Origin of the sequence: Aeromonas sp. ASNIH5, assembly GCF_002902865.1 — a bacterium.
Taxonomy (GTDB): Bacteria; Pseudomonadota; Gammaproteobacteria; order Enterobacterales; family Aeromonadaceae; genus Aeromonas; species Aeromonas caviae.
The window spans coordinates 1,718,439-1,945,822 of record NZ_CP026122.1 but is presented as its reverse complement, the minus strand read 5'-3'; the positions used below and the strand labels follow the sequence as shown (position 1 = coordinate 1,945,822).

The following is a 227,384-nucleotide window of genomic DNA, read 5'->3' as shown; positions in this document are numbered from 1 at the left end:
CGCCAGTTCAGCGCCGAGGTACGCCTTGGCCTCTCCCTTTGGCCCGACATGCCGCGGCTCTTGTTCTGCGAGCGGCTGGGGGGCGATACCCAGCTCGCCCTGTTGCAGCAGGGGGTGTTGCTGGTGCCCCACCCTTGCGGCGAGCGTGAGCCGGTGGAGCAGTGGCTGCGCCTCGCCCGCAGTCAGCTCGCCATGGTGCAGGCCCTGATGCAGACCGAGAGCGAGCTGCGCCAGAAGCTGGAGGATAGGCGGCTCATCGAGCAGGCCAAGGGACGCCTGATGCGCCATCAGGGGCTGGACGAGGACGAGGCCTATCGCCTGATGCGCAGCACCGCCATGAGCCGTCACCTGAGCCTGGGGGAGCTGGCGCGGCAACTGCTGCAGGCTTTGCCCGCCTGAGCGCCCCCGTGGCCAACCGTTTTGGTGCAACTGCGCCTAATTGAGGCAAATTTGAGGGAGGATCAGGGCACCACAGACCGCAAAGGGCCGCCTGATGCACCCTGGACGAGCTGGCACGGAAAGTGAATAACAAAAACACGATAGCAATGAAGTAACGATGCGCAGTGAGGGGCCGGTCAGGTCACTCACCCGCAACAGGGCAAAGAAGCCCCGCCGATCCCGGATCGGCGGGGCTTTTTTTTGGTCGCGACGCACCTTGGGTCGCAGTGCTGCAACGAGGTGGCACTGCGATTCCAGGCAGCCTGGCGCCATGGCCCTGACCCGGAACCGAGGGAGGAGATGCAATGAACGGACGACAAGGATGTGCGGGGCTGCTGCTGGCGGCGTTGTCGCTGCCGGTGCTGGCACTGGGAGCCCCGGAGCAGGAGGAGCTCAGGCTCGGCTTCATCAAGCTGACCGACATGGCGCCGCTGGCGGTGGCCTACGAGCGGGGCTATTTCGAGGATGAGGGACTCTACGTCACCCTCGAAGCCCAGGCGAACTGGAAGATATTGCTGGACAGGGTGATAGACGGCGAGCTGGACGGTGCCCAGATGCTGGCGGGCCAGCCCCTGGCGGCCCACATCGGCATCGGCACCCAGGCCGAGCTGGTGACGGCGTTTGCCATGGATCTCAACGGCAACGCCATCACGGTGGCCAACAGCGTCTGGGCCGCCATGGCGCCCCAGTTGCCCAGGCCGCAGGCGGGCCAGGTGCCGCCCCCGGTGAGCGCCGCCGCCCTCAAGCCCGTGGTGGCGGAGTATCGCCAGGGGGGCAAGCCCTTCAACATGGGGATGGTCTTCCCCGTCTCCCCCCACAACTACGAGCTGAGGTACTGGCTGGCGGCAGGCGGCCTGCACCCCGGTTTCTATGCACCCCGGCTCGGCGACAACTCGGGCCAGCGCCAGGCGGACGTGCTGCTGTCGGTGACGCCGCCCCCCCAGATGCCCGCCACCCTGGAGGCGGGGACCATCGCCGGCTACAGCGTGGGGGAGCCCTGGAACCAGCAGGCGGTCGCCAGGGGTATAGGGGTGCCCGTCATCACGGATAACGAGATCTGGCGCAACAACCCGGAGAAGGTGTTCGGCGTCACCCGGCAGTGGGCCGAGCGTCACCCCAACACCCATGTGCGGCTGGTGAAGGCGCTGCTGCGGGCGGCCTGGTGGCTGGATGCAGACGACAACGGCAACCGGCGCGCGGCGGCCAAGCTGCTGGCCAAACCCGAGTACGTGGGGGCGGACGAGCAGGTGATCGCGAACTCCATGACGGGCACCTTCGAGTACGCCAGGGGAGACAAGCGTCAGGTGCCGGATTTCAACGTCTTCTTCCGTCACCACGCCACCTATCCCTACTACTCCGACGCCATCTGGTACCTGACCCAGATGCGGCGCTGGGGCCAGATCCCCGAAGCCAGACCGGACGCCTGGTTCGAGCAGGTGGCCAAGGCCGTCTATCAACCGGACGTCTATCGCCAGGCCGCCGAGGCCCTCATCGCCGAGGGCAAGCTCAAGGCCAGTGACTTCCCGGACTTTGCCAGCGAGCAGGGCTATCGCGGCCCCCAGGATGGCTTCATCGACGGCCTCATCTACGACGGCCGCCACCCCAACGCCTACCTGCAACAGTTCGCCATCGGCCTCAAGGGCGATGAGCGGGTGCAATGAGCAAGGAGATCCCGATGAAACGACACACATGGCCCCTCATCCATTTAAAAGCCATCAACTGGAAAATCACGGTGCAGCCCCTGCTCGGCGTGCTGATCTTCCTCGGCCTCTGGCAGTGGGGGGCGAGCCAGGTGCAGACCAGTCTGGGCACCCTGCCCGGGCCGCTCGCCACCGCCAGCCAGCTCTGGTCCCTCGGGCAGGAGCATCTGCAGGAGCGGGAGAAGGCGGCGGCCTTCCTCGAACGCCAGCAGGTGCGCAACGCCGAGCGACTGGCGGCGGATCCGGCGGCCGAGGTGAAGCTGCGTCCCTACACAGGACGTCCCACCTTCTTCGATCAGATAGCCACCAGCCTGCTCACCGTGCTGTGCGGCTTCGCGCTGGCGACCCTGATCGCCATTCCGTGCGGGGTGCTGCTCGGCATGAATCAGGGGCTCTATCGCGCCGCCAACCCGGTGATCCAGCTGCTCAAGCCGGTGTCGCCGCTGGCCTGGCTACCCCTCATCACGCTAGTGGTGAGCGCTCTGTATGCAAACCCCACCCCCTGGCTTGCCAAGTCCTTCCTCACCTCGGCCCTGACGGTGACCCTCTGCTCCCTCTGGCCGACCCTGATCAACACGGCGGTGGGGGTGGCGGGGCTGGATGGGGATCTGCACAACGTCAGCCGGGTGCTGCGCCTCTCTTTTGTGACCCATGTGCGGCGCATCGTGCTGCCCGGGGCCCTGCCCATGATCTTCACCGGGCTGCGGCTCTCCCTGGGGGTGGCCTGGATGGTGCTGATCGCGGCGGAGATGCTGGCCCAGAACCCGGGGCTCGGCAAGTTCGTGTGGGACGAGTTCCAGAGCGGCGGCTCTGCGTCTCTGGCCCGCATCATGGTGGCGGTGATCACCATAGGCCTCATCGGCTGCGCCCTGGACAGGGGCATGCTGGCCCTGCAGCAGTGGTTGTCCTGGGACAAGCGCCAGGTGCTGCGTTAATCACATTTCTATTCAGGCAGGAGAAGAGCCAATGAAGAGTTATCTGGAGATAAGCGACGTCGGCATCTCGTTCGAGACGGAGCAGGGCAGCTTCGAGGCCTTGAGCCGGGTCAACCTGCGCATCGAGAAGGGGGAGTTCGTCTCCCTCATCGGTCACTCGGGCTGCGGCAAGAGCACCGTCCTCAACCTGGTGGCCGGGCTGCTGGAGCCGACCCTGGGGGGCATCATTCTCGATGGTCGCGAGGTGGCAGGCCCGGGGCCCGAGCGGGCCATGGTGTTCCAGAATCACGCCCTGCTGCCCTGGCTCAGCGTCCAGCAGAACGTGGCGCTGGCGGTGGCCCAGGTGGAGTCTGACAAGCGGGCGGTGGCGGAGCGGGTGGACTACTACCTCTCCCTGGTGCAGATGGATCACGCCAGCCAGAAGATGCCCCACGAGCTGTCGGGGGGGATGAAGCAGCGGGTCGGCATCGCCCGGGCCCTGTCACTCTCCCCCAAGGTGTTGCTGATGGACGAGCCGTTCGGCGCCCTCGATGCCTTGACCCGGGCCCATTTGCAGGACGCGCTGATGGCGATCCAGGCGGAGCTTGGCAACACCGTCATCATGATCACCCACGACGTGGACGAGGCGGTGCTGCTCTCCGATCGCATCGTCATGATGACCAATGGCCCCAGCGCCACGGTCGGAGAGATCCTGACCGTCGACCTGCCAAGGCCCAGAGACAGGGTCGCCCTGGCGGACGATCCCCACTACCACAAGCTGCGCCAGCAGGTGCTGCGCTTCCTCTACGAGAAGCAGCGCAAGGTGACCCCCCTCAAGGCAGCCGGGCAGGTGCGCAGCAAGCTGCGCGCCTGAGCCCGCCGGATTCAAGGAAGAGAGACATGACTGACAAAGAACAACAGTGGTTGACAGGGGGCAGCATGGGCCTGCTCGGTCGCCAGAACAGTGGTTCCGCCGACACGGCCGACAAGCAACGGCTGCTGGTGGTGGGCAACGGCATGGTGGGTCACCACTTCGTCGAGCAGCTGGTGGCGGCGGGCGGCCTCGAGCGGTTCGACGTGACGGTGTTTGGCGCCGAGCCTGACGCCGCCTACGACAGGGTGCACCTCTCCGAGGTATTCGGCGGCAAGGCGCCCCAGGCCCTGCGCATGGCGGATCCTGCCTGGTATGAGGAGAGCGGCATTGCGCTGCGGCTGGGGGCCGAGGTGGAGGTGCTCGACCGGGCCACCCGCACCCTGACGCTGGCCAACGGCGAGCAGTTCCCTTACGACCGTCTGGTGCTGGCGACCGGCTCCGTGCCCTTCGTGCCCCCCATCCCCGGCCATCAGCGAGAGGGCTGCTTCGTCTATCGCACCCTGGGAGATCTTGCCGCCATCCGCGATGCCTGCGCCCAGGCCCGCAGCGGCGTGGTCATCGGTGGCGGCCTGCTGGGGCTGGAGGCGGCCAACGCCCTGCGCCTGCTCGGACTCAAGACCCAGGTGGTGGAGTTCGCCCCAAGGCTGATGCCGGTACAGCTCGACGAGAGCGGCGGCGCCGTGCTGCGCGACAAGATCCAGGCCCTCGGGGTCGAGGTGCTGGTGGAGAAAGCCACCGAGTGCATCGAGCAGGGGGAGCAGGCCCGTCATCGCCTGCGTTTCAAGGACGGCACTCACATTGAGACTGACGTGCTGCTGTTCTCGGCGGGGATCCGCCCCGCCGATACTCTGGCCCGGCAATCCGGGCTGGAGGTCGGGGAGCGCGGCGGCATCTGCATCGACGACGGCTGCCACAGTTCGGATTCCGCCATCCTCGCCATCGGCGAGTGCGCGCTCTGGCAGGGCCGCATCTTCGGCCTGGTGGCCCCCGGCTACCAGATGGCCCGGGCCGCCGTGGCCAGCCTGTGCGGCGGCGAGAGCCGCTTCACGGGGGCCGACATGTCCACCAAGCTCAAGCTGATGGGGGTGGACGTGGGCTCCATCGGCGATGCCCACGCCAGCACCGCCGGCGCCCAGGAGCTGCTGCTGCTGGACAGGGTCAACGGCATCTACAAGAAGCTGGTGACCGACGGCGAGGGCAATCGCCTGCTCGGCGCCATCCTGGTGGGGGACGGGGCCGATTACGAGCGGCTGCTGCAGTACTACCAGAACGGGGTGGCGCTGCCCCAGCCGCCGCTCTCCCTGCTGGTGGGGGAGGCAGGGACCGCTCCGGCACCCCTGGTGCTGCCGGACAGCGCCATCCTCTGCTCCTGCCACAACGTGAGCAAAGGGGACGTGGTGGCCGCCGTTCGGGCGGGCAATCACGAGCTCTCGGCGGTGAAGAGCTGCACCAAGGCCGGCACCGGCTGCGGCGGTTGCAGCAACCTGCTCAAGCAGGTGGTGGATCAGACCCTGGCGGACCTTGGCGTCGAGGCGGACAAGGGGTTGTGCGAGCACTTCGCCTACGGCCGTCAGGAGCTCTATCACCTGGCACGGGTGGGCGAGCTGAAGAGCTTCGAGGCGCTGCGGGACAAGCATGGCCAGGGGCTGGGGTGCGACATCTGCAAGCCGACGGTGGCCTCCATCCTGGCGTCCCTCTGGAACGAGCACGTGCTGGAGAAGCCGCACCGTGGCCTGCAGGATACCAACGACGCCTTCCTTGCGAACCTGCAAAAGGACGGCACCTATTCGGTGGTGCCGCGCATCCCGGGGGGGGAGATCACCCCGGAGGGGCTCATCACCATAGGGGAGGTGGCGCGCAAGTACGGCCTCTACACCAAGATCACCGGCGGCCAGCGCATCGATCTCTTCGGCGCCCGGGTCGACCAGCTGCCCGCCATCTGGGGCGAGCTGGTGGCGGCGGGCTTCGAGACCGGTCAGGCCTACGGCAAGTCGGTGCGCACCGTGAAGTCCTGCGTGGGCTCCACCTGGTGTCGTTACGGGGTGCAGGACTCCATGACCCTGACCCAGACCCTGGAGCACCGCTACAAGGGGCTGCGGGCGCCACACAAGCTGAAGTTTGCGGTCTCCGGCTGCACCCGGGAGTGCGCCGAGGCCCAGAGCAAGGACATCGGCGTCATCGCCACCGAGCGGGGCTGGAACCTCTATGTGTGTGGCAACGGCGGCATGCGGCCGCGCCACGCCGACCTGTTCGCCACGGATCTCGACGAGCAGACCCTGATCCGTTACATCGACCGGCTGCTGATGTTCTATGTGCGCACCGGGGACAGGCTGCAACGCACCTCGGTCTGGATGGAGAACATGGAAGGGGGGCTCGACTATCTCAGGTCGGTGATCATCGAGGACAGGCTCGGCATCGGTGCCGAGCTGGAGGCCATGATGGAGGGGATAGTCGGCACCTGGCAGTGCGAGTGGAAGAGCACATTGGCGGATCCGGACAAGCTCAAGCTGTTCGAGGCCTTCGTCAACCGGCCCGAGGACGAGACGCCGCCGCGCCGTGAGGAGCGGGGGCAATGGGTGCCGGATATCGCTGTCAAGGAGGTGGTATGAGCGGGGGCAACGGGTTGCACGCCCGCCATCAGTATCAAGGAGGTGGTATGAAGGATGACAAGGACGGTACACAGCTCTGCGGGCAGTGGCACCGGGTGTGCGAGCTGGCGGCGCTGCCGGAGCAGGCCGGGCGCAGCGCCTGGCTGGAGGGGCGGGTGCTGGCGCTGTTTCGCCTCGGGGAGCATGTCTATGCCCTGGACGGGGTGGACCCCCTGGCCGGCGTCGCCGTGCTGGGGCGTGGCCTGGTGGGGGATGCCGGTGGGGAGCCCGTGGTGGCCTCGCCGCTGTACAAGCAGCGCTACGCCCTGATGGACGGTCGCTGTCTGGACGATCCTGCCCTGAGCGTCGCCTGCTGGCCGGTGCGGCTGGAGGGGAGCGAGGTCTGGGTACAGCTGGGGTGAGTGGCCCATCTGAAAACCATGTTGTGATCGCCGGGCACTGCCCGGTGATTTTTTGTGCGCGACCCGACATTTCTTGTACGAGAGGATGGCGGGAAAACGTTTTTCGGAAATAATAGACAAACGTTTGCAACTGGATGTTTGTCTATGACGGAACGTGAGCAAGAGATCCTCGCCCTGCTGCGCCAGGATCCCATGATTGCCCAGCAGGAGCTGGCGGACAGGCTCGGCATCAGCCGTTCCGCGCTGGCGAGCCACATCTCCAGCCTGATGCGCCAGGGCTATGTGCAGGGGCGCGGCTATGTGCTGCGCGAAGGCCCCTACGCCGTGGTGATAGGCGGCGCCAACATGGATATCTGTGGCTGCAGCCACGACAACCTGCGCATCGGCGACTCCAACCCGGGCCGAGTACGCACCTCCGCCGGCGGGGTAGGGCGCAACATCGCCGAGAACCTGGCGCGCCTTGGCACCGACACCCGGCTACTGACCGCGGTGGGCAACGATCAGTACGGCCATCATCTTCTGGAGGTGAGCCAGCGCGCCGGGGTCGATGTGCGCCAGGTGCTGGTACTGGAGGGTCAGTCGACCTCCTGCTATCTCAGCCTGCACGATGGCAGCGGCGAGATGAGCTGCGCCGTCAACGACATGGGGATCATCGAGCAGCTCACCCCGGCCCGGCTCACCCCCCTGAGCGGTTTTCTCGGTGCGGCCCGGCTCTGGGTGCTCGACACCAACCTCGCCACCCACACCCTGGACTGGCTGTTCGAGCGCCAGGGGGAGCACATCATCTTCGTGGACACCGTGTCGGTGGCCAAGGTGGAGAAGATCCGCCCCTGGCTGCACCGCATCCACACCCTCAAACCCAATCGCACCGAGGCGGAGCAGCTGTGCGGCTTCACCATCGGCGGGCCCGACACCTGGCCCATGGCAGCGGCCTGGTTCCACCGCGCCGGGGTGCAGCGGCTCTTCCTGAGCCTCGGCGATCAGGGGATCTTCTATAGCGACGGGGCCTGCCAGGGCCATCTGCCCGTGCTCGGCAGCCCGGTCGTCAACGTGACCGGCGGCGGCGATGCCTTCATGGCAGGGCTGGCCCACGCCTGGTTGCAGGAGCAGGGCATCATGGAGACAACCCGGTTCGCCCTCGGTTGCGCCGCCCTCACCGTCAATTGTTCCGATACCGTCTTTTCTGGCCTATCCAAGGCCGCCGTTGAACGCATGCTGGAGGAGTACCCATGTTGAACGCTTACCTCGATATCCAACCTGAAGTTGCCGCCGCGCTGGCTGCCGGCAAGCCGGTGGTGGCCCTGGAGTCCACCATCATCTCCCACGGCATGCCCTATCCGCAGAACGTGGAGACGGCGCGCCAGGTCGAGCAGGTGGTGCGCGACAACGGCGCCGTGCCGGCCACCATCGCCATCATCGATGGCCGCCTCAAGGTGGGTCTGGATGCGGGGGCCCTGGAGGCGCTGGGCCGGGCCGGTCATGCCGCCACCAAGTGCAGCCGCCGCGACATCCCCTTCGTGCTGGCCAACAAGGGGCTGGGGGCGACCACGGTGGCCTCCACCATGATAGTGGCCGCCATGGCCGGGATCCGGGTGTTCGCCACCGGCGGCATCGGCGGCGTGCATCGCGGCGCCCAGGAGACCTTCGACATCTCCGCTGACCTGCAGGAATTTGCCCAGACCCCGGTGGCCGTGGTCTGCGCCGGCGCCAAGTCGATCCTCGACATCGGTCTGACCCTGGAGTACCTGGAGACTCAGGGGGTGCCGGTGATCGGCTACCAGACCGAGGAGCTGCCCGCCTTCTACACCCGGGAGAGCGGCTTCAAGGTGGATTACCGCCTGGAGAGCCCGGCGGCCATCGCCGAGGCGCTGCGTCTGAAGTGGGAGCTGGGGCTGGCCGGGGGCGCCGTGGTGGCCAACCCGATCCCGACCCAGTTTGCCATGCCCAAGGCCGACATCGACGCCGCCATTGCCCAGGCACTGCGTGAGGCGGACGAGCAGGGAGTGAAGGGCAAGGAGTCCACTCCCTTCCTGCTGGCCCGGGTGTGCGAGCTGACCGGTGGCAACTCCCTGGCAGCCAACATTCAGCTGGTGCTGAACAACGCCGCGCTGGGGGCGCGCATCGCTGCCAGCCTGTGATCGGTCGTCCGGGTGTGCGAGCTGACCGGTGGCAACTCCCTGACAGTTAATAGCCAGCGGGTGCTGAACAGCACTGCCCTGGGGGCAAAGATTGCCGCCAGCCTGTAAACACCTTTGCGAAAGATGCAAAAGAGGGCCAACAGGCCCTCTTTTTAGGTTCATCGCGGCTTTCCGGGGAAGGCCGCCTTGATTTTCAGAAAAAAGTATTCTGAGTCCCTAAATCCATATGCCATACGCTTTATCACTTTGATCTTGTTGTTCACCCCTTCCAGCACACTCGTGTGCATCGGGTAGTTTGCACTCGCCAGGATCCCCCGCATATATTTCGATAAATTTCGACCAAATCGTTGCAGCGGCGCTAGCCCGCTTTCCTTCACCTGCCGCATCCAGCTCCGCCATCGTCGCCATCCTTCCCACACGCTCGGCGCATACCAGATGCCCTTCAACCCCTCTTTCAGCACGTACACCATCGCCAGCGGTTGATTCGCCGCCAACAGCTCCTGCAACTTCACATCCTGTTTTTCACTCAACTTCGCCCGATTACGTAGCAGCAACCAACGCGCACTTTTGACCACTTTTCGCGCCGGTTTATCGCTTTTCAGTGCATTCGCCTGCTCCACTCGCACCCGGTCCACCACCTCTCGGCCATAGCGAGCCACCACGTGGAACAGGTCGTAGACCACCTCCGCCTGCGGGCAGTGTTGCTTCACCTCCAGGTCGAACGCCGTGTTCATGTCCATCGCCACCGCTTCAATCTGCTGGCATCGCTCGCCGAGCTGCTCGAAGAAGGGACGGATAGCGGCCCGGCTGTTGCCGTGCCCCACCCACAGGACGCGGGTTCGCTCGGCATCCATGATCACGGTGGCATAGCGGTGTCCCTTGTGCAGGGCAAACTCATCCATCACCAGCCGCCGCACCTCCCCAAGTTCGATGGTGCCCACACTGGTCTGCAAACGGCGCTTGTCGATCTCCTTGATGGTGTGCCAACCGACCCCGGTGAGCTGGCTGACATGGCGGATGGGGAGGTACTGAACGAGCGCTTCAATCCAGCACTGCATGCGCCGGGTGAGGCGGGAGCCAGAGGGGAGCCAGTCGATATGTTCACTGACGCGACCACAGCGCAGACAGTCGACGCGGCGAACAGGCAGTTGTAACCAGACTTGTCGGTCAAATAGGTCTCGCTCACGCACCCGGCGGATACGTTGGTCGTGGATCAATGGCGTGGGTTGCAGGCATCGGCGACAACGGGGCAACAGGTCGGCGCGAGGCTCAAGGGTAAACAGGGTGTGATGGTTGGCAGAAAGCGCTTGGGCGATGACGGTATAACCTGGCCAGAAGGAGGCAATATCAATATGATGCACGGCGACAGCAGGGTGATGGTGGTGGTGTGTTTGGAGACAGCCAGTTTACCAGCACCCTGTCTGTCAACTTCCACTTCCCCAAGATCCCGCGAAGAACCTCTTTTTATTGCGCGAATCGGTGAGATAACCCCCTTATTCCAGCACCAGTCGCCCGTTGAGAGGTTGGACGGGGCGGTTGTTGGGGTGGTGCATCACCGCCTTGAAGGCATCGATCTGGGCCTGGCTGGCCTGGACCGGCTCCTTCATCACCAGCCAGCGCACTCCTTCCGAGCAGGGTGGGGTGGTCAGGGACCCGCTGAAGCGGTAGTAGTCGTGCTGGGCGGGCAGCAGTTGCTCTGCCGAGATGGGTTCCTTGAAGGCATGGATCTCCCCCGCCTTGGCTGGCAGCACCTGCCAGGCCTGGCTCAGTGCCCCATTGGCCTGGCCCGGCTCGAACATCACGGCGACCACCGCCAGCTCCCCCTTGTCATTGGCATGGACCAGGTGACCCTCCAGGGGGTAGGACCTGCCTTCGATGAGGTTTTCGCTGGGGGCGTGGAAGTGGAACTGCTTGAGCTCGAAGTGCATGCCGTCGAGCTCAAGGGTGCTGCCGGGGGCATAGTTGACCTGCACCGTGTGGCCGTTGTGGACCAGCGTCTTGCCACCCGCCTGATAGTGGAACTGCAGGGGGGCCAGATCGGCCTTCACCAGACCTGAGAGGTTGACCGGCGACTGGTTGCTGCCGGCACACTGGCCATATTCCGGGGTCAGGCTGGCCCATTTCGCCGGGCCGGCCTCGCCGCTGTATTCCCAGTGTGTGGTGGCGGCAAAGGCGGCAGGGCAGAGCAGCAGGGCGCCAGCCAGCAGGGACTTTTTCATCATGCATCCTTATCCTGATTGAAAAGCACGGCCATTCCTGGCCTTCCGGCAGGAAGGCCAGGAATGGCATCGTTGGAAACGCAGGGTACGCGGTGCCAGACCGGATTAATTGTTATGAAAGGTCTGTCGTCATCGTTATTTGAAGCGTGGCATGAGGCGGCGTCATGATGTATTCCGGCAACGGGGCATGCTTATTCATGAAGGAGAAATCCTGCGGGCATTTTCGCAATGAACGGCCCCCTTTCATGGCGCCCCAAATAGATGACGGGCTGATTCTAGAGGGCTTTTCATGGCTTCGTTTGATCTCGAGCAAACAAGCGCGGACTAATTATCGGGCTTGAGGATCCCTTATTTCGTTGGGTTTTTTCGATATTCCCTGACCCGGCCAGGGGCGTGCGTGGCGGGAGCCGGGCGCTGCGCTGACAGAGTGCCTCGGTGTTGACCCCTTATCTCTCTGATAGTGCTGGAGAAATTCCCCCCTCAGCACAGTGACGGCGGGATGACAATCCCCCGGTTGGCGGCGCCTTGTTTGCGGTTTTGCCGTCCTCTTCACATTTCCGGATTGCTCGCTATTTGTGCGATTGCCTTACTCATCCGACCTGGTGTCAAATCACTCCGCCTAACATAAGGAGTGGCATAATAATGAATAATATCAATAAATTAGTTCTGGCTATCGGATTCACTCTCACCACTTTCCCGAGCCTGGCGGCGGGATTCCAGTGCGGGGAGCACGTCACCCTGGGGGTACCCGGTCAATCCAGTCAGCTGTTGTGCCGGGAGGGCTATGCCGCCGGGTACAACTACGACACCAAGGTCTCTGACTGGGTCTCTTACCGGATGACGGCGACCAGCGCCCAGGGTCAGGTGCCGCGCAAGGATGCCTTCGCCGAGGACAAGGAGGTGCCGGTGCAGTTTCGCGCCACCCTGTCGGACTACAAGGGCTCGGGCTATGACCGCGGCCACCAGGCGCCGGCGGCGGACATGCGCTCCACCGCCAACACCATGAAGCAGAGCTTCCTGCTGACCAACATGACCCCGCAACTGCCGGCGCTCAACCAGGGGGCCTGGCGCATCCTGGAGGAGAAGACCCGGCAGTGGGCCATCACCTACAAGAGCGTGCAGGTGATCACCGGCCCCATCTTCACCCACTCCGATGGCGCCATCGGCAACGGCGTGACCGTGCCCCACGCCTACTACCGGGTGGTGATGGATCTGGCGGGCAAGCGGGCCATCGCCTTCATTCTGCCGCAAGAGAACGTCTCGGCCAGTCGGCTGGCGGACTATGTGGTGACGGTGGATGAGGTGGAGGAGCAGACCGGGCTCGACTTCTTCACCGAGCTGCCGGATGAGCAGGAAGAGGCCATGGAGTCGCGGCTGTCGGCCATGTGGGGCGGTTAGCGCGTCCGGCAGGGGTAACGGGCCTCCTGCCATTGTCATGGCCCCTGGTACAGGGCCAGTACAGCTTGGGTCTGGCATCGGGTCCTTATCATGACTCCTTTTTTCAGGAGGCATCATGTCAGCGCTGTTTTCCCTTCACTCCTCGTCCACTCTTGCCCGCGCGTTGCGCATCTGCGTACCCATGGCGTTGCTGGGGGCTGCTGTTCCCCCCGCCATGGCCGACGAGGATATCCGCTTGGGGCAGACCATTCTGCTCGGGGTCGGCGATCATCCCGCCATCATTCCCATGCTCGCCTGCCGGCCGACCAAATCCATCATGGTCAAGGCAGGGCGGGAGTTGACCCTGGAGCGGGTCAAGGTGTTCTACGGCAACGATCGCAGCAAGACCCTCTATTTCGACAAGGTGTTGAGAGAGGATCAGGAGTCGGGGTGGCAATCCCTCGGCAGCCGACTCTGCATCAAGCGCATCGAGGTGTACGGCAATTCGGAAGGGAGCAGGGCGGGGGTCAAGGTGTACGGGCGCAAATGAGCAAAGGGCGGGGGAAATCCCCGCCCAGTGCTTATTTCTTCGGGCGGAACGGTTTGATGATGGCCTCGTCGCACTCGAGATAGGGCCCTTCCATCAGGTCGATGCAGTAGGGGATGGCGGGGAAGACCGCATCCAGGCACTCGCGGATCGATTTGGGCTTGCCCGGCAGGTTGACGATGAGCGAGCTGCCGCGCAGGCCGGCGGTCTGGCGCGACAGGATGGCGGTCGGCACGAACTTGAGGGACTCGGCCCGCATCAGCTCGCCAAAGCCCGGCATCATGCGATCGCACACCGCCTCGGTGGCCTCCGGGGTCACATCCCGCCTGGCCGGCCCGGTGCCCCCCGTGGTAACGACAAGGCAGCACTGCTCCTCGTCGACCAGCCGAACCAGGGTCGCCTCAATCTGATCCTGCTCGTCGGGGATCACCTGATAGACGGGCTCCCATTCCGAGGTCAGGTAGGCGTTCAGGGTGTCGATGATGGCCTTGCCGGAGAGATCTTCGTAGATGCCTGCACTGGCGCGATCGCTGACGGTGACGATACCGATTCTTGCCTTGCTCATGGTCTGCCCTTGGTTGCCGCAATAAAGTGGTAAATAAAATAACATAATCAGTGAGATATGTTAAACCGCCGGATGGGACAAGGGGAGGGCGTCGAGCTTGGGGGAGAGTCGAATGAAAAACAATTTTGAGGAAAGTCCCTTAATAAGGCATAAGGCCGAGAAAAATGGCGCTGAAATTTTATAAAAAAACTGACGCAGGCCGGATTCGGTTAATTTCATGAATCATAAGGAATAAATGATTTTTTCCGCCAACGATGCGCAATCCGTGCCAAAAACCGGACTCCTGTGGCTCGGCGGTGAATGGCCCAAAATCGCCACCATCCTATATAACCTTCCCTAGGGACAGTGAAATAGTGATGTGCCCGGCGTCGTTCCATTCCATGGGCGAGGTCCGGCCAGGAGGGTATATGGAGCTGCCTGATTTCGATACCCTGAAGTACTGGGCGCTGGCCGAGCCGGAGCGACTCGACGCGCTGCTGCACCAGCAGATAGAGACCTTGATCGCCCAGGTGGGGCCAGAGCGGCAACGTCGGTTGCGAGGTCTGCAATTTCGCATCGACTGCCAGCGCCGCCTGGCAAGAAACAACCTCGACAGCTGCATCCGGATAGCCAACATGATGCATGACTCCGTCTACGCCATGCGCCAGCACATTCTGGATCTGCAGAACGAATCTTGTCAGGAAATGGCAGAGCCCCCGCTGCCGGATAATGTGATAGCGTTTTCCAGTTATCTGAAACGGAAATAATTCACGGCCCTGTTCAAGATATAAAAAAACAGGGTATTTATTAATTTGTTTCACCCCTTCTCAAACAAGTTGTTAAGCAAGTTGGGTAAATTGTTTTTTATTTGCTGCAAATGTTCCCCGGGCGGCTGAATAATAGTGACCAGTGCCCGCAGTCCGATAGAGATGGATGAAGGTGTATTTATTTTGGGGTAATATCCAGACACATTTCATCTTGCTATGACTCAAAGGGATCATGAGAAGCATCACACCAGGAAGGGTGCTGTCGCGAGAGCAGCAGACGGAGATCACCCGGATCATCGTCAAGGCGGGCCAGATGCTGGCCCAGTTTGGGGCGGAGAGCCGCATCATCGAGCAGACCACGGTCCGGCTCGGCATGGCGCTCGGGCTGGAGAGCGTCGAGATGGCCATCTCTTCCAGCGCCATCGTCCTCACCAGTCTCTACCAGGGCAGTTGCGTCACCACCACCCGCCGGGTACGGGAGCACGGCATCAACATGCAGGTGGTGTGCGAGATCCAGCGCATCTGCATCATGACGGAAAAGTCGCTTATCGGCGCGCGCGAGGTACGTCAGCGCCTCGAGGCCATCACGCCGTTCCACTATCACCCCTGGCTGGTGGTGCCCATGGTGGGGCTCTCCTGCGGTGCCTTCAGCCTGCTGTTTGGCGGTGACTGGCCCATCTTCCTGGTGACCTGCTGCTCGGCCTCGGTCGCCATGCGGGTGCGCCAGCTCATTGCCCGCCATCACCACAGCCCCCTCATCAACTTTGCCGCCACCGGGTTTATCGCCACCCTGCTCGCTTCCAGCGCCACCTTCTTCGGCTGGGGCGAACAACCCTATCTCGCCATGGCCGCCAGCGTGTTGCTGCTGGTGCCGGGGTTCCCGCTCATCAATGCGGTCTCCGACATGGTGAAGGGTTACTTCAACATGGGGCTGGCCCGCTGGGGCACGGCGACACTGCTGACCATCAGCGCAGCCATAGGGATCATTCTCGCCATGTCGGTGACCGGTATCTGGGGGTGGAAGGTATGATGGAACTGCTCTGGCTGCTGGCCAAGGATGCCTTCTGGTCGGCCATTCCGGCGGTGGGCTTTGCCATGCTGTTCAACGTGCCGCCACGGATGTTGAAATACTGCGCCATGGGGGGCGCGTTGGCCCACAGCCTGCGTACCCTGCTCATCCACTACGGCATGCCCATCGAGTGGGCCACCCTGGCAGCGGCGACCACGGTCGGCTTTGTCTGTGTCTACTGGTCGCGCCGCCTGCTGGCACCACGCCCGGTGTTCAGCGTCGCCTCCATCATCCCCATGATCCCGGGCAGCTACGCGTTCAAGACCATGATCGCCATCGTCGAGCTCAATATCTCCGGGGTGACCATGGAGCTGCTTCAGAGCGCGGTGGAGAACGGCCTCAAGGCGCTCTTTATCGTGGGGGCCCTGAGTTTCGGTTTGGCGATCCCCTCTCTGGTCGTGTACCGTAACCGCCCCATTATCTGACGACGGTGCGAGAGGTTGACCCCATGATGATTTCCATGATTGCCGCCATGGCCCACGATCGGGTGATAGGGCTGGACAACCAGATGCCTTGGCACCTGCCGGCGGATCTGGCCCACTTCAAGCGGGTCACTCTGGGCAAGCCGGTGCTGATGGGGCGCAAGACCTTTGAATCCATCGGACGACCGCTGCCCGGGCGCCGCAATCTGGTGATCAGCCGCAACCCCGACTACCGGGCCGACGGCGTGGAGGTTATCGACTCGGTGGAGGCCGCACTGGCCCTGCTGGCGGATAGTGACGTCGCGGAGCTGATGGTGATCGGGGGCGGTCATCTCTACGGCCAGCTGCTGCCACGGGCCGACAGGCTCTATCTGACCCGCATCGATCTGGCGGTGGAAGGGGATACCCGCTTCCCGGCCTTCGATGAGAACGACTGGTCGTGCATCGAGCGCGAGTCCCATCAGCCTGACGAGAAGAACCCCCATCCCTACTGTTTCGAGACCTGGCAGCGGCGCTGAGCCCTCTGATGCCATGAAGAGCCCCTTGCGACAGCCGGGGGCTTTTTTGTGCCCTGTTACTGCAAAGAGAAGGGGGCTGAACCGGCATGGTTGAAGGTGCCTGAAGCAATATCCGGAATGCGTGACATTAAAATGATTAGTTATGTAATGAATAAGCCATTCATCGCCCCGATGGGCGCCGTCGTCCCCGCCCTCTCTTTTCGCCTGCTGCTAACGCCCTTTAATCATTAATAAAATGTGCTGCAAGTGCATCGCTACTGTGGCGACCCTGTCTGTTATAGGCGTTTTTATCGTGATTTAATGGATTTTTATGAATAAAAATAACCAATAAAAATCAATTACTTAAATTTAACCTTTCCAGGGTGGCTTCAATTGGTTCTTTTATTTGGGTGTATAATTGCTTAGTGTTAAAAGTAATTGGCTCACGTTCGACGGTTTGCCAGGCAAGGCGTCGGCCAAGAAAAAAGGACAATATGACAGTCAAACTCGAGGTCAAATCCCTCTACAAAATCTTCGGCGATCAGCCGGATAAAGCGTTCAAATTGCTGGCGAAAGGGCATGATCGCGCCAGTATCCTGAAAAAGACCGGACAGACCCTGGGGGTCCAGGATGTCAATCTGTCCATCAACGAAGGGGAGATCTTCGTGGTGATGGGCCTCTCCGGTTCGGGCAAGTCCACCCTGGTGCGTCTCTTCAACCGGCTGATCGAGCCGACCCGCGGCCAGGTGCTGATCGATGGCGAGGACATCGCCGCCATCTCGGAGCGCGAGCTGCGCCGGGTGCGCCGCAAGAAGATCAGCATGGTATTCCAGTCTTTCGCCCTGATGCCGCACCTGAGTGTGCTGGAAAATACCGCCTTCGGGCTGGAGCTGGCCGGTGTACCGCTGGCGGAGCGCCAGCAGAGCGCCCGTCAGGCGCTCCATCAGGTGGGGCTGGGGCAGTGGATAGAGGCTTATCCGGATGCCCTCTCCGGCGGCATGAAGCAGCGGGTCGGGCTGGCCCGGGCCCTTGCCAATGACCCCGACATTCTGCTGATGGACGAAGCTTTCTCCGCGCTGGATCCCCTGATCCGCACCGAGATGCAGGACGAGCTGCTCAAGCTGCAGGCCAGTCAGCAGCGCACCATCGTCTTCATCTCCCACGATCTGGACGAGGCGATGCGCATCGGCGATCGCATCGCCATCATGCAGGATGGCCAGCTGGTGCAGGTGGGCACCCCGGACGAGATCCTCAACCAGCCCGCCAACGACTATGTGCGCGCCTTCTTTCGCGGGGTGGATCTGGCCCATGTGTTCAGCGCCCGCGACGTGGCCAGCCGCAAGCAGGTGCCCCTCATCAAGAAGCACACCACCGACGGGCCGGGCAACGCCCTGCGCCAGCTCAAGGAGCTTGAGCGGGAGTTCGGGTACGTGGTGGATCGCAGCCGCCGCTTCCTCGGGGTCGTCTCGGTGGAGTCGCTCGGTCAGGCGGTAAGGGCCAAAGGCAGCCTGGAGCAGGCGTTGCTGGCGGACATTCAGCCCATTCTGGCGGACACCGCCCTCAATGAACTGATAAGCCAGGTGGCGGCCGCTCCCTGTCAGGTGCCCGTGGTCGAGGAGGATGGCACTTACCTCGGCCTCATCTCCAAGGCCAATCTGCTCAACACCCTGGACAGGAGTACCCCGGCATGAAGCTGATGAATCCCCATTTCTTGCTGAGCGGGCTGCTGGCCCTGGTGCTGCTGGCGAGCCCTTCCCTGCGGGCCGATGAGGTGGCGGCAGACCCCTGGAGCGCGCCTGCGTCCACCGAGGTGTCCGATCCCTGGGGCAGTACCGACACCCAGGCCACCGACTGGCAGAACCAGATCGAAGCCGCCGACACCACAACCGCCATCGACTGGCTGGATCCTTTCCAGCAGGCGCTGGTGCCGCTGGATACCTGGGTGGAAGGGGGCATCGGCTGGCTGGTGGAGAACCTGCGGCCGCTGTTCCAGCTGATCCGCGCACCGGTGGAGCTGACCCTGAACGCCATGACCCATCTGCTGCAGACGGTGCCCTCCACCCTGATGATGGGGCTCCTGGCCCTGCTTGCCTGGCAACTGGTGAACGGCCGCATGGCGCTCGGCACGCTCGCGTCTCTTGTGGGGATCGGGCTCATCGGGGCCTGGTCCGATGCCATGGTGACCCTGTCCCTGGTGCTGACCTCGCTGTTCTTCTGTGTGCTGCTGGGGTTGCCCACCGGCATCCTGCTGGCCCGCAGCGAGCGGCTCTCCACCTGGACCCGGCCGCTGCTGGATGCCATGCAGACCACCCCGGCGTTCGTCTACCTCATCCCCATCGTGATGCTGTTTGGCATCGGCAACGTGCCCGGGGTGGTGGTGACCGTCATCTTCGCCCTGCCGCCCATGATCCGGCTCACCATGCTGGGCATTCGCCAGGTGCCCACGGATCTGGTGGAGGCGGCCCACTCGTTCGGTGCCAGCCCCTCCCAGTTGCTGTTCAAGGTACAGCTGCCGCTCGCCATGCCCACCATCATGGCCGGGGTCAACCAGACCCTGATGCTGGCGCTCTCCATGGTGGTGATCGCCTCCATGATCGCGGTGGGGGGCCTCGGCCAGATGGTGCTGCGCGGCATCGGCCGGCTCGACATGGGGCTCGCCTCCATCGGCGGCCTCGGCATTGTACTGCTGGCCATCGTGCTCGACCGCCTCACCCAGGCGATGGGGCAACCGGATCGCACCCGTACCGGCCGCTGGTATCAGCACGGCCCCGCCGCCCTGCTGCTGCGCCTGGCCGGTCGTGACAAGAAAATCGATTACAAAGGAGTAAATGCATGAGACCGATCACCAAAGGATTGACCCTGGGCACATTGCTGCTGAGTACCCAACTGCTGAGCCCGCTCGCCATGGCCAGCGCCGAGTTGCCGGGGGAGGGGGTTCGCGTTCAGCCCCTGCAGAGCTCCTTGCCGGAAGAGGCCTTCCAGAGCCTGCTGGTGAGCAAGCTGATGGCGCGTCTGGGTTACGATGTCCAGCCCGCCCAGGAGGTGGACTACAACGTGGCTTATGCCTCGGTGGCCCAGGGAGACGGCACCTTCCTCGCGTTCAACTGGGTGCCGCTGCAGGACAACAAGTACGAGCAGGCGGGGGGCGACAAGGTGTTCTTCCGTGAGGGCACCTATGTGGCCGGTGCCGCCCAGGGGTACCTCATCGACAAGAAGACCGCGACCCAATACGGCATCACCAACCTGGGCCAGCTCAAGGATCCCGAGGTGGCGGCGCTGTTTGACGGGGATGGCGACGGCAAGGCCGACCTCATTGGTTGCAACCCCGGCTGGGGCTGCGAGGGGGCGATCAACCATCACCTCGACGCCTTTGGTCTGACCCCCACGGTGGCCCACAAGCAGGGCAACTACGCGGCGCTGATCGCCGATACCCTGGCTCGCTACCAGGCCGGCAAGCCGGTGCTCTATTACACCTGGACCCCCTACTGGCTCAGCAGCGAACTGGTGCCGGGCAAGGATGTGGTGTGGCTGGAAGTCCCCGCCGATGCCCCGGATGCGGCCAAGACCCGTTTGCCGAACGGCAAGAACTACGGCTTTGCGGTGAACACCATGCACATTGTTGCCAACAAGCGGTTTGCCGAAGCCAATCCGGCCGCCGCCAAGCTCTTCTCCATCGTCAAGCTGCCGCTGAATGACATCAACGTGCAGAACGGCCTGATGAACAAGGGGCAGAACAAGCCGGCGGACGTGGAACGTCATGCCGATGCCTGGCTCAAGGGCCACGAGGCGCTGGTGAACGACTGGCTGAATCAGGCGCGCGCCGCCGCCATGTAATGAGGGGTGGAACGTCGCCCTTTTGCGCAAAGAAAAACGCCCGGCAGTTGCCGGGCGTTTTTTTGTGGGCGGGGCGCAGCACATGGCCGGACCGGGGGATCAGATGCCGGAGCCGTCGCTCTCGCCACCTTCCTCATGCAGGCCACACTCGCGCTTGAGGCCGAAGAAGCGGGTCTGCTCCTCGCTCATGCCGGGCTCCCACTTGGCGGTGGTGTGCACGTCGCCGACCGAGAGGTAACCCTGCTCCCACAAGGGGTGGTAGGGGAGGTCGAACTCCTTGAAGTAGTAGAAGACGTCCTTGTTGCTCCAGTCGATCACCGGCAGGAACTTGAAGCGACCGCGCTGGATGGCCAGCACCGGCAGCTTGCCCCGGCTGCCGGACTGCTCACGGCGCAGGCCCGAGAACCAGGTGCGGGCACCCAGCTCGTTCAGGGCGCGGTCCATGGGCTCCACCTTGTTGAGCTGGTTGTAACGGGTGATCCCCTCCACCCCCTGCTCCCACAGGAGGCCGAAGCGGGCCTCCTGCCAGGCCGGGCTGAGTTCGGCCCGGTAGATCTTGAGGTTGAGCGCGAGACGCTCGGTCAGCTCGTCGATGAAACGGTAGGTCTCGGGGAAGAGATAACCGGTGTCGGTCAGCACCACGGGCACGTCGGCCCGCTCGCGGCTCACCAGGTGCAGCATGAGCGCCGCCTGGATACCGAAACTCGACGACAGCACATGCTCCCCCGGCAGGTTGGTCAGGGCCCAGCGCACCCGCTCGGGGGCGCTCATGGCGTCCAGCTCCCGGTTGAGGGGGGCCAGCACCTCGACCTGCTCCTCCCGGCCCAGGGCCAGGAGGGCGTCGAGGTCGAGCCGGCCGTCGGCGGTGCGCGCCAGCCGGGCTGTATCAGTCTGTTCAGGCTGCATAGAAGTCCCTCGCGGAGTCGATAACCGGGGCGATGATGCCGGCGCGAATGACAAAATCGCCGAAGCACTCGTCCGGGTTGCGTTCGCTCGCCCAGCGGCCGATCAGGGCGTCCAGTTCGGCCAGGATCTGCGGCTCGGTGATGTTCTCCAGGTGCAGGCGCGGGATGCGGGTCCCCTCGAGGTTGCCCCCCAGGTGCAGGTTGTAGCGACCCGGCGCCTTGCCCACCAGACCCACTTCCGCCAGCATGGCGCGGCCGCAGCCGTTGGGGCAGCCGGTGACCCGGAAGATGATGGCGTCATCCGCCAGGCCGTGCTTGGCCAGCAGCCCCTCGATGTCGGTGACGAAGGCAGGCAGCATGCGCTCGGCCTCGGCCATTGCTAGGGGGCAGGTGGGCAGGGCCACACAGGCCATGGACTGCTTGCGCTGCTCGCTCACGCCGTCATCCAGCAGACCGTACTGGCGCGCCAGCGCCTCGATGCGGGCCTTCTCGCCGGCAGGCACGCCCGCGATGATGAGGTTCTGGTTGGCGGTGAGGCGGAAGTCCCCCTGATGCACCTTGGCGATCTCCAGCATGCCGGTCTTGAGGGGCTTGCCCGGGAAGTCAAGCAGGCGGCCGTTCTCGATAAACAGGGTCAGGTGGTGCTTGCCGTCGATCCCCTCCACCCAGCCGAAGCGATCGCCACGACTGGTGAATTCATAGGGGTGAACCGGCCCGAACTGGATGCCGGCGCGGTTCTCCACCTCGGCCTTGAAGGCCTCGACCCCCACCCGTTCAAGGGTGTACTTGGTCTTGGCGTTCTTGCGGTTGACCCGGTTGCCCCAGTCGCGCTGGGTGCTGACCACGGCGGCCGCCACCTCCAGCACGTGGGAGAGCGGAATGAAGCCAAAGTCGCTCGCCTTGCGCGGGTAGGTGGTGGTGTCGCCGTGGGTCATGGCCAGACCGCCCCCCACCAGCACGTTGAAGCCTACCAGCTTGCCGCCATCTGCGATGGCCACGAAGTTGAGATCGTTGGCGTGGATGTCCACATCGTTGTGGGGCGGGATCACCACGGTTGTCTTGAATTTGCGCGGCAGGTAGTTGGAGCCCAGGATCGGCTCCTCGTCACCCCCCAGCTTCTCGCCATCCAGCCAGATCTCCACGTAGGCGCGGGTCTTGGGCAGCAGGTGCTCGGAGATCTTCTTGGCCCACTCGTAGGCCTCCTGGTGCAACTCGGACTCCACCGGGTTGCTGGTGCAGAGCACGTTGCGGTTCACGTCCCCCGCGGTGGCGATGGAGTCGATACCGGTGCTGTTGAGGGTCTGGTGCATCAGCTTGATGTCGCGCTTCAGTACCCCGTGGAACTGGAAGGTCTGGCGGGTGGTCAGGCGGATGCTGCCGTACATGCTGTGTTCTTCGGCGAACTTGTCGATCACCTGCCACTGGGCCGGGGTGATGATGCCGCCGGGCAGGCGGGCGCGCAGCATGACGTTGTGCAGGGGCTCCAGCTTCTGGGCGGCGCGCTCCGGGCGGATGTCGCGGTCATCCTGCTGATACATGCCGTGGAAGCGGATCAGCTGGAAGTTGTCGCCGTTGAAGCCGCCGGTGAGCGGGTCCTGCAGATCTTCGGCGATGGTGCCGCGCAGGAAGTTGCTCTCGCGCTTGAGGCGTTCGTTGTCAGCCAGCGGCCCTTCGACCGGTCCCGGAATAAGTTGTTTGCTCATCAATAGACATCCCTTTGATAACGTTTGGCACGACGCAATTCGCTCAGATACTCTTCTGCTTCCTCACGGCTCTTGTGGCCGTGTTCCGCAATCACTTCCAGCAGGGCTTCCTGCACATCCTTCGCCATGTGGTTGGCGTCGCCACACACATAGAAGTGAGCGCCTGCTTCCAGCCACTGGTAGAGCTCAAGCCCTGCCTCGCGCAGACGGTCCTGCACATAAATCTTGTTGGCCTGATCCCGGCTGAAGGCCAGGGAGATCTTGGACAGCAGGCCCGATTTCACATAACGCTGCCACTCCACCTGATAGAGGAAGTCCTGGGTGAAGTGGGGGTTGCCGAAGAAGAGCCAGTTCTTGCCCTCTGCCCCCTGTGCTTCCCGCTCCTGCAGGAAGGCGCGGAACGGGGCAATGCCGGTGCCCGGCCCCACCATGATGACGGGGGTGTCGGGATTGGCGGGCAGTCGGAAGTTGTCGTTGTGCTCCACGAACACCCGGACCTCGGCATCTTCCGGCAGACGGTCCGCCAGATAGGAGGAGGCGCCGCCGCTTCGCACTGTGCCATCTTCTTGGCGGTAGCGCACCACGCCGACGGTCAGGTGCACCTCTTCTTCCACCTCGCTCTGGGCGGAGGCGATGGAGTAGAGGCGGGGAGTGAGGGGGCGCAGCAGTGCGATCAGTTGATCGGCACTCAAGGAAGCCGGGAAGCGTTTCAGTACGTCCACCACTTGAGCAGAGGCGACCAGGGCGTTGACCTGGGCCTTGTCACCGGCCAGATCTTTGAGCGCCGCGTTGTCCGTGATCTCGGCGAGGCCCGTGATCAGGCCCCCGTGCAGTCGGGTCAGCTCGTAGTGACGGGTCAGCGCCTCGCGCAGGCTGCCATGGGGGGTGGCCTCGTCACCGGTGAGACCGGTCAGGGCCAGCACTTCCCCCACGAGATCGGCGTCGTTGTCGAACCAGATGCCGAGCGCATCCCCCGGTTGATAGGTGATGCCGGACTCTTCCAGGTTGATCTCGATGTGACGGATGTCCTTGGTGGAGTCGCGGCCGGTGATCTTCTGGTTCACCGAGAGTCTGGCGGGGAAGGGGTTCTCCTTGTTGTACTGGTTGTGGCCGACGGCGGCCTGCACCGAGCCCGCCACGCTGGCAGTCGCGGCGCCGGCAGAGAGGGTGGCGGCGACCGCCGCAACGGCCTGCTCGCCCCAGGCCTTGGCGGCATCCTGATAATCCACATCGAGGCTAGCTAGCTCATGGATGCGCTCGGCCCCTGCCTTGGCGAGAAAGGCATCGAAATCCTTGCCGGTCTGGCAGAAGAACTCATAGGAGCTGTCACCCAGCCCCAGCACGGCAAACTTGAGCCCTTCCAGCTTGCCGACCTTGCCCTTCTTGAGCTGCTCGAACAGATCGACGGCGCTCTCGGGGGGCTCCCCCTCCCCGTAAGTGCTCACTACCACCAGCAGGTGGCTCTCTTTCTTGAGCTGCTTGGGTTTGTAGTCTGCCATGGAGGTGAGGGTCACCGGCAGGCCGCGGGCCTCGGCCTGGGCCTTGATGGCGCTGGCCACGCCCTTGGCATTCCCGGTCTGGGAGCCGTAGAGAATGGTCAGGCTGCCGCCGGGTGCCGCGACTTCTGCGCCTGCGCTCGCCACGGGCTGGACGCCCGCCTGAGAGAGGCCGTAGAGATAACCGCTGACCCAGGCCAGTTGCTGGGTATTGAGGGTGGTGAGAACTTGGTTGAGCTGGCGCTGCTGTTCGTCAGAGAGCGGGCTCAGGGTGGGGGCTGTCAATGGCATCACACATGTCTTCCATGGTCTGATTTTTGGTCAGGGTAAGGGGTGAAATGAATAACAACAAAGAATAAAAATATCTTCTTTATGCGATTTATGAATTTATAAAGCCAAAATCCATCTCAGCCCCGGGGCGCCCGTGATATAAAAATGGCCTTGCCGAGCCCCCTGTCCCGGGGATCTCTCATGCCTCAAGGAGCAACCATGTCCCGTCTCTATCATGTCAACGCCTTCAGCCATCACCCCTTCGGAGGCAACCCCGCCGTGGTGGTGCTGGGGGAAGCGCGGCCCGACGCCGAGCTGCAGGCCATGGCAGCGGAGTTCAACCTCTCTGAGAGCGCCTTTCTGACCCAACTGGGAGAGGGGCATTACGGGTTGCGCTGGTTCACCCCGCAAGTGGAGGTGGACTTGTGCGGCCATGGTACCCTGGCGGCGGCCCATGTGCTGTGGCAGACGGGGGAGGTGTCAGGGGAGCTCCCCATCCGCTTCGTGACCCGCAGCGGTGAGTTGGTGGCCCGGCGGGAAGGGGGAGTGGATCTGGCTCGATTTTCCGCGCATTGCCCTGGCGCCCCTCGAGCTGGACCCTGCCTATGGGACGGCTCTTGGCTGCCAGCCGCTGCGCACACTGGCGGCCGGGGCCAAGTTCCTGCTTGAACTCGGTAGCGAGGAGGCGGTCCGCGCGCTCACCCCCGATTTTCACGCCCTGCGGGCGCTGCCGGGCCGGGGGATCATGGTGACGGCGCTATCGAGCCGGGGAGAGGACGACTTCGTCTCCCGCTATTTCGCCCCCTGGGTCGGGGTGGACGAGGATCCGGTGACCGGCTCCAACCACTGCGCCCTGGTGCCCTTCTGGGCCGAGCGGTTCGGCAAACGGCAATTGCGGGCACGCCAGGTCTCGGCCCGAGGCGGGGATCTCAGGCTGGAATTGCAGGAGGAGCGGGTGCTGATGGCGGGCCGGGCTCTGACCCTGTGGCAGGGGGAGTGGCTGCTGCCCCCTGTCGCACCAGCGGACCGATGACCGTTCGTCACTGTGTGACTTCTGCATAAAAAAACGCCCCGCAATTGCGGGGCGTTTTGATTGCCATGGACGGCAGCGTTTTGCTGCGGCCCTGTTTCTGAGGCTCTTACTTTTGTGGACGCAAGGCCGGGAACAGGATGACGTCGCGGATGGTGTGGCTGTTGGTGAACAGCATCACCAGACGGTCGATACCGATACCCTGACCGGCGGTCGGCGGCAGACCGTGTTCGAGCGCGGTGACGAAGTCGGCGTCGTAGAACATGGCTTCGTCGTCCCCTGCGGCTTTCTGGTCAACCTGGGCCTGGAAGCGCTCGGCCTGATCTTCCGCATCGTTCAGCTCGGAGAAGCCGTTGGCCAGCTCGCGGCCGCCGATGAAGAACTCGAAGCGGTCGGTGACGTCCGGGTTCTGGTCGTTGCGACGGGCCAGCGGGGAGACGGCGGCCGGGTACTCGGTGATGAAGGTCGGTTGCAGCAGCATGTGTTCCACGGTCTCTTCGAAGATCGCGGTGATCACGTGGCCCAGCTCCCAGCTCTTCATCAGCTCGATCTTCAGACCCTTGGCGACGGCGGTGGCCTTCTCCAGGGTGGCCAGATCGTCACGGGTCACACCTGGGTTGTACTTCAGGATGGAGTCGACCATGGAGAGGCGCTGGAACGGCTGACCGAAATCGATGGTCAGGCCCTCTTCGCCCTCTTTGGCGTAACGGATCCTGGTGTCGCCCAGGATGTCCTGTGCCAGGGTGCGCAGCATCTCTTCGGTGAGATCCATCAGATCGATGTAATCGGCGTAGGCCATATAGAACTCGAGCATGGTGAACTCGGGGTTATGGCGAACGGAGATGCCTTCGTTGCGGAAGTTGCGGTTGATCTCGTAGACACGTTCGAAACCACCGACCACCAGACGCTTCAGGTAGAGTTCCGGAGCGATACGCAGGTACATGTCGATGTCCAGCGCATTGTGGTGGGTGATGAAGGGACGTGCGGAGGCGCCACCCGGGATGACTTGCATCATGGGGGTTTCCACTTCCATGAAGCGCTTGTCGTTCAGGAACTTGCGAATGCCGGCCACCACCTTGGTGCGGGTCACGAAGGTCTTGCGGGACTCTTCGTTGGCGATCAGGTCCAGGTAACGCTGGCGGCAGCGGGCTTCCTGGTCGGTCAGACCCTTGTGCTTCTCGGGCAGCGGGCGCAGGGCCTTGGTCAGCAGGCGGATGGTGGAGACGTGTACGGAGAGCTCACCGGCGTTGGTGCGGAACAGGGTGCCCTCGACACCGACGATGTCACCCAGATCCCACTTCTTGAACTGCTCGTTGTAGAAGCCTTCCGGCAGATCGTCACGGGTCACGTAGATCTGGATCTTGCCAGCCATGTCCTGCAGGGTCGCGAAAGATGCCTTGCCCATGATCCGGCGGGTCATGATGCGACCGGCAATCTTCACCTGTTTACCCAGGGCGACCAGCTCGTCATTGCTCTTGTCGCCGAATTCGGCATGCAGATCGCCGGAGAGGCTGTCACGACGGAAGTCGTTGGGGAAGGGGTTGCCCTGGGCGCGCAAGGCGGCCAGCTTGGAGCGACGCTCAAGCATCTCGTTGTTCAGTTCGAGAGTCTGGTCGACTTCCGGGGTGGTGGTTTGTTCAGACATGGTGATTCCTGCTGCTCTGTTTACAGGCCTGATTTCAGGCTGGCTTCGATAAACTTGTCCAAGTCGCCGTCGAGTACCGATTGGGTATTGCGGGTTTCGACGCCGGTGCGCAGATCCTTGATACGGGAATCATCCAGTACGTAGGAGCGGATCTGGCTGCCCCAGCCGATGTCGGACTTGGTCTCTTCGAGGGCTTGCTTCTCAGCGTTCTGCTTTTGAATTTCCAGCTCGTAGAGCTTGGCCTTCAACTGCTTCATACACTGATCTTTGTTCTTGTGCTGGGAACGGTCGTTCTGGCACTGCACCACCACGCCGGTCGGCACGTGGGTGATACGCACCGCGGACTCGGTCCGGTTGACGTGCTGACCACCGGCACCGGAGGCGCGGTAGACGTCGATGCGAAGATCAGCCGGGTTGATCTCGATCTCGATGTCATCATCGATCTCGGGGTAGACGAACACGGAGCAGAACGAGGTGTGGCGACGGCCGCCGGAATCGAACGGCGACTTGCGTACCAGGCGGTGCACGCCGGTCTCGGTGCGCAGCCAGCCGAAGGCATACTCGCCGGTGAACTTGATGGTGGCGGACTTGATGCCGGCCACGTCGCCTTCGGAGCATTCGATGAGCTCGGGCTTGTAGCCGTGGGCATCACCCCAGCGCAGGTACATGCGCAGCACCATGTTGGCCCAGTCCTGGGCCTCGGTGCCACCGGAACCGGACTGGATGTCGATGTAGCAGTCGGAACCGTCGTGCTGACCGGAGAACATGCGACGGAACTCGAGATCCACCAGCTTGGCCTCCAGCTCGTCCGCTTCGACCACGGCTTCGTTGAAGGTCTCTTCGTCTTCGCCTTCGACGGCCAGGCTGACCAGCATCTCGACGTCATCGACGCCCTGGGTCAGGGTATCGATGGTGCTGACGACGTTCTCCAGGGAGACGCGCTCCTTGCCCAGCGCCTGTGCGCGCTCGGGTTCGTTCCAGACATCCGGCTGTTCCAGCTCGGCATTGACCTCTTCCAGACGCTCTTTCTTGGCGTCATAGTCAAAGGTACCCCCTAAGCAGCTCGGTCCTCTCAGACAGCTCCTTAAGCTTGTTTAATACAGGATTGACTTCAAACATCGTGAAAACTCTCGGGGTCGATGTGATTTAAAAACGGGATATTCTAGCCAATTGCAGAAGGAATAAACAGGGTTGGCTGGCCCCGCTCTTTTTCCTGCTCCAATTTTCCGCAGCATTTTTAAAATTTCCGCGTAAAATATCGTCACTCACGCCATTCTCCGCTTCAGTTTTACGCGGATTGGCCGCTAACAACACACAGTGCCACGCACTCCCGATTGATCCTGTTCCCGACCCCCACAAGAAGAAAACACGATGAAAAACCTATCACTCAAGCAGAAGATACTGTTGTCTGTGGTCATCGCCTTGTCACTGGTGATCCTGCTGCTCTCCTGGCAGAGCTACACCAGCCAGAAGTCCATGCTGCTGCAAGGCAGTCAGGAACAGGTGCAGCGCCTTGGCAGCCAGCAGGCCGCCAGCGTCAGCGACTGGCTTGCCGCCCGTCGTGACGTCATCCAGGCCCTTGGCAACAAGGCCGGTGCCGAGCCCCTCAACGCCCTGCAACAGGCCCAGGTGTCCGGCCGTTTCCAGCTCACCTATTTTGGTGAGGGCAGCGGCAAGATGAACGACTCCGACCCCTCCATCAACCGTGACGGTTACGATCCCCGCTCCCGTGGCTGGTATCAGGAAGCCATGGCCAAGGGCGGCATGATCGTCACCAAACCCTACCTCGACGTGGCCTACAACATCCTGGTGGTGACCCTGGCCCAGCCTGCCCAAGGCGGCGTGGTGGGGGGGGATCTCTCCATCGCCTCCCTGGTGGATGACATCACCAAGATGAAGCTGCCAGCGGACGGCTTCGCCATCCTGATGCACAAGGATGGCACCGTCATCGCCTACAAGGATGCGGCCAAGGCGATGAAGCCGGCCAGCGAGATCGACAACGATCTGACCAATGCCCTGATCGAGCAGAGCAAGGCGAGCAACAGCCTGGTGCCTGCTTTCTTCGACAACGAGGGGCGTGACAAGCTGCTGTGGGCGACGGACATTCCGGACACCGACTGGGAGCTGGTGCTGGTACTGGACAAGAGCACCCTGGAGGCGCCGCTCTCCTCCCTGCTGATGACCCAGCTCGGCCTGGCCCTGCTGGTGCTGGTGGGCAGCATCCTCGCCATCTCCTGGCTGGTCAGCCTGCTGCTCGGTCCCCTCACCAAGGTGTCCCAGGCCCTGGCCCGCATCGCCGACGGTAACGGCGATCTGACCCAGCGCATCAAGATCGACGCCAATGACGAAGTGGGCCAGCTCGCCGGCAGCTTCAACCGCTTCGTGGGCAGCCAGCATCAGCTCATCGCCAACATCCGTCAGCTTGCCAACGAGCTGAACGCCGATGCCGAACGCAGTCTGGTGACCAACCAGGCCGCGGTGGAAGAGCTGCAACGCCAGCAACAGGAGGTGACCATGGTCGCCACCGCCGTCACCGAGATGGCGAGTGCCACCATGGAGATCGCGGGCAACGCCGAGAACACCGCTGCCGCCGCCCAGCAATCCGCCCAGAGCAGTGAACAGGGCAAGATCCTGGTGAACCAGACTCGCCAGTCCATCAACAACCTGGCCGAGGAAGTGGGGCAGGCGACCGGCGTCATCGGTGAGCTGAGCCGTCACGCCCAGGCCATCTCCGGCATCCTCTCCACCATCCAGGGCATCGCCGAGCAGACCAACCTGCTGGCGCTGAACGCGGCCATTGAAGCGGCCCGTGCCGGTGAACAGGGTCGCGGTTTCGCCGTGGTGGCGGACGAGGTGCGGGTGCTGTCGCGCCGTACCCAGGATTCCACCCAGGAGATCCAGTCCACCATCGAAACCCTGCAACAGACCACGGCCCGCGCGGTGAGCCTGATGCAGACCAGCCAGGGGTTGGCGGACAACAGCGTGAAGGATGCCGACGCTGCCGCTGCGGCTCTGGAGGAGATCACCCAGGCTGTCAGCCTCATCTCCGACATGGCGGGCCAGATCGCCACCGCCGCCGAGGAGCAGACCCAGGTGACCGGTGAAATCACCCAGAACACCACCGCCATCAAGGATGTGAGCGACGAGATCACCGCTTCCGCCATGCGCGACCTGGATCAGGCGCACAACCTCAAGGGGCGTGCCACCAACCTGAACCAGCAGGTGTCGACCTTTATTTTGTAAGGAAGGTCAGGCCGCAGTCCTACCGTGGCGTCAGTAAAAAGCCCCGCACCTTGGTGCGGGGCTTTTTGTTGCCTGCCGTCGGCCCCTTGGTGGGGGTCGGGGCAGCGTCCAGGGGCCAGCAAACAAAGAGCCCACCGCAAGGTGGGCTCTGTCATACGGGGCCTGCGCCCGGGATCACAAGAAGGGCAGGGCCAGGAACAGCTTGATCACCACAGCGTTGATAATGTCGATGAAGAAGGCTCCGACCATGGGCACCACCAGGAAAGCCAGGTGGGAGGGGCCGAAGCGCTGGGTAATGGCCTGCATGTTGGCAATGGCCGTGGGGGTGGCGCCGAGGCCGAAGCCGCAGTGACCCGCCGCCAGCACGGCTGCATCATAGTTGCGCCCCATGACCCGGAAGGTGACGAAGATGGCGTAGAGCGCCATGGCCACCGTCTGAACGGCCAGCAGGATGAAGATGGGCAGGGCCAGGCTTGCCAGCTCCCACAACCTGAGGCTCATCAGCGCCATGGCGAGGAAGAGCGACAGACTGACGTTGCCGAGCAGGGAGACCTCGCGGTCGCTCACTTCGTGCCAGTTGAGCAGGGTGAGCAGGTTGCGCAGCAGCACGCCGACAAAGAGCACGCAGACGAAGATCGGCAACTCGAAGACGCCGCCCTTGAGATAGAGGGCCAGCATTTCGCCCCCTTTCAGGCTGATGGCGATGAGTGCCAGGGTCTCGATCAGGCTGAAGGTGGTGAGCGGGCGCTCCATGTCCGGCATTTCGAAGCCCTGGGGGGCGCCGTCACGGTTGTGCTCCTCACCGGGCACCTGCACCTTCTTCACCAGATAACGGGCCACCGGGCCGCCGATGAGGCCCCCCAGCACCAGGCCGAAGGTGGCACAGGCTATCGCCAGCTCGGCGGCGGATTGCACGCCGTACTTCTCGGTGAAGATGGAGCCCCAGGCCGCCCCGGTGCCGTGGCCGCCGGAGAGGGTGATGGAGCCGGCCAGCAGCCCCATGTGGGGATCCAGCCCCAGCAGGGTGGCCAGACCCACCCCCAGGCTGTTCTGCACCAGCAGCAGGCCGGTGACCACCAGCAGGAAGGTGGCCACCGCCTTGCCGCCGCGCTTGAGGCTGCCCAGATCGGCGGAGAGGCCGATGGAGGCAAAGAAGGTCAGCATCAGGGCCGTCTGCAGGCTGGTATCAAATTGCAGTTCGATCTGCAGGGTGGAGCGCAGCACCAGCAGTACCAGGGCAACCACCAGGCCACCGGCCACGGGTTTGGGGATGTTGAAAGTGCGCAGGGGTCCTATCTTGTTGACCAGCAGGCGGCCAAGCAGCAGCACCAGGGTCGCGGCGACCAGGGTGGCGTAGGCATCAAGTTGTAGCATTCAGTGCTCCCATGTTGATCGGCTGTGTCTTTGGCGAGAAAGACTCACGGATCCAGCCGGGATGAAACAGAGTGGCGAACGCGCCAGTGACAGAGGGGCCGCAGCCCCGTCCCTCTGCAAAAGAGGGGGTCGACACGAGCCCGTGTTCGTCGGGCGTCCAGATGAGATTTGTGAAAAATCCGCCGGATACTAGCAAAAAACACCAAGTACATCCACATATGTCACATTAATGATTAAAACATGGTGTTAACATGGCATTTAAAACTGCCTCGCCGAGTGTGCTCCGGATCGCAACAATGCTGCTGCGGCTGTCATTTGCAGCGGCACTCTTTATAATTCGCCCGGTTCCGCCCCCACGGGAGGACACAGACCCTCAAGAGGTCTGCTGATGACCGATATTGAGCCCGCCCGCACCATCTGAAGGACGGGGGCTGTATCGGTTGAGCCCTGTTTGATTTGCCGGTTTCCAGTCCAGAGAGAGGAGAGGGTGTGAAGAAGTCCATCTACATTGCCTACACAGGCGGCACCATAGGGATGCAGCGTTCCGACCACGGTTATGTACCGATGGCGGGCTTCATGGAGGACTGTCTGGCACGGATGCCCGAGTTCCATCGACCGGAAATGCCCGATTACCATATCCACGAATATGCCCCCCTCATCGACTCTTCCGACATGACGCCGGCAGACTGGCAGCGCATCGCCGAGGACATCAAGGGCAACTACGACAAGTACGACGGTTTCGTCATTCTGCACGGCACCGACACCATGTCGTTCACCGCGTCTGCGCTCTCCTTCATGCTCGAAGATCTGCACAAGCCGGTCATCATCACCGGCTCCCAGATCCCCCTGGCCGAGCTGCGCTCGGACGGTCAGCAGAACCTGCTCAACGCCCTCTACATCGCGGCCAACTACCCGATCCACGAGGTGACGCTCTTCTTCAACAATCAGCTCTATCGCGGCAACCGCAGCAAGAAGGTGCATGCCGACGGCTTCCACGCCTTCGACTCGCCCAACTACCCGCCCCTGCTCAATGCCGGTATCGCCATCTCCCTGGAGGCAGGTGAGCTGGGCGTGCCGTGCGATCGCCCCCTGGTGCTGCACGACATCACCCCCCAGCCCATCGGGGTGGTGACCCTCTACCCGGGGATATCGGCTGAGGTGATAGCGAACATCCTGCAACAGCCGGTGCGTGCGCTGATCCTGCTCTCCTTCGGGGTGGGCAATGCGCCCCAGAACCCGGCCATGCTGGCGCTGCTCTCAGAGGCATCTGCCCGGGGCGTCATCATCGTCAACCTGAGCCAGTGCCTGCACGGCAAGGTCAACATGGGGGGCTATGCCACCGGCAACGCCCTCTCCCGTGCGGGAGTCATCTCGGGCTTTGACATGACAGCCGAGGCAGCGCTCACCAAGCTGCACTTCCTGCTGAGCCAGGATCTGCCGGCGCCGCGCATCCGTGAGCTGATGCAGCAGTCCCTGCGCGGGGAGTTGACCCCCTGACTTTCCCTCTCACCCTAACCCTCTCCCAGCGGTAGAGGGGATAGATCGAGGTGGCGAGGTTTGCCATGAAGATCGCCGGCAGGTGGCCCGCTGACTGCTCGCAGGTGCGTGCCAGCTCCCTTCTCCCCTGGTGGGAGAAGGGCCGGGGATGAGGGGATGAGTCATCCTGCATAGAGAGGAAAAAAGAGGGGAGCCATTATGGCTCCCCTCTTTCGTTTCGTTACCGCGATAGGTGACGTGCGGCCTGCCTCAGTGGCTAAGGTCGACCCGCACTATCTCTTCCTCATCGCGATACTGACGCTTGAGCTCGCTCTTGCTTTTCATCACGATCTCGCCGTCACGGCCGATGTTCATGTGCTCGGGGTTCTCAAGGTGCATCGCCTGCCAGGCCATCACGGCCTGCAGGGAGGTGGCCTTCTGCTCCTCGGTGAGGGGCTTGCCATCCGGCCATTTGCCGAGCTCGACCGCAGTCTTGAGCCGCTCGTACACCTCTTTGGGCATCTGCGCTATCGCTTGTTGAAACGTCACTTGTTGAGACGACATCCGGCCTCTCCTTGAAAATTGAGCCATGAACGCGGGGTCAGGCGGGCAGATCCTGTCGGACTATACCGGCAGATCCTGGCGGACTACGCCAGCCATCTGCTCCATCACCCGGACTACCTGACAACTGTACCCGAACTCGTTGTCATACCACACGTAGAGCACGCAGTGATCCCCCTCGGCGATGGTGGCCTGGGAGTCGACGATGCCCGCAAAACGGGAGCCCACCATGTCGGAGGAGACCAGCTCGGTGCTGGCACTGAAGTCGATCTGGCGATGCAGGGCCGAGCTCAGTGCCATCTGCTGCAGATAGGCATTGAGGCTCTCCCGATCGGTGGTTTGTTCCAGCGAGAGGTTGATGATGGCCAGGGACACGTTGGGTGTGGGCACCCGGATGGCGTTGCCGGTCAACTTGCCCTTGAGCTCCGGCAGCGCCTTGGCCACCGCCTTGGCGGCGCCGGTGCTGGTCATCACCATGTTGAGGGCTGCGCTGCGACCGCGGCGCTCGCCCTTGTGATAGTTGTCGATGAGGTTCTGATCGTTGGTGTAGGAGTGGACCGTTTCCACGTGGCCGTGGCGGATGCCGTACTTGTCCTGCATCACCTTGAGCACCGGGGTGATGGCGTTGGTGGTGCAAGAGGCGGCGGAGACTATCTTGTCATCCGGGCCTATCACCTCGTGGTTGACCCCGAACACCACGTTCTTCATCTCCCCCTTGCCGGGGGCGGTCAGCAGCACCCGGGCGGCGCCGCGGGCCTTGAGGTGCTCGGACAGCCCCACTTCGTCACGCCAGACGCCGGTGTTGTCAACGATCAGCGCATTGTCGATGCCGTAGGCGGTGTAGTCGATGTCGGCCGGGCTGTTGGCGTAGATCACCTGGATGAAGGTGCCGTTGGCGATGATGGCGCTGCGTTCTGCATCCACCTCGATGGAGCCGTTGAAGGGGCCGTGCACCGAATCGCGGCGCAGCAGGCTGGCACGCTTCTCCAGATCCCCGTCGCGACCGCCGCGCACCACGATGGCGCGCAGGCGCAGGGAGTTGGCGGCGCCGGTGCGCTCGATGAGCAGACGGGCCAGCAGGCGGCCGATGCGACCGAAGCCGTAGAGCACCACGTCGGTAGGGGCGGGCACGGCACTGCGGTTCAGGGCCGGTGCCAGCTTGGCGCGCAGATAGTCCTCGATGCCGGCTTCATCCTGGTGATCCTGCCAGTAGCCCACGGCCAGTTTGCCGAGATCGACTTCGGCGGCGGTCGGGTTCAGGGCCAGGATGGCTTGCAGCAGGGGAAAGCTCTGTTGGATAGGGAGGGGGGCTCCCTGGTGGCGGCGAACGACCCGGTGGGCCTTGAGGATATCGATGGTGGAGGCGTTTTGCAGGGGGCGTCCGTAGAGGGTGATCTCTATCCCTTGCTGTCGGTAGAGGCGACCTATCAAGGGTTGCATGGCTTCGGCGAGCTCCTGGCTCTCCTGCCACGCCTGCAAGTAGTGCTCGTGGGTCATTAACCAGATCCTTTTATTTCACGTTGTTGAAGCAAGTTGCCTGGGCAAATTGAAATTCGTCGAAGGCAGATCAGTGTAGGGCTGATGGTTTCGTTATATTATTCTGCAATCGCGGCCTTATACGGCGCGCGCATTGTAATGGATATGTAGCCTGTTTGCTAGTTGGCGGTGGCCGGTGCGGGTTGCGATTGTTATCAACCAGATGTGAACCATGACCCTATTCTCACAGCGTCCGTTACTGCTTTCCCTCGCTTGTTGCCTGACGTTGACGGCCTGCGACGACGACAGGATCCACAACATTTGCTCCCAATATCCCGCCCTGTGCGCGGACCTGGTGGACGATGGCTGGTGTCGCTATGAGCGCAGCGACGTCATTCGCGGTCGTTACTATCTCCAGGAAGAGGGGACGGACAGGCGCAAGTACGATCTGATGCGCGGCCTGGAGCGTTATCTGCAATGCGCCGAGCACTCCACCAACATCGAGTACAAGCGGGCCAGGGAGCAGAAGAGCCCCAGAGTGGAAGGGATGCTGGCCGCCGGCCGTCAACTGGAGCAACTGGATGCACAGACCCGGGGCTCCCGGGATCCCTACCTGCTGCTCTGGCACTGGACCAACAACACCAGCCCCGAGGCCCGCGCCAGCTTCCTCGCGCAGGAGGGGACGCCGAGCCTCGAGGAGCCCGAGCTGCAACTGGCGCTCGGCGGCATTTATGCCAAGAGCGAGCCCGAGAAGGCCATCAGGCTGATGCACCATGCGCTCTCCCTCTATCGGGAGGGGGACAAGGTCAACAGCCGGATCCTCACCGCCCTCAGCACCCTCTACATGGGGCAGAAGCGATTTGATCAGGCCTATCTGTGGGGCAAGGTGAGCGAGTCATTCCAGGAGAGCCCCGAGGTCTCCGCCACCCGGCTCGGCATTTACCATGCCATCGGCAAGGAGGAGCAGGAGACGCTGGACGACCAGGCGGCCACCATCGTCGATGCACTCAGGCAGGGGAGCTACCGCACACCATGAATTCGACCCTGACAGAGGTCCGGGAGTGGGCCCATCCCTTCGATATCCGTCTCGTGCACGGCCAGATCCGCGGCGAGGACAGGGTGCTTGAACGGGCCACGGTGAGGGCCGTGGTGATGCGTGGTGATCGACTGTTGCTGGTGCACTCCCGCGTCAACGGGGATCTCATGTTCCCCGGTGGCGGCATCGAGCACGGGGAGGCGCACGATGCGGCCCTGGCCCGGGAGCTGCGGGAAGAGTGTGGCGCCGAGCTGGTGGCCGTGGGCCCTCTGCTGGGAGAGACCCGGGAGTATCGTGCCGCGCGCGAGCCGGATTACGATGCCTACTGCATCCGATCGTCCTATTACCTCTGCCGGGTCGGGGAGGACTGGAGTGCACCGCGCCCCCAGCCCTACGAGATCCGCCTCGGCTTCACGCCGGGCTGGTTCCCCTTGGCCGAGGCCCTGCAGACCAACAAGACCCAGCTGGCGGGTCCCTGTCCCCAGTGGACGGCGCGAGAGACCCGGGTGCTGGCAGAGTTGCACCGCTGGCAAGCGTCCGGCTTGCTGACCTGACAAGGCCGCTTGCCCCATAAAAAAACCGCCTGTCGGCGGTTTTTTTATGGCTGTCCCCGGCGTCAGGGGAGACAGACCGGGCAGAAGGCGTAGGTGCCCTGGGGATCGTTGAAGCGGGTCAGCGGGTCCAGACCGCGGTTCATCTCCAGCAGCGCCTTGCCAAGCCCGGCGGGCAGCCAGCTTTGCAGGTGCGGGGCCAGCGCCTGGGCGCTGCTGTCAAACAGCTCGCGCAGGAACTTGTCCCTGGCCGACTCTTCCGGTGCGATGGGGGTGACCTGCCAACTTTTGAGGTTGGCGAGATCGGCGGCCGCCTTGAGGGCGTCATCCAGATTGCCGAACTCGTCCACCAGCCCCAGTGCCTTGGCATCCTGCCCGGTCCAGACCCGGCCTTCGGCGGCTTTTTCCGCCTCTTCCGGGCTAAGGCCCCGGCCCTTGCCCACCAGGCCGACAAAGCGCTGATAGGTGTCTTCCACGCTCAGTTGAATGGCTTCACCCACGTGATCCGGCAGGGCACGGGTCAGCCCGACCCCCACGAAGTCGGTGGTGCCGACGCCGTCGGTGTGTACCCCGTACTGGGAGAGCGCCTTGTCGATGGTGGCGAACATGCCGAACACCCCGATGGAGCCGGTGAGGGTGGTGGGGGAGGCGAAGATCTTGTCCGCATCGGCGGAGATCCAGTAGCCACCGGAGGCGGCGTAGCTGCCCATGGAGATGACCACCGGCTTGCCCGCCTGTTTCAGGGCCAGCAATTCGGCGCGGATCTGCTCGGCGGCGAAGGCGCTGCCGCCCGGGCTGTCCACTCGCAGCACAACGGCTTTCACCTGATCGTCACGGCGGGCCTCGGCCAGCAGATCGGCAAGGCTGTCGCCGCCGATGGTGCCGGCAGGCTGGACGCCATCCATGATGGCGCCGCTGGCAGTGATGAGGCCTACCTCATCCTTGCCGCTCTGGGGGTACTGTTCCGGGATGGCGGCCAGATACTCTTTCAGGCCCACGCCCTTCCAGCCGTGATCATCGGCCTCGCCCACTTCCTTGATCACCGCCTGGGTCATTTCGTCGCGGGTGGCGAGCTGATCCACCAGACCGTTGTCGAGGGCGTAACTGGCCGCATTGCCGCCGGCCTTGCGCAGCAGTTCGAGGAAGTGATCCTTGTTCGGTGCGACGGCATCCGGCTCGATCTCCCGCTGCTCCGCCACGTCGGCCACATAGGATTGCCATAGCTGATCCAGCCAGCGCTGGTTCGCCTCCTTGCTCTCGGGGGACATCTCGTCCCGGGTGTAGGGCTCGACGAAGGACTTGTAGGTGCCGACCTTGAAGACGTGCGGGGTGATATTGAGCTTCTCCAGCGCCGACTTGAAATAGGTCTGGTAGACACCCAGCCCCTCGATCAGCACGGCACCACTCTGGTTGAGCAGCACGTGGTCGGCGTGGGCGGCGAGCAGATAGGCCCCCTGGCTGTAGTAGTCCGCCATGGCGATGACCGGCTTGCCGCTCTCCTTGAAGGCGTCGATGGCGGCCGTCACCTCCTGCAGTTTGGAGAGGCTGGCCCCTTGCAGACCCTGGGGTTTGATCACCAGCGCCTTGATGCGATCGTCATTCCCCGCGCTCTTGATGGCCCACAGCAGATCGGAGAGGACGATTTCGCTTGGCTGCTCGTCCCCCTTGTCCATTTGCCTGAGCAGTTGCACCGTGGGATCGGTCTGGGTGCGCTGTTCTACCAGCACACCGGAGAGATTGAGGGTGAGCGCCCCCTCGATGGGAGTGCTTGGGGTCTCGCTCTGGCTGACGCTGAAGACAATGACCAGCACGACGAGAAGAAACAGCAGGTTGACCAGCATCAAGCGGGTAAAGTTGAGCAGGCGCCAGAGGCTGCGAAAGAGCCATCCCAGACCTTTGAAAATAGACATAGCTGCGTTGTCGCCCTGTTAATGGGTTGAGAGCAGCCATTATTAACCAGTTGCGCAGCCAATTGCCATTTCCCCTTGAGTCGACTGCCTCCCCGCCACTTCGGAACACGGCTGTTCGCTGAAAAAATGTCCAAACATTTGTTTGAAAAAGAGTTTTCGATTCTTTACTCTAGTTCCAGTTTGATAACAAAAAATTAACTGAAAGGCCCGATGAGCCGGCCCCACCTCCACCCACCGCTTCTTTTTACTGCCCGTCACCCGAGGCAGCCAGGAAGGCTGGAGCATGACCCCGTGCACATCGACCTCGACAAGGAGTGCATCATGAGCCGTTATCCCACGCTGCTGACCCCCCTCGATCTGGGTTTTACCCAGTTGCGCAACCGCGTACTGATGGGGTCCATGCACACCGGCCTCGAGGAGGAAAAGGGGGGCTTTGACAAGCTGGCCGCCTTCTATGGTGAGCGGGCCCGTGGCGGGGTCGGTCTCATCGTGACCGGCGGTATCGCCCCCAATTTGCGGGGGCGGCTGGTGCCCCACGGCTCCCAGCTGAGCTTTCCCTGGCAGGTAGCCAAACACCGCAAGGTGACCGAGGCAGTGCACCGGGAAGGGGGCAAGATAGCGCTGCAGATCCTTCATGCGGGCCGCTACGCCTACCATCCGTTCAGCCTGGCGCCGAGCGCCCTCAAGGCTCCCATCTCCCCGTTCAAGCCGCGGGCCATGAGCGAGCGGCAGATCCGCGGCACCATTCGCGACTTCGCCGCCACTGCGGCGTTGGCCAAGGCGGCCGGTTATGACGGGGTCGAGGTGATGGGCTCTGAAGGCTATCTCATCAACCAGTTCATTTGCGAACGCACCAACAAGCGCACCGATGGCTGGGGCGGCAGCAGCGAAAACCGCATGCGCTTCCCGGTGGAGATTGTCCGCGCCATCCGTGAGCGGGTGGGCACGGATTTCATCATCATCTTCCGCCTCTCCATGCTGGATCTGGTGGAGCAGGGCTCCTCCCTTGAGGAAGTGATCGCACTTGGCCGGGCACTGGAGCAGGTGGGGGTGACCCTCATCAACACCGGTATCGGCTGGCACGAGGCGCGCATTCCCACCATCGCCACCAGCGTGCCGCGCGGTGCCTTCAGCTGGGTGACCGCCGAGCTGAAAAAGCACCTCAAGGTGCCCCTCATCACCACCAACCGCATCAACACCCCCGAGGTGGCGGAGCGCATCCTGGCGGGCGGCGAAGCGGACATGGTCTCCATGGCGCGCCCCTTCCTGGCAGACCCCGAATTCGTCATCAAGGCGGCTGAAGACAGGGCGGACGAGATCAACACCTGCATCGCCTGCAACCAGGCCTGCCTCGACCACGTGTTCAAGCAAAAGCGTGCCTCCTGCCTGGTCAATCCCCGCGCCTGCTTTGAGACCGAGTTGACGTTTGGCCGGGTGCCCCAGCCCAAGAAGCTGGCGGTGGTGGGCGCAGGTCCTGCCGGGCTGGCGTTTGCCTGCTACGCCGCCGAGCGGGGCCATCAGGTAAGCCTGTTCGATCAGGCGAGCGAAATCGGCGGCCAGTTCAACTTTGCCAAGCAGATCCCGGGCAAGGAGGAGTTTCACGAGACCCTGCGCTACTTCGCCAAACGGCTGGAGAAGTGCGGCGTCGAGCTCTATCTGGGCCAGCGCCAGAGTGCCGAGAGCCTCTTGGGCGGCGGTTTTGACGAGGTGATCCTCGCCACCGGCATCCGCCCGCGCACTCCCAACATCCCGGGTATCGAGCACCCCAAGGTGTTGAGCTACCTCGATGTATTGCGTGATCACAAGCCGGTGGGCGAGAAGGTGGCGGTCATCGGCGCCGGCGGTATCGGCTTCGATGTGGCCGAATACCTGGTGGAGAAGAGAGGCTCGCCGGATGCTGAAAGCCATCGCGATCACTGGCTCAAGGAGTGGGGTATCGACAAGCAACTGGGTGAGCGCGGCGGCCTGACTACCCCCGAAATCGATGCCCCCGAGCGCCAGATCTGGTTGCTCCAGCGCAAGGAGAGCAAGGTGGGCGACGGCCTTGGCAAGACCACCGGCTGGATCCATCGCACCGTGCTCAAGAATCGCAAGGTGCAGATGCTCTCCGGCGTCCAGTACCTGCGTATCGACGATGCCGGGCTTCACATCCAGGTGGGCGACCAACAGCAGTGCCTGCCGGTGGATCAGGTGATCATCTGTGCCGGACAGGAACCCCTCAAGGAGTTGCAGGCTGGTCTGCAGGCTGCTGGCAAGCCGGTGCACATCATCGGCGGGGCCGACGTGGCCGCCGAGCTGGATGCCAAACGCGCCATCCGGCAAGGGGCGGAGCTGGCTGCCGTCATCTAGCCTCCCGACCCTTTCGTATCCTGACAAACCCCTGAACCCCAGGGGTTTTCTTCATCCAGTGCTGTGCTAAGGTAGCGCCATCATCGCCTTTGACAAGGAACTGCCCCATGGATGCCCTCCATCTGTTACTCAATCGCCACTCCTGTGGTCGTCTGGCCGAGCCTGCCCCGAGTGGCGAAGTGCTCGACAATATCCTCAAGGCCGGGCTGCGGGCGCCGGATCACGGCACTCTGACCCCCTGGCAGTTCATCCTGTTTGAAGGGGAGGGGCGTGAGCGCCTGGGGACATTGCTGGCCGATGCCGCCCATGCCCGTGGCGAGGATGCGGACTGTGTCGAGAAGTGCCGCGCCGCGCCACTGCGTGCTCCCCTGGTGATCGCGGTGGCGACCCGTTATCAGGCGCACCCCAAGGTACCGAAACTGGAGCAGGAGCTCTCTGCCGGTTGCGCCCTGATGGCGATGCAGATGGCGGCCCAGGCCCAGGGCTTCAACGGCATCTGGCGTTCCGGCTGGTTCATCTTCGACGAGCAGATCCATGGTGCACTGGGGCTGGCACCGGAGGATCAACTGGTGGGCTTCCTCTACCTTGGCACCCCCATGCTGGAGGCCCGCAAGCTGCGCGAGTTGCCCATCCAGGACTTCGTGCGCAGCTTCTGAAGCACAGAATGCCAAAAGCCCTGATTATTCAGGGCTTTTTTGTTTTCTGACAAAGCCGTCAGGCTGTACTGATAAATGCGCACTTGCCAAGAGGGGAGAAGGGGGTTGGCCGGACATTTTTTGAATTGTGAGAGATTCTTCTCACTCCTGGTTTATTACGCTATGTAAAACGTTTGCGCCACGTTATTATCCCACTGCCAGTTTAGAAGGTGACCCCTTCTAATTTTCTGCGATGAGAGTCGCAATTCCGTAGCACCTTTTTAGAGCCCAACGTCTTGATGACATTGGGCTTCATTTTTTGTAGGGCTGGCACGTCAGCGTTCTTTCTCCTTTGCCTCTTCTCTACCTCACCCGGCCTCTTTGTGGCGATCTTTTGCACAGTCATTGGTGTGGCCTCGATTGGAATCAGGATCAGGGTCAAATATCCTGCATTTGCAGGTGAAATCCGGCCCGGGATCCGCCAGCATCGGAAGAGACAAGAGAGTCAGAGGCTTCCCTTTGACATCGACTGTCCGCACCTTTGCCATCCGGAGGCCATATGTGGTTCAACCGCAAGCTTGAAAAAGAGAATCAACAGCTCAGGGAGGCGATGCTTCTCAAAGAGCAGCAGCACCAGAGCGAGCTGGCCGAATTGCGTGCCACCATCGGTGAATACGAGCACATGCAGCGCACTAGCCGGGAACGTGGCGATCTCTTCAATCAGGTGATCTCCTGCCAGAACCAGGGAGGTGAGATGCTGCAGAGCGTGCGGGAAGCGCTGGCTGGCAGTGCCGAGCACCTGATGGCGGAAAAGGGAGCACTCTGCGAGCTGGATCAGCTCTTTGCCCAAACCCGGGGCGCCATCACCCGTCTCTCCGATCGCGCCCATGCCATCACGGATGAGGCGGCTCGCAGCCTCGCAGCCGTCCATCAGCTCGATGCCAGTACATCCGCCATCAACCAGTTCGTGACCGCCATCCAGGGCATTTCGGATCAGACCAACCTGCTGGCACTCAATGCGGCCATCGAGGCGGCCAGGGCCGGTGAAGCTGGTCGAGGATTCGCCGTGGTCGCCGATGAGGTGCGTCAGCTGGCGAGCAAGGCTCATGAAGCCAGCAGCCAGATCGAGGTGCTGGTCAGACAGATAGTGGCCCAGGCGCAGGAGATCAAGTCCATCATCGATGACAACCAGGCCAGTGCCGCCGAGGTGGCGACCTCCTCCTCCCAGATCGATGTGGTGGTGACCCAGGTGCTGGCACAATCAGGCCGGATGCAGCAGGTGATCCACAGTGCGGCCTCCACCTCCTTCCTCAATACCACCAAGCTGGATCACGCCGTCTGGAAGAACACCATCTATCGGCTCATCGATCAGCAGCATTTTCACGAGCCGGTGAGCGACCACGCTCAGTGCAGGCTGGGTAAATGGTATTTCGAGGGGCAGGGCGCAGAGCTCTTCGCCCACAAGCCGGGCTTTCGTGAACTGGACGGGCCCCACAAGCGGGTCCACGAGAGCGGCAAGGCCGCCCTGCACGCGCGCGAGCAGGGGGATATCAAAGGGATGGTCGAGCAGCTCAAGACCATGGAAAACGCCAGCATGCAGGTGGTGCACTGTATCGACCGCTTGCTGGAAAGCGCCTGAGCGAGCTTCGGGCCTTCCGCTCAACCTTTGACTGGCAGCAGCCGTGCCGGGTTGCCTGCCACCCTGGCACCGGCCGGTACATCTCTGGTCACGACCGAGCCCGCACCCACGACGGCTTCCCGCCCTATGGTGACGCCGGGCAGCAGAATGGCGCCGCCGCCTATCCAGACCCTGTCTTCGATGGTGACCGGCAGCGCCGTCTCAACCCCCTGAATGCGCTCATCGGCGTCCAGCGCATGGGCGGCGGTGTAGATCTGCACGTTCGGCCCTATCATCACCTCGGCACCGATGTGAATGGGGGCATTGTCCAGCAGGGTGGCCCCCATGTTGATGTAGCTACCCTTGCCAAGGTGGATGTGGCGGCCATAGGTGCAGTAGAAGGGTGGGCAGATGAAGGCACCCTGTGCCAGCTCGCCGACGATCTGCAGCAGCAGCGCCAGCTGTTCATCCTCCTCGTCGCTACGATTGAAGCGGCGGTAGCGGCGAGCCGTCTCCCGGCGCAACAGCTCCAGCTCTGGCGCTATGCAGTTGTAAGGCTGGCTGGCGATCATCTTCTCGTATTCGGTCATGGCTGGGCCTCGATGGGGTGGAGGAAGAGAGGATAAGCCATCGGAGAGCGGAGAAGCGTGAGGCTCTCCCCAGAGTGGGCAGAAGGAGAACGGCGTCCGGAAACGACAAGGGCACCCTGGGGTGCCCTTGTCGTTCAGCGACCTAAGTGTTGCCGCTGTGGCCTGTTGCTTGTCAGCCGAGTGTGCGGCCGATGGGTTGGCAACTGCCGTGGCTTGTTGTTTATCAGCCGAGTTTGCGGCCGATGGGTTGGCAGCCACCGTGGCTTGTTGCTTATCAGCCGAGTGTGCGGCCGATGGGTTGGCAACTGCCGTGGCTTGTTGCTTATCAGCCGAGTTTACGGCCGATGGGTTGGCAGCCACCGTGGTTTGTTGTTTATCAGCCGAGTGTGCGGCCGATGGGTTGGCAACTGCCGTGGCTTGTTGTTTATCAGCCGAGTTTGCGGCCGGAGAGGCGGCACCACTCTTCTTTCACCGCAGTCGGGTCCATCTCGAACCACTGGCCGTAGATGGTTTCCAGCTCCGGGGCCTGACTTTCCAGCACGCCGGAGAGAGCCATCAGGCTGCCCGCTTTGCCGTGGCCGGCGATAAGCGGCGCCAGCTCCCGCAGCGGGCCGGCCAGGATGTTGGCCACCACCACGTCCGCTTCGACGTCTTGCGGCTGATCCGCTGGCAGGTAGAGTTCAATCTGGTCGGCGACGCCGTTGCGCGCGGCGTTGTCGCGGCTGGCCTGAATCGCCTGCGGGTCGATGTCGATACCGATAACGCGGGCGGCACCCAGTTTCAGGGCGGCGATGCCGAGGATGCCGGAGCCGCAGCCAAAGTCCACCACGGTTTTACCGGCCAGGTCCAGCCCGTCCAGCCACTGCAGGCAGAGTGCCGTGGTGGGGTGGGTACCGGTACCGAAGGCCAGACCCGGATCCAACATGACGTTGACCGCATCGGGGTTCGGCACGTCGCGCCAGCTCGGGCAGATCCAGAGCCGCTCGCCGAACTGCATGGGGTGGAAGTGATCCATCCATTCGCGCACCCAGTCCTTGTCTTCCAGTTGCTCGACCTTGTAGCCCACGTCTTCACCGAAGATCTGCTGGAAGAAGGCGATGGTGGGAGCCGGATCGGTTTCGGCGTCGAACAGCCCCATCACTTCGGTCTCGCCCCAGAGCGGGGTTTCACCGGGCATGGGCTCATAGACGGGCACATCCTTGGCATCCATAAAGGTCACCGCCTGGGCCCCACGCCCCAGCAGCATGTTGCTCACCTTGTCTGCGGTCTTGGCAGTGGCGTTGATTCGAATTTGTATCCAGGGCATGGCGTCGGCTCTTCATAAATGTGAAACCGCGGGATTCTATCATCATGGGCCCGTGCTGTCGTGGTTTGACCATGGCCTCATGGGGAAGGGAGGTAACTCTGCCAAGTTGGCACGGTTAATGTATTCCTTCATGGGTGACGGGAAGCAACTTGTTCCCGCTGAATGCTTTGCTCTATGAAGTTCCGTCATCTTTTTTCAGCCACCTTCGGGTGGCTTTTTTTATGCCGGTGCGCTGAAAAGCGGTTAATTGGGAGGGAAAAGCAGAGATTGGCACGCTATCTGCAAAGTTACAGATGTCCTGCATAAGGATATGTGTGTGATTGTTACCCCAACGTTCAGGTTTTTAGGGCCATCCCGACGGGATGGCCTCTTTTTTATGGTTTTTTCGGGGGAGATGCCCCGTCAGGGACAAAGGTCACCTGCGGGGCTGTGCACTCTTGGGGCTTGTCACTGGTGATTTCACCCCATGATGGTGCATTTATTTACCTACAAGGGAATAGGCTGGACGGTAAGGCCCGCTTGGGCTGTGCCTCAGCGATGGAAGCCGCTCATGTCGATCACCAGCTTGCCCACCATGCGACCCGCTTCCAGCTCGGCATGAGCCCGGGCCAGGGTGAGGGGGGTCAGTTCGGGCACCACCTTGCTGAGGGTGGTCTTGAGCACCCCTTCATCGATCAGGGCCGCGACCCGGCCGAGCAGGTTGTGCTGCTCTATCATGTCCGGGGTCTGGAACAGGGAGCGGGTAAACATGAACTCCTGGCTGAAGGTGACGCTCTTGGGTTTGAGCAGACCCAGATCCCAGGGTTCACTGGACTCGGCGATGGTGCAGATGTGACCAAACGGACGGATGAGGCTGGCCATGGTGTTCCAGTGCTGCTCGGTGGCGTTGGTGCAGAAGATGGCATCCATCTCGCTGATGCCGAGAGCCTTGAGCTCCGCCTGCAGATGGTGATGGCTCACCACCTGGTGGGCCCCCATGTCCAGGCACCACTCCCGTGTTTCGGGGCGCGATGCGGTGGCGATCACCTCCATGCCGGTAAGCTGGCGGGCCAGCTGGATGGCGATGGAACCGACCCCGCCGGCGCCCCCGATGATCAGCAGTCGCCCGGTGCTTTCGCGGGTAAGGCTCATGCGCTCGAACAGGGTTTCCCAGGCGGTGATGGCGGTGAGCGGCAGGGCGGCGGCTTCCAGATCGGTCAGGGTGACTGGGGCGATGGCGGCAATGCGCTCGTCCACCAGTTGCAGGGCGCTGTTGCTGCCCGGGCGGCTGATGTCGCCGGCATACCAGACCCTGTCACCGGCCTTGAACAGGGTGACGTCGCTACCGACGGCGATCACCTCGCCCACGGCGTCCCAGCCCAGCACGCGGGGGCTGCTTTCGACCTTGTCCTTGGGGGCGCGTACCTTGGTGTCGACCGGATTGATGGAGGTGGCGTTGACCCGTACCAGCAGATCCCGCGGGCCCGGTGTCGGATCGGGCAGATCGCTCTCGATGAAGCAGTGGGGGTGGTTGCTTGGCAGATAGTGAGTCAGGGCGATGGCTTTCATGGCTTTTCCTTTCAAATAGCAGTGTTCGGGATTGCCACTCACTCTAGTCTGGATGATTATCAAGATTAAGATGGGTAATTGGTAAAGACTGTTTGAATATATGAACAATGTCGAACTGGAGTTGATGGGGCTGTTCGCCACCGTGGTGGAGCAGGGGAGCTTCACCGGGGCGGCCGAGGTGCTCGGCATGCCCAAGTCCTCGGTGAGCCAGAAGATCTCGCGCCTCGAATCCCGGCTCGGGGTGAGGTTGCTGCAACGCACCACCCGCAGGCTCAGCCTGACGCCCCAGGGGGAGGTCTATGTGGCCCATTGTCAGGAGCTGCTGGCACTGGCGCGCAGCGCCAATCTGGCGATGGCGCGGTTGCGCGCGGCTCCTGGAGGGCGGGTGCGGATCACTGCTCCCGAAGCCACGGGAACCTTGCTGCTTGGTCGGATACTGGCCGAATTTCGCGCCCTCTACCCCGAGGTGGTGCTGGAGCTGACCCTTTGCGATGAACAGCTGGATCTGGTGGGGGAAGGTTACGATCTGGCGCTGCGGGCGGCGCCGCTGAAAGATTCCAGCCTCATCTGCCGGCGCATCGGCCAGGTGGCGCGCCATCTGGTGGCATCTCCCGGTTACCTGGCGGCCAACGGGACGCCGCTCCAACTCTCGGAGCTGGCCGGACACGCCTGCCTGGTACATGGCTCCTTGCCGGTGTGGCCATTGCAGGAGGGGGGCTGGCGCCCTCGCGGGGCCTGCCAGAGCAACAGCCTGTTGGCGCTGCGGGAGCTGGCACTCCATGACGGGGGGATTGCCCTGCTGCCGGCCCATGTCTGCGGCGACGATCTGGCGGCGGGGCGACTGCTCAAGGTGCTGCCGGATCTCCTGGTTCCGGTGAACCCCTTCTATCTCATCTACCCGAGCCGGGAACACCTGGCCCCCGCCCTTCGCAGCCTGATGGACTTCGTGGCCGAACGTCTTCCCTTCGCCTGATCACTGGTGCTGGCCAAGGGGAGCCTGAGCCGGTTCGAGACCGAGCGGGACCGACTGGCGTTCCGCCAGCATGCGGATCTGCCCTTCGATGAGGCCGGCATGGGGGCCGAGCACCAGCACCAGCTGATGTTCGTTGAGCACGATCCAGGAGAGGCAACCCAGTCTGGCCAGGCAGGATTGATCCACCAGCGCCATGTCGCGAACCCGCAGGCTGAGGCGGGTCAGGCAGACGCTCATGGCCTGCAGGTTGTCCATGCCCCCCAGCATCTTGAGGTACTGGATAGCCAGCATCTGGGGATCGGTGGGGGCCACGGTCGCGAGCCGGGAGAGATCCTCGGCGATGGGCTTGCCCGGCAGACTGAGGGGAGCGTGTTCCAGCAGCCGGGAGAAGAGCAGGGCATAGACGACGAAGAAGAGGATGCCCAGGGGGATAAGCCAGAAGCTGTGCAGACCGGCGTGGTAGCTCAGCACCAGATCCAGCAATCCGGCAGAAAAGTAGCTGCCCACCTGGATGTCGAGCCCGCTGCAGATGGCCAGCGACAGCCCGGTCAGCAGGGCATGGGCCAGAAACAGCCAGGGTGCGGTGAAGGCAAACAGGAACTCGATGGGCTCCGTGATGCCCACCAGTGCCGAGGTGAGCGCCAGGGTGAGCAGCAGCCCCCCCTGGGGCAGCTGCTGCATCCGCTGGCGATGGATCCAGATGGCAAAACAGGCACCGGGCAGGCCGAACATGATGACCGGATAGAGCCCGGCCACATAGCCTTCATGCAGTGGCTGGGCGGTCGAGAGGGCTTGCAGGTTGCTCTCCCCGAGCCCGATGAGGCTGCCCAGCACCTGGTGCAGACCGAGGGGGATCAGCAGCCGGTTCAGCACGCCGTAGCAGAAGGCGCCAAATGGCGTGGTGAGCAGATCGGAGGCGAGCAGGGTGAGCCCCTGTTCCAGCAGCGGCCAGAGGATGGAGAGGGGGATCACCAGCAGCAGGCAGGCCAGCGCCGAGAGCAACATGCCCGGCAGATCTTCCTGCAGGGGGCGCAACCAGCCCGGCAGCCGCAGAGAGCGGGCCCGGGAGCAGACCATGGCGGTGACGAGCCCGGCCAGCAGGCCGCAGATCATGTCCGCATGCAGCCCGGGCACCAGGGTGCCCAGCGCCGAGCTCAGCAGCAGAAAGTTGACCGCACCGGCGAGCGCCTGGGCTCCTTGCCCCTGGCGACTCAACCCGAAGGTGATGGCCACCGCATAGATGAGCGGCATCTGGCTGAAGAGGGCGCGACCGGCGAGGGAGAGCACGGCGAGATCCAGCACGTCCGGTTGGCCGAGCCGGTGGAGCAGGGCGGCCAGGGGCAGGATGGAGACGGGCAGCAACAGGGCATAGCCGAGGCGCTGCAAGGACTGGGTCAGGATCTTTCTGGCGTTCTGGACTGGCATGGGGGCACGGTATTTGTGACGTGGCGCACATTTTACCCGTGAGCCCCCATTTGGGAATAGGCGAGCCTTCCTTTATTGATCCTTTTCTTAATTTTGATCAAACAATCGACGGACACGCTGATCCGGGGCAGGAGTGAGCAGGCTGACCAGGACAAAGGCCGCCAGGCCAAGGGCCAGGCTCGGGACGATGGCGTGCAGACCGGCCACCTTGATCCCCCACTGGCTCAAGGTGCCGTAACAGAGGATGCCGCAGACCATGCTGGCCAGGGCTCCCGGGCCGTTGGCCCTGGACCAGTAGAGGCCGAGCACCAGGGGCCAGAGGAAGACCGCCTGCAGGCCGCCGAAGGCGAGCAGGTTGAGCCAGATGATCATCTCGGGGGGCTGGAGCGCCGCCAGCAGCACCAGGGTACCCAGGATCAGGGTGCAGAGCAGGGAGAGGCGCGGCACCCGGACCTCCAGCTTCTCCTGCCTGGGGTTGAGGTAATTGAGGTAGAGATCTTTCACCAGGGTGGCGGAGGCCTGGATTAGCTGGGAGTCGATGGTGGACATGATGGCCGCCATGGGGGCGGCCAGGAAGACCCCGGCCAGCCAGGGGGGGAGCACCTCCATCATCAGGGAGGGCATGATCTTGTCCGGGCTGTCCATGCCGGGCAGGATGGCGCGGCCCAGTGCCCCGGCCAGGTGCATGCCGAACATCAGCAGGGCGCAGACGATGGTGCCGATGAGGATGCCCCGGTGCAGCGCCTTGCTGTCCCGGTAGCCAAAGCAGCGCAGCGCCGAGTGGGGCAAGCCCACCACCCCGATGCAGACCAGCACCCAGAAGCTCAGCATGAAGGGCTGGGTCAGCATGTCGCCGGCCCCCTGGGGGCTCACCAGCTTGGGATCTATCTCCTTGAGCTGGTGGACAAGATTCGGCAACCCGTCACCGGCGATGAGGATGCCCGCCAGCAGGGCGCCAGTGCCGATGAGCATGACGATGCCCTGCAGGGCATCCGTCATCACCACGGCGCGAAAGCCGCCTATCACCGTGTAGAGCAGCACGCAACTGGCAAACAGGAAGAGCCCCTGCTGATAGCTGAGGCCGGTCGCCGTTTCCAGCAGGCGGGCGCCGCCGATGAACTGCACCACCATGGTGGCGATGAAGGCGAGGATGATGGTGACCGAGCCCAGCACGACCACTGCCCTGCTCTGGTAGCGGGCCCACAGCATGTCGTTGATGGTCACCGCGTTGACCCGGCGGGCGATGATGGCGAACTTCTTGCCAAGCACCCCCAGGGTGAGCCAGACGGTGGGCAGCTGGATCATCGCCAGCAATACCCAGCCGAGGCCTACCTTGTAGGAGGCCCCCGGTCCGCCGATGAAGGACGATGCAGAGGTATAAGTGGCCACCAGGGTCATGGCGAGCACCAACCCCCCCATGCTGCGGTTGCCGATGAAGTACTCCTGCATGAAGTTGCCGCCGGTCCGGTGGCGGCTGGCCCAGAAACCGACCCCCAGTACCAGCACCAGGTAGATGCAGAGCGGCAGCATCAGCTCAAGATTCATGGGGTGGTACCTCGCTATCCAGGGGAATATCGACGAACAGGCGATCCACCATGAGGGCGCAGAGGCCGATGAACAGCAAGGGCATCAGGATGCAGCTGAGCAGGAACCAGAGAGGCAGGTCCCACAGCTCGAGATCCTCGGGGATGAAATAAGCCGAGCCATACCAGGCGACAAAGTAGAGCAGGGTCAGCAGCAGGCAGAAGGCTGCTTCCCGACGAGCGAGTGCGAAACGGTTCACTGTGGCCTCCGACGAGTGAGCGGGGCGCAAGAATAACAAAAAAGGGCCATGTCGCCATGGCCCTTTTTTACGTTGGCGATCCGGGTGGATCGCGCAATATCCCGATGAAAGGGGTCTTTGCAGACCCGACTTCTTGTGCAGGTAGTGGCTGTTCTGTGTTGCCAACGTGCTCAATGGGTCGGGCCTCAAGCCATTACAGACCCGACTTCTTGTGCAGGTAGTGGCTGTTCTGTGTTGCCACCGTGCTCAATAGGTCGGGCCTCAAGCCATTACAGACCCAACTTCTTGTGCAGGTAGTGGATGTTGGTGCCACCGTGCTGGAAGTTTTCGTCCTTCATGATCTCTTTTTGCAGGGCGATGTTGGTCTTGATCCCTTCCACCACCAGCTCGTCGAGGGAGTGGCGCATGCGGGCGATGGCCACGTCGCGGTTCTCCCCGTAGCAGATCAGCTTGCCGATCATGGAGTCGTAGTAGGGGGGGACCTTGTAACCCGCATAGATATGGGATTCCCAGCGCACACCCAGGCCGCCCGGCGCGTGGAAGCGCTGGATGAGACCGGGAGAGGGCAGGAAGGTGGCCGGATCTTCGGCATTGATCCGGCACTCGATGGCGTGGCCACGGATGCGGATGTCCTGCTGGGTGATCGACAGGGGCTGACCGGCGGCAATGCGCAGCTGCTCCTTGATGAGGTCGACGCCGGTGACCATCTCGGTGACCGGATGCTCCACCTGGATACGGGTGTTCATCTCGATGAAATAGAACTCGCCGTTCTCGTACAGGAACTCGAAGGTACCCGCACCGCGGTAGCCGATCTCGAGACAGGCGCGCACGCAGCGCTCACCGATGAACTTGCGCATCTCGTCGGTGATGCCGGGGGCCGGCGCCTCTTCCACGACCTTCTGGTGACGGCGCTGCATGGAGCAGTCCCGCTCACCCAGATAGAGGGCGGTACCCTGACCGTCAGCCAGCACCTGGATCTCGATGTGGCGCGGGTTCTCCAGGTACTTCTCCATGTAGACCATGTCGTTCTTGAAGAACTGGCCCGCTTCGGATTTGGTCAGCGCGATGGCGGAGGCCAGTTCGGCCTCGTTGCGCACCACGCGCATGCCGCGACCACCACCGCCACCGGCGGCCTTGATGATCACCGGATACCCGATCCGCTTGGCGATGGCGGCGTTGCGCTTGGCATCGTTGTCCACCGGGCCGTCGGAGCCGGGTACGCAGGGCACGCCCGCCTTCTTCATCGCCTCGATGGCGGAGACCTTGTCACCCATCAGGCGAATGGTCTCGGCGCGCGGACCGATGAAGATGAAGCCGGATTTCTCGACCACTTCGGCGAAGTCGGCATTCTCGGAGAGGAAGCCGTAGCCCGGGTGGATGGCGACGGCACCGGTCACCTCGGCGGCGGCGATGATGGCCGGCACATTGAGGTAGGACTCACCGCTGGCAGGTTTGCCGATGCAGATGGTTTCGTCCGCCAGGAGCACATGCTTGAGCTCCCGATCGGCAGTGGAGTGAACGGCCACTGTCTTGATCCCGAGCTCTTTGCAGGCGCGCAGGATCCGCAGGGCAATTTCACCGCGGTTGGCGATGACTACTTTGTCCAACATGGGTGGCATTTTCCCTTATTCGATGATGAACAGCGGCTCGTCAAACTCGACGGCCTGACCATTTTCAACCAGGATCGCTTTGATCACGCCGGCCTTGTCAGACTCGATTTGGTTCATCATTTTCATGGCTTCGACGATGCACAGGGTGTCGCCGACATTGACGTGCTGACCGACTTCCACGAACGGCTTGGCTTCCGGGCTGGAGGAGCGGTAGAAGGAGCCCACCATGGGGGAGCGCATCAGATGACCGCTCGGGGCGGCATCGGCAGCAGGCGCAGCGGCTGCTGCCGGAGCAGCGGCAACCGGTGCGGCAACCTGAGCTGCGGCCTGGGGCATGATCATCTGCGGGGCAACGCTAACCTGGCCGGAGAAATTACGGCTGATGCGAACGGACTCTTCCCCTTCGGAGATTTCCAGCTCGGCGATGCCGGACTCTTCAACCAGTTCAATCAGCTTCTTGATTTTGCGGATATCCATTAGCATTCTCTTTCTTCTTTATCTGATCAGTGATTATCAAGCCGCGCGCAACTGATGCACGGCCGCGGTTAAAGCGAATTGGTAACCATCGGCACCCAACCCGCAGATCACCCCCTTGGCGACATCAGACAGATAGGAGTGATGACGGAAGGGCTCCCTGGCATGAACGTTTGACAGGTGAACCTCGATAAAGGGGATGGCCACACCCAGCAGGGCATCGCGCAGGGCAACGCTGGTATGGGTGAAGGCGGCGGGATTGATGATGATGAAATCCACCTGGCCCATGGCCTGATGGATGCGGCCGATCAGCTCGTGCTCGGCATTGGATTGCAGATGTTCCAGGGTGACACCGAGTTCGCTGGCGCTGCGCGTCAGATCGGCGACGATCTCATCGAGCGTCTTGCTGCCGTAGATTCCCGGTTCCCGCTTGCCCAGCAGATTCAGATTGGGGCCGTTAAGCAGGAGGATTCGGTGATGTTGCGACATATTGAGTACATCCTCGATGATTATGCTGCTATCTATCAGCTATCTTTGGACTACCAAAAATCTAGCCAATTTTTGCACAAATCGGTGTGCCCTGACACACAGATTTCGCAATTATATTGATTTCGTGAAAATTAGCAGCATTTTACTGGTCTAATCTCTACATCTGGCTATTTATTGGTCTGGTTTGCCCGCAAGCCCGGCCTGCCACCGAACTCTGCCCTGTCCGGATCCCGAAGACAACAAAGCCGGCACGTGGCCGGCTCTGTTGACGTGGGGAAGAGACTCACGCCGCTTCCGACTTCTCGCGGATCAGCTTGTCCACGACCCCCGGATCCGCCAGGGTGGAGATATCCCCCAGGCTGTCGGTTTCGCCGGTGGCGATCTTGCGCAATATGCGCCGCATGATCTTGCCGGAACGGGTCTTGGGCAGCCCTTCGGCCCAGTGGATCACGTCCGGGGTCGCGATGGCGCCAATCTCCTTGCGCACCCACTCCTTCACTTCCTTGTGCAGCTCGCGGCTCGGCTCTTCCCCGGCGATCAGGGTGACATAGGCGTAGATGCCCTGTCCCTTGATCTCGTGGGGAACACCCACCACCGCCGCTTCGGCGATCTTCGGATGGGCCACCAGAGCGGACTCGATTTCGGCGGTGCCCATGCGGTGGCCGGAGACGTTGAGTACATCATCCACCCGGCCGGTGATCCAGTAGTAGCCGTCCTCGTCGCGACGGGCACCGTCGCCGGTGAAGTAGCGACCCGGGAAGGTGGAGAAGTAGGTCTGCTCGAAGCGCTCGTGATCGCCGAACACGGTACGCATCTGGCCGGGCCAGGAGTCGGTGATCACCAGGTTGCCCTCGGTGGCGCCCTCCAGCGGCTCACCCAGGTTGTCCACCAGAGCAGGCTGTACTCCGAAGAAGGGACGGGTGGCCGAGCCGGGCTTGAGGGCGGTGACGCCGGGCAGCGGAGTGATGAGGATGCCGCCGGTCTCGGTCTGCCACCAGGTGTCGACGATGGGGCAGCGCTCGTCGCCGATGGTGCGGTAGTACCACTCCCAGGCTTCCGGGTTGATGGGTTCACCCACCGACCCCATGATGCGCAGGCTGGTGCGGGAAGTGCCTTCGACAGCCTCCTTGCCCTTGGCCATCAGTGCACGAATGGCGGTGGGGGCGGTATAGAGGATGGTGACCTGGTGTTTGTCCACCACCTGACTCATGCGGTTGGTGGCCGGGTAGTTGGGCACCCCTTCGAACATGACGGTGGTGGCGCCGTTGGCCAGCGGCCCGTAGACCAGATAGGAGTGACCGGTGACCCAACCCACGTCGGCGGTACACCAGTAGATGTCCTCTTCGTGGTAGTCGAACACGTACTTGAAGGTGAGGGCGGCATAGACCAGATAGCCGCCCGTGGTGTGCAGCACACCCTTGGGTTTGCCGGTGGAGCCGGAGGTGTAGAGCACGAACAGGGGATCTTCGGCGCCCATGGCTTCGGGCGGACAATCCGGGCTGGCGGCGTTGACCGCATCATGCCACCAGATGTCTCTGTGTTCGTGCCAGGCCACGTTGCCACCGGTGCGCTTGAGGACGATCACCTTGCTGACCTTGGTATCCGGGTGGGTAAGGGCCTCATCCACGTTCTTCTTGAGGGGGATGGGGCGACCGCCTCGCAACCCCTCATCGGCGGTGATGACGACGGAGGCGCCGGAGTCGATGATGCGGCCCGAGAGCGCCTCCGGCGAGAAGCCGCCGAAGACGATGCTGTGCACGGCCCCGATGCGGGTACAGGCCAGCATGGCGATGGCCGCCTCCGGCACCATGGGCATATAAAGGCAGACCATGTGGCCACGCTTGACCCCCTGGGCTTTGAGCACGTTGGCAAACTTGCATACTTCGGCGTGCAGTTCGCGATAGGTGATCTTGCGATCTTCGGCCGGGTTGTCCCCTTCCCAGATGATGGCGACCTTGTCGCCGCGCTCGCTCAGATGGCGATCCAGGCAGTTGGCCGAGACGTTGAGCAGGCCATCCTCATACCACTTGATGGAGACGTGGCCCGGATCGTAGGAGGTGTTCTTGACGCGGGTGTAGGGGGTCATCCAGTCGAGGATCTTGCCCTGCTCCCCCCAGAAGGCGTCCGGATCCTGCACCGACGCCTGATACATGGCTTCATAACCTTCCTTGTCCAGCAGGGCGCCGTTGCCGATGTGGGCCTTGACCGGGTAGACCTTGCTCTCGCTCATCTCTCACTCCTGTGAATACATTTTCTTAATGATTGAGTAACAACTTATACCTTTGGTTCCCGAGGGCAATTAGACTTTTGGATAGCGACGAAGATAGCGGGCGGGAAGCCATGATGATGAAGCAGAAGGGAGCCATGGGCTCCCTTCTTTGCTTGCGTGGTGGCGCGGCCAAGGCTCAATGGCGGAGGGGGAGCAGGGGAGGCAGGCTGGGTTCTGGCAGGGGATGGCTGAACAGGTAGCCCTGTCCCTCTTCGCAACGCAGGGATTGCAGGAACTGGCGCTGGGGCTGGGTTTCTATCCCTTCCGCCGTGACGGCCATGCCGAGGGAGCTGGCCAGCTGGACTATGGTACGGCACAGCTCGCGGCTGTGCTTGTCGTCGGGCAATGCCTGGACGAAGGCCCTGTCTATCTTGATGCGATCGATGGGCAGGCTCCTGAGCAGGCTCAGGGAGGAGAAACCGGTGCCGAAGTCGTCGATGGCGATCTGTACCCCCAGCGCCTTGAGACGGGTGAAGAGCCGCAGACTGTGATCCACGCTCTGGATGATGCTCTCGGTCACCTCGATCTCCAGCCGCTCGGCAGGAAAACCGGTCTCGGCCAGAATGGCTGTCACCCGCTCCACGTAGTCGTGGGAGCGCATCTCCCTGACCGACACATTGACCGAGAGCCGGGGCACGGCGCGCCCTTCGGCCAGCCACTGCTGCCCTTGCCGGCAGGCGGTGCGCATCACCCATTCGCCCAGTGGTTCGATGAGACCGCACTCCTCTGCCACCGGAATGAAACGGTCCGGGGATATCATGCCAAGGCTGGGATGTTGCCAGCGGATCAGGGCCTCCAGGCCGCTGAGATGACCATCCGCCAGATCCGTCATGGGTTGGTAGAGCAGGCGAAACTCTTGCTGCTCAATGGCCTTGAGCAGTCCCTGCTCCAGCAGCATCCGCTCCCTGGTCTGTGCCGTCATGTCGGGGGAGTGGAACAGATAGCCGTTGCGGCCACGGCGCTTGGCTTCATGCATGGCGTTGTCCGCCGCGCTGATGAGGCTGTCCGGGGTCTGGCCATGCTCCGGATAGAGGGAGACGCCGATGCTGGCGGAGAGCCTCACCCGCTCCTGGTCGATGTCGGCGGGATCGTGCAGCCTGCGTTGCAACCCCTCGATGAGACCCAGCAGATCCTGGGTCTCCCTGATGGCGGGCAGCAACACCAGAAATTCGTCTGCCCCCAGCCGGATGGCGATGTCTCCGGGGCGCAGACAGTGGCGAATGCGGTCTGCCGACAGCTTGAGCAGCAGATCGCCGGCACTGTGCCCCAGGTTGTCGTTGATGAGCTTGAAGCCGTCGAGATCGATGAACAGCAGCGCCAGGACGTGGTGGTTCACCCTGGCCGTCTCTATCTCCAGGGTGAGGCGCTCTTGCAGCAGATGGCGATTGCCGAGATCGGTGAGGGGATCGTAATAGGAGAGGTGCTGCAAGCGGGCTTCGGCCTGATAGAGGCGCAGTGCATGGCGGTGGGCCATCTCCTGGAGGCCGGGGGACGCGGGTGCGTCGAGGCGGGGGCCTGTCTGTACGGACTCCCTCATCACGAGGAAGATGCCGCTGAAGGTGCCCTCCTCATCCAGCACGGAGCTGACGCTCACTTGCCAGCGTGCCGGGGAGGCCGCGCGGGAGAGACCGACCATTTCCACCTCAAATGCGCATCGGGGGGGACCTTGCCGCAGTTGCTGAAACAGCGGGAGCAGCTGGGGAGTCTGGGCAGGGACAATGTCGAACAGCGTCTTGCCCGGGTGCTCTGCCCGCGCGAGGCCGGTCAGTTCGGCAAAGCGTCCGTTGACGTCGCGGCACCTGAATTCGTGATCGAAGACTCCAATCCCGACGGGCGCCTGGGCGAACAGCTGTTGCAATTCGTAGGGAGAGAGCGGGCCTGACAAATGCCGTGTCGGAACCGATTCGGGCAGCACTTTTTCCATGGAGGCTCCTGAATTGATTGCTTTGTCATTTGGACGACTGTGTCAGTATGGCAGGAAGTGTCAGGAGAGAAAGAAAGTGTGAGAAGGGTGTGAAATCAACGAGATGTCAGCCTTTCTGGCGGCCAAACGCCTGGATCCCGCGAACAAATACCAGCCAGCCCACCAGATGAAACGGCAACGCCATGGCGTAGAGCACCAGCCAGTGGCTCTCGGTGCCGCTGCTGTTGATGAAATCTGTCCAGGCGGCGAGCAGGGCCAGCATGCCCGCTATCTGGAAGCGGCGACGCAGCACCACTTCCACCCCGAGATTGGCGAGGTAGAGGGTCAGCAGGATGCCGGCAAAGCCGGTGAGCTGGGCGGTGCCGTAGAGCGCGCGGTCTGGGTTGAACAGCAGCGTCACGAGGGGAGTGAGACCCTGATCCAGCGGGATCAGGGCCAGCAGCCAGCATGCGATAAGAAGCAGGGCTGTCTTCATGCCGGGCTCAGTCGGCGGACGGTGCCGGTTTGACCAGGGAGAGGTAGTTGGCGTCCATCTTGAGGAACACCCCCAGCAGGCGGGCACTGGCACCGTAGAAGCCAAACGTGTCGGCGGCCCGGCAGGCCTGCTCGAAGCGCTCGAACCACCCCAGCAGGTGGCCGTGCAGCAGGGACTCCTGCTCGCCAAGCCACGCCTCGCGCTGGTCGGCGGTGGTCGACTCGGCGGCGCGGATGATGAGGCTGCCCATCAGGTCCAGCTCGATGGCCAGATGATCGGCAGGCTCATTGTATTTGTCGCTGACATTGATGCCGAGGCGATCGAGGCGTGCCTGCATCTCGGTCATGGGGGCCTGCATCAGCTGCTTGTTTTCGCCCCGGTAGAGGGATTCGTAGGGCAGGGCACCCTGCCCGGGAGCGCTCAGGAACAGGCCGGCGAAGTCGGCGGCGAGGGCCGTCTGGCGCTCGGGGCGCACCAGCAATCGGGCGATGGCGTCGTTGAGCTCAGCCACGGCTTCGCGCATGGGATCGAGAGTAGAGAGGCTCTTCAAGAAGCTGCGTACGTCATAGGTGTCGTATTCAGCGATCTGTGCATCACTGAGTTCGGCAGCAAACAGGGTGGAAAACCACCAGTAAAGCTCGGCCCGGCGTTCGCTGGTCGCCATGAATTCCTGCATTTTTCCTCCGTGGATGACAATCGGGAGCCTTGATGGCCCCCGATTCTAACGACTTTAAAAATAAAGGAAACTCATGGGGTCTTTTGGCCGGATAGCGCCAGGAGAGGGGGGCGCTATTGCGGGATCACCGTGGGCGACGAGGAGACCGACCTACTCCTCGACGCGATAGAGCGCCTGCTTGCAACGGGGGCAGATGTGCTGGCGGCGATAATCCACCTGGTGCACCAGGCCGACCTCCCGCTGCTGATGGTGACCGCAATGGATGCAGAAAATGAGATCCCCGTCGGCGGCGCCGGGATGGGCCGCCAGGTACTGCTCCCGGGTGGGAAGTGTCTCCCAGTTGGCGGTGCAGGCACCCTTGCGGCTGGCGGTGTAGTAGACCCAGTAGAAGAGAGCGAAGACCGCGACAATCACGAACAGCATCAGATGATCCATCATGGCGTTTCCCCTTGTGTTCCGGGATGGCAGGGAGCGACACCCACTCGTGCAGATGTCCCATGGCCTAAAGATGTTATCTGTTAGTAAATGCTATATCCATGATCTGGCTCTGGTTTCTATCGCCTTGCCCGGGAAGCGGGGACGATGGCTGGAGCCGGATTGCGGGTGTGGGGAGGCCGGGGGGATGAGCGAAGCCAGGGGGCGGGATTCGAAATTTGCGACGTATTTTACATTTTATAAACAATTTTTTGGGTGGTTGGACTGTCTCTTTGATCCAGCTCACGTTACAATGCTCGGGCCCACTTCACCTATCGCGCAAACGATTTTCAGGAGATAAACGGATGTTGAAACGTGACATGACCATCGCCGGCTATGATCCAGAGCTGTGGCAGGCCATCACAGACGAGACCCGTCGTCAGGAAGAGCACATCGAGCTGATTGCGTCCGAGAACTACACCAGCCCCCGCGTCATGGAAGCCCAGGGCTCCCAGTTGACCAACAAGTACGCCGAAGGCTACCCGGCCAAGCGTTACTACGGCGGTTGCGAGTATGTGGATGTGGTTGAAACCCTGGCCATCGAGCGTGCCAAAGAGCTGTTCGGTGCCACCTACGCCAACGTGCAGCCGCACTCCGGCTCCCAGGCCAACAGCGCCGTCTACATGGCCCTGCTGCAACCGGGCGACACCGTGCTCGGCATGAATCTGGCCCACGGCGGCCACCTGACCCACGGCTCCCCCGTCAACTTCTCCGGCAAGCTGTACAACATCATCCCCTACGGCATCGACGAGTCCGGCAAGATCGACTACGACGAGATGGAGCGCCTGGCCGTTGAGCACAAGCCGAAGATGATGATCGGCGGCTTCTCCGCCTACTCCGGCATCGTCGACTGGGCCCGCATGCGCGAGATCGCCGACAAGATCGGTGCTTACCTGTTCGTGGACATGGCCCACGTGGCCGGTCTGATTGCCGCCGGCGTCTACCCGAACCCGGTGCCCCACGCTCACGTGGTCACCTCCACCACCCACAAGACCCTGGCCGGTCCGCGCGGTGGTCTGATCCTCTCCGCCGCCGACGACGAAGATCTGTACAAGAAGCTGAACTCCGCCGTCTTCCCGGGTGGTCAGGGCGGCCCGCTGATGCACGTCATCGCCGGCAAGGCTGTGGCTTTCAAGGAAGCGCTGGAGCCCGAGTTCAAGACCTACCAGGCCCAGGTCGTGAAGAACGCCAAGGCCATGGCGGCGACCTTTATCGAGCGCGGCTACAAGATCGTCTCCGGCGGTACCGACAACCATCTGATGCTGGTTGACCTGATCGGTCGCGAGCTGACCGGCAAAGATGCCGACGCAGCCCTCGGCAAAGCCAACATCACCGTCAACAAGAACTCGGTACCGAACGACCCGCGTTCCCCGTTCGTGACCTCCGGCGTGCGTATCGGCACCCCGGCCATCACCCGCCGCGGCTTCAAGGAAGCCGAGTCCATCCAGTTGGCCAACTGGATCTGCGACGTGCTGGACAGCCACGACAACGAAGAAGTGCTGGCGACCGTGCGCGAGAAGGTGCTGGATATCTGCCGCCGCTTCCCGGTCTACGCATAATCAGCCTGACCTTCAGGTTGAAGACCAATGCCACCCTCGGGTGGCATTGTTTTTTGCAGCGCCTGGCAAGATGAGACAGAGGTGACCATGTGCAATGACATGAAAGAGGACGTGCTGGAGGCGTCACTGCGGCAGACGGTTCGCGCCCAGTACCACTTTCGCGCCAGCGAACAGGGGCTGCTTGCCTGGGATGTGCGCCGCTTGATCCGGCTGAGCCGCAACCTGCCGGTGCAGGCGGTGGCACTCGGCGAGATTGCCGAGCTTGACCGCAACCACTGGTACGGCCATGGCGACGCCACGCCCACGGTGCGCAGCGTGGTGGCGCACTGCCAGCTCATGATGGCGGCGGATCTCGCCTATCCCATCCTGCTGGACAGCGCCGGTCGGGTGATGGATGGCATGCACCGGGTGGGCAAGGCGCTGATGCTGGGCCACAGCCATGTGGCTGCTCGCCGGTTCGCGGCGGATCCTGCCCCCGATTACCAGGATTGCGACCCCGAGGCGTTGCCCTATGACGACTGAGTCCTGCCCGAAGGCCTGGCAGGTTGTCCCTTGTTTTCATGGGCTTTTACCGGCTCTGGATGGCCGTGTTACACTGGCCGGCCTAGCGCCAGCCCCCGGGGCCTGCGCCCATTTTCATCCACGCCGGAGGTCAGATGCATTGCCCTTTCTGTAGTGCCGTTGATACCAAGGTGATCGATTCCCGTCTGGTGGCCGAGGGCCATCAGGTGCGCCGCCGTCGCGAATGCCTGCTCTGTCACGAGCGTTTTACCACCTTCGAAATGGCCGAACTGGTCATGCCCCGCGTCATCAAGTCCAACGGCTCCCGCGAGCCCTTCAACGAAGACAAATTGCGGGCCGGCATTCTGCGGGCGCTGGAGAAGCGGCCGGTGAGCATGGAGGCCATCGAGAAGGCGGTCAACCACATCAAGTCCCGCCTGCGGGCCACCGGCGAGCGCGAGGTGGCCTCCCAATTGGTGGGCAATCTGGTGATGGATGAGCTCAAGAGCCTGGACAAGGTGGCCTACATCCGCTTTGCCTCCGTCTACCGCAGCTTTGAAGACATTCGCGAATTCGGGGAAGAGATCGCCAAGCTGGAGAAGTAACGCCGGCCTGCCGCTCCCTACGTGAATAAGAGAGGGCCTGCCGTTGCGGCAGCGCCAGTTGTTACACCAGTGAGACATCCAGATAGCGCATCGTTGCACTGGTGAAAAAATATGAGGGCGTGCGGCCGCATCCTGCGATGTGTGTGCCCGTCGCCATGGCGTCAGATGCCATGGCCGATCTGCCCGAGAAGGCGTGCGGCAAGCGCGTACACCCTATTTTCTTGTCCCATCGGATGGCCGTGCCACCGGGGACAGGTTGCTGGACACAGGAGCCCGGATGTTTAGTCAAGACGATTACCAATGGATGAGCCGGGCCCTCGAACTGGCCCGGCGCGGCCGTTACACCACGGCTCCCAACCCCTGCGTCGGCGCCGTGCTGGTGAAGGCCGGCGTGGTGGTGGGGGAGGGCTGGCACAAGCGGGCCGGTGAGCCCCATGCCGAGGTCTATGCCCTGCACGCGGCAGGGGAAGAGGCCCGCGGTGCCACCGCCTATGTGACCCTGGAGCCCTGCTCCCATCATGGTCGCACGCCGCCCTGCGCCGAGGCGCTCATCAAGGCCGGGGTGACCCGGGTGGTGGCTGCCATGGTGGATCCCAACCCCCAGGTGGGCGGGCGTGGCCTGCGGATGCTCTCCGAGGCGGGGATCAAGACCGATTTCGGCCTGCTGGCCGCGGAAGCCGAGGCCCTCAACCCCGGTTTCTTCAAACGGATGCGCACCGCGTTTCCGCTGGTGACGGTCAAGCTGGGGGCGAGCCTGGATGGTCGCACCGCCATGGCGAGTGGCGAGAGCCAGTGGATCACCTCTGCGGAGGCGCGCCGGGACGTGCAGCGACTGCGGGCCCGTCACGATGCGGTCCTCTCCAGCGCCGAGACCGTGCTGGCAGATGGCGCCTCCCTCACCGTGCGCTGGGACGAGCTGCCTCCCTCGGTCAAGGCGGTCTATCCCAAAGAGACCCTGCGCCAGCCACTGCGGGTCATCGTGGATTCGCAAAACCGGCTCACCCCGGATCTGCCCCTGTTCCAGAGCGAGAGCCCGGTACTGCTGGCCCGCCACAAGGCATCCGGTGAGTGGCCCGCCTGGGTGCAGCAGCTGGAGGTGCCGCTGCTGGATGGCAAGCTGGATCTGGTCAGCCTCTTCATGCTGCTGGCCAAACAGAACGTCAACTCGGTACTGGTGGAGGCGGGGCCACGGCTGTGCGGCGCCCTGCTGGAGAAGGGGCTGGTGGACGAGCTTGTGCTCTATCAGGCGCCCAAACTGATGGGGGATGAGGGGCGCGGCCTGTTCCATCTGCCGGGGCTGACCCGGCTGTTCCAGGCCCCCAAACTCAACCTCAAGGATGTGCGCATGCTTGGCCAGGATATTCGCATCACTGCGAAAATAGCCTGATTTTTCAATGTTCACGGGGGCATCCGTCGCCCCCGTCATCAGCAAGGTGATCTGCATGTTTACCGGAATTATCGAAGCGGTGGGAACCCTGGCCGAGCTGCGTCGCCAGGGGGAGGACATGGCCCTCACCGTGCACGCGCCGACCCTGGACTTCAGTGACGTCAAGCTGGGCGACTCCATCGCCACCAACGGCGTCTGCCTCACCGTGGTGGCGCTCGGGGATCACAGCTACACCGCCGACGTCTCCCTGGAGACCCTCTCCCGCACCGGTTTTTCTGCCGCCAAGGTGGGGGATCCGGTCAACCTCGAGAAGGCGTTGATGCCCACTTCCCGCCTCGGCGGCCACCTGGTCTCCGGCCACGTGGACGGCATCGGCGAGGTGAAGAGCAAATCGTCCAGCGGCCGCGCCATCGAATACTGGATCAAGGCGCCGGGGGAGCTCTCCCGCTACATCGCCGAGAAGGGGTCGATTGCGGTGGATGGAATCAGCCTCACCGTCAATGCGGTTCAGGGGGATCTGTTCCGGCTGACCATCGTGCCCCACACCGCCCAGGAGACCACCATCGCCCGCTGGAAACCCGGCTACCGGGTCAACCTCGAGGTGGACCAGATAGCCCGCTATCTGGAGCGGCTGATGACGGGCAAGCGCGAGCAGAGCAGTGCCTCTACCCTGACCCTGGAAAAGCTGGCCCAGTCCGGATTCTTGTGAGCCGTTTTGACGGGAAAACGCGGTTCTGTGATCCCGCGCGGATTGAAACGGGGCCGCGTGCCCCCATCTAGAGCACAATACGCAGTATCAAGTCGAGCCGACTGGCTCAATCCCCAAGCATGTTGATGGAGTAGCCCATGGCGCTGAGCACGACCCAGGAAATCATTGCCGATATCAAGGCTGGCAAGATGGTGATCCTGATGGATGACGAAGACAGGGAGAACGAAGGGGACCTGATCATGGCCGCCTCCTGTGTCCGCCCGGAAGACATCAACTTCATGGCGCGCTACGGTCGTGGCCTCATCTGCCTGACCCTGACCCGGGATCGCTGCAAGCAGCTGGCGCTGCCGCTGATGGTCGATCGCAACAATGCCCAGTTCTCCACCGCCTTCACCGTCTCCATCGAGGCGGCGGAAGGGGTGACCACCGGCATCTCCGCCGCCGACCGCGCCGTCACCGTGCAGGCCGCGGTGGCGCCCCATGCCAAGGCCGCCGATCTGGTGCAGCCCGGCCACATCTTCCCGCTGATGGCGCAGGATGGCGGTGTGCTGACCCGCGCCGGCCACACCGAAGCGGGCTGCGATCTGGCCCGGTTGGCCGGCTTCGAGCCAGCCTCCGTCATCGTCGAGATCCTCAACGAAGACGGCACCATGGCCCGGCGCCCGGATCTCGAGATCTTCGCCGAGCAGCACGGCATCAAGCTCGGCACCATTGCCGACCTTATCGAATACCGCAACCAGCACGAGACCACGGTAGAGAAGGTGGCCGAGTGCAAGTTGCCCACCGAATACGGCGAGTTCGACCTCGTCACCTTCCGCGACACCATCGACAACCAGGTGCACTTCGCCTTGAAGAAAGGGGACGTGAAGGCCGACCAGCCGACCTTGGTACGGGTGCACCTGCACGACGTGCTGAGCGATCTGTTGCTCACCGACCGCCACAGCGCCCGCAGCTGGCCGCTGCCCAAATCCATGGCCCGCATCGCCGACGAGGGCGGGGTGCTGGTGATCCTGGGGGCGGAAGCCCATGGCGCCGAGCTGCTGGCCAGGGTCAAGGGTTTTGAAGCCGCCGACAAGGGGCTGGCACCGGAAGGGGCCAAGTGGCAGGGCACCTCGCGCCGGGTCGGGGTCGGTTCCCAGATCCTCAAGGCGCTGGGGGTCGGCAAGATGCGCCTGTTGAGCTCCCCCAAGAAGTACCATGCCCTCGGTGGCTTTGGTCTGGAAGTGGTGGAGTACGTCGGCGAGTAAGCGCTGCGTACGGTTGAATTCATCACCATGGCCGCCCGTTGCGGCCATGGTTTTTTGTCGCGGCTCTGTTGTGCTAGAATGCGTGCACTTTTGAGCCCGGCCCCTAATTGATTGCACAGAGACAGGATTTCCAATGAAGATTATCGAAGGAAATATCGCCGCTCCCGAGGCGCGTGTTGCTATTGTCGTTGCCCGTTTCAACAGCTTCATCAATGACAGCCTGGTGAACGGCGCGCTGGACGTGCTGAAGCGTCAAGGTCAGGTCCAGGAGAGCAATCTGACCCTGGTGCGCGTACCGGGGGCCGTCGAAATTCCCCTGGCGGCCAAGAAGCTGGCCAAGAGCGGTCAATACGACGCCATCGTCGCACTCGGCACCGTCATCCGCGGCGGTACCTACCACTTCGAACTGGTAGCGAGCGAGAACGGCAAGGGTCTGGCCCAGGTAATGATGGAATACGACATTCCCGTTGCCTTCGGCGTGCTGACCACCGAAAACATTGAACAAGCCATCGAACGCGCCGGTACCAAGGCGGGTAACAAGGGTGCAGAGGCTGCACTGAGCGCGCTCGAAATGATCAACGTCCTGAAACAACTGGACGTGTAACGAGGAGAAATGCATTGAAACCGTCCGAGCGCCGTAAGGCCCGCCATTGCGCCACCCAGGCCATCTACCAGTGGCAGATGACCCAGGCCAACGTGGGCGACATCGAAGAGCAGTTCAAGATCGATCAGGACACCAAGGGTGTGGACCTGAACTATTTCCGCGATCTGCTGTTCGGGGTAGCGGTCCACTGCAACGAGCTGGACAAGGTGTTCGCGCCTTTCCTCTCCCGTCCGCTGGAAGAAGTGGACATGGTGGACAAGGCGATCCTGCGTCTGGCGACCTACGAGCTGACCCGTCGTGAAGATGTGCCGCCGCGCGTGGTGATCAACGAAGCGATCGAGCTGGCCAAAGCCTTCGCCGCCGATGACAGCCACAAGTTTGTCAACGGCGTCCTGGACAAGGTGATCAAGACGCTGCCCAAGCGCTGATCCTGCTGTCCGTCAGCAATTAAGAGAGGAGCCAGCTTATTGCTGGCTTTTTACTGTATGGGTGAATTTGAGCTGATTGAGAAGTACTTCAAGGTCCCCCACGCCCGCAAGGACGTGGTGATGGGCCCTGGAGATGACTGTGCCCTGCTGACCCTGCCCCCCGACGCCCAGTTGGCGGTGAGCACGGACACCCTGGTGAGCGGCGTGCACTTCTTCCCCGACATGGATCCGGTGGATCTCGGCTACAAGGCGCTGGCGGTCAATCTCTCCGATCTGGCCGCCATGGGTGCCGAGCCGCGCTGGGTCTCCCTGGCCCTGACCCTGCCCGCCATCAACGAGCGCTGGGTCGCCGGTTTCGCCGAAGGGTTCCTCGAGCTCGCCGAGTACTACAACGTGGCGCTGGTGGGGGGGGACATGACCCGCGGGCCCCTCTCCATCACCGTCTCGGTGAAAGGATCGGTCCCGGCAGGTCGCGCCCTGCTGCGCAGCGGCGCCAAGGCCGGTGACGGGGTCTACGTGACCGGTACCCTGGGAGATGCCGCCCTGGCGCTCTCCCACCTGCTGGGCAAGCGCACCCTCAACGAGAACCAGCTGGCGGCCGTGCTGCCGCGCCTCGACCATCCCCATCCCCGCATCCTGGCCGGTCAGGCCCTGCGCGGGCTGGCCAGCAGCGCCCTGGATCTCTCCGACGGCCTGGCGTCTGATCTCGGCCACATCCTCAAGGCGTCCGGCGTGCGGGCCCAGATCGATCTCAATCTGCTGCCCCTCTCCCCCGTGTTGCAGGATGCAGTGCCGGCCATGGATGCCTGGCAGCTGGCCCTGGCCGGGGGCGACGACTACGAGCTCTGCTTCACCGTGCCCCAGGAGCATCACGGCGCCCTAGATACGGCGCTGGCCAATTGTGGCGTGAAGTTCACCCGCATCGGTCGCATCCTGGCCGGGGAGCCTGGTATCGACTACCTGCAGGACGAACAACCCGTCGAACTGCACCTCAAGGGCTGGGATCACTTCGCATGATGTCTTTCAAGATAAAGCCCGAGCTGACGCGGCTGAGCCTTAAAAACCCGCTCCACTTCCTTGCGGTTGGGTTTGGCTCCGGCCTCTCCCCCCAGGCGCCGGGCACCATGGGGACCCTGGCAGCCATCCCGCTCTATCTGTTGGTGAGCGGGCTGCCGACCTCCTGGTTCATCGCCCTGCTGGTGGTGGGTTTCGTGGCGGGCATCCGCATCTGCCAGAGCGCCACCGACGCCATCGGGATGCCGGATCACGGGGCTATCGTCTGGGACGAGGTCATCGGATTCGGGGTCACCATGATTGCGGCCCCGGCCGGCTGGGAGTGGGTGATGGCGGGTTTCGTGCTGTTTCGCCTATTCGACGTGCTCAAGCCCTGGCCCATCTCCTGGTTCGATCGCCGCATTCACGGCGGGCTTGGCATCATGCTGGACGATCTCATCGCCGGCCTGTTTGCCCTGGCCTGCATGCAACTGCTTGCCCACTGGTGAGGGGAGGCGGCTCCCGAACGCCCGTCTCGTTGTTTTTTCACTCATCTCCTCTTGCAAAGAGGTCGGATATACCGCACACGCAGGCCCTGAGGGGCCTGCGTTTTTTTGTATGCAATCCCTCCCGGCTTGCCGTGCCGGCGGGCCTGTGGCCCAGGTTGATCCTTCTGCATTGTCCCTATTTAGCTCTGCCTATTTTTCCTTACTCCGGATATGCTGCCGTCAAAAAATCATTTCACATAAATATTCACTACTCATTCGAAGCTGGTCAGCATAATGCTGATAGTGAATAAGATGGTTTGTTGCTATTTTGTTGAAACATAATTGGTTTATGGTCTCGCATTGCCAGCGTAATCTCTGGTAATGTGACTTTTATCGACATTTTAACCCCAGGGTGTCGGCATTCTCTGGGCAAAGTATTGCGAAATTGTATAACTGGATCATTTACACCCGCGGGCAAACCGACTAACTTACTCGCGGGTTATTCCAAAAAAATGCAAAAAACCCGCCCGGATCGCTGGTTTGGCTGCCTCATGGATTGAGCGTTAATTACACAACAACGGCTCTCGAGCAGTACCAAGGCACAACCAGCATCTGCGGCTGATTTACGGACGAATTATTTGGGACGGATGTCCCCCGCAGAGGTAACCATGTCCTTGCTTGAAGTCAAAAACTTGCGGATCGAGTACCCCTCCCGCTACGGGGTGCTTGCCGCGGTCAAGGATCTCTCTTTTTCTGTTGAAAAGGGCGAGATCGTCGGCGTCGTCGGTGAGTCCGGCGCTGGCAAATCCACCATCGGCAACGCCGTCATCGATCTGTTGAGCCCGCCCGGTCGCATCGCCCGTGGTGACATCTACCTCAACGGCGAGCTCATCTCCGGGAAGAGCCAGAACGAGATGCGGGCCATTCGCGGCTCGCGCATCGGTTTCATCTTCCAGGATCCCATGACCTCCCTCAATCCGCTGTTCACCGTGGAGCAGCAGCTGGTGGAGACCATCCTCGCCAACACCGACCTGTCCCGCGAGGCGGCCTTTGCCAAGGCCCTCGAGCTGATGGGGGCGGTGGGGATCCCGAACCCGGACGTGCGCATCAAGCAGTATCCTCACCAGTTCTCCGGTGGCATGCGCCAGCGGGTGGTGATCGCCATCGCCCTCTCCGGGGATCCCGAGCTCATCATCGCCGATGAGCCGACCACGGCGCTGGACGTCTCCATCCAGGATCAGATCCTCCAGCTCATCCGCAACCTGTGCAAAGAGCGCCAGGTAGGCTGCATGCTGGTGACCCATGACATGGGGGTGGTCTCCAACGTTACCGACAAGGTGGCGGTGATGTACCGCGGCGATCTGGTGGAGTTCGGCACCACGGAACAAGTGCTGGGCCGCCCCAATCACCCCTATACCCGCAGCCTCATCTCGGCGGTTCCCCGCTCGGATGTCAAGCTGGTACGCTTCCCCCTGGTCTCCTATATCGAGGATGCCGGTGCGGCGGATACCAGCATCGATCTCAAGACCCACTGGCTCGGCCAGAGTCAGGACGAGCGCACCTATGAAGGCGCGCTGTTGCGGGTGGAGAACGTGGATCTGAAGTTCGTCACCAAGGATTCCATCTTCCCGAGCCGCCGCCAGTACGTGCGCGCCTGCAACAACATCAGCTTCGAGATCTTCGAGGGTGAGACTTTCGGTCTGGTGGGGGAGTCGGGCTCCGGCAAGTCCACCATCGCCCGTGCCATCACCGGGCTCTATCCGCCCGACACCGGCAAGATTGTCTTCGAGGGGATCGATCTCACCGCCCTGAAAGGGGAGCACGAGCGTCGCCCCCTGCGCCGCCAGATGCAGATGGTGTTCCAGAATCCCTACTCTTCGATGAACCCGCGCATGAAGGTGCGTGACATCATCGCCGAGCCGATCCGCTTCCACCGCCTCGCCGAGAGCGAGCGGCAGATAGAGCAGATCGTCGGGGACCTGCTGGATCACGTGGGCCTGGGCCGCGGCGCCGGGGTCAAGTATCCCCACGAGTTCTCCGGTGGCCAGCGCCAGCGCATCTCCATTGCCCGCGCCCTGGCGACTCGCCCGCGCTTCCTCATCTGCGACGAGCCCACCTCGGCGCTGGATGTCTCGGTGCAGGCCCAGATCCTCAACCTGCTCAAAGACTTGCAACAGGAGCTTGGGCTCACCATGCTGTTCATCAGTCACGATCTGCCGGTCATCCGCCAGATGTGCGACCGCATCGGTGTGATGCAGCACGGTCATCTGGTGGAAGTGGCCGAGACCGAGAAACTGTTCACCAATGCCGAGCATGAGTACAGCCGCAAGCTGATCTCCCTCATGCCGGAATTCAAGGGAATGTCCCGCGAGGGGCTGGAAATCGCAAGCTAGGAAAGCACCGGTTCGCCGGTTTGTCTGTCAATAAAAAGCCAAAAGCATGGAGAAAGACATGAAGAAAGGATTATCCAAGATCGCCATGGCGCTGTTCGCCGCTGGTCTCGCGTTCAACGTTTCTGCTGCCGACATCAAGGTCGCCGTCGCGTCCGACGCCACCTCTCTGGACCCGCAGGAGCAGCTCTCCGGTCAGACCCTGGAGATGTCTCACCTGGTGTTCGACCCCCTGATGCGTTACACCCAGGATCTGCAGTTCGAGCCGCGTCTGGCCGAGAAGTATGAGCGCATCGACGACAAGACCGTCCGTTTCCACCTGCGCAAGGGTGTGAAGTTCCACTCCGGCAACGACTTCACCGCCGATGACGTGGTATGGACCGTCAACCGTCTGAAGGCCTCTCCGGACTTCAAGGCGATCTTCGACCCCATCGCCGAAGCCAAGAAGGTGGATGATTTCACCGTGGATCTCGTCACCGCCAAGCCGTTCCCGCTGGTGCTGCAGACCGTCACCTACATCTTCCCGATGGACTCCAAGTTCTATAGCGGCAAGACCGAGGCGGGCAAGGACAAGGCCGAGATCGTGAAGAACGGTGACTCCTTCGCCTCCACCAATGTCTCCGGTACCGGTCCGTTCAGCGTCAAGTTCCGCGAGCAGGGCGTGAAGCTGGAATACGTGCGCAACGCTAACTACTGGGACAAGGCCTCCAAGGGCAACGTCGAAAACCTGACCGTGGTACCGATCAAGGAAGACGCCACCCGTGTTGCAGCCCTGCTGGGCGGCGACGTGGACATGATCTACCCGGTTGCCCCGAACGATCTGGAGCGCGTGAAGAACGGCAAGGATTCCCAGCTGGTCACCCTGTCCGGTACCCGTGCCATCATCATCGAGCTGAACCAGAACACCAACCCGGCGCTGAAAGACAAGCGCGTGCGTCAGGCGATCAACTACGCCATCAACCAGGTGGGCATCGTCGACAAGATCAACAAGGGCTTCGGTACCCCGGCCGGCCAGCTGAGCCCGAAAGGCTACGCAGGATACAACGAGGCGCTCAAGCCCCAGTATGATCTGGCCAAGGCCAAGGAGCTGATGAAGGAAGCCGGTTACGAGAAGGGCTTCAAGATGAGCTTCATCTCCCCGGCTGCCCGCTACGTCAACGACGTCAAGATTGCCCAGGCCGTCTCCGCCATGCTGTCCAAGATCAACATCAAGGTGGATCTGAAGACCATGCCGGTGGCCCAGTACTGGCCGGAGTTTGACAAGTGCGCCGCTGACATGCAGCTGATCGGCTGGCACTCCGACACCGAAGACAGTGCGAACTTCTTCGAGTTCCTGACCTTCACCAAGGATGCCAAGACCGGCATGGGTCAGTACAACTGCGGCGGTTATGCCAACGCAGAAGCTGACAAGATGGTGATGGAAGCCAACACCGAGACCGATCCTGCCAAGCGTGCCGCCATCCTGCAGAAGGTGGAAGCCATGCTGATCGACGACGCTGCCTATGTGCCGCTGCACTGGGAAGACCTGGCCTACGGTGCCAAGAAGAACGTCGACATCAAGCCGGTGGTCAACGTGATGAACTTCCCTTATCTGGGTGACCTGGTGGTCAACAAGTAAGCGAAGCGTTTAAGGAAGGACCCGGCGGGGCACCCATGGTTGCCCCGCCATTAACAGAAGCCTGTGCCAAGACACAGGCCACGTAGAAGGACAAGCATGTTTACATTCCTGCTGAAACGGTTCTATCAGGCCGTGATAGTGATGTTCGTCATCAGCCTGGTCGCCTTCTCCATCCAGGACAACCTGGGGGATCCGCTGCGCGAGCTGGTGGGACAATCCGTCTCCGAGTCCGTGCGCCAGGAGCTGCGCGACAAGATGGGACTCAATGATCCCTTCCTCGTGAAATACAGCCGCTTCTTGAAGAACGCGGTACACGGGGATCTGGGCACTTCCTATTTCTTCAAGCGACCAGCCCTCGAGGTTATCCTCGACAAGCTGGTGGCTACCCTTGAGCTGGTGTTTGCCGCCGCGCTCATCATCGTCGTGGTCTCCATTCCGCTGGGGGTTTATTCGGCGATAAGACCGCGCAGCATCCTCACCAAGGTCATCATGGCGGTGAGCAGCATCGGCATCTCGATCCCGGTCTTCCTGACCGCCATCATGCTGATGTACCTCTTCTCCATCCAGCTGGGCTGGCTGCCGGCCTATGGCCGTGGCGAGACCTACAACCTGCTGGGCTGGGAGTCGGGCTTCTTCACCTGGGACGGTATCCTGCACCTGGTGCTGCCTGCGGTCTCCCTCTCCTCCATCATGCTGCCGCTGTTCATCCGGCTGGTACGCTCGGAGATGCTGGAGCAGCTCTCCTCCGAGTACGTCAAGTTTGCCCGTGCCAAGGGGTTGGACAACAACAAGGTCTACTACCAGCACGCCCTGAAGAACACCATGCTGCCGGTCATCACGGTGGGTGGTGTGCAGATCGGGACCATGGTTGCCTACACCATCCTGACCGAGAGCGTGTTCCAGTGGCCGGGGACCGGCTTCCTCTTCCTTGAGGCGATCCACCGGGTCGATACGCCGCTGATCACCGCCTACGTCATCTTCGTCGGCCTCATTTTCGTGGTGACCAATACCCTGGTCGACCTGCTCTACGGGTTGATCAACCCGACCGTCAACCTGACCGCCAAGGGGTAACAGATGACTAATGCTGTAACTGCAAGCCCGAGCCGTTGGGCACGCTTCAAAAATTCCGACATCGTCTACTACTTCCTGCGGGACAAGGTAGCCATGTTCAGCTTCGCGGTGTTTGTGGTCTTCGTGCTGGCGGCCCTGCTGGCACCCTGGATCGCACCGCACAACGTCTATGACCAGACCAGCTTCGATCTGATGGATGCGGAGCTGCCCCCCTCCTGGCTGGAAGGGGGCGAGGCCCGCTTCTGGCTCGGGACCGACAACCAGGGACGCGACATCTGGAGCACCATCCTCTATGGCGCCCGCATCTCGCTGACCATTGGTCTGTTCGCGGTGGGGCTGCAACTGGTGCTCGGTATCGTCATCGGTCTGATGGCCGGTTACTTTGGTGGTCGCATCGACAACCTGCTGATGCGCTTTGCCGACGTGCAGCTGTCGTTCTCCACCATGATGGTGGCCATCATCATCTCCGCCATCTTCCAGGCGACCTTTGGCTCCGAGTTCTACTCGAAGTTCGCCATCCTGATGCTGGTGGTGATCATCGGTATCGCCGAGTGGCCCCAGTATGCCCGGACGGTGCGCGCCTCCGTGCTGGCGGAGAAGAAGAAGGAGTATGTGGAAGCGGCTCAGGTGATGGGGTTCCGCGCCCCGCGCATCATGTTCCGCCACATTCTGCCGAACTGCCTGTCCCCCATCCTGGTCATCTCCACCGTGCAGGTGGCGAACGCCATCATGAGCGAGGCGGCCCTCTCCTTCCTGGGTCTGGGGATGCCGGTTGATCAACCGTCCCTGGGGTCGCTCATCAGCGTGGGCTTCAACTACATCTTCTCCGGATCCTGGTGGATCACCGCCTTCCCGGGCCTCTGCCTGGTGGTGCTGGTGCTGGTGATCAACCTGCTGGGTGACTGGCTGCGGGATGTGTTCAACCCGAAGATCTACAAGGGCTGATAAACCTATCCACGAACTGGCTGCGAGGCCGTGATCAAGGTTCATGTGCTGCTCGCTTATGTGGAATCAGGAGTGCTCATGTATGTCTCGGTTCCTGAGCGGCTTGTAACCTTGTTGACGGCCTTCTCGCGACAGTGTGTGAGCAGGTTTGGTCTGGCACAGTGAATAACAAAAAAAGGGCGCCATCAGGCGCCCTTTTTATTGCTTGCAATAACCCTTGTCAGGCCTGCAGCCAGCTCTCGATGCGGGTCTGAATGCCCACGCTGTCCAGCCCCAGCAGGGCGTAGATCTCATCCTGGGTGCCCTGCTCGATGAAACGGTCCGGCAGGCCGAGGTTGAGCACCGGTTTGCACTGCTTGCAGCCCATCAGCAACTCGTTCACCGCAGAGCCTGCACCGCCCATGATGGCGTTGTCCTCGAGGGTGACGAACTGATCGTGGGAGGCGGCCAGAGAGAGCACCAGCGCCTCGTCCATGGGTTTGACGAAGCGCATGTCCACCAGGGTGGCATCCAGCGCCTCGGCGGCTGCTCTGGCCTGTTGCAGCAGGGTGCCGAACGCCAGGATGGCGGTCCCCTTGCCCTCGCGAACGACACGTCCCTTGCCGAGGGGCAGGGCCTGCATCTCGCTCTCGGCCTGGATACCGGTGCCGCTGCCACGGGGGTAGCGCACCGCCGCTGGCCCGTTGCACAGATAGCCGGTGTAGAGCATCTGGCGGCACTCGTTCTCGTCGGACGGGGTCATCACCACCATGTTGGGCACGGTGCGCAGGAAGCTGATGTCGAACGCACCCTGATGGGTCGGGCCGTCGGCCCCCACCAGACCGGCCCGGTCGATGGCGAAGAGCACCGGCAGGTTCTGCAGCGCCACGTCGTGGATCAGCTGGTCATAGGCCCGCTGCAGGAAGCTCGAATAGATGGCGACCACGGGTTTCTGGTCGGCGATGGCGAGACCGGCGGCGAAGGTGACCGCATGTTGCTCGGCGATGGCCACATCGAAGTAGCGATCCGGATATTGCTGGCTGAATTTCACCAGACCGGAGCCTTCGCGCATGGCGGGAGTGATGCCGACCACGCGCTCATCCTTGGCGGCGATATCGCACAGCCACTGACCGAAGATGGCGGAGAAGGTGGGTTTGCCACCGGCGCTCTTGGGCAGGGCACAGTCATCCGGGTTGAATTTGGGGACGGCGTGATAGCCGATGGGATCTTTTTCCGCCGGCTCGTAGCCCTTGCCCTTCTTGGTCTTGACGTGCAGCAGCTGGGGACCCTTGAGGTTGCGCATGTTGCGCAGGGTTTCGACCAGGGCATGGATGTCGTGACCGTCGATGGGGCCGATGTAGTTGAAGCCGAACTCCTCGAACAAGGTACCCGGTACCACCATGCCCTTGAGGTGCTCCTCGGCCCGCTTGGCGAGCTCCTTGACCGGCGGCAGACCCGCCAGCACCTTCTTGCCCCCCTCGCGAATCGTGGTGTAGAGCTTGCCGGACATCAGCCTGGCGAGGTGATTGTTCAGGGCCCCCACGTTCTCGGAGATGGACATCTCGTTGTCGTTGAGCACCACCAGCATGTCCTTGTGGACGTCGCCGGCGTGATTCAGGGCCTCGAAGGCCATGCCGGCGGTGATGGCGCCATCACCGATGACCGCGACCACCTTGCGGCCAAGCCCTTCGCTCTCCGCCGCCACCGCCATCCCGAGCGCCGCCCCGATGGAGGTGCTGGAGTGGCCCACGCTGAGCACGTCGTACTCGCTCTCTTCCCGCCAGGGGAAGGGGTGCAGGCCATCTTTCTGGCGAATGGTGTGAATGCGCTCCCGTCGTCCGGTCAGGATCTTGTGGGGATAGGCCTGGTGACCCACGTCCCACACCAGCCGATCGAAGGGAGTGTTGTAGACATAGTGCAGGGCGACCGTCAGCTCGACGGTGCCAAGGCCGGAGGCGAAGTGGCCGCTGGAGCGGCTCACCGAGCGCAGCAGATACTCGCGCAGCTCGTTGCACACCACGGGCAGCCGCTCGAAGGGGAGGGATCGCAAATCGACCGGCGTGTCCGCGAGGGCCAGGTTGGGGAAATCGCTAATATCAACGCTCATATTGTTACTGTTATCCAGCGTTTAGTGGGTTCGCTCGATGATGTAATCGGCAAACGCTTCCAGAATGTCGGTATTGTAGGGCAAGGATTGCAGGGCTGTTAAGGCCTTGTCATGCAGTTCGCGAGCCAGCTCACGGGCATTGTCGAGTCCGAGCAGGGCCGGATAGGTACTCTTTTCCAGCGCCAGATCCGAGCCTTGCGGCTTGCCCAGGGTGGCGGTATCGCCCGTGATGTCGAGGATGTCGTCCTGCACCTGGAAGGCGAGTCCGATGGCGGCGGCATAGGTTTGCAGGGCGGTGAGGGTGGCGGGTTCCACGTCAGCCTTGCACAGGGCGCCGAGGGTCACGGCGCACTCGATGAGGGCCCCTGTCTTGTGGCGGTGCACCTGCTCCAGCTCGGCGAGGCTGATCCGGCGCCCTTCGGCGTCCAGATCCAGTGCCTGACCGCCACACATGCCTAGATAGCCGGACGCGCGGGCCAGGGCACTCAGCATCCGCACCCGGTTGGCCATCAATGTATCGGGCATGGGGTGGTCGGCCAGAATGGAAAACGCCAGGGTCTGCAGGGCATCGCCCGCCAGGATGGCTGTGCCTTCATCGAAGGCCTTGTGTACGGTGGGCTGACCACGACGCAGGTCGTCGTCATCCATGGCGGGCAGGTCGTCGTGCAGGAGGGAGTATGCGTGAATGCACTCCACGGCGGCGGCGGGGCCATCCAGCAGTTCGCTCTTGACGCCCAGCATCTCGCCGACGGCATAGACCAGGAAGGGGCGCACCCGTTTCCCACCGAGCAGCAGGCCGTATTTCATCGCGTCCCGCAGACGTGGCGCCATGGCGGGCAGGGCGTCAAGCTGTGCCGAGAGGCAATCGTCGATGCGGCGCCGATGCAGGCGGGAGAAATCGTCCAGGGTCACTCACTCCTCTCCTTGTTCTGCTCGAAAGGGGACCGCTTGCTCGCTGCCATCGGCCTGGGTCAGGAGGATCTGGATCTTCTGCTCGGCCTGTTCCAGCTTCTGCTGGCCGGCGCGCACCAGATGGATGCCCTGTTCGAATTGTTTGAGTGCCTCCTCGAGGGGGAGCGAGCCCTGTTCGAGTTGATGCACTATGGTTTCCAGCTCTTCCAGGGTGGCATCAAAACTCAGACGGTCGATTTTTTTACTGGCCATGTCCATCCTCGGGGATTGAAAAAAACGGCTCATCTTAACATCGACCGGCCACAGGGGGGAGGCAGAAAAACGCGGCGTCCTCAAACTATCCTGACCCTGGCCGATAAGAACGGGCATGCAACCACGCATTGCCGATCGGCGATTGCGGTGTACCGGGCTTGCTGCCGGGGGCGCAATAGCAGAAAATTCAACGCAATATAATTAGACGGCACGTTCGGCGACAGGAGTAGGGATGTGGATTTAGGGAGTCTGATAGGCTTAGTGCTGGGGTTCGGGGTCGTGGTGTACGGCATGTTGCTGGGCGGCCCCATGAGCATGTATGTGGACATGCCATCGGTCTACATCACCATACTGGGGTCCGTGTTCATCTGCATGATGAAGTTCAACCTCGGTCAGTTTCTGATGGCCTTCAAGGTCGCGGGCAAGGCCTTCATGTACAAGGGGGACAAGCTCGACGATCTCATCACCAAAGCGGTGGAACTGGCGGATGCGGCCCGCAAGGGGGGCTTTCTGGCTCTGGAGGCGGCGGAGATCCCCAATACCTTCATGAAGAAGGGCATCGACATGCTGGTGGACGGCCATGATGCCGACGTGGTGCGTGCGGTGATGGAGAAGGACATCGAACTGACGTCCGAGCGTCACGCCACGGCCATCAAGGTGTTCCGCTCCCTGGGGGATCTCGGCCCGGCCATGGGCATGATCGGTACCCTGGTAGGGTTGGTGGCCATGCTGGCCAACATGAGCGACCCCAAATCCATCGGTCCGGCCATGGCGGTGGCCTTGCTGACGACCCTGTATGGCGCCATCGAGGCCAACATGATTGCCATCCCCATCGCGGACAAGCTGGAACTGCGCAGCGGCGAGGAACAGTTGAGCCGCACCCTGATCCTCGACGCCATCATGGGGATCCAGGATGGACAGAACCCGAGGGTGATCCAGGCCATGTTGCAGAACTACCTGAATCAGTCCAAACGCAACAACGGGACCGAATAGGAGCACGCAGATGGCAAAGTGCAAGTGCCCGCCTCCCGGATTGCCCGGTTACATGGGAACCTTCGCGGATCTCATGTCTCTGCTGATGTGCTTCTTCGTGCTCTTGCTCTCCTTTGCCGAGATGGATGTGCAGAAGTTCAAGCAGATCGCCGGTTCCATGGAGAAGGCGTTCGGGGTGCAGAACATCCTGGAGGTCAAGGATATCCCCAAGGGAACCTCCGTCATCGCCCAGGAGTTTCGTCCTGGTCGCCCCGAGCCGACGCCTATTGACACCATCATGCAGCAGACCATCGACATGACCCAGACCGAGCTGGATTTCCAGCCTGGGGATGCGGACAAGGCGGGTGGACATGACAAGACCGAAGGCCAGCAGAGCGGTGGCGATACCGCCCAGGAGGCCCAGAAGGCGCAGGAACAGTCCAACACCCTGGCCAAGGCACTGGCGGAGCAGATGCAGGCCCAGATCCAGGATGGGGCCATCGAGATAGAGGCGCTGGGTCAGCAGATCATCATTCGCATTCGCGAGAAAGCGGCGTTCCCGGCGGGATCCGCCTTCCTGCAACCCCAGTTCTGGCCGGTGATCCGCAAGGTGGCTGCGCTGCTCAAGGATGTGCCGGGGGAGATCACCGTCTCCGGCCACACCGACAATGTGGCCACCGAGGACGAGTTGTTCCAGTCCAACTGGGAGCTTTCATCCCAGCGGGCGGTGGCGGTTGCCCACCAGATGATCAAGGTGCCCGGTTTTGACGGCAATCGTCTGGTGGTGCAAGGGATGGCGGATTCACAGCCGCTGGTGCCCAACAACAGCCCGGAGAATCGGCGCATGAACCGACGTGTCGAGATCGCCATCATGCAGGGCAAACCGACGGTGTCGGCTCCGCTTGGCGTCTCGGAATCCAAGTAACGCTGGCCCAAAGCGGGATCCCGCTCGCAGGGGCTGACATGGATTTTGTGGCGGCTTCATATTAAGATGCCCCATCCGAACCGACAGCTGCGGCTCTCTTTTGATTGCCGCAGCTTCTCTTTATAAAGCAACCCAGGTTTCGACTATGAATCATACTCCGATGACTGTTCGCGGCGCTGAAAAGCTGCGTCAAGAGCTCGATTATCTCAAGACCGAGCTGCGTCCCCAGATTATCGAAGCGATTGCTGATGCCCGTGAACATGGCGATCTGAAAGAAAATGCCGAATACCATGCCGCCCGCGAGCAGCAGGGTTTCTGTGAAGGCCGCATTCAGGAAATCGAAGGCAAGCTCTCCAATGCCCAGATTATCGATGTCACCAAGATTGCCAACAATGGCCGCGTCATCTTCGGCGCAACCGTGACCCTGCTCAAAAGTGAAACGGAAGAGGAAGTGGTCTACCGCATCGTGGGAGACGACGAGGCGGACATCAAGCAGAACATGATCTCCGTGAACTCCCCCATTGCCCGCGCCCTGATCGGCAAGGAAGTGGATGACGTTGCCATCGTCAAGACGCCGGGTGGCGATGTGGAGTACGAGATCCTGGAAGTTGCCTATCTCTGATTGAACGTCGGGGAAAGAGACAGGGGAGCCGGGCTCCCCTGTTGTCTTTAGTCACCCTGATAGGCCTGGACGAAGGCGTCCTGGTGGCGCTGGAAGAGCCAGTCCCGCAATTGTTCCTGATCCTCCTTGCCCAGCCGGAACTGGACGGCCCAGTCATGGTAATGTTGATTGGCATCCACGTGCCTGACGAGGGTGCCTGTCATTGCCAGGGGAGGGAGATCCTCGATGCGAAGGTATCCGCCAAGTGGATCTCCCTTGGCAGAGGAGTCCGGCAAGCCGGCCACGATGAGACCGCCAAGGGAGAGGCTGTATACCTCGTACTCCGCGTCTTCGGTGCAGAGCACGGCCTTTTCGTCGAGTCGCCAGGCGCGCAGATGGGGCGAACCCAGCTCGGTAATGGTCGGCGCGGCGATGCGCAGCTCGGTGTGGCCCTCCTCTGCCTGGGTGCAGTGGAGCGGGAAACGCAATTGGTAGCCGGCGATGCGGGCTTCGAGTGTCAGAGGCTTGGCTCGCTGCAACAGGCTTTGGAGAGGAAGGGGCAGGGTGCCGCGCAGGTATTGGCTGGTGGCAATGTCTTCATCGTTTCCCAGGTCCCGCAGCATGGCCAGTTCTTCATCGGTGAGGAGCTGATGCTTGTCCATAGTGGGTGTCCACGGCTATTCATCGCAGGTTAAGGGCCTGGCAACTATTTTGGCAAGCGACTTGGGAAGAAGGGAAATGAAGGAAAGAGCGAATGCTCTTTCCTGTTACTTGCGCGGCAACTGGATCTTGGGCTCTTTGGCCTGACGGTAGATGGTCAGTACATGGCCCATGCTCTGTACCTTGATGGCGCCGGTCTCGCGAACGATGGCATCCATCACCAGCTGTTTCATCTCACGATCTTCAGACGCAACCTTAACCTTGATCAGCTCGTGGTGGTTCAGGGCCAGATCGATCTCGGCCAGCACCCCTTCGGTCAGACCGTGTTGTCCCAGCAGGACGACCGGCTTCAGACTGTGGGCCAGGCCCTTGAGGTACTGTTTCTGTTTATTGTTGAGAATCATGGCAATTTCTTCATAAGTCAGGGTTGAAAGGGGCGTATTCTACCCCCACTTAGCCCTTAATACTAATAACCCTTGTGGTTTTTTAAAGTCGACAATCATGACCCAGAAAAAACGTTCCCCCAGTTCAACCCGCTGGTTAAAAGAACATTTCGACGACCAATACGTCAAGAAAGCCCAGAAGTTGGGACTGCGCTCTCGCGCCGTTTTCAAGATCGACGAGATCCAGGGCAAAGACCGGCTGCTCAAGCCGGGGATGACGGTAGTGGACCTGGGGGCTGCTCCCGGTGGCTGGTCCCAATTTGCCATCGACCAGGTCGGTGACAAGGGGCGCGTCATTGCGTGCGATATTTTGCCGATGGATTCCATTGCCGGTGTCGATTTCCTGCAAGGGGACTTTCGGGAAGAAACTGTACTCGGCGCCTTGCTGGAGCGAGTCGGCCCCGACAAGGTGGACGTCGTCATGTCGGACATGGCGCCCAACATGAGCGGTACCCAGCAGGTGGATCAAGCCCGTGCCATGTACCTGGTGGAACTGGCGCTGGACATGTGCAATCAGGTCCTGAGCAGTAATGGCAGTTTTGTAGTCAAGGTGTTCCAGGGGGAAGGGTTTGATGCCTATCTCAATGAAATACGTAGACTTTTCTCTGCCGTCAAGATTCGAAAACCAGACTCGTCCCGTGCTCGTTCACGAGAAGTCTACATTGTGGCTACCGGTTTTAAACTGTAGTACCCTAACCCTCATCGTTAACTGTCAGTCTGCGAGGTCATTGATTTGAGTGACATGGCGAAAAACCTAATCCTGTGGCTGGTCATCGCCGTCGTGCTGATGTCGGTGTTCAATAGCTTCAGCCCCAGCGATACCACCAGTCGCCAGCTGGACTATTCCAGCTTCGTGAAAGAAGTGACCCAGGAGCAGATCCGTGAAGTGCGGATGGATGGCAAGGTCATCAATGGCGTCAAGCGCACCGGTGAACGTTTCACCACCATCATTCCTGCGCCGGATCCCCAACTGCTCAACGACATGCTCAACCATAACGTCAAAGTGATGGGTGAGAAGCCGGAAGAACCATCTCTGATCACGTCCATCTTCATCTCCTGGTTCCCGATGCTGTTGCTGATCGGTGTCTGGGTCTTCTTCATGCGTCAGATGCAGGGCGGCGGCGGCAAGGGTGCTATGTCGTTCGGCAAGAGCAAGGCTCGCCTGATGAGCGAAGATCAGATCAAGACTACCTTCGCCGACGTAGCCGGTTGTGACGAGGCAAAGGAAGAGGTCAAGGAGCTGGTCGACTATCTGCGTGACCCGACCAAATTCCAGAAGCTGGGTGGCAAGATCCCGACCGGCGTCCTGTTGGTAGGTCCTCCTGGTACCGGTAAGACCTTGCTGGCCAAAGCCATTGCAGGCGAGGCCAAGGTGCCGTTCTTCACCATTTCAGGTTCGGACTTCGTGGAAATGTTCGTGGGTGTCGGTGCCTCCCGGGTGCGTGACATGTTCGAACAGGCCAAGAAATCCTCCCCCTGCATCATCTTCATTGATGAGATCGATGCGGTCGGTCGCCAGCGTGGCGCCGGTCTGGGTGGTGGTCACGACGAACGTGAGCAGACCCTGAACCAGATGCTGGTTGAAATGGATGGTTTTGAAGGCAATGAGGGCATCATCGTCATCGCCGCCACCAACCGTCCCGACGTACTGGATCCTGCGCTGCTGCGTCCAGGTCGTTTCGACCGCCAGGTCGTGGTCGGCTTGCCGGATGTTCGCGGTCGTGAGCAGATCCTGAAAGTGCACATGCGCAAGGTACCGCTGGCGGATGACGTCAATCCGGCGCTGATTGCCCGTGGTACCCCTGGTTTCTCCGGTGCCGATCTGGCCAACCTGGTGAACGAGGCTGCCCTCTTCTCTGCTCGCGAGAGCCGCCGAGTGGTCTCCATGCTGGAGTTCGAAAAGGCGAAGGACAAGATCATGATGGGGGCGGAACGTCGCTCCATGGTGATGAAAGAGTCCGAGAAGGAGATGACGGCCTATCACGAAGCGGGTCACGCCATCATTGGTCGCGTGGTGCCGGATCATGACCCTGTCTACAAGGTCTCCATCATTCCGCGCGGCCGTGCGCTGGGTGTGACTATGTACTTGCCGGAGCAGGACCGCTGGAGCCACTCCAAGCAGCATCTGGAGTCCATGATCTCCAGCCTGTATGGCGGTCGTCTGGCGGAAGAGTTGATCTACGGTGCCGAGAAGGTATCGACCGGTGCATCCAACGACATCGAACGTGCCACCGACATCGCTCGCAAGATGGTCACCCAGTGGGGCATGTCCGAGCGTCTCGGCCCCATGCTCTACGCAGAAGAGGATGGTGAAGTCTTCCTCGGCCGCAGCATGGCCAAGGCCAAGCACATGTCTGACGATACCGCCCGCATCATCGATGCAGAGGTCAAGCAGGTCATCGATCGCAACTATGATCGTGCCAAGCAGATCCTGCTGGACAACATGGATGTGCTGCACACCATGAAAGATGCATTGATGAAGTACGAGACCATCGATGCCAAGCAGATCGATGATCTGATGGCGCGTCGCGAGGTCCGTGCTCCCAGCAACTGGCATGATGAGCATGGTGACACCCCGCAAGGTGGTGCCAGCGTGAACAACGGGCCGGAGGCCAAGGCGCCGACTGAAGAGGGCAGTGCACCTCTGAGTGACATCGACAAGGCGAACGATGTCCCGGCCAAATAAGTTGCCATGATACAAACCCCGGGCTTGCCCGGGGTTTTTCTTTGCACGAAGAGTTTGCCGCTCTTGTTGGAGGTAGTTGAAGCAATGCAGTTAATCAGCAAGGGACGTCCCCTTTCTCTCGACCGTCCCCATGTCATGGGCATTCTCAATGTGACGCCGGACTCCTTTTCAGATGGTGGCCGCTTCAAGCAGATCGATCTGGCGTTGAGTCATGCCCGCGACATGGTGGCCGATGGGGCCACCCTTATCGATATAGGTGGCGAGTCGACCCGCCCGGGCGCCCCCGACGTGAGCGAGCAGGAGGAGCTGGACAGGGTCATCCCCGTGGTGGAGCGCATGGTCGCCGAGCTGGATGTGATGATCTCCCTCGATACCTCCAAGGCGATTGTCATGCGGGAGGGCTGTGCTGCAGGTGGTCACCTCATCAATGATGTCCGCGCCCTGCAAGAGCCGGGAGCGCTGGGCGCGGCGGCCGAGGCTGGCGTACCGGTATGCCTCATGCACATGCAGGGGCAGCCCCGTACCATGCAGGTGGAGCCGCACTATGACGATCTGGTGGGGGAGGTGAGAGCCTTCTTTGACGAGCGGATTGCCGCTTGTCTGGGGGCCGGTATCCCGCGTGAGCATCTGGTATTGGATCCAGGCTATGGCTTTGGCAAGACGCTGGCGCACAATTATCAGCTGCTGGCACAGCAGGCGTCACTGCTCGATTACCAACTTCCGCTCTTGGTGGGCATGTCACGAAAGTCTATGATAGGCAACCTGCTTGACCGCCCGGTAGCCGAGCGGTTGGCTGGTAGTCTGGCCTGTGCCCTGATCGGGTTGCAACATGGCGCCAGGATCATCCGGGTGCACGACGTGCGGGCCACCATGGATGTCTTGCGTACAGGCTGGATGACCATGACGGGACAAGATTTCATATCCAAATAGAAAAACGAGAAACAGACAATGACCAGAAAGTACTTCGGCACCGACGGCGTGCGCGGCAAGGTGGGTGAATACCCGATCACCCCGGATTTCGTCATGAAACTGGGCTGGGCCGCCGGCAAGGTGCTCTCCAAGAAAGGGACCAAGAAGGTGCTGATCGGCAAGGATACCCGTATCTCCGGTTATATGCTGGAGTCGGCACTGGAGGCGGGGCTCTCCGCCGCCGGTCTCAAAGCCATACTGATGGGACCCATGCCCACCCCGGCGGTTGCCTACCTGACTCGCACCTTCCGTGCCGAAGCCGGCATCGTCATCAGTGCATCCCACAACCCCTATTACGACAACGGCATCAAGTTCTTCTCCGCCGACGGCACCAAGCTGCCCGATGATGTCGAGCTGGCCATCGAAGCCGAGCTCGACAACGAACTCAAGTGCGTGGAGTCCGCGGAGCTTGGCAAGGCGCAGCGCATCGATGATGCGGCTGGTCGCTACATCGAATTCTGCAAGAGCACCTTCCCCTCCAATCTGAGCCTGGAAGGGCTGAAAATGGTGGTGGATTGCGGTCATGGTGCCACCTACCACATCGCCCCTTCCGTCTTCCGCGAGCTGGGTGCCGAAGTCATCGCCATCGGCTGCAGCCCGGATGGGCTCAACATCAATGACGGTGTCGGTTCCACCGCACCGGAGGCGCTGGCCGCCAAGGTCCAGGAATGCAAGGCAGATCTCGGCGTCGCCTTCGACGGTGACGGCGACCGTCTGGTGATGGTGGACAGCACTGGTTACATCATCGACGGGGATGAGATCCTCTACATCATCGCCCGGGATGCCCTGCGCCATGGCCGCCTCAAGGGCGGTGTGGTGGGCACCCTGATGGCCAACATGGGGCTGGAGCTGGCGCTTCAGACCCTGGGCATCCCCTTTGCCCGTGCCAAGGTGGGTGACCGCTACGTGCTTGAGATGATGAACGAGAAGGGCTGGCGCATCGGGGGCGAAAACTCCGGTCACATCATCTGCCTGGATCAGACCACCACGGGGGATGGTATCGTCGCCGCCCTGCAGGTGCTGACGGCCATGCGCAGTGCCGAGATGCCGCTGGCCAAATTGCGTTCGGGCATGAGCAAGTTCCCGCAAGTGCTGGTCAATGTGCGCTTCGCCGAAGGCAAGGATCCGCTGACCTCCAGTGCCGTTCAGCAGGAAGTGGCGGCAGTGGAGCAGGAACTGGCCGGCCGTGGCCGGGTGCTGTTGCGCAAATCTGGCACCGAGCCCCTGATCCGGGTCATGGTCGAAGGTGAACACGAACAGCAGGTGCGCGATATGGCAGAGCGCATCGCCAAACAGGTCGAATCGGCGTTTTAATGAACAACCAAGGCGGCTTTTTAGTCGCCTTGGTTGTATCTTGTTCAAACGATTCGAAAATTTGAAAATAGCACTTGTCAGCTGAGCATCCTCTGGATATTATCAGCCCCGCTTTCGCAAGGGAGTTGCCGATGGGACATCGCAAGCCGTTTGTAGCAGCCAACTGGAAGTTACACGGTAGTAGGTCGCAGTTAGAGCAGTTTACGAGTCAGTGCACAGAGTGCATTGATGAAGACGTAGATGTGGTCTTGTGTCCATCCCATGTGCATCTCGGTTTCACGGCCGAACTGCTCGGTGAGCAGGGAAGAGTGAAGCTGGGGGGTCAGAACGTGAGCCAGCACAGACAAGGCGCTTATACGGGTGAAATCTCGTGTGAGATGCTGGTCGAGGCAGGTTGCCGATATGTACTTGTTGGCCACTCCGAGCGCAGGCGTCTCTTTGGTGAGACCAGTTTCATCGTCGCAGAGAAGTTTGCGGCAGTCAGAGCAGCAGGTCTGATACCCATACTTTGTCTGGGTGAGTCAGGCGCGGCGAGGCAGGCAAGACGAACCTTTGAGGTGATTGCCGAGGAACTGGATATCGTCATAGAGAAAAATGGCGCGATGGCTTTCGATAATGCTATCATCGCCTACGAGCCAATCTGGGCTGTAGGTACAGGTAAATGCGCCACACCCGAGCAGGCACAAGAGGTTCATTCCTTTATTCGCGGTCGCTTGGCGGAGGATACTCCGGTAATAGGTGAGAAAGTCAGAATCATCTATGGTGGGAGCGTGACACCGGCCAATGCACAAGATTTGTTTGCGCAGCCCGATATTGATGGCGGTCTGATAGGCAGGGCAAGTCTTGATGGCGAGGCGTTTTTAGGAATAGTTGAAGCGGCAAAGGGTGCAAGTTAAATGTACGAGATTCTTTTGGTCGTTTATCTGCTGGTATCGCTGGCTCTGATTGGTCTGGTGATGATTCAGCAAGGTAAAGGGGCTGATATGGGCGCCTCCTTCGGCGCAGGGGCATCGAATACAGTGTTCGGCTCCGGTGGTTCAGGCAGCTTCCTGACCCGCACAACAGCGATTTTGGCTACTCTGTTTTTCTTGATTAGTCTGGTTCTGGGTTCCATGTCCAGCAACAAGGTCAAACAGGGTAGTGAATGGGAAAATCTGCAACAGACTCAACAAGTTGAGCAGAGCAAAGCGCCAGTGAAGAAAGATACTGACGTTCCCGAATAAGAGTTTTGCCGTGGTGGTGGAATTGGTAGACACGCTATCTTGAGGGGGTAGTGCTCTAGGGTGTGCGGGTTCGAGTCCCGCCCACGGCACCAATTAAGCAGTGAACCCGGGTAACCGGGATGTTATAGTCGCTGAGTCTTGTCTCACGAGAGCGAAGTGGCTATAATCTCGCACGATTTCGGACGCGGGGTGGAGCAGCATGGTAGCTCGTCGGGCTCATAACCCGAAGGTCGTCGGTTCAAATCCGGCCCCCGCAACCAAATTTCACGCATTTCCTACGCTCAGGAAGGCGGTCGCTGCGAGGCGACAATCAGGGTAAAGCGCCAAGCCCCGATTTGACATCGGGGCTTTTTGTTATGTGCAATTTACTCTGAATCTATTTCTATCTGGGCTATATGCCCTTTTTTCGTTTTTCGGAGGGTGACTTTGGCTACGTTGGAACAACGTTTGACCGATCTGCTCGAGGCTCCGGTCGTTGCCTTGGGTTTTGAACTGTGGGGTATCGAGTTTATCCGTGCGGGTAAGCACTCGACCTTGCGCGTTTTCATCGACTCGGAGCAAGGCGTGACGGTGGAAGACTGTGCCGAGGTGAGCCGCCAGGTCGGCGCCATCATGGATGTCGAAGATCCCATCACCGAGGAGTACTACCTTGAGGTGTCTTCCCCGGGTCTGGATCGTCCACTGTTCAAGGTCGCCCAGTTCGAAAAATACGTTGGCCAGGAGGCGGCGGTAACGCTTCGGATGGCAACAAACAACCGCCGCAAGTTCAAAGGCGTAATCAAAGCCGTGCAGGGGGATATGATCACTCTGACGGTAGATGGTAAGGACGAGGTGTTGGCTTTCACCAATATCCAAAAAGCGAACATAGTGCCGAACTTTGGTTAACGAGGCTATCGGATATGAATAAAGAGATTTTGCTGGTCGTTGACGCTGTGTCCAACGAGAAGGCTGTCCCCCGCGAGAAGATTTTCCAGGCTCTGGAGACTGCGCTGGCGACTGCGACCAAGAAAAAATACGAAGGCGAGATTGAAGTGCGTGTCGAGATCGATCGCAAGACCGGTGACTATGACACCTATCGCCGTTGGGTCGTGGTGGCCGATCAGGCTTCCATGGAGAACCCGTACGGGGAAATCACTCTCGAAGCCGCTCAGATCGAGCAGCCGGATATCCAGATCGGCGACTATGTTGAAGACCAGATTGACTCTGTGACCTTCGACCGTATCACCACCCAGACCGCCAAGCAGGTCATCGTGCAGAAAGTGCGTGAGGCCGAGCGTTCCCAGGTCGTTGACCAGTTCAAGGACAAGGAAGGCACCATCATCAGCGGCGTGGTCAAGAAGAGCAACCGCGACAACGTGATCCTGGATCTGGGCAGCAATGCCGAAGCCGTGATCTTCCGTGACGACATGCTGCCCCGTGAGACCTTCCGTCCCGGCGACCGTATCCGTGGCCTGCTCTACGCCGTGCGTCCGGAAGCCCGTGGTTCCCAGCTGTTCGTCAGCCGCTCCAGCCCGGACTTCCTGAAAGAGCTGTTCCGCATCGAAGTGCCGGAAATCGGCGAAGAGATGATCGAAATCATGGGCGCCGCCCGTGATCCGGGTTCCCGCGCCAAGATCGCGGTCAAGACCAACGATCGTCGTATCGACCCGATCGGTGCCTGTATCGGCATGCGTGGTGCCCGCGTTCAGGCCGTCTCCGCCGAGCTGAGCGGTGAGCGTGCCGACATCGTGCTGTACGATGACAACCCGGCCCAATACGTGATCAACGCCATGGCGCCAGCCGATGTGGCCTCCATCATCGTCGATGAAGACAACCACACCATGGACATCGCCGTGGAAGCCGCCAACCTGGCCCAGGCCATCGGCCGCAACGGTCAGAACGTGCGTCTGGCCTCCCAGCTGACCGGTTGGGAACTGAACGTGATGACCGTCGAGGACATGCGTGCCAAGCACCAGGCCGAGAACGACCGCATCCTGACGCTGTTCACCAGCACCCTCGATATCGACGACGATTTCGCCGGCCTGCTGATGGAAGAGGGCTTCTCCACTCTGGAAGAGATTGCCTTCGTCCCGGTCAACGAGCTGCTGGCCATCGACGGTCTGGATGAAGACATGGTCGAAGAGCTGCGCAAGCGTGCCAAGGATGCCCTGACCACCAAGGCCCTGGCCAAAGAAGAATCCTTTGAAGGCGTCGAGCCTTCCGAAGAACTGCTCAATCTCTCCGGCCTCGGCCGTGAAATGGCCTATGCCCTGGCCGCTCGCGGTGTCGGCACCCTAGAAGATTTGGCAGAGCAAGGTATCGATGACCTTGCCGACATCGAAGAGTTGACCGCCGAGAAGGCTGGTGAGCTCATTATGGCTGCTCGCAATATCTGTTGGTTCGGAGAAGAGCAGTCTGAATAAGGTCAAACGGAGGAAAATGAATGGCAGAAGTATCAGTTAAGCAACTTGCCACTGACATCGACACGCCGGTTGATCGTCTTCTCCAGCAGTTTGTCGATGCCGGCATCGTGAAGAGCAAGGCCGACGACATGGTCAGCGAGTCTGAGAAACAGACTCTGCTGGCACATCTGAAGAAACAGCATGGAGGTGACGAGGTCACCGCACCTGCTCGCATGACCTTGCAGCGCAAGACCAAGAGCACTCTGAGTGTTCAGGGGACTGGTGGCAAGAACAAGGAAGTGCAGGTAGAAGTGCGCAAGTCTCGCACCTATGTAAGACGCTCGGCGCTGGAAGATGAACAGCGCCAGGCGGAAGCCGAGGAAACAGCGCGTTTGGAAGCAGAAGAAAAAGCTCGTCGCGAGGCCGAAGAGAAGGCCCGCCTCGACGCTGAAGAGAAGGCTCGCCGTGAGGCTGAGCAGGCTCGTCGTGAAGCTGAGGAAAAGGCGCGGATCGAGGCACAACAGAAGGCTCGACAGGCTCAACAGCCCGCCAAAGCAGCCGGTAGCACAGCTCAGCAAGAGGCAGAAAAGATGGCCAAGCGCGAAGCAGAAGAACTGAAGCGCCAACAGGAACAGACAGCTTTGCAAAAAGCTGAAGAACTCGCCGCGAAGAAAGCCGAAGAGGCTCGCATCATGGCGGAACAGAATGCGGCCCGCTGGGCTGAAGAAGAAGCGGCTCGCGCCAAAGAGAGCAGCGATTACCATCTGACCACCAACAAGCACGCGCAAGCGGCCGAAGATGAGTTGGATCGTAAGGAAGAGACCAGCCGTCGCACGGCTGCCGCTGCCAAGGCGCCGAAGAAAGTCGGCCGTCGCGAAGACGACCGCAATGACCGCAACTCCCGCGATCCGCGTGCCCGCAAAGGCAAGCGTGGCAAGATGGCCATGCCGAACGCCATGAAACACGGCTTCAACAAGCCGGCTGCCGTGGTCAACCGTGACGTCGTCATCGGCGAGACCATCACAGTGGCGGAGCTCGCCAACAAGATGGCCGTCAAGGGCGTTGAAGTCATCAAGGTGATGATGAAGATGGGTGCCATGGCCACCATCAACCAGGTGATCGACCAGGAGACCGCTCAGCTGGTCGCCGAGGAGATGGGTCACAAGGTAGTGCTGCGCCGTGAGAACGAGCTGGAAGAGGCGGTACTGTCCGATCGTGACGAGACCTCCGAAGCCAAGCCGCGTGCGCCGGTCGTGACCATCATGGGTCACGTCGACCACGGCAAGACCTCGCTGCTGGACTATATCCGTAAAGCCAAGGTCGCCGCGGGCGAAGCCGGTGGCATTACCCAGCACATCGGTGCGTACCACGTACAGACCGACAGCGGGATGATCACCTTCCTGGATACCCCGGGTCACGCGGCGTTTACCTCCATGCGTGCTCGCGGTGCCAAGGCGACCGACATCGTTGTTCTGGTTGTTGCAGCTGACGACGGCGTGATGCCGCAAACCATCGAAGCTATCCAGCACGCCAAGGCGGCCGGTGTGCCGCTGGTTGTTGCGGTGAACAAGATCGACAAGCCTGAAGCGGATCCGGATCGCGTCAAGACCGAGCTGGCCCGTTACAACGTCATGTCCGAAGACTGGGGTGGCGATTGCCAGTTCGTGCACGTCTCCGCCAAGTCTGGCGAAGGCATCGACGACCTGCTGGAAGCCATCCTGATCCAGGCCGAAGTCCTGGAGCTGAAAGCGGTGGTTGACGGCATGGCCAACGGCGTCGTGATCGAATCCTTCCTGGATAAAGGTCGTGGTCCGGTTGCCACCGTGCTGGTACAGGAAGGTACTCTGCGTCAGGGCGACATCGTTCTGTGTGGTCTTGAGTACGGCCGGGTTCGCGCCATGCGTGACGAACTGGGTCGCGAGATCAAGGAAGCAGGTCCCTCTCTGCCAGTGGAAATTCTGGGTCTGTCCGGCGTTCCCTCTGCCGGTGACGAAGCCACGGTCGTGCGTGACGAGAAGAAAGCCCGTGAAGTGGCGCTCTACCGTCAGGGCAAGTTCCGCGAAGTCAAGCTGGCCCGCCAGCAGAAGGCCAAGCTGGAAAACATGTTTGCCAACATGACCGAGGGCGAAGTGTCCGAAGTGAACGTGGTGATCAAGGCCGATGTACAAGGCTCTGTGGAAGCGATCTGCGATGCGCTGGTCAAACTCTCCACCGACGAAGTGAAGGTGAAGATCGTGGGTTCCGGCGTAGGTGGCATCACCGAAACCGACGCGACCCTGGCCGCGGCTTCCAGCGCCATCCTGGTGGGCTTCAACGTCCGTGCCGACGCTTCTGCGCGCAAGGTCATCGAATCCGAGAGCCTGGATCTGCGTTACTACTCCGTCATCTATGACCTGATCGACGAAGTGAAGCAGGCCATGAGCGGCAAGCTGGCTCCTGAGTATCGTCAGGAGATCATCGGTCTGGCTGAAGTGCGTAGCGTCTTCAAGTCGCCGAAGTTCGGCGCCGTTGCTGGCTGTATGGTCACCGAAGGTGTGGTCAAGCGTTCCAACCGCATTCGCGTTCTGCGTGACAACGTGGTTATCTATGAAGGCGAGCTGGAATCCCTGCGCCGCTTCAAGGATGACGTCAACGAAGTTCGCAACGGCTACGAGTGTGGTATCGCGGTCAAGAACTACAACGACGTGCGCGAAGGCGACCAGATCGAGGTGTACGAGACCGTTGAAATCCAACGGACTCTGTAAGCCGAGAGTTAGACAAAATAGGGGGCCGCGGCCCCCTTTTATCGCAGGATAGAATATGGCCAGAGAATTCAGCCGGACCCGTCGGGTCGGACAGCAGATCCAGCGTGAAATCGCGCTGATCCTGCAGCGCGAGGTGAAAGACCCGCGCATCGGCATGGTGACCGTCTCCGACGTGGAGGTCTCCAAGGACCTCAACTATGCCAAGGTTTATGTCACCTTCTTGCAACTGGAGAATGACGCCGAGCGCATCAAGGAAGGGCTCAAGGGCCTGACCGAGGCTGCCGGTTACATCCGCAGCCTGCTGGGCAGCGCCATGCGTCTGCGGGTGGTGCCCGAGCTGCGTTTCTACTACGACCAGACCCTGGTCGAGGGGATGCGCCTCTCCAACCTGGTGACCAACACTGTGCGTGAAGACAAGCGTCGCATGACTGAAGCCGGTCGTGACGAAGAGCAATCCGCACCGGATGACACGACTGAGGATAACGCCTGAGATGTCTCGTAGACGTCGTTTCAAAGGCCGTGACGTACACGGCATCCTGCTGCTGGACAAACCGACCGGCCTGACTTCCAACGATGTGTTGCAGAAGGTCAAGCGGATCTACAACGCCGCCAAGGCTGGCCATACCGGCGCCCTGGACCCCCTGGCCACCGGCATGTTGCCGATCTGCCTCGGGGAGGCCACCAAGTTCTCCCAGTATCTGCTGGAAGCGGACAAGCGCTATGAGGTGACCGCCAAGCTGGGCGAGCGCACCAATACCAGCGACTCCGACGGCGAGGTGGTCTCCACCCGCCCGGTGAACGTGGCCGTGGGTACCCTGATCGAGGCGCTGGACCAGTTCCGCGGCCCCATCATGCAGGTGCCGTCCATGTACTCCGCCCTCAAGCACAACGGCCGCCCGCTCTACGAATATGCCCGTGAAGGGATCGAGATCGAGCGGGAAGCCCGTCCCATCACCATCTTCGAACTCAAGCTGCTCGGCTTCGAGGGGAACGAGGTGAAGCTGGAAGTGCATTGCAGCAAGGGCACCTATATCCGCTCCCTGGTGGACGATCTGGGGGAAGTGCTGGGCTGTGGCGCTCACGTCACCCAGCTGCGTCGCACCCAGGTGGCGAGCTACCCCTACGAGCGGATGCTGACCCTGGAGCAGCTCGAGTGCATCTTCGAGCAGGCCAAGGCCGAAAGCATTCCGCCACGGGAGCAGCTGGATCCCCTGCTGCTGCCGATGGACACCGCCGTGGCCTCCCTGCCCGAGGTAAACATGCTGGTCGCCGTGGCCGCCTATGTGAACCAGGGTCAGGCCGTGCAGGTGGCAGGTAGCCCCCAAAGCGGCCAGGTCCGCATGACGGTTGGCCCGGAGCGCGAATTCATCGGGGTTGGCGAGATCGATGACGAGGGGCGCGTGGCGCCCAAGCGTCTTGTTCGCTACCACGACGAGGAGTGATCCTCAGGCGGTATCGGTCTGTCACGCGTCTTTCCCGTTGCGAAAAGGGGCGGGGACGATTATGATACCGCCCTCATTTCACGGCTGAATTAGAGATTGGCTGTGAACCTTTAAACACTCTACTGGAGTAATACCATGTCTCTAAATGCTGAGATCAAAGCTCAAATCGTTGCCGACAACGCTCGTGGTGCCAACGACACCGGTTCCCCCGAAGTGCAAGTTGCCCTGCTGACTGCCCAGATCAACCATCTGCAAGGTCACTTCAAGGAGCACGCCAAGGATCACCACGGTCGTCGCGGTCTGCTGCGCATGGTTTCCCAGCGTCGTAAGCTGCTGGACTACCTGAAGCGTAAAGACGTTCAGCGTTACGCTGCTCTGATCGCCAAGCTGGGTCTGCGTCGTTAATCGACCATCAGATTTCGCAAAAAAGGGGAACCGCGAGGTTCCCCTTTTTTATTGCCCGTTTCAAACAGGATGCAGGCCGTTGCCTGCCTCACAGAATTGACGTCCGCGCTTACCTTTTGATGCGAATCAAGTATACTTGCACGCGAATTTAAAGCGCCAAATTGTTAAAAGGAAATTCACGTGAATCCTATTGTAAAGTCATTCCAGTACGGTCAACACACCGTCACACTGGAAACCGGTGTGATGGCCCGTCAAGCCACTGCGGCCGTCATGGTCAGCATGGACGATACCTGTGTCTTCGTGACTGTCGTTGGCAAGAAAGAGGCCGATCACGGCCGTGATTTCTTCCCGCTGACCGTCAACTATCAGGAGCGTACCTATGCTGCTGGTCGTATCCCGGGTGGTTTCTTCCGTCGTGAAGGCCGTCCGAGCGAAGGCGAGACCCTGATCTCCCGTCTGATCGACCGTCCCATCCGTCCGCTGTTCCCGGAAGGCTTCCTCAATGAGGTTCAGGTGGTTGCCACCGTCATGTCCGTGAACCCGGCCGTTTCTCCCGACATCGTTGCCATGATCGGTGCCTCCGCGGCCCTGGCCATCTCCGGCATCCCGTTCGGCGGCCCGATCGGTGCAGCCCGCGTGGGTTACATGAACGGCCAGTACGTGCTGAACCCGACCACCACCGAACTGCCCCAGAGTGATCTGGATCTGGTAGTTGCCGGTACTGCCAATGCGGTGCTGATGGTGGAATCCGAAGCGGCCATCCTCTCCGAAGAGGTGATGCTGGGCGCCGTGGTCTACGGTCACGAGCAGATGCAGACCGTGATCAGCGCCATCAATGAATTCGCTGCCGACGTCGGTACCAAGCCCTGGGACTGGACCCCGCCTGCCGTCAACGAAGCGCTGAAAGCCAAAGTTGCCGAACTGGCGACAGCTGAGCTGGGTGAAGCCTACCGCATCACCGAGAAGGCTGTTCGTTACGAAACCATCGCTGCCATCAAGGGCCGCGTGGTCGAGCAAGTCATCGCATCCGGCGTGGAAGAAGATGCCAAGAAGATCGGCGAAGAGTTCCACAGCCTGGAGAGCCGCATCGTCCGTGGTCGCGTCGTACGTGGTGAGCCGCGTATCGACGGTCGCGATCCGGAAATGATCCGCGCCCTCTCCGTCGGTACCGGCATCCTGCCCCGTGCCCACGGTTCTGCCCTGTTCACCCGTGGTGAAACCCAAGCCATCGTGGTGGCCACGCTGGGTACCGAGCGTGACGCCCAGAACATCGACGAGCTGACCGGCAACCGCGCTGATCGCTTCATGCTGCACTACAACTTCCCGCCCTACTGCGTCGGCGAGACCGGCATGATGGGCAGCCCGAAGCGTCGTGAAATCGGTCACGGCCGTCTGGCCAAGCGCGGCGTTGCTGCCGTGATGCCGAGCGCCGCCGAGTTCCCGTACGTGGTGCGCGTAGTCTCTGAAATCACCGAATCCAACGGTTCCTCCTCCATGGCGTCTGTCTGTGGTTCCTCCCTGGCGCTGATGGATGCCGGTGTGCCGATCAAGGCCTCCGTTGCCGGTATCGCCATGGGTCTGGTGAAGGAAGAAGAAGGTTTCGTCGTGCTGTCCGACATCCTGGGTGACGAAGATCACCTGGGCGACATGGACTTCAAGGTAGCCGGTACCAGCGAAGGTGTGACCGCGCTGCAGATGGACATCAAGATCGAAGGCATCACCAAAGAGATCATGGAGATTGCGCTGAAGCAAGCTCGTGGCGCTCGTCTGCACATCCTGAAGGTGATGGACGAAGCTATCCAGGCTCCCCGTGCCCAGATCTCCGATTTCGCACCGCGCATCCACACCATCAAGATCAATCCTGAGAAGATCAAGGACGTGATCGGCAAGGGTGGTTCCGTGATCCGTGCCCTGACCGAAGAGACCGGCACCAACATCGAGCTGGATGATGACGGTACCGTTCGCATCTCCGCCGTGGCCAACGAAGCCGCCATGGAAGCGATCCGCCGCATCGAGGCCATCACCGCCGAGATCGAAGTGAACCGCATCTACGAAGGCAAGGTCGTGCGCCTGGCTGACTTCGGCGCCTTCGTCAACATCCTGCCGGGTAAAGACGGTCTGGTGCACATCTCCCAGATCACCGATGCCCGCGTGCAGAACGTGGCCGACTTCCTGAAAATCGGTGACGTGGTGAAGGTGAAGGTACTGGAAGTGGACCGTCAGGGCCGTGTGCGTCTCTCCATCAAGGAAGCGAACGCACCGACCGAAGCGGCTGCTGCTCCTGCTGCCGTTGCCGTCGAAGAGCCGGCTGCCGAATAAGGCTGCCGTATGTGAAAGAGCCGACCCTTGGGTCGGCTTTTTTGTGCCTGTCGCCCGGCATGGCGCAGATTGTCTCCTTGTTCCTTTTGGCGCCCCTTGATATAAGGGACGACCCCGCTTCGTTGGCAAAAGGAATTGCAGCATGTCATGGGCCTACCTCAGGCAGTTTCCTTCCCTGGTCTGGATCGTCATCCTGGGCACTTTCATGGTGCGTACCACCTTCTTCATGGTCTGGCCCTTTCTCTCGATCCTGCTCTACCGTGACTACGGACTTTCGGCGACCCTGATAGGCCTGATCCTGGGGGCCACGGCGGCGCTTTCCACTCTCGTCAGCTTCTATGGCGGCTGGCTCTCGGACAAATGGGGGCGGCGCAACATCCTGCTGTTCGGCTGCCTGGTTTCCGCCGCCAGTGTGGCCCTGCTCGGCCTCTCCCACCAGGTGGGCTGGCTGGCACTCGGGGTGATCGGCAGCGGACTCTCCTACGGGCTCATCGACTCACCGGGCAAGGCACTGATGGCCGACAATCTGGCCGAGCCCAAAGCCCGTGAGCTGGCGCTGCACCTGCGCTATTTCCTGCTCAACCTGGGGGCGGCCATCGGTCCTCTGCTCGGCGTCACCTATGGCCTGAGCGCGCGTCAGGAGACCTTCCTGTTGCTCAGTGCCAGCTATCTGCTGCTTGGCATCGTCTTTGTCATCGGGTTCAGGCTGGCAGGTTGCCACACCAGCCAGGCGGCCGGGCCCGGCATGCGTGCCGTGCTGCGGGTGCTCTGGCAGGACAGGGGATTTCTGCTGCTGATCATGGCCAATCTGCTGCTGATGCTGGTCTATGCCCAGTTCGAGTCGCCCCTCATCCAGTATCTGACCCGCGCGGGGACGCCGGAGGTGGAGCGGCTCATCGGCTGGCTGGTGACGACCAACGCGCTGACCATAGTGATGCTGCAGTTTCCCCTGCTGCACCTGACTGCCCGCTGGTCCACACGGCGCAAGCTGCAACTCGGGGTGGCGCTCTTTCTCGGCGCCCAGTTGCAGTTTGCGCTGGGGGATACCGCCATCTGGTGGCACTGGATAGTGGCGGTGATCCTCCTGAGCGTCGGGGAGTGCATCCTCTTCCCCTTGCTCAATGTGCTGATCGATCAGATGGCGCCTGGTCATTTGAAGGGGAGCTATTTCGGGGCGGCCTCCATCTCCGGACTCGGGGTGGCCATGGGGGCCTTGCTGGGAGGCTGGGTGCTGGCCCACTGGGGCGGGAGCTGGCTTTACGCCCTGATGGCGCTGCTCTGCCTGGTGATCCTGATGCTCTATGGTCTGAGTACCCGGACCTCGCGCACTGCGCTGGTCCGGGCCGGGCCCTGACGGCTAGAAGGTCAGCACCTTGTCGGCGGCCAGAGTCCATTGGGCCAGCAAGGGGAGGGTGCCTATCTCTATGCCCTCGACAAGGGGTAGCGGGGTGATGCCGCGCGCATCGGTGCAGCTCTTGCAAAGCCGGATCCGGGTGCCCTGAGCCAGCAGTATTTCCAGCATCTGGCGCAGGTTGTAGCCCTCGGCCGGAGCCTGCCCGGCGAGGGCCGCAGTGACGGCATCCGACATCAGGAAGAGGTTGAGGTCTACCTTTCCCTCCTCTTTGAGGGCGATGCCGAGGCGCAGGGCATTGAACAGGGACTCGCTGCCATAGGGGGCGCCGTTGGCAATGATGAGAATGTGTTGGGTCATGTGGCTCTCCTGATTGAAAGGGCCATTGTAGCCTCGGCGAAAGCGGCCCGGCATGATGTAGAGCACACTCTGTCGTAGCCCGGCCCCGTGTGTCTTGACCTCACACAGGGAGTCAGGTCTCATGGTCGGCCATCCAGTATGACAGAACAAAGAGGTTGTTATGTGGAAGATCGCCGGAATAGGCTTATTGTTGTTGGCCGGACAAGCCTATGGTAGTGAAAACATCGGCTGCAAGGCCAGACAGCAGGCCGTGACGGATCAGCTTGCGTTCGCCAGGGCGCACAACAACCAGGAGCAGGTAGCCGGCCTTGAGCGGGCACTGCGCAACCTGGAGGCCCATTGTACCGATGCCGGGCTCCTTGAGGAGCAGCAACGCAAGGTGGTCAAGCAGAGGGAAGAAGTGGAAGAGCGGCTGGCCGAGTTGCAGAGCGCACGGGTATCGGGCAAGCCGGACAAGATTGCCAAGAAGCAGTCCAAGCTGGAGGAGTCCCAGGCCGAGTTGCTGGAAGCCCAGCGCGAACTCGAGGCGCTGCAAAAACTGGTCAAACCCTGAGGGAAGGGCAGCGCAATAGAAAAAGCCGGGCATGCCCGGCTTTTTCTATTTTTGGATAATGCACTCCGCGCGTGTCAGACGCGGACTGCCTGTGCATCCGCACGAATTTCTCCATCAACTGATCTTCGGTTTCCACCCTATGGACGGGATCCCGGAGGATGCCGTCCATGGGGCGCAGACGCTGATACAGGCTTACTGCCTGTACATCCGCACGAACTTCTCTATCAACTGATCTTCGGTTTCCACCCTATGGACGGGATCCCGGAGGATGCCGTCCATGGGGCGCAGACGCTGATGCAGGTGCTACAGCTACTGCCTGTGCATCCGCACGAATTTCTCCATCAGCTGATCTTCGGTTTCCAACCTATGGACGGGATCCCGGAGGAGGCAGTCCCTGTAGAGCAGACGCTGATGCAGGTGTTACTGCTACTGCTACTGCCTGTGCATCCGCACAAACTTTTCCATCAGCTGATCTTCGGTTTCCACGTGGGCGGGATCCCAGATGATGCAGTCGATGGGGCAGACGCTGATGCAGGTCGGCTTCTCATAGTGGCCGACGCATTCGGTGCAGCGATCCGGGTCTATCTCGTAGATCTTGCTCCCCAGGGCGATGGCCTGGTTCGGACACTCCGGATCGCACATGTCACAGTTGATGCACTTGTCGGTGATGAGCAGTGCCATCTCAGGCCGCCGAGTGAGGTTGACGGGTATCCTCGCGCTCGCCGAGGTTGCGCAGCAGGATGCCGTAATTCACGTCGATCTCCTTGGGAACCGGCACGTAGACCACGTGGCCGTTGCCCGGTGCGGTGTCGATGAGCTCGCCCTTGCGGTTCTGCATCTGCTCCAGGTTGAAGCTGAGGTTGCCCTGGGGGGTCATCAGCTCCAGGCTGTTGCCCAGCAGGAACTTGTTCTTCACCTCGACCTCGACCATGTCACCGTTGCGACCGGTGATCTCGCCGACGAACTGCTGGGTGTCGGAGACGGAGTAACCGTAGTCGTAGTTCTGGTATTCGCTGTGGTTGTGACGGCGCAGGAAGCCCTCGGTGTAGCCGCGGTGGGCCAGGTTCTCGAGGGTGCCCATCAGGGTCGGATCGAATGGACGGCCAGCCACCGCATCGTCGATGGCCTTGCGATAGACCTGGGCGGTACGGGCGCAGTAGTAGAAGGACTTGGTACGGCCTTCGATTTTCAGCGAATGAACGCCCATTTTGGTCAGGCGCTCGACGTGCTCGACGGCGCGCAGATCCTTGGAGTTCATGATGTAGGTGCCGTGCTCGTCTTCAAACGCGGTCATGAACTCGCCCGGGCGGTTGGACTCCTCCAGCAGCACCAGGGCATCGGTCGGCTTGCCTGCGCCCAGGGTCGGATCCACCTTTTGCACGGCGATGGGCTCCTGGCGGTGGACGATCTGGCCCACGTCATCTTCCTTGCCCTCGTGCACCTTGTACTCCCAGCGGCAGGAGTTGGTGCAGGTGCCCTGATTGGGGTCACGCTTGTTGATGTAGCCGGAGAGCAGGCAGCGGCCGGAGTAGGCCATGCACAGCGCCCCGTGGACGAAGACTTCCAGTTCCATCTCCGGCACCTGCATGCGGATCTCCTCGATCTCGTCGAGAGACAGCTCGCGGGAGAGGATGGCACGGGTCAGGCCCATCTGATGCCAGAACTTCACCGTGGCCCAGTTGACCGCGTTGGCCTGCACCGAGAGGTGGATAGGCATGTCGGGGAAGGCTTCGCGCATCATCATGATGAGGCCGGGGTCGGACATGATGAGTGCATCCGGCTTCATATCCACCACGGGGCGCATGTCGCGGATGAAGGTCTTGAGCTTGGAGTTGTGGGGCTGGATGTTGGCCACCACATAGAACTGCTTGCCGAGGGCATGGGCCTCGTTGATGCCGAGCTGCAGATTCTCGTGATCGAATTCGTTGTTGCGCACCCGCAGGCTGTAGCGCGGCTGGCCCGCATAGACGGCGTCTGCGCCATAGGCATAGGCGTAGCGCATGTTCTTGAGGGTCCCGGCAGGGGAGAGCAATTCTGGTCTGAACATGTTGGACTCTTTTATCTGATTGCAAATCAGGACGGCGCCACCTGATGGCGTCGTGTGGGTTCATCGGTGGCGCGACCGTCTTCGACGCACGCCCATCCGATGGGGGTACATCGGAGCAGGAGGTGACTCGATACTCCGGATATACGGGGTGCGAGATTGTACTCGTGACCGCCTCGTCATGCAATTTGGGACGGTCTTGGCATGCCTGCGCCATGTTCATTTTACGCTCAGACTGGGGTTGCTAGAGTGCAAGGGGTGAAAGATGCCCCTGAGTTGGCTGTGAAATGGATCTTTTCGGCGAAAAAGACCATCTCCAAGTTGAAATTTTGCCCTGCTCGGGAAAGAATGCGCGCTCGGTTGTTGGTCCCCGGTGACGGGCCCACAAGAGACCGATGATGAGCAGGGCAAAGGCCCACAGGAACAGGAAACCATACAGGAATTTTATGAATCCCCTTCGCATTGCCGCTTCGGCTCTTTTATGTACGCTGGCGCTGGTCAGCCAGCAGGCCGCCGCCGTTGAATACCAGCTGCCTGCAGCCAACAGCCGCCTGATCGGTGAGAACCAGGAATACGTGGTGCCCGCAGACAATCGTCCGCTGGAGCAGATCGCCTCCGACTTCCAGCTGGGTCTGACCAACATCATGGAAGCCAACCCGGGCGTCGACCCCTACCTGCCCAAGGCGGGCAGCACGCTGATCATTCCCCATCAGCTGATCCTGCCCAACGCTCCCCGCGAAGGGATCGTCATCAACGTGGCGGAGATGCGTCTCTACTACTACCCGAAGGGCAAGAACGTGGTGCATGTGCTGCCCATCGGCATCGGCCAGCTCGGGGTCAACACCCCGGAGAACTGGATCACCAAGGTTGAGCGCAAGCGTGCCAACCCGACCTGGACCCCGACCGAGAATATCCGTCGCCGCTACGCCGCCCAGGGCAAGACCCTGCCCGCGGTCTGGCCGGCCGGCCCGGACAACCCCATGGGCCTGCACGCGCTCTACATCGGCAACCTGTACGCCATCCACGGCACCAACGCCACCTTCGGTATCGGTCTGCGGGTGAGCAGCGGCTGCGTGCGCCTGCGCGCCGACGACATCAAGTACCTGTTCGATCACGTGCCGGTCGGCACCCGCGTCCAGTTCGTCAACCAGCCGGTCAAGACCACGGTCGAGCCGGATGGCGGCCGCTACATGGAAGTGCACGAGCCGCTGTCGCGCACCGAGGAAGAGTTCAACTCCACCGCCTCCGTGCCGCTGCCCATGACCCCGGCTACCACCCGCTTCATCGCCCACTCTGACAGCGATTCCAACGTGGTCAAGCAGGTGCTGGAACAGCGTACCGGCATCCCGACCCGCCTCAATCCAGAGGCGTAATGGCCGGCAAGTGCAGTTAAACAACAACGGCGACCATCAGGTCGCCGTTGTTGTTTCTGCGTATCCGGACGTCAGCTGGCTGGTGGGGCATAGAGGGCCAGCCAGTTGCCTTCGGTATCCTCGATGATGACCCGGGAGCCATGACCACTGCCGATGCTGTGCAGAGGCTCCAGCACCCGCCCGCCGAGCCGGGGGACCAGCAGTTCCGCTTCCTGCAGCCTGTCACCGAGGGAGAGATAGATGAGGGGACCGGCACCGCCGGGCTGGTGATATTTGTCCATGGGGCCGAGACAGGCCGCCGCGTTGCTGCCGTCGTGGCGCAGCATGGCAAAGCGCATGGTCTCTTCCTGGATGGGGGTGACCTGCACATCGAGCAGGGCCGAGTAGAAGTCCATGGCGCGATCCAGATCCCGTGTCGGAATGTCGGCCCAGACCAGGGTGTTGTCCATCGTCGTATTCTCCAGAGTTCCCGGCCAACGCGGTCGGTGGCTCTTTGAGGTTAGAAGTGGCTGTCGGGGGGTGCCATGGATAAAAAAAGCGGCGCCTGATGGCGCCGCTTGAAGGGGGAAGAGCCGAGTAAGGCTCCCCCTCTTATTTGCCGGCAATGCTGAGCCCGCCAAAGCGGATCAGCGGGGCATAGAAGTCCTTGCCATCGTCGTGGTGCAGCTGGTTGCCGACCGCTTCCAGCTCCCCGAGCAGACGATAGAAGTTGCCCGCCACCGTGATGCCGCGTACCGGTGCCACGCGCTCGCCATTTCGGCAGAGGAAGCCGGAGGCACCGAACGAGAAGTCGCCGCTCACCGCATCGGCCCCGGAGTGCAGGCCGTCCAGCTTGACCAGCTCCAGGTACTCACCGCTTTGTACCTCGGCCTCGCCGTGGGGGCCGAGCCCGAACACCAGGTGACGAGGGGCTACGTCCAGGGCACTGCGGGCACTGCGGGCGGCTGCACCGTTGCTCGTCACGCCGAAGTGGCGGGCGGTGGCGCTGTTGTGCAGCAGGGTCTTGAGCTCCCCCTCGCCGATGAGCAGGAGATCCGAAGTGGCGGCCCCTTCGCCGTCAAACGCCTTGATCTTCATGCCCCCCGGCATATAGGCACGACTCTCCAGGGTAAGCCAGCGAGAAGCCACGCTTTGGCCCAGCTTGTCGCGCCAGGGGTTGATCCCCTGCTGGGCCCACTTGCCAGACAGGGCGGACTGGAAGCAGCCAAACAGGCTGGCAAAGCAGTGGGTGCTGAAGATGACGCTGTAGCGACCGCTCGGCACCGCCTCACCCATCAGCAGGCCATCGGCCACGGCGTGGATCTGGCGGATGAGAGGCTGGCTCTCCAACTCGTCGAAGCGCCGTGCGTACTGTCCCTGGTAGTGCATGGACTGGCGGCCCTCCCGCTCGATGAGAGCGGAGCTGTGGCAGCCGACGCTGAACTCCTGATGTTCGCAGAGGCTGCCCTGGCTGTTGGCAAGCCAGAGGCGGCTCTCCCCCTCGAAGAAGCCGTTGTAGGGGGCGCCGGTCACGTCCGGCAGGGCCAGCATGTCGGACTCGAGGCGCAGGGTCAGGGCAATCTTCTCTTCCACCGCCGTGGTGTCGGCCTGATGTATCTCGGCGCAGTCGGTGATGAGCCTGCTCTGCTGCACTGTGATGCGCTGATCCGGGTCCACCTTGGCGAAGCGGCTCGCATCGAGCGCATCCTGCACCATGGCGTCCAGGGCCGACGCGTCGAGGGACTCGGAATAGGCGATGCCGACCCGGCCTTCCTTGATGAGGCGAATGCCGATCTGCTGGCTGCTGGTGACCTTGTATTCACTGAGTTCGCCCTTGTCGGCCTTGAGGGAGAAGGCCTTCTCCTGATTGGCGATGACGTCCGCCTCGGCACCCAGATCGGCGACCTGGTCCAGCAGACGGGCAAGCAGTTGGTTCATGTCGAGCTGGCTCATCAGGCGTTCCCTCCGACCAGGATATTGTCAACCTTGAGCGGCGGCTGGCCGACCGAGGCGGGAATGGATCCCGAGACCGAGCCGCACATGCCGGCGGAGAGGGCCAGATCGCGCCCCACCATGGAGATCTCCTTCAATACCTGCGGGCCGGTGCCGATCAGGGTGGCTGACTTGAGGGGTCGGGTGATCCTGCCCCCCTCGATGAGGTAGGCCTCCTGCACGTTGAAGTTGAACTCGCCGGTACCGGGCTGCACAGAGCCCCCCCCCATCCGCTTGGCATAGATGCCGTGCTCCACGGTTGCCAGCATGTCGTCGAGGCTGTGGTTGCCCGGTTCGATATAGGTGTTGCGCATGCGGGAGGCGGGGGCGAACTTGTAGGATTCCCGGCGCCCGGAACCGGTGCGGGCGTAGCCGGTGCGAAGGGCCCCCATTCTGTCCACCAGGAAGCCGGTCAGCACGCCGTCCTTGATGAGCTGGGTGTGCTGGGTCGCCATCCCCTCGTCATCGACGTTGATGGAGCCCCAGGCGTTGCCCTGCAAGCCCTCGTCCACCGCGCTGACCGCCGGGTTGGCGATGAGCTGACCCATCTTGTCGTGGAACACGGATGCCTTTTTGGCCACCGAGGTGGTCTCCAGCAGGTGACCGCACGCCTCGTGGAAGATGACGCCGCCAAAGCCGCTCTCCATGATGACCGGCAGCTTGCCGCTCGGGCAGGGGGCGGCTCCCAGCTTCACCAGTGCCTGGCGGGTGGCGGTGAGAGCCAGCTCGCGGGGATCGATGCTCTCGGCATGTTCCCATCCCTTCATGGCACCGGGGGCTTCATAACCTACGCTCTGCTCGCCCCCGTCCAGGGCGATGGTCTGGGCCATGATGCGGTTGTAGTGGCGGCGATCGCTCACCTGGACCCCTTCGCTGTTGAAGATCTCCACCTCCTGCTCCCAGCCGAGCACGTTGCCCGAGAACTGGCTCACCTTGTCGCTCTCGGCGCGGGCCGCAGCGTCCATGGCATGCAGGTAGGCGATCTTCTGCTCCAGCAGCTTGTCGGCCGACAGCGGCAGAGCGATCGGGTTGCGGTCGGTCAGGCGGGTGAAGTCAAAGGCGGTGGCGGTGACCACGGGGTCACGCCTGTCCTTGGCCGCCAGCAGGGTAACGATGCGCAAGAGCTCGTTGCGATCGGCCAGGTTGGTGTAGCCGTAGAGCACCTTGTGGCCGTAGCACAGGCGAACGCCGATACCGAAGTCGAGACCACCGCTGATGTTCTCTATCTGGCTGGAGAGCAGGCTGAGCTGGCTGCGGCGCTTGCGCTCCACAAACAGCTCGGCGAAGTCGGCACCCAGCGCCAGCGCGTGATCGAGCACGTCGCGGGCGATGGCGGGGGCCAACAGGGAGAATGAAGTCATAGAATATCCTTTTCTGGTCTGTCCGTTTGCTTCCGACACCCGGCGTTGTGTTGTTATGGGGTGTCGACCTCATTGTTGCAGACCAGAAGCAAAAAGTCGCTATAGCGTCAGCCGATGATACCGAACGAGAAAATCGGTGCGATTTATGCGCCCGGCAGCCCGAGCGCAGGCTACCGACAGGGGAGGTTGGCGCCGCTCATGGCGCTCGCTTGATATCTGGTCGACCCACTGCTCGATGCGGGGTCGATCTGGTCGTCCATTGGCTGGCGTCGTCGAACATCCAGGCGATCAGGATCAGAGCAGTTCGTGGATCTCGCTCAGGATCTGGTCGACCCACTGCTCGATGCGGGGTCGGTCTGGTCGTCCATTGGCTGGCGTCGTCGAACATCCAGGCGATCAGTATCAGAGCAGTTCGTGGATCTCGCTCAGGATCTGGTCGACCCACTGCTCGATGCGGGACTCGGTCTGGTCGTACTGGTTGGCGTCATCAAGGGCCAGCCCGACGAAGTGACGGCCATCGTCGATGAGCGCCTTGGAGGCGTCAAACTCGTACCCCTCGTTGGGCCAGTAGCCCACCAGCTTGACCCCCTTGGGGACCAGCTGATCGTGCAGCAGGCCGAGGGCATCCTGATACCACTCCCCATAGCCCAGCTGATCGCCCATGCCAAACAGGGCGATGATGCGTCCCTCCAGATGCAGGTCGGCGATGTCTTCCCAGCGGGATTCCCAGTCCTCCTGCAGCTCGCCGAAGTCCCAGGTGGAGATGCCCAGGATCAGGATGTCGTACTCCTGCATGCGGGCGAGGGGCACATCCTTGATGTTGTGGAGATCGACCAGCTCGGGGCCGATGAGGGCGCGGATCTTCTCGGCGGCCATCTCGGTGTAGCAGGTGGTGGAGCCATAAAACAAACCTATCTTCATCGCTCTTCTCTTGATCGCAGTCGGCAAGGGGCGTGACCGGCACAGCGGCGCCCGGGGGGAGGGCGCCAGTCTAGCAGATTGCGCCGGGCTCTTCACCGCCTGAGGGGATGTGCAGCCTTGCCTTGCGGCCCGGGTGGGTCGGCACGTTACAATGGCGACCTGTTTCCCTGAGCGCGGCGCACCATGAGCAAAGCAGAATCCCATCCCCTGATCGAGCCGTTTCTCGACGCCCTCTGGCTGGAGCGGGGGCTCTCCGACAACACGGTCAGCTCCTATCGCACCGACCTGGAAAAATTTGCCCTCTGGCTCGATGAGCAAGGCGGTTCCCTGCTGCTGGCGGGGCTGGACGACATCCAGCACTACCTCGCCTGGCGGGTGGACCACCAGTTCGCGGCCAGCAGCACGGCCCGTTTCCTCTCGGCCCTGCGCCGCTTCTACCAGTACCTCAATCGCGAGAAGCTGCGCAGCGACGATCCCACCGTGCTGCTGGAGGGGCCAAAGCTCCCCAAAAAGCTGCCATCGGATCTGAGCGAAGCCGAGGTGGAGGCGCTGCTGCAAGCGCCCCTGGTGGACGATCCGCTGGAGCTGCGGGACAAGGCAATGCTCGAGCTGCTCTACGCCACCGGGCTGCGGGTGTCCGAGCTGGTGGGGCTGACCGCCGAACACGTCAGCCTGCGCCAGGGGCTGGTGCGAGTGGTGGGCAAGGGCAACAAGGAGCGCCTGGTGCCCATGGGGGAGGAGGCGGTGCACTGGCTGGAGCGCTACTACCGGGAGGGGCGCACCCTGCTGCTGGGTGGCACCAGCTCGGACGTGGTGTTCCCCTCCAAGCGGGCCCGGATGATGACCCGCCAGACCTTCTGGCACCGTATCAAGCTCTATGCCCTGAGAGCCGGCATCAGGGGGGAACTCTCCCCCCACACCCTGCGTCACGCCTTCGCCACCCACCTGCTCAATCACGGCGCCGATCTGCGAGTGGTGCAGATGCTGCTGGGCCACGCGGATCTCTCCACCACCCAGATCTATACCCACGTGGCCAACGAGCGGCTCAAGGTACTGCACGGCCAGCACCACCCCAGAGCCTGATCGCCTCACCTGCCCTGCAACAAAAAACCGCCCGAAGGCGGTTTTATTCAGCACACGACAGGGAGGAAACGGTTATTTCCCCTGCTGGGATTTCAGCAAGTCGCGGATCTCGGTCAGCAGCTCCTGATCCTTGGTGGGGCCGGCCGGGGCGGCGGCTTCCTCTTCCTGCTTCTTCTTCAGGGTGTTGATGGCCTTGAGCCCCATGAAGATGGCGAAGGAGATGATCAGGAAGTCGATACAGGTCTGGATGAACTTGCCGTAGGCGATGACCACGGCAGGGGCATCCCCTTCGGCGGCCTTCAGGGTCACGGCGAGATCGCTGAAATCCACGCCCCCCAGGATCAGCCCGATGGGGGGCATGATCACGTCTCCCACGAAGGAGGAGACAATCTTGCCAAAGGCGGCACCTATGATGATACCGACCGCCATGTCGATCACATTGCCTCTGGATGCAAAGGCCTTGAACTCTTGAATCAGACTCATTTTTCCCCCTAGAAATGGACGGCGTGCCACCTGAGCGCACATCGATTTGAATAATAAAACATCAGCAAAACAGAGGGATGACTAAAGATGTCTCCCGTCGTCCTGATTAGCTTGCGGGGCTCAAGCCCGATTGGCAACCTGTCATCCCGTGATTTTTTCTTGCGGACGTTATTAATCGATCACTAATTAAGGTCTTTGGGAGAGGGAATTGTCTGGGTTACCTTATGAAACCCTTCAATCATGCCAAGTGAATGAGCTGATGCGATATTTACTGCTGGGAATGATGCTGCTGTGCGCTTTTGCGGCCAGCGCGGGGATGGACCCCCATGTGTTGAAACAGACCATAGAGCAGCGCCTCGGTGTGCAGGTCTACCTGGTGGACGAGACCCCCATGCCGGGCCTCTATCTGCTGGGCACGGCCCAGGGACTGCTCTACAGCGATGCCAGGGGAGACTATGTGCTGCAGGGCTCCATGCTGGATCTGGCCCACGATATGAGAAACCTCACCCGGCTCAGCCAGCAGCAGCAACGCAGGCTGGCGCTCTCCCAGATAGGGGAGGCCCGGCTCTGGCTCAAGGCCACCCCTGAACGCCACCGCCTCACCCTGTTTACCGATCTCGCCTGCGGTCCTTGCCGCATCGCGCTGGAGGAGTTGCCCCGCTTGCAGGCGAGGGGCGTGAGCGTGCAACTGCTGCCTGCGCCTGTCGCCGCATCGGATCAGGCTAGCTGGTGCGATCCCGGGCTGCTGCGCGAACTCAACTTCAGCGATCGTTTGCCTGAGAGCGGTTGTAATGCGATCCTTGCCCATCATATCGGCCTGAGCCAATGGCTCGGGATCAAGGCGTCACCGAGCTGGGTCCTGCCCAATGGCGACCTGGTGCGCGGTTACCAGAGCCCCGAACAACTGCTCAAGATACTGGATCACATCAATGCCCCTGCAAATCCGTCGTCGTCCGCGAGTTGATGATTCCCATCTGCCCGCCACCCTGCACCCGCTGCTTCGCCAGATCTTCGCCAGCCGCGGGGTAGAAGACCCTGCCCTGCTGGAGCGCAGCGCCAACCAGCTGCTGCCGCCCCAACGTCTGTTCGGCATGGCACAGGCGGTGCCGCTGCTGGCCGAGGCGCTGACGGCGCAAAAACGCATTCTCATCGTCGGTGACTTTGACTGCGATGGCGCCACCAGCTCGGCGCTGTGCGTGCTGGCCTTGCGCGCCATGGGGGGGCACCACATCGATTTTCTGGTGCCCAACCGCTTCGAGTTCGGCTATGGCCTCACCCCGGAGATCGTCGAGCTGGCGGTGGCCCGCGGCGCCGAGTTCCTGATCACGGTGGACAACGGCATCTCCAGCATCGCCGGGGTGGCGGCGGCCAAGGCGGCCGGCATGCAGGTACTGGTTACCGATCACCATTTGCCGGGTCAGGAGCTGCCTGACGCCGACGCGATAGTGAACCCCAACCAGCATGGCTGCGACTTCCCCTCCAAGTCCCTGGCCGGGGTCGGGGTCGCCTTCTATCTGATGGCGGCCCTCAACACCCATCTGCGCCAGAGCGGCTGGTATGAGCGCCAGGGGCTGCGCGCCCCCAACGTGGCGGATTACCTCGATCTGGTGGCCCTCGGCACCGTGGCCGACGTGGTGGCGCTGGATGGCAACAACCGCATCCTGGTTCATCAGGGGTTGCAGCGGATCCGGGCCGGCCGTTGTCGCCCCGGCATCCAGGCGTTGGTGGACGTGTCGGGCCGCGACGGGCGTCGCCTGTGCGCTGCCGATCTCGGCTTTGCGCTGGGGCCGCGCCTCAACGCGGTGGGCCGGCTCGATGACATGTCACTCGGGGTCGCCTGTCTGCTCTGTGACGACATCAACCTGGCGCGCCAGTTCGCCTCCGAAATGGACAGCCTCAACCAGGAGCGCAAGGAGATCGAGCAGGGGATGCAGCAGGAGGCGCTCGCCACTTTGGAGCAGATCCGTTTTCGTGACGGCGAGGTGCCCTCCGGCATCGTGCTGCACCGAAACGAGTGGCATCAGGGGGTGGTGGGGCTGGTGGCCTCCAAGGTGAAGGAGAAGTACTACCGCCCGGTCATTGCGTTTGCCGAGAGCAGCGAGACCGAGCTCAAGGGCTCCGGGCGCTCCATCCCTGGGGTGCACCTGCGCGATGCGCTGGAGCTGCTCGACACCCGCCACCCCGGCTTGATGGGCAAGTTTGGCGGCCACGCCATGGCGGCCGGGCTGACCCTGCCCAAGGCCAATATCGAGGCCTTCGGTCGGGCCTTCGAGGTGGTCATCGGCGAGCTGGTGACCCCTGAGCTCTTGACCGGGGTGCTGCTCACCGATGGCGAGCTGTTGCCCGATGAGCTGAGTCTGGAGCTGGCAGAGCTTATTCGCGCCTCCGGCCCCTGGGGTCAGGCCTTCCCCGAGCCGCTGTTTGACGGGGAATTCGTGCTGGTGCAGCAGCGGCTGGTGGGGGAGAAGCACCTCAAGATGATGCTGACCACGGATTCCGGCCACGCCGTGGATGCCATCGCCTTTGGCGTCGACTTGCAACGCTGGCCCGATGCCTCGGTGAAGCGGGTGCGGCTGGTCTACCGGCTCGACGTCAACGAGTGGCGTGGCAACCGCAGCGTGCAGTTGCTGGTGGAGCATCTGGAAGCCGCCGGTCTCTGATTCCCGCGAGTCTCTCTTGCTGCCGATGACGGCCACCTCAGGGTGGCCGTTTTTTTATGGTGTGAACTCGGATGTTGTCGTTGACCCGTCTATTGCTTCACAGTTTAAGCTTCCCTTCATCGGGTCACGGACCCCTCAGCGAGTGGTTGTCATGAAAATATCTGAACTGGCCCGGCGCTGCGGCCTGGCACGCTCCACCCTGCTCTATTACGAGAAACTGGGGGTGATTGCGGGCACGAGGGGCGCCAACGGCTATCGCCACTACGACGATGACGATCTGCAGCGGCTGCGGATGGTACAGGCCCTGCAGGCCGGCGGGCTCAGCCTCAAGCAGTGCCTCGCCTGTCTGGCGGGCGAGCTGGAGCAGGCAACGCTGGAAGCCCGGGTCAGGGAGCTGGATGAAGAGCTGGCGCGGATGCAACGCGCCCGGGATCTGCTGGCGGATCTCGCCGGTTTGCGTGCGCACTCCGGCGACGAGTTCAAGGCCTGGCAGCGGCAACTGCAGCATCAAGCCCCGCAGGCTTACTTTGCCTGGGTGATGAAGCAGGGATTCAGTGAAAAAGCGCGTTACCACCTGCAGTGGCTCAGCAAAGACATGAATGAACATGAGCGCTACATCCGGGATTTCAAGCTGCTGCTGGATGGCATGAGCTATTGGGGGCCGGGCGATAGCCTCTTCACCCAGCAGCAATTTGCCGCGCTGCCCAGCCAGCCTCGCCGGATCCTCGACATGGGCTGTGGGCGCGGCGCCGCAACCCTGGCGCTGGCACAGGTGACGGACGCCACCATAGTGGCCATCGATCTGGACGAGGAGGCGCTGGCCGCCGTGGCCCGTTGCGCCAGTGCGGCGGGGCTGAATCAGGTCACTACCCTGTGCGCCAACATGGCGGCGCTGCCGGCGGACCTTGTCCCCGCCGATCTCATCTGGGCCGAGGGGAGCGCCTACACCATCGGGGTGGCCAACGCCTTGCAGACATGGCGGCCGTACCTTGCCGATCCTGATGCCTGCCTGGTGCTGAGCGACCTGGTGTGGCTGACGGACACGCCGCCAGAGGAGGCACTGGCGTTCTGGCAGCGGGATTATCCCGCCATGCAGACCCTGGCGGGCCTGCTCAAAGCGGTGAAGGAGGCGGGTTATCGCTGCCTGTGGCACACCCCGTTGCCGCAAAGGGCCTGGGACAACTATCTGGATCCCATCGAGCGCAATCTGGCGCGCCACCGTGCCGAGCTGGGGGATAGCCCAGCCTGGCAGGATCTGAGCCGGGAAGTGGCCATCCACCGCCAATACCTGGATAGCTATGGCTATGTGATCTGCTGCCTGCAGGCAGTCTGATCAGGTCATCCATTGAAAGAGAGCAAACGGAGAAAACCTATGAACATCATCATTCGGCCCGAAACAGGCGCCGATCACGACGCCATTGAAGCGCTGACCGTGGCCGCGTTCCTCAATGCCCCCCATACCGATCACAACGAGCAGCTGATCGTGCGCGCCTTGCGCCAGGCCGGGGCACTCAGCCTGTCGCTGGTGGCGGAGCTGGAGGGGCAAGTGGTCGGCCACCTCTGCTTCTCGCCGGTGACCATCAGTGATGGCAGCCCGCACTGGTATGGCCTTGGCCCCATTTCGGTCTCCCCTGCGCTGCACGGCAAGGGGCTGGGGTCACGGCTGATGGAGGCGGGTCTGGCCGAGCTCAAGGGGATGAGTGCGGCCGGCTGCGTGGTGCTGGGGGATCCCGGCTTCTACGGCCGTTTCGGTTTCGTGCCCGAGCCGGGGTTGACGCTGCCCGGCGTGCCGCCCGAGTACTTCATGACACGCTCGTTCGGCGCTGCCATGCCCAGTGGTGAAGTGCGCTACCACCAGGCCTTCCAGCAGGGGTGAGCCCTCACCTTGAGGAAGATGCAAGTCGCTTTCTCAAGGTGGTGCAACCTTGTCGGTTTTAGGGAATGGGGCGGTGTTTAATATCAACCTTTCTGATATCTCATGGTGGAAAATGCAATAAGTGACGGTATTGTGATATATTCCACCTGTAATTTTTCTTGACGGACAGCCCCCTTGTCATCCTCTCGCCGCCCCTCGTCATGGCCGATGGTGCTTGCCATCGCCTGCCTTCTCTGGCTTGCCGCTGCGGCGGCGGCAGGGGTCGTTGCAACTAGGGGAATGGAGACGCAAGGGCAGGAGCGGCCGATGCTGTTCCATGAGCCAGCGAACCCGGGGCTTGCCGACAACGTCAGCCTGCCGCCCGCCTCCCAGTGGCGGCTCGGTTTCGAGCAGGGACGGCGACTGGAAGGGGCTGCTCATACCGAGCTCTACCAGATGCTGCTGGCCTGGTTCCAGCACGAGATCCTCGGCCTGCTCTGCGGCCTGCTGTTTTTCCTGCCTCTCATCTATCTCAGGCAGCGGCCCGACTACTTCGGCGCTCTGCACACACGGCGGCTTCGCTGCCACCACCTGCAATATCGCTTCTGCCAGGGCGACTAGATTCACCAGCCGGGCGCCCGCCCGTTTGATCCCCGTCATTGAGTACCGCTGACCGGGCTGCTCGGCAGTCTGGCGGCTGCTGTGGTCATTACCGGGTGCTGCGCCAGCTCTCTCTGTAAACGTCATCCGTGACGTCATCTTCGCGACTGGCCGTTGGCCGGGCGCGGACGTGCTCTTATTGCAACCAAGTGGTGAACTCATTCATGGACTATTACGTCAATCTCTTCATCCAGTCGATCTTTGTGGAAAACCTGGCGCTGGCCTTCTTCCTTGGCATGTGCACCTTTCTGGCCGTCTCGAAAAACATTAACACCGCCTTCGGTTTGGGCATGACGGTGCTGGCGGTCATGGTGATCGCCATCCCCCTCAACAACCTGATCTACCGCCATATCCTGCGTCCCGAGAGTACCTTCCTCGGCGAGTTTGATCTGGGCTTTCTCGATTTCATCGTCTATATCGGGGTGCTGGCGGCCCTGGTGCAGGTGATGGAGATGGTGCTCGACAAACATTTCCCGGCGCTCTATCACGCGCTCGGCATCTATCTGCCGCTGCTGACGGTGCATTGCGCCATCTTCGGCGGCGTCATGTTCATGGCCCAGCGGGATTACGACTTCATCGAATCCGTGGTCTACGGGGCGGGCTCAGGGCTGGGCTGGCTGCTGGCCATCGTCGCCATTGCGGGATTGCGCCAGAAGATGAAGTATTCGGATGTGCCCGAGGGGCTGCGGGGTATCGGCATTACCTTCATCGTGGCCGGGCTGATGTCCCTCGGCTTCATGTCCTTTTCCGGCATCTCGCTCTGAGCCATGGGCCGGGTGGTGGCCCAATGAAGGTGCTCAATCCAGACGCTTTGCCATGTTGTAGCCGGTGATGGTGAAGCCCAGCGCCTGATAGAGCGCCAGTGCCCTCGGGTTGTCATGGGCCACCCTCAGCTTGATCTGGTGGATGCCTAGGGGGGCGAGCTGCGCCTCCAGGGCGGCCATGGCTGCCTTGCCGAGGCCGCGACCACGATGGGGCGGTGTCACATAGAAGTCGTAGATGAAGGTGGTGCCGGCGGCGCCGTCGATGGCGTGCCAGAGATAGCCCAGAGGCTCGCCCGGCGCGTTCGAGGCTTCAGGTACCATGGCGAGCAGGTGATGACCCGGGGTGGCGACACCCAGTGGCAGGAGCTGCTGCAACGAGGCGTCGGCCTGACGGTGGGCGTCAGGCCGCGCCATCCCGTGGTTGCTGGCAAGATCCTGGGCGTAATCCTCGATGAAGTAGTCGCGATAGGCGGGAAAGTCTGCGTCACGCAGGGGGATCAGGCGAACGGTGAGAGTCGGCATCCGGCACAGCACTCCAGAGAAGGGGAGTGGCCACGTTACGCCAGAACGGCGTCAATCACAAAGGGACAACCGCTGCCTGCGAGGTGACGGCGATAAAAAAAGAGCGCCCAGGGGCGCAATGCTGATCAGTTAAGGATCCATTGACCGATCCTTCTGCTGTAGGACAATCCGGAACCAATCACTGGTTCCGGATTTTTTTATGTCTATTGCAAACGATCTGAACGATGTTGTTGAGGCATCTGGCGACATGCTGGCTCGGCTGGCCATTTTTGCCGACCATATTCCCGACGAATGGATTACTGCCGCTGCCGCCTTGTCTGAAAAGGCCACTATCCGCCGACGCCGCTTACCTTCTGATATGGTCTTGTGGCTCGTCGTGGGGATGGCCTTTTTCCGCAATGAGCCCATCTCCGAGGTCGCTCGGCGCCTCAACATCTGTGCAGAAGGGTTGGCCAATGATGCCTTGCTCGCGGACAGTGCCCTGTCTCAGGCCCGTCAGCGACTCGGCAAACAGCCGCTCGAGTGGCTGTTCAAACAGTGCGCCGATGTGTGGGGGCGGGAACGTTATCCTGAAGACCATTGGCACGGTTTACAGGTCTTTGCCATCGATGGGGCCCTGTTCCGAACCCAGGATATGCCTGAACTCAGAGCACATTTCGGCTCGGGTAACACCTCAACCAACCGGCAGACACCCTACCCGATGCTGCGGTTGGTCACGCTCATGAATGTCCGCTCGCATGTCATTGCCAACGCGGCCATCAGCCCGTACCGCAAAGGGGAAATCCCCCTGGCCAGCGAGTTCATTCACTCATTGCCGGACAAGTCAGTGACCCTGCTGGATAAAGGCTTCTTCGGTGCCGACCTGTTGCTGCGTATTCAGGCCGAAGACACCGACCGTCACTGGCTCATCCCGGAACGCAAGGGGCTGGTATACACGGAACTTGAGCGCTATGGCGACGGTGACCGTCTGTTGCAAATGACGGTCTCGCCTCAGGCTCGCAAGAAAAACCCGGCGTTGCCGACACACTGGCAAGTTCGCGCAGTGACCTATGAGGTGGCAGGCAAGGAGAAAACGGTCTTTACCTCCCTGCCCGTGGCGCGATTCAGTGCAGCTCAGGTGGCGACCCTGTACCACGAGCGCTGGGAAATCGAGCTGGGATACCGGGATATCAAAAGCGCGATGCAGCACAACGCCATCACGCTGAGAAGCAAGAAAGTGGACTTGGTCTATCAGGAGCTGTGGGGATTGCTGCTTGGATACAATCTGGTCAGGCGGGAGGCCAGCCAGGCCGCCGTAGCCCATCAGCGAGCGCCCAATGAGGTGAGCTTTAAGTTTGCCTGTCAGTTCATCGCGAACCAGATGGCAGTGATGGCGGGCGCGTTATCGCCAGCCCATACGCCACGGAGGTTGGCGGAGTTGCGGGGCTGCATAGGCGTCATGTTCATAGAAAAACGCCCCAGGCCATCGAGACCCAGGGCGGTGAAGATATCAAAGACCCGTTTTCCGGTAAATCGCAATGCGGCTCCGCTTAAGTGAACAGCATTGCGCCCAGGGGCGCTCTTTTTTCTGCCAGCAGGAAAAGAGGCCTATTTGACCTCTTCCCCCTTGGCTTGCAGGTCTGCGTGGTAGGAGGAACGCACGAAGGGACCGCAGGCGGCGTGGCTGAAGCCGAGATCCATGGCCACATCCTTGAGTTCGTCGAACTCTGCGGGCGGCACATAACGCTTCACCGGCAGGTGGTGGCGGCTCGGTTGCAGATACTGGCCCAGGGTCAGCATGTTGACGCCGTGCTCGCGCAGATCCTTGAGTACCTCGACGATCTCCTCGTTGGTCTCGCCAAGGCCCATCATCAGACCGGACTTGGTCGGCACGTGGGGGTGCATCTCCTTGATGCGGCGCAGCAGCTCCAGGGACCACTTGTAGTCGGCACCCGGACGGGCAACCCGGTACATGCGCGGGGCGGTTTCCAGGTTGTGGTTGAAGACGTCAGGCGGGGTCTCGCGGAACACCTCCAGCGCCTGCTCCATCCGGCCACGGAAGTCCGGGGTCAGGATCTCGATGCGGGTCTGGGGGCTGTGCTCGCGGATCTGCTTGATGCAGTCGGCGAAGTGCTGGGCACCGCCGTCCCGCAGATCGTCGCGGTCCACCGAGGTGATCACCACGTATTTGAGCCCCATCTCCTTGATGGTCAGCGCCAGCTTCTTCGGCTCCTCCGGATCCAGCGGCAACGGACGGCCGTGGGCCACGTCGCAGAAGGGGCAGCGGCGGGTACAGATGGCGCCCATGATCATGAAGGTCGCGGTGCCGTGGTTGAAGCACTCCGCCAGGTTGGGGCAGGAAGCCTCTTCACACACAGAGTGCAGCTTGTTTTTGCGCAGGGTGCTCTTGATGTGCTCGATCTTCTGGCTCGACGGCGGCAGCTTGATCCGCATCCACTCCGGCTTGCGCAGCACTTCCTCGTTGGGATCCGGCATGAATTTCACCGGGATCAGGGCCATCTTGTCGCCATCGCGCAGCTTGACGCCCGGCTCCATACGAACGGGTTTGCTCATGATTCACTCTCGGTGTTTGTTATTGTCTGGTTGATAGCCACCAGGGTCATCTCTGTGCCCTCATGGCCAGGCAGCATGGGCTTGCTCATGCCGCCTCTTCGGTATTCGTGATCTCTTGGTAGCCAATCAGGCGGGCCAGCTCCGTCACCAGCAGGGACTGTGCCTCGGCGACGCTCTGCGGGCCGCCCAGGGCGCTGGTCTGGGTCATGGCCATACCCGCATAGCCGCACGGATTGATGCGCAGGAAGGGGGTCATGTCCATGTTGACGTTGAGAGCCAACCCGTGGAACGAGCACCCCTTGCGAATGCGCAAGCCCAGGGACGCCAGCTTGGCCTCCATGCCCAGATCGCTCTTCACGTAGACGCCCGGGGCATCGGCCTTGGCGTAGGCCTCGATATTGCTTTTGGCGAGCGTGTTGATGATGGCGGTTTCGAGGCAGGTCACCAGCTCCCGTACAGAGAGCTTGCTGCGGCGCACATCCACCAGCACGTAGAGCACCAGCTGGCCCGGGCCGTGATAGGTCACCTGGCCACCGCGATCACTCTGCACCACCGGGATGTTGCCGGGGGCGAGCAGGTGTTCGGCCTTGCCGGCCTGACCCTGGGTGTAGACGGGGTCATGCTCCACCACCCAGAACTCGTCCGGGGTGTCGGGGGTGCGATTGTCGGTGAACGCCTTCATGGCGTCCCACACCGGCTGGTAGGGGCGACGGCCCAGCTGTCTGACGAGCAGTTGGCCGGCTGACGGTTGTGGCTCGGCGGGCGTTTCGAGTGACATCTTTCCTCACTGGCGGCGCGGTGTCGGTACGGTCGCCGCTGCGACCGGGCGGCAAATAATCAGTCGCCCCGGTGGCGGGGCGAGAGAGGCAACTTACAGGACGTAACGAACCAGCTCGATCTTGCCAAGGGCGGTATACATGGCCTCGATGTGTTCCTTGCTCTGGGCGGTGACCGTCACCCGTACCGAGTGATAGTTGCCCTTGGAGCTCGGTTGAACGGTCGGGCTGTAGGTGCCGGGAGCATGTTGCTGCAGCACTTCCACCACCATGTCGGGCAGGGCGGGATCGGCCACGCCAAGCACCTTGAACGGGAACTTGCAGGGGAACTCCAGCAGTTCATCAAACTTGGTATTCATCTACTTCACCTTTCTGGGTCGCCGGGACGCGACGTCATCTTTACGTCTTTGAGGGCCGCCGAAACGGTCCCCTCATCTGCCCCCAGGGGACAGTTCCCAGTCTATATGGGCATGAGCCGCCTCGGGATCAAGACCTGGCGGTGCGGCAAGACGTGGAAATGCTGCTTTTTACCACAAATCGTCAGTCGGCGGAACCTGCAGATTACAGGGTTATTGACTGGACAGACCGCAAAAGACAGCAGCGGCGCCTGTTGGCGCCGCTGCTTGAGGAAGGGTCTGTTACTTGAACCAGCTGGAGACCAGCATGACCAGGTAATCCCACAGGCGGCTCATCAGGCCACCTTCCTGCACCTCTTCCAGGGCAACCAGGGGAACCTGCTTGATCTCCTTGTCCCCTTGCTTGAGGTACACGGTGCTGACGCGCTGGCCCTTGGCCAGGGGCGCCTTCAGCTCGCTCTCCAGCTGGAAGTCCGCCTTGAGGTTGTTGCCCTGGCCACGGGTGACCAGCACGGAGACGTCCTTGTCGACCCCCAGCTTCACTTCCGGCTTGTCGCCCATCCAGATCTTCTGGGTGACCAGTTCGGTGCCCGCCTTGTAGGGGGTCAGGCTCTGGAAGAAGCGGAAGCCGTAGGTGAGCAGCTTCTTGCTCTCGGCAGCGCGGGAGGCCTCGCTGTTGGCCCCCATGACCACGGCGATCAGGCGCATGCCTTCGTTGTTGGTGGCGGAAGAGACCAGGTTGTAGCCGACCTGGCTGACGTGACCTGTCTTGATGCCGTCAACCTGCAGGGATTGGTCCCACAGCAGGCGGTTGCGGTTGTGCTGGGTGATGCCGTTGAACACGAAGGACTTCTGGGAGTAGATCTTGTACTCCTCCGGCTGATCGTGGATCAGGGCCTGACCCAGGCGGGCCATGTCGCGGGCGGTACTGTAGTGGCCCTCTTCATCCAGGCCGTGGGGGTTCTTGAACTGGGAGTCCTTCATGCCGAGCTTGGCGGCCCAGGCGTTCATCAGGCTGGCGAAGGAGTCGGTGCTGCCTGCCAGGTGCTCGGCCATGGCGACGCAGGCGTCGTTGCCGGACTGGATGATGATGCCCTTGTTGAGATCATCGACGGAGACCTGCTTGCCCACCTCGATGAACATCTTGGAGGAGTCGGAGTAGTTCTTGGACCAGGCGTTCTGGCTGATGGTCACCATGTCGGTGCCCTTGATGTTCCCCTTGTGCAGCTCGTCGCCGACGATGTAGGAGGTCATCATCTTGGTCAGGCTGGCGGGGGGCAGACGTTCGTCGGCGTTCTGCTCGGCCAGCACCTGGCCGGAGAAGTAGTCGATCAGGATGTGGGCCTTGGCGGAGATCTCGGGCGCGGCAGGCACCACCATGGGGGCGCTGTTCAAAGTGGGGACCGGCTGGGCACTCGGCAGGGCCGAATCCGGGGTCGGAACAGGCTGGTTGGCCTGAGCGGTGGCGCTTAACAGGGAGGCCAGAATAACGGAGCGGGCAAATTTGGACATCTTGAAATTCCTGGTGCCTGGATGGGATGTACCCAAGTTGAAAAAAAGCGGGCCCCACTATACCAGATGTGCGTGTCGGTCATAGTCCGAGATGCGACCTGGACGGGATTTTATGGGATGGCCCCCGACCTCGCGTCGTATCCCGGCGCGAGGTCGGGGCGGGTATCAGGGCACGATGAAGGCCTGCTCCAACCCACCCTGGCGTATCTGCTCGAGCAGGGGGGCCTGCTTGTCGCTGGCCACGGGCCCGAGCAGGACGCGGAAGACGGCGCCATGTGCCACCACCTGGTACGGCACGCCATAGCGCTGGGTCATCACCTTGCCCATGGCCTCGGCCCGCGCCTGCGAGCCGCTGGCAAGCACCTGGATCATCTTGCCCTGGGTCGCACCGGCCCTGGGAGGGGAGACGGTGGTGGTCGCCGTGGCGGCAGGAGCAGGAGCAGGAGCAGGCGCGGCCTTGGCCGGTGCCGTGGGGGCCGGCGTCTCGTTCACGAAGGAATTGGCTGCTGGCGCCGCAGGCTCCATGGGCGTCATCGGGGTCATGGGCACCATCTCCACCATCTGATCGGGCTGATCGGTGATGAGTTCGAGGCGCACCCGGGCCTCACCCCCTTCCACCATCTCCAACTGCGCGGCGGCGGCGTGAGAGAGATCGATGAGGCGATCGCTGCCGAAGGGGCCGCGATCATTGACGCGTACTATGGTCTCCAGACCGTTGTCCAGATTGGTGACCCGCACGTAGCTTGGCAGGGGCAGATTGCGGTGGGCTGCGCTGAACAGGGTGCTGTCCTGCACGTCACCGTTGGCAGTCTTGTTGCCGTCCAGATCCCGGGAGAGCCAGCTGGCAGTGCCTTCCTCGCTGTAGTGCTTGATGTCGCGCCACACCTCAAACTTCTGCTTGCCGATCCAGTAGTCCCGGTTGCCGCTCTCGCTCATGGGTTCGGGGCGGGGAATGGCGCCGGTCGCCTGGGGGATCTCGATGACCTGGGGCTTCTCCTGGGGGACGGGCTCCGGGGGCAGCGGCTGGGGTTCGGGTTGGCTGCTACAGGCGGCCAGCAACAAGGTCAGGCTGAGGGGAAGAAGTTTGTGGCTGTAATGCATAAGCGTCCTGGATTGCTTGACTGAGTTGATGCACCGCCATCGCATAGAGAGGGCTGCGATTGTAGCGGGTGATCACGTAAAAATTGTGGCGCGCGACCCAGTATTCCGGTCCTTCGGCCTGCTCCATCGCCAGCAGTTTTACCGGCGTCTCGGGTGACGGCGGTGTGGCGACTTCTATGCCCGCAGCGGCCAGCTCTGTCCAGCGGTGTCTTAGCTCGGGCTCGGGTGCAAGCAGGGTACCTACTGGCGCCAATCCGATCAAGGCGGGCTCCACCACCGGCTCGCCCCAGCGCCAGTGGTGCAGGGCGAAGTAGTTGGCCACGCTGCCGATGGCATCTGCCGGGTTGGCGAAGAGATCCCGCTTGCCGTCTCCGTCGAAGTCGACCGCGTAGTGGCGGTAGCTGGAGGGCATGAACTGGCCCATGCCCATGGCGCCGGCATAGGAGCCCTTGAGATTGGTGAGCGGCCACTTCTCTTCCCGGGCAAGCAGCACCAGCTGGGCAAACTCCTTGGCGAAGAAATCTGCCCGTTCTGGGTAGTGGAATCCCAGGGTGTAAAGGCTGTCGAGCACCGGATGGCGGCCCATCTGTCGACCGTAAAAGGTCTCGATGCCGATGATGGCGACGATGAGGGAGGCGGGGACCTGGTAGGTCTGCTCGGCCCGTGCCAGGGTGGCGGCATGGCGCTGCCAGAATCCCACTCCGTCCCGGATGCGCTCCGGGGTGACGAACAGCGGCCTGTAGCGGTGCCAGGGCTTGGCTTCCCAGGGGCGGCGGATGGTGTCCAGCACCTCCTGGCGCAGGCTGGCCTGGTCGGCGGCGGCCTGCAATTCTGCCAGCGGCACCTGCTGCTGCTCGGCCAGCAGGCTGAGCCGGGCCGGCGATACGGCAGCACCCGCCGTCAGGGTGCACAGAGATAGAGCCAGCCAGCCGAGCCGCATCAGGCGAGCAGCCGCCTGTGGGTCTGGATGGACATCAGAACGCCGAAGCCCGCCATCAGGGTCACCATGGAGGTGCCGCCGTAGCTCACCAGTGGCAGGGGAACCCCTACCACCGGCAGGATGCCGCTTACCATGCCCATGTTGACGAACACATAGACGAAGAAGGTCAGGGTCAGGGCGCCCCCCAGCAGGCGTTCGAAGCTGTTCTGGGCCTGCATGGAGATAAACAGGCAGCGGCTGATGATGTAGAGGTAGATGACCAGCAAGAGGGCCACTCCCACCAGACCGAACTCCTCGCTGAAGACGGCGAAGATGAAGTCGGTGTGGCGCTCTGGCAGGAATTCGAGCTGGGACTGGGTGCCTTGCAGCCACCCCTTGCCGAACACGCCGCCGGAGCCGATCGCAATCTTGGACTGGATGATGTGATAGCCGCGACCGAGCGGGTCCTTCTCCGGGTCCAGCAGCATCAGCACCCGCTGGCGCTGGTAGTCGTGCATCAGGAAGAACCAGAGTACCGGCATGAAGGCGCAGATGAGCAAGACCGCGAGCCCGATGAGCCACCAGCTGATCCCCGCCAGGAAGATGACGAAGAAGCCGGAAGCTGCCACCAGGATGGAGGTGCCGAGATCGGGTTGGGCCGCGATCAGCAGGGTGGGCAGCAGCACCATCACCAGGGCGATCATCACATGGCTGAACTTTGGCGGCAGGGAGTGCCGGCTGAGCCAGGCGGCCACCATGATGGGCATGGAGAGTTTCATCACCTCGGAGGGCTGGAACTTCATGAAGCCGAGATCGAGCCAGCGCTGGGCCCCCTTGCCGATATGGCCGAACACGTCCACCGCGATGAGCAGCAGCACCACCACCGCAAACAGGGGCACCGACCAGCGGGCATAGAGGGAGGGCGGCAGCTGTGCCATGCCGATCATCAGACCGAAGGCCAGGGCGCCGCGCACCAGCTGGCGCACGATGGAGTCGAGATCCTGGCCCGAGGCGGAGTAGAGCACCACCATGGAGAGGGCCATCAGGGTCAGCAGGCCGAGCAGCAGCGGCAGGTCGATGTGCAGCTTGTACCAGATGCTCTGCTGGCGGGCAGAATTACTCATTGGGAAACGACCTCACTCGGTTGGGACGGTTTTTCCGGTGCCGGTGGCAACTGGGGTTCCGGCGGGAGCAGATAGGCATCCAGCATGTGGCGGGCGACCGGTGCCGCCATGGCGCTGCCGCCCCCGGCGTTCTCCAGCACCAGGGCGACGACCGCCTTGGGTGCCTCGAAGGGGGCGAAGGCGACGAACAGGGCGTTGTCGCGGTGCTCCACCTTGGTGGTGGCCGCGTTGTAGACCTGGTTCTCTTTCAGGCCCACCACCTGGGCGGTGCCGGACTTGCCCGCCGCCTTGTAGGGGGTATTGGCGAAGGCGCGGCGCCCCGTCCCTTCGTGGCCGTTGATGACGCGCCACATGCCGTCCTTGGCCACCTGCCAGTAGGTATCGCTCTTGGCGGCGATGGCCACGTTCGGGTTGATGGGGGCGTTGACCACGCCATCGGAGGAGGCGGTGCTCTTGAGCAGGTGCGGCGTCACGTCGTGACCGTTCTGGGTCAGGATGCTGATGGCCTTGGCGAGCTGGATCGGGGTGGCGCTCCAGTAGCCCTGGCCGATGCCGATGGAGATGGTGTCCCCCTGGTACCAGGGTTGACGCCAGCGGGCCATCTTCCAGTCCCGGGAGGGCATGACGCCCCGGGTCTCTTCATAGAGGTCCACGCCGCTGTACTGGCCGAAGCCGAACTTGGTCATGTAGCTGTTGATCTTGTCGATGCCGACCCGGTAGGCGAGATCGTAGAAATAGGTATCCGCCGACACTTCGATGGCGCGATAGACGTCGAGCCAGCCGTGGCCCCAGCGGCGCCAGTCCCGGAACTTCTTGGTGGTGCCCGGGATGGAGAAGCTGGGCCCGCCGAAGTAGCGGTAATTGGGAGTGATCGCCCCCTCGTTGAGCCCCATCACCGCCATCATGGGCTTGACGGTGGAGGCGGGGGCATAGATGCCCTGGGTGGTGCGGTTCACCAGCGGCCGGGCGGGATCGTTGAGCAGCGCCGAGTAGTTGGCGCTGGAGATGCCGGTCACGAACAGGTTGGGGTCGTAGCTCGGGCTCGACTCCATGGCCAGGATGGCGCCGGTGTTGGGTTCCATCATCACGATGGCGCCCCGGCGGCCGGCCAGCAGCTCCTGGGCTTTCAACTGCAGGCGGATGTCGATGTTGAGGTAGATGTCCTTGCCGGGCTCGGGGGGCTGGAATTTCAGGGTGCGCACTACCCGGCCGCGGTTGTTCACCTCGACCTCCTGATAACCCGCCACGCCGTGCAGCTGATCCTCGTAGTACTTCTCCACCCCCTGTTTGCCGATGTCCTTGGTGGCGGCATAGTTGGCGAGCTTCTCCTCCTTCTCGAGGCGCTCCACGTCACGGGTGTTGATCTTGGCCACGTAGCCCAGGGCATGGGTCAGGGTATCGCCGAACGGGTAGTAGCGCTTGAGGTAGGCCTCGATGCTGGCCCCCGGGTAGTTGTGCTGGTTGACCGAGAAGAGGGCGACCTGGTATTCGGTCAGCTTCTCGAACAGGGGCACGGGCTTGAAGCGGCGCTGACGCTTGACCTCGGCCAGGAACTTCTCCTTGGTCCCCTCCGGCAGGGCCAGCAGGGTGATGAGGTCGTCCGCGGTCTTCTCCAGGTTCTCGGTCTCTTCGGGCACGATCTCCAGGCTGTAGACAGGGCGGTTTTCCGCCAGCAGGACACCGTTGGCGTCGTAGATGAGGCCACGGGGCGGCGCCACCGGCACCACACGGATGCGGTTGTCGTTGGATCGGGTCTGATAGGTTTCGTAAGACTCTACTTGCAGGTAGTAGAGGTTAGCCAGCAGCACCAGCATGAGGGTGACCATGCCGATGTAGGCGACCAAGGTGCGCCGGAAGAACAGACGTCCCTCGGCACTGTGATCGCGCATTTCAATGCGATTCTTCAGCATGCCGTTACCTTGTGGCTGACGTGCGGGTGAGAGAGGAGAAATGCATGCTCAGGGTCGGCATGGGTCACTCTCTGTGATAAGGGTGATTGGTGGTGATGCTCCAGGCGCGATAGAGGCTCTCGGCCACCAGTACCCGCACCAGGGGATGGGGCAGGGTCAGGGGCGAGAGCGACCAGCTCTGTTCCGCGGCAGCCTTGCACTCGGGGGAGAGCCCCTCCGGGCCACCCACCAGCAGCGCCACGTCCCGGCCATCCAGCTTCCAGGCTTCCAGTTGCACGGCGAGTTGCTCCGTGGTCCAGGGCTTGCCCGGAATGTCCAGGGTCACGATGCGGGAGCGGCCGGCGGCGGCCAGCATGGCTTCCCCTTCCTTTTGCAGGATGCGGGGAATGTCGGCATTCTTGCCGCGCTTGCCTGCGCCGATCTCGACCAGCTCGAACGGCATGTCTTTGGGGAAGCGGCGACGGTACTCTTCGAAGCCATGCTCTACCCAGGCAGGCATCTTGGTGCCCACGGCAATCAACTGGATCTTCATCTTTGGTTACGCTGTCGCCCTTTATTGCGAATTGACCTGGGCGGCGCCGCTCCAGAGTTTTTCCAGCTGGTAGAAGTCGCGGTACTCATCCTGCATCACGTGGACGATGACCGACCCCATGTCCACCAGCACCCACTCACCGGTGAGTTCCCCTTCCACGCTCAGCAGGTCGAGCCCCGCATGACGGGCCTCGCTGGCGAGGTTGTGGGCGATGGCACTGACGTGACGATTGGAGTTGCCGGAGCAGATGATCATGGTGTCCGTGATGCTGGATTTGCCGCGCACATCGAGGGTGATGATGTCGCGGCCTTTCATGTCATCGATCTTGTCGACGATAAAGGCGAGCAATTCTTGGCCTTGCAATGTCTTCTCCTATCTTCCGGCGCCAGAGGGCGGCGGATTATATCATGGTCACTCCCGTTTCCCAGCCTGGCAAAGGGAGCGTCGCCCGGGGAGCCGTCCCGTAGGGGAGGGGCCCCTTGACGATCACTATAGTGTGCAACCCGGCCTGGCAATAGTCAGGGCCGGGCCCGGTGCGCCCGGACGTGTCGGCTGACCCGCCTGCGTGACGCCGTTTACTGCGTTGCCGATGAGCGGTAGAGCCCGTGGTGCCGGATATAGTCGGCGACCGGGTTGGGCAGCAGGTATTTGGGATCCTGGCCTGCCGCGAGCAGGGCACGCAGCCGTGTGGCCGACAGCTCGACGGGCAGGTTGTCACAAAGCCAGACATGACCGTGGCGCTGGCGATGGAGATCCTGAATGTCCCGGGTCTGGTGGCGGGCCAGCAGCTCGGCAACCTGGACGGGATAATCCGGTTGCCAGCCTGGGCGGCAGCTCACCACCAGATGGGCGTAATCGAGCAGCTCCTGCCAGCGGTGCCAGCCCGGCAGGCCGAGCAGGGAATCCATCCCCATCAAAAAGCAGAGCGGGGTGTCCGGCAGCTCGCTCCTCAACTCGACAAGGGTGTCGATGGTCCAGGAGGGAGTGTCGCGCCTGAGCTCCCGCTCATCCACCACGAATCCCGGGTTGTCCGCCGCAGCGAGCCGGACCATGGCGAGTCGCTGATCGCTGGAGCAGAGCGGATTGGCCCGGTGGGGCGGGATATGGTTCGGGAGCAGGCGCACCTCGGCCAGACCCAGGGCGTCCCGGGCCTCGATGGCGGGCCTCAGGTGGCCGATGTGAATGGGATCGAAGGTGCCGCCGAGGATCCCGATGGGCGGTGTCAGCATGATTCCGTCTCCAGCAGGGGGAGCGGGGTTCCGTCACGAAAGCCGAGGGCGATGGTTTGCAGCATCAGCCAGGCCTGCTCGGTGTCGAAATGGCGCTGGGCATGGTCCAGCTGAGCCATCAGTTGCCAGAGCTGTCGGATCTTGGGGAAGGGAAGCCGGGTCAGCGCCTGCTGGATGAGTTGCTGGCGACTCTGCCAGATGCGCAGGCGGCTGAAATGCTCCACCAGGGGCTGTCCGGCGCGGGCGGCCAGCGCCAGCTCGGTGAGCTGCTCCAGCTCGCGGCACAGGGTCCAGGCCAGCATGCCGGGTTCGGTGCCCTCGGCGCGCAGGGCCAGCAGGATGCGCTGGGCCCGGTTCACTTTTCCTTCCAGCAGGGTATCGACGAGCTGGAAGGGAGTGAAGTGGGCGTGGCGGATGATGGTCTCCTGCAGATAGGCGACGCTGATGGGCTGGGGCGGCGAGAGCAGGGTCAGCTTCTCTATCTCCTGGCTGGCGGCCAGCAGGTTGCCCTCGTAGGCGTGGCACATGAAATTGACCGCATCCGGCAGTGCCTTGAGGCCGAAGCGCTGAAAGCGGGCGCTCATCCAGCGCGGGAAGAAACGGGGCTCGGGGTGGTTGACCGGTACATAGGTGCCGCTCTGGCTCAGCTTGTCGAACCAGGACGCCTTCATCTGGGTCTGGTTGAGGCGGGGGCCCGAGAGCACCAGCAGCAGGTCGGGGTGGAGCTGCTTGCCAATGTCGCTGATGCGGGCGGCGAGATCCTTGTCGATCTTTGCGGGCAGCTCCAGCTCGATGATCTGGCGGGCCGAGAACAGGCTCATGGCCTGGCAGGCATCGTAGACCTGGTTCCAGTCCAGCCCCTGTTCCACCACGAAGCTGTGGCGTTCATCGAAGCCCTGTTTGCGTGCCACCTGACGCACGGCGTCGATGGCTTCCAGCTTGAGCAGGGGCTCGTCCCCAAAAATGAGATAGCAGGGCTTGAGCCCTGCCTTGAGATGATCCGCGAGTTGTTCAGGGTAAATCCGCATCAGAACCTGGCCTGGTTGAGGGGGAAGGATGCACGGTCGATGGCTTGCTCATTCTTGAACAGGAAATCGTCCCCAAAAATGAGATAGCAGGGCTTGAGCCCTGCCTTGAGATGATCCGCGAGTTGTTCAGGGTAAATCCGCATCAGAACCTGGCCTGGTTGAGGGGGAAGGATGCACGGTCGATGGCTTGCTCATTCTTGAACAGGAAATCGTCCCCGAAAATGAGATGGCAGGGCTTGAGCCCTGTCTTGAGGTGATCCGCAAACTGCTCGGGATAGACTCTCATCAACACCCTCTCATCAAGATACGCGCATCAGAACTTGACCTGACTGAGCTGGCGAATAACCAGGTTGGCGGCCTGTTCCTGCATCTCCTTGCCCAGCTGCTCCTGCTCGCGGGAGGAGGCGAGTGCCGCATCCGGCTTGTTCAGGAAGCTGCGGTTGAAGGTGATGGGGAAGACCTGGGTCGGTTTGCCCGGCATGACCACGGTGAACTGGGTGCTGTAACTCAGCAGGTATTCGCGGTCCTGGCCGATGGAGTCGACGGAGGCGACCTGGCTGCGGCTACGAACCCCGGCCAGGGTCAGCACCGGGATACCCTCCTTGTCGGCGAGTTCGACGCCAGCGGCCTTGAGACGGGTGGTGACCAGTCGGTAGAAGTCGCTCTTGTTGTCACCGACCACTTTCATGGTCATCAGCTCGGGGGGAATGGCGGTGCCCCGCATCTGAAAACCGCAGGCCTGCAGCAGCAGTCCTGCCAGCACGATGGCCATCCAGCGCGTGAAGATGGTGCCCATAAAAAATCCTCTTTGCATTAAGGGAAGAGCGGCGGGCGCAGGGCCCGCCGTCATCATCCGTGTGTCGTCAGCCCCTGGCCCGGACCGTCGGCCGCCGCCAGGGGAGGCGTCATCAGTTGGCCACGATGTTGAGCAGCTTGCCCGGCACGTACACGACTTTGCGCACGGTCAGACCGTCGGTGAACTTCTGTACGGACGCATCGGCCATGGCCAGCTTCTCGACGTCGGCCTGGCTTATCTCGGCCGGTACGGTCAGTTTGCCGCGCATCTTGCCGTTGATCTGCACCACCACCAGCTTCTCGGTCTCGACCATGGCCGCTTCGTCAGCCACCGGCCAGGCCGCGACATCGATTTCCCCTTCCTTGCCCAGCATCTTCCACAGCTCGAAGCCGATGTGCGGGGTGATGGGGTAGAGCATGACCACGACCGCTTCCAGCGCTTCCTGCATCAGGGCGCGATCCTGAGCGTCGCTGCCCAGTTTTGCCAGGTTGTTCATCAGCTCCATGATGGCAGCGATGGCGGTGTTGAAGGTCTGACGGCGACCCACGTCGTCGCTCACCTTGGCGATGGTCTTGTGCAGCTCGCGGCGCACGGCTTTCTGGTCGCTGGTGAGGGCGGCGACGTCCAGTGCGGCAACGGCGCCACCGGATACGTGCTCGAAGGTGATGCGCCACAGGCGGCGCAGGAAGCGCTGGGCACCTTCCACGCCGGAGTCGGACCACTCCAGGGTCATCTCGGCCGGAGAGGCGAACATCATGAACAGACGGACGGTATCGGCGCCGTAACGCTCCACCATCAGCTGCGGGTCGATGCCGTTGTTCTTGGACTTGGACATCTTGGTCATGCCGGAGTGCATCACTTCACGACCCTCAAGGTCGACAGCCTTGGTGATGCGGCCCTTGTCGTCGCGCTCAACCTTGACGTCGAGGGGGCTGACCCAGACGTTGCCGCCCTTCTCATCCTTGTAGTAGAAGGCGTCGGCCAGCACCATGCCCTGGCAGAGCAGGCGCTTGAACGGCTCGTCGCTGTTCACGAGGCCCGCATCACGCAGCAGCTTGTGGAAGAAGCGGGCATAGAGCAGGTGCATACAGGCGTGCTCGATGCCGCCGATGTATTGATCCACCGGCAGCCAGTGGTTGGCAGCCGCCGGATTCAGCATGCCCTTGTCGTAGTCCGGGGAGCAGTAGCGGGCGTAGTACCAGGAGGACTCCATGAAGGTGTCGAAGGTATCGGTCTCGCGGAACGCTTCCTGGCCGTTATACGTGGTCTTGGCCCACTCGGCGTCGGCCTTGATGGGGCTCTGGATACCGTCCATCACCACGTCTTCCGGCAGCAGTACCGGCAGTTGATCTTCCGGGGTCGGCACCACGGTACCGTCCGCCAGGGTCAGCATGGGGATGGGAGCGCCCCAGTAGCGCTGACGGGAGACACCCCAGTCGCGCAGGCGGTAGTTGACGGTGCGCTTGCCCTTGCCGAGCCCTTCCAGCTTGTTGGCGATGGCATCGAAGGCACCCTGGAAGTCGAGACCGTCGAATTCGCCGGAGTTGAACAGTACGCCCTTCTCGGTATAAGCCGCTTCGCTCACGTCGACGTCGCCATCAACCGGCTTGATGACAGGCTTGATCTCGAGGCCGTACTTGGTGGCGAATTCGTGGTCACGCAGGTCGTGACCCGGTACTGCCATCACGGCGCCGGTGCCGTAGTTCATCAGCACGAAGTTGGCGACCCAGACGGGCACCTTGCGGCCATCCAGCGGGTGAATGGCGTAGAGGCCGGTGGCCATGCCCTTCTTCTCCATGGTGGCCAGTTCAGCTTCGGCCACCTTGGTGTTCTTGCACTCTTCGATGAAGGCGGCCAGCTCCGGATTGTTCTGGGCTGCTTGCAGCGCCAGCGGGTGACCGGCGGCGATGCCCACATAGGTCACACCCATGAAGGTGTCCGGACGGGTGGTGTAGACCTCGAGGTGCTCGGCCTGACCGTCGATATTGAAGCTGATGTTGACCCCTTCGGAGCGGCCAATCCAGTTGCGCTGCATGGTCTTGACCATTTCCGGCCAGCCTTCCAGATTGTCGATATCGTTCAGCAGCTCTTCGGCGTAGTCGGTGATCTTGATGAACCACTGAGGGATCTCTTTCTGCTCCACCGGGGTGTCACAGCGCCAGCAGCAGTTGTCCACTACCTGCTCGTTGGCCAGTACGGTCATGTCGTTCGGGCACCAGTTGACGGAGGAAGTCTTCTTGTAGACCAGGCCCTTTTCGTAGAGCTTGGTGAAGAACCACTGCTCCCAGCGGTAGTAGTCCGGCTTGCAGGTGGCCAGCTCCCGATCCCAGTCATAGCCCAGACCCAGCATCTTCAGCTGGTTCTTCATGTATTCGATGTTTTCGTAAGTCCAGGGGGCCGGCGCCGTGTTGTTCTTGATGGCGGCGTTTTCTGCCGGCAGGCCGAAGGCATCCCAACCGATGGGTTGCAGCACGTTCTTGCCATTGAGGCGTTGATAACGGGAGATCACATCACCTATGGTGTAGTTGCGAACGTGCCCCATGTGTAGACGACCAGACGGATAGGGGAACATGGAGAGGCAGTAGAACTTTTCCTTGTCTACTTTCTCCACCGCCTTGAAGGTTTTCTTGGCATCCCAGTGCTTCTGCACTGCTGGTTCTATGGATTGGGGAACGTATTGCTCTTGCATTGGTGACATCCGGATCTGTGAAATGAATAGATAAAACGGCTGGGAAATCCCGATAGAATACCCATATCCTGCGGCGGCAACAACCGCCAGCATCCGCCCGGTCTCGGGCCAGGTCCGGTACCCGCGAGGATTTGCAGCGCCGCAAGAGCCGCGAGAGTCGCAACGAAGTGAGAATGGCAACCGCCGCCCGTATCCGCCGAGCCCGAGGTCAGGGTCTGGCTCGATCGGGATTCAGCAGAGGAGTGATGGCCATGGACAAACGTCGACAAGGGTATGAAGCCTTTATCGCCCAGCTCAAGAAGCAGTGGGAAGAGACGGAAGCGTTTCAGGGAGAGCGCCTCAACCGGATGATCGCCAAGGTGCAGGCCTATCTGGAGGCGGCCGGGGATCTGACCCAGGACGAGCTGGCGCTGATCGCCGAGTATGTGAAGCGGGATCTGGGCAACTATGACGAAGGGCGCAAGGATGAGCAGGTGGAGGAGTCCGCCTTCATGCTGGCGCTCAAGGACACCGCCTGGTCCTGGCTGGCGGACGTGACCGACCGAACCCAGGTGGAGTGGCAGGAGTTGGCGGACGAGCTGGAACACAAGGGGGTCTACCGGGCGGGGGACTGGGTGGGACTCGGGGTGCTGGTGTGCGACCACTGCGAGTGGCGCCATACCGTGCTGCACCCGGAGCAGCTTGACACCTGCCCGGAGTGTGGGGCCGATGAATATCATCGCGAGCCGCTGTCTCCTTGAGCCGCCAGACTGTGCCAAGCCATAAGCCAAACCATAAAAAGAGGCGCCCAAGGGCGCCTCTTTTGTTTATCGGCGTTGTGTGGTCTTAGCCCTTGCGTGCCCAGGGGTGGGCACGTGGGCGCAGCCACAGGGCCAGCCCCAGCAGGGCGGCGGCCAGGCCATACATGGGCCAGCTGCCAAAACGCAGATAGGGGGTCTGGCCGTGGGCGGGGCGTACCTCGGCACGCAATACTCCAGCCTCGAACTGCGGGATCTGGGCGATGATGCTGCCGTCTATCTCGGTGACGATGGTGATGCCGGTGTTGGTGTCGCGCAGCAGCGGGCGGGCCAGCTCGAGGGCGCGCATGCGGGCGATCTCCATGTGCTGCCAGGGGCCGATGCTGGTGCCGAACCAGGCGTCGTTGGAGACGGTCAGCAGAAAGTCGGTATCCGGCTGCACGTTGCGGCGCACCTCGTCCGGGAAGATGATCTCGTAACAGATGGCGGCGGCAAACTTGAGCCCCTTGGCGATCAGGTTCGGCTGCACCTCGTCACCCCGGCTGAAGGAGGACATGGGCAGGTTGAAGAAGGGGGCGATGGGACGCAGCAGATCTTCAAAGGGCACGAACTCGCCGATGGGCAGCAGGTGGTACTTGTAGTAGCGGTTCTTGTGCTCGTAGTAGTAGGACTCCTTGCCCTCAGCATCCTGCACCCCCATGCCGAGCACGGTATTGAAGAAGCGCTGCTGTTTCAGATCGTAATGGATGATCCCCGCCAGCAGGCCGGTGTCGTTCACCTTCATCGCCTTGTCCAGGCTCTCCAGATAGGTACCCATCTCCTTCTCGATGGCCGGGATGGCGGACTCCGGCCAGACGATGATGTCGGCATCCTGGTTCTCGCGGCTGAGATCCTGATACTTGCGCACCGTCGGCACCAGGGCCTCCGGATCCCACTTGAGGGACTGCTCGATATTGCCCTGCACCAGCGCGACCTTGACCGGCTCACCCCGGGTCACCCAGTTGAGCTGCATCAGCCCCTGGGCGGCGCCCACCAGGGCGACGGGGAGCAGCAGCCAGGCCGGCTTGCGGTGTTGCCATACCAGCCAGAGGGCGGAGGCGGTGAGCAGCAGGGCAAGGGTGATGCCCTGCACCCCGAGAAGGGGAGCGAAGCCCTTGAGGGGGCCGTCTATCTGGGTGTAGCCGAACCAGAGCCAGGGGTAGCCGGTCATCACCCAGCCCCGCAGCCAGTCGGCCATCAGCCAGAGCGCCGGGAAGGCGAGCAGCCAGCGACTCCAGTGGCGGCCGGCAAAGAAGCGGGCGAAGAGCCAGCAGGCCAGGGTCGGGTAGAGGGAGAGATAGGCGCAGAGCCCGGCCAGCAGCACGAAGGCGGCCGGCAGCGGAATGCCGCCAAACTCCGTCATGCTGACGTGGATCCACCACTGCCCGGGCAGGAACAGACCCATGGCGTAGCCGAAGCCGCGCCAGGCTGCCTGTTTGGGGGTGGCCTTGTCCAGCAGGGCGTAAAGGCCGAGCAGGGAGGGGATCACCAGGGGCCAGTAGCCGAAAGGGGAGAAGGCCAGCACGGCGATGGCGCCGCTGGCAATGGCAAACAGGCTGGTCAGGAGTTTCGATTTCACGGGGGATCGGGGCTCGAATTGGACTGAATGAAAACACAATGGCCGACATCTTAACCGCAAACCGGGTCAACGGCGAGCCTCGCGGTCGGCGTGGGCCAAGTGGCGGTAGCGCGGCGGGAGGGAGGCAAAAAAAGCGCCCCTGACGAGAGGGGCGCGGGATGTGCGTGGTGCTGGGCGGGATCAGGACTCCGGCTGCGCCGCCGCATGATGCTCGGGGATCTTCACCTGCAACTGTTGCAGGCGACGGCGATCGGCGTGCATCACCTTGAACAGGTAGCCGTCGAGTTCGATCTCTTCCCCCTTCTTGGGCAGGTGGCTGAAGGCGTGCATCACCAGACCGCCGACGGTGTCCACCTCTTCATCGCTGAACTGGGTGCCGAAGAAGTCGTTGAAGTCCTCGATCTCGGTCAGCGCGCTCACCGAAAAGACCCGCTTGCTGATGCGGCGGATCTCTTCCGGCTCGTCCTCGATGTCGTCGAACTCATCGTCAATCTCGCCGACGATGAGCTCCAGAATGTCCTCGATGGTCACGAGACCAGAGACACCGCCAAATTCGTCCACCACGATGGCCATGTGGTAGCGTTCTTCCCGGAACTCCTTGAGCAGGCGATCGACCCGCTTGCTCTCCGGCACGATCACCGTGGGACGCAGGATCTTCTCCAGCTGGAGCGGTTCGCTGGCATGCTGGCCGCCAAAACCGAACGGCAGCAGATCCTTGGCGAGCAAGATGCCCTCCACGTGATCCTTGTCTTCGTTGATCACCGGGAAGCGGGAGTGGCCGGATTCGATGATGACCGGCAGGAACTCGTCCACCGGCTGGGACTTCTCGATGGTCACCATCTGGGAGCGGGGGATCATGATGTCACGCACGCGCAGCTCGGCAATTTCGAGCACGCCCTCGATCATGTCCTTGGTGTCCTGATCGATGAGGTCCCGCTCTTCGGCATCGGCGATGACCTCTACCAGATCATTGCGGTCTTTTGGCTCGCCCTGGAAGAGTTGGCTGAGTTTGTCGAGCCAGGTTTTCTTCGGCGAGCCGGTACTAGGGTGATCGTCGGTCATTTTCTCTCTTGGTTACTCGTATGAACACACTTGAAATCGTTGTGGCTATATGAGGATGGGCATCGGCTGTTTCAAGACGATGACCATCCAGTTCGTTACTCTTCGTCGTTCAGATAAGGATCGGCGAAGCCCAGTTCCTGCATGATGTCGCGCTCGAGCTGCTCCATCTCCTCGGCTTCCTCGTCCTCGATATGGTCATAACCTAGCAGATGCAGACTGCCATGCACAACCATGTGAGCCCAGTGGGCCATCAGGGGCTTGCCCTGTTCGACGGCTTCGGCCTCGACCACCTGGCGGCAGATCACCAGATCCCCGAGCAGGGGCAGCTCGAGACCCGGCGGCGCCTCGAAGGGGAAGGAGAGCACGTTGGTGGGCTTGTCCTTGCCGCGATAGGTATGGTTGAGCTCGCGGCTCTCCGCCTCGTCCACTAGGCGCACCGTCACCTCGGCCTCGGGCTGGAAGCCCAGAATGGTGCCGTCGAGCCAGCCTTGCAGCTGGGCCTCGGTCGGCAGGCCGTCGTTGCTGGCACAGGCCAGTTGCAGATCCAGGGTCACGCTCATTGGGCACTCTCTTTGCTGGTGTTCTCTTTGCGGGGAGTGGCTGCGCTCTTCTCGGCCGCCTGCTGGGCATCGAATGCCTCGTAGGCCTGGACGATGCGGGCGACCACGGGATGGCGCACCACGTCCTTGGACTCGAAGAAGTTGAAGGATAGGCCATCGACCCCCTGCAACACCTCCAGGGCGTGGCGCAGGCCGGACTTGGTGCTGCGGGGCAGGTCCACCTGGGTGATGTCGCCGGTGACCACCGCCTTGGAGTTGAAGCCGATGCGGGTCAGGAACATCTTCATCTGCTCCGTGGTGGTGTTCTGGGCCTCGTCCAGGATGATAAAGGCGTCATTCAAGGTTCTGCCTCGCATGTAGGCGAGCGGCGCCACCTCGATGACGTTGCGCTCCATCAGCTTCTCCACCCGCTCGAAGCCCAGCATCTCGAACAGGGCGTCGTAGAGGGGGCGCAGGTAGGGGTCCACCTTCTGGGAAAGATCGCCGGGCAGGAAGCCGAGCTTCTCACCGGCTTCCACCGCCGGGCGAGTCAGCAGGATGCGGCGGATCTCCTGGCGCTCCAGGGCATCCACGGCGGCGGCCACGGCGAGATAGGTCTTGCCGGTCCCGGCGGGCCCGATGCCGAAGCTGATGTCGTGGCGCACGATATTGGCGATGTACTGGGCCTGGTTCGGGCTGCGGGGCTTGATGAGACCGCGCTTGGTCTTGACCGTGACCTCCTTGCCATACGGCAGGGAAGGGGCGGGTTCGTCGTCCTGCTCCAGCACGCGGGACTCCTGCACCGCCAGGTGCACCATCTCGGGGGTGATGTCGCTCACCTTGCTCCCCTTGAGGGGCTGGGTTTCCACATAGAGGTGCTTGAGGATGACGGCAGCCGCCTCCACCTGGGCCTGCTTGCCGATCACTTGGAAGTGGTTGTCCCGGTAGCTTATCTCGATGCCGAGACGTCGCTCCAGCTGCTTGAGGTTGTCGTCAAAGGGTCCGCACAGGCTGGCGAGGCGCTGGTTGTCGGCAGGTTCCAGATGCAGATTCAGGGTGGAGATGTGTCGGCTCAAGGTGTCCTCTTATCGGTTGTTCCCCCGCCACGGGGCGGGGGAGAGAGTCATCAATGGGGTCTGAAGGCCGCAACGCCCAGATCATCGGGCACGTTGTCAGGACGACGGGCGAGGATCTCGCTCGGGGCCGTGGCGATGCGCAGGTTCATTTCGTCCTCGCCGCGGATGAAGCGGCCGCGCAGGGAGTAGGGGCGTACGTCGGTGATCTCCACGTCGGCGAAGCCGCCGATGAGGCGGTGCGGCCCTTCGAAGTTGACCACCCGGTTGTTCTCGGTGCGGCCACTGAGCTGCATGGGATCCATCTTGGAGGGCCCCTCCACCAGGATGCGCTGCACCGAGCCCAACATGGCGCGGCCGATGAGCATGGACTGGTGATTGATGCGGTTTTGCAGTCGGGTCAGGCGGGCCTTCTTCACTTCCATGTCGACGTCATCGGGCAGGTCCGCGGCCGGGGTGCCGGGGCGCGGGCTGTAGATGAAGCTGAAGCTCATGTCGAAGTTGATCTCCTCGATGAGTTTCATGGTGGCCTCGAAGTCTTCGTCCGTCTCGTTCGGGAAGCCGACGATGAAGTCGGAGCTCATGGTGATGTCGGGACGCACGGCGCGCAGGCGGCGGATCTTGGACTTGTACTCCAGCACGGTGTGCGGGCGCTTCATCATGGTCAGGATACGGTCGGAGCCGCTCTGGATGGGCAAGTGCAGGAAGCTGACCACCTCGGGGGTATCACGATAGACCTCGATGATGTCGTCGGTGAACTCGACCGGGTGGCTGGTGGTATAGCGAATGCGGTCGATGCCGTCGATGGCAGCCACCAGGCGCAGCAGCTCGGCGAAGGTGCAGACCTCCCCGTCGAAGGTCGGCCCCCGGTAGGCGTTGACGTTCTGGCCGAGCAGGTTCACTTCGCGCACCCCTTGCTGGGCGAGCTGGGCGATTTCATAGAGCACGTCATCCAGCGGTCGGCTCACCTCCTCGCCACGGGTGTAGGGCACCACACAGAAGGAGCAGTACTTGGAGCAGCCTTCCATGATGGAAACGAAGGCGGTCGCCCCCTCGGCACGGGGTTCGGGCAGGTTGTCGAACTTCTCGATCTCGGGGAAGGCGATGTCCACCTGGGCACCGCGCCCCTCCTGCACCTGCTTGATCATGGTCGGCAGGCGGTGCAGGGTCTGGGGTCCGAAGACGATGTCCACATAGGGCGCCCGGCTGCGCAGGTTCTCCCCTTCCTGGGAGGCGACGCAGCCGCCCACCCCGATCACCAGCCCCGGTTTTTTCGCCTTGAGCTTCTTCCAGCGACCGAGCTGGTGGAACACCTTCTCCTGGGCCTTCTCGCGGATGGAACAGGTGTTGAGCAGCAGCACATCTGCCTCTTCCGGCTCCTCGGTAAGCGTGTAGCCATTGCTGGCATCCAGCAGGTCCGCCATCTTGGACGAGTCGTACTCGTTCATCTGGCAGCCCCAGGTCTTGATATGAAGTTTCTTGCTCATTGCTTCTCGTGACTGGTTTTGAAATCGGCAGGGTCAAAGGACCGGCCATTTTACTCCGCAATCCCGGTGCTGACCAGTCTGGGGCCGCCCGCCGCCATCAGGGCCGGCTTGTCGTCGGCAATTGCGCATCCCTCTCACTGTTTCTACCGCCTCCTTGCGTTATCATGCCCCATTCGGTTCGGCCCTTGCCCCTTATCGCGGGGACTCCTTGCAGGAATCAAGTTATGGAACAGTGTGATATCGCCATCGTCGGCGCCGGCATGGTGGGCGCCGCCACCGCCTGCCTGCTGGCGGCAGAGGGGCTCTCGGTTCGGGTCATCGAGACCCGGTTGCCCGAGCCCTATGCCCCCGAGCAGTCGCTGGATCTGCGGGTTTCCGCCATCAGTCAGGCCTCGGTGGCGCTGCTGACCCGGGCCGGTGCCTGGCAATATCTGCAGCAGATGCGGCTGTGCCCCTATCGCCGGCTGGAGACCTGGGAGCTGGACGGCTTCGCTACCCGCTTCGACGCGGTGGATCTCGGGCTGCCCCAGCTCGGCTACATCATCGAAAACCGGCTGATCCAGCTCGCCCTGCTGAAAAGGATGGAGGATTTCCCGACCATCCAGACCCATACCCCGGCGGCGGTGACGAGTCTGCGCCAGAGTGCGGATGACGCCGTGCTGACCCTGGATGACGGCACCGAGCTGCAGGCGCGCTGGGTGCTGGCCTGCGATGGTGCCGAATCCCACACCCGGCGACTGGCCGGCATCGGGGTGTCGCGTTTCGAGTACCGCCAGCACTGCATGCTGATCAACATCGACACCGATTTTGCCCAGGAAGACATCACCTGGCAGCAGTTCACCCCGAGCGGCCCGCGCGCCTTCCTGCCGCTGCCGGGCCGCCATGGCTCCCTGGTCTGGTATGACAGCCCGGCCCGCATCCGGGCGCTGGCCGCCATGAGCAACGAGGCCCTGGCCGTCGAGGTGCGCCGCCACTTCCCCAGCCGCCTTGGCGGTTTCACCGTGACGGCCAAGGGGAGCTTCCCCTTGGTGCGCCGCCACGCCAACGACTATCACGCCGGGCGAGTGGTGCTGCTCGGGGATGCGGCCCACACCATCAACCCGCTGGCGGGGCAGGGGGTCAACCTCGGTTTCAAGGACGTGGCCTGCTGGGCCGGGTTGCTCGGCAAGGCGGGGGCACAGTGGCATGAGCTGGCGCTGGCCGGGCGTTACGAGGGGCGACGCCGCCCTGACAACCTGCTGATGCAGTCGGGGATGGATCTCTTCTACGGGGTCTTCAGCAACGAGATAGGCCCCCTCAGGCTTGCCCGCAACCTGGCGCTGAATCTGGCGGACAAGGCGGGCCCCCTCAAGGAGATGGCGCTACGCTATGCGCTTGGGCTGGTATGAGGCAGTGCGTGGCACTGCCAGGTGCCAATCGGGTGGCATATCAATCCGTGTGATGGTGCCAGCCGGTTTTTTATATGGCCGCGAGGAGTGATCCAGGCGGCGCAGGGGCAAAACGGCCTCAGGCAAGGGGGGAGCACCATGAACAAGGCATTGCTGGTGATCGATTTCATCAACGACATCGCCCACCCGGACGGGCGCATCGCCGCCTCGGCGGCCCAGGTGATCGAGCAGAACGCCATTGTGCACGCCAATCAGGCGCTGGCTCATGCCCGCGCTCACGGCTGGCTGGTGGTGCTCATCAAGGTGGGGTTTGACGAGGGCTATCTGCTGCAACCCAAGGGTTCCCCCATGTTTGGCCGTGCCCGGCAGTTCGGGGCCCTCTCCCTGGCGGACAGCGGCACCGACTTTCACCCGGAGCTCGATGTGCAACCCGGGGATCTGGTGCTGACCAAACCCAGGGTCAGCCCCTTCTACGGCACGGCGCTGGAGCCGGCGCTACGGGCCAATCGCATCGAGCATCTCTATGTGTGCGGCGTGAGTACCAGCTGGGCCATTCAGGGGGCGGTGCGAGATGGTCACGATCGGGACTACGCCATCACCATCCTGGAGGATGCCTGTGCGGCGGCGGATGCCGCAGAACATCAGGCTTCCCTGCGCATGCTCGGTCGCATTGCCGAGATCATCAAGGTCGCGGAGCTGCTCTGACCACTCGTATCTAATCCACTCATTTTTCATGCCAATGCTCTGTTGAAACCGAACCAATTTCGGGCAACATGAGTGGAACCGTACTGGCCACAAGGATGAGGACATGCGTTATCAGGGCAGGATCGCGAGCTGGAATTCACAACGCGGTTTCGGGTTCATCAAGCAGGAGCAGGGCGGTGCCGATCTTTTTGTTCACATCACCACCCTGCAATTCGATGGCAGGCCGCCGGAGGTGGGGGAAAAGGTTTCCTATCTGATCGGGAGCAGCAAGGATGGCAAGCCTTGTGCCGTACAAGTGTTCTTTCCCGACCGCCCGCTCTCGCTGGCTGGCGGACCTATGCCATCCATGCCGGATCGTGGGAGCAGGGAGGATTTGAGCCCTCGGGCACCACACGCCACCACATATAGAACCCGGGAGTATCATGCTCCTCGTCGCAAGGGGAGCTGGGGTGGCAAGTTAATCCCCCTATTGGTGCTGGCGGGGTTGTTCTCCCTCTATTCCCGCTTCTCGGCCGAGTTTGCCTCACTTCCATCCTTTCCCTCTTTTAGCCAGGAGGACAGTACTTCGAACAGTACGGTTCAGGTTCCGACTTTTGTTCGTCAGTGCGATGGCCGTCAGCATTGCTCCCAGATGACTTCCTGCGAGGAGGCGACCTGGTTTTTGCAAAATTGCCCCAATACCAAGATGGATGGGGAAGGAGACGGCATCCCCTGCGAGCGGCAGTGGTGTGGCCATTAGCCAGCCGTTATGTACTTCAGGATTCCGGTTTGGGCTGTGCTCCTCTCAGAGGCTGTGGCTCTGCGGATATGCCGCCCTGACCAGGGCCAGAAAGCGATCCCGGATGGGATCGGCAAATTCCGGGTTCCACACCAGGCTGATTTCCCATTCCGACCAGGGGCCGGAGAGAGGGTAGAGGGTCACCTCCTTGCCCGCGATGAACCCCACGCTGCGCGGCAGGATGGCGTTGCCGATACCGGCGGCCACCAGGGCGACCAGGGTCTGGATGTCTTCCGCCTCCTGGATGAGACCGGTCAGCCGGTTGGCGCCGAGAAAGCGGGCGATCTGCTGGCTGAGACCCGGGCAGCGATGGCCCACCATCTGCAGCAAGGGATCGCGGATCAGCGCCCGCTCCAGGTCGAAGTCCGGCCCTGCCACCTGGGTGGGGACGGCCAGGACCAGTCTGTCTGTCAGCAACCTGTGTTCCCTCAGCTGCGGCGCATCAGGCCGTCGCATGAAGCCCAGTTGCAGCCGACCCGCCAGCAAGTGCTCCTGCTGGATGGCGGAGGTGGTGTCCCGCAGGTGAACCAGCACGTCGGGGGCCTGCTGCTTGAAACGGGCCACCAGGGAGGGGGCCAGTGCGAAGCTGGAGAGCCCGAACCCGATGTTGAGGCGTCCGGCGGCACCGCTTGCCAGCGCCAGGGCATGCTGCTCGAATCCCTTGCCGTGATCCACCAGAGCCCTGGCCTGGGGCAGCAACTGGAGGCCGATGGCGGTCAGCTCGGCCCCGTGGCGGCCCCGGTTGAACAGGGTGCTGCCGAGGGCCTGCTCCAGCCCCTGGATCTGCTTGGTCAGGGCCGGTTGCGTCACAAAAAGCCGGCTGGCCGCCTCCCGGTAGTTGGCACTCTCGGCCAGCATGACGAAGGCCTGCAATTGTCTCAGGTCGAATCTCATTCCATTTGGTTATCCAATGTGGCGGTTTATTGATTATAAATTATCTAATCTCCTTGTTCTAATGGTCTCGAAACGGGCCTGCTTGCCCGCTGTTCAGCCACAAGGAGTCATGTCATGTCGAGCGAACGCTATCTGTTTTTGATCAAGGGGAGCCTGGTGATGGCTCAGCCGCTGGCCGCACCGGAGACCGGGGAGCTGCTGACCAGTCTGTTGCAGCAGGGGTTCGTCGTCGCCCCCTTGCCGGTGTGGGCCAGCAATGCGGAGCAGGCGCTCGCCTGTTACGAGGCCGCTGCCCAGCGGCAGGTCTTCGCCGATGCGCTGGCGGGGAGAGCCCTGTGAGCGCGGTGCGCGTGAAGGCCGCGGCCCTGCTGCTGGACATGGACGGGACCCTGGTCCACTCCACCGGCGACGTGGAAGTCGTGTGGCGGCGCTGGTGTCAGCACCATGGGCGGGATCCCGCTCCCGTGCTCGCCATGTGTCACGGCGTGCGCTCACGGGAGGTGATAGGGGCCCTGGCTCCCCAGCTGGACATGGCAGTGGAGGTGGCCCTGCTCGACGATCTGGAGATGGCATACGCTGCGGCGCCGATACCTCTGGACGGTGCCCGGCGACGGCTCGCACAACTGCCGCCGACGCGCTGGGCGCTGGTGACTTCCGCAAGCCGGAGGGTGGCAGAGCACCGGCTGCTGCACGCCGGATTGCCGCTGCCCCGTCTCCTGGTGTGCGCCGGGGATGTGGTACGGGGCAAGCCGGATCCCGAGCCTTATTTGCTGGCTGCCAGCCGGTTGGGACTGGCTCCGGCCGATTGCCTGGTGTTCGAGGATGCGCCAGCGGGCATCGCCAGCGCCCTGCAGGCGGGTTGCCAGGTGGTGCAGATGGGGGGAACAAGGCGGTATGACGACAGGCTCAAGGGCTGGCTGCGGGACTGACGCGGGATCGAGATCGAGGTGGCACCGGACGGGCTCCATCTTCATCTGCCCGCCCCGCTGCCGGCAGAGGCAGGATGATGACGACAAGGGGCACGCCATTCAGGCGCCGCAAGATTGCCCGATGCTGGGGGAAGCCTGCTCGGCCGAATAACGTTCCACCCGGTTGCGGCCATTGTGCTTGGCCAGATAGAGCGCCTGATCGGCGCGAGAGAGCAGCTCGTCCAGATTGAAGGGGCCCTCTCTCTGGGAGGCGATACCGATGCTGACCGTGATGCAGACGGCGGGCTCGGCTCCCTTTTCTTCCCCTGGCTGCGCGACGATTTTTCGCAGCCGCTCGGCCACCGCCATGGCCTGCTCCTCGCTGAGGCCGGGCCAGATGGCCACGAACTCCTCTCCCCCCAGGCGACAAAAGAGATCCCCCGGTCGAAGCTGGTCGCGCACCCGGGCCGCGAAGTTGCTCAACTGGTTGTCACCCTCTTCGTGGCCGTGACGATCATTGATGCGTTTGAAATGATCGATGTCCAGCATGCAGATCGCCACAGGGTAGCGCTGCACCGTGAGGTGCTGGAGCAGTTCATTGGCGGCCGACCAGAAGCCGGCCCGGTTCAGCGCACCGGTCAGGTGATCGTGGTGGGCCAGGTGTTTCATCTCCCGCAGCAGGCTGTTGCGGGCCGCCATGATGCTGGCGGCGGTCAGGGGGGTGAGAGCGATCAGCATGACCCCTATCCGGACGGAGAACATCCAGTACTGGGTCTGGACATCGTGATTGATGACGAGGTGGCCGTTTGAAAGGGCGATCAGGATCAGGGTGCTGTAACTCAGGGTCAGCAGGCTGGTGGCGAAGACGGAGTAGGTGACTGCGCACCAGAGCAGCGCCGGTACCGGGAAGGCGATGGATCCCGGCCCCTCGACGAGCAGGGTGAGCAGCAGGGAGGCCACCAGGCTCAGCAGCGGCATCAATCTGGTCCAGGAGAACTCGGTGCGGTAGAGGAGGGTGCGCCAGGGGGGCACGCTGTCATGGGGAGGCAGTGTCAGGAGCACCGGCAGTATGGTCATGTAGTTCACCAGCTCGCTGGCAAACCAGAAGCCCAGCCCGTAGAGCGGGGGGCCCAGAGACAGGATGGGATTGATGATGGCGCCGACCACGCCGGCGGCGAGGGAGGCGGCCAGGGTGTTTCGCAGCAGGAGCACGAGGGAGGTGGGGCGCCTGAGGAGCTTGTCGGCAGGCGCGAGCCGATGCATCAGCAGATACCCGACGCCGATGCCGGCCAGGTTGCCGCAGGTCAGCAGGATGGTTTTGAACAGGGGCTCGCCGGTGAAGAGGGCGGCAAGAAAAAAGCCCAGTATGCCGCCGGCCCAGCCCGCCGGGGTGGCCAGGCGTGGATAGCGCACCATGCAGCCGAGCAGGACCGCATTGGCAGGCCAGAAGGCCGCCAGCAGGTTGGGGGGGCGGGTGAAGATGCCGATCAGCGAGAACAGCAGTACCAGGGCGGCGACACACAACAGAGCGGACAAGGGCGTCAATGTGCATGAGGTACGTTGGCGTGCGATGTCCCCCATGGGGACCTCCTGACAAGAGAGCGTTTGTTCAGAGTATGGCTGGCACGTGACAAGGGTGAACGAGGGGGAGAGAAGAAAACGCCCCCTGGTGGAGGGAGCGTGAAGGCTTAATTGAAGACCCGGAAACGCACGTCGTCGTCGATGAAGGTCTTGTCGCCGGCAGGTTGCTCTATGCTGCCAAAAGGCATCTGGGCACGAAGCAGCCAGCTGGCGGGCAGGTCCCACTCCTTGCGCACCGCATCGTCGATGAGCGGGTTGTAGTGTTGCAGGGAGGCGCCGATGCCCTCCTGGGCCAGGGTGGTCCAGACCGCGAACTGGGCGATCCCGGTGGCATGTTCGGACCAGATGGGGAAGTTGTCGGCATAGAGAGCGAATTTCTGCTGAAGATCCTCGATGACGGCGGTGTCTTCGAAGAAGAGCACGGTGCCAGCCCCGGCGCGGAAGCTGCCGTTGATCTTGGCTTCACTCTGGGGATAGGCCTCCGGCGGCACTATCTTCTTGAGCTCCGCCTTGACGATGTCCCACAGCTTGTGGTGCTGCTCGCCGAACAGGATGACGGCGCGGGAACTCTGGGAGTTGAACGAAGAGGGGCTGTGCTTGACGGCATCCTTGATGAGGGCGGTCAGCTGGGCCTCGGAGTGGGTCACCCGGTTGCCCAGGGCATAGATGGTACGACGTGCTTTGATCTGTTCGATAAACGGACTGCTCATAACATCTCCTTGGTTGATGAATCATCACCGCCAGCGTTGCCGACAAAGGTCATCTGGCTCCGATTTCTCGAGTCATCGACTATATCACCTTGCGGGCAATAAACCGTCAACGAGGAGTAATGACTGTTTCTACTTTTTATGGATATTCACATGACGGATGTGAATATGGCCGTGAGACACCTTGATATCTTTTTTACCATTAGCAGTGGATGTTAATGACTTCAATCAATATCTTTTGCAGATTTTTAATCTATAAAATTCATCCAATATGACATTTTATAGAGATTGACATGACGGCGGCGCTGATCAAGGAACGCTATTACATACTGACTCCGCTGTCGTTTCTCCTGGGAGGGCTGGTGCTGATCGCCACCCTGTTGCTGGCGGCAGCCAGTTACCTGAGCAGCATCGACAAGACGGTGGCGGGTTACGGTCACATGCTGGCCGCCCTCGACGCCACCCTGCTCCAGGACATGGCGCAGGACAACCGCCGCCAGCTTGGCGTACTGGAGGCGTCCCTGGACAAGCAGGCCATCGCTGCCGGGGCATCGGCCATCAATCCCATCTGGGCCATTGCCCATCAGTTCAAGTACGACGCCCACTTCCTCTATTTCTACAATGCGCGCACCCATCGGCTCGACGGCTATCCCGACTGGCAGCAACCGGAGGGCTACCGGGCACAGGCGCGGCCCTGGTACCAGACCCTGTCCGGCGAGGGCGATGATCTCGTCTGGTTCGGTCCCTACCCGGAGTTCGATTCGGTCCGGCAGGTACTGACCCTCATCAAGCGGGTCAAGGATCATGAGGGGCAACTGCTTGGACTGCTGATGGTGGACATGTCGTTCAGCGCCTTGCAGAGGGCGTTGCACCGGGCGGTGGGTGAGGATCCGGTGGCTCTTTATATCACCGAGCGCAAGGGCGGCAAGCTGGTGGTGGGGCACAATTTGTCGCTGTTGCCGCCCCGCCTAGAGCGGGAGACGCAGGCGGCCGGCCTGGACGGGTTCTGGGAAGGACGCCACCTGCAACACGCTCTGGAGGGGATGGAGTGGGATCTCAACGTCTATCTCCCCCCCTCCCATTTTCATGAAAACCTGCAAGACACCCTGTTGATGGTGGTGCTGCCCGCCCTGGCATTGCTCTGCATCTGGCTGTGCAGCCTGTGGTTTCTGGTGCGGATCTTTCGCCAGGAGCAGGCGCTGGTGCAGGGCTCGCTCAGCGGCCTCATCCGGGATGAGGCGCGAAAGGAGATCCAGCGGCGTCAGCGAACCTGGTTCGTGCACGGCAGCCTGGGGGAGATAGAACAGGTGCGAAACAGCCTGCTGCAAGGGCAGGATGCCCTGCTCCACGACCCTCTTACCGGCATCCTGAACCGGCGAGCCTTCGATCAGCAGCGGGCCGGGCTGGAGCAGGCGGGGAGGCCCTACTGGCTGGTGCTGTTCGATGTGGACAACTTCAAGCGCGTCAACGACAGCTGGGGACACGGTGTGGGGGATGCGGTGCTGTTTCGGGTAGCCACCATCATGGCGAGAACCCTGGGGGATGAGCAGGTCTACCGCATCGGGGGCGATGAATTTGCGGCCTTGCTGCCCTGGGAGCAGGCGGAGGTGGAATGCCGCCTGACCCACCTGCTCGGTCGGGTGAAAGCCCTGAAATGGCGGGAGTTTGCCGACGCCATCACCCTGAGCGCCGGCGGCGCGCGCTATCCGGATGATGCCCTGACGCTGCTCGAGCGGGCGGATGCCTGCCTGTACGAGAGCAAGCACCAGGGGCGGGATTGCTGGCATCTGGCGGCGTCGTCGCCCGTTGACGGGGAGGTTGTGACAGTATCTGTCTGACGGTGATCGCTGCAAAAAAGGGCCTTTGGGCCGGGAAAAGGGTCATGACGGGGATGATTTCTCGTGTGACCTTTTTTTTTGATGTGGTTTCAGGTGGTTAGCCTGCTTTCTTGCATCGTGTCGCGAACCGGAGACAGGGAGGGCTGGCCGTGAGGTGCCCATTGCGGCAGTGGCGCAGGTCAGGGGGCTTTGTATAGTGCAGGGAAAAATAATCAATCATCAGGTTTGACAGGAGTACCCCATGAAAATGAAACCGTTTGGCATGAGCGCACTGGCGCTGCTGGGGGCGTTGCTGTTGGGCACAGGACAGGTGCAGGCATCCGAGACCCTCAATACCATTCTCGGCGGCGGAGCCGGCGGGGTGGCGGGCACCATGATCGGCAAGGAGCTGGGTGGCGACACCGGCGCCCTGGTGGGGGCAGCCCTGGGGGGCGCGGCCGGTGGTGCGGCCACGGCCAATAGGGGCAACAAGAACGAAGCTGCGCTCGGCGGCGCCGTCGGTGCCCTGGGCGGGGCTGCCATCGGCAAGAGCGTCGGTGGCAGCACGGGCCAGCTGATCGGCGCCGGTATCGGTGGTGCCGGTGGCTCCGCCATCGGAGCCAGGACCGGGGATGGTCACGAGAGCCGCGGCGATCGCTATTACGATGACAGGCGCTATCACAAGCACCACAAGAAACACAAAAAGCACCGCAAGCACAGATGGCATGACGACTGATGCTGCGGCAAGCTGACCGACAAAAAGGGGCCCTTGGCCCCTTTTTTGATCCCGCTGCCGGCCCGTGAGGGGCGGCGAGCGGCCTCTTACACCAGCCGGTGCTGGCGCCTGCCAAGGGAGAAGGCGTTGATGTTGTCGATGAGCTGATCCGCGAGGCGCTGCATCGACTCTTCGCTGGCCCAGGCCACGTGGGGAGTCAGGATGAAATTGGGGTAACGCAGGGCCTGCATCAGGGGGTGATCCGGAGGCGGCGGCTCGACGCTCGCAACATCGAAACCGGCGCCCCCCAGACGGCCGTTGCCGAGGGCTTCGAGCAGCGCCTGCTCGTCCACCAGGCCGCCACGGCCCACGTTGATGAGCAGGGCGCCCGGTTTCATCAGGGCCAGCTCCCGCTCCCCGATGAGATGGCGGGTGTAGGGGGTGAGCGGGCAGTGCAGGCTGATCACATCCGAACTTTGCAGCAGGGCATCCAGGGGCAGCCTGTCGTCATCCCCCGGGGAGCCGACCTGGCTCTGGGCATAGTAAACCTCCATCCCGATGGCGCTGGCCCGCTGTCCCAGTGCCTGTCCCAGGGTTCCCTTGCCGATGATCCCGAGGCGCTTGCCATGCAGATCCGTGATGGGGTGGTCGAAGAAGCAGAACTGTCCGCTTTGTTGCCAGCGCCCCTCCAGCAGGGACTGGCGCCAGGCGAACAGGTTGCGCGACAGGGCGAGCATCAGGGCCATGGCGTGCTCGGGGACGGAAGGGCCCGAGTAGTTGCGGATATTGCACACGGCGACATTGGCGGCGCGGCACGCCTCCAGATCCAGGTTGTCGCTGCCGGTGGCGGCCAGGGCGATCAGGCGCAGTTCGGGCAGCTGGGCCAGTTCATCGGCCCCGATGCGCACCTTGTTGATGATGGCGATGCTGGCGCACTTGAGCCGCTCCACCACCTGATCCGGCGCCGTGGTCGGGTAGCTTTGCCAGTGATGGGGAAAATCGGGGCGGCGCAGATTGATGCCGGTGTCCAGGGTGTCGCTGTCGAGAAACACGATTTGCTGCATGAAGCCTCCTGCCATTGGTTCGGACATGATGCCAAACATGGAGGGCGGCTGACCAGCGCGGTGGCATCGGGTCAAGTCCGATGGGGAAGGCAAAAGGCGGGTGGCTGTGCCTCGGAGGGCCTCAGATCCAGCCCAGGTGCGTCAGCCAGCCCTGGATGCGCCCCGGTGTCTCCTCCAGATCCATCAGGGCATAGGGGCGGTAGTTGAGCTTGTGGCTGCGGCGGCTCTCGCTTCTGCGGGCTTCGGCCGCCAGCAGGGGCCAGCGTCCTCCCTCCTCCTGATAGAGATCCAGGGTAGGGATGCTGCCCTGGGCTATCTGCTTGGCGAGGGTCTGGTTGCTCAGCTGGTTGGGGAAGAAGCCGTCGAGCAGCACCAGGGCATCGGGGGCGGGCAACTGTTCGCTGGCGATGAGGTTGGCGGCCCAGGCGGCGCTGGTACCCTGGGCCAGCAGCAGCTTGAAGCCCCCCTCCTGCAGCTTGGCATCCCCCAGCTTGCTGATGCGGGAGGCAAACTGCTTGCGAAAATCGTCGATGACCTGCTGTTTCTTCTCGGCGGCGGGGTCGAGCTCGGTCTGCTGCGGCGAGGGGAGCAGCAGCAGGGTATCGAAACCGAGGCGCCCCAGCTCCCGGGTCAGTTGCCACAGCTGGCCGCTGCGCTGCCAGTCGGGCAGCAGGATGACCAGACCCACGTAGTTGTCGCTGTCGTGCTTGGCAAACAGTACCTGTTGCTTGTCCACCCTGGTGCTGTCGGGTATTCCCTGCCAGTCGCTGCTCTGCCAGTAGTCGGGGGGAACCAGGGGGGCTGGATCCGGGGCGGCGCCTGACGGTGCCTGCCCGGCGCCGTGGGCGGCAAAAGCAAGCAGGGTCAGCAGCAGATAGGGGCGAAATGTCATGGGGGATCCTCCAGCACTCCCTCATAGCGGCCTCGCCGGGGGTTTCTTTAGGGCAAGGGGGCACATCGGCATCGGCGGTGGCGAAGAGGGTCTGACCGGCGGGCCGGACACGGGGCCGGGATTGTTCCAAATGGCAAAGCATTCCCGGTTTTGATTGTTCCATCCTGTGACCCATACATGGTTCAGTAAGGGCAGGCAGACAGGGGGCCGGGGCATGTCGTCACTGGCCGCAGGCGGAGAATTCTCCCCCCCTGTCTCGTCAGAACGAGAGATTCACCCTCACTTTCCATCGACAGGGAGCGTTATCGCCATGAGCACCTTGGTTCACTTGCCCATCCTCGACCTGAGGCAGCTGGATGCCTCGCCCGACGCCCGGGCCGATTTTCTGGCATCGTTGCGCGATGCCGCGAGAGAGACGGGATTTTTCTACCTGACCGGCCACGGCATCGATCCCGAGCTGCAACAGGAGGTGCAGCAGCTGTCGCGGGCCTTCTTTGCGCTGCCTCTGGCGGCCAAGCAGCAGGTCGCCATGATCCACTCTCCCCATTTTCGTGGCTACAACCGACCGGGGGCGGAGCTGACCCGGGGTCAACCCGACTGGCGAGAGCAGTTTGATATCGGTGCCGATCGCCCTGCCTTGCCGCGCGCGGCGGGCGACCCGCCCTGGTGGCGGTTGCAGGGGCCGAATCAGTGGCCGGAGGCGCTGCCGACACTGCAACCCGTGCTGACGCGCTGGCGTGGGCAGATGACCCGCATGTCCCGTACCCTGCTCGGGGCTTTTGCCGAGGCGCTCGCACTGTCGCCAGATGCCTTCGATGCCCTGCACGGAGAGCGTCCCAACGAACATATCAAGCTGATCCGCTATCCCGGTGAGCGGGGCGCCACCCAGGGGGTCGGTCCCCACAAGGATTCGGGCTTCCTGAGCTTCCTGCTGCAGGATGACCAGCCCGGCCTGCAGGTGGAGGTGGCGCCGGATCACTGGATCGACGCGCTCCCGCTCCCCGGCACCTTCGTGGTCAACATCGGTGAGCTGCTGGAGCTCGCCAGCAACGGCTACCTGCGGGCGACCGTGCACCGGGTGGTGCCGTCGGCGCCGGGGCAGGAGCGTCTCTCCATCGCCTTCTTCCTGGGGGCCCAGCTCGACGTCGTGGTGCCCGTCTATCCGCTGCCCGAGGCACTGGCCCGTGAAGCCAGGGGACCTGCCACCGACCCGCACAATCCGCTGCTGCGGGAGGTGGGCTGGAACTACCTCAAGGGGCGGCTGCGTTCCCACCCTGATGTGGCATTGCGCCACCATGCCGATCTGTTGCCGGCGCCCCGGGCGCTGGCGGTCGGCGAAACCACCCATTGATTGCATGGCAAGGAGCACAAGATGAACAAGCACGGACTGTTTTCCCTGAGCGGCCTGGTATTGGCCCTCGGACTCTCTCTCTCCGCCCAGGCAGCCCAGGCGCTGCGGGTTGCCGCGGATCCACTGCCCCATGCGGATATCCTCGGCGAGGTGAAACGCCAGGACCCTTCGCTGGATCTGCAGGTGATCGAGCTCAGCGGCGGCATCAATGCCAATGCCCTGCTGGTGGCGGGTGATGTGGATGCCAACTACTTCCAGCACGTCCCTTACCTGCGGGATCAGGAGAAGGCGCTCGGCACCGAGCTGGTGGTGGCCGCGACCGTACACGTGGAGCCTCTTGGCATCTATTCGAAGAAGTTCAAGCACCTGAGGGAGGTACCGGAAAAGGCGGTGATCGCCCTGCCCAACAATGTCACCAACCTGAGCCGGGCCCTCTATCTGTTGCAGCACGAGGGGCTCATCACCCTCAAGGCCGGCCATGAAGATCCGGCGCGGGATCTGGCGACGGTGCACGACATCGCCACCAACCCCAAGGCGCTCAAGATCCTGGAGATCGAGGCGCCGCAGCTGCCGCGCTCCCTCGACGACGTGGATCTGGCGGTGATCAATGGCAACTATGCCCTGGAGGCGGGGCTGGAGCCTGCTCGCGATGCCCTGGGGCTGGAGAGCGCCCAGAACAATCCCTACGCCAACATCCTGGTGACCACCCCGGCGCTCAAGGATGATCCGCGGATCCGCCAGTTGGCGCGGGATCTGGAGTCCAGGGCGATCGCCGACTTCATTCGCAAGAGCTACAAGGGGTCGGTGATCCCGGTGGCCGGGCGGCAGTCATGATAGTGCTGGAGGGGCTCGGCAAGCAGTACCCGGGGCACGGGCAACCCGCTCTGGAGGGAGTGTCGCTCGAGATACCGGATGGAGCCATCTACGGCATTCTCGGGCGCAGCGGCGCGGGCAAGAGCACGCTCATTCGTTGCCTCAATCTGCTGGAGCGGCCAAGCCGGGGCCGCATCCTGTTCGATGGCCGCGACATCACGGCCCTGGAGGGGGCGGCCTTGCGCCGCCACCGTCAGGGGACCGGCATGATTTTCCAGCATTTCAATCTGCTGCACGCCCGCAGCGTGGAGGAGAACGTGGCGGTCCCGCTGGAAATCGCCGGAGTGGCGCGCCGGGAGCGGGCGGCCCGGGTCAGCGAGCTGCTGGAACTGGTGGGGCTTGGCGAGCACCGTCGCGCCTTTCCCTCCCAGTTGTCGGGAGGGCAGAAGCAGCGAGTGGGCATCGCCCGCGCCCTGGCCGCCAATCCGCGCCACTTGCTCTGTGACGAGGAGACCAGTGCCCTGGATCCGGAGACCACGGAGTCGGTGCTGGCGCTGCTTGCCGACATCAACCGCCGCCTCGGGATCACCATAGTACTCATCACCCACGAGCTGGAGGTGGTCAGGGCCATCTGCGATCACGCGGCATTGCTTGAACGGGGTCAGCTGGTGGAAAGCGGCGCTCTGGGCACCCTGCTGGCCAACCCCGACTCCCGCGTGCGGCAGGCCCTGTTGCCGGATCCCGAGATCCTGCGGCGTTTCATGGCGCGTCACGGAGTCACAGAGGAGGTGCGTTTATGCAGAGTCGCCTGAGTGTCGATGCCTTGCTCGAACTGATGTATCAGGGGTCGCTCGAAACGCTCTACATGGTGGGAGTGGCAGCCGTGTTCACCCTGTTGCTGGGGCTGCCGACCGGGGTGCTGCTGGTGGTGACCCGTCCCGGGGGCGTGCTGCCCTTGCCCCGTCTCAACATGGTGCTGGGGATCGGTATCAACATCGGGCGGTCGCTCCCCTTCGTGGTGCTCCTGATCGCCCTGATCCCCCTGACCCGGCTGGTGGTCGGCACCTCACTGGGCAGCACTGCCGCCATCGTCCCCATCACCCTGGGGGCCTTCCCCTTCTTTGCCCGGGTGGTGGAGAGCGCCCTCGATGAGGTGGACAAGGGGCGCGTCGAAGCCGTGCTCGCCATGGGGGGCAGCGGCTGGCACGTGGTCGTCAAGGCGCTGCTGCCCGAGGCCTTGCCGGCGCTGCTGGCCGGACTCACCCTGACGGTGGTGATGCTCATTGGCTTCTCCTCCATGGCGGGGGTGGTCGGTGGCGGCGGGCTCGGGGATCTGGCGATCCGCTACGGCTACCAGCGCTTTGACGACAAGGTGATGGCAGGGACAGTGGTCATGTTGCTGCTGCTGGTGCAACTGGTACAGGGGGTGGGGGACAGGCTGGTGCGGGCACTGGCCCATCGCCGCTAGGGGCACGGCTTCTCATCAGGCCGGCCGTGAGGTGCCAGCCAATAAAAAAGCGAGCCTTGGCTCGCTTTTTTTGCAATCACATCAAGGGGTCAACTTAGTTGACGCGACGCTTGAATTCACCGGTACGGGTGTCGATTTCGATCTTGTCACCGATCTCCACGAAGGCGGCAACGGCCAGCTCGTAGGAGGTGCCCTTCAGGCGGGCAGGCTTGGTCACTTTACCGGAGGTGTCGCCACGGGCGGCCGGCTCGGTGTACTCGACTTCACGCACGATGGTGGTCGGCAGTTCTACGGAGATGGCTTTCTCGTTGTAGAAAGTCACTTCGCAGAGGTCTTCCATGCCGTCTACCAGGTAGTTCAGGGCATCACCCAGGTTGTCTTTCTCGACGTCGTACTGGTTGTACTCGGTGTCCATGAAGACATACAGCGGGTCGGAGTAGTAGGAGTAGGTGCACTCTTTACGCTCCAGCTGAACGACTTCCAGCTTGTCGTCGGCCTTGAAGACGGTCTCGGTGGCGCTGCCGTTCAGCAGACCCTTCAGCTTCATCTTGACCACGGCGGAGTTACGGCCGGATTTGTTGAATTCAGCCTTCTGGACCACCATCGGCTCGGTGCCGATCATGACTACGTTACCAGCGCGGATTTCCTGTGCGGTTTTCATGTAAAAAATTCCTGTTCGTGAAACGGACGGATAAAAACTGCCAGATTATATACGGCTTTCTAAAAATTTCACCAACCTCGTGACGAGATCCCCGTCCGCCAGCAGCCTCTGTGGCCAGGTGCGCCCATGTTGCTGCCATATGGCCGCGTATTGCGGCCATTGTGCCCAGAGTTCACCCGTATGCTCCCCCCGGTTGAGGGCATGGTTGAAGCGGCGCAGCCACTGACCGGCCGGCGCTGGCAAGGGGGAGAGGTAGTGGTCGAGAAAACCGTCCAGCTTGACCATGTGGGCATCCTCTTCCTGCTGGTAGATATGCCAGAGGAAGGGGCGCCCCGCCCACTGGGCCCGCACGAAGGAGTCCTCCCCGCGCACCAGGTTGAGATCGCAGCTCCACAGCAGGCGATCGTAGCCCCTCTGATCGGTCATCGGCAGCAGCTTGATGGTGAGGTTGCCCGCCTGGAGCAGATCTCCGGCCCGGGCACCGGGAATGGCCTCTGCCAGCCCTGCGCCGATGAGCACGTCGTCGAGGGAGCGCCCCAGCGGCAGCAGCAGGGTGACGGGGGTGACGCTCTGGCGCCAGCCCTCGGCCAGGCTCCTGAGCGCCTCGCTCTCGTAGGTAAAGAGGCTGACCCGCAGCTCGTCTTCTCGTTGGGGTGGCAGGCCGAGGCTGGCCCAGTAGGCGGCCAGTCCCGCAACATCCTGTTGCCAGCGCTCGCGCTCGACGATGAGGCCGTGCTCGCACAAGAGGCCGCCGGTTCTGGCGGTGAAACCCGGGAAGAAGAAGTACTTGTCGAGGCGCCGGCTGCCGACCTGCTGGGGCGAGGCGAGGCCATGGCAATCCTCGACCCAGCTCTCGGCCGAGAGGTACTCCAGGTTGATCCAGCAGGGGGGCGTGGTCTGCTCGGCCATGCGTTCGATAAAGGGGGCGGGCAGCTCGCAGGCAAACGCCTCGATGACCACCCTGGCCGGGGTCATGTCGGCGGGGAGGCGCTCGTGCCAGTGCTGGACATAGATGCCATCGACCCACTGACCGTCCTGTGCGGGGTCGAGCGCCGGGCAGATGCGCGCGAAGCTGGCCAGATCGTCCACCCAGAGCCGCACCTGCACCTCACTCTTCTGCGCCGGGAGCGCGCCTTCCTGTTTGAGCTGGCGGGCGAGTCGCCAGGTGACGCCGATGTCACCGAAGTTGTCGACGACGCAGCAGAAGATGTCCCAGTCGAAGGGGGGGAGAGGGCTTGTCATGGCGCGGGATCCCAGATGCAAAAAAACCGGTGCGCAGGGTAGCACACCGGTTGGCTGGCTTCTAACGGTCGGCTCGGGGCCGAAGGAGGAACTTACTCTTTGCCGTAGACGTTGTTCTCCTGCTCGCGCACCCGGATGAAGGTGGTGCGTTTGGTGAGCTCTTTCAACTGGCTGGCCCCCACATAGGTGCAGGTGGATCGCACCCCGCCCAGGATGTCGCGCACCGTGTTCTCCACCGGGCCGCGGTAGGGCAGCAGCACGGTTTTGCCTTCGGAGGCGCGATACTCGGCGACGCCGCCGGCGTGCTTGTCCATGGCGCTGGCCGAGCTCATGCCGTAGAACTTCATGAAGGGCTCGCCATCGACCTCGACGACTTCGCCGCCGCACTCTTCGTGAGCGGCCAGCATGCCCCCCAGCATCACGAAGTCGGCGCCGCCGCCAAACGCCTTGGCCACATCCCCCGGGCAGGTGCAGCCGCCGTCGCCGACGATCTGGCCACCCAGGCCGTGGGCCGCATCGGCACACTCGATGATGGCGGAGAGCTGCGGGTAGCCGACCCCGGTCTTGACCCGGGTGGTGCAGACCGAGCCCGGGCCTATGCCCACCTTGACGATGTCGGCGCCGGAGAGGATCAGCTCCTCCACCATCTCGCCGGTCACCACGTTGCCAGCGAGGATGACGTGGTTCGGGCAGGCCTCGCGGATCTTGCGCAGAAACTCGACGAAGTGCTGGGAGTAGCCGTTGGCCACGTCCACGCAGATGAAGCGCAGGGCGCTGGACATCGCGAGGATCTGGCGGGTCTTGGTGAAGTCCTCCTCCGAGGTGCCGGTGGAGACCATTACGTGGCCCAGCAGGGCCGGGTCGGTCTCATTGACGAAGGTTTGCCACTGCGCAAGGCTGTAGTGCTTGTGCACCGCCGTCATCATCTCGAAGCTGGCCAGGGTACGCGCCATGGCGAAGCTGCCGACGGTATCCATGTTGGCGGCGATGACGGGCACGCCCTGCCATCGGGTCTGGGTGTGCTTGAAGGTGAACTGGCGGGTCAGGCTGACTTGGGAACGGCTCTTTAGAGTAGAGCGCTTGGGGCGAAACAGGACATCCTTGAAACCGAGCTTCAAGTCTTCTTCGATACGCATTGCGAATTCCTTATTGAGCCTTGTGTGAGAGGTCACTTTGCAGTGGCAACTTTTCGGCAGGCGCAAAAAAACCGGTGGTTTTCAGGCCCTCCGGTTTACAGCAGTGTAGGCAAAAATCCCGTCAGAACAAGACTGATAATTCACGCACCGCTGTGGTAGCCTTTGGCGTCACAACCTGAGGATGGCCGCCAGCGTCATCCAGCACCCTGTTCTCCCCTCGTTTTCCTGCTGCATTCCCCACTCACGCACCGTGCCCGGCATGGATTGTCGCCTGTTGGCACCGCGTCCAGAGCCTGCTCCCCTGCGCGCCAGAATCCGGTTGACCCGGCAGTTGGCTGTGATACATCTGGGCGCAAGACTGACAAGGCGAGAGAGCAAGATGGGCAAGAGAATGGTGGCGGCAGCCATGATGTGGGCGCTGTGCGGCAGCGCGATGGCGGCCCAGACCAGCTATGGCTGGATCGAGAAGGGGGTGCTGATGCCCTACGGGGTGGCGGTCAAGATGAAGCTCGATACCGGTGCCCTCACTTCGTCGCTGGATGCCCGCGACCTGAAGCATTTCAAGAAGGATGGCAAGCCCTGGGTGCGCTTCAACCTGGTGCTGACCGATGCCAATACCGACAAGGTGGTGCGCCGGAGCGTGGAGCGGCCGGTGGAGCGCAGCGTGACGGTGCGCGGGGCGGGCGGCATGGAGGAGCGCCCGACGGTGACCATGTCCGTCTGCGTCGGGGACCAGGTCTACAAGGAGTGGTTCACCCTGCGGGATCGCAGCAAGATGATCTACCCGGTGCTGCTGGGGCGCCGTCTGCTGGCGGAGCTGGGACCGGTGGATTCGAGCCGGACCTTCACGGTACAGCCCACCTGCGACTAGGGTGGTGCAGCCATGAAAAACGGGGGCCTGGCCCCCGTTTTTCATGGCGTGCGCAAAGGCTGACCCGTCATGCCTGGCGCGAGGCGGGCAGCAGCACGCTCACTTCGAGCCCCCCTTCAGGCCGATTGTGAATGTCGAGATCCGCTCCGTGAAGCTGGGCGATGCGCGAGACGATGGCCATGCCAAGGCCCACGCCATCCCCCTGCTGGGGATTGACCCGGAAGAAGCGCTCGCACAACCGGGAGAGGGCGGCGGTGGGGATGCCGGGGCCGTTGTCCCGCACATCCACCCGGATCCGGTTGCCCACCTGGCTCACCACCACGGCGACCTCGCCGCCCACCTGGGTGTAGCGCAGCGCATTGTCGATGAGGTTGCCGAACATCAGCTCCAGCAACATCGCCTGTCCCATTACCTGCACCTGTTCGGCGCCCTCCAGGGACAGCTGTTGATCCTTTTTCAGGGCGATGGGGGCCAGGGTCGCCAGGGTGCCCTGCAACAAGGGGAACAAGGGAAGGGCGGTGAGGGCCGGGCTCTGCTGGTTGTCGATGCGGGCCTGGGTCAGCAACTGGCGGATCAGCCGATCGCTGCGATCGAGGGCCAAGAGCATCTTGCGCAGGGCCTGCTCCCGGCTCTGATCATCCTCGGCCGTCATGGCGTTCTCGCTGTGGATGCGCAGCACCGCGAGGGGGGTGCGCAGCTCGTGGGCGGCCTCGTTGGTGAACTGTTTCTCCCGATCCAGGGTGTCAGCGAGGGCGTGCATCAGCCGGTTGATCTCCCCCACCAGCGGCGTCAGCTCCTCGGCCTTGATGGCGAGATTGAGGGGGCTCAGGTTGGCGGGATGACGCTCGCCGATGGCTTGCGCCAGCTGGTGCAGCGGTGACAGCCCCCGGGTGATCAGCCACCACAGCAGACCGAGCAGGAAGGGCAGGGTGATGAAGAGGGGCAGCATGGTGAGGGTGGCCATCTTGCTGGCCAGCTCGCTGCGTTCGTCATCCCGCTCCGCCACGATGAGCCAGGTCTGTTCATCTTCGTTGTAGAGGGTAAAGGTGCGCCACTCGTGATGATCCTTGGTCTCGCTGTTGAAGCCCCGCTCCAGGGTGGTCAACGGTTGGGCCGGGGCATTGGGCGAGCGCAGCAGCACGGCGCCCTGCTCGCTCAGCAACTGGAAGTAGAGGTTGTGTTCGAATTCATGGCCATAGGGGGTGAACTCGTTGTCCTGGCCGAACTGGAAGAAGCCGCCCTTCTCGATGTGGGGCGTCTCGGGGACGGCCTGCACCCACTCCTGGTACACGGTGCCGTTGCGCGGCAGCTCGCCGCTCTGCTTGAGATAGCGGCTGAGCAACTGGTTGGTGATGCGGGCGGACTGGGCGAGACGGGCATCAAACAGCTCTTCCATCTCGTGGTTGGCCTGCAGGTAGCCGATAAGGCCGCTGATGGCGAGGCTGAGGCTGACCAGGGCCAAGATGCCGGAGAGCAGGAAACGGCGGATGGAACGGACACGGCTCATGGGGCTGAGGCTCCTCTTGCGCCCTGGACGTCGAGCTGGGGCACGATGTAACCGACGCCGCGAATGTTGCGGATGAGCTCGGGGAAGAATTTCTTGCGCAGGTGGTGAATGTGCACCTCCACCGCGTTGCTCTCTGCCCCCTCGTCCCAGCCGTAGAGGCTCTGTTGCAGTTGATCCCGGCTCAATACCCGGCCGCTCTGGGTGATGAGCTCCTGCAACAGCTTGTACTCGTGGGGGGTGAGCTTGACCGGCTCGCCCCGATAGGTGACCTGTTGTGACGCGGGGAAGAGCTGCAGCTCCCCGTACTCCAGCACCGCCTGGGCCTGCCCCTTGCTGCGCCGCACCAGGGCGCGCAGCCGGGCGTTGAGCTCCTGCAGGGCGAAGGGTTTGACCATGTAGTCGTCGGAGCCTGCATCCAGCCCCAGCACCCGGTCATCCAGGGCATCACGGGCGGTCAGGATGAGCACGGGCAGGGTCTGCCCCTCCCGGCGCAACTTGCGCAGCAGGCTGATGCCGTCGATGTCCGGCAGGTTGAGATCCAGGACAAGGGCGGCAAACTCCTCGCTCTTGAGCGCCGAGAGGGCCGGCATCCCCTGCTGGAGCCAGTCCACCGTGTAGCCGCTGCTGCGCAGGGCATCCACCATGCCGTCTCCCAGCATCACATCATCTTCCACCAACAGGATCCGCATTGTTCTCTCCCTCAAACGACACTGCCCACCAGTATGCAAGCTGGTGGGCAGAGTTGAAATAGCGCACTGTGCTGCTTGTGTTTACAGCTTGGCGAGACGCTCGCGAATTTCCATTCTGCGGCCCTCGTCCGCCACCTCGCGACCAGGGCGGGCCGGGGCGGCCAGGGCCTTGTCCAGATAGACCTTCGCCTGTGCCTTGTCACCCTGATCCAGCAGGAAGTCGCCGTAGAAGAAGTTGGGGTCGATGCCGGTGGGATTGATGGCCAGCGCCTGCTTGAGCAGCTTCTCCGCCTTCTCGTCGTCACCAAAGCCCACCGGCCAGCCCGGTACCTGGTAGTAGAGGGAGCCCAGGCTGGTGTAGGCCGAGCCTTCCAGCGCCTTGGGATCCTGCTTGATGGCGATCTCGAGCTTGGCCTTGGCCTCCTTCACCAGACCAAGGGCGCCGAGGCCGCCCTTGGCCCCCGCCCAGGTGCTCTTGACGATGGCGGACCAGATCAGCAGATCGGTGCGAAATGCCTCCTTGGCGCTCGCCTCATCGGCCTTGGCACTCAGGCTCTCCAGGCAGCTCTCCTTGGCGTTGCCGGTCTGCTGGTACTGGCAGTGGGCCCACTCCTGCTGAATGGTGGGCAGGGCATCGGCGGCCTGTGCCAGACCGCTTGCCAGCAGGCCTCCCAGGACGAGCAACAGGGGGCCGTGACCAAATCGGGGACGGAAAGTGGTGTGCTTCATCTCAATGTTCCTTCTCGTTTGTCGCACAGGCGGGATCGCTCCTGTGATCGGGGGCAGGGGAGGCGGTGCGGCGGGCGTGGCGCTCGATGATCGGGCGCTGCTTGGCCAGGGCCATGTCCACCAAGGCGGGCAGCAGGCCGTTGAGCCGCACAAAGAGCTTTTCCGGCCAGCCGAGCCAGCGGCGGCGCGTTTCGTTGCACAGGGCGATGACGGCCTCCTCGGCCACGTCCTGTGGGCTGTCGGTCCGGGTGCCAAGCTCGGCATTCATGGCATAGGCCGCCTCGGAGTTGAGGTGGGTGCGGGTGGCGCGGGGGGCAAAGTGCAGCACCTTGATGCCGGTTCCCTCCAGCTCCCGCCCCAGGGACTCGCTGAAGCCGCGCATGGCGAACTTGCTGGCGCAATAGACGCTGTAGCCGGCAAAACCGATGGCCCCGAGGCTGGAGCCGATGTTCATGATGATGGCGGGCTTGCGCAGCCGGGGCAGCAGGGCCCGGGTGAGCTGGATGGGCGCCTCGACGTTGAGCAGCAACTGGCGTGTCACCTGCTCGCTGCTCTGATCTTCCAGCCAGGCGAACTGGTTGCAGCCCGCACTGTTGATGAGCACGTCCAGCCCCTCGTCCAGGGCCGGATGTTGCAGCAGCTGCGCCCGCTCATGGGGAGAGCCGAGATCGGCCGTCACCGTCTGGTGGCGATCCGGATGAGGCAGCTCCCGGCGCAGGCGCTCCAGGGCGCTGGCCCGACGACCGTGCAGCAGCAGATGGGCACCCTGGGCCGCCAGTTCATGGGCCAGGGCTTCACCAATGCCGCCACTGGCGCCAGTCAGCAGTATGCGTTTGCCTTCAAGCTTCATTGGTAGGATCCCGTGAGCTGATAGAGCATGTCGCCATAGAGGCGGTAGACCACCTTGGCGGCGTGAATGATGGCGGCCTGATCGGCGGCATCTTCCACCCGGTTCATCAGGGATTCGAAGAACTTGAGGTGCTCCTGGTCCAGGGCCCCGTGGGAGCTCAGGTAGCTCATGGCCTGGGGCGGCAGACCCAGACCGCTCTTGAGCTGGTCGGCGACGGTCAGGGCGATGGCGACGCTGGTGCCTTCCAGCACCTGCACCATGCCGAAGAAGCCCATGGGGTTGCCGCGCTGGATCTGGTCGTAGAGGAAGGCCACCATCAGCTCGATGGGCAGGCCCGGCTGGCCGTGGCGCACCGCCTCGGCATCACCGCCGCAGGCACGGATGTCGTTCAGGATCCACTCCTGATGGCCGTACTCCTCGTCGATGTACTCCCTGATGGCGCCACGCACCCATTCGTACTCCTGCCCCAGCTTGCCGCCGGTGGCCATCAGGAGCGGCACCGTGTGGCGCACGTGGTAGTAGGCCTGTGCCAGGAAGGCGAGGTAGGTGTCACGGCTGATGTCGCCGCGGCGGCAGGCCTCGATGATGGGGGCGTTGAACAGGCGTTCGCGCTCGCAGGCGGTGGCTTGTTGCAGGGTCTGGTAGAAGCTCATGAGGTCTCTCCTGTGAGGCATTGGCTGATCTGCCGGGAAAAATGGTGATAAATCTCGTTGCGACGGGGGCGCCCGTTGGCCGTCAGCAGGCCGGGGAGCTGATCCAGGGCGACCGGCAACCAGTGATGGATGCGGGCGTAATCGGGCAACTGCTGGTTGAGCCGGGCAATCTGCTCTGGCAATTGGGACTGGCTGCCCGGCAGCGGCTGGATGAGGGCCACGTTGGCGGGCTGACCATCACCGAAGATGACGATGCGGGCGATGGCCGGGCAGAGCTGGGCCTGGGCTTCCACCCACTCCGGGGAGAAGTTGCGACCAAAGGCGGTGATCTGCACGTTCTTCTTGCGCCCCGTGATATGGAGATAGCCCTCCTCGTCGAGCCGACCCAGATCCCCTGTGGCGATCTGTGTTAAGGAAGAGGTGCCTGTGGCGATCTGACTGCCCGTCTCGCCCTCTTCCCCCAGGTAGCCCAGCATGGCGCTGCCGCTGACCATGACTTCGCCGTCTGCGGCGATCGTCACCTGGCAGTGGGGCAGGGGCAGGCCGACGCTGCCGGGACGATCCCCGTGGGGGCCGTTCAGGGCGACCACGGAGCCGCATTCGGAGAGACCGTATCCCTCGTAGACCGGCAGCCCCGCCGCACGGGCGTGAGCGATGAGTTCGGGGGCGACCTTGCCGCCGCCCACGGCGACGAAGCGCAGGGTGCCGAGCTGTGTCGCCAGGGCAGGGGTATTGAGGCACAGAGCCAGCAGCAGGCGCAGCAACTCGGGTACCAGCACCAGGCTGTGGCTGGGCCAGCGCAGCAGTGCATGGGCCAGGGCCGCAGGATCCAGCTTGCTGGAGCCCGAGAAGCCGAGTTCCCCCAGGGAAGGGATGCGGCTGCAGGCGCCGGTCAGCAGCGGTACATACAAGCCGGTCAGGTTCTCCAGCAAGGTGGTGAGGGGCAGCAGGGTCAGGTGTTTCTCAACCCGGGCAGGGGCCACCCGCAGGGCAAGGGATCCGCAGACCGCCGTCATCTGTTCCAGCGACAGGCAGACGCCCTTGGGTTGCCCCGTGGTGCCCGAGGTATAGGTGATCTTGGCGGTGCCTGCTGGCAGCTCGGAGAGGCGGGCCGGGATGCGGCGCCACAGGGGCACGGCCTGCTCATCGGGCCTGCCTGCCATGAGCACGAGGGGTGAGGCGGCTTGCCACCCCTGGTGCTCCGGGCCGACCAGGGCGTCTGCTCCGCTGCTTTCCAGCAGCCACGTCTGCTGCGCCGGACTGAAGAAGTGGGGAACCGGGATGACCACGATGCCGGCCCAGGTGCAGGCGAGATCGATCAGTGCCCAGGGCAGGCCGTTGTCGAGTTGCAGGGCCAGGCGGCGGATGCCGGCCCCTTGCAGCACTCCAGCCAGTTGCTGGATCTGCTGCCACAGGCTCTGGTAATCCAGCTCACTCTGGCTGCCTAGCAGCGCAGGCTGGTGCGGGGTCTGGCTGGCATGGTGGGCGATGGTGTCGAACAGCGTCATTGCGCGCACCTCCTGTCGATGTCGGCATGGTTAAAAAGGCGGGGCATGGGCCCCAGCAGGTTGAGCAGCAGGCTGCTCTGTGCGAGCACCTCGCGCCCCTGGTTGATGTCGCCTGCCATCACCTTGGGCTGGCAGCGGTAGTATTCGCCCCAGGCACTGGCATCCTCTCCCACCTGATGGGCCTGGGCGGGGGCCAGCTCCACCGGGTTGAGACGCAGGCGGGTAAAGCTGTTGCGCAGCTTGGCGGTACCGGTGAACACCACGTAGTCCAGGGCGTTGTCACACAGCAGACGACACAGCGCGGCAAACATCAGGCGGGCGTGACCTGGTTCGCTGCAAGCAAGATTGCCCACTTCGATGATGCGGTGGCGGGCCGGACGTACCCCGAGACGGGTCTCGATGGCGGCCTCGACAGGCTGCTCCAGATATTGCTCCAGATAGAGTGGTTGCTCGTGCTCGCCATGGCAGGCCTGATTGAGGCCGCAGGCACCGACCAGCACGCCATCAGCTCGGTAGAGCCCGAGCAGGCAGGGCAGAAAATGGGGAATGCGGGCATTGAACTCGAGGGTGTAGGCGGCCTGGATATAGGTTTGCAGCGCCATGACCTGCTGCGGGGATTCGGCCAGGATCAACCGGTAGGGGGCTTGGATCTCGATGGTCATGGTTGGCTCCTTCTCTTGCGATGGGATGAGAGTAAAAGGGCAAACTTAAGAAACCCTTAAGGCGCAAAAAAAGACGAAAAAAACTGGCGGGGGGTGAACGGGGGTCGATGGGGGCTCCAGACAAAACAGTTGCCAGCAGCGGGCGTGGCAGGCAATCTGCCCCGCTGTCGCCACCCGAGGAGCTGCCATGTCATCCCCTGTTCACTGTCCCCTGTGTCTCTCCCCTCGGCACCATGCCCTGCCGGTGGCGGGCAAGGGCTATTACCGCTGCCTGGCGTGCGAGCTGGTCTGGATGGACGAGGCGGACCACCTGGACGAGGGGGCCGAGAAGGCGGTCTATGACGGGCACGACAACCGGGTGGACGATCCCCGCTACCGGGCCTTTCTGATGCGTGCCTTTGGCGAGGTGCTGGCCCGGGTGTTGCCTCCTGCCAGCGGCCTCGATTTTGGCTGCGGCCCCGGGCCTGCCCTCATCGCCATGGGGCGGGAGGCGGGCTTCGAGATGGCGGGCTACGACAAGTTCTATGCCGACGACCCAGAGTGCCTGACAAGGCAATACGACTTCATCACCAGCACCGAGGTGATAGAGCACATCGCCACCCCCCGCGCCGTGCTGGACACGCTCTGGGGCTGTCTCAAGCCCGGCGGGGTGCTGGTGTTGCAGACCCAGCGGGTGCTGGGGGACGAGCGCTTCAAGACCTGGCGCTATCGCCACGATCCCACCCACATCGTCTTCTTCGCCGAGGCCTCGTTCCGTGCCCTGGCGGTCCGCTGGCAGGCAGAGGTCGAGTTTCCTCATGCGGATGTGGCGGTGTTCACCAAACCCTGAGCCGGGCGTTTTCATTTGGCCATGAGTTGGGCATGCTGGTGGCCTGATACCCAGGAACGGATGCCCCTATCTCCATGTCGATCCCCCACCTCTCATTGCAAGACGCCCGCCACCTGCAACTGGCGGCCCAGGGGCTGCTGACCCCGCGCCGCGCCAGAGCAACCCCCGCCGACCTGCTCGCCTGCATTCGCCGCATGGCGTTGCTGCAGATAGACACCATCTCCGTGGTGGCCCGCAGCCCCTATCTGGTGCTGTTCAGCCGCCTTGGCCACTACGATCCGCGCTGGCTGGAACAACTGCTGGCCGATGGTGACCTCTTCGAATACTGGGCTCATGAGGCCTGTTTCGTCCCCCGGGAAGATTACCGGCTGCTGCGCCATCGGATGCTGGATCCCGCCGCCATGGGCTGGAAGTTCTCCGCCCAGTGGCTCAAGACCCACGGCGGCGAGATAGCGCAGATAGTCGAGCGCATACGCCAGGATGGCCCGGTGCGGGCGGCAGACTTCGAGCGCAAGGGGAACAAGGGCAACGGCTGGTGGGACTGGAAGCCGGAGAAGCGCCATCTGGAGGTGCTGTTTACCGCAGGCCAGCTGATGGTGCGCGAACGGCGCAATTTCCAGCGGGTCTACGATCTCGCCGAGCGGGTCATGCCGGAGTGGAATGACGAGCGGGATCTGCCGAGTCCTGATCTCGCCCGGCGGGACATGGTGCGAGCCAGTTGCCGGGCGCTGGGGCTGGTCAAGACCGGCTGGGTGGCGGATTACTATCGCCTTAAACGGGGGAAATACGACGCCCTGCTCCACCAACTGGCGGACGAGGGGGAGCTGTTGCCGGTACGAGTGGAGGGGTGGCAGCACGGAGCCTTCGTTCACGCCTCCCTGGCCGATGAGCTGGTCCGGGCCCAGGCGGGCACCCTCAAGGCGCGCCACACCGCCGTGCTCTCGCCCTTTGACCCGCTGGTGTGGGATCGCAAGCGGGCCAGCGAGTTGTTTGGCTTTGACTATCGTATCGAGTGCTATACCCCGGCCCCCAAGCGCCAGTACGGTTATTTCGTGCTGCCGTTGCTGCATCGCGGCAAGCTGGTGGGCAGGATGGACGCCAAGGCCCATCGCAAGGAGGGGGTGTTCGAGGTCAAGAGCCTCTATCTGGAAGACGGGGTCAGGGTGACCCGGACCCTGGCCCAGGATCTGGGCAAGGCCATCCAGAAGCTGGCGGAGTGGCACCAGACCCCGCTGCTGCGTTATGGCAACGTTCCTGCTCCCTTGTTGGCCCAATGGCAGGAGGTGGCACGCTGAGGAAGGACGCCTACCCTCGCATCAAGCCGGGCAGCACCAGCGCAACGGCCGCGGTGATGCGCGCGCGGATGTCGCTGCCCGGCGCCAGCAAGCCGAGCGCCATCTGGCGCAGCGGCTCCGCCATGGTCATCGCCAGCAACAGATCGCTGGTCTGGGCAGCGTCCAGCTCGCGCAGCCAGCCCAGTTGCTGCTGGCGCTGCAGCCAGCTGGCCAGGGTCGCCCTGCCGCGGGCAATACCGTTCTCCTGATAGGCCACCAACAGGGCATCCCGCCCCGTGAACTCATGCTGCAGCAGCCGGAACATGCCCACCGCCGGTGCGCTCAGCACCTGATCTGCAATCGCCTGCAAGCCCTGCTCCAGCATCTCTCCCAGTGCCTCGGGGTGGGTTGCATCCTGCTCGAAGGCCGGCTGGAAGGCATCGGTCCAGCTGCGCACCGCCTGCGCTACCAGCTCGTCGCGATTGGCGGCGAAGCGGTAGAGGGTCTTCTTGGCAACCCCCGCCTCTTTGGCCACCGCATCCACGGTCGCAGCGTTGTAGCCCCCCTTGAGCAACAAAGTCAGCGTCGCCTCGGCGAGGGCGGCGCGAAGGTCGGCTTCCGGGGTGACCGGACGGCCTCGTGAGCGTGTTTCTTCATCGTTCTGGTGCGACATATGGGCTCCTGGAAAGCATTGACAGACCCAGCATACAGGCATAGCGTAATTTAAGAAACGAACTTCGTTTCCTAAATTTATGGGAGTCATATCATGCATCCTTCTGCCCTGTTTGCCCCCTGGGGCGTCAATGACATCAATGAGTTGCTCAGTCCGCAACCCCTTCGCCTGGAAATGGGTCTGACCCGCAGCACCGACGGCCTGCTGACGGTCGCCATCCGCACCGATCTGCACGGCTGCAAGGGGCGCATGCTGGATTGGTGGTTCACCTTCTTCGAGACGACCCAGCACATCAGGTGGTGGCACCCCCACGATCATGTCGAGCACCGGGGCTGGGATCATCACTGGAAAAAAGGGGAGCGCTTCGTGGGAGCCAGCATAGCGGCGGTGGAGTGGCTTGCCGAGCTGCCGCCGGTGGCAGCTCGCCTCAAGTTCCACGGTGCCGAAGAGGTGTTCGCCCCGCAATCGCTACACGAGGCGCGGGAGACGCAGGCTCTCTCTGCCGCCATCTGCGCCCGTATCGGCTTTGGCGACGAGGTGGCGCTGGATGAGCAGGGGGCGCCACTGGATGGCGAGATGCTGCACCTGGCGCGGGATACCCCCTATGGCTGTGTGCTGCGCAGTCGTTTTCTGCTGGGCAAGGCCTGCGCCAATCCGTTTGACGAGGTGCCGGACGAGGTAGGTTTCAACCTGATGCGCCACTGCTACAGCGAGTTCAGCTATCTGGCGCAGTTTCTGCCGTCGCTCTACTACGCGGAAAACGGCCGTGAACCGGCACCGCGACTCTGGTGACGGATGCCGAACGAGCGCGCAGGCCAGCTGCCGGGTGGAGATGAACCGCGGAAGATGGTCATAAAAAAACCGGGCACTGGGCCCGGTTTGTCATGCAGTCAGGATGTGCTTACTGGAGCACCAGTACCATCAGCAGGCCGACGGTGATGGCGGACACCAGGAAGGCGAAGCCATAGAACACATAGTGGTGCAGCTTGGTGGTGTGGATCCCCAAGTCATGCAGGCCGTGGTAGATGCGGTGCATGCCGTGCCAGACGGGCAGGGCGATGATCACCAGCAGGATGCAGGCACCCCACCAGGAGCTGGCGAATGCCAGCACGCGCTCGTAGCTCATGGTCTCCACGTCCATGATGCCCATGGGCACCAGCAGACCTGTGATGAGGACAATGACCGGCAGCAGCATGGCAACCACCATGCCACCCGCACCAAACAGACCCCAGTAAATTGGCTCGTCAGAACGTCTCATATTTTTTCCTCAAATCATGATTGAGTGATCGTGGCCAACGTTTCTGAGTGAGAGCCCGGTACCAAACAGACACCAATAACCGGGTTCGTCAGAACGTCTCATGGTTTTCTCCTCAGGCCACGATGATCAGGACAAGCAGGGATACCACCGCCAGCGCCACATACTGGGCGATGACGATCGGCTTCTCCGGCACCAGGTCTTCGCCACGGAAGATGCGCATGGCTTTCGGTGCCAGGGCGAACCAGGTCTTGGCGTGGAACAGGCAGGCTGCCAGGGCGATGACGTGGAACAGGATGGCAATGGGGCTCTGCAGGGATTCCAGCCAGCCGTTGAATGCCTCCTGACCCTGTACCAGCCGCAGCAGACCCCACATCAGCACGACGGCGTAGATGGAGACGAAGATGCTGGTGCCTTCGCGGATCATGTAACCGGTGTAGAAGGCATTCTTCAGCCACCAGTCTTTTTTCATCTCGCGCACGTAAGGCTTACGTTTGCTCTCAGTGTTGTTCATGGTCTCACTCCTGGTCTCAGTCCGGCTTGAACATGGCGATCATGTAGTCCTTGGCGCTCTCGACCTTGCCAAGCTGGATGGCGGCGGCCGGATCCACGCCTTTCGGGCACACTTCGGAGCAGTAGCCCACGAAGGTACAGCCCCAGACGCCCTCGTCCTGGCTGATGATCTTCATCCGCTCCTTGGACGCGCTGTCGCGGTTGTCGGCGTTGTAGCGATAGGCCAGCGCCAGTGCTGCCGGACCGGTGAACTTCTTGTTGATGCCATATTGCGGGCAGGCCGCGTAGCACAGACCGCAGTTGATGCACATGGAGAACTGGTGATACTTCGCCATGTCAGCCGGCGTCTGGGTGTACTCGCCATCGCACAGGCTGCGCGGCTCGGACGGGATGATGTAGGGCTTGATGCTCTCCAGCTTCTCGATGAAGTCGGACATGTCGACCACCAGATCGCGCTCGATGGGGAAGTTGTTGAGCGGTTCGATAGTCATCTTGCCAGGCAGGTAGTCGCGCAGGAAGGTCTTGCAACCGAGTTTCGGAATGCCGTTGACCATCATGCCGCAGGAGCCGCAGATCGCCATCCGGCAGGACCAGCGGAAGCTCAAGGTAGAGTCCAGATGATCCTTGATGTATTGCAGCGCATCCAGCAGGGACATCTCTTTGAGGTAGGGCACCTGGAAGGTCTGCATCCAGGGCTCGTTATCCTGCTCGGGACGGTAGCGCAGGATTTCAATTTCGATCATCTCAGCCATTCTTCTTAGCCTCGTCTTGTTTCTCACCCTCGGAACCGTACACGCGCTTGGCCGGTTGGGATTTAGTGATCTTCACATCGGAATAGTCGATGGTCGGGGCCCCTTCGCCGTTGTAGAAGGAGAGAGTGTGCTTGAGGAAGTTGACGTCATCGCGCTCCTCGTAACCGTCCAGACGCTGGTGGGAACCGCGGGACTCTTTGCGGTTGATGGCGGAGTGCGCCATGGCTTCCGCCACGTCCAGCATGTAGCCCAGCTCGATGGCGTACAGCAGGTCGGTGTTGAAGACCGAGGACTTGTCGTTGATCTTGATCTTCTTGTAACGGGCTTTCAGCTCGTTGATCTTGTCGATGGTGCCCTGCATCAGCTCTTCGGTACGGTAGATACCGACACCGGCTTCCATGGACATGCCCAGTTCGTTGCGGATATCCGCCGGGTTTTCGGTGCCGTCGATGTCGAGCAGGGAGAGGTGCTGCTTGATGAGCGCCTCGGCCTTGGCGACCAGCGCCTGGGTGTTGCCGTGTTGCTGGGTGGCGGCAAACTCGGCTGCCTGCTCACCGGCCACCTTGCCGAAGACCACGATCTCGGACAGGGAGTTGGAACCCAGACGGTTGGCGCCGTGCAGACCAACGGAGGCACATTCGCCAGCGGCATAGAGACCGGCCAGACGAGTGGCGCACTTGCCGTCAGTTTCTATGCCACCCATGGTGTAGTGGGCGGTCGGACGTACCGGAATCGGCTCTTTTACCGGATCCACACCCACATAGGCCTTGGCCAGTTCGCAGATGAAGGGCAGACGCTCTTTCAGGTACTTCTCGCCAAGGTGGCGCAGGTCAAGGTGAACCACGTCGCCCATGGGGCCCTGGATCACGCGGCCTTTTTGCTGCTCCTGCCAGAAGGCCTGGGAGAGACGGTCGCGGGGACCCAGCTCCATGTGCTTGTTCTTTGGCTGGCCGACCGGGGTTTCCGGGCCCAGACCGTAATCTTGCAGGTAGCGATAGCCATCCTTGTTGAGCAGGATGCCACCCTCACCACGACAACCTTCGGTCATCAGGATGCCGGTGCCCGGCAGACCGGTCGGGTGATACTGGACGAACTCCATGTCCCGCAGCGGTACGCCGTGGCGGTAGGCCAGGGCCATGCCGTCCCCGGTGACGATGCCGCCGTTGGTGTTGTAGCGATAGACACGACCTGCGCCGCCGGTGGCCAGCACCACGGACTTGGCCTGGATGAAGCGGGTGATGCCGTTCTGGATGTCAAAGGTGACGACACCCTGGACGCGGCCATCTTCCACGATGAGATCCAGACAGAAGTGCTCGTCGAAGCGCTTGATGGTCGGGTACTTGATGGAGGTCTGGAACAGGGTGTGCAGGATGTGGAAGCCGGACTTGTCGGCGGCGAACCAGGTGCGGGGGATCTTCATCCCGCCGAAACGGCGAACGTTGGCCTTGCCGTCCGGTTTGCGGCTCCAGGGGCAACCCCAGTGCTCCAGCTGGATCATCTCGTTGGTGGCGTTGTTGACGAAGTACTCGACTACGTCCTGCTCACACAACCAGTCACCACCGGAGACGGTGTCGTTGAAGTGGTTTTCCAGGGAGTCGTCATCACGGACGACGCCTGCGGCGCCACCTTCGGCGGCCACTGTGTGGCTGCGCATCGGATAGACCTTGGAAATCAGGGCGATTTCCAGCTCCGGGTGGGCTTCTGCAATGGCGATTGCGGCACGCAGGCCACCGCCACCGGCACCGATGATGGCAACATCGGTCTTGATAATATCCACATCTGCCTCCTTAGGGATAGATTTGCTGGGCACGATTTTGCTCTATGAAAAAAATTCAGGCTTGATGCAAGTCAAACTGCTTTGTTTTAGTGCTTGGCAACGGTGATTTTTATTACAACCACCCCATTCCTTGGATGAAAATGCCGTCATTATCGCCATCCATCAGTGATCTGGATCAGCCGTACTCGCTACTCTGGTGATTTTAACTCCAAGATTATACGTAGTTTTCTTTCAAAAAAATGAGAAATGCCTCTCTTTTTGGGTATTACCCATAAAGTTTTTAAGTTTTTTATCAAAACAGTTTAATGATAACTATTATCACGATGACATATCGAGATTAGGCATCAAAAAAGTAATGCGAATATAGCCATGACAGACTGGGCCCGTCTCCCACACATGGGCAAAAGGAGATGTCGATCACAGGGTTTAGAGTCTCGAAAGGGGATTATAACCGTTGAAACAAAAAGGGTTTATAAAAAAAAGGGGCCTGAACGGCCCCTTTCTTCCCATGGTCGATCAGATGCGGAACATGCCGACCTGATTATTCAATTCACCTGAAATATTTTTAAGCTGGGCCGACAGATTGCGGGAGCTGTCCGCATCCACTGCCAGCTCGTCCGAGACATCCTTGACCGCCTGGATGTTGCGGCTCACCTCGTCGGTGACGGCACGCTGTTCCTCGGCGGCGCTGGAGATCTGGGTCGCCATGTCGGAGATCTGGTTGATGGAGGTGGTGATCTGCTCCAGCGCCTGGGTCGCATCGTTGGCATCTTCCACGCTGTTCTGGGCCAGCAACTGACCCTCGTGCATGGTACTGACGGCGCCCTGGGTGTTGCGCTGCAGGGTCTCGATCATGCTGCGGATCTCGACGGTGGAGCTGTGGGTGCGCTGGGAAAGCACCCGCACCTCGTCGGCCACCACGGCAAAGCCGCGCCCCTGCTCGCCAGCCCGGGCGGCCTCGATGGCGGCGTTGAGCGCCAGCAGGTTGGTCTGCTCGGCGATGCCCTGGATGGTGGAGAGGATGGTGTTGATCTCCTGGGCGTTCTTCTCCAGTTCCTGAATGATGCCGGAGGCCTGCTTGACCTGGGTGGCCAGATCCGTGATGGAGCGCTGGTTGCGGGCAATCACCTGCTTGCCGTGCTCGCAACTGCTGGAGGAGCTGCGGGCCGCTTCCGCGGTCTGCTCGGCGTTGCTGGCCACTTCGACGGCGGTGGCGGACATCTCGTGCACTGCGGTCGCAATCTGGGAGATCTCGTTTTGCTGGCGGGCCAGCCCCTGGTTGGATTTCTCCGCCATGTCGTGGGAAGACCTGGCCTGCTGGTTGAGCTGGGTGGAGGAGTTGGAGATGTCCTGCACCATGACGTGGATGCGCTCGATGAAGGTGTTGACGTGCTTGGCGACGGTACCGACCTCGTCTTCACGCTCGATCTTGATGCGACGGGTGAGATCGCCGTTGCCGCGGGAGAGATCGGCAATTGCCTCGCCCAGGGTTTTCAGCGGTGCCAGGGAGCCGTTGATGGCGACATAGGAGAAGCCTGCCACGATGAGGATGGTCAGCAATCCCTGGAGGAGGGCGGAGGTGACCATGCGGGAGACGGACTGGTAGGCGACCGCTTCGTCCACCACGATGCCGAAATACCAGTTGGTGTTGGGGATCTCGGTGAGGTCGAATACGCTTGCCTTGCCGCTGATATCCATCTCGGAGATGGTGTTGTCATGGGCCAGCTCGTTGACCTTGGCTGCCGTCAGCTCCGGGGAGATGGCGGTGGCGGGTTTGAGGGTCAGATCCTTGTCCGGGTGGGCGATGATGGTGCCGTTGCTGTCCACCAGAATGGCATAGGTGCCTTCCGAGTTCATGGCGAGTACGTCTTTCACCAGACCGTCGATGGAGACGTCACCGGCGATGACGCCGTCGGTGTTGCCACGACTGAAGGGCTCGGCGATGGTGATGATGAGCTGGCCGGTGGTGATGTCGGCATAGGGGGCCGTGATGGCGAGCTTGCCGGCGGCCATGGCGTCCTTGTACCAGGGGCGCTGGCGCGGATCATAGCCGGCCGGCAGATCGGTCGGCTTGCTCTGGATCATCCGGCCATCCTTGGTGCCCACGTAGACGAGATCGAAGTTGCCCGCATTCATGGACTGGGCCAGGTGGCTGAGGGGCTCGTCTTCCTTGGCGAAGGCTTCCTTGGTGGCGGTGACGAGATTGATGCGGGCGTCGAGCCAGCGGGAGATCCCCTTGACGTTGGCGACCGAGCTGTCGTCGATGAAGCTCCAGATCAGCCGCTGGGTTTCACTGCGCAACTGGGAGGTGTTGTACCAGACCTGCAGGCCGGTGATGACCAGAATGATGGCCCCGATGGAGAGGACCAGCTTGTTCTTGATGGATAGGTTCATGTTTACATCCTTGTGAGCGTCAGTCAGAGATCCATGGTGTTTGTTATTGTTATGAGCCAACTCTGTATCGGCTGGCTATGGACTTTATGTATCCCGGTGCACCGCATTTTTTCAATTCTTTTCACCTCCTTGTGGCCTGCCAGGCCGCGCCGATACTCAGCTGAATCGATCTGGTCGGTTGGTGAAGATGCCATCGACACCCATGCTGGCGAGGGCGCTCCCATCACTCACTTCGTCGACTGTATAGACCAGGATCTTGAGCCCCCGGCGATGGGCATCCGCCACCAGGGTCTCGTCGACGAAATCCACGTCGCAGTTCAGTGACCAGGCCCCCAGCGTTTCGGCGAAGGCGGCGCCGTCGAGGGGCAGGCTGGCCGTGAGGGCGCCGATCCTGATTTCCGGTCGTAGTCCCTTGAAGCGTAACAGCTCGGGATGATGAAAGGAGGAAACGATCCAGTGCGCCTGGGTAAAGCCAAGCTCGGCCTCGGCCCGCCTGGTCAGGGCGGCCACCGGCTCGGCGGTGTGGGCGCCCTTTAGCTCGATGTGCAGTTCGCAGCGCCCCGCCACCAGTGCCATCACCTGCCACAGGGTCGGGATCCGCTCCTCGTCCCCCGCATCCAGGCTCGCCAGGTACTCCCGGGATTGCCCGGTCAGCACACCCTGGCCGTTGGTGCAGCGCTCCAGTCGCCGGTCGTGGAAGACCCAGAGCTCTCCGTCGGCCCACTGCACGTCCAGCTCGATGGCTTTGGCACCCAGATCCAGCGCCAGGCTCATCGCCTTGAGGGTATTCTCCGGGGCCAGGCCGCTGGCACCGCGATGGGCAATGATCTGCATGATGGCTCCTGTTGTCGTCTTTGGGGGCTTCATCCCCGGCTCATCCGGATGTCGATCTGCTGATGTGGCAGATGCATGCCGACCTGGCCGAGTTTCTCCAGGATCAGAGAATGTACCTCGTGCGTAATGGGCATCCGGTGATCCATGTTGTTGACGTAGAGCCGGATCTCGTAGATGAGGGCCGAGTCGGTGAACTCGATGAGGAACACCTCCGGGGCGGGCGTATCCAGCACCAGGGTGGACTCGCGCACGCTCTGCTCCAGCAGTTGCTGTACCTGCTTGGGATTCTGGGTCAGGCCGATGCGAATGCGCAAGCGGACCCGGGTGATGGCATCGGACAGGGACCAGTTGATGAACTGCTCGGTGATGAAGGCCTTGTTGGGGACGATGATCTCTTTCCTGTCCCAGTCCACTATGGTGGTGGCGCGGGTTTTGATCTTGGTGACGGTGCCGGTGAGATCCCGGATGGTGACGGTGTCACCCAGGCGGATCGGTTTTTCGAACAGGATGATGAGGCCGGAGACGAAGTTGGCGAAGATCTCCTGCAACCCGAAGCCCAGCCCCACGGAGAGTGCTGCCACCAGCCACTGGGTCTTGGACCAGTCGATGCCGAGCATGGAGAAGCCGGTGAGGGCGCCAATCAGCAGTACCAGGTACTTGCTCACCGTGGTGAGGGCGAAGCCGGTGCCTGGGGAGAGGCTCAGGTGCTGGAGCAGGGTGAGCTCCATCAACCCTGGAAGGTTGCGGGCGGTGACCACCGTCAGGATGAAGGCGAAGACGGTCAGCATCAGATCCTGCAGGGTGATGGCGGAGAGCTGCTCGATGCCGGCCACCTTGCTGCTCACCTGCCACACCTCGATGCTGCTGAGGAAGCTGAATGCCGAGTTGAGATCCGACCATTGCACCACCACCAGCATGGTGAAGCCCAGCATCAGCAGGGTGCGCACCAGGCCGAGGGACTGGGCGCTGATGGTATCCAGATCCAGCTCGGGCTCCTCCACCACATCGGGGATCTCGGAGCTGAGATCGTCCTCTTCCCGCTCCCGCTGCGCCAGGATCTCGGCCCGCTTCTGCTTGGCGCGATCGAAGGCGAGTCGGCGGCGCTGGATCAGCATCCAGCGGTGGGCCAGATAGTAGACGAGCAGGCAGCCGAGCCCCGCCAGCAGGCTCAGCTCCAGCTGGCGCAGCAGGGTGCGGGAGGTGTAGAAGTAGCCGAACAGGGCGCCCAGCACCGCCAGCAGCGGGGCCAGCATCAGGCTGTTCCAGATGAAGTGGTGCAGCAGATGGGGCTTGGTCATGTCTGCCTGACCCCAGGTGAGGGGCAGTTTTTCCCGGTTGAGGCGGGCAAAGAAGAGCAGCAGCCAGAGGGCCCCAATGATGAAGGCGAGGCGTCCCAGGGAGTCGTAGAAGGCGTGTTCCTGATAGCTGCTCGCCATGCCCTGTACGAAGAAGCTCGGGATCAGCACCAGCAGCAGGGTACGAAATTGTCCCCATACTCGCTGCACCCGCTCCTTCTGCCAGCGGAAGTGGAGGATGAGGATCCCCTTCTCCAGAGTGAGGTGGCGCGCCACCAGCAGGGCCAGCAGCAGGAACCAGATTTCACCCAGGCCCCGGGCCACCGCCACCGCGAAGGGATATTGCCAGGCGCCGTCCAGCAGGCCGTGCACCATGAGCACCATGGCGGGCAGCGGCAGGGCGGCGAGCACGGAGCGCACCAGCAACCGGCTGGTGAGGCTGAACTTGTCCTGGGTTACCTTGCCGATGCGCGGGGCAATGTACTGGCTGTATTGAATGAGGTGGCGGGCCAGTTTCAGCCAGCACCAGGCCAGCCCCAGCAGCCCGAGGCCAGCCAGGGTCAGGCTCAGGGGGTTGTTCTCGGCGATGGCCCTGGGCAGTTGCAGCCAGTTGGCCGGGTTGAAGGCAAGGCCGAGGGCGGCCGGGACGCCGAGCAGCACCGCCGGGCTCAGGGGGCGCACGTCCGGCATCCAGAACAGATGGCTGGCGCTGAGTTCGCGGATCTCGTCGATCTTGCTGTTCTGACGGCTGTAGAGCAGCTTGAGGCGGGTCTGCTCCTGAATGAGGGTATCGGAGGCATCGTTGAGCCGGGTAAGCAGTTGCCGCCTCGCCTTGAGCAGGTTGTCCAGCACGGCGCGCTGGGCCCTGTCCAGGGTGATGCCGTCTCCACTGAGCAGGCTGTTGCGCAGCTGGACCGGATCCTTCAGGGCATCCTGCTCGGTCTCGTACTGGTATTTGGCCATGCGCGCCTTGACGATGGCTGACTCCAGCCGCTCCAGCGGGAAGTAGGCTGGCAGATCGGCCAGCTTGCTGCGCAGGTTCTCGCCGTAGGCGTTGCTTATCTGCAACCACTCCAGCTGTTCGCGCACCGAATTGACCAGCTCGTTGAGCCCGGAGAGGGAGGTGTCCACCCCCCGTTGCTCGTCCTGCACCCGTTCAATCTGGTCCTCGAGGGCCCCCAGTTGGAGGGAGAGGGCCTGGTTTTGCTGCTGTTGCTCCTGCAAGAGGGGGAGGTCAGAGGTGAGCTGGCGGCGCAGGCGTTCACTCTCGGCCAGGGCCTGCTCGGTCTTGTCCCGGCGCAGCTGGTTCTGCTGGGCAAGCAGACTGGTCTGCCACTCATCCTCGTCGGTGATGGCGAGGTTGAGCTCCTGCAGCTTGAGCTTGCCCAGATCGTTGCGCTGCTGGGCGGAGAGCTGCTCCAGCTCCAGCATCTGGATCCGGTCGGAGAGGCTCTGCTCTTTGAGTCGGGTGGCCAGTTGCTGGGCCTCCTGCAACCTGTCCGACTCGTTGCTGAAGCTCAGGCGATCGAGCAGGGAGCGGGTCTGGAGCAACTGCTTGCGCAACTCGTCGACCCGCAGGTGATATTCCTGGCCCGTGCTCTCAAGCTGGTTGAGGCTGTCGGTCACCGCCTGACGCTCCTTGCGCAGGTTGAGCTGGCGGTTGCTGCTCAGGCTGATGGCCTGGCGCAGGGCATCCTCCTTGAGGGAGGAGAGGGACGGGCGGGACTGGGGCTGATAGTTGTGCAGCCCCTCCTTGAGACGGGCGGACTCCTTGGGGTAGTCGATGAGGATCTGCTGGTAGGCCTTGCCCTGTTCCCGGTAGCGCTGGGCATCCCGGGCATATTGCAGCGCCTGCTGGTAGCTCTCCCGCAGTTGCTGGTTTTCCGGGGTATCCGTCTTGGGGATGCTTTGCAGCAGCTCCTCTACCTGAGTGATGGCATCATCAGCCTGGACAGCGGAGAAGGGGAACAGGCTGAGACAGAGCATCAGACAGAGCAGGCGTTGCAACATGGCGCACGTTTCCGTTCAGGAGAAGTCGCCCTAGCCTAAAGCAGGGGCCGGGGCGGGTAAAGCCCTCAAGATGAATGATCCACGGCACAAATAACGGGTGATCCGGGTCTTGTTTGGCTATTATTCTGGCCGTTCCCCTTCATTGAGCAATTTATGTCCTCCGTCGATCTGGGCACGGCCCCCCTTTCCCGCCTCTTCTTGCGTTACGTCACCCCCACGGTGGCCGCCATGCTGGTCACCGGCATCTATGTCACCATAGACGGCATCTTCGTCGGCCATATCCTGGGCCAGGACGGGCTGGCCGGCATGATGCTGGCGTACCCCATCTGCGCCGTGCTCTACGCGGTGGGTGCCCTGATCGGCATGGGATCCTCGTCGCTGGCCTCCTTCTATCTAGGCAAGGGGGAGCAGGCCAGGGCGCGCCACATCGTCGGCAATGCCCTGGTGATGGTGCTCATCGCTTCCGCGCTGCTCGCCTTCATTGGCATTCGTTACGGCAAGGCCATGCTTGTCTGGATGGGGGCGCAGGGGGTCATCTTCGACGCAGGCTTCGCCTATCTGCAGTGGTACGCCTGGCTCGGGGTGTTCGCGGTGCTCTCCATGGCCTTTACCGCCCTGCTGCGCAACGACGGGCGACCCGGCCTCACCACCTGGATCCTGGTGGGGGGCGGCGTGCTCAACGTGCTGCTCGACTACCTGCTGATGGCGGTGATCCCCTGGGGGCTGGCGGGGGCCGCCATCGCGACCATGCTCTCCCAGGCGGTCACCGGAGGCCTGTGCCTGTGGCACTTCTTTACCCCCCGCAGCCAGTTGCGCATTCGCTGGGATACCCTGGTGCCCGACTGGCGGCTGATGGGGGAGACATTGCGACTCGGGGTGTCGAGTTTTCTGATGTACCTCTACCTCTCGGTGGTGCTGGCGCTGCACAACAAGGCGCTGCTCTCGGTGGGCACTTCGCTGCACGTTGCCGCCTATGGGGTCATCAGCTACAGCGAGGCCTTCTTCTATCTCATCTTCGAGGGGATCGCCATGGGCATCCAGCCCATCGCCAGCTTCAATGCCGGGGCGGGCAACTGGTCGCGAGTGCTGCGGGTGCGCAACCTGGCATTGGGAGTGACCATGGCGGTGGCACTGTGCGGGATGATCCCACTGTATCTGTGGCCAGAGGCAGTGGTTTATCTGTTTGCGGGGGACAATGCTGCCCTGTTGCCGGTGGCGACCCTCGGTATCTGGCTCTACTTCTGGGGGCTGCCCATGGAAGGCTTGCTGCTGGTGGGGGCCACCTACTTCCAGGCCATCAACCGGGCCCGCATCGCTTCCCTGCTCACCGGCGGCAAGCTGGTGCTGATCGGCGGTTTCCTGTGGGGCTTCTCCTCCCTGTGGGGAGTGGCCGGTGTCTGGCTGGCGCTGCCCACTTGCAGCACTCTGCTGGTCCTGGTGATGTGGCGGGCGATGAACAGGGAGGGGCGCCAGCACAGCGCTGCCTGAGATGTGGTCATGCGTCCATGAAAAAGGCAGCCTCGGCTGCCTTTTTCATTTTGAGTGCCCCTGCCTGTGGGCGGCAGGTCGCCGGCCTCAGGGCTTGAAGGCGCCGATAAAGATGGCGGGGTCGACGCGGGCATCGTTGAGGCTGACGTTCCAGTGCATGTGGGGACCGGTGGCGCGGCCGGTGGAGCCGACCCGGCCGACGATGCCGCCGCGGGGCAGGCTCTGGCCCAGTTTCACGTCCACCTTCGACATGTGACAGAACATGCTGATGAGGCCCTGGCCGTGGTCGACGAACACCGTATTGCCGTTGAAGAAGTAGTTGCCGATGAGGATGACCTTGCCAGCGGCTGGTGCCTTGATGGGAGTGCCGGCTCCGACCGCGAAGTCGAGGCCGGAGTGGGGGTTGCGCTCCTCGCCGTTGAAGAAGCGGCGCAGCCCGAAGGGACTGGAGAGCGGGCCCTGGACCGGCTTGTCAAACAGCAGGTTGCTCGGCTGAGCCGGGCTGAAGGTCTGGTAGGCGCGGGTCTGTTCGGCAAGCTCCCGGTTGATGCGGGTCATGTCTTCGGCCAGCGGATTGACCTGGCGGCTGTTCTTGAGCTTGATGTGCTGCTCACGGTAGTGCTTGGTGCCGACCGTGAAACTCAAGGTGCGGCCATCGCTGGTGGTCACCTGATGGGGGCCGGGTGCGCTCTTGAGCGGGATGCCGACGATGGCGATCCACGTCTTCCCGTCTTCCTGTACCACCAGCACAGGCTTGTCCTGATAGCGCACTGCGGGTGCCTTGGCCCCGCTTCCCAGTGGTACCACGGCCACGCCCCCCGGCACCGGGTGGTTGAGCAGGCGGCTGATAAACCCCGGTTCGGCGTGAAGCGCAGGGCTGCCGAGCAGCAGGAGAAGAAAGAAGAGGCGGCGCATGATGGCTCCATCGGATCAGGGGGAAAGCAAGAGGGGGGAGATGATGCCACATTCTGGCGGTGCTGTCCGTCAACCGTGGCCGATAAACTCATCGGCTGCGGCCCAGAAGGACGCAACGGACACGCCATTGCAGCGAGGTGAATGCTCTGGTTGCGGGGATCCGCTTTCCCTTCGACCTTGCCAGCCTGAGCAGGGGGCCGCTGCGCTACCGCATCTTGGGGGCGCTCGCGAGCGACAACCGTTTCATCACCACCAGCCTGGTCGGGGTCGGGGTGGGCATGGCCGGACAGGGGCCCTGACCCCTATTCCATTCGATACCGCCATCGCGGTACCCTACTCGGCGGCGACCCAGGTCACCGACTGCAAGATGAGGCTCTCCCCGACCCGGTTGCCGGGCCAGGTAGTACGCACCGGCCCCATCATGGTCACGGTGAGCGTGTCCTGAGGAGACGCCGCTTCGCCCCTATTTTTCGACGAGGTCAATGATGAACAGTGACAGGGCCCTGCGCCACGAACCCAAACGCCATGGCATAGGACAGGGCTGGATCTGGATCCGTACCGGATTCGACATCTTCAACAAGGGGATGGGTGCCAGCGTGGCCATGATAGTGCTCTGGTTTGTGGTGGGCATCGTGTTGGATCAGCTGCCAGCGGGGGGCTTGATCTCCCAGTTGCTCTATATGGTGTGGGGGGCTGGCTGGGTGGCGGTGGCGCGGCGGGGTCACCAAGGCGAGGCGCTGCAATTTGGCGACTTCTTTGCCGGTTTCCGCCATCGGTTGACCCCCTTGATGCTGGGGGGCCTGATGGTGCTCGGCCTCATCATGGGGATCCTGATGATCTGCGTATTCCTGCTGCACCAGTGGGGACTCACCGGCCTGTTGTCCGCGGATCCGGGCTCCCTGGCGCTGACCCCGGAGCAGGCACAGGGCTTCCTCGTCTGCGCCCTGGTGGGATTGGCACTGTTCGTTCCCGTGCTGATGGCCATCACCTTCGCCCCCGCCCTTATCCTCTTCCATCAGGTCGGGGTCTGGCAGGCAGCCAGGCTCAGCTTCAAGGGATGTCTGCGCAACATGTGGCCCTTCCTCTGGTGGGGGCTGCTCGGGGCCGTGCTGATCTTCTTTGGCGCACTCCTGATGCTGGTGGGCCTGCTGGTGGTGCTGCCTGCCATCAACTACTCCATCTATGCCGCCTATCACGACATCTATCTGGAGGATCAGGAGGCCGAGGAGGGAGAGACCCCGGTCAAGGCATTCGGTTTCGAAGCCTGACCGGGCACAGGATGGAGCAAAGAGGGGCCGCGAGGCCCCTTTTTTGTGCGGCTCGCAGGGATCAGAGAGAGGGAGGGGCTTCCTGCCACAGGGGATCGTCCGCCATCCGCTCCACGAGAAAGTCGAGGAAGCTGCGCAGCAGGGGGGACATCTGTTTGCGGGTGCCATAAACGGCATAGACGCCGAGGCGCTTGGGCTGCCACGGGGTGAGCAGGGGGACCAGGGCGCCGCTTGCCAGATGGGGCTGAACCGAGTAGGCGGGTTGCAGGCTGATCCCCGCCCCGTCCAGGGTGGCGGCCAGCAGCAGGTTGGAGATGTTGGCGCTGAGGTTGCCACTCACCGGGACGGATTCGGGACCATCGGGCCCCAGAAACTCCCACAGGCTCTTGCCGAAATAGGTGTAGGTGAGGCAGTTGTGCAGTGCCAGATCCTGCACCTGCTGCGGCGGAGCATGGCGGGCCAGGTAGGCGGGGCTGGCGCACACCACTGAGTGGCAGGTGCCGAGCCTGCGGGCCACCAGGTTGGGATCGAGGTCGTTGGTGATGCGCAGGGCGAGATCGATTCGCTCCTCCACCAGATTGACCGTCCGGTCCAGCAGCAGGATGTCGATCGCCGTGCCGGGGTAACGGGCCAGGTAGTCGTTCGCCGCCCCGACCAGCAGGGCTTCGGAGAGAGAGTAGCTGCAGGTGATGCGCAGTTGCCCCTTGGGGGCCTCGTCATGGCGGATGGCCAGGTGTTCCATCTCTTCCCCCAGGGCCAGCATGGCTCTGGCCCGGTTCAGCGCCTCTTCTCCCGGCCCGGTCAGGCTCAGCCGGCGGGTGGTGCGGTGCAGCAATCTGGCCCCCATCCAGCGTTCCAGCTCGGCAAGGTAGCGCGACACCATGGCGCGGGACATCTCCAGTTTCTCCCCGGCGCCGCTCAGGCTGCCCTGTTCCACCACGCAGACTAAGACCCGCAATGCGGTCAGCCTATCCATCTTGTGCCCCTATATGCTCGATTTGTGCAACAGTGATGCGCCCATTATGCGGTATTTGTATCGATGGTGATGCAATAAACTGCGCTCATTCCATTAATCCACACCGATGAGCGTTATCTGATGAACAACACACTGCGTACCCTGACCCTGACCAGCCTCCTGATGACGGGTTCCGCCCTGGCGGCCCCCCTGACCGTGACCGTCTACAACCCCGGCGAGAAGGCGATCTTCCCCGTCTCCTCCTCACTGGTAACCGGTGACAAAGAGGCCATCCTGATCGATGCCCAGTTCGACGTGCAACATGGTCAGGCGCTGGTGGACATGATCAAGAAGAGCGGCAAGAAGCTGACCACTGTCTATATCAGTGCCGGTGACCCCGACTTCTACTTCGGTCTGGAACCCGTCATGGCGGCGTTCCCGGATGTCAAGGTGTTGGCCGACCAGCATGTGGTCGACCATATCAAGCAGACCAAGGATGCCAAGCTGAGCTACTGGGGCCCGATCCTGGGCAAGGATGCACCCAAGAGCCTGACCGTGCCGCAAGTGATGACGGCCAGCCACCTGACGCTGGATGGCGAGAAGATTGACATCAAAGAGATGAACACCCCGAATGCCTACCTCTGGGCCCCTTCCATCAAGACGGCCTTTGGTGGTGTGCCGGTCTACAGCGGCGTGCATGTCTGGATGGCGGACAGCCAGTCCAAGGCCGCTCGCAGCAACTGGGTCAAGGCGCTGAACAACCTGCTGGCCCTGAAACCCGAGCGTGTGGTGCCGGGTCACTTCCTGGGAACTGCGCCCAAGGGTACCGAAGCCGTGACCTTCACCCGTGACTACGTGCAGCGTTTTGAGCAGGAGCTGGCCAAGACCAAGCACTCCGGCCAGTTGATTGAAGCGCTGAAGAAGGCTTACCCCTCCCTGCCGGTCGACGATGGCCTGGCCATCGGTGCCAAGGTCAATACCGGCGAGATGAAGTGGTAACTCCCTGACGCCTACATCCCTGTGTTTTTTTCCGGGCCCGAGGGCCCGGTTTTTTATCCAGCATTGAAGCGAGAATGATGATGAACGAAGCGCAAACAACCCTCCATTATGTCTATGACCCCCTCTGTGGCTGGTGCTATGGCGCCGCCCCCCTGCTGAAAGCCGCTGCCGAGATCCCGGGCCTTCGCATCGAACTGCATGGGGGGGGCCTCTGGATGGGCGCCAGGCGCCAGGCCATGGGACAGCCCCTGCGGGACTATGTGCGCCCCCATGACGAGCGCATCCATGCCCTCACCGGACAGCGCTTTGGTGAGCGCTACTTCAACGAGCTTCTGCTCAACGAGTCACTGCTCCTCGACTCCGAGCCGCCCATACGCGCCGTTCTGGCGGTGAGCGAGCTTGGCGGCGACGGCCTTGCCTTGTTGCACCGCATCCAGGAAACCCACTACCGGGATGGGGAATGGGTCGGTTCCCCGACACGGCTGGCGGCGCTCGCGCGGGAGCAGGGGCTGACACCGGAAGCATTCGCCCTGGCCTTTGGTCGGGTCGATCTTGTGGGCCATCTGGCCACAAGCCAGGCGTGGCTGCGCCGGCTCGGCGGGCAGGGGTTCCCGACCCTGGGATTGATGCAAGGGGAGCGCGTCGTTGCGCTGCCTGTCTCCTCCTATCTGGGAGAGCCAGCGGCGTTCGCGGATCACATCACCTCCCTGATGGGGTGAGTCTCTCGCCCATCGCCTGCGGCTTGTCAAAGGAGAGGGAGAGGGCAGACCCGTCTGCGCGCCTCCCTTGTCCCCCGCACCGTTCTTGTGCATGCTATCGGCCTCATTGAACGGCAGGATGCAGTACCTATGAACCTTCGCGATCTCGAATATCTGGTAGCGCTGGAAGAGGAGAAACACTTTCGCAAGGCAGCGGAGCGCTGCTTTGTCAGCCAGCCGACCCTGAGTGGCCAGCTGCGCAAGCTGGAAGATGAACTGGGAGTGATCCTCATCGAGCGCACCTCCCGCAAGGTGCTGTTCACGCCCGCCGGCGATGCCATGGCCCGTCAGGCGCGCAAGGTGCTCAAAGAGGCGCGAGAGCTCAAGAGCATAGGCCAGCACTTCGCCGAGCCCATGTCCGGGGAGATCCACATCGGTTTTATTCCCACCGTGGGCCCCTACCTGCTGCCCCACATCATCCAGGATCTGCGTGAACACTTCCCCAAGCTGGAGTTCTACCTCTACGAAGATCAGACCCAGGTGCTGCTCAAGCGGCTGGAGGAGGGGGAGCTGGATTGCCTCGTGCTGGCGGAGCTGGAAGGGATGGAGGGGTTTGGCGCCATCCCCCTCTATCAGGAGCCCATGTGGCTGGCCGTGCCTCAGCATCACCCGGAGGCGAGCGCCAAGGCGGTGCCCCTGCACAATCTCAAGGGCAAGAAATTGCTGATGCTGGCCGACGGTCACTGCCTGCGGGATCAGGCGATGGGTTTCTGTTTTGCCGCAGGCATCGGTGAGGATCAGCGCTTCAAGGGCACCAGTCTGGAGACCTTGCGCAACATGGTCGCCGCTGGCAGCGGCATGACGCTGGTGCCCAGGCTCGCCGTGCCCGCCAACCCGGAGGAGGGGGGCGTCAGCTATCGCCCGGTAATCAACCCCGTGCCGGGGCGCACCATCTCCCTGCTCTATCGTCACTACTCGGTGCGCCGCCCCTGCTTCAATGAGCTGGCGGCCCGCATCTCGAGTCTGATGAAAGCCCTGCTGGGCTGACGCAGCCCGCTCGTCATCCCGAAACAAAAACCGGCGCCTGGTCGCCGGTTTTTGTTGTTTCCAGGGGGACCTAGAAGATGTCGTCGGTGGAGACGGGGCCGTCTGTGGTCGCATCGTCACCGCCATACACCTGGTTGCCATCGGAGATCTGGCTCGCGTAGCGGGTGGGCTCTGTGCCCTCTTTGAAGAACTCCTCCGTGGTACTGCCATCGGCGCGATTGGTCAGCAGACCGGTTTCACGATCGATGCGGACCTGCATGATCCCTTCGGGGACCGGCATCTTGCGTTCGGGCACCTGGTGCAGAGCCGTCTTCATGAAGTCAATCCAGATGGGCTGGGCGGCACCGCCGCCAAACTCGGCCCGGCCCAGACCGCGCTGGTGGTTGTCAAAACCGATCCAGGAGGTGGCCACCAGATTCGGGGTATAGCCGGAGAACCAGGCATCCCGGGATTCGTTGGTGGTCCCCGTCTTGCCCGAGATGTCGTGACGCTTGAGGTCACGGGCTGCCCGCCAGCCGGTACCACGCCAGCCATTGCCACCCCAGATGGCGGTGGTCAGGGTGTCGGTGATGAGGAAGGCGCTCTGGGCACTGATGGTCTGCGGTGCCATGTTGTTGGGCACGACAGGATCGATGGGGCACTGGGCCTTCCAGTCTGCCGTGGTATTGGCATAGGCATCCGCGCTGTCGAGACCGGCGGCGGCCAGCACGCCGCAGTCGCGGCAGGCGGCGGCCGGGTTGGCCTCGAAGAGGGGGGTGCCGAAGCTGTCGGTCACTTCGGTGATGAAGTAGGGGGTGACCTGGAAGCCGCCATTGGCCAGCACCGAGTAGCCGCGCACCACTTCCAGCGGGGTAAACTCCGCCGCACCCAGCGCCAGGGATTCGTTGGCGGAAATGTGATCACGGGCGAAGCCGAAGCGGGTCAGGCCGTCGATATAGGTATCCAGCCCGATGGCGCGCATCAGGCGGACCGACATCACGTTCTTGGACTTGGCAAGGCCGAGGCGCAAGGTGGTCGGCCCTTCATAGATGGCGGGCGAGTTCTTGGGCTGCCACATGGGGCCCTTGGCAGGATCCCACTGGTTGATCGGTGCATCGTTGATGAGGGACGCCAGGGTATAGCCCTGCTCCAGCGCGGTGGCATAGAGGAAAGGCTTGATGTTGGAGCCGACCTGACGACGGGCCTGATCGACCCGGTTGAACTTGGAGAGCTCGAAGCTGAAGCCGCCGACCAGGGCCTCGATGGCGCCGTCTTGCGGGTTCATGGCCACCAGGGCGGCGTTGACGTCGGGGATCTGGGAGAGCAGCAACTCTTCCCCTTTCTCCCTGACCCAGATTTGGGTGCCGACTTTGAGTACATCCCGCGCCGATTTCGGGGCAAAACCCTGGCGATCGTCGGTGATGAAGGCGCGCGCCCACTTGATGCCATTCCAGCCCAGTTCGGCCTGTTTGCCATTCTTGAGCACCAGGGTGGCGCTCTTGTCGCCGAGCTGGGTGACCACGGCGGCCATCAGGGGCTGATAGGTCGGCTGCTTGGCCAGATGGGCCATGATCTGCTCGTAGTCCCAGGCCGTTTCACCGGCTTTCCACAGCAAGGCGGTCGGGCCACGGTAGCCGTGGCGGGTGTCGTAGTCGAAGACACCGTCCAGCAGCGCTTGATGGGCGGCGCGCTGACGCTTGGCGGTGACGGTGGTGTAGACGTGCAGCCCCATGGTGTAGGCATCTTCACCAAACTGCTCCACCATCTTCTGGCGTACCATCTCGCTCAGATAAGGGGCGTTCAGCGTAGTTTCGGCACCGTGAAAACGGGCCTTGACCGGCATCTTGGAGGCTTCGTCATACTGGGCCTGGGTGATCTTGCCGGTTTCCAGCATGCGACCCAGTACCACGTTGCGGCGAGCGAAGGCGCGCTCCGGGGAGCGGATCGGGTTCAGCATGGAGGGGGCCTTGGGGAGACCCGCGATGATGGCGATCTCGTCCAGGGTCAGATCCTTGACCTCCTTGCCGAAGTAGACCTGGGCGGCCGCGCCGACCCCGAATGCCCGGTAGCCGAGGGGGATCTTGTTGAGATAGAGGGTGAGGATCTCGTCCTTGGAGAGGTTCTGCTCGATGCGCCAGGCGAGGAATACTTCCTTGATCTTGCGTACAAGAGTCTTCTCGTTGCTCAGGAAGAAGTTGCGGGCCACCTGCTGGGTAATGGTACTGGCGCCCTGACGCGCCTGGCCGGAGACGGCCCAGACGGTGGCGGCACGGATGATGCCAATGGGGTCTATGCCCGGGTGCTCATAGAAGCGGGCATCTTCGGTGGCGAGTACGGCATCGATCATGGACTGGGGAATTTCGTCCAGCCGCAGGGGGATGCGACGAATTTCGCCAAACTGGGAGATCAATTCCCCGTCCCGGCTGTAGACCTTCATGGGGGTAGCCAGTTTGACATCGCGCAGGGCGCTGACGTCCGGCAACTGGGGCTTGATGTAGAAGTAGATGCCGATGAGGCTGGCAACGCCCAGCACAGCACCCAGCATCATGACAATAAACAGGCGAACGAGCCATTTCAGCATGGAAGAACTACCAATCGTCTTAAAATTAGCCAACGGGCGCAGAGTATAGCCTTTTTACCCTCGCGGATTCGAGGTTTTCCTGTCCGCAAACAGGCGACCCCGAGAAGAGGCGGGAGGGTAGCACTCCAGGGCACAATTACCAAGGGGGCGGCAATCAAGGCCGAAAGGAGAGGGGCGTCAACTTTTGACACAAACTTTATGACATTGATAGATAGAGCATTATATTGAGTTAAGCCGTCACATCATGACGCGCTGTCCTACAATAAGTCCGAAAACCCAATAACGCATGGATGTGTATATGTTTGGGCTATTAAGTAAGGGATCCCTCGTCTCCATGGCGGGCATTGATTTTGGCAGTCAAACCATCAAGGCCGTCACCATTAGCGGACGTCCCGGCAAGGTGCACCTCGGTTCGGTTGCCGAGATCCCCATGCCAAGAGGAACGCTGGTCGACTATCAACTTCAGGACATTGAACGGGTCAGTCAGTCTCTCAAGTCGCTCAAGCGGCTCGTGCAGGGGGATTGCCAGAACGTGGCCACGGCCGTGACCGGTTCCAACGTCATCACCAAGATCATTCAGGTCGATACCAACATCAACGAGAACGAGCTGGAGAACCAGGTTCACCTGGAGGCAGAGCAGCTCATCCCCTTTCCCCTCGACGAAGTGAGCCTGGATTTTGAAATCCTCGGCATGGCGGGCGACAACGGGCGTCAGGAGGTCCTGCTCAGTGCCGCGCGGACCGAGAGCGTCAGTGGCCGGGTCAGTGCCCTGACGGAGGCAGGCATGACGACCATGGTGGTGGATGTGGGGGCCCATGCGCTCGGACGCGCCGTGCTGGCTTGCCTGCCCGACCTGCAAACCTCGGAGAAACCGGTTGGCATCGTCGACATCGGTGCCAGCGCCCTGACTTTCGCCGCCCTGTTACGGGGCCAGGTCATCTATTCCCGGTTGCAGAATTTTGGTGGTGATCAATACAGCCAGGCATTGGCCTCTTTTTACAGCATGAGTATGGAAGAGGCGGAACTGGCCAAGCTCCAGGGCTCCTTGCCTGCGGATCATGAGGTGGATGTCCTGTTGCCTCACCTCAGCACCCTGGTGTTGCAGATACGGCGCAACGTGCAGCTGTTTTGCAGCTCCTCAGGGAACAAGGAGCTCTCCAGGCTGGTGCTGACCGGAGGGGGGAGCTTGCTGCCGGGGCTGGCCGGACAAATCGGCAGCGAGCTCAACTGCGAGGTGCTGCATCCCGATCCCTTTGCACTCTTTGGCAAGCCGCAGGGAGAGGGGGGGCTGACTCATGGAGCCAAGTACATGACGGCGCTCGGGCTGGCACTGAGGAGCTTCACACCATGTCAAATATAAACCTTCTGCCCTGGCGGCAGGCTCGGGCGCAGCGTCAGAAGAAACAATTCGGCATCCTGTTCGGTCTGTTCCTGGCGGGGACGGCAGCCATCGCCTTTGCCGCAGACTGGCTGGTGCAGCAGCAGATCGGTTACCAGCAGCAGCGCAATCAGCGGCTGCAGCAGGAGATGGCAACCCTGGACACCCAGCTTGGGGAGATCAGGCTTCTCAAGGAGCGGCGCAAGGAGTTGATTGACCGCATGCAACTCATCGAGCAGTTGCAGATGCGCCGCAACATCCCTGTCCGTCTGTTCAATCAGCTGCCGGTGCTGGTCCCCAATGGGGTGTATCTTGATAGCCTTGCCTTGCAAAACAACAAGATAGATGTGAAGGGAAAGACCGAAGCCTATGGCAGGGTTGCCAGCATGATGCGCCGAATCGACGGTTCCGGCTGGCTGACACAATCCCAGCTCAGCACCATCTTCACGGCCGAGGTGGCCCCCATCGCCCTGAGCCAGTTCTCCATGATGTTCCAGATTGCCACGGCGCTACCCAACGTGGCTAAGGGGCAAAAATGAACCTGCAACAACTCAACGACCTGGATCTCAATGACATTGCCCGCTGGCCGCCGATCGCCAAGGGCATCTTCGTCTTCTTCTGCTGTGCTCTGCTTGGCGGGGCACTCTATTACTACGTGATTGCCAATTCCCTGGCGGCCCTGGGTCGGGAAGCCGCAAAAGAGACTGAGCTCAAGGGACAATTCGAGAGCAAGGCCATGCTGGCCGCGAACCTGGAAGCATACAGAAAGCAGATGGTCCAACTGGAACATCTGGTCGACACCCAGCTCAAACAGCTGCCCAACACCCACGAAGTCGCCGGTTTGCTGGATGACATCAGCTTCATTGCCACCGACAACGGTTTGACATTGAACAGGATCAACTGGGAGCCAGAGGTGAAACACGAGTTCTCCACCGAGCTGCCCATGCGCATCGAGGTCGTGGGCACCTATCACGAACTTGGCAAGTTCACGGCGGACATGGCTGCTTTGCCCCGCATCGTGATCCTGGATTCTTTCCAGCTCAGCCAGGGGAAGGGGGGTGAGCTGATCGGTATGTCCATGCAGGCCAAGACCTACAAGTACAACGGCAAAACCGTGGAGAAAAAGCCATGAGCATGAGAGCGGGCGTACTTCTCTTGTCGGCGCTGCTGTTGACGGCCTGTGGGGGACAGGAGGACATGGATGAGTATGTCAAACAGACCAAGGCCAGAAAGCCGGTACCGATCGAATCTTTGCCGGAGATAAAGCCCTTCTCGCCCATGGTCTATCAACGCAGCGATCAGCGTAGTCCGTTCATTGCACCCCAGCCGGAAACCAGTTCCAGGCTGGATGCCAAGGCCAAGCCGGACTGTGCCCAGATAGTGGCCAATCGGGAAAAGGAGGTGCTGGAACGCTACTCGCTTGCCAGCCTGAGCATGAAAGGCTCCATCGGCAAGCAGGGGCAGTTGTGGGCATTGATCAAAACCCCGGACGGGCAAGCCGTGCGCGTCGGGCTCAACCAGCACATGGGGCTGGATCAGGGCAGGGTCATCAAGATAACGAACACGCATGTTGACTTGATGGAGACGGTACCGGATGGCAAAGGATGCTGGGTCACCCGAGAAACCCAGCTGGCCATGGCCAATCTCGACGCAAAACTATGATCAGGGATGAGCAGAGATGAGAACAACAATAAGAAGGATGACCGGTGTGGCGCTGCTGTGGCTGGGCGGATGCACTCAGGTGTGGGCAGTACCCGCGTTGCAGGAGGTCAAGGTGAATCCCCTGCTGGCCGATCAACTCCTGCTGGAGCTCAGCTTCAGCGAACCGGTCAGCGGTTTTACGGACAGGTTGACCTATGAACCCAATCAGCTTCTGCTGCACGTACCCGGGGCCATCGGTGCCCTGACGGTCAATCCCCTGCCCATCAAGCAGCAAGGGGTGAACAACCTCCTGGTGGAGGGGAAGGGGCAGGGGCTCGACATCAAGATCGCCCTCGATCAGCTCACCCCCTATCAGGTCCATCAGCAGGGCAATAAATTGCTGGTGGCGCTGGGAGACAAGGCCGGGCAGCCGGTCGCTTCCTCGGCGGCGCCTGTTGCAGCCAGCCAGTCTGCGCTCGTCAGAAGCCAGCCGGTGACTCAGTCTGCATTGATTGACACCCAGCGGGTTGCCCAGAACCAGTCCCAGTATCAGGCTCAGCCGGGCATGGCTTCCACACCTACTGTGGCTCCTTCGCCCGTTGCCCCCGGCAAGCCGGTGTTGTCCGTGTCTCAGGCAAACATGGGTGGCGCCTACTTCAACTCGGTCAAGGGCGTGGATTTTCGCCGTGGCAAGGAGGGGCAGGGGGAATTCCTCGTGACGCTGGACAACAGTTCGGCGGCGGTGGATGTCAGCAGCCGTGGTCAGAAAGTGCTGGCCAAGTTCCACGGTACCCGGGTGCCTGATGATCAGCTCAACCTCATCAATGTGCAGGACTTTGCTACCCCGGTCTCCCAGGTGGAGGTGTTCCGCCAGGGCAATGACACCCTGTTCGAGCTCTCGGTGAACGGCCAGTTTGACTACCGTTATGATCAGGCCGACAAGATGTTCATCATCGAGGTGAAAAAACGGGTGGCCACCACGGCGGCGAAGCAGTACCAAGGCAAGCCCATCTCATTGAACTTCCAGGATATTCCTGTTCGTACCGTGTTGCAGATCATCGCCGATTTCAACAATCTGAACCTGGTGACCACGGACTCGGTCTCCGGCAACATCACGCTGCGTCTCGATGGCGTGCCCTGGGAGCAGGCGCTGGACATCATCCTCAAGGTCAGAGGGCTGGACAAACGGCTGGACAACAACATCCTGCTGGTGGCGCCGGCGGACGAGATTGCCGCTCGCGAGAAACAGCAGATGGAGAGCCGCAACCAGGTGGCGGATCTCGCACCCCTCTACACCGAGTATCTGCAGATCAACTATGCCAAGGCATCGGAAGTGGCGGCCCTGCTCTCCTCCGAGAGTACCAAGCTGCTCTCCCCCAGAGGGGCGGTCAGCGTGGATGAACGTACCAACGTGCTGGTGGTCAAGGACACGGCGGATGTCATCAGCAACGTCAAGCGGATGCTGGATATCCTCGATATCCCGGTCAAGCAGGTGGTGATCGAGGCGCGCATGGTGACCATTGATGATGGTTTCGATGAGGCACTGGGGGTGCGCTGGGGTGTGACCAAGACAGACGGTCATGGCAACGGCACCTCGGGCACCATAGAGGGTAATGATGGCGCCGGAAACAATGATGGCAGTTCCACCATCACTCGCCCCAACGTAGAAGACAGACTCAACGTCAACCTGCCGGTGACCAACGCGGCCGGCACCCTGGCGTTCCAGGTTGCCCGTCTTGCCAATGGCACCCTTTTGGATCTTGAGCTCTCGGCGCTGGAAAAGGAGAGCAAGGCCGAGATCATCGCCAGTCCGCGTGTCACCACGGCCAACCAGAAGCCGGCCCTGATCGAGCAGGGGACCGAGATCCCCTATGTGGAGTCCTCTTCGAGCGGGGCGACCTCGGTCACCTTCAAGAAGGCGGTGCTGAGCCTCAAGGTCACACCGCAGATCACCCCGGACAACAGGGTGATCCTGGACTTGACCGTGACTCAGGATACCAAGGGTGAAACCGTGCCGACCGGAACCGGGGATGCGGTGTCCATCAACGCCCAGTCCATCACCACCCAGGTGTTGGTCAACAACGGTGAAACTCTGGTGCTTGGCGGCATCTATCAACAGACCATCAAGAGCGATGTCAGCAAGGTGCCGCTGCTGGGGGATATCCCCGGGTTGGGCTATCTGTTCAAGAAAACCACCAGTGAAAACAAGAAGCGTGAACTGCTGATCTTCGTGACCCCGAGGATAGTGACCGACGCCCTCTGAAAACTTTACTTGTGAGAGTAAAACACATATAACCTTACGCCCCGATGAGGCTGGGGCGTAAGGGCTGCGGTTGCCAGTCCTGGTTTCTACTGAGATAATCCCCCTCCTGATCCAACGCAAGATAAGGTTCATAGGTACCCCGGTCGAGTGTTTACCGGGGCCATACAGTTTGTAATTACTAACGAAAAGACATGGCTGAGAAACGCAATATTTTCCTGATAGGTCCCATGGGTGCGGGCAAGAGCACCATAGGTAGACATCTGGCAGAACAACTGCACATGGAGTTTTTCGACTCAGATCATGAGATTGAGCGCCGCAGTGGTGCCGATATCGGCTGGGTGTTCGATGTTGAAGGCGAAGAAGGCTTCCGGATCCGCGAAGAGAAGGTGATCGGTGAGCTCGCCGAACAGCAGGGTATCGTGCTGGCAACGGGTGGCGGTGCCATCAAGAGCCGTGAAACCCGCAACAAACTCTCCGCACGCGGCATCGTGGTCTACCTCGAAACCACCATTGAAAAGCAATTGGCGCGAACCCAGAGAGACAAGCGTCGTCCCTTGCTGCAAACCGAAGAGCCGCCCCGTGAAGTGCTTGAGCGTCTTGCGCAAGAGCGCAACGCCCTGTACGAAGAGGTTGCCGATTTTGTCATCCAGACGGATGACCAGAGTGCCAAAGTTGTCGCTAATCAAATCGTCAAGTTGATTGGTATGTAATTCATTAGAGGACGTCCATGGAAAGGTTGAAGGTCGAACTGGGTGAACGCAGCTACCCGATAGAGATAGCTGCCGGTCTGCTGCAACGCCCCGAGGTACTGGCGCAGACGATCAAGGGCAAGCGGGTCATGATAGTGACCAATACCGTGGTCGCGCCCCTGTATCTTGAACAGATCATTCAGTTGCTGTCCGGTTTTCAGGTGGAACACCTGATCCTGCCCGATGGCGAGGCCTACAAAACCCTGGCGACCTTCGAGCGGATCATGTCTGCTCTGCTGGAAACCAGCCATGGTCGTGATACCACTCTGATCGCTCTGGGGGGCGGTGTGATAGGCGATGTTGTCGGCTTTGCTGCGGCAAGCTACCAGCGAGGCATTCCGTTTATTCAGGTGCCTACCACGCTGCTCTCCCAGGTTGACTCTTCCGTCGGCGGCAAGACCGCCGTCAACCATCCCCTCGGCAAGAACATGGTGGGTGCCTTCTATCAGCCCAAGCATGTGATCATCGATACCGACTGCCTCAAGACCCTGCCTGCCCGGGAATTTGCCGCCGGCATGGCCGAGGTGATCAAATACGGCATCATCTGGGATGCCGCCTTCTTCTCCTGGCTTGAAACCAACATGACCCGCCTGCAGCGCCTCGACGGTGATGCACTCTCCTATGCCATTCGCCGCTGCTGCGAGATCAAGGCCGATGTGGTCGGTCAGGACGAGACCGAGCACGGCGTGCGCGCCTTGCTGAACCTGGGACATACCTTCGGCCATGCCATCGAGGCGGAGAAGGGTTATGGCAACTGGCTGCACGGTGAAGCCGTGGCGGCGGGAACCATGCTGGCGGCCGAGACGGCCCTGGCCCGTGGCGACATGACGGCGCAAGAGGTGGCACGAGTCCGCGATCTGCTGTTGGCCGCCGATTTGCCGGTCAAGGCACCGTACGATATGGATTTTGCCGCCTTCATTCGCCATATGCGCCGTGACAAGAAGGTGCTGGAAGGCAAACTGAGGCTGGTGCTGCCGATCGGGATCGGACAGGCCCAGGTCGTGGCCGATGTGACAGACGAGCAATTGATGGCGGTGATCGAGTCTGGTCGTGACCACTAATAAATTGCTCAAACTGCCTTCTCAGCGGCAGTTGGTTGACCGGCTGCTGCACCTGATCGAGTTCAACCACCCCTTTGTTTTTCTCTCCGGCAAGCCAGGCAGTGGCCGTGGCACACTGTGCGAGTCGTTGCTTGCCCAACTGCCCGATGCGGTGCGGGTGGCCAGCCTCATCGGCAGCCCGTCCATGAAGATGGCGGATGTGCGCCAGTTGCTGTTGCAGCAGGTGGTGGCACGTCCCCTGTTCAACGCGCAGGATGCCCTGGCGGACAGCTTCTTTCGCATGGTGGGTGACAAGCCTGCCAGACTGCTGCTCATCATCGAACGTGCCGATACCTTGCCTGCCGAGCTAGTGGGGGAGTTGTGGGCGCTCTGTCGTCACAACGATACCCTGGCATCTCCTCATAAACTGGCCATCCTGCTCTCGGGTGATGACGCCTGGTGTCGCAACCAGAAGGCGCTCCTCAAGGGACGAGCCATGCCAGCCCTCGAGCTGGAAGTCGTGCCACTGAGCGCTCCTGAGCAACGTATCTTCTTGTATGAGAAGGCCAAAGAGCTCAAGATCCCGACAGCCCTCTTGCCCAAGCCGAAAGTGGAAGAGATCCTGAATGGGGCGGGCGGACATCCGTCAGCCATCATGCAGTTACTGGAGGATACCATGACCGACAGAAGGCCCAAGAAACGTCAGGCCGAGTTGCCCGTCAAGAAGATAGCGATCGTGCTTGCCCTGGTGGCGGGCGGGTTGCTGGCCCTGAGCTATCTGCCCCTGTTCGACAGTGCAGGCCAGGACCCCGCCCAGGCTCCGTCCCAGGGGATGGCGTTGCCCGATCCCGTCTCAAGCGATCCTGTGAACGTCGGTGCGGCGAGCGGGGCTTTGGGTACTCAGGCGAGCAGTGGCGCCGCTGCCATCCCGTCAGGGAATCAGGTTGCCCGCGATTGGCAGTCCGATGCCAAGCCCTTGCCCAAGAAGGTCGAGAGCGAGACGGTCACCACGGAGTCAACCAACTATGAGGGGCGCCGGGTCGTCATCTCCGACGAAGTGGTCGAGAAATTGATGAACCAGCCGAACGTCAGCGGCGCCTTGCCCACGGCCGTGGTGGATGAGCTGGTGGGGAGCGGTTCCCGTGCGGTCCCGACCGGAACGACGGCCCAGGTCAAGAATCCGGCCCCGAACAGTGTCCCGGCCCGGACAGAGGCTCAACCGGCCAGTGGCGCGCAGACAGCGCTGGTCGCGGCCCCAGCGGCCAAGGTGGCGTTGACGCCGGTGGCGACTCTCAACAAGAAGCCGAAGAATCACTACAGCATCCAGTTGATGGGGGCGAGCAACACCAAGGCGGTAGACAGCTTTGTGGCCGAGCATGGCTTGGCGGGCAAGGTGTGGGTTTACAAGACCCGTTTCCGTGGCAGTCCCTGGTATGTAGTGGTGCAGGGAGACTACGCCAGCAGTGCCCAGGCCAAGGCGGCCATTCGCAAGCTGTCGCCTGCCTTGCTCAAGGGACAACCCTGGCCCAAGTCATTCGCCCAGATACAAAAAGAATTGAAGCAATAGCCAGCCACCCGAGGAAGGGGGTAGAATCACCCCCCTTTTTTGGGCATAGCCTTGTCAACACCGGACTTCCATGAAAAAAACACGCGCGTTTTTAAAATGGGCCGGGGGAAAATACTCCCTGGTCGAAGAGATCGCCGAGCGTTTGCCGGCCGGGCGTGTGTTGCTGGAGCCCTTCGTCGGGGCGGGATCCGTGTTTCTCAACACGGATTACGACGCCTATGTGCTCAACGACATCAATCCGGATCTCATTGGCCTCTACAACCACCTCAAGCAGCAGCCGGACAGCTTCATCAGCGAGGCCCGCAAGCTGTTCGTGGCCGAGCACAACCACAAGACCGCCTATTATCGGCTCCGTACCCAGTTCAACCAGACCGCGGCCGGTTTTGAACGGGCTCAGTTGTTCCTGTTTTTGAATCGCCATGGTTTCAACGGCTTGTGCCGTTACAACAAGAAGGGGGGATTCAACGTTCCCTTCGGTTCCTACAAGAAGCCCTACTTCCCGGAGAAAGAGCTGTGGGCGTTTGCCGAGAAGGCGCAGAAGGCGACGTTCATCTGCGAAAGCTATGCCGACGCCATGGCCCGTGCAGAGGAAGACTGGGTGATCTACTGCGATCCGCCCTATGCCCCCCTCTCCACCACGGCGAGTTTTACCACCTATTCGGCAGGCGGTTTCACCCTGGACGATCAGGCGCTGCTGGCCAGGCTGGCTCGCCACACCGCCGCCCATAAAGGGGTGCCCGTGCTCATCAGCAACCATGACATCGAGTTGACCCGCGAACTCTATCGCGGCGCCCGGCTCGACGAAATCCTGGTCAAGCGTACCATCAGCCGTAACGGCGGTGGTCGCAACAAGGTGGCCGAGCTGCTGGCGCTCTATCCGCCCGGCATCGAGCCCGAACAGGGCTATTATCCCGGTGAGGCGGAGCTGGTTGCCGTCGGCTGAGTGAACAACGGTCCCTGAGGGGGCCGTTGTCATTTCTGATGCTGCCGCTGGTATTCCGTGAGCCGCGCCTGGCATCGTGTGCCAGCCATGGTGCCGGAGCGGCGTGTTCTGTAGATGCGGGTCGTTTTCATCGCCCTTTTGCGATAAAATTGCGCCGTTTTTTCTGCCACGCTGCCAATGGATGACGCTGATGAAAGACTTTCTGATTGCCCCCTCTATCCTCTCCGCCGACTTTGCCCGTCTGGGTGAGGATGTGGCCAAGGTGCTGGCCGCCGGGGCCGACGTGGTCCATTTCGATGTGATGGACAACCATTATGTCCCCAACCTGACCATAGGCCCCATGGTCTGTCAGGCGCTGCGCGATTACGGCATCGAAGCGCTCATCGACGTGCACCTGATGGTCAAGCCGGTGGATCGCATCGTGCCTGATTTTGCCAAGGCCGGTGCCAGCTTGATCACCTTCCACCCGGAAGCCTCCGATCACGTGGATCGCACCCTGGGCCTCATCAAGGAGCAGGGTTGCCAGGCCGGTCTGGTGCTGAACCCCGCGACCCCGCTCACCTGCCTGGAGTACGTGATGGACAAGCTGGACGTGATCCTGCTGATGTCGGTCAATCCGGGCTTTGGCGGTCAGAGCTTCATCCCCGGCACCCTCGACAAGCTGCGCCAGGTGCGCCGCCTGATCGACGAGAGCGGCCGCGACATTCGCCTGGAAATCGATGGCGGGGTCAAGGTCGACAACATTCGCGAGATTGCCGAGGCGGGTGCCGACATGTTCGTGGCGGGCTCTGCCATCTTCGGCAAGCCGGATTACAAGGCGGTGATCGACCAGATGCGCGCGGAGCTTGCCCATGTCCGTCGCTGATCGCCCCTTTGACCTGGTGCTGTTCGATCTGGATGGCACCCTGATTGACAGCGCCCCGCAACTGGCGCTGGCGGTCAACCGTACCCTGGCGGAGCTGGGGTTGGCCGAGGCCGACGAGGCCGTCGTGCGTACCTGGGTCGGCAACGGCGCCGACAAGCTGATCCAGCGGGCTCTCGATTACCGCGACGCCCCGGAGCAGTTTGCCAAGGCCCGCCCCCTGTTCGACCGTCACTATCAGGCCTGTCTGCTGGAAGGCCTGGCCATGTATGACGGAGTGGCCCGTAGCCTGCGCCGTCTGCAGGGGCTGGGTTACCAGCAGGCCGTGGTGACCAACAAACCCAGTCACTTCGTGCAGCCCATTCTGGAGGCCCTCGGCATCAGCGACTGTTTCGCACTCTGGCTCGGGGGCAACTGCGTACCCGTGAAGAAGCCGAGCCCGGAGCCGCTGCTGCACGCCTGCCACGAGCTGGGTGTCAGCCCGTCCCGCACCCTGATGGTGGGGGATTCCGAAAATGACGTGCTGGCCGCCCAGGCCGCCGGTATGAAGGTGGTGGGGCTCACCTATGGCTACAACTATGGCCGCCCTATCGCAGACTCCCGCCCCGACTGGGTTTGCGAGCAGTTTGCCGAACTCGACGCCCTGCTGGTCTGATCCAGACCGGGCTGGCGGATAACAAGGATTACTACTCTGATGACTAAACCAATCGTATTGAGCGGTGCCCAACCCTCGGGCCAGCTGACCATCGGCAACTACATGGGAGCCCTGCGTCAGTGGGTCAGCATGCAGGATGACTTCGACTGCCTCTATTGCATCGTCGATCTGCACGCCATCACCACCCGACAGGATCCGGCCGCCTTGCGCAAGGCGTGCCTCGACGCAGCCGCCCTCTATCTGGCGGTGGGCATCGACCCGGCCAAGAGCACCGTCTTCATCCAGTCCCACGTGCCCCAGCACGCCGAGCTCGGCTGGATCCTGAACTGCTACACCCAGATGGGCGAGCTGTCGCGCATGACCCAGTTCAAGGACAAGTCCGCCCGTTTCGAGAACAACGTCAACGTCGGCCTGTTCGGTTATCCGGTGCTGATGGCGGCCGACATTCTGCTTTATCAGGCCAATCAGGTGCCGGTTGGCAATGACCAGAAGCAGCATCTGGAGCTGACCCGCGACATCTGCACCCGCTTCAACAACCTCTATGGCGAAGTCTTCACCCTGCCGGAACCCTTCATTCCGACCGAAGGGGCCCGGGTGATGAGCCTGCAGGAGCCGACCAAGAAGATGTCCAAGTCCGACGACAACGAGGCCAACTTCATCGGCTTGCTGGAAGATCCCAAGCAGATCGTCAAGAAGATCAAGCGGGCGATGACCGACTCCGACGAGCCGGCCGTGGTGCGTTTTGATCCTGAAAACAAGCCGGGGGTCTCCAATCTGCTGACCCTGATGTCCGGTGTGACCGGCCGCTCCATCCCGGAGCTGGAGCAACACTTCGAAGGCAAGATGTACGGCCACCTCAAGAGTGAAACGGCCGATGCCGTGGTCGCCTTGCTGGAACCCGTCCAGGCGCGCTTCCGCGAGCTGCGTCAGGATGAGGCCCATCTGCAGGCCATTTTGGCGGCTGGCGCACAAAAGGCGCGTGAAAGGGCTGAAAAAACCCTGATCAGCGTATATGATGTCGTCGGCTTCGTTCCTCGAGCCTGACATACTGGGAAGGTGTAGTAGAAGAGAGCTGGGTGGATGCCTGGCTTTCTTTGTTTTACACCTTCCGGTTTGTCGCAACCTCCCCAATGTCAAACACGGGCTTTGCCCCAAGAGAAAGCATGTCTGTCGAATCACAAACCCTGAGTGAAGAGTTGGGTGACAAGGGTCACTGGCTGCGCAAGTTTCGCAAGGCCAAGAGCCTCAATACCTTGCAGTTGATGGTCTCCAACGCCATCGACAAGCACCACAAGACCCCGGCCATCGCGGCTGCCATCTATCTGGCCGAGTGCCAGCGGGAACGGGAACTGGAACAGGGCCGTTATCTGGACCGCTGAGGTCCGTTGCCAGCCCTTGCCAAGGTGACTCCTTCCCATCTGCCTGTCACGTCCTGTGCCCTTTTCCCGGTCGCCTCCCGTCTCTTTTACCTTGCCATCCTGACATGGAGCGGTTGATGCTGCCCGGTCGGGGACAGGCCCACCGCCGGGTGGGGTCGACAGGCCCGGATCGCCATTGAAGAGCGGACAGACTGCACAGCAGGTGAGGTGATCGCCGGTTTATTAACGCAAAGAGACATGCCAGAATGCGCGGCGTTTGTCTGCCCGCGCTCGCAACGGGTTGTCCGCTCACCGTCTCTGTCTTATTCCCAGGGTGTTTGCATGCTGCTACTCATCGACAACTACGACTCCTTTACCTGGAACCTGGTGCAATACTTCGGCGCTCTGGGGCAAGAGGTGGTGGTCAGGCGCAACGATGAGCTGAGCCTGGAGGAGATAGCCCGGCTTGCCCCCCGCCATCTGGTGATCTCTCCCGGCCCCTGCACGCCAAACGAGGCGGGCATCTCTTTGGCCGCCATCTCCCGTTTTGCCGGCGAGATCCCCATCCTCGGCGTCTGTCTCGGCCATCAGTCGCTGGCACAGGCCTTTGGTGCCCGGGTGGTGCGTGCCCGTCAGGTGATGCACGGCAAGACTTCTCTCATTCGTCACAAAGGGGAGGGGGTGTTCAAGGGGCTCAACAACCCGCTGCGGGTGACCCGCTATCATTCTCTGGTGGTGGAGGCGGCGTCGCTGCCCGACTGTTTCGAGGTCACCGCCTGGAGCGAACATGCCGACGGCAGCCAGGACGAGATCATGGGGCTGCGGCATAAAACGCTGGCGCTGGAGGGAGTGCAGTTCCATCCGGAGAGTATTCTGAGCGAACAGGGGCACCAGTTGCTGGCCAACTTTTTGGCCGTTTCCTGAAAAAATTGCGATGTTTGTCTCAAAACCGTCATGAGGCAAAAAAAAATTACCCTGAGACTTTATTCACCCTCCTCCCTGTCCAAATTATCTCTTGCCAACACCCCCTGAGCCGTTATGCAATGCGGTTGCCTAAAATCTCAAAGGCAATCGAACATTGTTCCTTATAGGCGGTTAAGTTACAGACTTTTTACTTTTTTTCTGTGATAATTCCGCCACGTTTACACGGATTTAACTTTTGGGCGGTGGATTATTCTGCCGCGAGATAGCAGGAGAGCAATATGTCAGAGTTGTTGGCAGTGACACGTGAAGTGTTTGATGAAGTGATGGTTCCCAACTATGCGCCGGCCAAAATCATCCCGGTGCGCGGCGAGGGGTCACGTGTCTGGGATCAGGAAGGCCGCGAGTATGTGGATTTCGCGGGCGGGATCGCGGTCAATGGTCTGGGCCATTGCCATCCCAAACTGGTCGAGGCCCTGAAATCCCAGGGTGAGAAGCTGTGGCACCTCTCCAACGTGATGACCAACGAGCCGGCCCTGCGCCTGGCCAAGAAACTGGTCGCCGCCACCTTCGCCGAGAAGGTCTATTTCTGCAACTCCGGCGCCGAAGCGAACGAAGCGGCCCTCAAGCTGGCCCGCCGCTACGCCATCGAGAAGTTCGGGGCCCACAAGACCCAGATCATCGCCTTCCACCAGGGCTTCCACGGCCGTACCTTCTTTACCGTCAGCGTCGGCGGCCAGGCTGCCTACTCCGATGGCTTCGGTCCCAAGCCTGCCGACATCACCCACGTCGCCTACAACAACCTGGAGGAGCTGGCTGCCGTCATCTCCGACAACACCTGCGCCGTGGTGATGGAGCCGCTGCAGGGCGAGGGTGGCATCATCAGCCCCACCGACGAGTTTGCCAAGGGTGTGCGCGAGTTGTGCGACAAGCACAACGCCCTGCTGGTTTATGACGAGGTGCAATCCGGTGTCGGTCGTACCGGCGAGCTGTTTGCCTATATGGGTCTGGGCATCACCCCGGACATCCTCACCAGCGCCAAGGCGCTGGGCGGCGGCTTCCCCATCGGGGCCATGCTGACCACCACCGAGATCGCCTCCCACCTGAAAGTGGGCACTCACGGCTCCACCTACGGCGGCAACCCGCTGGCGTGTGCCGTGGCCGAGGCGGTGATCGACGTGGTCAACACCCCGGCAGTGCTGAGCGGCATCAAGCAGCGCGAGCAGCTGTTCCGCGAAGGGCTGGAAGCCATCAACGCCAAGTACCACTGCTTCAGCGAAGTGCGCGGCAAGGGCCTGCTGCTGGGCGCCGTGCTCAACGATGACTTCAAGGGCCGCTCCCGAGACTTCCTGCTCGCCTCCATCGATCAGGGCCTGATGGCGCTGGTTGCCGGTACCAACGTGGTGCGTTTTGCCCCCTCCCTGGTGATCCCGGAAGCGGACATCAAGGAAGGGCTGGCACGGTTCGAGAAAGCGGTCGCTCAGGTGGTCAACGCCTGATCCAAATTGAGGTGGGGAGCCCTCCCGGCAGGAGCCGGGACCCCACCTGTCGTCAATGAAAGGGAGTTGTCATTTATGTTGGTTATCCGTCCTATCGAGCAGCGCGACTTCGCCGGCCTCAAGACCTGTGCCATCGAATCCGGCACCGGCATGACATCCTTGCCGGTCAACGACGAGCTGCTGCAACGCAAGATCGATGCCTCGACCCAGACCTTCCTGGACAAGCCCGCCGGCAAGGGCGAGTGCCTCTATTTCTTCGTGGCCGAGGATCTGGAGACCGGGGAGATGGTCGGTACCTGCGCCATCGACGCGGCGGTCGGCCTGTCCCAGGCGTTCTACAACTATCACATCGGCAAGGTGGTGCACTCCTCTCCCAAGCTCGGCATCTACAATGTCGTGGAAACCCTCACCCTCTCCAACGACTACACCGGCAATTCCGAGCTCTGCACCCTGTTTCTGCGTGAATGCGCCCGCGAGGGGCTCAACGGCCGTCTGCTCTCCAAGCACCGTTTCCTGTTCATGGCCGAACACCCCGAGCTGTTTGACAGTACCGTCTTTGCCGAGATGCGTGGTGTCTCCGATGGCAACGGCCACAGCCCCTTCTACGAGTGGCTGCAAAAACATTTCTTCTCGATGGATTTTCCCACCGTCGACTATCTGACCGGCATCGGCAAGAAGCGCTTCATCGCCGAGCTGATGCCCAAGTACCCCATCTACGTCAATCTGCTGAGCAACGAGGCGCGCGCCGTCATCGGCAAGACCCACGAAAAGACCCGGCCTGCCCTCAAGATGCTGCAGGATGAGGGGTTCGTGAATCGCGGTTATGTCGACATCTTCGACGCCGGCCCCACCGTCGAATGCGAGGTGAAGAACATTCGCAGCGTGCGCCGCAGCCAGAAGCTGGCGGTGCTGGTGGGTGAGCCCATCGGCGGCCATACCTACCTCATCTGCAACACCAGGTTCGAGCAATACCGCGCCTGCTACGGCAACATCCGGGTCGATCTGGACAAGCACGAAGCCATCATTCCGCCCAAGATGGCGGCCGCCCTCAAGGTGGAAAATGGCGACATGGTGCGCGTCGTCGATCTGGATTGACCCGCCCCGCACCACAGCATTGAGACAGGCTGCCGAGGCGGCCTGCGTACCCACAGGGAGTGAATTGATGATGTCTTTAGTCCAGTTTATCGATGGCCAGTGGCTGGCCGGTGAAGGCAAGCCGTTCGAATCCATCGACCCGGCCAAAAACGAGGTGATCTGGCGGGGTGAGGCGGCAAGCCAGTCCCAGGTGGATGCGGCCGTCAAGGCGGCCCGCACGGCCTTCTACCATTGGTCCGATCTGGCCCTTGAAGAGCGCCTTGCCATCGTGCGCCGCTATGCCGACCTGCTCGGCGAGCACAAGGAGGCGCTGGCCCTGACCATCGCCCGTGAAACCGGCAAGCCCCTGTGGGAGACCCGCACCGAAGTGGCGGCCATGCAGGGCAAGATTGCCATCTCCATCCGCGCCCATGACGAGCGTACCGGCACGGTGGAAAATCCCATGCCGGGCGCCAAGGCGTTCGTGCGCCACAAGCCCCATGGCGTCGTGGCCGTGTTCGGCCCCTACAACTTCCCGGGCCACCTGCCCAACGGCCACATTGTGCCAGCGCTCATCGCCGGCAATGCGGTCGTGTTCAAGCCTTCCGAGCTGACTCCCATGGTGGCTGAAGCCATGGTCAAGGTGTGGCAGGAGGCGGGGCTGCCCAAGGGGGTGCTCAACCTGGTGCAGGGGGAGGTCGACACCGGCAAGGCGCTGGCCGGCAACCCGGACATCGACGGCCTCTTCTTCACCGGCTCCTCCCGTACCGGCCACTTCCTGCATCAGCAGTTTGCCGGCCAGCCGGGCAAGATCCTGGCACTGGAGATGGGTGGCAACAACCCGCTGATCGTGAAAGATGTGAGCGACATCGACGGCGCCGTCCATGCCATCGTGCAGTCCGCCTTCATTACCTCCGGCCAGCGCTGCACCTGCTCGCGCCGTCTGTTTGTCGAGCGCGGCGAACGGGGCGATGCCCTGGTCAAGCGCCTGGTGGAGGTGGTCGGCCAGATCAAGGTCGGCCTCTATGACGCCGCCGAGCAGCCGTTCATGGGCGCCATGATCAGCGAGAAGGCCGCACTCGGCATGGTCGAGGCGCAAGCCAACCTGCAGCGCCTCGGTGGTGAAAGCCTGCTTGCCCTCAAGCACCTGGAAGCGGGCACCGGCTTTGTCTCCCCGGGCATCATAGACGTGACTGCGGTCAGCGCGCTGCCGGATGAAGAGTACTTCGGCCCGCTGCTGCAGCTCATTCGCTACGACGACTTCGATGCGGCCATCGAGAAGGCGAACGCCACCAGTTTCGGTCTCTCGGCAGGCCTGCTCGGTGACAATGAAGCGGACTGGAACCACTTCTTCAAGCGCATCCGTGCCGGTATCGTCAACTGGAACAAGCCCATTACCGGTGCTTCCAGTGCCGCCCCCTTCGGCGGCATCGGTGCCTCCGGCAATCACAGAGCGAGCGCCTACTACGCCGCCGACTACTGTGCTTACCCGGTCGCCTCCGTCGAAGACAGCAAGGCTGCTATGCCGGATCAGCTGTCTCCCGGTCTGACCTTCTGATAACAAGAAAATAAAAGAGGGGCACTGAACAGGTGCCCCTGTCTGTACCCGCAATCAAAGGAAAGAGAGATGCAAAAGGATATCGACACCCTGTTTGGCCATCTGTGGGACAACTACATTCAGGTCACCCCCAGTGCTCACAAGGTTCATCAACTGCTGGGCGGCGGTGCCCCCATCATCAACGATCACGTGGCGTTTCGGACCTACAACCTGCCCAAGCTCGGTCTCGAGAAACTGGCGGCCCATTTCCGTACCCTGGGGTACGAAGAGAAGGGCGAGTATGTGTTCAAGGCCAAGAAGCTCTATGCCAAACACTTCGAGCATAAAGATCCTGATGCGCCCAAGGTGTTCATCAGCGAGCTGAAGGTGGAAGAGCTCTCCGAAGGTGCCCAGGCCATCATCCACAAGCTGGTGGATCAGGTACCCGATCACCTCACCGACCCCCCGGCTTTCCTCTACGCCGGCGCGCCCTGGCAGGTCTCCCACACCGACTACCAGACCCTGCTGGCAGAGAGCGAGTATGCCGCCTGGATGGCCGCCTGGGGTTATCGTGCCAACCACTTCACCGTCAACATCAACCGCCTGAAGGACTTCGACACCATCCAGCAGGTGAATGCGGCGCTCAAGGCGGCAGGCTTCGTGCTCAACACCGTTGGCGGCGAGGTGAAGGGCGATCCCGAGGTGATGCTGGAGCAATCCTCCACCATGGCAGACAAGGCCGAGGTGCCCTTCAGCGACGGCGTGCGCACCATCCCGAGCTGCTTTTACGAGTTTGCCCTGCGCTACCCGCAGGCCGATGGCGTGCTCTACCCTGGCTTCGTCGAAGCGTCGGCCGACAAGATCTTCGAATCCACCAACGCCATGTAATGGCCGCCATGAAAACAACGCCCCGTCTGGGGCGTTTTTTATAGATTTACGCCGACCTGACACCTCTTTACCTCCCCTTAACCCATCAGTTCGCGGCGATTCGCTAGCATGATACCGCCCGCTGCCGTGGGCCATCGCCGCACCGTGCCGGTGTATGCCACCCGTTTTGGAGTCATGCCATGAAGATTGTTCTGCCTTTGCTGTTTTCCCTCACTACTCTGACCGCCGCAGCGGGCGATCAGGGCAGCCGTACCCCACCCAAGCCTCCGCGCGAGCTGTCGGCCGAGATGAAAGCGGCGTTTGAGAGTTGCAAGGAGCATGGCAAACCGGGGGAGTCGGAATTTGACAACTGCATGTCAGATCTGGGATTTGAGCGGCCGGACGGCCCGGCACCGGCAGGTGGGAAGCAGGGGGAGAATGAGGCCGAGTAAACTGGTGCGGGCCAGTCGGTTAGGATGGGCCCGCACCGCTCACACCCGTTGCAGTGCCCCTTCGGTGGCCAGCAAGGTGGTCATGCCGGCGGCCTTGCCCGCCTGAATGCCTATCCGGGTGTCTTCAAACACCAGGCAGTTGGCCGGGTTGGCGCCGAGCTGCTCGGCCACTTTCAGGAAGGTGTCCGGGTGGGGCTTGTGATTGACCACATCATCGGCACTCACCAGCACGGAGATGAAGGCATCGAGCCCGGTCTGACGCAGGATGTGCGCCGCATGTTCCCGGGTTGAGCCGGTACCTATGCCCATGGGCACCTTGTCGTGGTACTGCCTGACCAGCTCCCACATGGCGGGAAACACCCGGACGTCGTCGATCCGTGCCAGGTAGAGGGCCACCTTGCGCCGGGCAAAGGCTTCCACGTCGATGGTCATCCCGTGCTGCTCTGCCAGCATGGTCACTATCTTGCGGGTGGGGATGCCGCCGTACTCGTTGAGCTGTGCCCGATCAAACGGCAGGCCGAACTCGGCACTGGTGATTTCCCAGGCATCCAGGTGCAGAGGCATGGAGTCCACCAGGGTGCCATCCATGTCGAAGATCAGGGCGTCGTACTCGTCGAATCGGGGCTGTTCACTCTGGTGATGATCGCAGGGGGATGACTGGGGCATGGGGGGCGTCCTCTTCGGCAAAGACTCACCCTAGCAGATCCGGCTCGCAGATGTCGCGACCTTCATCATGGTTGGCAGTGGTTTTGACCATCGGCTAATGATTTATGAGACAATAATGTGCCTTGTACCCCCTGTGCCGATATCTCACATGAGCGAGCCTGCCTATGTCCCCCAAAACCGTCTTCTCGAGCGTGGCCCTGGTGATCGCCCTGGGCTCACTGGAAAAGAGCATCGTCACCACGCCCTTGCCCATCATAGGGGTTGAGCTGAACGCCGGTGCCGCCCTCACCTGGGTCGTGACCGCCTATCTGCTGGCGGCCACTGCGGCCCTGCCCATCTATGGCAAGTTGAGCGACATGTTCGGCCGGGTACGCATGCTCAACATCGGTATCGGCCTGTTTCTGGCGGGATCCGTGGCCTGCGCCCTGGCCCAGGATCTGCCAACCCTGCTGGCCGCCCGCGTGCTGCAAGGGTTGGGGGGCGGGGGGCTGATCGCACTCGCCTTTACCGTGATCGCCGACTGTATTCCGCCACGGGAGGTGGGCAAGTATCAGGGGTATATCTCGGCGGTCTATGCGGTCTCCAGCATCGCAGGCCCGCTGCTCGGTGGCTATTTTACCGAGCAGCTCAGCTGGCGCTGGATCTTCTGGATCAATCTGCCGCTCGGCGCTATCGCCCTCTGGCTGGTGAACCGCAATCTGGGTCACCTCAATGTGCGCCGCTACAGCCGCTTCGACTGGAAGGGAGCGGCACTGCTGATTACGGTCACCACCCTCACCCTGTTGCTGCTCTCGCCGGAGGCGGCCTTGCCCGCCGTCTGGCTCGCGGCTGCGCTGGGGGCGGCCTTGTTGCTGCTGATCCTGGTGGAGCGGCGGGCCCACGACCCCATACTGCCGGCCCACCTGGTGCGCCTGCCGGGTTATCTGGTGAGCGTGCTGCTGGCGCTGGCCTCGCAGCTGCTGATGTTTGCCGTGCTGGTCTACCTGCCGTTGCAGATGCAGTGGCAAAAGGGGATGAGTGCCAGTGACAGTGGCGGGATCATGGTGATCTTCATGGTCTGCATCACGGCAGGGGCCTTCGTCGGCGGCAAGCTCATCGGTCGCACCGGTCACTACAAGCGTTTCGTGGTGGCAGGTTTTGCCCTGGCAGCGCTGGCCCTGTGGCAGATCCACTTCGACGTCTGGGCCAGAGTGGGACTGGGGTTTGCCGGATTGGGGCTGGGTCTGGTGCTGCCGGCGCTGTCGGTGGTGGTGCAAAATGCCCTGCCGCGGGAAGATCGCGGTATCGGCATGTCCCTGTTCAACTTCTGCCGGGAGCTGGGTGGGGCGGTCGGTGTCGCCATCTGCGCCGTGTTGTTCCATGCCGCCCTGCCAGCAGGCAGCAGCCCCAATCTGGTCAGCCTGAGCCCGGCCGAACTGGCACCCGGTTTCAGCGCCACCTATATCGGCATGGCGCTGATCGCCACCGCCGCCCTGCTGGTCACCTTGCTGGCATTGAAGCGCCACGAGCTGGCCAGCAAGCACGTCTGATAGTTGCTATCGGATACAAAGAGGGCTCCCCGCGGGGAGCCCTCTTCATGGGATCAGGCTGGTGCCTTTCCTTCCGTGTCGGGGCCTTGTGCCACTCAGCCCGCTCATCGGGCGTCGGGGCGGGAAGGTGACCTGACAGGCTCGGGTTGCTGGCGCTCGGCCTGGGCATCGAGTTCCTTGCCGAGGAAGTAGTTCAGGAAGGTGCGGATGACCGCGATGATGGCGAGGCGCACCAGCTCCTCCTTGCTCGGTGCCACTGTGGTGGCCAGGATGTCGGCGGCGAGCTGGAACTCCAGCGCCAGGATGAGCCAGCTGCCGAAGCAGAGGCGGATACGGGGAAAGCCGGGCTCGTGATCCCGCACTCTGGCCGCCAGCCAGAGGGTCTTGCCAAGGCCGATGACCACGCAGGCGATGGAGATGATCTCCAGCAGCAGCTGGAACAGCTCCACCCCGTGCATCATGCCCTCTTTCAGGCTCGCTATCTCGAACACTCGGTTACCTCCATGATTCAAAAGAGACACTTTTAACACGGCTTGGGGGCCGGTTCCAACTCAGAGTCTTCTGAGCATCATGGCTATCTGGTCGATGAGCTGACGAGCGGCAGGGCTGATGGCCGCCAGTTGGAAGTAGCCATGAATGACGCCATGCTGCCGCTGGCAAGTGGCATCGACGCCAGCCTGCACCAGCTTGCCATACAGGGCTTCCCCTTCGTCGCGCAGCGGATCATATTCCGCCGTGACGATATGGGTCGGCGGCAATCCTGACAGGGCGGGATGGTGGAGCGGGCTGGCTTCGGGATGGCAGGGGGGCTGGCTGCCCAGGTAGGCGTGAAAACCGCTTGCGAGCATGTCCCGGGTGATGAGGTAGTCGTCACCGAGATCGCGGTAGCTTTGGCTCTCGCAGAGGGCATCCAGCATGGGATAGAGAAGCAGCAGGGCCTTGGGCAAGGGGGCGCTGGCAGCCTTGAGCCGCAAGGTGGTGACCAGGGCGAGATGACCCCCTGCGCTGTCGCCGGCAATGGCGAGACGTGCCGGATCTCCATGCCATTTCTCCACCTCGGCCATGATGGCCCGCGCGGCGGCCAGCGCATCGTCGTGAGCCGCAGGATAGGTGTGTTCCGGGGCGAGGCGGGTGTGTACGGCGAAGATCAGGGCGCTGGCCCGGTTGCACAGCATCCGCATCTGGCGATCGTGGGTCTCGAAATCCCCGCTGACAAAACAGCCGCCGTGAAAATAGATCAGCACCGGATACGCGGGGTCCGGTTTGTCTGCGGGCCGATAGCAGCGGATGGCGTGGTGATCGGCCTGCCACTCTTCGATGGCGCCCACCTCTTCCCGCTCACCGCCCAACAAGGCAGAGGCAAGGTAGCCGTCACGGCGCGCCTGCCAGCTCAGCTGGCTCGCCTTGGGACGACCTGCGGCGATGAAGTCTGCCACCATGGCTGCGATGGCCGGTTCGAGTTGTTTTTCCATAAGACACCAATGACTGTATATAAAAACAGTTATTGTGCGCTTTTGGCCCGTGAGCGCAACCGGCGTTAGCTGAGGCAGCTCACAAAATCAGGCTTCAATCAGCACGAATTCAATCACATAGAGGGGCGGCAGTGCGGGGTAGATATCGCGGATCACATCTTTAAGCTCGGGGAGGGTCATGTTCTCCTGACGGGCGTGCTCGTCGCTCAGCGCCTCGAAGGCGACCGCCTTGACCGAGATGACTTCAATGGTGCCAAAAGGCTGGTGTTCCGGGTTGGTGAACAGGGCCAGGCGCTGGCCGGGCCGCCAGTTTGCCTCGCTCTCGTCGCGGATGGTGATGGTCTTTCGGCCAGCCTGGATGTCGGCGACAAAGCGGCTGAAGAAAGTGAATTCCGGGTAGGCCGGGGTGTGCTGGGTCATGTCGTCTCCGAAGGGCAAGGGGGAAGAGTGCGGCTCAGGCCGCGGCGGGCCCATTTTAGGAGGGGCGGGGGGAGCGTGCAGCACTTTTTACCCCGACATGTGAAGGGCGACCGACTGCGTTCACGGACCGGTAAAATGGCCGCAACTGAACCTGAATGTGAGATGATGCGGCCTCCTCTTTCTTGATATGTAACAAATCAGGGGGACGGGCTCTGTGGTCTGATGGCGTCCGAGGCCGGCCGTGGTTGACGTTGAACAAAAGGAGCAAGTGTGAATTCCGAGTTGATCTGGGTGCTCAGCATGCTGGTGGGTGCCATTCTCCTGTTTATTACCAACAAGGTACGCATGGACGTGGTCGCCTTGTTGATCATCATCCTGTTCGTGTTGAGCGGCACCCTGACCCTGCCGCAGGCGCTGGCAGGATTCAGTGATCCCAACGTCATTCTGATTGCCGCCCTGTTCGTGGTGGGGGAGGGGCTGGTGCGTACCGGCATCGCCTATCAGGTGGGAGATGCCCTGGTGAAGGTGGCCGGCAGCAGCGAAACCCGCATGCTGGTGCTGCTGATGGTGGCGGTGGCGACCCTGGGGGCCGTGATGAGTTCGACCGGGGTGGTGGCCATCTTCATCCCCGTGGTGCTGAGCGTGGCGAACCGGATGGGGATCCCGGCGGGCAGACTGATGATGCCGCTCGGCTTTGCCGGCCTTATCAGCGGCATGATGACGCTGGTGGCAACCCCTCCCAACATGGTGGTGAACAGTGAACTGATGCGCCACGACATCCAGGGGTTCGGCTTTTTCGGCTTCACCCCCATGGGGGTCATCATTCTGGGGATGGGGATCCTCTACATGCTGCTGATGCGCACCTCCCTGGTGCGTGAAGGAGAGGAGGGCAAGGGCAAGCAGATGGGACGCAGCACCATGCGGGATCTCATCCGTGACTACCGGCTGGCCGGGCGAGCACGCCGACTGGCGATCCGGCCCGATTCCCCCCTGATCGGCCAGACCCTCGACGAGCTGCAATTGCGTGCCCGCTTCGGGGCCAACGTCATCGGGATGGAGCGCTGGCGCAAGTTCAGGCGGGTGATGGTCAGTGTCACCGGAGTGACCGAGTTCCAGGCCAAAGACGTGCTGCTCATCGACATGTCGGATCCCGAGGTGGATGTGCGGGAGTTTTGCAGCGAGGCGCGGCTAGAACCCATGATATTGCGCGGGGAGTATTTCTCCGACCAGGCGCGGGAGGTGGGCATGGCGGAGGTCTCCCTCATCCCCGGCTCCCGGCTGCTCGGCAAGAGCATCCGCGAGGTGACCTTCCGTTCCCGTTACGGCCTGAGCGTGGTGGGGATCCGCCGGGATGGAGAGGCGCTGACCGGCAAGCTGGTGGACGAGGCGCTGCAGATGGGGGATACCCTGCTGGTGGTGGGGAACTGGAGCCTCATTCGTCAGTTGCAGACCCATCATCGCGATTTTCTGCTGCTGGGCCTGCCTGCGGAAGTGGACGAGATGGCGCCGGCCCGCAGCCAGGCCATCCACGCCCTGATTGCCCTCGGGGTCATGATAGTACTGATGGTGACGGATCCCGTGCCCAACGTCATCGCGGCGCTCATCGCCTGCCTGCTGATGGGCAAGTTCCGCTGTATCGATCTGGAGAGTGCCTACAAGTCCATCCACTGGCCGACCCTGATCCTCATCGTGGGCATGTTGCCCTTTGCCCTTGCATTGCAGCAGACCGGCGGGGTGGATCTCATCGTCGGCGCGCTCATCTCGGCGGTGGGGGAGATGGGCCCCAGGGTGATGCTGGCCAGCCTCTTCGCGCTCTGTGCCGTCATCGGGCTCTTCATCTCCAACACGGCGACGGCGGTGCTGATGGCGCCCATCGCGCTGGGGACGGCCCATCAGATGGGGGTATCGCCTTATCCCTTTGCCATGACCATCGCCATCGCCGCCTCGGCAGCCTTCATGACGCCGGTCTCGTCGCCGGTCAACACCCTGGTGCTGGGCCCGGGCAACTACAAGTTCATGGACTTCGTGCGCATTGGCGTGCCCTTCACCTTGCTGGTGATGGTGGTGAGCGTCATCGCCATCCCCTGGTTCTTCCCGTTCTGACGACAGCAAACGATATGGCGGCCTGCGGGCCGCCTTTTTATTGCCCGCAGCGCTCTGCGAGATGAAAAGGGCGGCATCACGCCGGAGCAGGGCATAGCGCCGTTAGAGGAGAGCACAAGGCGCAGCCGTTGAGACATGAGGTGGCGTTGCAGGCGTGCGATGGCGTGGAGAGGGGAAGAAGAGCGGCAAACGCCGGATACAAAAAAACCAGCCTGAGCTGGTCTGTTTGGTACTGCTTTCGATGGTGCGGAAGGAGAGACTCGAACTCTCACGCCTAGGGCGCCAGAACCTAAATCTGGTGCGTCTACCAATTTCGCCACTTCCGCAAGAATAATGGTGGCTATGACGGGATTCGAACCTGTGACCCCCGCATTATGAGTGCGATGCTCTAACCAACTGAGCTACATAGCCGTCTTGTGCACGACTTGCGTCGAATACAAGCAAAAATGGCTGGGGCACTAGGATTCGAACCTAGGTATGGCGAGATCAAAACCCGCTGCCTTACCGCTTGGCGATGCCCCAACAGTGTTCTTTGCAATCGGATGATTGAAGGAACGTTTTTCAAACATGGTGGCTATGACGGGATTCGAACCTGTGACCCCCGCATTATGAGTGCGATGCTCTAACCAACTGAGCTACATAGCCGTTTGTTGTCAACCACATAGGTGGAAGAGAACACAAAAATGGCTGGGGTACTAGGATTCGAACCTAGGGATGGCGAGATCAAAACCCGCTGCCTTACCGCTTGGCGATACCCCAACAGCGATGCCCGACAGAGACTGTCACACATCATTCAAAAATGGCTGGGGTACTAGGATTCGAACCTAGGGATGGCGAGATCAAAACCCGCTGCCTTACCGCTTGGCGATACCCCAACGACGATGCCTGACAGAGACCATCAAACATCATTCAAAAAATGGCTGGGGTACTAGGATTCGAACCTAGGGATGGCGAGATCAAAACCCGCTGCCTTACCGCTTGGCGATACCCCAACTAGAGATGGTGGCTATGACGGGATTCGAACCTGTGACCCCCGCATTATGAGTGCGATGCTCTAACCAACTGAGCTACATAGCCAACCGTGCTTCCAGTGAGTCGTTGCCTCGTCACTGTGCGGCCGGAATTATGCGTATCTGGCTCTGGGGCGTCAACCCTTTTTTTGTTTGAAAAAACGAATTTGGGTGCGTTTGGCGAGTTATTGGTCGCTGTCGTGCAAAAGCCCAACAATCTGGTTTTTTTTACGACATTCGCACCCAGATCGCGCCTCTGGCCAGATAAAAAAGAGGCCAGCAAATGCTGGCCTCTCATGGGGTTAGACGTTGAAACGGAAGAGTCACACGTTGAACCTAAAATCCCCATAAAAATCCAATTCTTGCGGGGCGTTGCGCAACGGATCATTCTACCGCGCACATAATATACCCCCAAAGATACCCCCATTCTACGACGATACCCCAAGACACTCGCAGCAACCCCTCAAACTGCGTGCCGGCCTGCCGTGAGCGCGGAAGCGTGCTGCTGGTCGGTGATCAGCCTCAGGGAGTAATTGTACCGCCCGCGTCACAAGTAATGGGCCGACCAAGGGATCGACTCTCGCCATTACGGTTTGCAAAGTGAACCGTGATGGCATCACGTTGCAAACCAATCGGCTTTGCCTTTGTTAAGGCAGCGGAGGCAACCCCAACTCAGCCAGATACTGATTGTGGCGCGCCTTGGCGTCTGCAATCTTGTTCTCGGCGGCAACCAAGTCGGCATGAACCGCTGCCAGGTCGATCTCTTCCTCAGCTTGCGCGGTGCTCACATAGCGCGAGATGTTCAGGTTGAAATCGTTCTTCTCGATTTCTTCCATGCTCACCCGGCGCGAGTAACGCGGCGCTTCCTTGCGGTAGCGGTAGGTGTCGATAATTTGGTCAATGTGCTCCGGCAAGAGCTGGTTCTGGCGTTTGCCCTTCTCATAATGCTCGGCGGCATTGATGAACAGCACGTCGTCCGGCTTCTTGCACTTTTTCAGCACCAGGATGCACACCGGTATGCCAGTGGAGAAGAACAGGTTGGCTGGTAGGCCGATCACGGTGTCGATGTGCCCATCCTTGAGCAGTTTGGTGCGAATGCGCGCCTCGGCCCCACCCCGGAACAGCACACCGTGGGGCAGGATGATCGCCATCACACCGTCTTGCTTGAGGAAATGGAAGCCATGTAGCAGGAAGGCAAAGTCAGCGGCGGACTTCGGTGCCAGGCCGTAATTCTTGAAGCGCACGTCTTCGCCCAGCGCCTCGCTTGGCTCCCAGCGGTAGCTGAACGGCGGGTTGGCCACCACCGCGTCGAACTTCGGCATTTTGGCCGGATTGGTCTCGCGCAACATATCCCACTCGTTGAGCAGGGTATCGCCATGGAAAATCTCGAACTCCGAGTCCTTCACCCCGTGCAGCAGCATGTTCATGCGAGCTAGGTTGTAGGTGGTGATGTTCTTTTCCTGGCCGTAAATCTTACCAATGCCGTGCGGCCCCATCAGGCGGCGCACGTTGAGCAGCAAGGAGCCCGAGCCGCAGGCAAAGTCGAAAACGCTATCCAGATGCGAGCGCTTGCCGGTGGCTGGCTCCTGGCTGTCCAGCGTGACGATGGCCGACAGGATGTCTGAAATGCGCTGCGGCGTGTAGAACTCGCCGGCCTTTTTGCCCGAGCCTGCCGCAAACTGGCCGATCAGGTACTCGTAGGCATCACCCAGCGTGTCACTGTCAGTAGAGAACTGCCCCAGCCCCTTGGCGATCTCGGCGATGATCTTGCACAGGCGGGCATTGCGCTCGATGTAGGTCTTGCCCAGCTTGTCCGACGCCAGATTGATCTCTGAGAACAAGCCACGGAAGGTGCTGGCGAAGGATTCTTCCTCGATGTACTTGAAGCCCTTCTGCAAGGTATGCAGCAGCTCGGCATCCTGCGTGCGCGCCATCTCGGCGATGTTGCCCCACAGGTATTGGGGTTCGATAACGTAATGCACCTTGCGGCGCATCTGCTTCTCGAATTCGGGTACGTCGTCCAGATTTTCCTCGTACCACGCTTGAAGCGGCGTATTCACGCCGGTCTGCCTCAACACATCGGAAGGAAGGTCTGGATAGTCCGATCCCAGCTCCTTCTGCGCGGCGGCCTCGTAGTTGTCCGACAGATAGCGCAGGAAGAGAAAAGCCAGCATATAGTCGCGGAAGTCGTCCGCATTCATCGCGCCACGCAGCTGGTCGGCGATGGCCCAGAGGGTCTTGCCCAGTTTTTGTTTTTCGAACTCAGTCATGGGGTACCTGCTGTTGCAACCTCAGAAACTTGAGGGAACAAATCGGGATTGAAGGGGTAGCGATTCAGGAAATCGTTCAGAATCTTCTTGAAGTAAGCCTTGTTCTCATCGAGCATCTGCTGCGGCTCATACAGCGAGTAGTTGCCGTGGCTGAGGATGTTGATCAAACGGGCGTGCAAAACGCCGTCCGGATCATCATCGTCTTGCTTGATGCAGGCCGAGAAGTACTTGTGCCCGTGGAAGCTGGCCGTCTTTTCCAGAATCGTGCGCAGCATGTTGAAGTGGTGCGTGAACAAACGGTCTTCCTGCACGGCCTGATAGAGTTCCGCCAAGGCCGCAACGTGGTGGAAGAAGGGCGTATCGCCCTCTTCGGGCCGCAGCAGATAGCCGCCGTTAGCCGGGTGCTTGTTAATCACATAGCGGCGCGCCTTGCCCAGCTCGTTACAGAGCACATTGAAAAACAAGGTGTGGTGCGTGGAGAGCACTGTCCTGAGCCGATTGTCCTGCCGCTTGAGCAACTGCGCCAAGTGATTGGCGACGGCGATGGCGTTGTGTTCATCCAGCGACGAGATCGGATCGTCGATATACAGGTACTTCACCCATTGGTACGCCTCGATATCGGCGTCCATCGCCAGTTCCACCACCGCCAGGAAAAAACACCAGATGAAGATGTTTTCCTCGCCGCGTGACACCTTGATGTTGTCAACGGTCTGGCCATCCGCCAAGCGCGAAAAGCGCACCGCCCACTCTGGGCCCTCGGTGTCGATCCGGAAGTCGAAATCCGCGTAACGCCGCAGCAATGGGCGAATGCGGTTATCCATCTCCAGATCGAACAGCCCCTGAAAGAATCGCGAATCCCTGTTGAGCAGCAAGCGCCTGTCCGCATCGCCTGCCAGATCGTTGTTCCAGTGAAACAGGTCTTCAGTGAAGGCGTTGAAATACAGGGTATCGCGGGCCTCGGCCTGTTTGCCCATGTCCTTGAAGGCCATGGACAGCCGCGTCTTGCCCGTGCCGTTGTAGGCATAGAGCAGGATGGTCTTCTTGTTCTCCAGCTCGCTGCGCAGATGAGCGGCCAGCGCGGGCAGGTCGGTGAATGGCTGGCCCGGCCTCATGCAGGCACCTCATCGAGCACCGGGAACAACTGCTGTATCAGGCCCTTCTTGTGGATCTTGATGGCGTCGATTTTCTGGCTTTGGGCGGTAATGAGGTCGTCGAGGGAGGATAGACAATCGGAAACGGCCTGTTGCTCATCATCATCTTGTGGAACAGGCACTGGGATCGTATCGAGCATCGCGCGGTTCAGTTTGGGCTGGGCCATACCCGTTAGATAATCCTCAAGGGAAATCGAATTCAGGTAATCCTCGACAATCTTCTGAACGCACTTACTATCAAATCTCAAGACATGTGCATGGTTATTAACCCATGTTTTCCCTGAGATGGAAAATGCAATCGGTGCCGTCCTTGCTCGCAAATTAGCCCCATCCTCTGAGATGCAAAGTAGGTCTTCGTCGAAGATAAAGTCGCGAATGTAATCAACTATCCCAGAGGCTCCGTAATAAGGGATATTTCCCTTGGTGCGATCTTTTTCGGTTACTGGGACCCGGCGATTATCCAAGTTCTCTGCTAGTTCTGCCAATGTCTTAGTCGCCCACTCCCCCGCCTCCCGAAACTCCGGAAACCGCAGCCGTGGCACGGCTTCGCCTTCGCGGGGGAAAAGCTGCTGCATCAGGCCCTTTTTGTGGGTCTTGAGGGTGTCGAGCTTTTGGGTTTCCGCCGCGATCAGATCATCCAGCGAAGACAGGCAGTCAGCGATTTTTTGTTGTTCTGCATGGCTTGGCACTGGAATTGCCACGCCATAAAAAGCCTCCTTACTGATATTGAGCAGTCCATTGCTCCTTGCTCCGCTTGTAATGTGCTTTCTCAGCTGGATGCCATGCACATTCCGTTCAAAGCATTGACGATAAAAGCCATTCTCGTATCCATTTTTCAAGCGAAAGCAGATAAAAACATTAGGTGCTGCAACTTCACCCCAACCTTGAAGATCGTATACGCAACCTTGTGGGAACTTGAGAGAGTTCCCCTTGTTATAAACAAAGTCACCATCACGCACTACGGTGTATAGCTTGTATTGGCTCCCGGAAATATCCCGTCCAAATTTCTCTGCCTGTGGTACAAAACCAATTCCGGCAGAGATACTCACCGGCGTGAGTTTTCGCTCGCCCACCCGTTCTTCAACCGGTTCAGATACTTCGCCCAATGTAGGACTTTGCCACTCGGCTGTATTCTTGAACTCAGGAAACCGTAACCGAGGCACCAAGGGCTGTTTTTTATTGCCACTCATGCCGCTTGCTCCTGCGGCCGTTTCACGATGGCCTTGAACAGATTCCCCGCCCGGTCGTCGATGAGTTCAATCTGCGGCCAGGCCCGCAAGGCGCGCAGCAGGCCGCTGCCCAGTCCGCGATAGGGCAGCAGCTTGGCGGCAAAGGACGCCAGAATCGGGTTGCGCATATTGGAGTTGCCCGCCTTGATGTTTTCGATGGTCAGGTTGTTGGGCAGATGACCAGGGCTGATGATCTCGACCCGATCGGCAAACACCAACACGCGCACCGGCGCGCTGATGAAATAGTCGCGGTGGATGAGCGCGTTAGCGACCAGCTCCTCCCAGACAATGCGGGGAATCTCGGCCTGCCCTTGTGAGTTAAAGCCCTGCTCGCCCTGAGTGGCGCGCGTGTTGGCGATGATGAAACCCAGCGACTGCTGGAACACATCGGCTAGCTTGCCGGTGATGTCGCGGCTGTCGATATAGCGCTGGTCTTCGATCTCATTGCCGACAAAAGCCACCGCCCTGACGATGAAGGCAGGCAGTGCGTACTGCGGCGCTTTGGCAAACAGCAGGCTGCCCGCCACATTGAGCTGCCCCTGGTTCATCAGGTTCATGTTGGTCAAGAGCTGCGGCAGCGGTTGCTTGTGCTGGGCGAGCGGTTCGCCGAATTGCTGTTCGAAGAAGGTTTCGAAATAGGGCAGGTCCACATCGCCCGCGCTCAAGCCCGCCACAGGCGTCTCATCCGCATGCACCAGACCCGCCTGCTGGAACAGGCGCTGGATTTCTTCACGCGAGGTGGCTCGGCGCTTGTCCGAGCCGTTCTTTACCCAGATGGCGCCGTTCTTGTCCATGTAGGGTTTGCTGACGCCTTCCACAACGGTGACCACCATTACGGTGCCGTTGGGGTGCGGCACATTTTCGGCGAGCGGGTTCACCGCAGGCCGCACGTTTTGTGAGGCACTGTTGGAGATGAGCTGGTTCAGGCGGTCAATGTCCGCGTGAGACAAGCCCAGCACCGTGCCGTCGTTTTGCACGCCAATGAAAATCTGCCCGCCAGCGGTGTTGGCGAAGGCCACGATCTCCGCCGCCAGCGCGTCGGCATTGGTGAAGTTCTCTTTGAACTGATGGCGGCTGTCTTCGCCACGGCTCAAGCAGTCGATCAGTTCTGTGGTTTCCATAGGTTGTAAACCTCTTTGCGTCGGTTGAAGGCTTCCTGGCCTCCTTCCATGATGTTGATGATGGCGTCCTGCACCGGACGAGCGTCGATGCTGCCGCTTTGTACGGTGACTTGCTCATCCTGATAGCGGCAGGCATGCACTTGCTCCGCATCACCCAGCACCGGAAAGTTGGCGTTGTGGGTAGCGAAGATGAATTGGGCGTGAGGCTTCATCTCGCGCAGCAGCTTGATCACGTCGTCGTAGATGGTCTGGTTGTCCAGATCGTCTTCCGGCTGGTCAATGATGATCACGTCGTTCTGGCGCTGGCTGAGCACATATAGCAGCAACGCGGAAGCACGCTGCCCGAGCGAGTGGTGCTTGAGTTCCTTGCCGCGATAGCGAATGACGAAACGGTTAGGCACCTGATAGACCACGAACTCCATCAGGTTTTGCATGAAAGTCTTTTCGAAAACCTCCGGCGTACTGCCCGCTTTTTTCAAGGCGTTTGGCAAATCACGCAGCAGCCCGCCGAAATCGGCGTAATCCTCCATCACTGCGCGCAGGGTGGTTTCGCGGATGTTGCTGCCCTTGAAGAGCTGCTGCATGAAACTGATGGCGGCCTCCTTGTCGCCCTTGAAGTCGGCTTCGATCTGCAAGGCGGTATGGCCAGCGTTCACCCGATCCAGTTCGGCCTTGATGGCGTTGAACTCGCGCAGCCACAGGCCGTTGAGCTTGTCGATCTCGGCAAACAATGCGTCGCGGATGCTGCTTTGCTGGCTTTCCTGCTTGGCGAGCGCCTCCAGCATTTGCTCCGCCTTGGTTTTGCGCTGCTGCTGGGTCAGGAAGTCATCCGGCTGGATGGCCGTCATGCCGGTCTGCTTGAGTTCCTGAGCCAGCTGACGTTCGACCTGGGCAAACTCTTCCTGAAGACTCTGGCGCGCGGCATCGAACTCGCCTTGTTTGAATTGAAGCCGGGAGGTAACAGCGCGGGCCTCCTGCTCGATTTGCTTGAGCTGATCGACTTTGGCAACGAGATTGGCAAATTCGGCGTAATAAGCCGTGAAGAAGTCGGGGTTCTGCTTGGAGACGTAGCTCGTGGCATTACGCAGATCGTCTTCGTGCTCGGCGATCAATTGCCCGAGGGCGAGCACAAAGCTGTCTGCCCGCTCCTTCATGCGTGCCAGTGCACTGGCATCCTGCTGGAAGCCAAGGCGCTTTTGCAGCTTGTCGGCAACCCCGTACTCTTCAAATTTCTTCAGCCGGAAGTTGGCATCGGTGAGCTGGGACTGGTAATCACGCCTGAGTTCGGCAGTATTGCTGAGCTTGAGCCAGCGTTGCGCAGCATCACGCACATGCTGGCGTTGGGTTTCGATTTCGTCTCGCAGTGTGCGGAGCTTTTCGCCCACCAGCTTTTCCACTAGATCGGTCTCGAAACCTTCGCCGGTGCTGGAAAGGTCTTTCTGCCCGAAGTAGATCGGACGGCGCAGCACGGTTTCCCGGATCGATACACCGGGCTGCAATTTGCCGTCCAGATAGACGTTCGGCGCTTCGCGGAAAATGCGGGAGATGGAGAATTCCTGTCCGTATACGTCACAGGCCGTCAGCGTCACCTTGCCGCCGCTGCCCAGAGTGTGGCGGATCAGTTCATCCTTGTACTTGGTGTCCTGCGCCTTCTCCCCGCGAGGAATATCGAGGGCGTAGCGCACTGCTTCCAGAATGGAAGACTTGCCGCTGCCCCGGATGCCGATCAACGTGTTCAGTTCAGGCGAGAAATGCAGCGTTTTCCCGTCAAGGATGCCCCCGTCAAAGTGAATGCTGCGGATGTGCGATGCGAGATGCTTGGGCGGCTCCGTGACGACCCGCGAAGCAGAATCGCTCAGAGCAAACTTGACCGCCTCAAAGGACAGTTCACCCAATTTGAGGTAACAGGCTTTGCCCTGACCAATCTCTTCGATGCATTTGGCGTCGCAGCCTTCCAGTTCGGCGGGGTACCAGCCACCTAGATGCTGCTGCGTTTTAGTCCGGCAGGGTTTGCTTTTCTCTTGCAGCTTGTTGTACGTGCGTACCTTTTGGAAGCCCAACGTGCGACGGCGGAAGAATTCGTTCTGGCCCAGTTCGGCAAGACGCCCCCCGTCCAATTCGGCCCACAGTCCGCTCGGTGCTTCGACATGGGCAAAGACAAGGAAAAAGTCGCGGTGATAGCTTTCCAGCTTCTTGATGGTTTCCAACAGCGACAGCGAGGAGCGCCCGTTTTCCTGCTCGTACTGGGCAGGGACTTTTCCTTCAAAGGCAACACCCAGGAAGGGGTTGATATGGTCATGACCATCGGCCAACCAGTCGTCGGAAAAAACGACCAAGGTGTGGATGCCATTGGCCCCGTCATTGACCGACAGCTCGACGCCGGGCAACAGCGCAATATCCTTCTTCTGCGCTGTCTTGCGCAGCGCTTTGAACTCCTCAAAATCGAACTTGTTGTGATTGGTGATGACGCCCAGCTGGATACCTGCTTTCTCCAGCGCGTTCACATAATTGCTGTTGTAGAAGTTGTCATCGCCTGTGTACTTGAACTCACGATCTGCGCGGGTGTGCAGATGGAAGTCCGCACGAACCCACTGCGCCCCCTGTGTAAAGACGGTTCCCATCATCGCCCCTCCTCATAGGCAGCCAAACCAGCAATCTCTCGACCCTGGGCGAGCTTGTGCAGCAGTGGTGTCAGCTCTTCCATCAGGGCCAACTCTTTCTGCGTGCGGGCTTTCCAGCCAAGTTCCAGCGGGGCCATCAACTCGGAGAGGCGTTCGCCATCGAAAATGCGGCGGCGCAAAATGTCATCGACAAAGGCTTGCAGCGCTGATGCGTCCAGTGTGTGGCGGTTGGCGAGATCGGTGAGTTCCCGTGTTTTTTTCTCTGCCTTGAAGCGGTCGAATCCGCTGCGGATTTGCTTTTCATCCAATGCTTCGTTGACCGGTAAGCCCCGGATGTACTCGGCAATGTCCTCACGCTCGTCGATGAACTTGGCATCGGACTGGATCAGGCCGATGAGCTGCTCACGGTTCATGGTGAGCTTGCCGGGCTTCTGCTGGGTCAGCTTGGCGATGAGGCTCATGATGTAGTCGTAGTCGATCACGCTTGAGGCGAAGAGCACGAATTCGAAATCAAGCTGCTGCACTTCTGGCGGGGTCTGGTCGCGATCCTGCTGTTCCTTCAAGCGCTTGGCCGTTTCGAGGTACACACCTTTGAAGCCCTGCATCTGATCGGGTGGCGCAATCTGGGTGATCTGCGCCTTCTGCTCATCCGAGAGATCGGTATATTGATCGAGCTGGGTCTTGAGGCGCTGTACTTCCTTGAACAGATTGACGAACTGCGCCCGTGCGGCATCGCCTTTCAGGTTGGCCACTTCTTCCGGCGCATTGCCCACGCCTTGCGACTGCATGAAGTCGGCCAGCTTCTGGGTGGCGGTTTGCAGGTTATCGATGACCTTGGGCGCAGGGTCTACCAGCCAGATTTCACGCGGGTTGTCGATCTTCTCGCCAGAGAACAGTGCAATCGCCTCTTCGACCGGCCTTTGCTGCTGACGGAAGTCGAGGATGTTGCCATAGGGCTTGCTGTCGTTCAGCACGCGATTGGTGCGCGAAAACGCCTGGATCAAGCCGTGATGCTTGAGGTTCTTATCCACGTATAGGGTATTGAGGTACTTGGAGTCGAAACCGGTGAGCAGCATGTCCACCATGATGGTGATGTCGATCTTTTGCGCGGCGGGGAGATCGCTGTTGGGATACTGCTGATCCTTGATGCGCTTTTGCACATCCTGGTAGTACAGGTCGAACTCGCCAATGCGGTGGTTGGTACCGAAGCGGGCGTTGTAGTCGGCCACGATGCGCGTGAGCGCAGCCTTCTTGCCCTCGGGGTCTTGCTGGTTATCTTCTTTCTCTTGCGGCAGGTCTTCCTGAATCTGTTGTACGTCCTTATTTCCCTCGGCAGGTGGAGAGAATACGCAGGCAATGTTCAGCGGACGGAACTCAGGATCTTGCTCGGTCTTTTGTTTTTGAATCTCCGCGAACAGTTCGAAATACTCGATGGCATCGTTGATGCTGGCCGTTGCCAACACCGCGTTGAACTTGCGGCCATTGGTCGCTGCATCGTGCTTGGCGAGAATGGTTTCAATGACCTTGGGCTTGGCCACACCTTCACCAGGCTTGGGAGGATTCTTGCCTTCGGGCTTGAAGTAATCCACGTGAAAGCGCAGGACGTTGCGATCCTCGATGGCGTGGGTGATGGTGTATTGATGCAGGCAACGCTGGAAGAGGTCGTCGGTCGTGCGGTAACTGGCCTGCTGACCTTCGATCTGCTGGTAGCTGGCGTTCTTCTCGAAGATGGGTGTGCCGGTAAAGCCAAAAAGCTGGGCGTTGGGGAAGAACTCCTTGATGGCTTTGTGGTTGTCGCCAAATTGTGAGCGGTGGCATTCATCAAAGATAAACACCATGCGCTGGTTGCGTAATGGCTCCAGCCGCTCCTTGTAGTTGCGTCTGTTGGCCCCATCCAGAGCCAGGCCCAGCTTCTGAATGGTGGTGACGATGACTTTATCGGCGTAGTCATCCGACAGTAGGCGGCGCACCAGGGTCTCGGTGTTGGTGTTCTCTTCGACGCAGCCCTCCTGAAAGCGGTTGAATTCCTCGCGAGTCTGGCGATCCAGGTCTTTGCGATCCACCACAAACAGACACTTGTCGATGTCCGGATTGTCTTTGAGCAGGGTGGACGCCTTGAACGAAGTCAGCGTCTTGCCTGAGCCGGTGGTGTGCCAGATGTAGCCGTTGCCGCAATTCTGGTGGATGCACTCCACGATGGCTTTGACGGCATAGATTTGGTATGGCCGCATCATCAGCAGCTTCTGCTCGCTGGCCACCAGCACCATGTAGCGGCTGATCATTTGCCCTAGAGTGCACTTGGCTAGGAACTTCTCGGCAAAACTATCGAGCAGCGTGATTTTCTTGTTGTCTTCGCTGGCAAACTGGTAAACCGGCAAGAAGCGCTCATCTGCGTTGAAGCTGAAGTGCCGTGCGTTGTTGTTGGCGAAATACCAAGTGTCAGTGCGGTTGCTGACGATGAAGAGCTGCAGGAAGCACAGCAGTGTCTTGCTATAGCCATTGCCGGGGTCAGTCTTGTAATCAACGATCTGCTGCATGGCCCGGCGCGGGCTGACCGCCAAGGTCTTCAGCTCGATTTGCACCACCGGTACGCCGTTGATGAGCAGCATCACGTCGTAGCGGTGATGGCTGTTGTCAGTGTTCATGCGCAACTGGTTGACGACCTCAAAGTCGTTCTTGCACCAGTCCCGGATGTTCACCAGGGTGTAGTTCAGCGGCGTACCATCGTCGCGCTCGAAGCTGTTGATGTTGCGAAGCCGCTGGGCAGCGCCGTAGACATCGGGCGTGATGATGCCGTCGAGCAAGCGCTGAAACTCGCTGTCAGTCAGATGCACGCGGTTCAGCGCTTCGAACTTGGCTCGGAAGTTGGCTTCGAGCGCGGCGCGGTCGCGAATGTCGGGGCGATAGGTGTACTTGAGGTCGCCGAGCTTGGCGATCAGATCGAGTTCGATTTGTTGTTCTGTGGTCGTCATGAACCTTGCCTCAAAGACCCAAACGGTTTACTGCCGCCGTTGTTCTGGCGGGGGGAATGCCATGGAGCTCATGTATGCCGACTCCCCGGCTCACCGACATCTTCATCTGCGCCGCCTGCACGCACCCATTCATCCACCTCGGAGAGCTGGAACTTCCACAGCCGCCCCACGCGGTGTGCGGGCAGACCCTTGCGCTCGCGCCAGCGGTACACGGTGTCCTTGGCCACGCCCAAGTGCTGGGCGACGTGATCGGCGGTAACCCACGGTTCTGTGCTCATGTCGATGGCGCTCGAAGGTTGCAGTTGAAAGTCGTCTTAAGTCGTTTGGAGTCTATCATTTGAATGCTGCGGAAGCAGCAAGATTGTTCTTGGCTACTGCCCTTGTGAGTTGAATGTGGTAACAAGGGGCGCAGTGCCGCACTGTCACCACCATGGTGACACGCTGCCACCACAAGGTGACCACATTGTCGCCACCATCCTTGCCACTCTTTCAACACATTGTTCGCACAAGATTGCCACGTTGTTGCCAACATGCCGCCACACTGTTTACACAGTCGGCCGGCAGCCCGATCTGATCGCACAGATATTTTTTGCTGGTCACAAAGGCTCTTGCCACGTTACTCCCTCGCCTGGGCACAAGATAAGCAATAACAGTCGAGGGATTTGGAATCTACGTTGGGCAACTATGGAATGTACGTGGACGGAAATAAGTTTTTCGCTGCCTGATCATGTGCCCGAACAACAGAGCATTGGAAATAACGTTGCGCCTTGTTGGGAACAACGTAGGGCCAGATAGGGAGTAACGGGGCATGTGACCAGCTAAAAGTCATGCGATCAGCGCCGCAGGATTTGGAAACCCGACGACTGGAAACAGCGTATTTTTTGCCTACCCAGTTGGCGGCATGTCCGCATTGCCGCCGCTGCGGAAATGGGCGTCAACCACGCTGGCGATGTCAGCAGGCTGGGCTCCTGCGTTGAATGCAAAACGCAGCGCCTGCTCCAGTTGTTGCCAGCCCTGCGCTGAAGAGACATGACTGCCCACTGTTTCAGCTAGGCGAAAAATCAGCCCTTCCAGCAGCTCTTCGTCACCCACGTTCGCTGCGGCCTGCTCCGCCAGCGCCAAGAGGACGTTGTGTGCTGATGCCATCGAGTCGATTGGCACTCCTGCCAATGCCGCAGGCGTGGTGATGACACGATCCACTCTGACGACTGTCGCCAGATCAAGGGCCTGAGCGACGCCCGGCTCGATCTCCATGCGGATCAGCACATCGCCTGCCAACAGAAAGCGCGTCTTGATCAGCCCCGGCTGTTCATCCTGAAACAGCCACACCGGCTGCGTGTTGGCCAGTAGCGTACCCAGCACGAGCCTGCTGTCATCCAGTCCCCCGCGATCCTGCCACTGATGCAACACGTCGGCACGCAGGCGGCCGCCTTCCATACCGAGATGATGTAACAGGCCGACCAAACGTTTGGCGGAGATCACCTGCTCCTTGCCACGCAGCCAGACCGAGAGGTTGGCGGTGCGGATACCGGTGGCTTCGGCGATCCTCCCCAGCGTTTCTCCGCGCAATCTTATCAAGGAGGCGGCAAGGGCTGGCAATTGTTCAGGAGTAAGGCTTGGCATATCGGGCTCTGCAAATTCACTGTAAATCACTATAAGACTTATTGGCCGACAAGACGAGCGCGCGGAGTTTGGCGATTCGCGCAAAGTTTTGTTATAGTAAATTATAGTTACAACACTTCGGAAGCCATCATGCGTAAGCCAAAGCAAGCCCGTCCGTTGCGCCTGCGGGAATACGAAGCTGCCATTACTGCACTCAAGGCGCAGCATCCCTGGCTTGCCCGGCAGATCGTCGAACCCGCGCCGGGTCATCTGCCCGTGGTGGCACATCTGTTTGCCCAGGTGGAATGCCTGCTGCCGCCCACAGTGCTCGCGCGCAAGGGCTCACTGTCAGTGAGTTGCAACCGGGATCGCCTGGCCATTCATTACCAGCCGCCACGACGCCACAGCGAACGTGCAGCAGCAGTGTTCGATCTGATTGCCCAGACCAAGCACGTTTCGCTGCAACAATGCCCCGTCTGCGGCGCACAGGTTATCGGGGACGGCATCCGTCCCCAGCGCTGCCCGCAACATGACGGCATCCAAGGGTTGTTTGCCGAAGAAGTGCGCCGCAGCCGCCAGCTCATCGTCGAACAGGGGGTACAGCAGGTGGTGCACGATCTGGGCAAGGTGACGACCGAAGATGTACGTGCCGCCGTGGCGGCTGAAAATGAGCCGGTCTTGAGTGAAGCCGAACCGGAGCAGGTTCAGGAGCAGCCGACAGAAGCCGCTAAATCAGCGCCCTTGCCGAGCATCGTCTTTCTCGATGAAGCCGGGCTGGAGGCGTTCGTGGATCGCCACCGACCAAAAGGCGACGACAAGTTCAAGCGCGCACAGGCGATGGCAGAGCGGATCAAGCGGGCGGGCCATGGCAGCCGCCAACTGGGCCTGCTACCCCCGGACTGGAAAGCCCTGCTGGATGAGTTCGCGCAGGCTTTCCCAAACTTCCATGAACTGGCCGAGCTGCTGCGTGATCACTTCGCCTTGTCCAGTCTGGGCGATGGCCGCGTGTCCTGGCCTGCCGTGTTGCTGGTCGGCCCGGCGGGCATTGGTAAAACCGAGGCGGCACGCTGGCTGGCCGATCAGCTCGTGCTGCCGTTTCGGGTCTTCGATATGGCGAGCACGCAATCGAGTTCGCCGCTCGCAGGTTCCGAATCGTTCTGGAGCAATTCCGAGCCAGGCCAGCTTTTCGAGCTGCTGGCCTACCAGCCGCTGGCCAACCCGGTGGTGGTGCTCGATGAGCTGGATAAGGCCAGCAACGGGCGACCGCAATACGATCCGCTGGCGGCGCTCTATACCTTGCTGGAACCGCGCAGTGCGCGGAATTTCATCGACCTGTCGATCCGTGATTTCTCCATCGACGCCAGTCATGTCAATTGGATGGCGACCGCGAATGAGCTGGAAGCGATTCCAGGGCCGCTGCGCTCACGGCTGACAGTGCTGCACATTCAACCGCCCAAGCCGGAGCAGGTCAGAAGCATTGCGCAGTCGATCTACAACCGACTCCGCGACGAGTCGAGCTGGGGCACGGCCTTTGCCGAGCGACTGGATGATGATGTCCTGTCCCGCCTGCAAGCCTTGCCACCGCGCAGTGTGCGTCTGGTTCTGCAGCGGGCCTTGGGTTCGGCAGCTCGTGATGACCGAGGAATCGTCCAGGTGCAAGACATCAGACCGCTGGTCGAGATCAGCCGCCGTGGCGTTGGCTTTGTCAGCGAGGGATGGAATTGAGGTTGCTCAGCGTTGTCCGGATAGCCAGGCCGCACCG

At 61.9% G+C, this 227,384-nt stretch carries 209 protein-coding genes, 10 tRNA genes and 4 pseudogenes (2 of these 223 cut by a window edge); 114 read left to right on the top strand and 109 right to left on the bottom strand.

Annotated features, from left to right (window positions below):
• The 8 genes from C2U30_RS08845 to C2U30_RS08810 form a co-directional block, all read left to right on the top strand.
• Positions 1-399: the 3' portion of an ANTAR domain-containing response regulator gene (locus C2U30_RS08845; protein ID WP_010675452.1), read on the top strand. 186 nt of this gene lie to the left of the window's left edge; 399 of the gene's 585 nt are visible here — the last part of the coding sequence; its start codon lies beyond the left edge, outside the window; the stop codon is at positions 397-399.
• A 344-nt stretch (positions 400-743) separates the two neighbouring features.
• A complete protein-coding gene (locus C2U30_RS08840; protein WP_042014417.1) occupies positions 744-2,099 on the top strand; it encodes a CmpA/NrtA family ABC transporter substrate-binding protein in 1,356 nt (451 codons plus the stop codon).
• A 14-nt stretch (positions 2,100-2,113) separates the two neighbouring features.
• A complete protein-coding gene (locus tag C2U30_RS08835) occupies positions 2,114-3,073 on the top strand; it encodes an ABC transporter permease (protein ID WP_103244672.1) in 960 nt (319 codons plus the stop codon).
• Positions 3,074-3,104: 31 nt separating this feature from the next.
• A complete protein-coding gene (locus C2U30_RS08830) occupies positions 3,105-3,926 on the top strand; it encodes an ABC transporter ATP-binding protein (protein WP_010675449.1) in 822 nt (273 codons plus the stop codon).
• A 26-nt stretch (positions 3,927-3,952) separates the two neighbouring features.
• Positions 3,953-6,535: a nitrite reductase large subunit NirB gene (nirB, locus tag C2U30_RS08825; protein ID WP_103243639.1), complete on the top strand. Its 2,583-nt coding sequence runs from the start codon at positions 3,953-3,955 to the stop codon at positions 6,533-6,535.
• Positions 6,536-6,582: 47 nt separating this feature from the next.
• Positions 6,583-6,936 (top strand): nitrite reductase small subunit NirD, encoded by a 354-nt coding sequence (gene nirD / locus C2U30_RS08820; protein ID WP_049636597.1) that lies wholly within the window; start codon positions 6,583-6,585, stop codon positions 6,934-6,936.
• 144 nt (positions 6,937-7,080) lie between these two features.
• Complete coding sequence (locus C2U30_RS08815; RefSeq protein ID WP_042014421.1) at positions 7,081-8,172, top strand: PfkB family carbohydrate kinase; 1,092 nt, start codon at positions 7,081-7,083, stop codon at positions 8,170-8,172.
• Positions 8,166-9,074, top strand: a complete 909-nt coding sequence (locus C2U30_RS08810; protein ID WP_043154288.1) for a pseudouridine-5'-phosphate glycosidase — start codon at positions 8,166-8,168, stop codon at positions 9,072-9,074. Before C2U30_RS08815 ends, C2U30_RS08810 begins: the two co-directional genes overlap by 7 nt.
• Positions 9,075-9,232: 158 nt before the next feature.
• Here C2U30_RS08810 and C2U30_RS08805 read toward each other — a convergent pair whose 3' ends face one another.
• Entirely contained in the window at positions 9,233-10,435 is a 1,203-nt protein-coding gene (locus C2U30_RS08805) for an ISL3-like element ISAeme19 family transposase (protein WP_076611394.1), read from the bottom strand.
• A 132-nt stretch (positions 10,436-10,567) separates the two neighbouring features.
• The gene (locus C2U30_RS08800) at positions 10,568-11,293 is read right to left on the bottom strand and encodes a carbonic anhydrase (protein WP_103243638.1); all 726 of its coding nucleotides are present in this window, start codon (positions 11,291-11,293) and stop codon (positions 10,568-10,570) included.
• A gap of 642 nt (positions 11,294-11,935) precedes the next feature.
• Here C2U30_RS08800 and C2U30_RS08795 point away from each other — a divergent pair.
• Together C2U30_RS08795 and C2U30_RS08790 are read left to right on the top strand one after the other, a co-directional pair.
• Positions 11,936-12,691 carry a DNA/RNA non-specific endonuclease gene (locus tag C2U30_RS08795; RefSeq protein ID WP_103243637.1) on the top strand — a complete coding sequence of 252 codons (756 nt, stop codon included), beginning with the start codon at positions 11,936-11,938 and terminating at the stop codon, positions 12,689-12,691.
• Positions 12,692-12,872: 181 nt separating this feature from the next.
• The gene (locus C2U30_RS08790; RefSeq protein WP_029314779.1) at positions 12,873-13,220 is read left to right on the top strand and encodes a DUF2541 family protein; all 348 of its coding nucleotides are present in this window, start codon (positions 12,873-12,875) and stop codon (positions 13,218-13,220) included.
• A 31-nt stretch (positions 13,221-13,251) separates the two neighbouring features.
• On the opposite strand, the gene mog is transcribed toward C2U30_RS08790, so the two are convergent.
• Entirely contained in the window at positions 13,252-13,782 is a 531-nt protein-coding gene (gene mog / locus C2U30_RS08785; RefSeq protein ID WP_039040332.1) for a molybdopterin adenylyltransferase, read from the bottom strand.
• A 407-nt stretch (positions 13,783-14,189) separates the two neighbouring features.
• Here mog and C2U30_RS08780 point away from each other — a divergent pair, with 407 nt between their 5' ends.
• The 7 genes from C2U30_RS08780 to proX all read left to right on the top strand — a co-directional run bounded on the left by C2U30_RS08780 (position 14,190) and on the right by proX (position 20,350).
• The gene (locus C2U30_RS08780) at positions 14,190-14,528 is read left to right on the top strand and encodes a DUF3135 domain-containing protein (protein ID WP_010675440.1); all 339 of its coding nucleotides are present in this window, start codon (positions 14,190-14,192) and stop codon (positions 14,526-14,528) included.
• A gap of 232 nt (positions 14,529-14,760) precedes the next feature.
• The gene (locus C2U30_RS08775; protein ID WP_042014428.1) at positions 14,761-15,558 is read left to right on the top strand and encodes a threonine/serine ThrE exporter family protein; all 798 of its coding nucleotides are present in this window, start codon (positions 14,761-14,763) and stop codon (positions 15,556-15,558) included.
• The gene (locus C2U30_RS08770; RefSeq protein ID WP_010675437.1) at positions 15,555-16,022 is read left to right on the top strand and encodes a threonine/serine exporter family protein; all 468 of its coding nucleotides are present in this window, start codon (positions 15,555-15,557) and stop codon (positions 16,020-16,022) included. Before C2U30_RS08775 ends, C2U30_RS08770 begins: the two co-directional genes overlap by 4 nt.
• Before the next feature lie 23 nt (positions 16,023-16,045).
• A complete protein-coding gene (gene folA / locus C2U30_RS08765) occupies positions 16,046-16,537 on the top strand; it encodes a type 3 dihydrofolate reductase (protein ID WP_043154283.1) in 492 nt (163 codons plus the stop codon).
• Positions 16,538-17,010: 473 nt separating this feature from the next.
• Positions 17,011-18,207 carry a glycine betaine/L-proline ABC transporter ATP-binding protein ProV gene (gene proV / locus C2U30_RS08760; RefSeq protein ID WP_043154281.1) on the top strand — a complete coding sequence of 399 codons (1,197 nt, stop codon included), beginning with the start codon at positions 17,011-17,013 and terminating at the stop codon, positions 18,205-18,207.
• A complete protein-coding gene (gene proW, locus C2U30_RS08755) occupies positions 18,204-19,352 on the top strand; it encodes a glycine betaine/L-proline ABC transporter permease ProW (protein ID WP_103243636.1) in 1,149 nt (382 codons plus the stop codon). Before proV ends, proW begins: the two co-directional genes overlap by 4 nt.
• A complete protein-coding gene (proX, locus tag C2U30_RS08750; RefSeq protein ID WP_043154276.1) occupies positions 19,349-20,350 on the top strand; it encodes a glycine betaine/L-proline ABC transporter substrate-binding protein ProX in 1,002 nt (333 codons plus the stop codon). The genes proW and proX overlap by 4 nt, the downstream gene beginning before the upstream one ends.
• Positions 20,351-20,449: 99 nt before the next feature.
• Here proX and C2U30_RS08745 read toward each other — a convergent pair whose 3' ends face one another.
• Genes C2U30_RS08745 through C2U30_RS08735 form a run of 3 tightly spaced genes read right to left on the bottom strand, consistent with a single transcriptional unit; the run spans position 20,450 to position 24,745 of the window.
• Complete coding sequence (locus C2U30_RS08745) at positions 20,450-21,256, bottom strand: phosphoadenylyl-sulfate reductase (protein ID WP_103243635.1); 807 nt, start codon at positions 21,254-21,256, stop codon at positions 20,450-20,452.
• The gene (cysI, locus tag C2U30_RS08740; RefSeq protein WP_103243634.1) at positions 21,246-22,958 is read right to left on the bottom strand and encodes an assimilatory sulfite reductase (NADPH) hemoprotein subunit; all 1,713 of its coding nucleotides are present in this window, start codon (positions 22,956-22,958) and stop codon (positions 21,246-21,248) included. Before cysI ends, C2U30_RS08745 begins: the two co-directional genes overlap by 11 nt.
• A complete protein-coding gene (locus tag C2U30_RS08735; RefSeq protein WP_103243633.1) occupies positions 22,958-24,745 on the bottom strand; it encodes an assimilatory sulfite reductase (NADPH) flavoprotein subunit in 1,788 nt (595 codons plus the stop codon). The genes cysI and C2U30_RS08735 overlap by 1 nt, the downstream gene beginning before the upstream one ends.
• A 198-nt stretch (positions 24,746-24,943) precedes the next feature.
• Between C2U30_RS08735 and C2U30_RS08730 the strand changes: the two are divergent.
• Positions 24,944-25,757: pseudogene (locus tag C2U30_RS08730) on the top strand (PhzF family phenazine biosynthesis protein).
• Between the two features lie 106 nt (positions 25,758-25,863).
• Here the strand turns inward: C2U30_RS08730 and lysS are convergent.
• Together lysS and prfB are read right to left on the bottom strand one after the other, a co-directional pair.
• The gene (lysS, locus tag C2U30_RS08725) at positions 25,864-27,399 is read right to left on the bottom strand and encodes a lysine--tRNA ligase (protein ID WP_010675428.1); all 1,536 of its coding nucleotides are present in this window, start codon (positions 27,397-27,399) and stop codon (positions 25,864-25,866) included.
• A gap of 20 nt (positions 27,400-27,419) precedes the next feature.
• A protein-coding gene (gene prfB, locus C2U30_RS08720) for a peptide chain release factor 2 (protein ID WP_102948437.1) occupies positions 27,420-28,518 on the bottom strand; the annotation gives its coding sequence in 2 pieces (ribosomal slippage) (positions 27,420-28,442 and positions 28,444-28,518; 1,098 coding nt in all).
• Between the two features lie 252 nt (positions 28,519-28,770).
• Here prfB and C2U30_RS08715 point away from each other — a divergent pair.
• Complete coding sequence (locus C2U30_RS08715; RefSeq protein ID WP_041215693.1) at positions 28,771-30,642, top strand: methyl-accepting chemotaxis protein; 1,872 nt, start codon at positions 28,771-28,773, stop codon at positions 30,640-30,642.
• Between the two features lie 174 nt (positions 30,643-30,816).
• Here the strand turns inward: C2U30_RS08715 and gltS are convergent, their stop codons facing one another.
• Entirely contained in the window at positions 30,817-32,016 is a 1,200-nt protein-coding gene (gene gltS, locus C2U30_RS08710) for a sodium/glutamate symporter (protein WP_041212483.1), read from the bottom strand.
• A gap of 489 nt (positions 32,017-32,505) precedes the next feature.
• Here gltS and ansA point away from each other — a divergent pair, with 489 nt between their 5' ends.
• A complete protein-coding gene (gene ansA / locus C2U30_RS08705; protein WP_010675424.1) occupies positions 32,506-33,513 on the top strand; it encodes an asparaginase in 1,008 nt (335 codons plus the stop codon).
• Positions 33,514-33,762: 249 nt separating this feature from the next.
• On the opposite strand, the gene C2U30_RS08700 is transcribed toward ansA, so the two are convergent.
• Together C2U30_RS08700 and C2U30_RS08695 are read right to left on the bottom strand one after the other, a co-directional pair.
• Positions 33,763-34,056 carry a YeaC family protein gene (locus tag C2U30_RS08700; protein ID WP_010675423.1) on the bottom strand — a complete coding sequence of 98 codons (294 nt, stop codon included), beginning with the start codon at positions 34,054-34,056 and terminating at the stop codon, positions 33,763-33,765.
• Between the two features lie 60 nt (positions 34,057-34,116).
• Positions 34,117-35,550, bottom strand: coding sequence for a glyceraldehyde-3-phosphate dehydrogenase (locus C2U30_RS08695; protein ID WP_103243632.1), 1,434 nt, complete (start codon positions 35,548-35,550; stop codon positions 34,117-34,119).
• A gap of 211 nt (positions 35,551-35,761) precedes the next feature.
• Here C2U30_RS08695 and C2U30_RS08690 point away from each other — a divergent pair, with 211 nt between their 5' ends.
• Together C2U30_RS08690 and C2U30_RS08685 are read left to right on the top strand one after the other, a co-directional pair.
• Positions 35,762-36,565: a DUF2989 domain-containing protein gene (locus tag C2U30_RS08690; protein ID WP_042865069.1), complete on the top strand. Its 804-nt coding sequence runs from the start codon at positions 35,762-35,764 to the stop codon at positions 36,563-36,565.
• Entirely contained in the window at positions 36,562-37,119 is a 558-nt protein-coding gene (locus C2U30_RS08685) for an NUDIX domain-containing protein (RefSeq protein WP_103243631.1), read from the top strand. Before C2U30_RS08690 ends, C2U30_RS08685 begins: the two co-directional genes overlap by 4 nt.
• Before the next feature lie 62 nt (positions 37,120-37,181).
• Here C2U30_RS08685 and sppA read toward each other — a convergent pair whose 3' ends face one another.
• Complete coding sequence (gene sppA, locus C2U30_RS08680) at positions 37,182-39,026, bottom strand: signal peptide peptidase SppA (protein WP_103243630.1); 1,845 nt, start codon at positions 39,024-39,026, stop codon at positions 37,182-37,184.
• Between the two features lie 321 nt (positions 39,027-39,347).
• On the opposite strand from sppA, the gene C2U30_RS08675 reads away from it, so the two are divergent.
• The 4 genes and pseudogenes from C2U30_RS08675 to C2U30_RS23165 all read left to right on the top strand — a co-directional run bounded on the left by C2U30_RS08675 (position 39,348) and on the right by C2U30_RS23165 (position 43,649).
• A complete protein-coding gene (locus C2U30_RS08675) occupies positions 39,348-41,375 on the top strand; it encodes an NADPH-dependent 2,4-dienoyl-CoA reductase (RefSeq protein WP_103244671.1) in 2,028 nt (675 codons plus the stop codon).
• Positions 41,376-41,482: 107 nt separating this feature from the next.
• Positions 41,483-42,031: an NAD(P)H nitroreductase gene (locus tag C2U30_RS08670; protein ID WP_103243629.1), complete on the top strand. Its 549-nt coding sequence runs from the start codon at positions 41,483-41,485 to the stop codon at positions 42,029-42,031.
• Positions 42,032-42,569: 538 nt separating this feature from the next.
• Positions 42,570-43,256, top strand: a pseudogene (locus tag C2U30_RS23170) (methyl-accepting chemotaxis protein); the annotation flags it as partial.
• A gap of 24 nt (positions 43,257-43,280) precedes the next feature.
• A complete protein-coding gene (locus tag C2U30_RS23165) occupies positions 43,281-43,649 on the top strand; it encodes a CZB domain-containing protein (RefSeq protein WP_233721123.1) in 369 nt (122 codons plus the stop codon).
• 20 nt (positions 43,650-43,669) lie between these two features.
• Here C2U30_RS23165 and C2U30_RS08655 read toward each other — a convergent pair whose 3' ends face one another.
• The 3 genes from C2U30_RS08655 to C2U30_RS08645 form a co-directional block, all read right to left on the bottom strand.
• Entirely contained in the window at positions 43,670-44,218 is a 549-nt protein-coding gene (locus C2U30_RS08655; RefSeq protein ID WP_103243626.1) for a sugar O-acetyltransferase, read from the bottom strand.
• Between the two features lie 427 nt (positions 44,219-44,645).
• Positions 44,646-45,524 (bottom strand): 50S ribosomal protein L11 methyltransferase, encoded by an 879-nt coding sequence (gene prmA, locus C2U30_RS08650; protein WP_045525764.1) that lies wholly within the window; start codon positions 45,522-45,524, stop codon positions 44,646-44,648.
• Between the two features lie 531 nt (positions 45,525-46,055).
• A complete protein-coding gene (locus tag C2U30_RS08645) occupies positions 46,056-47,072 on the bottom strand; it encodes a zinc-binding alcohol dehydrogenase family protein (protein WP_103243625.1) in 1,017 nt (338 codons plus the stop codon).
• 100 nt (positions 47,073-47,172) lie between these two features.
• Between C2U30_RS08645 and C2U30_RS08640 the strand changes: the two genes are divergently transcribed.
• On the top strand, positions 47,173-48,045 hold the full coding sequence (locus C2U30_RS08640; protein WP_042014452.1) for a LysR family transcriptional regulator: 873 nt from the start codon (positions 47,173-47,175) through the stop codon (positions 48,043-48,045).
• On the opposite strand, the gene C2U30_RS08635 is transcribed toward C2U30_RS08640, so the two are convergent.
• From C2U30_RS08635 to C2U30_RS08585, 11 genes are all read right to left on the bottom strand, one after another.
• Complete coding sequence (locus C2U30_RS08635) at positions 48,046-49,470, bottom strand: PTS transporter subunit EIIC (RefSeq protein WP_103243624.1); 1,425 nt, start codon at positions 49,468-49,470, stop codon at positions 48,046-48,048.
• 87 nt (positions 49,471-49,557) lie between these two features.
• Positions 49,558-51,015, bottom strand: coding sequence for a sodium/pantothenate symporter (gene panF / locus C2U30_RS08630; RefSeq protein ID WP_103243623.1), 1,458 nt, complete (start codon positions 51,013-51,015; stop codon positions 49,558-49,560).
• Positions 51,005-51,253: a YhdT family protein gene (locus C2U30_RS08625; protein WP_039040309.1), complete on the bottom strand. Its 249-nt coding sequence runs from the start codon at positions 51,251-51,253 to the stop codon at positions 51,005-51,007. Before C2U30_RS08625 ends, panF begins: the two co-directional genes overlap by 11 nt.
• A 269-nt stretch (positions 51,254-51,522) precedes the next feature.
• Entirely contained in the window at positions 51,523-52,863 is a 1,341-nt protein-coding gene (accC, locus tag C2U30_RS08620) for an acetyl-CoA carboxylase biotin carboxylase subunit (protein WP_010675406.1), read from the bottom strand.
• 15 nt (positions 52,864-52,878) lie between these two features.
• Positions 52,879-53,340 carry an acetyl-CoA carboxylase biotin carboxyl carrier protein gene (gene accB, locus C2U30_RS08615; RefSeq protein ID WP_010675405.1) on the bottom strand — a complete coding sequence of 154 codons (462 nt, stop codon included), beginning with the start codon at positions 53,338-53,340 and terminating at the stop codon, positions 52,879-52,881.
• A gap of 36 nt (positions 53,341-53,376) precedes the next feature.
• Complete coding sequence (aroQ, locus tag C2U30_RS08610; protein ID WP_039040307.1) at positions 53,377-53,826, bottom strand: type II 3-dehydroquinate dehydratase; 450 nt, start codon at positions 53,824-53,826, stop codon at positions 53,377-53,379.
• 283 nt (positions 53,827-54,109) lie between these two features.
• The gene (acs, locus tag C2U30_RS08605; protein ID WP_039040306.1) at positions 54,110-56,056 is read right to left on the bottom strand and encodes an acetate--CoA ligase; all 1,947 of its coding nucleotides are present in this window, start codon (positions 56,054-56,056) and stop codon (positions 54,110-54,112) included.
• Positions 56,057-56,231: 175 nt separating this feature from the next.
• On the bottom strand, positions 56,232-58,019 hold the full coding sequence (locus tag C2U30_RS08600) for a sensor domain-containing protein (RefSeq protein WP_199767355.1): 1,788 nt from the start codon (positions 58,017-58,019) through the stop codon (positions 56,232-56,234).
• A 106-nt stretch (positions 58,020-58,125) separates the two neighbouring features.
• Positions 58,126-58,494: a hypothetical protein gene (locus tag C2U30_RS08595; protein WP_045525778.1), complete on the bottom strand. Its 369-nt coding sequence runs from the start codon at positions 58,492-58,494 to the stop codon at positions 58,126-58,128.
• A 7-nt stretch (positions 58,495-58,501) separates the two neighbouring features.
• Entirely contained in the window at positions 58,502-59,170 is a 669-nt protein-coding gene (torD, locus tag C2U30_RS08590) for a molecular chaperone TorD (protein ID WP_103243622.1), read from the bottom strand.
• Between the two features lie 150 nt (positions 59,171-59,320).
• Positions 59,321-59,608, bottom strand: a complete 288-nt coding sequence (locus C2U30_RS08585) for a hypothetical protein (protein ID WP_041215679.1) — start codon at positions 59,606-59,608, stop codon at positions 59,321-59,323.
• 341 nt (positions 59,609-59,949) lie between these two features.
• On the opposite strand from C2U30_RS08585, the gene glyA reads away from it, so the two are divergent.
• The 14 genes from glyA (at position 59,950) to C2U30_RS08510 (ending at position 74,189) form a co-directional block, all read left to right on the top strand.
• Positions 59,950-61,203, top strand: coding sequence for a serine hydroxymethyltransferase (glyA, locus tag C2U30_RS08575; RefSeq protein WP_010675397.1), 1,254 nt, complete (start codon positions 59,950-59,952; stop codon positions 61,201-61,203).
• Between the two features lie 87 nt (positions 61,204-61,290).
• Positions 61,291-61,725, top strand: a complete 435-nt coding sequence (locus C2U30_RS08570) for a hypothetical protein (RefSeq protein WP_199767374.1) — start codon at positions 61,291-61,293, stop codon at positions 61,723-61,725.
• 134 nt (positions 61,726-61,859) lie between these two features.
• Positions 61,860-62,309: a transcriptional regulator NrdR gene (gene nrdR / locus C2U30_RS08565; protein ID WP_010675395.1), complete on the top strand. Its 450-nt coding sequence runs from the start codon at positions 61,860-61,862 to the stop codon at positions 62,307-62,309.
• Positions 62,310-62,586: 277 nt separating this feature from the next.
• Complete coding sequence (gene ribD, locus C2U30_RS08560; protein ID WP_010675394.1) at positions 62,587-63,696, top strand: bifunctional diaminohydroxyphosphoribosylaminopyrimidine deaminase/5-amino-6-(5-phosphoribosylamino)uracil reductase RibD; 1,110 nt, start codon at positions 62,587-62,589, stop codon at positions 63,694-63,696.
• 55 nt (positions 63,697-63,751) lie between these two features.
• Entirely contained in the window at positions 63,752-64,405 is a 654-nt protein-coding gene (locus C2U30_RS08555) for a riboflavin synthase (RefSeq protein WP_041212973.1), read from the top strand.
• A gap of 137 nt (positions 64,406-64,542) precedes the next feature.
• On the top strand, positions 64,543-65,652 hold the full coding sequence (gene ribBA / locus C2U30_RS08550; protein WP_039040299.1) for a bifunctional 3,4-dihydroxy-2-butanone-4-phosphate synthase/GTP cyclohydrolase II: 1,110 nt from the start codon (positions 64,543-64,545) through the stop codon (positions 65,650-65,652).
• Positions 65,653-65,785: 133 nt separating this feature from the next.
• The gene (gene ribH / locus C2U30_RS08545; RefSeq protein ID WP_010675391.1) at positions 65,786-66,256 is read left to right on the top strand and encodes a 6,7-dimethyl-8-ribityllumazine synthase; all 471 of its coding nucleotides are present in this window, start codon (positions 65,786-65,788) and stop codon (positions 66,254-66,256) included.
• A gap of 14 nt (positions 66,257-66,270) precedes the next feature.
• Positions 66,271-66,684 (top strand): transcription antitermination factor NusB, encoded by a 414-nt coding sequence (nusB, locus tag C2U30_RS08540; RefSeq protein ID WP_010675390.1) that lies wholly within the window; start codon positions 66,271-66,273, stop codon positions 66,682-66,684.
• Between the two features lie 57 nt (positions 66,685-66,741).
• Complete coding sequence (gene thiL / locus C2U30_RS08535) at positions 66,742-67,701, top strand: thiamine-phosphate kinase (protein WP_043153245.1); 960 nt, start codon at positions 66,742-66,744, stop codon at positions 67,699-67,701.
• On the top strand, positions 67,698-68,186 hold the full coding sequence (locus tag C2U30_RS08530) for a phosphatidylglycerophosphatase A family protein (protein WP_103243619.1): 489 nt from the start codon (positions 67,698-67,700) through the stop codon (positions 68,184-68,186). The genes thiL and C2U30_RS08530 overlap by 4 nt, the downstream gene beginning before the upstream one ends.
• A gap of 647 nt (positions 68,187-68,833) precedes the next feature.
• On the top strand, positions 68,834-70,558 hold the full coding sequence (locus tag C2U30_RS08525) for a dipeptide ABC transporter ATP-binding protein (RefSeq protein ID WP_010675387.1): 1,725 nt from the start codon (positions 68,834-68,836) through the stop codon (positions 70,556-70,558).
• A gap of 58 nt (positions 70,559-70,616) precedes the next feature.
• Positions 70,617-72,173 (top strand): ABC transporter substrate-binding protein, encoded by a 1,557-nt coding sequence (locus C2U30_RS08520; RefSeq protein WP_010675386.1) that lies wholly within the window; start codon positions 70,617-70,619, stop codon positions 72,171-72,173.
• 96 nt (positions 72,174-72,269) lie between these two features.
• Positions 72,270-73,244 carry an ABC transporter permease gene (locus tag C2U30_RS08515; RefSeq protein ID WP_039040297.1) on the top strand — a complete coding sequence of 325 codons (975 nt, stop codon included), beginning with the start codon at positions 72,270-72,272 and terminating at the stop codon, positions 73,242-73,244.
• Between the two features lie 3 nt (positions 73,245-73,247).
• Positions 73,248-74,189 (top strand): ABC transporter permease, encoded by a 942-nt coding sequence (locus C2U30_RS08510; protein ID WP_029314771.1) that lies wholly within the window; start codon positions 73,248-73,250, stop codon positions 74,187-74,189.
• A gap of 220 nt (positions 74,190-74,409) precedes the next feature.
• On the opposite strand, the gene dxs is transcribed toward C2U30_RS08510, so the two are convergent.
• Genes dxs through xseB form a run of 3 tightly spaced genes read right to left on the bottom strand, consistent with a single transcriptional unit; the run spans position 74,410 to position 77,439 of the window.
• Positions 74,410-76,275 (bottom strand): 1-deoxy-D-xylulose-5-phosphate synthase, encoded by a 1,866-nt coding sequence (dxs, locus tag C2U30_RS08505; RefSeq protein WP_043153238.1) that lies wholly within the window; start codon positions 76,273-76,275, stop codon positions 74,410-74,412.
• 21 nt (positions 76,276-76,296) lie between these two features.
• On the bottom strand, positions 76,297-77,187 hold the full coding sequence (gene ispA, locus C2U30_RS08500) for a (2E,6E)-farnesyl diphosphate synthase (RefSeq protein WP_041215676.1): 891 nt from the start codon (positions 77,185-77,187) through the stop codon (positions 76,297-76,299).
• Positions 77,188-77,439 (bottom strand): exodeoxyribonuclease VII small subunit, encoded by a 252-nt coding sequence (gene xseB / locus C2U30_RS08495; RefSeq protein WP_010675381.1) that lies wholly within the window; start codon positions 77,437-77,439, stop codon positions 77,188-77,190. It abuts the gene before it with no gap.
• A gap of 234 nt (positions 77,440-77,673) precedes the next feature.
• On the opposite strand from xseB, the gene pomA reads away from it, so the two are divergent.
• The 3 genes from pomA (at position 77,674) to greA (ending at position 79,958) form a co-directional block, all read left to right on the top strand.
• On the top strand, positions 77,674-78,432 hold the full coding sequence (pomA, locus tag C2U30_RS08490) for a flagellar motor protein PomA (RefSeq protein WP_029314770.1): 759 nt from the start codon (positions 77,674-77,676) through the stop codon (positions 78,430-78,432).
• A 10-nt stretch (positions 78,433-78,442) separates the two neighbouring features.
• The gene (locus C2U30_RS08485) at positions 78,443-79,336 is read left to right on the top strand and encodes a flagellar motor protein MotB (protein ID WP_042878323.1); all 894 of its coding nucleotides are present in this window, start codon (positions 78,443-78,445) and stop codon (positions 79,334-79,336) included.
• Positions 79,337-79,481: 145 nt separating this feature from the next.
• Positions 79,482-79,958, top strand: coding sequence for a transcription elongation factor GreA (greA, locus tag C2U30_RS08480; protein WP_010675378.1), 477 nt, complete (start codon positions 79,482-79,484; stop codon positions 79,956-79,958).
• A 47-nt stretch (positions 79,959-80,005) separates the two neighbouring features.
• Here the strand turns inward: greA and C2U30_RS08475 are convergent, their stop codons facing one another.
• On the bottom strand, positions 80,006-80,599 hold the full coding sequence (locus C2U30_RS08475; protein ID WP_103243618.1) for a PilZ domain-containing protein: 594 nt from the start codon (positions 80,597-80,599) through the stop codon (positions 80,006-80,008).
• A 105-nt stretch (positions 80,600-80,704) separates the two neighbouring features.
• Positions 80,705-81,001 carry a ribosome assembly RNA-binding protein YhbY gene (gene yhbY, locus C2U30_RS08470; RefSeq protein ID WP_010675376.1) on the bottom strand — a complete coding sequence of 99 codons (297 nt, stop codon included), beginning with the start codon at positions 80,999-81,001 and terminating at the stop codon, positions 80,705-80,707.
• 97 nt (positions 81,002-81,098) lie between these two features.
• On the opposite strand from yhbY, the gene rlmE reads away from it, so the two are divergent.
• From rlmE to C2U30_RS08390, 16 genes are all read left to right on the top strand, one after another.
• Positions 81,099-81,728 (top strand): 23S rRNA (uridine(2552)-2'-O)-methyltransferase RlmE, encoded by a 630-nt coding sequence (rlmE, locus tag C2U30_RS08465; RefSeq protein ID WP_103243617.1) that lies wholly within the window; start codon positions 81,099-81,101, stop codon positions 81,726-81,728.
• Positions 81,729-81,773: 45 nt separating this feature from the next.
• A complete protein-coding gene (ftsH, locus tag C2U30_RS08460; protein WP_039040290.1) occupies positions 81,774-83,726 on the top strand; it encodes an ATP-dependent zinc metalloprotease FtsH in 1,953 nt (650 codons plus the stop codon).
• An 84-nt stretch (positions 83,727-83,810) separates the two neighbouring features.
• Entirely contained in the window at positions 83,811-84,656 is an 846-nt protein-coding gene (folP, locus tag C2U30_RS08455) for a dihydropteroate synthase (RefSeq protein ID WP_103244669.1), read from the top strand.
• A gap of 18 nt (positions 84,657-84,674) precedes the next feature.
• Positions 84,675-86,009 (top strand): phosphoglucosamine mutase, encoded by a 1,335-nt coding sequence (glmM, locus tag C2U30_RS08450; RefSeq protein WP_039040289.1) that lies wholly within the window; start codon positions 84,675-84,677, stop codon positions 86,007-86,009.
• Between the two features lie 131 nt (positions 86,010-86,140).
• Positions 86,141-86,905, top strand: a complete 765-nt coding sequence (gene tpiA / locus C2U30_RS08445; protein WP_103243616.1) for a triose-phosphate isomerase — start codon at positions 86,141-86,143, stop codon at positions 86,903-86,905.
• A complete protein-coding gene (secG, locus tag C2U30_RS08440; RefSeq protein WP_010633113.1) occupies positions 86,906-87,232 on the top strand; it encodes a preprotein translocase subunit SecG in 327 nt (108 codons plus the stop codon).
• A 7-nt stretch (positions 87,233-87,239) separates the two neighbouring features.
• Positions 87,240-87,324, top strand: a tRNA-Leu gene (locus C2U30_RS08435).
• A gap of 91 nt (positions 87,325-87,415) precedes the next feature.
• Positions 87,416-87,492 (top strand) — tRNA-Met (locus C2U30_RS08430).
• Between the two features lie 166 nt (positions 87,493-87,658).
• Positions 87,659-88,117, top strand: coding sequence for a ribosome maturation factor RimP (gene rimP, locus C2U30_RS08425; protein ID WP_010675370.1), 459 nt, complete (start codon positions 87,659-87,661; stop codon positions 88,115-88,117).
• 14 nt (positions 88,118-88,131) lie between these two features.
• A complete protein-coding gene (nusA, locus tag C2U30_RS08420) occupies positions 88,132-89,634 on the top strand; it encodes a transcription termination factor NusA (protein WP_039040286.1) in 1,503 nt (500 codons plus the stop codon).
• Between the two features lie 20 nt (positions 89,635-89,654).
• A complete protein-coding gene (gene infB / locus C2U30_RS08415; RefSeq protein ID WP_043153231.1) occupies positions 89,655-92,357 on the top strand; it encodes a translation initiation factor IF-2 in 2,703 nt (900 codons plus the stop codon).
• 55 nt (positions 92,358-92,412) lie between these two features.
• The gene (gene rbfA / locus C2U30_RS08410) at positions 92,413-92,847 is read left to right on the top strand and encodes a 30S ribosome-binding factor RbfA (RefSeq protein WP_010675366.1); all 435 of its coding nucleotides are present in this window, start codon (positions 92,413-92,415) and stop codon (positions 92,845-92,847) included.
• A 1-nt stretch (position 92,848) separates the two neighbouring features.
• On the top strand, positions 92,849-93,799 hold the full coding sequence (gene truB / locus C2U30_RS08405) for a tRNA pseudouridine(55) synthase TruB (protein ID WP_041215670.1): 951 nt from the start codon (positions 92,849-92,851) through the stop codon (positions 93,797-93,799).
• A gap of 135 nt (positions 93,800-93,934) precedes the next feature.
• Entirely contained in the window at positions 93,935-94,204 is a 270-nt protein-coding gene (gene rpsO / locus C2U30_RS08400) for a 30S ribosomal protein S15 (protein WP_010675364.1), read from the top strand.
• A gap of 180 nt (positions 94,205-94,384) precedes the next feature.
• Positions 94,385-96,523: a polyribonucleotide nucleotidyltransferase gene (gene pnp, locus C2U30_RS08395; protein WP_103243615.1), complete on the top strand. Its 2,139-nt coding sequence runs from the start codon at positions 94,385-94,387 to the stop codon at positions 96,521-96,523.
• A gap of 142 nt (positions 96,524-96,665) precedes the next feature.
• Positions 96,666-97,877: an MDR family MFS transporter gene (locus C2U30_RS08390; protein WP_045525802.1), complete on the top strand. Its 1,212-nt coding sequence runs from the start codon at positions 96,666-96,668 to the stop codon at positions 97,875-97,877.
• Between the two features lie 3 nt (positions 97,878-97,880).
• On the opposite strand, the gene C2U30_RS08385 is transcribed toward C2U30_RS08390, so the two are convergent.
• Positions 97,881-98,234 carry a DsrE/DsrF/TusD sulfur relay family protein gene (locus C2U30_RS08385; protein WP_010675361.1) on the bottom strand — a complete coding sequence of 118 codons (354 nt, stop codon included), beginning with the start codon at positions 98,232-98,234 and terminating at the stop codon, positions 97,881-97,883.
• A 160-nt stretch (positions 98,235-98,394) separates the two neighbouring features.
• Here C2U30_RS08385 and C2U30_RS08380 point away from each other — a divergent pair, with 160 nt between their 5' ends.
• Entirely contained in the window at positions 98,395-98,787 is a 393-nt protein-coding gene (locus C2U30_RS08380) for a DUF1090 domain-containing protein (protein WP_039041125.1), read from the top strand.
• Between the two features lie 85 nt (positions 98,788-98,872).
• Here the strand turns inward: C2U30_RS08380 and C2U30_RS23090 are convergent.
• The 3 genes and pseudogenes from C2U30_RS23090 to trhP all read right to left on the bottom strand — a co-directional run.
• Positions 98,873-98,976, bottom strand: a pseudogene (locus C2U30_RS23090) (YfhL family 4Fe-4S dicluster ferredoxin); the annotation flags it as partial.
• A gap of 243 nt (positions 98,977-99,219) precedes the next feature.
• Positions 99,220-99,468: a YfhL family 4Fe-4S dicluster ferredoxin gene (locus C2U30_RS08365; protein WP_041212510.1), complete on the bottom strand. Its 249-nt coding sequence runs from the start codon at positions 99,466-99,468 to the stop codon at positions 99,220-99,222.
• A gap of 1 nt (position 99,469) precedes the next feature.
• Complete coding sequence (gene trhP, locus C2U30_RS08360) at positions 99,470-100,834, bottom strand: prephenate-dependent tRNA uridine(34) hydroxylase TrhP (RefSeq protein ID WP_010675357.1); 1,365 nt, start codon at positions 100,832-100,834, stop codon at positions 99,470-99,472.
• Positions 100,835-101,277: 443 nt separating this feature from the next.
• Here trhP and C2U30_RS08355 point away from each other — a divergent pair, with 443 nt between their 5' ends.
• Positions 101,278-102,204 carry a L,D-transpeptidase family protein gene (locus C2U30_RS08355; protein WP_103243614.1) on the top strand — a complete coding sequence of 309 codons (927 nt, stop codon included), beginning with the start codon at positions 101,278-101,280 and terminating at the stop codon, positions 102,202-102,204.
• Between the two features lie 71 nt (positions 102,205-102,275).
• Here C2U30_RS08355 and C2U30_RS08350 read toward each other — a convergent pair whose 3' ends face one another.
• The 4 genes from C2U30_RS08350 to fldB all read right to left on the bottom strand — a co-directional run bounded on the left by C2U30_RS08350 (position 102,276) and on the right by fldB (position 106,457).
• A complete protein-coding gene (locus tag C2U30_RS08350) occupies positions 102,276-102,653 on the bottom strand; it encodes a VOC family protein (protein WP_010673739.1) in 378 nt (125 codons plus the stop codon).
• A gap of 142 nt (positions 102,654-102,795) precedes the next feature.
• On the bottom strand, positions 102,796-104,136 hold the full coding sequence (locus C2U30_RS08345; protein WP_103243613.1) for a TldD/PmbA family protein: 1,341 nt from the start codon (positions 104,134-104,136) through the stop codon (positions 102,796-102,798).
• Positions 104,136-105,536: a TldD/PmbA family protein gene (locus C2U30_RS08340; RefSeq protein WP_103243612.1), complete on the bottom strand. Its 1,401-nt coding sequence runs from the start codon at positions 105,534-105,536 to the stop codon at positions 104,136-104,138. The genes C2U30_RS08345 and C2U30_RS08340 overlap by 1 nt, the downstream gene beginning before the upstream one ends.
• 402 nt (positions 105,537-105,938) lie before the next feature.
• Positions 105,939-106,457, bottom strand: a complete 519-nt coding sequence (fldB, locus tag C2U30_RS08335) for a flavodoxin FldB (RefSeq protein ID WP_041212516.1) — start codon at positions 106,455-106,457, stop codon at positions 105,939-105,941.
• Positions 106,458-106,640: 183 nt separating this feature from the next.
• Between fldB and xerD the strand changes: the two genes are divergently transcribed.
• Positions 106,641-107,540, top strand: a complete 900-nt coding sequence (gene xerD, locus C2U30_RS08330) for a site-specific tyrosine recombinase XerD (RefSeq protein ID WP_103243611.1) — start codon at positions 106,641-106,643, stop codon at positions 107,538-107,540.
• Positions 107,541-107,612: 72 nt separating this feature from the next.
• On the opposite strand, the gene mscL is transcribed toward xerD, so the two are convergent.
• Positions 107,613-108,023: a large-conductance mechanosensitive channel protein MscL gene (gene mscL / locus C2U30_RS08325; protein WP_010673746.1), complete on the bottom strand. Its 411-nt coding sequence runs from the start codon at positions 108,021-108,023 to the stop codon at positions 107,613-107,615.
• A 259-nt stretch (positions 108,024-108,282) separates the two neighbouring features.
• On the opposite strand from mscL, the gene C2U30_RS08320 reads away from it, so the two are divergent.
• The 6 genes from C2U30_RS08320 (at position 108,283) to nqrE (ending at position 113,962) form a co-directional block, all read left to right on the top strand.
• A complete protein-coding gene (locus C2U30_RS08320) occupies positions 108,283-108,987 on the top strand; it encodes a disulfide isomerase DsbC N-terminal domain-containing protein (RefSeq protein ID WP_039041117.1) in 705 nt (234 codons plus the stop codon).
• Positions 108,953-110,683 carry a single-stranded-DNA-specific exonuclease RecJ gene (gene recJ, locus C2U30_RS08315; protein ID WP_103243610.1) on the top strand — a complete coding sequence of 577 codons (1,731 nt, stop codon included), beginning with the start codon at positions 108,953-108,955 and terminating at the stop codon, positions 110,681-110,683. Before C2U30_RS08320 ends, recJ begins: the two co-directional genes overlap by 35 nt.
• A gap of 151 nt (positions 110,684-110,834) precedes the next feature.
• The gene (locus C2U30_RS08310; RefSeq protein WP_103243609.1) at positions 110,835-112,016 is read left to right on the top strand and encodes a MerR family transcriptional regulator; all 1,182 of its coding nucleotides are present in this window, start codon (positions 110,835-110,837) and stop codon (positions 112,014-112,016) included.
• A gap of 39 nt (positions 112,017-112,055) precedes the next feature.
• Complete coding sequence (locus C2U30_RS08305) at positions 112,056-112,559, top strand: GNAT family N-acetyltransferase (RefSeq protein ID WP_103243608.1); 504 nt, start codon at positions 112,056-112,058, stop codon at positions 112,557-112,559.
• A 306-nt stretch (positions 112,560-112,865) separates the two neighbouring features.
• Positions 112,866-113,159 (top strand): hypothetical protein, encoded by a 294-nt coding sequence (locus tag C2U30_RS08300; RefSeq protein WP_080990038.1) that lies wholly within the window; start codon positions 112,866-112,868, stop codon positions 113,157-113,159.
• Positions 113,160-113,362: 203 nt separating this feature from the next.
• Positions 113,363-113,962, top strand: coding sequence for an NADH:ubiquinone reductase (Na(+)-transporting) subunit E (gene nqrE, locus C2U30_RS08295; RefSeq protein WP_103243607.1), 600 nt, complete (start codon positions 113,363-113,365; stop codon positions 113,960-113,962).
• Between the two features lie 33 nt (positions 113,963-113,995).
• Here the strand turns inward: nqrE and C2U30_RS08290 are convergent, their stop codons facing one another.
• Complete coding sequence (locus C2U30_RS08290) at positions 113,996-114,484, bottom strand: GNAT family N-acetyltransferase (protein WP_103243606.1); 489 nt, start codon at positions 114,482-114,484, stop codon at positions 113,996-113,998.
• 199 nt (positions 114,485-114,683) lie between these two features.
• Here C2U30_RS08290 and C2U30_RS08285 point away from each other — a divergent pair, with 199 nt between their 5' ends.
• Positions 114,684-116,021 carry an IS4-like element ISAeme15 family transposase gene (locus C2U30_RS08285; protein WP_041205253.1) on the top strand — a complete coding sequence of 446 codons (1,338 nt, stop codon included), beginning with the start codon at positions 114,684-114,686 and terminating at the stop codon, positions 116,019-116,021.
• 50 nt (positions 116,022-116,071) lie between these two features.
• On the opposite strand, the gene lipA is transcribed toward C2U30_RS08285, so the two are convergent.
• The 16 genes and pseudogenes from lipA to leuS form a co-directional block, all read right to left on the bottom strand.
• Positions 116,072-117,037, bottom strand: coding sequence for a lipoyl synthase (gene lipA / locus C2U30_RS08280; protein ID WP_103243605.1), 966 nt, complete (start codon positions 117,035-117,037; stop codon positions 116,072-116,074).
• Positions 117,038-117,122: 85 nt separating this feature from the next.
• Positions 117,123-117,815 (bottom strand): lipoyl(octanoyl) transferase LipB, encoded by a 693-nt coding sequence (lipB, locus tag C2U30_RS08270; RefSeq protein WP_010673755.1) that lies wholly within the window; start codon positions 117,813-117,815, stop codon positions 117,123-117,125.
• A gap of 93 nt (positions 117,816-117,908) precedes the next feature.
• Positions 117,909-118,172, bottom strand: coding sequence for a DUF493 family protein YbeD (gene ybeD / locus C2U30_RS08265; RefSeq protein ID WP_010673756.1), 264 nt, complete (start codon positions 118,170-118,172; stop codon positions 117,909-117,911).
• A 279-nt stretch (positions 118,173-118,451) separates the two neighbouring features.
• Positions 118,452-119,681 (bottom strand): D-alanyl-D-alanine carboxypeptidase family protein, encoded by a 1,230-nt coding sequence (locus tag C2U30_RS08260; RefSeq protein ID WP_103243604.1) that lies wholly within the window; start codon positions 119,679-119,681, stop codon positions 118,452-118,454.
• A gap of 165 nt (positions 119,682-119,846) precedes the next feature.
• Positions 119,847-120,782: a septal ring lytic transglycosylase RlpA family protein gene (locus C2U30_RS08255; protein ID WP_103243603.1), complete on the bottom strand. Its 936-nt coding sequence runs from the start codon at positions 120,780-120,782 to the stop codon at positions 119,847-119,849.
• The gene (mltB, locus tag C2U30_RS08250) at positions 120,724-121,722 is read right to left on the bottom strand and encodes a lytic murein transglycosylase B (protein WP_103244668.1); all 999 of its coding nucleotides are present in this window, start codon (positions 121,720-121,722) and stop codon (positions 120,724-120,726) included. Before mltB ends, C2U30_RS08255 begins: the two co-directional genes overlap by 59 nt.
• On the bottom strand, positions 121,722-122,825 hold the full coding sequence (gene rodA / locus C2U30_RS08245) for a rod shape-determining protein RodA (protein WP_010673760.1): 1,104 nt from the start codon (positions 122,823-122,825) through the stop codon (positions 121,722-121,724). Before rodA ends, mltB begins: the two co-directional genes overlap by 1 nt.
• Positions 122,822-124,735 (bottom strand): penicillin-binding protein 2, encoded by a 1,914-nt coding sequence (mrdA, locus tag C2U30_RS08240; RefSeq protein ID WP_010673761.1) that lies wholly within the window; start codon positions 124,733-124,735, stop codon positions 122,822-122,824. Before mrdA ends, rodA begins: the two co-directional genes overlap by 4 nt.
• A gap of 64 nt (positions 124,736-124,799) precedes the next feature.
• Positions 124,800-125,267, bottom strand: a complete 468-nt coding sequence (gene rlmH, locus C2U30_RS08235; protein ID WP_005298242.1) for a 23S rRNA (pseudouridine(1915)-N(3))-methyltransferase RlmH — start codon at positions 125,265-125,267, stop codon at positions 124,800-124,802.
• Between the two features lie 21 nt (positions 125,268-125,288).
• Complete coding sequence (gene rsfS, locus C2U30_RS08230; RefSeq protein ID WP_010673762.1) at positions 125,289-125,630, bottom strand: ribosome silencing factor; 342 nt, start codon at positions 125,628-125,630, stop codon at positions 125,289-125,291.
• A 212-nt stretch (positions 125,631-125,842) separates the two neighbouring features.
• Entirely contained in the window at positions 125,843-126,496 is a 654-nt protein-coding gene (gene nadD, locus C2U30_RS08225) for a nicotinate-nucleotide adenylyltransferase (protein WP_103243602.1), read from the bottom strand.
• The gene (holA, locus tag C2U30_RS08220) at positions 126,490-127,524 is read right to left on the bottom strand and encodes a DNA polymerase III subunit delta (RefSeq protein WP_103243601.1); all 1,035 of its coding nucleotides are present in this window, start codon (positions 127,522-127,524) and stop codon (positions 126,490-126,492) included. Before holA ends, nadD begins: the two co-directional genes overlap by 7 nt.
• The gene (locus C2U30_RS08215; protein ID WP_103243600.1) at positions 127,524-127,667 is read right to left on the bottom strand and encodes a DNA polymerase III subunit delta; all 144 of its coding nucleotides are present in this window, start codon (positions 127,665-127,667) and stop codon (positions 127,524-127,526) included. The genes holA and C2U30_RS08215 overlap by 1 nt, the downstream gene beginning before the upstream one ends.
• Before the next feature lie 35 nt (positions 127,668-127,702).
• A pseudogene (locus C2U30_RS08210) lies at positions 127,703-127,810 on the bottom strand (DNA polymerase III subunit delta); the annotation flags it as partial.
• A gap of 27 nt (positions 127,811-127,837) precedes the next feature.
• Positions 127,838-128,320, bottom strand: coding sequence for an LPS-assembly lipoprotein LptE (locus C2U30_RS08205; protein ID WP_043153202.1), 483 nt, complete (start codon positions 128,318-128,320; stop codon positions 127,838-127,840).
• Between the two features lie 112 nt (positions 128,321-128,432).
• Entirely contained in the window at positions 128,433-131,009 is a 2,577-nt protein-coding gene (gene leuS / locus C2U30_RS08200) for a leucine--tRNA ligase (RefSeq protein ID WP_103243598.1), read from the bottom strand.
• Between the two features lie 251 nt (positions 131,010-131,260).
• On the opposite strand from leuS, the gene C2U30_RS08195 reads away from it, so the two are divergent.
• A complete protein-coding gene (locus C2U30_RS08195; RefSeq protein ID WP_103243597.1) occupies positions 131,261-131,749 on the top strand; it encodes a zinc ribbon-containing protein in 489 nt (162 codons plus the stop codon).
• An 85-nt stretch (positions 131,750-131,834) separates the two neighbouring features.
• Here C2U30_RS08195 and lnt read toward each other — a convergent pair whose 3' ends face one another.
• The 5 genes from lnt to miaB all read right to left on the bottom strand — a co-directional run bounded on the left by lnt (position 131,835) and on the right by miaB (position 137,525).
• Positions 131,835-133,364, bottom strand: coding sequence for an apolipoprotein N-acyltransferase (gene lnt, locus C2U30_RS08190; RefSeq protein WP_042014505.1), 1,530 nt, complete (start codon positions 133,362-133,364; stop codon positions 131,835-131,837).
• A gap of 180 nt (positions 133,365-133,544) precedes the next feature.
• A complete protein-coding gene (gene corC, locus C2U30_RS08185) occupies positions 133,545-134,426 on the bottom strand; it encodes a CNNM family magnesium/cobalt transport protein CorC (protein ID WP_010673769.1) in 882 nt (293 codons plus the stop codon).
• Positions 134,427-134,521: 95 nt separating this feature from the next.
• Positions 134,522-134,986: an rRNA maturation RNase YbeY gene (gene ybeY / locus C2U30_RS08180; RefSeq protein WP_103243596.1), complete on the bottom strand. Its 465-nt coding sequence runs from the start codon at positions 134,984-134,986 to the stop codon at positions 134,522-134,524.
• Positions 134,983-136,041 carry a PhoH family protein gene (locus C2U30_RS08175; RefSeq protein ID WP_103243595.1) on the bottom strand — a complete coding sequence of 353 codons (1,059 nt, stop codon included), beginning with the start codon at positions 136,039-136,041 and terminating at the stop codon, positions 134,983-134,985. The genes ybeY and C2U30_RS08175 overlap by 4 nt, the downstream gene beginning before the upstream one ends.
• 50 nt (positions 136,042-136,091) lie before the next feature.
• Positions 136,092-137,525, bottom strand: a complete 1,434-nt coding sequence (gene miaB, locus C2U30_RS08170) for a tRNA (N6-isopentenyl adenosine(37)-C2)-methylthiotransferase MiaB (RefSeq protein WP_010673772.1) — start codon at positions 137,523-137,525, stop codon at positions 136,092-136,094.
• Between the two features lie 224 nt (positions 137,526-137,749).
• Between miaB and C2U30_RS08165 the strand changes: the two genes are divergently transcribed.
• From C2U30_RS08165 to C2U30_RS08155, 3 genes are all read left to right on the top strand, one after another.
• The gene (locus C2U30_RS08165; RefSeq protein WP_010673773.1) at positions 137,750-138,913 is read left to right on the top strand and encodes an FAD-dependent monooxygenase; all 1,164 of its coding nucleotides are present in this window, start codon (positions 137,750-137,752) and stop codon (positions 138,911-138,913) included.
• A 138-nt stretch (positions 138,914-139,051) separates the two neighbouring features.
• On the top strand, positions 139,052-139,618 hold the full coding sequence (locus tag C2U30_RS08160) for a cysteine hydrolase family protein (RefSeq protein WP_103243594.1): 567 nt from the start codon (positions 139,052-139,054) through the stop codon (positions 139,616-139,618).
• Positions 139,619-139,721: 103 nt separating this feature from the next.
• On the top strand, positions 139,722-140,357 hold the full coding sequence (locus tag C2U30_RS08155) for a cold shock domain-containing protein (protein ID WP_069652118.1): 636 nt from the start codon (positions 139,722-139,724) through the stop codon (positions 140,355-140,357).
• 45 nt (positions 140,358-140,402) lie between these two features.
• Here C2U30_RS08155 and C2U30_RS08150 read toward each other — a convergent pair whose 3' ends face one another.
• Positions 140,403-141,290, bottom strand: a complete 888-nt coding sequence (locus C2U30_RS08150; protein WP_103243593.1) for a LysR family transcriptional regulator — start codon at positions 141,288-141,290, stop codon at positions 140,403-140,405.
• Between the two features lie 114 nt (positions 141,291-141,404).
• Here C2U30_RS08150 and C2U30_RS08145 point away from each other — a divergent pair, with 114 nt between their 5' ends.
• Entirely contained in the window at positions 141,405-141,629 is a 225-nt protein-coding gene (locus C2U30_RS08145; protein ID WP_010673776.1) for a hypothetical protein, read from the top strand.
• Positions 141,626-142,219, top strand: coding sequence for an HAD-IA family hydrolase (locus C2U30_RS08140; protein ID WP_103243592.1), 594 nt, complete (start codon positions 141,626-141,628; stop codon positions 142,217-142,219). Before C2U30_RS08145 ends, C2U30_RS08140 begins: the two co-directional genes overlap by 4 nt.
• Before the next feature lie 99 nt (positions 142,220-142,318).
• Here C2U30_RS08140 and C2U30_RS08135 read toward each other — a convergent pair whose 3' ends face one another.
• Entirely contained in the window at positions 142,319-143,779 is a 1,461-nt protein-coding gene (locus C2U30_RS08135; protein WP_233721087.1) for a sensor domain-containing diguanylate cyclase, read from the bottom strand.
• Positions 143,780-143,886: 107 nt separating this feature from the next.
• Positions 143,887-144,489, bottom strand: coding sequence for a nitroreductase family protein (locus C2U30_RS08130; RefSeq protein WP_103243591.1), 603 nt, complete (start codon positions 144,487-144,489; stop codon positions 143,887-143,889).
• A gap of 290 nt (positions 144,490-144,779) precedes the next feature.
• Here C2U30_RS08130 and C2U30_RS08125 point away from each other — a divergent pair, with 290 nt between their 5' ends.
• Both C2U30_RS08125 and C2U30_RS08120 read left to right on the top strand, forming a co-directional pair.
• Positions 144,780-146,324: a sensor domain-containing diguanylate cyclase gene (locus tag C2U30_RS08125; RefSeq protein ID WP_103243590.1), complete on the top strand. Its 1,545-nt coding sequence runs from the start codon at positions 144,780-144,782 to the stop codon at positions 146,322-146,324.
• 241 nt (positions 146,325-146,565) lie between these two features.
• On the top strand, positions 146,566-147,039 hold the full coding sequence (locus tag C2U30_RS08120) for a YMGG-like glycine zipper-containing protein (RefSeq protein WP_039041096.1): 474 nt from the start codon (positions 146,566-146,568) through the stop codon (positions 147,037-147,039).
• An 86-nt stretch (positions 147,040-147,125) separates the two neighbouring features.
• Here C2U30_RS08120 and C2U30_RS08115 read toward each other — a convergent pair whose 3' ends face one another.
• Together C2U30_RS08115 and C2U30_RS08110 are read right to left on the bottom strand one after the other, a co-directional pair.
• A complete protein-coding gene (locus C2U30_RS08115) occupies positions 147,126-148,082 on the bottom strand; it encodes a D-2-hydroxyacid dehydrogenase (protein WP_039041095.1) in 957 nt (318 codons plus the stop codon).
• A gap of 121 nt (positions 148,083-148,203) precedes the next feature.
• Positions 148,204-148,974 carry a DUF3530 family protein gene (locus C2U30_RS08110; RefSeq protein ID WP_039041094.1) on the bottom strand — a complete coding sequence of 257 codons (771 nt, stop codon included), beginning with the start codon at positions 148,972-148,974 and terminating at the stop codon, positions 148,204-148,206.
• Between the two features lie 310 nt (positions 148,975-149,284).
• Here C2U30_RS08110 and C2U30_RS08105 point away from each other — a divergent pair, with 310 nt between their 5' ends.
• Genes C2U30_RS08105 through C2U30_RS08090 form a run of 4 tightly spaced genes read left to right on the top strand, consistent with a single transcriptional unit; the run spans position 149,285 to position 152,606 of the window.
• Positions 149,285-150,325 carry an isopenicillin N synthase family dioxygenase gene (locus C2U30_RS08105; RefSeq protein WP_103243589.1) on the top strand — a complete coding sequence of 347 codons (1,041 nt, stop codon included), beginning with the start codon at positions 149,285-149,287 and terminating at the stop codon, positions 150,323-150,325.
• Positions 150,326-150,346: 21 nt separating this feature from the next.
• Positions 150,347-151,159, top strand: a complete 813-nt coding sequence (locus C2U30_RS08100; protein WP_010673785.1) for a MetQ/NlpA family ABC transporter substrate-binding protein — start codon at positions 150,347-150,349, stop codon at positions 151,157-151,159.
• Positions 151,156-151,950, top strand: coding sequence for a methionine ABC transporter ATP-binding protein (locus C2U30_RS08095; protein ID WP_103243588.1), 795 nt, complete (start codon positions 151,156-151,158; stop codon positions 151,948-151,950). The genes C2U30_RS08100 and C2U30_RS08095 overlap by 4 nt, the downstream gene beginning before the upstream one ends.
• Positions 151,935-152,606 (top strand): methionine ABC transporter permease, encoded by a 672-nt coding sequence (locus C2U30_RS08090; protein ID WP_010673787.1) that lies wholly within the window; start codon positions 151,935-151,937, stop codon positions 152,604-152,606. Before C2U30_RS08095 ends, C2U30_RS08090 begins: the two co-directional genes overlap by 16 nt.
• A 94-nt stretch (positions 152,607-152,700) precedes the next feature.
• On the opposite strand, the gene efp is transcribed toward C2U30_RS08090, so the two are convergent.
• The 3 genes from efp to C2U30_RS08075 all read right to left on the bottom strand — a co-directional run bounded on the left by efp (position 152,701) and on the right by C2U30_RS08075 (position 155,645).
• Positions 152,701-153,267 carry an elongation factor P gene (gene efp, locus C2U30_RS08085; protein ID WP_010673788.1) on the bottom strand — a complete coding sequence of 189 codons (567 nt, stop codon included), beginning with the start codon at positions 153,265-153,267 and terminating at the stop codon, positions 152,701-152,703.
• A gap of 45 nt (positions 153,268-153,312) precedes the next feature.
• Complete coding sequence (gene earP / locus C2U30_RS08080; protein ID WP_103243587.1) at positions 153,313-154,509, bottom strand: elongation factor P maturation arginine rhamnosyltransferase EarP; 1,197 nt, start codon at positions 154,507-154,509, stop codon at positions 153,313-153,315.
• Between the two features lie 92 nt (positions 154,510-154,601).
• A complete protein-coding gene (locus C2U30_RS08075) occupies positions 154,602-155,645 on the bottom strand; it encodes a GMP reductase (RefSeq protein ID WP_049636557.1) in 1,044 nt (347 codons plus the stop codon).
• Positions 155,646-156,036: 391 nt separating this feature from the next.
• On the opposite strand from C2U30_RS08075, the gene rloA3 reads away from it, so the two are divergent.
• On the top strand, positions 156,037-156,516 hold the full coding sequence (gene rloA3 / locus C2U30_RS08070) for a retropepsin-like aspartic peptidase RloA3 (RefSeq protein WP_041212542.1): 480 nt from the start codon (positions 156,037-156,039) through the stop codon (positions 156,514-156,516).
• Positions 156,517-156,583: 67 nt separating this feature from the next.
• Here the strand turns inward: rloA3 and C2U30_RS08065 are convergent, their stop codons facing one another.
• From C2U30_RS08065 to C2U30_RS08035, 7 genes are all read right to left on the bottom strand, one after another.
• Positions 156,584-158,023: an ATP-binding protein gene (locus tag C2U30_RS08065; RefSeq protein ID WP_039039559.1), complete on the bottom strand. Its 1,440-nt coding sequence runs from the start codon at positions 158,021-158,023 to the stop codon at positions 156,584-156,586.
• Entirely contained in the window at positions 158,020-158,712 is a 693-nt protein-coding gene (locus C2U30_RS08060; protein ID WP_041215642.1) for a response regulator, read from the bottom strand. The genes C2U30_RS08065 and C2U30_RS08060 overlap by 4 nt, the downstream gene beginning before the upstream one ends.
• Before the next feature lie 81 nt (positions 158,713-158,793).
• Positions 158,794-159,441 (bottom strand): tetratricopeptide repeat protein, encoded by a 648-nt coding sequence (locus tag C2U30_RS08055; RefSeq protein ID WP_045525602.1) that lies wholly within the window; start codon positions 159,439-159,441, stop codon positions 158,794-158,796.
• A gap of 1 nt (position 159,442) precedes the next feature.
• Entirely contained in the window at positions 159,443-160,291 is an 849-nt protein-coding gene (locus C2U30_RS08050; protein ID WP_039039562.1) for an SDR family oxidoreductase, read from the bottom strand.
• Entirely contained in the window at positions 160,288-160,944 is a 657-nt protein-coding gene (locus C2U30_RS08045) for a TenA family transcriptional regulator (protein WP_103243586.1), read from the bottom strand. Before C2U30_RS08045 ends, C2U30_RS08050 begins: the two co-directional genes overlap by 4 nt.
• Positions 160,941-162,452, bottom strand: coding sequence for an AMP-binding protein (locus C2U30_RS08040; protein ID WP_103243585.1), 1,512 nt, complete (start codon positions 162,450-162,452; stop codon positions 160,941-160,943). The genes C2U30_RS08045 and C2U30_RS08040 overlap by 4 nt, the downstream gene beginning before the upstream one ends.
• Entirely contained in the window at positions 162,449-163,114 is a 666-nt protein-coding gene (locus C2U30_RS08035) for a thermostable hemolysin (protein WP_042014526.1), read from the bottom strand. The genes C2U30_RS08040 and C2U30_RS08035 overlap by 4 nt, the downstream gene beginning before the upstream one ends.
• Positions 163,115-163,301: 187 nt before the next feature.
• Here C2U30_RS08035 and C2U30_RS08030 point away from each other — a divergent pair, with 187 nt between their 5' ends.
• A complete protein-coding gene (locus C2U30_RS08030; protein WP_103243584.1) occupies positions 163,302-163,943 on the top strand; it encodes a class I SAM-dependent methyltransferase in 642 nt (213 codons plus the stop codon).
• A gap of 74 nt (positions 163,944-164,017) precedes the next feature.
• Positions 164,018-165,238, top strand: a complete 1,221-nt coding sequence (locus C2U30_RS08025) for a winged helix-turn-helix domain-containing protein (RefSeq protein ID WP_103243583.1) — start codon at positions 164,018-164,020, stop codon at positions 165,236-165,238.
• A gap of 10 nt (positions 165,239-165,248) precedes the next feature.
• On the opposite strand, the gene C2U30_RS08020 is transcribed toward C2U30_RS08025, so the two are convergent.
• Positions 165,249-165,890 (bottom strand): TetR/AcrR family transcriptional regulator, encoded by a 642-nt coding sequence (locus C2U30_RS08020; RefSeq protein ID WP_103243582.1) that lies wholly within the window; start codon positions 165,888-165,890, stop codon positions 165,249-165,251.
• A gap of 93 nt (positions 165,891-165,983) precedes the next feature.
• Here C2U30_RS08020 and C2U30_RS08015 point away from each other — a divergent pair, with 93 nt between their 5' ends.
• Positions 165,984-166,682, top strand: a complete 699-nt coding sequence (locus C2U30_RS08015) for a DAPG hydrolase family protein (protein ID WP_103243581.1) — start codon at positions 165,984-165,986, stop codon at positions 166,680-166,682.
• A 109-nt stretch (positions 166,683-166,791) separates the two neighbouring features.
• On the opposite strand, the gene frdD is transcribed toward C2U30_RS08015, so the two are convergent.
• The 7 genes from frdD to mscM form a co-directional block, all read right to left on the bottom strand.
• Positions 166,792-167,148: a fumarate reductase subunit FrdD gene (gene frdD / locus C2U30_RS08010; protein ID WP_010673803.1), complete on the bottom strand. Its 357-nt coding sequence runs from the start codon at positions 167,146-167,148 to the stop codon at positions 166,792-166,794.
• A gap of 112 nt (positions 167,149-167,260) precedes the next feature.
• Positions 167,261-167,659 (bottom strand): hypothetical protein, encoded by a 399-nt coding sequence (locus C2U30_RS08005; protein ID WP_017781597.1) that lies wholly within the window; start codon positions 167,657-167,659, stop codon positions 167,261-167,263.
• A gap of 16 nt (positions 167,660-167,675) precedes the next feature.
• On the bottom strand, positions 167,676-168,410 hold the full coding sequence (locus C2U30_RS08000; RefSeq protein WP_041215634.1) for a succinate dehydrogenase/fumarate reductase iron-sulfur subunit: 735 nt from the start codon (positions 168,408-168,410) through the stop codon (positions 167,676-167,678).
• Positions 168,403-170,187 (bottom strand): fumarate reductase (quinol) flavoprotein subunit, encoded by a 1,785-nt coding sequence (frdA, locus tag C2U30_RS07995; protein ID WP_010673806.1) that lies wholly within the window; start codon positions 170,185-170,187, stop codon positions 168,403-168,405. Before frdA ends, C2U30_RS08000 begins: the two co-directional genes overlap by 8 nt.
• Before the next feature lie 516 nt (positions 170,188-170,703).
• Positions 170,704-172,581, bottom strand: a complete 1,878-nt coding sequence (locus C2U30_RS07990; protein ID WP_043156361.1) for a methyl-accepting chemotaxis protein — start codon at positions 172,579-172,581, stop codon at positions 170,704-170,706.
• Positions 172,582-172,737: 156 nt separating this feature from the next.
• Positions 172,738-173,415, bottom strand: coding sequence for a glycerophosphodiester phosphodiesterase (locus tag C2U30_RS07985; protein ID WP_042014533.1), 678 nt, complete (start codon positions 173,413-173,415; stop codon positions 172,738-172,740).
• A gap of 29 nt (positions 173,416-173,444) precedes the next feature.
• Positions 173,445-176,720 carry a miniconductance mechanosensitive channel MscM gene (mscM, locus tag C2U30_RS07980; RefSeq protein WP_045525588.1) on the bottom strand — a complete coding sequence of 1,092 codons (3,276 nt, stop codon included), beginning with the start codon at positions 176,718-176,720 and terminating at the stop codon, positions 173,445-173,447.
• 153 nt (positions 176,721-176,873) lie between these two features.
• Between mscM and C2U30_RS07975 the strand changes: the two genes are divergently transcribed.
• Entirely contained in the window at positions 176,874-178,208 is a 1,335-nt protein-coding gene (locus tag C2U30_RS07975) for an MATE family efflux transporter (RefSeq protein WP_052814495.1), read from the top strand.
• 87 nt (positions 178,209-178,295) lie between these two features.
• Here C2U30_RS07975 and C2U30_RS07970 read toward each other — a convergent pair whose 3' ends face one another.
• Positions 178,296-179,123, bottom strand: coding sequence for a M23 family metallopeptidase (locus tag C2U30_RS07970; RefSeq protein ID WP_049636548.1), 828 nt, complete (start codon positions 179,121-179,123; stop codon positions 178,296-178,298).
• Positions 179,124-179,260: 137 nt separating this feature from the next.
• On the opposite strand from C2U30_RS07970, the gene C2U30_RS22775 reads away from it, so the two are divergent.
• Positions 179,261-179,422: a hypothetical protein gene (locus tag C2U30_RS22775; RefSeq protein WP_180911452.1), complete on the top strand. Its 162-nt coding sequence runs from the start codon at positions 179,261-179,263 to the stop codon at positions 179,420-179,422.
• Positions 179,423-179,608: 186 nt separating this feature from the next.
• Positions 179,609-180,391, top strand: a complete 783-nt coding sequence (locus tag C2U30_RS07960; protein WP_048208643.1) for a BPSS1780 family membrane protein — start codon at positions 179,609-179,611, stop codon at positions 180,389-180,391.
• 61 nt (positions 180,392-180,452) lie between these two features.
• On the opposite strand, the gene C2U30_RS07955 is transcribed toward C2U30_RS07960, so the two are convergent.
• Positions 180,453-181,367 (bottom strand): LysR family transcriptional regulator, encoded by a 915-nt coding sequence (locus C2U30_RS07955; RefSeq protein WP_103243580.1) that lies wholly within the window; start codon positions 181,365-181,367, stop codon positions 180,453-180,455.
• A 120-nt stretch (positions 181,368-181,487) separates the two neighbouring features.
• Between C2U30_RS07955 and C2U30_RS07950 the strand changes: the two genes are divergently transcribed.
• The 3 genes from C2U30_RS07950 (at position 181,488) to oxyR (ending at position 184,090) form a co-directional block, all read left to right on the top strand.
• Complete coding sequence (locus tag C2U30_RS07950) at positions 181,488-182,345, top strand: Vmh family MBL fold metallo-hydrolase (RefSeq protein WP_103243579.1); 858 nt, start codon at positions 181,488-181,490, stop codon at positions 182,343-182,345.
• 74 nt (positions 182,346-182,419) lie between these two features.
• The gene (locus C2U30_RS07945) at positions 182,420-183,064 is read left to right on the top strand and encodes a DsbA family protein (RefSeq protein ID WP_043155970.1); all 645 of its coding nucleotides are present in this window, start codon (positions 182,420-182,422) and stop codon (positions 183,062-183,064) included.
• A gap of 129 nt (positions 183,065-183,193) precedes the next feature.
• Positions 183,194-184,090, top strand: coding sequence for a DNA-binding transcriptional regulator OxyR (gene oxyR / locus C2U30_RS07940; protein WP_010673817.1), 897 nt, complete (start codon positions 183,194-183,196; stop codon positions 184,088-184,090).
• A 70-nt stretch (positions 184,091-184,160) separates the two neighbouring features.
• Here oxyR and C2U30_RS07935 read toward each other — a convergent pair whose 3' ends face one another.
• On the bottom strand, positions 184,161-186,650 hold the full coding sequence (locus C2U30_RS07935) for a penicillin-binding protein 1A (protein ID WP_103243578.1): 2,490 nt from the start codon (positions 186,648-186,650) through the stop codon (positions 184,161-184,163).
• A 298-nt stretch (positions 186,651-186,948) separates the two neighbouring features.
• On the opposite strand from C2U30_RS07935, the gene tapM reads away from it, so the two are divergent.
• The 19 genes from tapM to C2U30_RS07840 all read left to right on the top strand — a co-directional run bounded on the left by tapM (position 186,949) and on the right by C2U30_RS07840 (position 205,456).
• Positions 186,949-188,010 (top strand): PilM family type IVa pilus assembly protein TapM, encoded by a 1,062-nt coding sequence (tapM, locus tag C2U30_RS07930; RefSeq protein WP_275059120.1) that lies wholly within the window; start codon positions 186,949-186,951, stop codon positions 188,008-188,010.
• Positions 187,998-188,567, top strand: a complete 570-nt coding sequence (gene tapN / locus C2U30_RS07925) for a PilN family type IV pilus biogenesis protein TapN (protein ID WP_039039579.1) — start codon at positions 187,998-188,000, stop codon at positions 188,565-188,567. Before tapM ends, tapN begins: the two co-directional genes overlap by 13 nt.
• Positions 188,564-189,160, top strand: coding sequence for a PilO family type IV pilus biogenesis protein TapO (gene tapO / locus C2U30_RS07920; RefSeq protein ID WP_041212566.1), 597 nt, complete (start codon positions 188,564-188,566; stop codon positions 189,158-189,160). The genes tapN and tapO overlap by 4 nt, the downstream gene beginning before the upstream one ends.
• A gap of 2 nt (positions 189,161-189,162) precedes the next feature.
• A complete protein-coding gene (locus tag C2U30_RS07915; protein WP_029314119.1) occupies positions 189,163-189,690 on the top strand; it encodes a pilus assembly protein PilP in 528 nt (175 codons plus the stop codon).
• A 16-nt stretch (positions 189,691-189,706) separates the two neighbouring features.
• Positions 189,707-191,932 (top strand): type IV pilus secretin PilQ, encoded by a 2,226-nt coding sequence (locus C2U30_RS07910; RefSeq protein ID WP_103243576.1) that lies wholly within the window; start codon positions 189,707-189,709, stop codon positions 191,930-191,932.
• Positions 191,933-192,123: 191 nt separating this feature from the next.
• Positions 192,124-192,642, top strand: coding sequence for a shikimate kinase AroK (aroK, locus tag C2U30_RS07905; RefSeq protein ID WP_010673824.1), 519 nt, complete (start codon positions 192,124-192,126; stop codon positions 192,640-192,642).
• A 17-nt stretch (positions 192,643-192,659) separates the two neighbouring features.
• Complete coding sequence (gene aroB / locus C2U30_RS07900; RefSeq protein ID WP_103243575.1) at positions 192,660-193,742, top strand: 3-dehydroquinate synthase; 1,083 nt, start codon at positions 192,660-192,662, stop codon at positions 193,740-193,742.
• The gene (locus tag C2U30_RS07895; RefSeq protein ID WP_103243574.1) at positions 193,732-195,288 is read left to right on the top strand and encodes an SPOR domain-containing protein; all 1,557 of its coding nucleotides are present in this window, start codon (positions 193,732-193,734) and stop codon (positions 195,286-195,288) included. The genes aroB and C2U30_RS07895 overlap by 11 nt, the downstream gene beginning before the upstream one ends.
• Before the next feature lie 70 nt (positions 195,289-195,358).
• Entirely contained in the window at positions 195,359-196,231 is an 873-nt protein-coding gene (locus C2U30_RS07890) for a Dam family site-specific DNA-(adenine-N6)-methyltransferase (RefSeq protein ID WP_029314124.1), read from the top strand.
• Positions 196,232-196,421: 190 nt separating this feature from the next.
• Positions 196,422-197,096, top strand: a complete 675-nt coding sequence (gene rpe, locus C2U30_RS07885) for a ribulose-phosphate 3-epimerase (protein WP_010673828.1) — start codon at positions 196,422-196,424, stop codon at positions 197,094-197,096.
• Positions 197,083-197,748: a phosphoglycolate phosphatase gene (locus tag C2U30_RS07880; RefSeq protein WP_049636543.1), complete on the top strand. Its 666-nt coding sequence runs from the start codon at positions 197,083-197,085 to the stop codon at positions 197,746-197,748. Before rpe ends, C2U30_RS07880 begins: the two co-directional genes overlap by 14 nt.
• 39 nt (positions 197,749-197,787) lie before the next feature.
• Entirely contained in the window at positions 197,788-198,792 is a 1,005-nt protein-coding gene (gene trpS, locus C2U30_RS07875) for a tryptophan--tRNA ligase (protein WP_103243573.1), read from the top strand.
• Positions 198,793-198,911: 119 nt separating this feature from the next.
• Positions 198,912-199,127 (top strand): hypothetical protein, encoded by a 216-nt coding sequence (locus tag C2U30_RS07870; RefSeq protein ID WP_010673831.1) that lies wholly within the window; start codon positions 198,912-198,914, stop codon positions 199,125-199,127.
• Positions 199,128-199,448: 321 nt separating this feature from the next.
• Positions 199,449-200,030: an aminodeoxychorismate synthase component II gene (locus C2U30_RS07865; protein WP_041215622.1), complete on the top strand. Its 582-nt coding sequence runs from the start codon at positions 199,449-199,451 to the stop codon at positions 200,028-200,030.
• A gap of 278 nt (positions 200,031-200,308) precedes the next feature.
• Positions 200,309-201,526, top strand: a complete 1,218-nt coding sequence (locus C2U30_RS07860; protein ID WP_039039586.1) for an aspartate aminotransferase family protein — start codon at positions 200,309-200,311, stop codon at positions 201,524-201,526.
• A 75-nt stretch (positions 201,527-201,601) separates the two neighbouring features.
• Positions 201,602-202,621 (top strand): arginine N-succinyltransferase, encoded by a 1,020-nt coding sequence (astA, locus tag C2U30_RS07855; protein WP_039039587.1) that lies wholly within the window; start codon positions 201,602-201,604, stop codon positions 202,619-202,621.
• A gap of 67 nt (positions 202,622-202,688) precedes the next feature.
• Positions 202,689-204,158 (top strand): succinylglutamate-semialdehyde dehydrogenase, encoded by a 1,470-nt coding sequence (gene astD / locus C2U30_RS07850; RefSeq protein ID WP_103243572.1) that lies wholly within the window; start codon positions 202,689-202,691, stop codon positions 204,156-204,158.
• Between the two features lie 69 nt (positions 204,159-204,227).
• The gene (locus tag C2U30_RS07845) at positions 204,228-205,025 is read left to right on the top strand and encodes a DUF1338 domain-containing protein (protein WP_103243571.1); all 798 of its coding nucleotides are present in this window, start codon (positions 204,228-204,230) and stop codon (positions 205,023-205,025) included.
• 179 nt (positions 205,026-205,204) lie between these two features.
• Positions 205,205-205,456 (top strand): hypothetical protein, encoded by a 252-nt coding sequence (locus C2U30_RS07840; RefSeq protein ID WP_048207156.1) that lies wholly within the window; start codon positions 205,205-205,207, stop codon positions 205,454-205,456.
• Between the two features lie 39 nt (positions 205,457-205,495).
• Here C2U30_RS07840 and C2U30_RS07835 read toward each other — a convergent pair whose 3' ends face one another.
• Complete coding sequence (locus tag C2U30_RS07835; RefSeq protein WP_103243570.1) at positions 205,496-206,122, bottom strand: HAD family hydrolase; 627 nt, start codon at positions 206,120-206,122, stop codon at positions 205,496-205,498.
• Positions 206,123-206,286: 164 nt separating this feature from the next.
• Here C2U30_RS07835 and C2U30_RS07830 point away from each other — a divergent pair, with 164 nt between their 5' ends.
• A complete protein-coding gene (locus C2U30_RS07830) occupies positions 206,287-207,651 on the top strand; it encodes an MDR family MFS transporter (protein WP_103243569.1) in 1,365 nt (454 codons plus the stop codon).
• Between the two features lie 104 nt (positions 207,652-207,755).
• On the opposite strand, the gene C2U30_RS07825 is transcribed toward C2U30_RS07830, so the two are convergent.
• The 3 genes from C2U30_RS07825 to yqfB form a co-directional block, all read right to left on the bottom strand.
• A complete protein-coding gene (locus C2U30_RS07825) occupies positions 207,756-208,142 on the bottom strand; it encodes a DUF1622 domain-containing protein (RefSeq protein WP_010673839.1) in 387 nt (128 codons plus the stop codon).
• 60 nt (positions 208,143-208,202) lie between these two features.
• Entirely contained in the window at positions 208,203-209,123 is a 921-nt protein-coding gene (locus tag C2U30_RS07820) for an alpha/beta hydrolase (protein WP_103243568.1), read from the bottom strand.
• An 87-nt stretch (positions 209,124-209,210) separates the two neighbouring features.
• The gene (gene yqfB, locus C2U30_RS07815) at positions 209,211-209,543 is read right to left on the bottom strand and encodes a N(4)-acetylcytidine aminohydrolase (RefSeq protein WP_103243567.1); all 333 of its coding nucleotides are present in this window, start codon (positions 209,541-209,543) and stop codon (positions 209,211-209,213) included.
• 270 nt (positions 209,544-209,813) lie between these two features.
• Here yqfB and C2U30_RS07810 point away from each other — a divergent pair, with 270 nt between their 5' ends.
• Positions 209,814-211,646 carry an SLC13 family permease gene (locus C2U30_RS07810; protein WP_042878180.1) on the top strand — a complete coding sequence of 611 codons (1,833 nt, stop codon included), beginning with the start codon at positions 209,814-209,816 and terminating at the stop codon, positions 211,644-211,646.
• Positions 211,647-211,888: 242 nt separating this feature from the next.
• Here the strand turns inward: C2U30_RS07810 and C2U30_RS07805 are convergent.
• The 16 genes from C2U30_RS07805 to C2U30_RS07730 all read right to left on the bottom strand — a co-directional run bounded on the left by C2U30_RS07805 (position 211,889) and on the right by C2U30_RS07730 (position 225,643).
• A tRNA-Leu gene (locus C2U30_RS07805) sits at positions 211,889-211,972 on the bottom strand.
• A gap of 8 nt (positions 211,973-211,980) precedes the next feature.
• Positions 211,981-212,057 (bottom strand) — tRNA-Met (locus tag C2U30_RS07800).
• A 36-nt stretch (positions 212,058-212,093) separates the two neighbouring features.
• Positions 212,094-212,168 (bottom strand) — tRNA-Gln (locus C2U30_RS07795).
• 46 nt (positions 212,169-212,214) lie between these two features.
• Positions 212,215-212,291 (bottom strand) — tRNA-Met (locus C2U30_RS07790).
• A gap of 39 nt (positions 212,292-212,330) precedes the next feature.
• Positions 212,331-212,405, bottom strand: a tRNA-Gln gene (locus C2U30_RS07785).
• 41 nt (positions 212,406-212,446) lie between these two features.
• Positions 212,447-212,521: transfer RNA gene (locus C2U30_RS07780), tRNA-Gln, on the bottom strand.
• A gap of 42 nt (positions 212,522-212,563) precedes the next feature.
• Positions 212,564-212,638: transfer RNA gene (locus tag C2U30_RS07775), tRNA-Gln, on the bottom strand.
• An 8-nt stretch (positions 212,639-212,646) separates the two neighbouring features.
• A tRNA-Met gene (locus tag C2U30_RS07770) sits at positions 212,647-212,723 on the bottom strand.
• Between the two features lie 580 nt (positions 212,724-213,303).
• Positions 213,304-214,926: a type I restriction-modification system subunit M gene (locus tag C2U30_RS07765; RefSeq protein WP_103243566.1), complete on the bottom strand. Its 1,623-nt coding sequence runs from the start codon at positions 214,924-214,926 to the stop codon at positions 213,304-213,306.
• Positions 214,923-216,038, bottom strand: a complete 1,116-nt coding sequence (locus C2U30_RS07760) for an AAA family ATPase (protein WP_046720600.1) — start codon at positions 216,036-216,038, stop codon at positions 214,923-214,925. Before C2U30_RS07760 ends, C2U30_RS07765 begins: the two co-directional genes overlap by 4 nt.
• A complete protein-coding gene (locus C2U30_RS07755) occupies positions 216,035-217,267 on the bottom strand; it encodes a restriction endonuclease subunit S (protein WP_047362881.1) in 1,233 nt (410 codons plus the stop codon). Before C2U30_RS07755 ends, C2U30_RS07760 begins: the two co-directional genes overlap by 4 nt.
• Positions 217,264-218,427: an RNA-binding domain-containing protein gene (locus tag C2U30_RS07750; protein WP_103243565.1), complete on the bottom strand. Its 1,164-nt coding sequence runs from the start codon at positions 218,425-218,427 to the stop codon at positions 217,264-217,266. Before C2U30_RS07750 ends, C2U30_RS07755 begins: the two co-directional genes overlap by 4 nt.
• Positions 218,409-221,051: a TrlF family AAA-like ATPase gene (locus C2U30_RS07745; RefSeq protein WP_103243564.1), complete on the bottom strand. Its 2,643-nt coding sequence runs from the start codon at positions 221,049-221,051 to the stop codon at positions 218,409-218,411. The genes C2U30_RS07750 and C2U30_RS07745 overlap by 19 nt, the downstream gene beginning before the upstream one ends.
• Entirely contained in the window at positions 221,048-224,020 is a 2,973-nt protein-coding gene (locus C2U30_RS07740; RefSeq protein WP_103243563.1) for a type I restriction endonuclease subunit R, read from the bottom strand. Before C2U30_RS07740 ends, C2U30_RS07745 begins: the two co-directional genes overlap by 4 nt.
• 68 nt (positions 224,021-224,088) lie before the next feature.
• Positions 224,089-224,298 carry a helix-turn-helix domain-containing protein gene (locus C2U30_RS07735; RefSeq protein ID WP_023109365.1) on the bottom strand — a complete coding sequence of 70 codons (210 nt, stop codon included), beginning with the start codon at positions 224,296-224,298 and terminating at the stop codon, positions 224,089-224,091.
• A gap of 607 nt (positions 224,299-224,905) precedes the next feature.
• Complete coding sequence (locus C2U30_RS07730) at positions 224,906-225,643, bottom strand: hypothetical protein (RefSeq protein WP_103243562.1); 738 nt, start codon at positions 225,641-225,643, stop codon at positions 224,906-224,908.
• 129 nt (positions 225,644-225,772) lie between these two features.
• On the opposite strand from C2U30_RS07730, the gene C2U30_RS07725 reads away from it, so the two are divergent.
• On the top strand, positions 225,773-227,347 hold the full coding sequence (locus C2U30_RS07725) for an AAA family ATPase (protein WP_103243561.1): 1,575 nt from the start codon (positions 225,773-225,775) through the stop codon (positions 227,345-227,347).
• Between the two features lie 6 nt (positions 227,348-227,353).
• On the opposite strand, the gene C2U30_RS07720 is transcribed toward C2U30_RS07725, so the two are convergent.
• On the bottom strand, positions 227,354-227,384 hold the final stretch of the coding sequence (locus C2U30_RS07720; protein WP_066918456.1) for a hypothetical protein. 239 nt of this gene lie beyond the right edge of the window; the window shows 31 of its 270 coding nt (coding positions 240-270); its start codon lies off the right edge, out of view; the stop codon is at positions 227,354-227,356.

Coding starts and splice junctions, on each gene's coding strand:
- C2U30_RS08840 (WP_042014417.1), top strand. CDS start 744: ATGAACGGACGACAAGGATGTGCGGGGCTGCTGCTGGCGGCGTTGTCG.
- C2U30_RS08835 (WP_103244672.1), top strand. CDS start 2,114: ATGAAACGACACACATGGCCCCTCATCCATTTAAAAGCCATCAACTGG.
- C2U30_RS08830 (WP_010675449.1), top strand. CDS start 3,105: ATGAAGAGTTATCTGGAGATAAGCGACGTCGGCATCTCGTTCGAGACG.
- nirB (WP_103243639.1), top strand. CDS start 3,953: ATGACTGACAAAGAACAACAGTGGTTGACAGGGGGCAGCATGGGCCTG.
- nirD (WP_049636597.1), top strand. CDS start 6,583: ATGAAGGATGACAAGGACGGTACACAGCTCTGCGGGCAGTGGCACCGG.
- C2U30_RS08815 (WP_042014421.1), top strand. CDS start 7,081: ATGACGGAACGTGAGCAAGAGATCCTCGCCCTGCTGCGCCAGGATCCC.
- C2U30_RS08810 (WP_043154288.1), top strand. CDS start 8,166: ATGTTGAACGCTTACCTCGATATCCAACCTGAAGTTGCCGCCGCGCTG.
- C2U30_RS08800 (WP_103243638.1), bottom strand. CDS start 11,293: ATGAAAAAGTCCCTGCTGGCTGGCGCCCTGCTGCTCTGCCCTGCCGCC.
- C2U30_RS08795 (WP_103243637.1), top strand. CDS start 11,936: ATGAATAATATCAATAAATTAGTTCTGGCTATCGGATTCACTCTCACC.
- C2U30_RS08790 (WP_029314779.1), top strand. CDS start 12,873: ATGGCGTTGCTGGGGGCTGCTGTTCCCCCCGCCATGGCCGACGAGGAT.
- mog (WP_039040332.1), bottom strand. CDS start 13,782: ATGAGCAAGGCAAGAATCGGTATCGTCACCGTCAGCGATCGCGCCAGT.
- C2U30_RS08780 (WP_010675440.1), top strand. CDS start 14,190: ATGGAGCTGCCTGATTTCGATACCCTGAAGTACTGGGCGCTGGCCGAG.
- C2U30_RS08775 (WP_042014428.1), top strand. CDS start 14,761: ATGAGAAGCATCACACCAGGAAGGGTGCTGTCGCGAGAGCAGCAGACG.
- C2U30_RS08770 (WP_010675437.1), top strand. CDS start 15,555: ATGATGGAACTGCTCTGGCTGCTGGCCAAGGATGCCTTCTGGTCGGCC.
- folA (WP_043154283.1), top strand. CDS start 16,046: ATGATGATTTCCATGATTGCCGCCATGGCCCACGATCGGGTGATAGGG.
- proV (WP_043154281.1), top strand. CDS start 17,011: ATGACAGTCAAACTCGAGGTCAAATCCCTCTACAAAATCTTCGGCGAT.
- proW (WP_103243636.1), top strand. CDS start 18,204: ATGAAGCTGATGAATCCCCATTTCTTGCTGAGCGGGCTGCTGGCCCTG.
- proX (WP_043154276.1), top strand. CDS start 19,349: ATGAGACCGATCACCAAAGGATTGACCCTGGGCACATTGCTGCTGAGT.
- C2U30_RS08745 (WP_103243635.1), bottom strand. CDS start 21,256: ATGCAGCCTGAACAGACTGATACAGCCCGGCTGGCGCGCACCGCCGAC.
- cysI (WP_103243634.1), bottom strand. CDS start 22,958: ATGAGCAAACAACTTATTCCGGGACCGGTCGAAGGGCCGCTGGCTGAC.
- C2U30_RS08735 (WP_103243633.1), bottom strand. CDS start 24,745: ATGCCATTGACAGCCCCCACCCTGAGCCCGCTCTCTGACGAACAGCAG.
- lysS (WP_010675428.1), bottom strand. CDS start 27,399: ATGTCTGAACAAACCACCACCCCGGAAGTCGACCAGACTCTCGAACTG.
- C2U30_RS08715 (WP_041215693.1), top strand. CDS start 28,771: ATGAAAAACCTATCACTCAAGCAGAAGATACTGTTGTCTGTGGTCATC.
- gltS (WP_041212483.1), bottom strand. CDS start 32,016: ATGCTACAACTTGATGCCTACGCCACCCTGGTCGCCGCGACCCTGGTG.
- C2U30_RS08700 (WP_010675423.1), bottom strand. CDS start 34,056: ATGTCGTCTCAACAAGTGACGTTTCAACAAGCGATAGCGCAGATGCCC.
- C2U30_RS08695 (WP_103243632.1), bottom strand. CDS start 35,550: ATGACCCACGAGCACTACTTGCAGGCGTGGCAGGAGAGCCAGGAGCTC.
- C2U30_RS08690 (WP_042865069.1), top strand. CDS start 35,762: ATGACCCTATTCTCACAGCGTCCGTTACTGCTTTCCCTCGCTTGTTGC.
- C2U30_RS08685 (WP_103243631.1), top strand. CDS start 36,562: ATGAATTCGACCCTGACAGAGGTCCGGGAGTGGGCCCATCCCTTCGAT.
- sppA (WP_103243630.1), bottom strand. CDS start 39,026: ATGTCTATTTTCAAAGGTCTGGGATGGCTCTTTCGCAGCCTCTGGCGC.
- C2U30_RS08675 (WP_103244671.1), top strand. CDS start 39,348: ATGAGCCGTTATCCCACGCTGCTGACCCCCCTCGATCTGGGTTTTACC.
- C2U30_RS08670 (WP_103243629.1), top strand. CDS start 41,483: ATGGATGCCCTCCATCTGTTACTCAATCGCCACTCCTGTGGTCGTCTG.
- C2U30_RS23165 (WP_233721123.1), top strand. CDS start 43,281: ATGCAGCAGGTGATCCACAGTGCGGCCTCCACCTCCTTCCTCAATACC.
- C2U30_RS08655 (WP_103243626.1), bottom strand. CDS start 44,218: ATGACCGAATACGAGAAGATGATCGCCAGCCAGCCTTACAACTGCATA.
- prmA (WP_045525764.1), bottom strand. CDS start 45,524: ATGCCCTGGATACAAATTCGAATCAACGCCACTGCCAAGACCGCAGAC.
- C2U30_RS08645 (WP_103243625.1), bottom strand. CDS start 47,072: ATGAAAGCCATCGCCCTGACTCACTATCTGCCAAGCAACCACCCCCAC.
- C2U30_RS08640 (WP_042014452.1), top strand. CDS start 47,173: ATGAACAATGTCGAACTGGAGTTGATGGGGCTGTTCGCCACCGTGGTG.
- C2U30_RS08635 (WP_103243624.1), bottom strand. CDS start 49,470: ATGCCAGTCCAGAACGCCAGAAAGATCCTGACCCAGTCCTTGCAGCGC.
- panF (WP_103243623.1), bottom strand. CDS start 51,015: ATGAATCTTGAGCTGATGCTGCCGCTCTGCATCTACCTGGTGCTGGTA.
- accC (WP_010675406.1), bottom strand. CDS start 52,863: ATGTTGGACAAAGTAGTCATCGCCAACCGCGGTGAAATTGCCCTGCGG.
- accB (WP_010675405.1), bottom strand. CDS start 53,340: ATGGATATCCGCAAAATCAAGAAGCTGATTGAACTGGTTGAAGAGTCC.
- aroQ (WP_039040307.1), bottom strand. CDS start 53,826: ATGTCGCAACATCACCGAATCCTCCTGCTTAACGGCCCCAATCTGAAT.
- acs (WP_039040306.1), bottom strand. CDS start 56,056: ATGAGCGAGAGCAAGGTCTACCCGGTCAAGGCCCACATCGGCAACGGC.
- C2U30_RS08600 (WP_199767355.1), bottom strand. CDS start 58,019: ATGGAAAAAGTGCTGCCCGAATCGGTTCCGACACGGCATTTGTCAGGC.
- C2U30_RS08595 (WP_045525778.1), bottom strand. CDS start 58,494: ATGAAGACAGCCCTGCTTCTTATCGCATGCTGGCTGCTGGCCCTGATC.
- torD (WP_103243622.1), bottom strand. CDS start 59,170: ATGCAGGAATTCATGGCGACCAGCGAACGCCGGGCCGAGCTTTACTGG.
- C2U30_RS08585 (WP_041215679.1), bottom strand. CDS start 59,608: ATGATGGATCATCTGATGCTGTTCGTGATTGTCGCGGTCTTCGCTCTC.
- glyA (WP_010675397.1), top strand. CDS start 59,950: ATGTTGAAACGTGACATGACCATCGCCGGCTATGATCCAGAGCTGTGG.
- C2U30_RS08570 (WP_199767374.1), top strand. CDS start 61,291: ATGTGCAATGACATGAAAGAGGACGTGCTGGAGGCGTCACTGCGGCAG.
- nrdR (WP_010675395.1), top strand. CDS start 61,860: ATGCATTGCCCTTTCTGTAGTGCCGTTGATACCAAGGTGATCGATTCC.
- ribD (WP_010675394.1), top strand. CDS start 62,587: ATGTTTAGTCAAGACGATTACCAATGGATGAGCCGGGCCCTCGAACTG.
- C2U30_RS08555 (WP_041212973.1), top strand. CDS start 63,752: ATGTTTACCGGAATTATCGAAGCGGTGGGAACCCTGGCCGAGCTGCGT.
- ribBA (WP_039040299.1), top strand. CDS start 64,543: ATGGCGCTGAGCACGACCCAGGAAATCATTGCCGATATCAAGGCTGGC.
- ribH (WP_010675391.1), top strand. CDS start 65,786: ATGAAGATTATCGAAGGAAATATCGCCGCTCCCGAGGCGCGTGTTGCT.
- thiL (WP_043153245.1), top strand. CDS start 66,742: ATGGGTGAATTTGAGCTGATTGAGAAGTACTTCAAGGTCCCCCACGCC.
- C2U30_RS08530 (WP_103243619.1), top strand. CDS start 67,698: ATGATGTCTTTCAAGATAAAGCCCGAGCTGACGCGGCTGAGCCTTAAA.
- C2U30_RS08525 (WP_010675387.1), top strand. CDS start 68,834: ATGTCCTTGCTTGAAGTCAAAAACTTGCGGATCGAGTACCCCTCCCGC.
- C2U30_RS08520 (WP_010675386.1), top strand. CDS start 70,617: ATGAAGAAAGGATTATCCAAGATCGCCATGGCGCTGTTCGCCGCTGGT.
- C2U30_RS08515 (WP_039040297.1), top strand. CDS start 72,270: ATGTTTACATTCCTGCTGAAACGGTTCTATCAGGCCGTGATAGTGATG.
- C2U30_RS08510 (WP_029314771.1), top strand. CDS start 73,248: ATGACTAATGCTGTAACTGCAAGCCCGAGCCGTTGGGCACGCTTCAAA.
- dxs (WP_043153238.1), bottom strand. CDS start 76,275: ATGAGCGTTGATATTAGCGATTTCCCCAACCTGGCCCTCGCGGACACG.
- xseB (WP_010675381.1), bottom strand. CDS start 77,439: ATGGCCAGTAAAAAAATCGACCGTCTGAGTTTTGATGCCACCCTGGAA.
- C2U30_RS08485 (WP_042878323.1), top strand. CDS start 78,443: ATGGCAAAGTGCAAGTGCCCGCCTCCCGGATTGCCCGGTTACATGGGA.
- greA (WP_010675378.1), top strand. CDS start 79,482: ATGAATCATACTCCGATGACTGTTCGCGGCGCTGAAAAGCTGCGTCAA.
- C2U30_RS08475 (WP_103243618.1), bottom strand. CDS start 80,599: ATGGACAAGCATCAGCTCCTCACCGATGAAGAACTGGCCATGCTGCGG.
- yhbY (WP_010675376.1), bottom strand. CDS start 81,001: ATGATTCTCAACAATAAACAGAAACAGTACCTCAAGGGCCTGGCCCAC.
- rlmE (WP_103243617.1), top strand. CDS start 81,099: ATGACCCAGAAAAAACGTTCCCCCAGTTCAACCCGCTGGTTAAAAGAA.
- folP (WP_103244669.1), top strand. CDS start 83,811: ATGCAGTTAATCAGCAAGGGACGTCCCCTTTCTCTCGACCGTCCCCAT.
- glmM (WP_039040289.1), top strand. CDS start 84,675: ATGACCAGAAAGTACTTCGGCACCGACGGCGTGCGCGGCAAGGTGGGT.
- tpiA (WP_103243616.1), top strand. CDS start 86,141: ATGGGACATCGCAAGCCGTTTGTAGCAGCCAACTGGAAGTTACACGGT.
- secG (WP_010633113.1), top strand. CDS start 86,906: ATGTACGAGATTCTTTTGGTCGTTTATCTGCTGGTATCGCTGGCTCTG.
- nusA (WP_039040286.1), top strand. CDS start 88,132: ATGAATAAAGAGATTTTGCTGGTCGTTGACGCTGTGTCCAACGAGAAG.
- infB (WP_043153231.1), top strand. CDS start 89,655: ATGGCAGAAGTATCAGTTAAGCAACTTGCCACTGACATCGACACGCCG.
- rbfA (WP_010675366.1), top strand. CDS start 92,413: ATGGCCAGAGAATTCAGCCGGACCCGTCGGGTCGGACAGCAGATCCAG.
- truB (WP_041215670.1), top strand. CDS start 92,849: ATGTCTCGTAGACGTCGTTTCAAAGGCCGTGACGTACACGGCATCCTG.
- rpsO (WP_010675364.1), top strand. CDS start 93,935: ATGTCTCTAAATGCTGAGATCAAAGCTCAAATCGTTGCCGACAACGCT.
- C2U30_RS08390 (WP_045525802.1), top strand. CDS start 96,666: ATGTCATGGGCCTACCTCAGGCAGTTTCCTTCCCTGGTCTGGATCGTC.
- C2U30_RS08385 (WP_010675361.1), bottom strand. CDS start 98,234: ATGACCCAACACATTCTCATCATTGCCAACGGCGCCCCCTATGGCAGC.
- C2U30_RS08380 (WP_039041125.1), top strand. CDS start 98,395: ATGTGGAAGATCGCCGGAATAGGCTTATTGTTGTTGGCCGGACAAGCC.
- C2U30_RS08365 (WP_041212510.1), bottom strand. CDS start 99,468: ATGGCACTGCTCATCACCGACAAGTGCATCAACTGTGACATGTGCGAT.
- trhP (WP_010675357.1), bottom strand. CDS start 100,834: ATGTTCAGACCAGAATTGCTCTCCCCTGCCGGGACCCTCAAGAACATG.
- C2U30_RS08355 (WP_103243614.1), top strand. CDS start 101,278: ATGAATCCCCTTCGCATTGCCGCTTCGGCTCTTTTATGTACGCTGGCG.
- C2U30_RS08350 (WP_010673739.1), bottom strand. CDS start 102,653: ATGGACAACACCCTGGTCTGGGCCGACATTCCGACACGGGATCTGGAT.
- C2U30_RS08345 (WP_103243613.1), bottom strand. CDS start 104,136: ATGAGCCAGCTCGACATGAACCAACTGCTTGCCCGTCTGCTGGACCAG.
- C2U30_RS08340 (WP_103243612.1), bottom strand. CDS start 105,536: ATGACTTCATTCTCCCTGTTGGCCCCCGCCATCGCCCGCGACGTGCTC.
- fldB (WP_041212516.1), bottom strand. CDS start 106,457: ATGAAGATAGGTTTGTTTTATGGCTCCACCACCTGCTACACCGAGATG.
- xerD (WP_103243611.1), top strand. CDS start 106,641: ATGAGCAAAGCAGAATCCCATCCCCTGATCGAGCCGTTTCTCGACGCC.
- mscL (WP_010673746.1), bottom strand. CDS start 108,023: ATGAGTCTGATTCAAGAGTTCAAGGCCTTTGCATCCAGAGGCAATGTG.
- C2U30_RS08320 (WP_039041117.1), top strand. CDS start 108,283: ATGCGATATTTACTGCTGGGAATGATGCTGCTGTGCGCTTTTGCGGCC.
- recJ (WP_103243610.1), top strand. CDS start 108,953: ATGCCCCTGCAAATCCGTCGTCGTCCGCGAGTTGATGATTCCCATCTG.
- C2U30_RS08310 (WP_103243609.1), top strand. CDS start 110,835: ATGAAAATATCTGAACTGGCCCGGCGCTGCGGCCTGGCACGCTCCACC.
- C2U30_RS08305 (WP_103243608.1), top strand. CDS start 112,056: ATGAACATCATCATTCGGCCCGAAACAGGCGCCGATCACGACGCCATT.
- C2U30_RS08300 (WP_080990038.1), top strand. CDS start 112,866: ATGCTGTTCCATGAGCCAGCGAACCCGGGGCTTGCCGACAACGTCAGC.
- nqrE (WP_103243607.1), top strand. CDS start 113,363: ATGGACTATTACGTCAATCTCTTCATCCAGTCGATCTTTGTGGAAAAC.
- C2U30_RS08290 (WP_103243606.1), bottom strand. CDS start 114,484: ATGCCGACTCTCACCGTTCGCCTGATCCCCCTGCGTGACGCAGACTTT.
- C2U30_RS08285 (WP_041205253.1), top strand. CDS start 114,684: ATGTCTATTGCAAACGATCTGAACGATGTTGTTGAGGCATCTGGCGAC.
- lipA (WP_103243605.1), bottom strand. CDS start 117,037: ATGAGCAAACCCGTTCGTATGGAGCCGGGCGTCAAGCTGCGCGATGGC.
- lipB (WP_010673755.1), bottom strand. CDS start 117,815: ATGTCACTCGAAACGCCCGCCGAGCCACAACCGTCAGCCGGCCAACTG.
- ybeD (WP_010673756.1), bottom strand. CDS start 118,172: ATGAATACCAAGTTTGATGAACTGCTGGAGTTCCCCTGCAAGTTCCCG.
- C2U30_RS08260 (WP_103243604.1), bottom strand. CDS start 119,681: ATGTCCAAATTTGCCCGCTCCGTTATTCTGGCCTCCCTGTTAAGCGCC.
- C2U30_RS08255 (WP_103243603.1), bottom strand. CDS start 120,782: ATGCATTACAGCCACAAACTTCTTCCCCTCAGCCTGACCTTGTTGCTG.
- mltB (WP_103244668.1), bottom strand. CDS start 121,722: ATGCGGCTCGGCTGGCTGGCTCTATCTCTGTGCACCCTGACGGCGGGT.
- rodA (WP_010673760.1), bottom strand. CDS start 122,825: ATGAGTAATTCTGCCCGCCAGCAGAGCATCTGGTACAAGCTGCACATC.
- mrdA (WP_010673761.1), bottom strand. CDS start 124,735: ATGCTGAAGAATCGCATTGAAATGCGCGATCACAGTGCCGAGGGACGT.
- rlmH (WP_005298242.1), bottom strand. CDS start 125,267: ATGAAGATCCAGTTGATTGCCGTGGGCACCAAGATGCCTGCCTGGGTA.
- nadD (WP_103243602.1), bottom strand. CDS start 126,496: ATGCTGACACCGCCCATCGGGATCCTCGGCGGCACCTTCGATCCCATT.
- holA (WP_103243601.1), bottom strand. CDS start 127,524: ATGCGGATTTACCCTGAACAACTCGCGGATCATCTCAAGGCAGGGCTC.
- C2U30_RS08215 (WP_103243600.1), bottom strand. CDS start 127,667: ATGCGGATTTACCCTGAACAACTCGCGGATCATCTCAAGGCAGGGCTC.
- C2U30_RS08205 (WP_043153202.1), bottom strand. CDS start 128,320: ATGGGCACCATCTTCACGCGCTGGATGGCCATCGTGCTGGCAGGACTG.
- leuS (WP_103243598.1), bottom strand. CDS start 131,009: ATGCAAGAGCAATACGTTCCCCAATCCATAGAACCAGCAGTGCAGAAG.
- C2U30_RS08195 (WP_103243597.1), top strand. CDS start 131,261: ATGGACAAACGTCGACAAGGGTATGAAGCCTTTATCGCCCAGCTCAAG.
- corC (WP_010673769.1), bottom strand. CDS start 134,426: ATGACCGACGATCACCCTAGTACCGGCTCGCCGAAGAAAACCTGGCTC.
- ybeY (WP_103243596.1), bottom strand. CDS start 134,986: ATGAGCGTGACCCTGGATCTGCAACTGGCCTGTGCCAGCAACGACGGC.
- miaB (WP_010673772.1), bottom strand. CDS start 137,525: ATGAGCAAGAAACTTCATATCAAGACCTGGGGCTGCCAGATGAACGAG.
- C2U30_RS08165 (WP_010673773.1), top strand. CDS start 137,750: ATGGAACAGTGTGATATCGCCATCGTCGGCGCCGGCATGGTGGGCGCC.
- C2U30_RS08160 (WP_103243594.1), top strand. CDS start 139,052: ATGAACAAGGCATTGCTGGTGATCGATTTCATCAACGACATCGCCCAC.
- C2U30_RS08155 (WP_069652118.1), top strand. CDS start 139,722: ATGCGTTATCAGGGCAGGATCGCGAGCTGGAATTCACAACGCGGTTTC.
- C2U30_RS08150 (WP_103243593.1), bottom strand. CDS start 141,290: ATGAGATTCGACCTGAGACAATTGCAGGCCTTCGTCATGCTGGCCGAG.
- C2U30_RS08145 (WP_010673776.1), top strand. CDS start 141,405: ATGTCGAGCGAACGCTATCTGTTTTTGATCAAGGGGAGCCTGGTGATG.
- C2U30_RS08135 (WP_233721087.1), bottom strand. CDS start 143,779: ATGGGGGACATCGCACGCCAACGTACCTCATGCACATTGACGCCCTTG.
- C2U30_RS08130 (WP_103243591.1), bottom strand. CDS start 144,489: ATGAGCAGTCCGTTTATCGAACAGATCAAAGCACGTCGTACCATCTAT.
- C2U30_RS08125 (WP_103243590.1), top strand. CDS start 144,780: ATGACGGCGGCGCTGATCAAGGAACGCTATTACATACTGACTCCGCTG.
- C2U30_RS08120 (WP_039041096.1), top strand. CDS start 146,566: ATGAAAATGAAACCGTTTGGCATGAGCGCACTGGCGCTGCTGGGGGCG.
- C2U30_RS08115 (WP_039041095.1), bottom strand. CDS start 148,082: ATGCAGCAAATCGTGTTTCTCGACAGCGACACCCTGGACACCGGCATC.
- C2U30_RS08110 (WP_039041094.1), bottom strand. CDS start 148,974: ATGACATTTCGCCCCTATCTGCTGCTGACCCTGCTTGCTTTTGCCGCC.
- C2U30_RS08105 (WP_103243589.1), top strand. CDS start 149,285: ATGAGCACCTTGGTTCACTTGCCCATCCTCGACCTGAGGCAGCTGGAT.
- C2U30_RS08100 (WP_010673785.1), top strand. CDS start 150,347: ATGAACAAGCACGGACTGTTTTCCCTGAGCGGCCTGGTATTGGCCCTC.
- C2U30_RS08095 (WP_103243588.1), top strand. CDS start 151,156: ATGATAGTGCTGGAGGGGCTCGGCAAGCAGTACCCGGGGCACGGGCAA.
- C2U30_RS08090 (WP_010673787.1), top strand. CDS start 151,935: ATGCAGAGTCGCCTGAGTGTCGATGCCTTGCTCGAACTGATGTATCAG.
- efp (WP_010673788.1), bottom strand. CDS start 153,267: ATGAAAACCGCACAGGAAATCCGCGCTGGTAACGTAGTCATGATCGGC.
- earP (WP_103243587.1), bottom strand. CDS start 154,509: ATGACAAGCCCTCTCCCCCCCTTCGACTGGGACATCTTCTGCTGCGTC.
- C2U30_RS08075 (WP_049636557.1), bottom strand. CDS start 155,645: ATGCGTATCGAAGAAGACTTGAAGCTCGGTTTCAAGGATGTCCTGTTT.
- rloA3 (WP_041212542.1), top strand. CDS start 156,037: ATGGTGGCGGCAGCCATGATGTGGGCGCTGTGCGGCAGCGCGATGGCG.
- C2U30_RS08065 (WP_039039559.1), bottom strand. CDS start 158,023: ATGAGCCGTGTCCGTTCCATCCGCCGTTTCCTGCTCTCCGGCATCTTG.
- C2U30_RS08060 (WP_041215642.1), bottom strand. CDS start 158,712: ATGCGGATCCTGTTGGTGGAAGATGATGTGATGCTGGGAGACGGCATG.
- C2U30_RS08055 (WP_045525602.1), bottom strand. CDS start 159,441: ATGAAGCACACCACTTTCCGTCCCCGATTTGGTCACGGCCCCCTGTTG.
- C2U30_RS08050 (WP_039039562.1), bottom strand. CDS start 160,291: ATGAAGCTTGAAGGCAAACGCATACTGCTGACTGGCGCCAGTGGCGGC.
- C2U30_RS08045 (WP_103243586.1), bottom strand. CDS start 160,944: ATGAGCTTCTACCAGACCCTGCAACAAGCCACCGCCTGCGAGCGCGAA.
- C2U30_RS08040 (WP_103243585.1), bottom strand. CDS start 162,452: ATGACGCTGTTCGACACCATCGCCCACCATGCCAGCCAGACCCCGCAC.
- C2U30_RS08035 (WP_042014526.1), bottom strand. CDS start 163,114: ATGACCATCGAGATCCAAGCCCCCTACCGGTTGATCCTGGCCGAATCC.
- C2U30_RS08030 (WP_103243584.1), top strand. CDS start 163,302: ATGTCATCCCCTGTTCACTGTCCCCTGTGTCTCTCCCCTCGGCACCAT.
- C2U30_RS08025 (WP_103243583.1), top strand. CDS start 164,018: ATGTCGATCCCCCACCTCTCATTGCAAGACGCCCGCCACCTGCAACTG.
- C2U30_RS08020 (WP_103243582.1), bottom strand. CDS start 165,890: ATGTCGCACCAGAACGATGAAGAAACACGCTCACGAGGCCGTCCGGTC.
- C2U30_RS08015 (WP_103243581.1), top strand. CDS start 165,984: ATGCATCCTTCTGCCCTGTTTGCCCCCTGGGGCGTCAATGACATCAAT.
- frdD (WP_010673803.1), bottom strand. CDS start 167,148: ATGAGACGTTCTGACGAGCCAATTTACTGGGGTCTGTTTGGTGCGGGT.
- C2U30_RS08005 (WP_017781597.1), bottom strand. CDS start 167,659: ATGAACAACACTGAGAGCAAACGTAAGCCTTACGTGCGCGAGATGAAA.
- C2U30_RS08000 (WP_041215634.1), bottom strand. CDS start 168,410: ATGGCTGAGATGATCGAAATTGAAATCCTGCGCTACCGTCCCGAGCAG.
- C2U30_RS07990 (WP_043156361.1), bottom strand. CDS start 172,581: ATGAACCTATCCATCAAGAACAAGCTGGTCCTCTCCATCGGGGCCATC.
- C2U30_RS07985 (WP_042014533.1), bottom strand. CDS start 173,415: ATGCAGATCATTGCCCATCGCGGTGCCAGCGGCCTGGCCCCGGAGAAT.
- mscM (WP_045525588.1), bottom strand. CDS start 176,720: ATGTTGCAACGCCTGCTCTGTCTGATGCTCTGTCTCAGCCTGTTCCCC.
- C2U30_RS07975 (WP_052814495.1), top strand. CDS start 176,874: ATGTCCTCCGTCGATCTGGGCACGGCCCCCCTTTCCCGCCTCTTCTTG.
- C2U30_RS07970 (WP_049636548.1), bottom strand. CDS start 179,123: ATGCGCCGCCTCTTCTTTCTTCTCCTGCTGCTCGGCAGCCCTGCGCTT.
- C2U30_RS07960 (WP_048208643.1), top strand. CDS start 179,609: ATGAACAGTGACAGGGCCCTGCGCCACGAACCCAAACGCCATGGCATA.
- C2U30_RS07955 (WP_103243580.1), bottom strand. CDS start 181,367: ATGGATAGGCTGACCGCATTGCGGGTCTTAGTCTGCGTGGTGGAACAG.
- C2U30_RS07950 (WP_103243579.1), top strand. CDS start 181,488: ATGAACAACACACTGCGTACCCTGACCCTGACCAGCCTCCTGATGACG.
- C2U30_RS07945 (WP_043155970.1), top strand. CDS start 182,420: ATGATGATGAACGAAGCGCAAACAACCCTCCATTATGTCTATGACCCC.
- oxyR (WP_010673817.1), top strand. CDS start 183,194: ATGAACCTTCGCGATCTCGAATATCTGGTAGCGCTGGAAGAGGAGAAA.
- C2U30_RS07935 (WP_103243578.1), bottom strand. CDS start 186,650: ATGCTGAAATGGCTCGTTCGCCTGTTTATTGTCATGATGCTGGGTGCT.
- tapM (WP_275059120.1), top strand. CDS start 186,949: ATGTTTGGGCTATTAAGTAAGGGATCCCTCGTCTCCATGGCGGGCATT.
- tapN (WP_039039579.1), top strand. CDS start 187,998: ATGTCAAATATAAACCTTCTGCCCTGGCGGCAGGCTCGGGCGCAGCGT.
- tapO (WP_041212566.1), top strand. CDS start 188,564: ATGAACCTGCAACAACTCAACGACCTGGATCTCAATGACATTGCCCGC.
- C2U30_RS07915 (WP_029314119.1), top strand. CDS start 189,163: ATGAGAGCGGGCGTACTTCTCTTGTCGGCGCTGCTGTTGACGGCCTGT.
- C2U30_RS07910 (WP_103243576.1), top strand. CDS start 189,707: ATGAGAACAACAATAAGAAGGATGACCGGTGTGGCGCTGCTGTGGCTG.
- aroK (WP_010673824.1), top strand. CDS start 192,124: ATGGCTGAGAAACGCAATATTTTCCTGATAGGTCCCATGGGTGCGGGC.
- aroB (WP_103243575.1), top strand. CDS start 192,660: ATGGAAAGGTTGAAGGTCGAACTGGGTGAACGCAGCTACCCGATAGAG.
- C2U30_RS07890 (WP_029314124.1), top strand. CDS start 195,359: ATGAAAAAAACACGCGCGTTTTTAAAATGGGCCGGGGGAAAATACTCC.
- rpe (WP_010673828.1), top strand. CDS start 196,422: ATGAAAGACTTTCTGATTGCCCCCTCTATCCTCTCCGCCGACTTTGCC.
- C2U30_RS07880 (WP_049636543.1), top strand. CDS start 197,083: ATGTCCGTCGCTGATCGCCCCTTTGACCTGGTGCTGTTCGATCTGGAT.
- trpS (WP_103243573.1), top strand. CDS start 197,788: ATGACTAAACCAATCGTATTGAGCGGTGCCCAACCCTCGGGCCAGCTG.
- C2U30_RS07870 (WP_010673831.1), top strand. CDS start 198,912: ATGTCTGTCGAATCACAAACCCTGAGTGAAGAGTTGGGTGACAAGGGT.
- C2U30_RS07865 (WP_041215622.1), top strand. CDS start 199,449: ATGCTGCTACTCATCGACAACTACGACTCCTTTACCTGGAACCTGGTG.
- C2U30_RS07860 (WP_039039586.1), top strand. CDS start 200,309: ATGTCAGAGTTGTTGGCAGTGACACGTGAAGTGTTTGATGAAGTGATG.
- astA (WP_039039587.1), top strand. CDS start 201,602: ATGTTGGTTATCCGTCCTATCGAGCAGCGCGACTTCGCCGGCCTCAAG.
- astD (WP_103243572.1), top strand. CDS start 202,689: ATGATGTCTTTAGTCCAGTTTATCGATGGCCAGTGGCTGGCCGGTGAA.
- C2U30_RS07845 (WP_103243571.1), top strand. CDS start 204,228: ATGCAAAAGGATATCGACACCCTGTTTGGCCATCTGTGGGACAACTAC.
- C2U30_RS07840 (WP_048207156.1), top strand. CDS start 205,205: ATGAAGATTGTTCTGCCTTTGCTGTTTTCCCTCACTACTCTGACCGCC.
- C2U30_RS07835 (WP_103243570.1), bottom strand. CDS start 206,122: ATGCCCCAGTCATCCCCCTGCGATCATCACCAGAGTGAACAGCCCCGA.
- C2U30_RS07830 (WP_103243569.1), top strand. CDS start 206,287: ATGTCCCCCAAAACCGTCTTCTCGAGCGTGGCCCTGGTGATCGCCCTG.
- C2U30_RS07820 (WP_103243568.1), bottom strand. CDS start 209,123: ATGGAAAAACAACTCGAACCGGCCATCGCAGCCATGGTGGCAGACTTC.
- yqfB (WP_103243567.1), bottom strand. CDS start 209,543: ATGACCCAGCACACCCCGGCCTACCCGGAATTCACTTTCTTCAGCCGC.
- C2U30_RS07765 (WP_103243566.1), bottom strand. CDS start 214,926: ATGACTGAGTTCGAAAAACAAAAACTGGGCAAGACCCTCTGGGCCATC.
- C2U30_RS07760 (WP_046720600.1), bottom strand. CDS start 216,038: ATGAGGCCGGGCCAGCCATTCACCGACCTGCCCGCGCTGGCCGCTCAT.
- C2U30_RS07755 (WP_047362881.1), bottom strand. CDS start 217,267: ATGAGTGGCAATAAAAAACAGCCCTTGGTGCCTCGGTTACGGTTTCCT.
- C2U30_RS07750 (WP_103243565.1), bottom strand. CDS start 218,427: ATGGAAACCACAGAACTGATCGACTGCTTGAGCCGTGGCGAAGACAGC.
- C2U30_RS07745 (WP_103243564.1), bottom strand. CDS start 221,051: ATGATGGGAACCGTCTTTACACAGGGGGCGCAGTGGGTTCGTGCGGAC.
- C2U30_RS07740 (WP_103243563.1), bottom strand. CDS start 224,020: ATGACGACCACAGAACAACAAATCGAACTCGATCTGATCGCCAAGCTC.
- C2U30_RS07735 (WP_023109365.1), bottom strand. CDS start 224,298: ATGAGCACAGAACCGTGGGTTACCGCCGATCACGTCGCCCAGCACTTG.
- C2U30_RS07730 (WP_103243562.1), bottom strand. CDS start 225,643: ATGCCAAGCCTTACTCCTGAACAATTGCCAGCCCTTGCCGCCTCCTTG.
- C2U30_RS07725 (WP_103243561.1), top strand. CDS start 225,773: ATGCGTAAGCCAAAGCAAGCCCGTCCGTTGCGCCTGCGGGAATACGAA.